A 229680-nucleotide genomic window follows, 5' to 3' on the forward strand; every position below is an offset into this window, starting at 1 on the left:
CGTTTCCATTTTCCTTTTATCTTAAAATCAGCGTATAATGCGCGCCAAATCCCTGGTGAATGGTTTCAGCGCTTGGAATACAAAAAACAACGTACAACTTCTCCTCTCCTTCGTTGGGCTGTCACTCAGGCACACTTTCTTCTGCACGCTCATTTGATGTCTCCTATCCTTAGTGCGTGTCATATACTCTTTTGCAACACAGGTTTGACTCCGCGGCGGTGCGCCCCCGGAGCGAGATTTCCATATCCTTCCCAACTTAAAGACTAAGACTGTCATGAAAAAGACGAAAATTGTTTGTACCATCGGCCCGAAAACCGAATCTGAAGAGATGCTGACCAAAATGCTGGACGCCGGCATGAACGTTATGCGTCTGAACTTCTCTCACGGTGACTACGCTGAACATGGTCAGCGTATCCAGAACTTGCGCAACGTCATGAGCAAGACCGGTAAAAAAGCCGCCATCCTGCTGGATACCAAAGGTCCTGAAATCCGCACCATCAAACTGGAAGGCGGTAACGACGTCTCCCTGAAAGCAGGCCAGACCTTCACCTTCACAACTGACAAGTCTGTGGTCGGTAACAGCGAAATCGTTGCGGTAACCTATGAAGGCTTCACCAGCGATCTGTCTGTGGGTAACACCGTGCTGGTAGACGATGGTCTGATCGGAATGGAAGTCACCGCCATCGAAGGCAACAAAGTCATCTGTAAAGTGCTGAACAACGGCGACCTGGGCGAAAACAAAGGCGTTAACCTGCCAGGCGTTTCCATCGCGCTGCCAGCACTGGCTGAAAAAGACAAGCAAGACCTGATCTTCGGCTGCGAGCAAGGCGTTGATTTCGTTGCTGCCTCCTTCATCCGTAAACGTTCCGACGTGGTTGAAATCCGTGAGCACCTGAAAGCGCACGGCGGCGAGAAGATCCAGATCATCTCCAAAATCGAAAACCAGGAAGGCCTGAATAACTTCGACGAAATCCTCGAAGCGTCTGACGGTATCATGGTTGCGCGTGGCGACCTGGGTGTTGAAATCCCGGTTGAAGAAGTGATCTTCGCGCAGAAGATGATGATCGAGAAATGTGTCCGCGCACGTAAAGTGGTTATCACTGCCACCCAGATGCTGGACTCCATGATCAAAAACCCACGTCCAACCCGCGCAGAAGCAGGCGACGTGGCGAACGCCATCCTCGACGGTACTGATGCCGTCATGCTGTCTGGCGAATCTGCGAAAGGTAAATATCCGCTGGAAGCGGTGTCCATTATGGCCACCATCTGCGAGCGTACTGACCGCGTGATGACCAGCCGTCTGGACTTCAACAACGACAGCCGCAAACTGCGCATCACTGAAGCGGTTTGCCGCGGTGCGGTAGAAACGGCTGAGAAGCTGGAAGCGCCACTGATCGTGGTTGCAACCCAGGGCGGTAAATCTGCGCGTGCCGTACGTAAATACTTCCCGGATGCTACCATCCTGGCGCTGACCACCAATGAAACCACTGCGCGTCAGCTGGTGCTGAGCAAAGGTGTTGTTGCGCACCTGGTAAAAGAGATCGCCTCTACCGACGATTTCTACATTCAGGGTAAAGAACTGGCGCTGGAAAGCGGCCTGGCACAGAAAGGCGACGTGGTGGTAATGGTATCGGGTGCACTGGTACCGAGTGGTACAACCAATACCGCATCTGTTCACGTGCTGTAATAATGTTCAAACGAATTAGTTTTTGATAAAAAGCGTCCTTCGGGGCGCTTTTTTTATTCGTGGTATTAGCCAACTCTATTCAAAAAGCAAATCGGGTTTTTCTATTTAATCGCGATTTATGTAAGACGAATCCGATGAAAAATGCCTTTTTTAACATAGCTTTTTCGACAAAAATGCCGAATTCGTTGCTTCTTTGAGCGAACGATCAAAAATAGGCGTATTCCCATCAAAAAATATTCTCAACCCAAAAAAGTTTGTGTAATACTTGTAACGCTACATGGAGATTAACTCAATCTAGAGGGTATTAATAATGAATCGTACTAAACTGGTACTGGGCGCGGTAATCCTGGGTTCTACTCTGCTGGCAGGTTGCTCCAGCAACGCTAAAATCGATCAGCTGTCTTCTGACGTTCAGACTCTGAACGCTAAAGTTGACCAGCTGAGCAACGACGTGAACGCAATGCGTTCCGACGTTCAGGCTGCTAAAGACGACGCAGCTCGCGCTAACCAGCGTCTGGACAACCAGGCTACTAAATACCGTAAGTAATAGTACCTGTTAATAAAATGGCGCACATTGTGCGCCATTTTTTTTGCCTGCGTCAAACATCCTACTGCGTCACCTTCTCGCCATCCTCTTCCGTTACCGCAGCAGAGACACGGCTGTTCTGTACGGACTGCACGTTGTTGCTGGCCGACGGGCCGTTAGCCGCCGATACGGCGACCGGGATCCCCGCCCGGCGCGACAAGGCTTTATCAATAAGCGCTTTGTCACTTCCTGCCTGAGAAACAAACGAGGCAAAGTCAGCGGAATGGGTAATAGGTGTAATCTGCGGGTTTTCTCCCTCCACCTGCGCCAGCGGACGATGTACTTCAATATAGCGTTTGCCATCCGGCTCGACGGAGAACTTCACCGGCTCATTAATAATCTGCACCCGTGTGCCGACCCGCACCTGTTCGAACAGAGCTTTAATGTCCGGAGCGTTCATGCGCATACAGCCTGAACTCACCCGCAGGCCAACGCTGTCCGGCGCACTGGTACCGTGGATGAGATATTCCCCATTGCCCACGCCTAAACGCAGTGCAAAGCGTCCCAGCGGGTTATTTGGCCCGGCGGGTACGACCGGCGGCAATTTAATGCCCTGCTCCAGAGAGCGCGCTCTGATGCCCGGCGTCGGGGTCCAGGTTGGATTAGGGATCTTCTGACTCACGCGGGTCGTCGTGACCGGCGTCTCCAGCCCCAGCTGTCCAATCCCCAGCGGGAAAACCTGAACAATATTTCCCCCCGGCGGATAGTAGTAGAGCCGTAACTCGGCCAGGTTCACCACAATACCTTCGCGTGGCGTGTCCGGAAGCAGCATCTGGGATGGAATGGTAATCACCGTTCCCGGCGCAGGGTTTACCGGCGCAATGGTATTATTGGTTTCAAGGATGAGCTGTGCCGCAGTATTAAACCGACGTGCGATGGTCTGAAGTTTGGTATCCCCTTCCTGTATTATGTAGGTTTGATTTTGCCCAATCAGACGGCTGCCTGCGGGCGGTAACGGATAATCCATCGCACTGGCCGAATTAAGAGCGCCGAGCGAACCAAGGAGTAAGAGTGTTATTAGAGACGCGCGCTTCATGCTGAGATTCCTTATTCACTGACAGAACGCCAGAAAGCTGAAAAACCAGCGAGGCGGGAACCACCTCGCGAAACAGAATGAATGCTGTCCTGTAAGTCTAGCTAATGATTGCAGCTTTGGCGCGGATGGCGCGAATCATCGCTTCCAGCCCCTGGGAGCGGGACGGGGTGAGGTGTTGGGTCAGGGCCATTTTTTCAAACCACGGGCGCACATCAAAGGCGACAATATCCTGTGCGGACATCTGGTGGTAGAGAATAAAGACCACGGCGATAAGCCCTTTCACAATCGCGGCATCGCTGTCGCCGTGCAATTCAATCGTACCGTCGCCCTTTTGCTCCATCACAATCCACACCTGGCTCTGGCAGCCCTGAATAATATTATCCGGGTTATGCGCCGCTTCACTGAGCGGCGGCAAACGCTGCCCCAGCTCAATAATATAGAGATACTTTTCTTCCCAGTTTGCGCAACGTCCGAAGTTACGCAGTAATTTATCTTTGTCCGGCAACTCTGCCATTGTTCGCTTCTCCGTTAGCCCAGCAACTGGTGAATGCGTTTTAGCCCCGCCACCAGCCTGTCGACCTCTTCCGTTGTGTTGTACATCACCAGCGACGCGCGGCACATTGCCGGGACCTGATAAAATGCCATCAGCGGCATGGCACAGTGGTGCCCGGTACGCACGGCCACGCCATAGTTATCGAGGAAACTGCCCACGTCATAGGCATGGTGTTTTCCCAGATTGAACGCAATCACGCCCTGCCGGTTGGCCGGGCCATACAGGGTCAACTCGGGCACGCTGGCAAGCTCCTGCAGCGCGTAGTGCATCAGCATCTGCTCATACTCCTGGATGGCCTCAAGGCCAATGGAGGAGACATAAGAGAGAGCAGCCCCAAGCCCGATAATCCCGCCGGTATTGGGCGTACCAGCCTCAAAACGCCACGGCGCGCGCGCGTAGGTGGTCCCTTCCGACAGGCTGACGGTGGCGATCATCGAGCCGCCCCCTTCCCACGGCGGCATGGCCTGCAAAATATCGTCTTTCACATACAACACGCCGATCCCGGTTGGGCCATAAAGCTTATGCCCGGAGAAGACGTAAAAATCGCAGTCCAGCGCCTGCACATCCACCGCGTGGTGCATCACCGCCTGAGCGCCGTCAATCAGGACCTTCGCGCCCGCCCGGTGGGCTTTTTCGACGATCTCTGCTACCGGGTTTTCGGTTCCCAGCACGTTAGAGACCTGGGTTATCGCCACCAGCCGCGTGCGGTCGTCCAGCAGGGCATCAAGGTGCTCAAGGTGAAGCGTGCCGTCCTGATTCAACGGGATCACCCGTAGCGCAGCACCCACACGCTCACAGAGCATCTGCCACGGCACGATATTGGCGTGGTGTTCCATCTCGGTGATGATGATGTTATCGCCCGCGTGGACCTGCGCACTGCCCCAGCTGTTGGCGACAAGGTTGATCCCTTCCGTCGTGCCGCGCACAAACACCAGCTCTTCCGGCGATCGCGCATTCAGAAAAGCGGCCACCTGGGTGCGGACGTTCTCCATACGCTGGGTCGCCTCTGCGCTCAGCGTATGAATACCGCGATGCACGGCGGCGTAACCGTGGCGGTAGAATTCGGCTTCTGCATCCACCACCTGATTCGGTTTTTGCGCGCTGGCAGCGCTGTCGAGATAGGCCAGCGGCAGTCCATTCACTTCACGGGTCAGAACCGGGAAATCGGCCCGTACTTTCTCTACGGGAAAACTCATGCTTCGCCTCCAGGCAGACGCTGACCAATACGGGCCAGCACCTGCTGTTTTAACAGGCCATCGTCCAGCGCCTCCGTCAGCTCTGCGGCAAAGGCGTAGATAATCATTTTCTGCGCCGCCTGCTGGTCAATACCGCGCGAACGCAGATAAAACATCTGTTCATCGTCAATGCGCCCGACCGTGGCGCCGTGGCTGCATTTGACGTCGTCGGCATAGATCTCCAGCTGCGGCTTGGTGTCCACTTCTGCCAGGCGCCCCAGCAGCAGGTTGTTGTTGGTCATCTGCCCGTCGGTCTTAATGGCGTGTTGCGCCACATTGATCAGACCGTTAAACACCGCACGGCCTTTGTCGCTGACAATGGTTTTGTGCAGCTGGCGGCTGTTGCAGTAGCCTTTGTTGTGCTCAAGCCAGGTCCTCGTATCGCACACTTCCGATTTGACCGGCATCGCCAGGCTGTTGATGCGCAGGGTGGTGTTCTCGCCGTTAAGCTGCGTACTGGTATTGTGACGCAGTACCGCGCCCCCCAGCAGGAAGCTGTGGCTGTATGCCGCTGCATCTTGTCCAAGCAGGATATCGTTATGCGCAAAGTGGTGACTCTGCGGGTTCTCGAATGCCAGCTTGATATGGTGCAGCTGAGCGTTGGCGGCGACATTCATCGACAGGCGCGCCCCGGTAAAGTGGCGGGTATCGTTGAGGCTGACGTAATGTTCAATAATCGTGGCCTCCGCCCCCTCCGCCAGCTCCAGATGGTGGCGATAGTGCGCAGTATTGATTTCATCGCCGTCCAGGCCCTGGGTGATATGCATCAGCAGCAGCGGTTTCGCCGGGCGCTGGTTTCGCTTCACGTGAATCTGCGTCACACTCTGTGCCAGGCTCTCGGTAAGGTGCAGAAAGACCTCCGGCTGCACGGGTGCCGTCAGGCTCTGGCGCTCATCATTAATGGCGATCGTATAACCGCTCTCGTCGGTGCTGTCGCTCAGATCAGGACGGAACTGGCCGTCGACAAACACCAGGCGCAGGGCATCCACATTCAGCGCCAGTGCATCGCGCTGCGTCGGTGTGATATCCGCTCGTTGCGAGACAAATTCAGCGTTCAGCAGGCCCTCAAGCGGCGTGTACTTCCAGTTCTCATGTTTACGCGTGGGTAAACCGAGGCGCAGCATCTGTTGCAGGTGCTGTTGTGCCTGCTCAGAACGCCTTCCGCCCTGCGCTTCAAACAGGCGGTGCCACTGCTGGAGCGCATTACTGCTGTTCGGTAAGCCAGCCATAGCCCTGCTCCTCCAGTTGTTTGACCAGCGTGAAATCACCGGATTTCACAATGCGCCCCTGGTAAAGCACGTGGACGTAATCCGGTTTGATGTAGTCAAGAATACGCTGATAGTGGGTGACGATAATGAATGACCGTTTGCCGTCGCGCAGAGAATTCACCCCGTCGGCGACAATCTTGAGGGCATCGATATCCAGACCGGAATCGGTCTCATCCAGAATGCACAGTTCAGGTTCAAGCACCGCCATCTGCAGAATGTCGTTGCGCTTCTTCTCGCCGCCGGAGAAGCCGACGTTCACCGAGCGGGTCAGCAGATCTTCCGGCATTTTCAGCAGCTTGATCTTCTCTTCCATCAGGTCCTGAAAATCAAAACGATCCAGCGCCTCCAGGCCACGGTATTTGCGTACCGCGTTGAGCGCCGTTTGCAGGAAGAACTGATTACTGACGCCCGGAATTTCGACCGGATACTGGAAAGCCATAAAGATGCCCTCCCCCGCGCGCTCTTCCGGCGACATCTCCAGCAAATCTTTGCCGTTAAACTCCACCGAGCCGTTGGTCACTTCGTAATCTTCGCGTCCCGCCAGCGTCGCTGAAAGCGTACTTTTCCCGGAGCCATTCGGCCCCATAATGGCGTGGACTTCACCCGGCTTGACGTCAAAATTGAGGCCACGCAGGATGGCTTTGTCTTCCACGCTAACCTGTAAATCTTTAATACTTAACATGTGCTTTCCTTAACCGACGCTGTGTTCAAGACTAATGGCGAGGAGTTTCTGGGCTTCAACGGCAAATTCCAGCGGCAGTTCAGAGAACACGTCCTTACAGAAGCCGTTGACAATCATCGAGATGGCATCTTCTTCACTGATCCCGCGCTGCAGGCAGTAGAAGAGCTGATCTTCCCCGATACGCGACGTTGTCGCCTCATGCTCAAGCTGGGCGCTGTTGTTGCGACACTCCACGTACGGGAAGGTATGCGCGCCGCAGTCTGCGCCAATCAGCATGGAGTCACACTGGGTAAAGTTTCGCGCGTTGGTGGCCGTAGGCATAATTTTCACCAGCCCGCGATAGCTGTTCTGGCTGTGTCCGGCGGAAATACCTTTTGAGATGATGGTCGATTTGGTGTTTTTACCAATGTGGATCATCTTGGTGCCGGTATCCGCCTGCTGATGGCCGCTGGTCAGCGCAACGGAATAAAACTCGCCGATGGAGTTATCCCCGCGCAAAATACAGCTCGGATACTTCCAGGTAATGGCCGAGCCGGTTTCAGACTGGGTCCAGGACATCTTGCTGTTTTCGCCTTCGCACAGCGCACGCTTGGTGACGAAGTTGAGGATACCGCCGGTATTACCGTCGCCCGGGAACCAGTTCTGCACCGTGGAGTATTTCACTTCGGCGTCTTTGTGGATGATGACTTCAACCACCGCAGCGTGGAGCTGGTAGCTGTCGCGCACCGGCGCGGAACACCCTTCGATGTAGCTGACGTAGCTGCCTTCGTCCGCCACCAGAATGGTGCGCTCGAACTGGCCGGTCTTTTCCGCGTTGATGCGGAAATAGGTCGACAGCTCCATTGGACAACGTACCCCTTTCGGCACGTAGATGAAGGTGCCGTCTGAGGCGACCGCTGCGTTGAGCGCCGCGAAGAAGTTGTCGTTAGACGGTACCACGGTGCCAATGTACTTTTTCACCAGTTCCGGGTGATCGTGGATCGCTTCGCCGAAAGAGCAGAAAATGATCCCCTGTTCCGCCAGCTTCTCACGGTAGGTGGTTGCCACCGAGACAGAGTCAAAAATGGCGTCCACCGCCACCTCTTTCCCTTCGCGAACCGGCACGCCAAGCTGGTTAAACGCCTCTTCCACCTCTTTACTCAGGAAGCTATTATCCGCCCCGGTTTGCTGTACCGCGCCGGGCTGCGAGGCGCAGGTGTCGTCACAGCTGCCGCAGGAAGGTGCAGAGTAGTAGCTGTAATCCTGATAATTCAGCTTATCGTAGTGGGCTTTCAGCCAGTGCGGCTCTTCCATCTCCAGCCAGGCCCGGTAAGCGCTCAGGCGGAATTCGAGCATCCACTCCGGCTCGTTACGTTTGGCTGAAATTGCGCGCACGACATCTTCGTTGATGCCCTTCGCCAGTTCATCAGTTTGCAGCTGGGTGAAGAAGCCCTCTTTATAGTTGAGGTGTCCGCCGCTCCAGGTATTTACTTCACTCGTTGCTTCAGTATTACGAGACATAGTACCGCCTATACCCCAAAGCTTTCGCCGCAGCCACATTCGTTCTGGGCTTTCGGGTTATGAAATTTGAATAACTGGTTTAAACCTTCACGCACGTAGTCCACTTCGGTTCCGTCGATAAACGGCATCGCCTGAAGCGCGACATACAGTTTTGCGCCATCCGTTTCAAACACCAGATCATCTTTTTCGGGTTCGGTGACGGTGTCGAGCACATAACCAAACCCCGCGCAGCCGGTCTGCTTGACCCCTAAACGCACGCCGAGGATCTCTGGCTTTTTCGCCACCAGCTGATGAATATGTGCCGCCGCCGCTGGCGTGAGCGTTAAACCGCGCCAGGCGAAATCGGCAGGGTTAAAGGTTTCTGAATGCAGTTCCATAGGTCCACCTCATCTGATAAGCCATCAGGGCATAACACCATGTTAGTGATAACGATTATCACTTCAACCCTCTGACAGCAGGGGCATTAGGCTTAATCGCCCTTTTTGCCTGGTTTTATTAAGCATAGACCCTGTGAGAGGATGCTGGCGGGATGGATTTAATTGTTCAATGCATTGATTAATAATGCATTTCGCTGCGTCGTTCGTCTGATTAAAAGGAAAAGCAAAATATGCATCGGAAATGCCTATTTTTGAGATAGCTTTTGCGCAGGACAGGACAGAAAGAAAAAAAGGCCCTCAAGGCCTCTGATGATTAATGATGAAAGGCGACGGAAAAACCTTGTTCACGCCAGTGATCGAGCTGTTCCTGCTGACGGGGCGTGGGCGATTTTCCCGTCCAGACAAAGAGTTTCTGCCCGGGGAAGAGTTCGGGACGCGGTGAATCAATCGGCTCTGCCAGCACGTCGATATGCCAGCCCTTATTGGCTAAGCGCGCGGCTTCAAGCCACAGATGAGTGCGGTCGTCGCACTCCCAACCGATGAGCAACGCATCTTTACCAGCTTTTTTACGCGATTCTGCCAGGCTTGCCACGGCGAATTCGATCAGCACACCATCAAACAGGCTCGCCATGTGGCGCACCGTATTTTGATCCTGATTCATGCGCTGCCTTACGGGGGTAATAATGTTGTCGATCAACGCATCCATGGCGTGATCGCGGCGAAACTCGCCAATTTTTGCGCGCAGTTTTGCCGGGCTGGCATAGCGCAAAACGGTCATCATCTCTTCCTGGAAAGCGGCCCAGTTACCCTGGGTCATCACTTCCTTGTTCTCCAGCAAGGCTTTTACTTTCCCCACCGAAACGCCTGATTTCATCAGACGTTTGATCTCTTCAATACGCAGGATATCCTCGTCGTCGAACTGACGATGACCCCCTTCACTGCGCTGCGGCTTCAACAAACCATAACGGCGCTGCCAGGCACGCAGCGTAACGGGGTTGATACCGCATCGTTCGGCGACTTCGCCGATACTGTAATAGGCCATTAACTCCCTCACGCTCAATACTTCCATACCCAACCACAGCAACCTTATCAGATTGTACAAGCTATTTGTATAACTAAGACCTCAGTTTGAAACAGGTGAATGGTGAGGACACCATCCACGCCGTTAACTCTATTGTTGTCTAAATTCCGCCTTCCGTACAGTTAACTCTGCCAAAGGTTGTACAGCTTTATCACAATCCAGACTTTTTCTCGGGCCACGAAATTGCCGGAATGCCGCCATGTCGGGGGCTGGCAAACAGGTGTCCCTGGAACTGGGAAATTCCCGCAGATTCCAGCCACATCCACTCCTCAGCCTTCTCTACGCCAACGGCGCAGAACTGAATTTCCAGCGAGGAACAGCACTTGATAATCGCCTGAATGATGGCCTGACGCGGACCGCTTTTATGCACATCCAGCACCAGATCGCGATTAATCTTAATTCTGTCCGGCTGGAACTGGGCCAGCAACTGCAGCCCGGCAAAACCGGCCCCGAAGTGATCGATCGTCACGCTGATACCGGCACTTTTTAACTGCCGGACCGAATGGGTAAACTCATCGAAGCGCGAGATGGCTTCACTTTCGGTGAATTCCACCACAATTTGCTCCGGCACAAAGCCGTTCGCGTCGATAGCGGTGAGCAGGAAATCGACGGCATGCGGGACATTGACCAGCGTCATGGGCAACAGGTTAATCGACAGCGTCTGATTCTGTAGCCCCAGCGCACTGGCCATGGAGAGCGCAACCTGTTTGCTGTGCAAATCTGCTGCGTAGACCTCTTCGCGCGGAAGCGCCGCAAAATAGGCCCGTGGCGAGTCGCCGGATGGCGTGCGCAGCAGTGCCTCCCAGGAGACCACCTCCTGCATAAAGGGATCCACAATCGGCTGAAATGCAAAGCTGCAGTCCGCCCCTTTTGCTACCACCGGCGGTTGTGCGGATAACGGCGTCTCCTCGGGGATAAAATCCCAGGCATCGGCGGGCGGCAATTCAAAATAGTTGGCCTTCTCGGTTGCCTCAACGAACGTGCGGAAGAATTGCAGCGGACGATCGTTATAGGTCAGCTGATAGCGGGTCGTGCCCTTATTAAGCACCTGCTGAAGAACATCTTCCCGGTCGAAGTGACGCAAATCAAAGAGCTCCATCCCAACATTGCCAAAACGCCGGGAAGGTCCGTGATCGCGCATCAGTTCCACCACATTGTGGTGACGCGGATCGCGGCAGATCTGCTCATAAATGGCGGTCACGTTTTCGACTGGCCCTTCGAGCAACTGAAAAAAGTGCGTGCCGTTAAACAACAGGATCCCCGTGACGTCGGATTGTCGGTTTTTACTATCTGCAGCAGCGACCATGGTTTCCAGCGCTTTCACCGGAACGTCATCGCAGATATGGCTGCGGTATATGATGGTTGTCAGCATGCTTTTCCTGAAGGGGTTAGGGGTTTGGCCACGAAAACGCGTGGATAGAGTTCTGTTATAGCATATTAATTGTCAGGCAAATAATTTACGTCTCAATGATTTAGGACGTTTGTGACCCGAATTTTCGATGTTGTACAACTTAACCACGACGCTTCAAGTTGTACAATATATTCTGTTACGATACCGTTACAAACCCCATCAATAACCCTCTGAAATGTAAAAGGTTTATAAAATATATCATAAAATATTTAAAAATCTGTACATTTTTAATGTACAGATTTGGGATTTGTGTATACCTTAAATGTAACGTTAGTGATTACTAAATTTTACAGGAGCGAAACATGCAACAGAACGGTTACGTCGCAGATTCTGCCGCCGCTATTGCGCAGTACTTCGAAAAAGCCGCGCTTCCAACGCAACAGGAAACGCTGGGTGAAGTCGTGGTTGAAATTCTTAGCGACGGGCGAAACCTCAACCGCAAGTCGCTCTGCACCAAACTCTTAAGTCGCCTCGAAAAGGCCGAAGGGCCGGAAGAGGAACAGCATTACCACATGCTGCTTGGTTTGCTCTTCGAACGGTAACGTTATGAATCGCAGTGACGCTGAAAGACTCACAGACCAGCTTATCGGTGAAGCCGTGCTTTCCCTCCTGAAAGAACGGGGGCCACTGACGACCGATTCTCTGGTACAGCGTCTGCGTAAAATGCAAATACATGAAAAGGATCCCCGGCGGCGGGAGACACTGGCGAGGGTGATAGCCGACATCGGCTCAAAAAACAGCGCCTTTATACGTCGCAGAACCGCGCAAGGACGACCAATCAGAGAGGGATCTCTCAAGGATAACAGAGACAATGTAGTGCCGTTATTTGGTGATGGAAAACCGTCCAATCCCAGGAAAATACATTGACTGCAATTTAACAGCTACGGTGAGAACAAATGAGACAGAATATTCAGCCACAACCCGAATACCATTCGGCTTTTCTGGACAGCGCTTTGTCGGAGTATTTCCGCCACGCTGGCGATCGTTTTGCTGAAGAATCCGCGATTTTTTCTACTGCAGTACGTTGTGTCCTGGCCACGGAAGGTCACCTTACCAACAAAGCGATCATTCTCTGGCTGATCCAGACGCTGGAAGCGACGGATGACGTGGTTCAGGCCGACGTCATTCGTAAAACGCTGGAAATTGTTGTGGGTTACACAATGGACGACCTTTAAAATTAGCTAACGTGTCATCGTCATAACTGTCGACCAGCCTGACGATGACACCCCTCCCCCCCTCATAACACCCTGTGAAACACGCATCGTAAAGATGGCACACTTCCTGCTTACTCCTCTTTACGGGATCGGGCTCTCCGGTCATCTTGCTTCATTTCTTAACAGGTCTGTTATTGATGAAAAAAATCGCCAGCGTCTGCCCTTACTGTGGTGCAGGCTGTAAATTAAACCTCGTTGTTGAAAATAACCGTATTATCCGTGCCGAAGCCGCAGACGGCGTAACCAATCAGGGCACCTTGTGCCTGAAAGGCTTTTACGGCTGGGACTTCCTTAACGATACCCGCTTGCTCACCCCTCGCCTGACGCAACCGATGATCCGCTACCACAAAGGCGAACCCTTTACCCCGGTCACCTGGGACGAGGCCATTCGTTATACCGCCAACAAGCTTAAAAACATTAAAGCGCAGTTCGGCCCGCGGTCCATCATGACCACCGGCTCTTCCCGGGGGACGGGCAATGAAACCAACTATGTGATGCAGAAATTCGCCCGTGCGGTACTCCATACCAACAACGTGGACTGCTGCGCACGCGTCTGCCACGGGCCTTCCGTGGCGGGTTTGCAGGAAACGCTGGGCAACGGCGCGATGAGTAATTCCATTAACGACATTGAACACTCAAAATGCCTGCTGGTTTTCGGATACAACTGCGCCGATTCCCATCCAATAGTCGCCCGCCGCGTGCTGAAAGCCCGTGAGAACGGTGCGAAAATTATCGTCTGCGATCCGCGTCGGATTGAAACAGCCCGCATTGCCGACCAACATCTGCAACTGAAAAACGGCAGCAATATGGCACTGGTTAACGCCTTTGGCTATGTGCTGCTGGAAGAGGAGTTGTACGACAAAAACTACGTCGCACGCTTCACGGAGGGGCTTGAGGCCTACCGGCAGACGGTGAAAGAGTACGCGCCAGAGAAGGTCGAACATCTGACCGGCATTCCCGCCCACGATGTCCGCCAGGCGATGCGCACTTTCGCAGCGGCCCCTTCCGCGACCGTGATGTGGGGAATGGGCGTCACACAGTTTGGTCAGGCCGTAGATGTGGTAAAAGGCCTTTCGAGTCTGGCGCTGTTAACCGGTAATCTTGGTCGCCCTGCCATCGGCGTCGGTCCCGTTCGCGGACAAAATAACGTGCAGGGAGCGTGTGACATGGGCGTTTTGCCCAATATGTTCCCCGGCTATCAGGACGTGACGGACCCGGCTGTCAGGCAGAAGTTCGCCGATGCCTGGGGAATTGACGTTACGGTAATGGACGATCGCGTCGGCACGCGTATTACCGAGGTGCCGCATCTCGCCCTGGAAGGTAAAGTCAAAGCCTATTACATCATGGGGGAAGACCCGCTGCAGACCGAGGCCGACCTGGGCCTGGTACGCAGCGGCTTTGAGGCGCTCGACTTTGTGGTGGTTCAGGACATCTTCATGACCAAAACGGCGGAAGTGGCGGATGTTCTGTTACCCGCCACCTCCTGGGGCGAACACGGGGGCGTCTTTACCTGTGCCGATCGTGGCTTCCAGCGTTTCGGCAAGGCCGTCGAGGCCAGCGGCAACGTAAAACGCGACTGGGAGATCATCAGCCTGCTGGCGACAGAAATGGGCTATCCGATGCACTACACCTCAAACCAGCAGATCTGGGATGAGATGCGCGCGCTGTGTCCGCTGTTCTACGGCGTAACATACGAAAAAATGGGCGAAATGGGCCATGTCCAGTGGCCATGCCCAACGCTCGATCACCCCGGCACACCGTACCTGTACAAAGATAATCACTTCGACACGCCAACCGGCAAAGGGCAACTGTTTGCCGCGCCCTGGCGAGCGCCCGCTGAAACACCTGACGAAGACTATCCTCTGGTGCTCTGCACGGTGCGCGAAGTGGGACATTACTCCTGTCGTTCCATGACCGGGAACTGCGCCGCGCTGCAAAGCCTGGCCGACGAACCGGGTCGGGTGCAATTGAACCCGGCGGATGCGGAACAACGCGGTATCACTGACGGGCAACTGGTCTGGGTGCGTTCGCGCCGCGGTAAAGTGATTACCCGCGCCAGCCTCAGCGAACGCATCAATCCCAGGGCTGTATATATGACCTATCAGTGGTGGATTGGCGCCTGCAACGAACTGACGCAGGATAATCTTGATCCCATCTCCAAAACGCCGGAAACGAAGTATTGTGCGGTTCAGCTGGACGCCATTGAGGATCAACGCTGGGCTGAGGACTTTGCGGCATCGGCGTACCAGTCCATGAAGTCTCGGCTGATCAGTGCGGTGAATGTCTGAGAAAATGCCGGGTGGCGCTGCGCTTACCCGGCCTACGTTACGGGCGTTTATCCAATCAACAGCAGGCAGGATAAATCATCGCCGCCATTGATTTTATCAATCGCAGCGTCCATGCGGGCATCAATGGTGTTATTGTGCATGGTCTTTTCGGAGAGGCTGGCGATGGTTTTCATTACCACCTGTTGGTCGATTTCGCCCTGCATCGATCTCACGCTGAGGATGAATTTGATATAGAAAAAGTCCAGCACGATACGATAAAACTGACGCATCATCGTCGCCATGTTTTTGCCGGGGAAATAGCTACTGTAGAGTTTGTACAGCAGGTAATTGCGTAACACGTAAGGTTCTGACAAACAGGAATCCTCACATAATTTGTGCCACTGCTGATTAATCGCGTCGAATTTCGTCTCCAGTTCCGCCGCGTCGCTAATACCGGCAACATCCAGGTATGCGGCAATTTGCTGATGCCCTTCAAGAATAAAACCATCCCGGGCTGAATCCTTCGCCACATTTGTGCCCATTACGGACAACGCCAGATATTTCATCGCGTTTGACTTCGCCAGATGACCGGAATCCATCAGCGATTTTCCGCTTTGCAACTCATTGAGAAGCGCTTCGTAGAAATTTTCCACTTCAGCAAATTTATTATGCAGATCAAAGTTAACGTGCTGGAGACAAAGAATAAACTGCGCCAGCGCCATCAAATTTTCTTCTATATTGCGGGATGGCGACTGGATTAAATTCCAGGCGAAAAGATGGATCACCTGCTGTGTCTGCGAGACAGACTGGCGCTGCCCAATCAAATTGGTTTTATAGCCCGCCACGAGCTCATCCTGCTCCTGAAGCAGCATCGCATCCGGGTCAAACAGCACCCGCCGCACCACCTCCGGGCAGGAGAGCGTCATCGTGTGCCGTGTCTCATCCTGGTAGCGAGTTGAACTCCGGGGGTAAGTGCTGCAGGTATGCGAAAGCGCCTCTTCCCCCAGATCGCGGTGGACCATGCAGAGCTTGTTTTCATCGATAAAAGGACAGTCCCCTTTTTCGTTTAACTTCACTCTGGAGTAGCTGTTCTTACCCTTTCTCTGCAGGATAAGGTTCTTTTTGGCAATGGCGGCAATCTCTGTGTGCGGGGAGAGAACGTATTTCTGATGGGTTTTCTTGTCGATAGAGATTGTCCAGCCACGACAACATGACATTAAGCATTCTGGCCCAACACACTTAAATTTACAGACAAAAATCGGCTTGATGGTTTTGTGAATTTGCATAGCGAAGGCGTCATTATATAAAGCATAAAAAATACCATGACGCACGCGCTATGCTAAAGGCGCATAACGGCGCACAAATTCAGGTAATTTAGAGTATCAAAGAGAATGCGAGATAGTCACCGAGCCGGTTTGGGTAACTGTTCCTTTGCACCATTCGGCGAATAAGGGCAATCAGTTCAAAATCGGTTCGCAGATTAAACTTTTGCATCATTACATACTTTTGCGTAAAAACGGTTTTATCGCTGATCTTCAGCGCATGCGCGATCTGCACTACCGATAATCCCCGGTAAAAATTGGCCATAATGCGTTTTTGCTGGGGTGATAATATTTTATGCTGACACTCTGCGCAGCTTTTTTGCTTCCAGCTGTTCCCCGCCAGCTCTGCGCGGTACCAGGCAATGAACAGCACCTGGCTTATCCGATCAAGCGAAGCACGACGCGAAATAAAAATAATATCGTTAAAGCAGGAGGGTAAGGCAGAAAAATGATATTCATCTTCTACCAATCCGATCACAATCCCTTTCTGGCGCGCCTGTAATTCGGGAAAACAGACCAGCGCCTCCCCCATACAAAACGAGAGAACGATAATATCGGCGGCACTGACGTTATCACGGCTAAGCTCCGCCTCGAAATGAATCTGCTGCTTAAAATTACGCAAAAAGAATTCCACAAAGAAACACTGCAGCCCATGGTGAAAAAATTGGTCTGTCTCTTGAATCAGAATATTCAACATAGCAAATACCGATGTGGGTCAGTCAATAAGCGTTATTAACGCGCGGGATTGTTAATTGTATTGCATGGTCATCACAACAACTGCGCTGACACTGCCCGGCGTCGCGCCACCGGTTACAGATTTTACCGAAGCCTGCATGGCCATGGTCGCCGTTCTGTCCGGCGCAATATTTTGCGTTATGCTGGACCCGGTCCCCTTCAGCGTTCCCGTTGCGGCCTCACGCATGGCTATCGCCACGTTTGTCGCCGAGCCGCTGTTCATGTAGTAGTCCGCACCGGCCGCCGGATCGGGGGTGCCGGTGAACGAGACCGTGACGCTGCGGGTCCCCGCCGGGCACTGGGTAAATTGCAAATTAAACGGCACCGGATCGGATGTCGATCCCGGCGTCGCCATATTAGTCGCCTGTATATTTCCAAGATTAATATCCAGGTTTGCGCTCCCGCCATTAAATACGCAGGGCGAGGCGATGATATTTCCCGTCACGCCCAGATTAACGCTATCAGCTGCAATGACGTTCCAGCTGAATGCAAGGAGGAGCATCCCTCTCCTGAAGGGTAATTTCATCATTTCACCTGTTACTGGTAGGTCAAATTAAGGGTCGCGGAGGCATTTGCCGAGCCGGACTCAACGGATGTTAATGTCTGGAAATAGCGTGCCGTTAACGGAAGCGTCTCCTGCCCGCCTGCAGACTGTTTTAATAAAAGACGGCTGTTTAACGTCAGCGGCGAGCCGTTATAGAGAAGCTGCACGCCAACGCCTTTTGCGGTGCCGCTGTTTCCCTGCCCTGTTAATGCCATTACGCTGGTATTCGCACTGTCCGGGTTCTGTATTCCGCTCAGGGAAACCGAAATATTGGTGCCGGCGCTGCAGTTCAACCCGAGGTTTTGCGTATTCTGCGCAACTGCTGGCGTGGTCCCCACCACTGAGCCAAATGCTGCGGCCGAAATATCACCAATCGGGAACGTCAGCTGCGGCGTGGTGATGGTGCAGGCCAGCGCGTTGATTGTGCCGCCGGTCAGCTGCACGGTTAACCCGTCACGGTAAATACCGTCGCTGCCCTGCAGCGTCACCGCCCCTATGGGGCCTGGCGTTAAGGCGCCGGACGATACCGGGCCAGTCACCACCAACTCGACCCAGCCCCCGTACCAGACCACATACGAGGTCTGCGCACTATACGAGAACGTATTGCTCGGGTTCTCAAAATAGGCATTTGATGAAAGCCGAATGCCAATCCCGCTAACGTTGGTGTTGTAAACATGATTGCCGTAGCTGCTCAGCGCGGCATTGTTGTATCGCATGCTAAAACCCAACATAAGTGGATTGGTACACCCGCTAAGGTAGGTGCCGGTATTACTCGCCGCGCCGGAAAAAATCACCGTGCCGACAGGCGCATCGCGCTGAACATTGATTGTGCCCACCGACAGTGTAGAAAGCTGAGGCGTAATGGTGGTGCAGGTCCCGGCCCGGGCGATATGCCATGCGCAAAGACAGCACAGCAGTAATAACATGTTGATCCGTTTCATCTTAATGCTCCCGGCGACACGAGACGCTGATGTCCGTGATGCCGCCGTATTGCGCTCCATTAGGCAGGCTAAAATCTGCCCGACACTGCTGGTGAGGTTGATGTCCCCATGTTGCCAGGGCCGTGCCCTGGTCGCGCAGGCCGGTTAAATAGACCTGGCCGCGATCGCCCACGATAAAGCTGCTCTTGTCATCATCCGCCAGGGTAACAACCGCGCCAAACGGCACGAACTGCTCAGGCGTCGTCAACGTCATCAGCACCCGACGTCCTACTTTGGACAAATAATCGGCTTTTACCACCGCGCCGCGCGTAGGCGTGACCGTGCGGGTGTTGATCTCCAGCTCCACATCGTCAGGCATATTTTCCGGATCGAGAGTGAGATCGTTTTTGCGGTATACGGAGAGGTTATTCACCACCGTATAGCCCCGGAAATCCGTTCGCACGCCGGACTGATTACGAATATTCACGCCGTGCGCGCCCGGGGCTTTGATTAACGCGTTGGTTTCCCCCAGCGGCTGAGACAGCGTCACGCCATCAGCATGCGCGAGGATCCCCCCCTGCAAACCATAGCTAAGGCGCTCGCTATGTTTGTCGTACCCATAGCCCGCCGTAACTTCCCCGTACGTGCCTTTATAGTCGCCGTTGAGCGTACCGGTATAGCCCACGCCATCCGTACCGTAACCCTGCTGGATATTCCAGCTCAGGGCGCTATTGTCGAGGGCCACCCCGTTCATGCCGATACTGTGCGTCGTGCCACTGTTCTTGCTGGCGTTCAGGCCATAGTTAGCCCACGTCTGCGGCAGAAATTTATCCAGCGGTACGCTAACGGTCAGCGCCAGAAGCTGGTCGTTAGCGTAGGTCTTTGTACTTCCACTGCCGGACGACGGGCTGCCATTTTTGCTGTATGTCCAGCTCACGCCATAGCTGATGTTGTGCCAGTCATTGTTGTAGCCGACACTCCACGACGCCATGGGTCTGTCAGCGTTCCAGTAATCTTCCCGCGCGGCGCTGAGCGTCAGCGCGCCCCGGTCACCGCCCAGCGTCTGGCTCATGGTGAGCTCCAGGCGGTTACGCCGTCTGTCCTGAAGTGCGCCGCTGTTCCCCCAGGAGTCCAGCACGTCCTGGAGTCCGTAATAGCCGCGCGTTGAATAACGGTACCCCGCAATCGAAAAGTTGGTGCCGGTATTAATTACGTTCTTGCTGTAACGCGCTCGCCAGGACTGCCCCTGCGTTTTTGCAGTATTGGCCGGCGTTGACCAGGCCTGGGTGACATCGACAGAAAGCGCGCCGAAATCCCCCATGTTTTTACCGGCGCCGACCGCAAGCGACTGATATTTGCTGGCACCCTGCCCCCCGCCATAGATCGTGATGCCTTTCTGAAGCCCATAAATCGCGGCGATCTGCCCGAACGGGGTTTTCTCCACGCTGCTGTTGTAGGCGCGATACTGTCCACCGGTGAGGGCATATTTCAGTCGCCCTTCGCGCTGCAATACCGGTACCGAGGCATACGGCAGCGTGAAATGCTGCTCGCTGCCATCGGCCTCTTTGATGGTCACGTCTAAATCGCCCGCGCCGCCGGTGGGATACATATCGGTAATTTCAAACGCGCCCGGCGCCACGTAGCTTTGGTAGATCTGATAGCCATTCTGGCGAATCACCACCTGAGCATTGGTGCGCGCGATCCCGCGGACCACTGGGGCATAGCCTTTCAGGGAATCCGGTAACATGTCATCATCCGATGCCAGCTGAACCCCGCGAAAAGGCACGCTGTCAAAGACATCCGCCGGGGCGGAACTGTCCCCAAGGGTAAGCTGCGCTTTCAGGGGAATAACGGCACGTTGCAGATAGCTGTAGACCGTGTCCCATCGATCTTTCCCCGCGCCATCCCGTGACCAGGTGGTGTAGTTGCGTAGACGCCACGGGCCAATATTTATCCCCGGACGCAGGTTCGCATACTGGCTGTTGCTGCTGGCCCCCTCACCCGCTTTCGCCCGGCTGTTCGCGCCGCTGAGGCTGTAATTGAGCATGGCTGCCGTTATCCCCTCATCCCACATCTCCGGCGGCACATAGCCTCTTGCCGGCAGATCGATGGCGGCCTGCGGAATACTCAACACCAGACGCTGGGCACCAAACTGGAAATCGGCACTGGCCTGGGGAATCGCCTGAAGATTGACGCATTCACCGTGTCCTGCACTGAGCGCAGGAAATAATGCCGTTTTCACCCCCCAGCGTTTTAATTGCGCAAGACTCAGACAAGGCTGCAATGACGCATCGCCGTTGTCGGCTTTGCTCGCGGTAAACTGAATATCCCCCGTCTCCAGAAACGCGTCGTCGACAATAATATCGACATGGTAGATCCCCGCTGCCTGCGAGCCTGATTCAAAGGCCGACAAATCGGCTTTATCCATGCCTGGATTATCCAGCTCAATTAATTCGGTGTTAAAGGCAACACTGGCGTAGAGCGAGGTTGAGGATCCGCCAAACGCTAAGGCGATAAACATCGCCAGGCGTGCGGGTTTCATCGTGTTATTTACCGTCATTGCGAATTACCGGGTTAATGCAGGCGTTGCCGTTTGTGAAAGGATCACAAACTGGCTTGATGTAATACGCCGGGACTGCCATAGTCGTTGATAATTTTAAACGTGAGTGAATTTCCCCTTGCCTCATTGGGTAATACAAACCGGGCTGAGGCGCCGGGTAACACGTAGGTCACATCGTCCAGTTTTTTCCCCCCCAGCGTAATTTCATTAAAATTGACGACATATTGCGTGGGGTTGTTGACCTGAATTTCATTCCCGGCGCGTTGCCAGGTTAATTTATTAGCCTGTTCTTCTGGCGTAGACGCCCGCAAACTTTCTGGCCGGTAGATCAGTTTGATGCGCGTTTTCACTGCTATTTGCAGGGCGTTCGTCTGTTTTGATGCTGAAGGGATCGCTTTAATATTCAGCCAAAATAAACTTTCCTGCTGCTGAGGCAGTGCACCCGCCATCACAATTCGCTCGACGTTTTTTTGCCCGCCATCCAGTCGGTATAACGGTGGTGTAATAATAAAAGGCGCTTTACCTGAATTACCTTCCGGCACATCTATCCATGACTGAATTAAATAAGGCGTCGCGTCAGGATTATTAATGCTTATTGACGCCTCTTTTTTTGTCCCATCGAAAATGATACGGGTGCCGCCAATAATCACTCCGGCCTGCGCTGTGCTCAGCGTCAGTGCTGACAGCGCTACGGCCAGTCCGGTTGTGTTGATAAAACGCATTGTAAACCTCATACCACAAAGGGGCCGGGATGGCCCCCTGCACATTGCTGCAAACGATTAGTTGTAAACCACGGAGAAGTTAGCGACAGAATTCGCCGGACCGGCGGTGACAGTCGCTGCGGTGGAAATATACTGAGCGTAGAAACTCAGGGTATTATCCGCGGTGCTGCTCAGCACATAGCTATAGCTGTTGCTGCCGTGAAGCGGCAGATCCGCCTTATCCGCACTCATCAGGTTGATTGCCACTCCGGTCGCCGCTCCCGCCGCAGACGAATCAATCGCCAGCAGGCTGGAATTGGTGGCATCTGGCGTACCATCAAAGCGAACCTTCGCGTTGGTCACCGTCACCGGGCAATTTTTCAACACGATATTAAATTGCGTGGCTGCGGTTCTGGCCCCGGTGGTTGGAAATTCGGTCTTATAATAATCACCTAATACCACCACCTGGTTCTGCGAAGCCACATCAACGTCACAGGCGGAATCCAGAATATTTCCGTTAAAATTAACGGTACCTGCTGCGGCGAAAGCGTGGGTTGCTGTCAGGGCGGACCCCACTGCCAGCAGGGTTATCATCATTTTATTTTTCATCATCAAATCCTGTATCACTTTATTTATTACTGAAATCCAGATTACATAATTCGGGCTTCATCAGCCGATGACCGAAATTTATACAACTCTTTTTCGGTACACAATCTATTTTGAGGTCTAGCTGTAGACTTCTCTTTAACAAAATAAATACATTTCAGTTTTGAAATTTCTTAAGCCTTTCTATTTCCAGTCTACTTTTAGACCCCTAATTTACGTCCTTAGAATTCATATAATTAGGCTCGTCATTTACTGCGGTCTATTTTTGGACCCATCTTAAATATTCCACGACTCGCTGTTTTTTAAGATAATTCTCTATATCGATCAAATAATGATCGCGTCCGTGAGTGAGGTATCTGATGAACACCCGAATGGCTCCCAGTCTCGATAATGAAAAAGCCACCGTGCTTACGGCTAAACCCTATAAGCACATCGAGAAATTAATTGATCATCTTCTTCCATTGGCAGAGAGGCGCATACTGTCCCGGGGGGAAGTGCTCCACTATTATGCAAACGACGTGCGTCAGTGTTTTTTATTGCTCCAGGGCAGCGTGGCGTTGCACCGTCGGGGAGATGGCATCGTCTTAAATTCTGAATCCGCGCCGTTTATTCTTGGCGTGAGTAGCCAGTTCTCCTCAGAGCACCTGTATGTCAGGGCGCTGGAGACCTCCGAACTCGCCGGGGTTTCGCTGGAGCGTTTTAACGGCGTGATTGCGCAACACAATTTATGGGAGCCGTTTTCGCATCTGCTGATCTATACCGCCTCCCGGGTCTATGAGCACTGCTCGCGGATCTCGCAGATGTCGGCCTATGACATCATCCGTTTTCAGCTGGTTGAATTGATGCAGGAGCCCGAAGCAATACGGCTGAACACCACGGCGGCCGCCTATATACAAAGTCGCACCTGGCTTTCGCGTAGCGGGATAATGCGGATCCTGGCCGAACTGCGCACCGGGAAGTACATTACGATGGAGCGCGGCGTGCTGCTTGATGTCCACCATCTGCCGCGGAAATACTGATTCAGGTGATGTCGGTAATAAGGAGTAACGCTATAATCAGAAAGATGATTCTTTCAGGTTCAGGTTATGTCCTCCACAGAAAAACCCCATCGTGGTTCTCCCTATGCGCAAGCGCTGATTACGCACTTACAACCTTATTCTACTGTCCGTCATCTCGATCGCGGGGAGCAGCTGGATCTGGTGGTTGATGGCCGGGGAATGAGTTATTTGATTCTGGAAGGGACCGTTGCCATTTACCGACGCAGCGACAATCTGATGCTGTCGACCGCGAAAAGCCCGGCGTTATTTGGAGTGGCTAATATTAATGACATCTTTTTTGACGACTACCTGAAAACGGTGACCCCCTGCAAGATTGGAACGCTGACCGCAGAGCAGCTCCACGTCATTATTCAGGAGAAGGCGCTGTGGGGGTTGATATCAAACCACCTGATGTTTATGTACAACCGGCTCTATAACACCGTCATGCCAAAGGGTGCCCCGACGGCCTATGAGATGATCCGCCAGCAGCTGATGTTATTAATGAATGAAGATGAATCTTATCGCCGGGAGATAACCGCAGAACGCTACATTCGCGATAAAACCCAGCTTTCCCGCAGCGGCGTGATGCGTATCCTGGCCGATCTCAAAACGGGGGGCTTTATTGAAATGGAAGATGGCAGGCTGATTAAAATCAATAAACTTCCCGCCCGGTACTGAATTGCAGACACAAAAAAGGCCGCACTCGCGGCCTTTTCACTCTCTCAATGGACGTGAACGCCCAAGCGCCAGGCAAAATAGATCTCTTCTTTCAGTTCATTCGAAGAGAGCGCCAGCAAATCTGTAAACTCCAGTTCAAGCTGTTTCAGCTTTTTCAGGTACTGCGCCGGAGACAGGTTGCTGTTATCGCGACGTAAATATTCAATTGCCAGTTGCGTTGGGGTTATTTCAGTATCCATGATGTCCTCACTTGTGTACAAATCCTGACCAGTATATCACAACACCCTGGCGAGATTTTGACCAAATGCAAAAACATCAGGAAATTTATACCACCGCCGTCGTCAGCCTGGATGAGCAGCACAGCCGATCCTGCTCATCGAGAATATCAATCTGCCACACCTGATGACGGCTACCGGCGTGCAGCGCGCGGCAAATACCGCGCACTCGCCCGCTGCGCACCGAGCGAATATGGTTGGCGTTCACCTCAAGCCCGACGACCTTCTGCTCCCCTTTGGTGCAGAGATACCCCGCCACCGAGCCCAGGGTTTCGGCCAGCACCACGGACGCACCGCCGTGCAGTAAACCAAACGGCTGGTGCGTACGATGATCGACAGGCATGGTGGCCTCCAGATCGTCTTCCCCAATGCGGATAAACTGGATATCCAGCAACCCGACCATATTCCCCTCGCCCATGGCGTTTAACGCCTGTAGCGTGACGGCACGTTTCCAGATCATCCGATAATCTCCAGTAAAGCCTGTAACGGATGGCGTACCCCGTTACCTTCAACACGTTTCACCTGGCTACGACAGGAGTAGCCCGTTGCCAGGCAGCGGTTTCGCGGCAAGCGCTGCATCGCCTGATGCCATGACAGCTCGTAAATACCGAGCGAGTTGGCGTGATTCTTCACTTCATGCCCGTAAGTGCCTGCCATGCCGCAGCAACCGACGCTGACGCTCTCAAGCTTCGCGCCAAAGCGGGCAAAAATAGAGGCCCATTGCGCAGGTGCGCCCGGCAGCGCGGTGACTTCGGTACAGTGACCAAACAGGTACCACGGCTCACCGCTGACCTCCATGGCGCTGGTCTGCTCGAGAGCCGCCGGCAGCCACTCGTGCACCAGCATAACGTGGAACGCCCCGCGTTTATCGCCCAGCGTCTGCTTATATTCATCGCGATAGCAGAGCACCAGCGCCGGATCGACACCCACCATCGGCATGCCCAGCCCGGCGACCCGGTTAAGGAAATCAGACGTTTTTTGCGCCGTTTTCGCGAAGCGGTTGAGGAAGCCTTTAATGTGTTGCGCCTTACCGTTAGGTGAGAACGGCAGAACCACCGGCTGATACCCCAGTTTTTCCGCCAGACGGACAAAATCGGCCACCACCTGCGCGTCGTAATAGCTGGTAAACGGATCCTGCACCACCAGCACCACCTTCGCTTTTTGCTCAGGACTTAACGCCTCAAGCTGCTCCAGGGTCATGTTTGCCGAGCGGTGCCCCACCAGCTGACGCTGCAGCGACGGCACCGAGAGCAACGGCAGATCCACCATTCCGATATGTTTTTCGGAAAGCTTGCGCACCAGCGGCTGATTGATAAAGAAGTTGAACGTCTTTGGCGCCCGGGCCATCAGCGGGGCATAGCTCTCCACCGTTGCCACCAGATGGTCGCGCATCGGGCGCAGATAGCGCGTGTGGTAGAGCTGCAGGAAGCGCGAGCGGAACTCCGGTACGTCTATCTTAATCGGGCACTGGGTCGAACAGGCTTTACAGGCCAGGCAGCCGGACATGGCCTCTTTCACCTCATGGGAGAAATCATACTCGCCCTTATTCGCATGCCAGCTGTTGCGGGTGCGCTCAATCAGGGAACGCAGGCTGGCCCGTTTTTCCGGCAACTCCTGCTCCAGCTTGAGCGGGTCGATACCGCGATCGGCCAGCAAACGCAGCCATTCGCGTACCAGCGTCGCCCGCCCTTTTGGCGAGTGGATGCGGTTGCTGGTGATTTTCATCGACGGGCACATCGGGCTTTTCACGTCGAAGTTAAAGCACAGGCCGTTGCCGTTACACTCCAGCGCCCCACGCCAGGACGCGCGCACGGCAATGGGGATTTGTCTGTCGTACGTGCCGCGCTTGACGGCATCCACCTGCAGCATGGGCGCGTCCACGCCTTCCGGAGGACAAATTTTCCCCGGGTTGAGACGGTTATTGGGATCGAACGCCGCTTTGACCTTGCGCAGCTCGCCGAAGAGCTGTTCACCGAAGAACGCCGGGCTGTACTCGGCGCGGAATCCTTTTCCGTGTTCCCCCCACAGCAGGCCACCATATTTCGCCGTTAAGGCCACCACCTCATCGGAGATCTGTTTCATCAGGATCTCCTGCTGCGGATCGCACATGTCCAGGGCCGGACGCACATGCAGCACCCCGGCATCAACGTGGCCGAACATGCCATAGCTCAGGCCGTGGCTGTCCAGCAGCGCACGGAATTCAACAATATAATCCGCCAGATGCTCAGGGGGAACGCAGGTATCTTCGGCAAACGGAATCGGCTTCGCGGCGCCTTTGGCATTGCCGAGCAGCCCCACCGCTTTTTACGCATCGCGTAGATACGCTCAATGCCGGCCAGGTCGTTACAGAGCTGCCAGCCAATGACCCCGCCTTCGCCGTGGGCGATCAGTTCATCAAGCCGCTGACAGAGCGTGGTCACCTGGCTATCGATAAGTTCTGCATCGTCTCCGGCAAATTCAACGATGTTAAGCCCTAGCATCTCTTTGTCCGGCACATCGGTAATCAGCTCCCGCACCGAGTGCCAGACGATATCTTCCCGCGCCAGATTAAGCACCTTCGAGTCAACGGTTTCCACCGACAGCGCCTGCGCCTCCACCATAAACGGGGCATTACGCAGCGCGGAATCAAAGGAGTCATATTTGACGTTCACCAAGCGGCGCACTTTGGGCAGCCGGGTGATATCCAGCCGCGCCTCGGTAATAAACGCCAGCGTTCCTTCGGAGCCGGTCAGCACACGGGTCAAATCAAACTGGGTCAGTTCGTCGTTAAAGACGTGACGCAGGTCGTAACCGGTCAGGAAACGGTTCAGTTTGGGGAATTTGTCGAGGATCAGCTGGCGGTTATCGCGACAGCGTTCCAGCACGGTGCGATAGATGCGCCCGCTTGCGGTGTTCTCTTTACCCAGCGTTTCCGCCAGCTCGACCGGCACAGGCTGGGTATCCAGGATATCGCCGCCCAGCAGCACCGCCCGTACGCCCAGAACATGATCGGAGGTTTTTCCGTAGACCAGCGAACCCTGCCCGGAGGCATCGGTGTTGATCATCCCGCCGATGGTTGCCCGGTTGCTGGTAGAAAGCTCCGGCGCAAAAAAGTAGCCGTAGGGCTTCAGATACTGGTTGAGCTGATCCTTAATCACGCCCGCTTCAACGCGAACCCATCCCTCTTCAGGATTGATCTCGATGATGCGGTTCATATAGCGCGACATATCAATGATGATGCCCTGGTTCAGGGCCTGGCCATTTGTTCCGGTGCCGCCGCCGCGCGGGGTGAACACCAGAGCGCTAAAACGCTCTTGCGTCGCCAGCCGGGCAATCAGCGCCACATCGGCCGTTGAACGTGGAAAGACGACTGCATCGGGAAGAAGCTGGTAAATACTGTTATCGGTCGCCATCGTCAGCCTGTCGGCATAGTTCGTGGCGGTATCACCTGTAAAACCCTGTTGCTCCAGTGCCTGCAAAAAATTAAGCACCAGCTGAACGACGCCAGGTGCTTGGGAAATCTGTGGGATCATGACTGTCGACCCTAATTAGAGTAGTGTGAAATCGTTTGCGTTGTGTCTGGAAAGTTTTATCACATTTTTTTCTTATGTGCTTCGCTGAATTACGGGCAAAATCCGCCTGTCAAAAATCGCTGATATCATTAATGATTAGAGTGACGCGGTTATCCGTTCCCGCCAGCCTCGCTGGTGTTTATTAAGGAAAGTTTCATTTATGGTCAATCTTCGCCAGCCCAGGGATGTTGCGCAAATTTTGCTGTCGGTGCTGTTTCTGGCCCTCATGATTATTGCGTGTCTGTGGATTGTTCAACCTTTCATACTTGGCTTCGCCTGGGCCGCAACGGTGGTCGTGGCGACCTGGCCGGTGCTGTTACGTTTGCAGAAACTGCTGTTTGGCCGCCGCGGTCTGGCGGTACTGGTCATGACGCTGCTGCTGTTCCTGCTGTTTATTATTCCGATTGCGCTGCTGGTGAACAGCCTTGTCGATTCCAGTGGCCCGGTTATTCGCGCCGTCACCAGCGGTGATTTAACGCTGCCGGATCTCGCCTGGCTGAACAGCATTCCGGTGGTAGGCGCCAAACTTTACAGCGGCTGGCATAGCCTGCTGGAGATGGGCGGCAGCGCGTTGATGGCGAAAGTGCGTCCGTATATTGGCACCACCACCACCTGGTTTGTGGGTCAGGCGGCACATATTGGTCGCTTTATGATGCACTGTGCGCTGATGCTGGTCTTCAGCGCCCTGCTCTACTGGCGCGGTGAGCAGGTAGCGTTGGGCGTACGCCATTTCGCTACCCGACTGGCCGGTAAACGCGGCGATGCCGCAGTTCTGCTGGCGGCGCAGGCCGTGCGGGCGGTTGCGCTTGGGGTGGTCGTCACGGCGCTGGTGCAGGCGGTGCTGGGCGGTATTGGCCTGGCCATTTCTGGCGTGCCGTACGCTACCGTCTTTACGGTGGTGATGCTGATGACCTGTCTTGCACAACTGGGGCCGTTGCTGGTGCTGGTCCCCAGCATCATCTGGCTTTACTGGACGGGGGATACCACGTGGGGAACCGTTCTGCTGGTCTGGAGCTGCGTGGTCGGCACCATGGATAACGTGATTCGTCCCATCCTCATCCGCATGGGCGCGGACCTGCCGCTGATCCTGATCCTCTCCGGCGTCATTGGCGGGTTAATCGCCTTTGGGATGATCGGTCTGTTTATTGGACCGGTGCTGCTTGCCGTCACCTGGCGTCTCTTCTCCGCCTGGGTACACGAAGTGCCGCCGCCGGGCACCGACCCGGATGTGATTTTGAGCGAACTCGAAGAGCTGGAAGAGAAGAATACGCAGTAAAAGGGATTGCCGGGTGGCGTTGACGCTTACCCGGCCTACATTCTCCCCGGCAATACTTAAATGTTGCTAAACTATTTATTCGTTGCGCACTGGTCCGACCCGCCTTTTTTGCTCTAAGTCCGCTATTCACCTCAAGAAATCTTTACTTCTCTTTAACTATTGAGACGAATCTGATCGACGCTCAAGGTTGGCATGCCTACTATTAGCTCACGGTTATAAATCAACACCTTGATTTATAAGCATGGAAATCCCCTGAGTGAAACAACGAATTGCTGTGTGTAGTCTTTGCCCATCTCCCACGATGGGCTTTTTTTATCCTGGCTACGCGTGCTGAACCTGACAGGTGCTTAGCATGCGCCATTCAGCAGGCAGCACCCGCGTCTCTCCCGTCACATTGACCGTCACCACGTCGCGAATATCCGCCGACGATGCCCCCACCTGCAGCTCAAACTCGCCCGGCTCGACAATGCGTTTGCCGTCCCGACGGGTAAAGTTGAACATCTCCACGGGCAGCGTAAAGGTGAGCGTGGCCGTTTCGCCCGGCGCGAGCGCCACGCGCTGGAACGCTTTCAGCTCCTGAAGCGGCCGCACCTGCGTGGCAACCTTATCCCGGACGTACACCTGCACCACATCGCTGCCGCTGCGTTCACCGCGGTTGGTGACGTCAATACTCAACACAACTTCGCCGTCCACCGGTACGCTGTTTTGCGCGAGGCGTGCTGCGCCCCAGTTAAATTGCGTCCAGCCAAGACCGAAACCAAAGGGATAGCGGGAGCCAAAGTGGAACGCGAATGGCGTGCCGCCGCTTTTCAGCTTGTGGTTGTAGTAGTACGGCATGGCGCCCGCACTTTTCGGCACGCTCACCACCAGACGTCCCTGCGGCTCCACGCGGCCGGTTAACACATCGGCAATTGCCCAACCCCCTTCCTGCCCAGGCGCCCAGGCCATCATCAGCGCCGCGACCTTATCTTCCAGCCCCTGAAGATTGTACGGCCGCCCACCGGTCATCACGACAATCACCGGTTTGCCCGTGGCGACCAGGGCTTCCAGCAGCTGTTGCTGAACGCCAGGCAGGTTCAGGGAATCGGTATCGGATCCTTCCCCTACCGTGCCGCTCTGGAACAAACCGGCGAGGTCGCCGACGCAGGCCACCACCACGTCGCTCTCCTGCGCGGCGTTCACTGCTTCGGGGATCAGCGCGGTACTTTGCGACACCGGCGACTGCTGCATCGGTTTGCCCCCGCTGTCACCCGGGAAGACCGGCGCGCCCGCCATTCGTTTTTCGATGATGTGACACCCTTTGGCATAACGCACGTTCGACGCGCCCAGATAGTGCTCCAGCGCCGCGCGCGGAGTCGTCACCTGCGACGTTTCGTCAACCATATCGCTGATAATCAAATGCACCGGGAAGCTGTAGCCGCTGAGCAACGCCAGCGGATCGTCCGCCGTGGGGCCCACCACCGCCACGCGGGGTTTGCCGCCGAGAGGCAAAATGCCGTTATTCTCCAGCAGCGTCAGCGAACGGGTCGCCACCTCACGTGCAACCTGCCGGGTGGTCTCATTTTGCAAATCAATGCCACTTTCATCGGCATACGGGTTTTCAAACAGGCCGAGACGGAATTTTTCGGTCAGCACGCGTCCTACAATCTCGTCCACTTTCGCCATGGAGATCAGACCACGCTCAACGGCCTCGGCCAGATGGCGGGCGCAGTCATCTTTCGGCAACTCAACATCAAGCCCGGCGTTAAAGGCCAGCGCGGCGGATTCGGTCGCATCATGCGAGACCCCGTGATGCTGATGTAGCAGGCTGACGCCGCCATAGTCCGCCACAACGATCCCGTCAAAGCCCCACTGTTCGCGCAGGACGGTGGTCAGCAGGAAGTGGTCACTGTGCCCCGGCTGATTGTCGATATCGTGGTACGCAGGCATCACCGACCCGGCATTGGCCAGCTTCACCGCCATTTCAAACGGCAGCAGGAAGGTATCATTCAGTTCGCTAAAGCCCAGATGAACCGGGGCATGGTTACGCGCCCCCTCGCTGAACGAGTGGCCCACATAGTGCTTAAGCGTGGCCAGCAGATCGCGTTTATCGCCCTGCAGCCCTTTAACGTAGGCCGTGGCCATCACACCCACCAGCCAGGGATCTTCGCCAAAGGTCTCTTCCGTGCGCCCCCAGCGCACATCGCGGGAGACATCCAGCACCGGGGCCAGCCCCTGCTGGCACCCCACAGAGCGCGCCTCTTTGCCTATCTGTTCGGCAGCCCGCTGTACCAGCGCCGGATCCCAGGTTGAACCGTAGTTGAGCGACGACGGGAACAGCGTGGCCGCTTTGCACAACAACCCCACCAGACACTCCTCATGGAACAGCGCCGGAATGCCGAGCCGCGTCTCTTCCATCATCATGCGCTGCAGACGGTTGGCGGCGCGCACGCCGGTTTGCGCATCAACGATATGGGTACCCAGCGGACGGGTAATCTGCCCGACGCCCAGCTTAAGCCGTTCGCTGAGCGAGGCCTGTTCACTCACCCCCGCGAATTCGTCACTCAAGTCGCTGCGTTCACGGTGGTTGCCGTTTTCATCGAGGATCAGCCAGTACGCGTGCATCTGGGCGAACTTCTCTTCCGGGGTCATGCGTGCCAGCAAGTCGGCGACGCGCTCGTGCACGGGACGTCCCGCGTCCTTATAGATTGCAGTCATGTTTTACTCCTGTAGGGCGGAAGGGGCAGCCGGGCTGAGTTGCCCTGCTTCTGGCCGCACGTCGCGCTTGCTGGCCAGTTCGCGGGCGATGGAATCCACCAGCCGACTGTTGAGTTTGTAGATGGCAAGCAGCGCGACCATGCAGAGGAACAGCACGCACGGAATGAGGGTAAACAGTGCGTTAATGGTCGTGAGTACGTGCGGCGTCTGGGTTGCCTGGCCTGGCGCGTAATCCACCATCCCGAGCACCCAACCCACCACTGCCCCACCCAACGCCAGACCAAATTTGATGGCGAACAGCGCGGTGGAGAAGACCAGACCATCGAGCCGGCGACCGCTGCGGTGCTCTTCATAGTCGACCACATCGGAGAACATGGTCCACTGCAGCGGCGTGGTCAGGTTCTGGATGAAGCTAAAGACAATATTGAGGCCGAAAATCAGCCAGACCTGTGAAGGCGGCAGGAAGAAGATCAGCGCCCCAAAAATCACGAAGGAAATAATGGTCCACTGATAGGCACGTACGCGGTCAAATTTCCCCAGCAGCCGTTCGGATAATAATGCGCCACTTAAGGAGGCCACCATCCCGGAGACGATAAAGGCAAACACCAGTTCCGGACGCAACAGCACATAATTCACGTAATACATCGTGGCAGAGCCGCGCGTCACGACCGCCGTTAACAGCAAAATATTAAACAGGAACACAATTCGCCACTGGCTGTTCCCGGCCAGCAGTTTTAAATCGGTGAGCATGGAGCCAGAAGTATCATTCCGCGGAGAATAGCGCTCGCGGGTCATCAGGAAGCAGCAGAAGAATAAAATAATCCCCAGTAATCCCATCAGGCTCATGGCATAGAAATAGCCTTTCTGTACGTTGCCCTGTCCAAGATGCGAAACCAACGGCAAAGCGATAACCGTCACAATCAACCCGCCGATAAACGACAGGCCAAAGCGCCACGACTGCAGCGAATGGCGCTCGCGCGGATCCAGCGTCAGCGCGCCCGGCATGGCGCAGTAAGGGACGTTAATGGCGGAATAGATGAGGCTTAAAATCCCGTAGGTCACACAGGCATAGACGATTTTCGCCGTGGGCCCGACGTCGGGAACGTAGAACGTAATGAGGCAGCTTACGCCAAACGGAATGGCAAACCACAGCAGCCATGGACGGAAACGACCGTGACGCGTTTGGGTGCGATCCACCAGCGCGCCGATACAGGGATCAATAAAGGCATCGACCACGCGCACCACTAAAAACATGGTGCCCATAATGGCCGCGGGTAAACCGAAAACGTCTGTATAGAAATAAGCAAGAAATAACGTCGCTGTTTGCCAGACCAGCGCACTGGCCATATCACCTAAGCCATAACCTATTTTATCTTTGGTACGCAGTACAGAGGAGATTGTCATTTGTTATTTGCCTTTTATCAGGTTAAAACGTATTTCAACCAGTTGCGCAAAATCGTGTTGATTTGCGCGGTAAGGCTCAAGTATTAGCAACCCTTTGTGTGCTAACAATTGTCTAAATTAACAGACAAATTATGATATTTGGTTTTTTACTTTATTTGTGATGGGGAGCAAATATAAGCGGAAATAAAAAAGGCGAGGATTATTTCCCTCGCCTTTTCAGATACGGAAGACGTTACTTGTTCAGTTCAGCCAGGCTCAGCCAGGTTTGCACCACGGTGTCCGGGTTGAGGGAAAGACTGTCGATCCCCTCTTCCATCAGCCAGGCCGCGAAGTCTTCATGGTCAGAAGGGCCCTGGCCACAAATCCCGACGTATTTACCCTGTTTCTTCGCCGCACGGATGGACATCGACAGCAGGGCTTTCACCGCCTCGTTGCGTTCGTCGAACAGCTCAGAGACCACGCCGGAGTCACGGTCCAGACCCAGCGTCAGCTGCGTCATGTCGTTCGAACCGATAGAGAAGCCGTCGAAGTGCTCCAGGAACTGCTCTGCCAGCAGGGCGTTGGACGGGATCTCACACATCATGATGATCTTCAGCCCATTTTCGCCGCGCTTCAGCCCCTGACGCGCCAGCTCGTCCACCACCGCTTTCGCCTGGTCCACGGTACGTACGAACGGGATCATGATCTCAACGTTAGTCAGTCCCATGTCGTTGCGCACGCGTTTTACCGCTTCACACTCCAGCGCGAAGCAGTCGCGGAAGCTGTCGGAGACATAACGCCCGGCCCCACGGAAGCCCAGCATCGGGTTCTCTTCTTCCGGCTCGTAACGCTCGCCGCCCACCAGGTTGGCGTATTCGTTAGACTTAAAGTCCGACAGACGCACGATCACGCGCTTCGGATAAAACGCCGCACCGAGCGTCGCGATCCCTTCGGTCAGACGGCCAACATAAAACTCTTTCGGCGAGTCGTAGCCTTTCATCATCTCGCGGATTTCGTTCTGCAGCTTTGCGTCCTGGTCGTCAAATTCCAGCAGCGCGCGCGGGTGAACGCCAATCATACGGTTGATGATGAATTCCAGACGCGCCAGGCCCACGCCTTCGTTCGGCAGGCAGGCGAAGTCAAACGCGCGGTCCGGGTTACCGACGTTCATCATGATCTTCAGCGGCAGGTCCGGCATGGTATCGACGCTGGAGCTTTTCACGCTGAAGTCAAGGATGTCAGCATACACGTAGCCGGTATCCCCTTCGGCACAGGAGACGGTCACGTTCTGTCCGTCCTTCATGCGTTCGGTTGCGTCACCGCAGCCGACAACCGCCGGGATCCCCAGCTCGCGGGCGATGATCGCCGCGTGACAGGTACGTCCGCCACGGTTGGTGACGATAGCCGCGGCTTTCTTCATGATCGGTTCCCAGTCCGGGTCGGTCATGTCGGTTACCAGCACGTCGCCCGGTTCAATGCGGTTCATCTCGCTGATATCGTGGATCACTTTCACCGGACCGGCACCAATGCGGTGACCAATCGCGCGGCCTTCCGCCACGATTTTGCCCTGCGCGTGGAGGGTATAACGCTCCATCACCTGGCCGCGGGAACGCACCGTTTCCGGGCGCGCCTGGACGATGAACAGCTTGCCGGTGTGACCGTCTTTGGCCCATTCGATGTCCATCGGACGGCCGTAGTGTTTTTCAATCTGCACCGCCTGCTTCGCCAGCTCCTGCACTTCGGCGTCGGTCAGGGAGAAGCGGTCGCGCAGCTCCTGCGGTACATCTTCAATCTTCACCTGCTTGCCATGCTCCTGGGTCGGGGCATAGATCATGCGGATTTTTTTCGAGCCCATGGTGCGACGAACCACCGCCGGACGGTTGGCGGCAAGCGTCGGTTTGTGGACGTAGAATTCGTCAGGGTTCACGGCCCCCTGCACCACCATCTCACCCAGGCCCCACGCGGAGGTGATGAATACCACCTGGTCGAAGCCGGACTCGGTATCAATGGAGAACATCACACCGGAAGAGCCCACGTCGGAACGCACCATACGCTGTACGCCTGCAGAGAGCGCGACGCCGCGATGGTCATAGCCCTGATGCACGCGATAGGAGATAGCGCGATCGTTAAACAGGGAGGCGAACACGTGTTTCACCGCCACCAGTACCGCGTCATACCCCTGAACGTTCAGGAAAGTTTCCTGTTGTCCGGCGAACGAGGCATCCGGCATGTCTTCTGCGGTTGCAGAGGAGCGCACGGCGAAAGAGGCCTGCGCATCATCAGCGGAGAGCTGGTTGTACGCATCGTGAATGGCTTTTTCCAGTTCCGGCTGGAAAGGTGTGTCGATAATCCACTGGCGGATCTGCGCCCCGGCTTTAGCAAGCTCGGTAACGTCATCAATATCCGTTTTATCCAGCAGGTCGTAAATGCGCTGGTTTACACCGCTCTGGTCTAAAAACAGGTTAAACGCATCGGCGGTCGTGGCAAACCCGTTTGGTACGGAGACACCCATACCGGACAGATTTGTAATCATTTCACCCAGGGAGGCATTTTTGCCCCCAACTCTGTCTACATCATTCATGCCGAGTTGGTTATACCAAAGCACCAGCGGTGACGAGCCATTGTTGGACATCGAAACAATCCTTTTGTGATATTTGATCGGAGTAAGAAACACCTGACTACGTATTTATACTGGCATATTTATTTACGCTAAAAAAACGGTGAATCGTGTAAGCAATTTAAATTTTCAACTTTTCGGATACTTTCCCTCCACCGGATAAGCCGATGATTCCTATATATTCAGCCAAAAACCACAAAAATGACGTCGCTATTTGAAAAATGAAATCCACTTTTCAGGAAAATCAAAAACACCATTTCATTTTAAATTCAGATAACTTCTTTGCTGTGCAATTAACTTTTTTAATTTATGCTTTCAGACAATTAGGTCCGATATTCAGGGTGGATAAAATGGATAATGCTGTCGATCGCCACGTTTTTTATATTTCTGATGGTACGGCGATTACCGCCGAGGTGCTGGGGCATGCGGTGATGTCACAGTTCCCCGTTTCGATTAACAGCATCACGCTGCCGTTTGTGGAAAATGAGAGCCGCGCGCGCGCGGTCAAGGACCAGATTGATGCCATTTACCAGCAGACGGGCGTGCGCCCGCTGGTGTTCTACTCCATCGTGATCCCGGAAATTCGCAACATCATTCTGCAAAGCGAAGGCTTTTGTCAGGATATCGTGCAGGCGCTGGTGGCCCCGCTGCAGAGCGAACTGAAGCTCGACCCGACCCCCATCGCCCACCGAACCCACGGGCTGAACCCTGGCAACCTGACCAAATACGATGCGCGTATCGCCGCCATTGACTACACCCTGGCGCATGACGACGGCATCTCGCTGCGAAACCTCGACCAGGCGCAGGTCATTTTGCTGGGCGTCTCGCGCTGCGGCAAAACCCCTACCAGCCTCTACCTGGCGATGCAGTTTGGTATTCGTGCCGCCAACTACCCGTTCATTGCCGATGATATGGACAATCTGGTGCTGCCTGCCGCCCTGAAGCCGCTGCAGCACAAGCTGTTCGGGCTGACCATTAATCCGGAGCGCCTTGCCGCCATCCGCGAAGAGCGCCGCGAGAACAGCCGCTACGCCTCCATGCGCCAGTGTCGAATGGAAGTCTCCGAAGTGGAAGCGCTGTACCGCAAAAACCAGATCCCTTGGCTGAACAGCACCAACTATTCGGTCGAAGAGATCGCCACCAAAATTCTCGACATCATGGGTCTTAATCGCCGCATGTACTAATATGCTAGTACATTAGCTCAGATTCAGGTATCATCCACCACATCCTCGGGGCGGAGCCGCCCCGAACTTGAAATCAGCAGGGATTGGTTTAAGGTGATGCCCATCACTTCCCGGTAGTCTGCCGATGAAGCAAAAAATTTCTGAGACATTCCATGAATAAAACCGACGAACTCCGCACAGCGCGCATTGACAGCCTGGTTACACCGGCTGAACTGGCACAGCGGCATCCACTTTCCGCAGGCGTTGCGGAGCATGTTACGGCCTCGCGCCGACGCATTGAAAAAATTCTTAATGGTGAAGACAAACGTCTTCTGGTGGTAATTGGCCCCTGCTCGATCCATGACCTGGACGCGGCGATGGATTATGCAAAACGGCTACAGGGGCTGCGGGAACAACACCAGCATCGCCTTGAGATCGTGATGCGGACCTACTTTGAAAAACCCCGTACCGTGGTGGGCTGGAAAGGATTAATTTCAGACCCCGATCTCAACGGCAGCTATCGCGTTAACCATGGGATTGAGCTGGCACGTAAGCTGCTTTTGCAGGTGAATGAGCTGGGCGTTCCCACGGCCACCGAGTTTCTCGATATGGTGACCGGCCAGTTTATCGCCGATCTGATCAGCTGGGGCGCGATTGGCGCGCGGACCACCGAGAGCCAGATCCACCGTGAAATGGCCTCTGCCCTCTCCTGCCCGGTCGGGTTTAAAAACGGAACCGATGGCAACACCCGGATTGCGGTCGATGCGATCCGCGCTGCGCGTGCCAGCCACATGTTCCTCTCGCCGGATAAGAGCGGTCAGATGACCATCTACCAGACCAGCGGCAACCCGTACGGGCATATCATTATGCGCGGCGGCAAGAAACCGAACTATCACGCCGGGGATATCGCCGCGGCCTGTGAAACGCTGGCCGAGTTCGATCTGCCGGAACATCTGGTGGTGGACTTCAGCCACGGTAACTGTCAGAAACAGCACCGTCGCCAGCTGGATGTCTGCGATGAGATCTGCCAGCAGATCCGCAGCGGTTCAAGCGCCATTGCGGGCATTATGGCCGAAAGCTTTATCCGCGAAGGCACGCAGAAAATCGTGTCGGGTCCAGCCGCTGGTTTACGGCCAGTCGATCACCGACCCGTGCCTGAGCTGGGAAGACAGCGAACTGCTGCTGGAGAAGCTGGCGTCGGCGGTAGATTCGCGCTTCTGATGTTATTGTCGGGTGGCGCTGCGCTTACCCGACCTACGATCCGTGCCCTTCTCCCTCTCCCTGTGGGAGAGGGTCGGGGTGAGGGCATCTGACCGCACTTCACCCACAAATTTGATCCTCTCACCCTTTTTTCACAAAAACGCTTGCCGCGAATTTGCAGTTTATTGATAATGATTATCATTGTTACATTGATTGTTATTTATAAACATTATGTCACGTACGGATAACACTGCGGCAACGCCGCCAAAAACAGACACAGTATCCGCCCCCGCCGAGCGTCGCATTGACAGCAAAACCCTGCTGGGCGATGAGGGACGGGTCATTATCGAGCATGACGGTCAACGCTACCTGCTGCGCCAGACCCATGCCGGAAAATTGATCCTCACAAAATAAACAACACAAAAACTCCGCCAGCCACCCAGGTGAACCCCAGGCAGCCAGCGCTTTCAATTCTTAATGGAGAGTTGCTATGCCACACCTGCCTTCCGCGCCTTTACGTCCGTCACTTCTGGCGCTGGCGATTGTCAGCACCCTGCCGGGCGTCGCGTTTGCTACCACAGATGAAATGACCGTGACCGCCACGGGTAACGCCCGTAGCGCCTTCGAAGCCCCCATGATGGTAAGCGTGATTGACGCCAGCACACCGGATAAACAAACTGCCAGCTCGGCAGCCGACCTGCTGCGTAACGTCCCCGGCCTAACGCTCGATGGCACCGGACGTACCAACGGCCAGGACGTTAACCTGCGCGGTTATGACCGTCGCGGCGTGCTGGTACTGGTTGACGGCGTGCGCCAGGGAACCGACACCGGCCACCTGAACAGCACGTTCCTCGATCCGGCGCTGATTAAACGTATCGAAGTGGTGCGCGGTCCGTCGGCCCTGCTGTACGGCAGCGGCGCGCTGGGCGGTGTGATTGCCTATGACACCGTCGATGCCAAAGATCTGCTTGAGCCGGGTAAAAACAGCGGCTATCGGGTGTTCGCTACCGGTGCGACGGGCGATCACAGCATCGGCATGGGGGCCAGCGCCTATGGCCGCACCGATACCCTGGACGGGCTGCTCTCCTGGTCGAGCCGGGATCGTGGCGATCTGCGCCAGAGTGACGGCACCACCGCCCCGAACGACGAATCCATTCAGAACATGCTGGCGAAGGGTAGCTGGAAAATCGACGCGGCCCAGAGCCTGAGCGGCTCCCTGCGCTATTACAATAACGCTGCACAGGAGCCGAAAAACCCGCAAACCAGTACAGCAGACAGCAGCAGTAACCCGCTGACCGACCGCTCCACCATCCAGCGTGACGCGCAGCTCGGCTATCACCTTGCTCCACAGGGTAACGACTGGCTGAACGCCGACGCGAAAATTTACTGGTCCGAAGCACGTATCAACGCCCAGAACATCGACGGCAGCGGTGAGTTTCGCAAACAGACCACCAAAGGCGGCAAAGTGGAGAACCGCACCCGCCTGTTCAGCGATTCCTTTGCCTCACATCTGCTGACCTACGGCGGTGAGTATTATCGTCAGGAGCAACGCCCGGGCGGGGCAACAACGGGCTTCCCGCAGGCACAAATCGATTTCAGCTCCGGCTGGCTGCAGGATGAAATCACCCTGCGCGACCTCCCCGTGACCCTTCTTGGCGGCACGCGCTACGACAACTACCGCGGCAGCAGCGACGGCTACAAGGATGTGGATGCCGATAAGTGGTCCTCCCGTGCCGGGTTAACCGTCAGCCCGACCGACTGGCTGATGCTGTTCGGCTCTTACGCGCAGGCGTTCCGCGCGCCAACCATGGGCGAAATGTATAACGACGGCAAACACTTCTCCATTGGCCGCTTCTATACCAACTACTGGGTGCCCAACCCCAATCTGCGCCCGGAAACCAACGAAACGCAGGAGTATGGTTTTGGTCTGCGCTTTGATGATGTGATGCTGGCCAACGATGCGCTGGAGTTTAAAGCCAGCTATTTCGATACCAACGCCAAAGACTACATCTCCACCACCGTCAATTTTGCGGCGGCGACCACCATGTCATATAACGTCCCGAACGCCAAAATCTGGGGCTGGGACGTGATGGCGAAATACTCCGCCGACCTGTTCAACCTCGACCTCGCCTATAACCGCACGCGCGGAAAAGATACCGACACGGGCGAGTATATTTCCAGCATCAACCCGGATACCGTCACCAGCAAGCTGGATATTCCGCTGGCACAAAGCGGCTTCTCCGTCGGCTGGATCGGCACCTTTGTCGATCGCTCAACCCACATCAGCAGCAGCTACAGCGAGCAACCCGGCTACGCGGTTAATGATTTCTACGTGAGCTACACCGGCCAGGCACAGCTTAAAGGCGTCACCACGACGCTGGTGCTGGGCAACGCCTTCGACAAACAATACTGGTCGCCACAGGGCATTCCGCAGGATGGCCGAAACGGGAAGATTTTCGTCAGTTATCAATGGTAATCCCCGCCCCGGCTGTCCGGGGCAATGCTTTGAGAGGAAAAGACAATGAATCACTACACACGCTGGCTTGAGCTAAAAGAAGAAAATCCGGGTAAGTACGCGCGCGACATTGCAGGTTTAATGAACATCAGCGAAGCCGAGCTGACCTTCGCCCGTGTGGGCCATGACGCCTGGCGCCTGCGCGGTGACGTCCGCGAGATCCTGGCCGCGCTGGAAGCGGTGGGCGAAACCAAATGCATCTGCCGCAACGACTACGCCGTTCACGAGCAGGTCGGCGCCTTTACCCATCAACACCTGAGCGGCCACGCCGGGCTGATCCTCAACCCGCGCGCGCTGGATCTGCGCCTGTTCCTTAACCAGTGGGCGAGCGTATTTCATATCAGCGAGGCCACCGCCCACGGCGAGCGGCAGAGCATTCAGTTCTTCGACCACCTGGGCGACGCCCTGCTGAAGGTTTACGCCACGGATAACACCGACCTCACCGCCTGGGGCGATCTGCTCACCCGCTTTATCTTTGCCGGGAATCCGCCGCTGGCGTTGAAAACGGCCGATGTCCCGGCTCACGCTGAAAACCCGGACGCCTCGCTCGTGGACACAGAGTGGCGTGCCATGACCGACGTGCATCAGTTCTTCAGCCTGCTCAAGCGTCACAACCTCAGCCGCCAGCAGGCGTTTCGCCTGGTGGGCGACGATCTGGCCTGCAGGGTCGACAACACCGCACTGGCCCAGCTGCTGGAAACGGCACGCCAGGACGGGAACGAAATTATGATTTTCGTCGGCAACCGCGGCTGCGTGCAGATCTTCACCGGCGTGGTGGAAAAACTGATGCCGATGAAGGGCTGGCTGAACATCTTCAACCCGGCTTTCACCCTCCATCTGCTGGAAGGCGCCATCGCAGAATCCTGGGTCACGCGCAAACCGACGTCTGACGGGCATGTCACCAGCCTGGAGCTGTTTGCCGCCGACGGCACGCAGATTGCCCAGCTGTACGGCCAGCGGAGCGAAGGCGAACCCGAGCAGAGTCAGTGGCGCAGCCAGATCGACGCCTTAACGGCAAAAGGGCTGGCCGCATGAAAAAATGGCTTGCCCTGATCAGCGCCCTGCCGCTGCTGGCATTTGCTGCGCCGCAGGAGAAAATCGTCGCGCTCGGCGGCGACGTCACCGAGATTGTCTATGCGCTCAACGCGGCATCTTCGCTGGTGGCACGCGACAGCACCAGCCAATGGCCACAGGCGGCGAACACGCTGCCGGACGTGGGCTATCTGCGCCAGCTGAATGCCGAAGGCATTTTGTCCATGCGCCCCACGCTGGTGCTGGCCAGTGCACAGGCACAGCCGTCTCTGGCGTTAAAACAGGTAGAGCAAAGTCACGTCAGGGTGATCACCGTTCCGGCAGGCAATGACCTCAACGTTATCGATGAAAAGGTTCGGGTTATCGCTGAGGCGACACACCGCGAGGCAGAAGGGAAAACCCTGCGCAACTCGCTGCGTCAGGCGCTGTCGGCGCTTCCCGTGTCACCGCTCAATAAACGGGTGCTGTTTATTCTCAACCACGGCGGGATGACCGCGATGGCCGCCGGGCAACAAACCGCAGCGGATGCTGCCATTCGTGCGGCAGGTCTGCAGAACGCGATGCAGGGCTTCACTCGCTATCAGCCGCTGTCTCAGGAAGGCGTTATCGCCAGTCAGCCCGACCTGGTGGTGATCTCGCAGGATGGCGTGAACGCTCTGGGTGGGGCGGATGCGGTATGGCAACTACCCGGTCTGGCGCAAACTCCAGCGGGACGTCACCGGCAGATGCTGGCCATCGACGATATGGCGCTGTTGGGCTTTAGCGTGCGAACGCCACAGGCCATCCAGCAGTTACGCCGTAAAGCGGAGCAATTGCCCTGATGTCCCGACGCGCCGTACTGGCATTGTGGTTGCTGGCCGCGCTGCTGGCCGTCATGACGCTGGCGGCCAGCGGTGTGGGCGCGTTGCGCCTGCCGGTCAGCCTGCTGTGGAGCGGCAGCGACGACGCGCTGCGTCAGATCTGGCTGACAATCCGCCTGCCCCGCGTGCTGCTGGCGCTGGCAATCGGCGGCTCACTGGCGCTGGCGGGCTGTGTGATGCAGGGACTGTTTCGTAACCCGCTGGCCGATCCGGGCCTGCTGGGGATCAGCAGCGGCGCAGCACTCGCCGTCGCGCTGTGGGTGGTTATTCCGCTCTCGCTGCCCGCGCTGGTGATGCTGTACGCCCCGATGCTGGCGGCGTTTCTCGGCGCGCTGGCCGCCACATTCGTCATTTTCCTGCTCAGCCGGCAGCGTGACAGTTCCCTGTCGCGACTGCTGCTGGTGGGGATTGCCATCAATGCCCTGTGCGGGGCGGCCGTCGGCGTGCTGTCATGGCTCAGTAATGATGCCCAGCTTCGCCAGCTCTCACTCTGGGGCATGGGCAGCCTCGGCCAGGCCCAGTGGTCAACGCTGCTGGCCGTCTGTTCGCTGATGGTTCCCACCGTGCTGGTTATCTGGCGCCTGGCTGGCGCACTTAATTTGCTGCAGCTTGGCGAGGAAGAGGCGCACTACCTCGGGGTGGAGGTGGCCGTTGTACAGCGGCTCCTGCTGCTGTGCAGCGCCCTGCTGGTGGCCGCCGCGGTGGCCGTCAGCGGCGTCATCGGCTTTGTTGGCCTTGTGGTGCCACACCTGGTGCGCATGTGGCTGGGGGCCGACCACCGGGCGGTGATCCCCGGCTCGGTGCTGGCCGGTGCGTTACTGTTGCTGGCTGCCGATACGCTGGCACGCACCCTGGTCGCCCCGGCGGAAATGCCGGTCGGTTTATTGACCAGTCTTCTCGGTGCGCCGTGGTTCCTGTGGCTTATCTTTCGTCGCGGAGGTGCGCATGGCTGAACGCTACTGTGCGGAAAATATGGTCTTTCACGCCGGGCAACGGACGCTGATCGACGACGTGTCGCTGACCCTCTCTCAGGGCGAACTGGTGGCGTTGATTGGCCCCAACGGTGCCGGAAAATCGACCTTGTTACGCCTGCTTACCGGCTATCTCAAACCCGCGAGCGGACGGTGCAGTCTTGCAGGAACGCCGCTTGCGGCCTGGCCGCCGGACAGACTCTCCCGCTACCGGGCGGTCATGCGCCAGAATACCCAGCTCGGATTCGACTGGCCGGTAGAAGCGGTGATCGGGATGGGGCGAGCGCCGTGGACGCGCCGCCCTGAGGCGTCGGTGATTGAGGAGGTGATGGCTATCTCCGGCTGTTTACCGCTGGCGGGCAGGCAGTTTGCGGCGCTCTCCGGCGGGGAGCAGCAACGCGTCCAACTCGCCCGCGCGCTGGCACAGCTCTGGTGCGACGGTGCGCCGCGCGGCTGGCTGTTTCTGGATGAACCCACGTCCGCGCTGGATCTTTACCACCAGCAGCATCTGCTGCGCCTGCTCTCTTCCCTGACCCGTCGGGGGCATTTGCATGTCTGTGTGGTGCTGCACGATCTCAATCTGGCGGCGCTGTGGGCGGATCGGATCCTGCTGTTACATAACGGCAAAATGGTCGCTCAGGGGGCCCCGGAGGCGGTTCTGCAGGCCGATACGCTGACGCGCTGGTACGGCGCGCAGGTGCAGGTTGGCCGACACCCGGCTCATGCTGCACCTCAGGTATTTCTCGCCCCCTGATCGGGCTGATAAAAATCTTTCAGGGTTTCCAGCAAGGCATGCGCCGCTTTTGAGAGCTGCGTGTGCCCTGGATGGATCACCCCGATACATTTTTCTATCGGCGGGCTGTCCAGCGGAATACAGACCGCACCCAGCGATGTCATCTGCGCCTCGCACAGCGCCGGTACGGCACTGCCGCCCAGCCCGCTGGCGACCATCCTTCCTACCGTCACCAGCTGATGGCTCTCCAGCGCCACCTCCAGCTTGCGGCCGCTACGGGCCAGCTCCTCTTCCATCATCAGGCGCACCGCCGAGGGGCGCTGCAGGGTAATGAAATCCAGCGTCAGCAGTTCATTCCAGGAAAGGCGTTTTTTCACCGCAAGGGGGGACGCTTTCGGCACAATGGCGACAAACCGGTCGAGGCCCAGCGGCGTAAACAGCAGGTTATGCGTCGGCGCTGGTTCAAAGGCGATCCCCATCTCGACCCGCCCTTCCCGCACCATCTCAATCACCTGTTCGTTGATGACATCATGCACGGTGACGTTGATCCCGGCATGGCGATCGCGAAACGCTTTCAGCACCTCCGGCAGGACGTTAGCCGCAAACGACGGCATGGCCGCGACCGAGATTTTGCCGCGCTGCAACGTAAAGCACTGGTGCATTGCCTCTTCCACGTTATCCCAGTCAGCCAGCAGCTGCCGCGCCATCGGTAAAAAGGTTTCGCCCTCCTGCGTCAGGGTGACCTTACGCGTGCTTCGCTGCAGCAGCGGGCCCCCCAGCGCATCCTCCAGCCCTTTAATCGTCAGGCTGAGGGCAGGCTGAGAAAGATTTAACCGTTCGCTGGCGTGCGCAAAATTGAGAGTGTGAGCTACCGCTAAAAACGCGCGTAACTGTTTGACACTCATTCTCATTTTTCATCCTGTTAACTAATTGAAAAAATTTAGTTAACAGAAAATTAATAAAAAAACCAAATGAGTGAGTCACAAATTCAAAATTAACAAAAGAGTCGTCGCCCCCAATGATACCGCCACGGACAACAGGAGGGATGGCTATGGCAGGACTGGATAAACGCGTCGGCAGCTATGCGCAGGCGCTGGAGGGGCTGGCGGACGGGATGACATTGCTGGCGGGCGGCTTTGGCCTGTGCGGTATTCCTGAAAATCTGATTGCGGAAGTCAAACGCCGTCAGGTGCAGGGCCTGACGGTGGTATCGAACAACTGCGGCGTGGATGGTTTCGGGCTCGGGCTGCTGCTGGAGACGCGCCAGGTGCGGAAGGTGGTGGCGTCTTACGTCGGCGAGAACGCGCTGTTCGAACAGCAGGTGCTGAGCGGCGAGCTGGAGGTTGAGCTGACGCCCCAGGGCACGCTGGCCGAAAAGGTGCGCGCGGGCGGGGCCGGTATTCCGGCATTTTACACGGCCACCGGCTATGGCACGCCCGTGGCCGCCGGGAAAGAGGTACGTCAGTTTGCCGGTAAGCACTACATCCTTGAAGAGGCCATTACAGGCGATTTTGCGCTGATCAAAGGCTGGAAAGCGGACTGGTACGGCAACGTTATCTACCGCCACACCGCGCAAAATTTCAACCCGCTAATGGCCACCGCAGGACGGATAACCGTGGTGGAGGTGGAAGAGATTGTCCCGCCGGGTGAGCTGCCGCCGTCCGCCATTCATACCCCGGGAATTTATGTCGACAGGCTGATTGTCGGCCAGTTTGAGAAACGCATTGAACAGCGCACGCTGCGCGCAGAGGGAGTCTGACCATGTTAACCCGCGAACAGATGGCCATGCGCGTCGCCCGTGAGCTGCGCGACGGTTACTACGTCAACCTGGGGATCGGTATCCCGACGCTGGTGGCGAACTACATCCCCGCCGGCATGGACGTGATGCTCCAGTCAGAAAACGGACTGCTGGGGATGGGGGAATTTCCCGATGCGCAGAGCCTTGATGCCGACATGATTAACGCCGGTAAGCAGACCGTCACCGCGCGAACCGGTGCCGCCATTTTCGACTCGGCCCAGTCCTTCGCCATGATCCGGGGGGGTCACGTCGACCTCACGGTGCTCGGGGCGTTTGAGGTGGACATGGAAGGCAACATCGCCTCGTGGATGATCCCCGGAAAGATGGTGAAAGGCATGGGCGGCGCCATGGATCTTGTCGCCGGGGCGCAGAACATCATTGTCGTGATGACCCACGCGTCGAAGAGCGGTGAGTCCAAACTGCTGTCGCGCTGCACGCTACCGCTCACCGGCGTGGGCTGCATCCGCCGGGTGTTAACCGACCTGGCCCTGCTGGAAATTAAAGACGGTGCGTTCATTCTGCGTGAATACGCCCCCGGCGTCGGCATTGACGAGATCGTCAGCAAAACTGCCGGAAAAATCATCGTGGCGGACGACGTTCGCGAAATGCGCTTTAGCTGAGGACTCAACATGAAAAACGTCATGATAGTCGGGGCAACGCGAACGCCGATTGGCAGTTTTCGCGGTTCGCTCTCTCCCCTTTCCGCCGTTGAACTTGGTGCTGTCGCGGTGCGCCGCCTGCTTGAGGAGAGCTCGCTTTCGGCAGGTGACACAGACGAACTGATTTTTGGGCAGGTGCTGACGGCAGGCTGCGGACAAAACCCGGCACGTCAGACGGCTATCGCCGCCGGACTGCCCGTCAGTACCCCTGCCACCACGGTCAATCTGGTCTGCGGCGCGGGGCTGAAGGCGGTACAGCTTGCGGCACAGGCTATCCGCTGTGGAGACGCAGAGGTGGTGATCGCGGGCGGTCAGGAGAGCATGAGCAATGCCCCTTACCTACTGGATGGCGCCCGTTCCGGGCTGCGTTTTGGCCACACAGGCCTGCAGGACAGCATGATCGTCGACGGCCTGTGGGATGCGTTTAACGATTACCACATGGGGATCACTGCGGAAAACGTCGCCCGGCAGTACGGCATTTCACGCGAACAGCAGGATGCCTTCGCCGCCGGGTCACAGCAAAAGGCGGCGTCTGCCATCGAATCTGCTCGCTTTGAGGCCGAGATTACCCCTGTAACGGTGAAACAGGGCAAGAAGCCGCCATTGGTGATTCGTCATGACGAACAACCCCGGCCAGGAACCACCGCAGAACAGCTTGCGCAACTACGCCCCGCGTTTCGCCAGGAGGACGGCACGGTCACGGCGGGGAATGCCTCCACCCTGAACGATGGCGCCGCCGCGGTGTTGCTGATGAGCGAAGAAAAAGCGCGGGCGAGCGGACTACCGGTGCTGGGCCGGATCGTGAGCTACGCCGTTACCGGGGTTGACCCGTCCGTAATGGGCATCGGCCCCGTCAGCGCCTGCCAGACCGCGCTGGCGCGGGCAGGCTGGACGCTGGATGAGGTGGATCTCATCGAAGCCAACGAAGCTTTTGCCGCGCAGGCGCTGGCGGTTGGTAACCTGCTTGGCTGGGATGCGCGCAAGGTGAACGTTAACGGTGGCGCTATCGCGCTGGGCCATCCGATTGGTGCATCCGGCTGTCGGATCCTTGTGACGCTGCTGCATGAGATGCAGCGCCGTGACGCCAAAAAAGGGCTGGTCACTCTGTGCATAGGCGGCGGGCAAGGCATTGCGCTGACCGTCGAGCGTTAAACCTCTCGTGAATACCCGAATATAACAACAGTAAGGAGTCGCAATGAGTGTGTTAATTGCCCTGGCGGCGCTGGCGCTGCTGATGCTGGCGGCCTATCGCGGATATAGCGTTATTCTTTTTGCGCCCATTGCGGCGCTGGGTGCCGTGCTGTTAACCGACCCGGGCGCTGTCGGCCCGACGTTTACCGGCCTGTTTATGGAAAAGATGGTGGGCTTCGTCAAGCTCTACTTCCCGGTGTTCCTGCTGGGCGCCGTGTTTGGCAAGCTGATTGAACTCTCCGGCTTCTCACGCTCCATTGTTGCCGCAGCGATTCAAATCCTTGGCCGCCGCCACGCCATTCCGGTGATTGTGCTGGTCTGCGCACTGTTAACCTACGGCGGCGTGTCGCTCTTTGTGGTGGCGTTTGCCGTTTATCCTTTCGCCGCCGAACTGTTTCGCCAGAGCGGGATCCCCAAACGGCTGATCCCGGCGACCGTGGCGCTGGGGGCGTTCTCGTTCACCATGGACGCCCTGCCCGGCACGCCGCAGATCCAGAATATTATCCCCACCAGCTTCTTCGGCACTAATGCCTGGGCTGCCCCCTGGCTGGGGCTGATTGGCTCGCTGTTTATTATCTGCTTTGGCCTGCTCTGGCTGGAGCGCCAGCGGCGGAAAGCGCTAAATAACAATGAAGGTTACGGCACGGATCTGAAAAACGAACCGGAAACGCCGGACAACATTAACCTTCCCCATCCGCTGATTGCGATTTCCCCCCTGCTGGTGGTGGGGATCCTCAACCTGCTGTTTACCCGCTGGATCCCCGGCTGGTATGGCACCAGCCACGAGCTGACCCTGCCCGGACTGGCAAAGCCGATTGTGACCGAGGTCAGCAAGATCACCGCCATCTGGGCCGTGGAAGCTGCGCTGATTTCCGGTATCGTGCTGGTGCTGATCTTTGGCTTTCGCAACATCCGGGGACGTCTGGCGGAAGGCAGCCGGACGGCAGTGAGCGGCGCGATCCTGGCGGCGATGAATACCGCCTCGGAATATGGTTTCGGTGCAGTTATCGCCGCCCTGCCCGGCTTTCTGGTCTTATCCCACGCGCTGGCGGCTATTCCGAACCCGTTACTGAATGAAGCGATCAGCGTGACCGTTCTCGCCGGGATCACCGGTTCGGCTTCAGGTGGGATGAGCATTGCGCTGGCGGCCATGGCAGACAGCTTTGTCGCCGCCGCCCATGCCGCGAATATTCCGCTGGAGGTCCTGCACCGGGTGGCTTCTATGGCCAGCGGTGGCATGGATACACTCCCCCATAACGGCGCGGTGATTACGCTGCTGGCCATCACCGGTCTTAGCCATCGTCAGGCCTATGGCGGTATTTTCGCCATCACGATCATCAAAAGTCTGGCGGTGCTTTTTGTCATTGCCGTGTTCTATCTCACCGGCATTGTGTAAGGAGAATAAAATGAATCTGAACGGTAAAACGGCGCTGGTGACCGGCTCGACCAGCGGTATTGGTCTGGGCATCGCCCGCGTACTGGCAAAGGCCGGAGCGCAGCTGATCCTCAACGGTTTTGGCGACAGTGACGCAGCAAGAGAAGAGATCGCCCGGCTGGGGAAAAAACCGGGCTATCACGATGCAGATCTGCGTGACGCCCTGCAAATCGATGCGATGATGCGCTACGCCGACACGCAGTTCGGCGGGGTGGATATTCTTATCAATAATGCCGGCATACAGCATGTCGCCCCGGTTGAGGCGTTCCCGGTGGAGAAATGGAACGACATTATTGCCATTAACCTGTCGTCGGTGTTTCACACCAGCCGACTGGCGCTGCCTGCAATGCGCGAGAAAAACTGGGGACGCATCATTAATATCGCCTCCGTGCATGGGCTGGTGGCGTCAAAAGAGAAGTCAGCCTATGTCGCCGCCAAGCATGGGGTGGTCGGTTTTACAAAATCCCTGGCGCTGGAGACTGCCCGCACCGGTATTACTGCTAACGCCATCTGCCCGGGATGGGTACTTACGCCGCTGGTTCAGCAGCAGATCGACAAACGTATCGCAGAAGGTGTGCCTGCGGATCGGGCGCGCGAGCAGTTGCTTGCGGAGAAACAGCCATCAGGAGAGTTTGTTACGCCAGAACAGCTGGGTGAACTGGCGCTGTTTTTATGTAGCGACAGCGCCGTGCACGTGCGGGGCGCGGCATGGAATATGGACGGCGGGTGGGTCGCCCAGTGACGTATCGGCCAGGCAAGCCTGTGCTTCCCGGCCATAACATTAGCTTGAGCAGCTGACCTCCAGCCGCTTGCCCCAGTCAGGCGGGCGGCTGACATAATCGTCGTCCCGGTCGGCAAACGGCGTGCGCAACGCTACGTGCAGCCGGTGTAATTCCGCATATTCACCTTGCTCCGCCTGCTCAATCGCCCGCTGCGCCAGCCAGTTGCGCAAGACCATCGCCGGGTTCGCCGCGTTCATCTGCGCCTGCCGGGTCGCGTCATCCACCTGCTCTTGTTGCAGGCGCGCGCGGTAAGTGGCAAACCAGTCGTCAAACGCCTGTCGGTCGATAAACTCATCGCGCAGCGGTGAGGCAGCGCTATGCTGCTCTGTCTGGCCGAGCATACGGAAGGTACGGGTATAGTCGCTGCCCTCACGCGCCATGAGCGCAAACAAGCCATTCAGAATAGTGTTATCGCCCTTCTCCTGCGTCATCAGCCCCAGCTTGTTGCGCATCAGCGTGCCGTATTCGCGCAGCAATGTCTCCTGATAGCCGTCGAGCGCATCATTCAGGGCATCAACGTCGATAAACGGCGACAGGGATTGCGCCAGACGCTGCAGATTCCACAGCCCCACCGCCGGCTGATTGTCAAAGCTGTAGCGCCCCTGATAGTCCGAGTGGTTGCAGATATACCCCGGCTGATAGTCATCGAGAAAACCAAACGGACCGTAATCAAAGGTCAGCCCCAGAATTGACATGTTGTCGGTGTTCATCACGCCATGAGCAAAGCCTACGGACTGCCAGCGGGCAATCATGATTGCCGTGCGGGCAACCACATCCCGGAACCAGAGGTGGTATTTGTCGGCCTCGTCCTGTAACTGCGGCCAGTGCCGTCGGATGGCGTAATCGGCAAGCTGGCGTACGTTTTCCGGCTCGCGGCGATAATAAAAGTGTTCAAAATGGCCGAAACGCAGATGGCTTTGCGCAATGCGCATCAGCATCGCGCCTTTTTCTACCGTTTCGCGGACCACCGGGGTGTCACTGGTCACTATCGTCAGCGCGCGCGTGGTGGGAATACCCAGCGCATGCATCGCTTCCGACGCCAGACTTTCACGGATGGTTGAGCGCAGTACCGCGCGCCCGTCGCCCATGCGTGAATAGGGTGTGAGACCCGCCCCTTTCAGGTGCCAGTCGACCGTCTCTCCGCCGGGGAGCTGTTGTTCGCCGAGCAGGATCCCACGGCCGTCCCCCAGCTGTCCCGCCCAGACGCCAAACTGGTGTCCGCTATAGACCTGAGCGAGGGGCTGCATGCCATCGAGCAGCGTTTCCCCTCCCCAGACGCCCGCGCCGTCTGAAGGCTGGAACATTTCCGGTGGGATAGCCAGGTCGTTCGCCAGCGAATCGTTATGCCAGACAAGACGGGAATGATGTAATGGTGTTGGTTTGAGTGCGGTATAAAAACCCGGCAACTCGTCATGCCAGTGCGCAGTAAAAGACAGGGTCATAAGTCCTCCTGCTTTTAGTGTAGAGGGTTTACCCGGACTTAAACACGGGCGAAAGAAAGGGTTATCACTGAACCAGCGTGGTGACGCGCTCTGCAGTTACGGCAGGCCACAGCGCCCCCTGCATGGCACCAAAATTGAAGGATAAAACGCGCTGCAACAGGGCATGATCGTCAATACCGGCGACGAGCACAGACTGACAATGTGACGTTATTTGCCACAGAATAGCGCGCATAAAGGGCTCAAAAGAAAGCGCTGCCGCGTGCTGCTGGATAAACCCTTTGTCCAGAATGACACGTTTAAACAAACCATCATAAACGGCTTTAAGCGAGGCTTCACCGGCACCAAAGTTTGCCAGCACTAGCGGAAAATGAATCGCCATTCTCGCCAGTTCAGGATCGTCTTTTCCGTTATTTAAACCTGGATAATTCTCATTAACAGTAAACTCAAGAAACGGATAACGCTCAAGTATTGAAACAGCGTTCCCATTACTTAATAAAAACTCAACTATTACAGGTGTAATATTGATCCATGCAATTAACTGATGCTGAATAAAAAACAGTTTGCAGGTATCAAGCAATTGCAGTTTTTCTTGAAACAGCGCTAACTCTTCTGCCGGCGTCAGACGTGGGATAACGAGTTCAGTGGGGATCCGTACAACGCTGCCGACGCCAGTAAAGTTAACCGTCACCTCTAATCCTTTAAGCTCACCGGCATTATTGCGGGCAGGCTGGAGCAACAGCTCAGACTGGTAGGCATTATCTAACGTAATAATCATTGCACTCGCCCCGCATTAAAGATGAGAGAGGACATCCTGGAGCAATTGCTGACACAATTCCACTGTCTTGATTTTAATAAGTTTAATTTCATTAGATCCGTATTAATTTTCAGATTTATCCCTGAATCTAAAATAATCTTATCCTGGTTGCTGCGTAATAGCCAGTTTTAGATAAAACAGACACATAAGGACATAAGTAATTTGTTGTAAATTTAACTTTAATCATCTTATTTGCAAAAAAACGGCATGGTTTAATTGTGCCATGCCGTCAGAAATGCGTGGTCGGTGGCGGACTAAATACGTCGTGCCTGCCAGAAATTTTTACGCCAGTAAACATTATCGAGGGAAGAACGCATCACCCCACGACTGGTCGAGGCATGAATAAACTGGTTATCCGTATCATAAATGCCAACATGCAGACCACTTTCACCCGAGCCGGTTTTGAAAAAAACCAGGTCGCCGGGTAACAACTCATCTTTATCAATTTCGGTACCGATTTCAGCCTGTTTGCGCGTTTCGCGTGGAAGCTGCAAATCAAACTTATCCCGGAACGTCATCAGCACGAAGCCGGAGCAATCCACCCCACCGCGACTCATGCCACCGTAGCGATACGGTGTCCCGCGCCAGTTGCTCAGCTGATCGTTCAGGCTGGCAATCACGGTGATTGAATCTGAAAGTCGTGGGTTAGGCGGCGGTGCGCGATGGCTACTGCATCCCGCAAGAAATAACGCTGCCACCATGAGAAACCAGAATCGCATGTCCAGACGAATCCTCTGCTTTTTTTATTCTTTTCGTAATTTAGCGTGCAATGGCGCTAACAGGCAAGAAACGGTTACTCGTGTGCGGTAGAAATCAGCATCTTATGCCCTTCGATATCCAGCCTGCGGAACGGCATATGGTAAGCACGAGCGAGATTTGGCGGCGTAAGGACGCTATCACGCGTGCCGCTGGCAATCATCTTCCCGCGCGCCAGAAGCCAGACGCTGTGCGCATGGCGCAGCGTATGGTTCAGGTCATGGCTGCTCATCACCACGGCAATGCCTTGTCGACACAGCGCGCTGAGGAGCGTGTCCAGCGCCGCCTGTTGCGCCACGTCCAGACCACTCATCGGCTCGTCCAGCAACAACAGTCGCCCGTGAGGGTTGCCCGCCGGATGGATCTGAAGGATCACCGCCGCCAGACGGACGCGCTGCCACTCGCCACCGGAAAGCTGGCTGGCATGCCGGGAAAGTTTGTCCTCTAACCCCAACGCCGCCGCCACTTCGGTGAGCAGCGCGGTCTGCTGTTTATCGTGCAGATGCAGCATCAGATAGTGCCAGACCGGCATCGCAAACGGCGGGACCTGCTGCTGAACAAGGTAGCTCCGCCGGTGCGCCAGCGCGACCGCCGACCAGTCACTCAGGGGGCTATCGAGCAAGGTGATCGAGCCTGGCCCGACTGTCAGCCCCGCCATGCGCGCCAGCAGCGTACTCTTCCCTGCCCCGTTCGGCCCCACCAGATGCAGGATTTCACCTGCACGGATGGCCGCCGTCACCGGCTCCAGACGCCCCGTCTCGGCAACGTCCGTGAGCTGCATCAGCTGCGTCATTATTTCGCCAGCGCCAGCTTGATTGACTCCATGACGATAGGATCTTCAGGCGTCATATCCGGAGAAAAACGCTGAACGACCTGGCCGTCACGACCAATCAGGAATTTTTCGAAATTCCACAGGATGTCGTCCGGATAGAGCGGTGCTCGCCCTTTGCTGGCCATACGCTCGTAAAAGCCACTGCCTTCCGGTGCCACGGCGGTCGGCGCGGCGGCCACCAGTTTGGCGTACAGCGGGTGACGATTTTCGCCATTCACATCAATTTTGCTGAACATCGGGAACGTCACGCCATAGGTGGTGCTGCAAAACGTTTTGATCTCCTCTTCGCTGCCCGGCTCCTGACCCAGGAACTGATTGCACGGGAAGCCCAGCACGATAAAGCCGTCTTTCTCCCAGGCTTTCTGAATGTTCTCCAGCTGCTCGTACTGCGGCGTCAGACCACATTTGGAGGCCACGTTCACAATGAGCAACACGTTGCCTTTGTAGCGTTCCAGGGTGGTTTTGTCCCCGTCGATGGTGGTCACTTCGGTATTCAGAATATCAGACTGCATAGCATTTCCTCAGGTTATCGATTTAACGTCCAGCTTTTAATAGTAGCCAGATAAACACCGGCGCGCCCAGCGTGGCGGTGACCACACCGATGGGCAACTCAGCGGCGTTCAGGGCGAGCCTGGCGATGATATCCGCCACCAGCAGCGTTGCCGCACCGGCCACTGCCGAGGCGGGAAGTAAGATTCGATGGTCGGTGGTGCCACACAGACGCAGCATGTGCGGGATAACCAGCCCGATAAAGCCAATCGCCCCCGCCAGCGCCACGCTCACTCCCACCAGCCAGCCGATTGCAATCACCAGCGCGTTGCGCCAGACGCCAATCGGCATCCCGAGCTGGCGGGCTGAGGTTTCACCAAGAGCGAGAATATTCAGCGGCTGCGACTGCATGCCCGCCCACAGTATGACCGGGACCAGCAGCACCATCAGCCAGCCCTGCCGCCAGTCTACGCCGCCAAACCCGCCCATCATCCAGTACATCAGCTGACGCAGATCGAACGAGGTGGAGAAGTAGACCGCCCAGGTCATCAACGCGCTGCAGATGATCCCCAACGCAACCCCGGCAAGCAGCAGCCGACTGGTTGATAAATGGCGTCGTGCGAAGCGCAGAAGAATGAGGGTGATCAGCAATGCCCCGAGAATGGCGCTTAGGCTAACGCCCCAGGGGGGAAAGCGCCCCACCGCCGAGCATCACCGCGGCAATCAGCCCTACACCGGCGCCATTTGAGACACCGAGCAGCCCCGGCTCTGCCAGAGGGTTTTCAAACAACGCCTGCATAATGGTGCCTGAGAGCGCCAGCGCGGCACCGACCAGGATCACCGCCAGCGTGCGCGGCAGACGAATTTGCCAGACGAAAAGCTGCCCTTCAGGACCAAACCAGCGTGCCGGGCTTAGCCACTGGTCGCCGGCACACAGGCTGAAACCGGCGGCAACAAAAAGCAGCAGCACCAGCAAAAGCAGGCGGCGTCGATCGGAACGCTGTTGGCGATGGGCAAAATCAAGCATGTGTACGGTTTTATTAGCGTGAGATGTAATTGATTTTACGGCGGGTTTGCCAGCGAGAGCAAAGAAAAAAGGCCGCGAGAGCGGCCTTTTTAGTTAGTTCATATTACTCTGTTTTGGGCGTTGCGTTTTCGACACGGCTTTTTAACTTCTGTCCGGGTCTGAAGGTCACCACGCGGCGGGCTGTAATGGGAATATCTTCCCCCGTCTTCGGGTTACGGCCCGGACGTTGGTTTTTGTCTCGCAAATCAAAATTGCCAAAGCCGGAGAGTTTTACCTGCTCACCATTTTCCAGAGCACGACGGATCTCTTCGAAAAACAGCTCTACCAGCTCTTTGGCATCCCGTTTGCTAAGCCCAAGCTTATCAAACAGATATTCTGACATTTCAGCTTTTGTAAGCGCCATAGGTTCAATCCCTCAATGATGCCTGGAATCGCTCTTTTAATGCCTCTACACATTTGGCGACGGTAGCGGCAATCTCCTCTTCTTCGAGTGTACGGCTGGTATCCTGAAGGATAAGGCTGATAGCGAGGCTCTTGAAACCTTCTGCTACGCCCTTGCCGCGGTACACGTCAAATAAGTTTACGCCAACTACCTGATTTACGCCAACTTTCTTACACTCGGCCAAAATATCTGCTGCAGGCACGTTTTCAGCGACCACAACCGCGATATCACGGCGGTTTGCCGGGAAGCGAGAGACGTCCTGCGCCTGTGGAATCACGCGGTCTGCAACCGGACTCCATTCCAGCTCAAACACGATGGTACGGCCGTTCAGGTCCAGTTTACGTTCCAGCTCAGGATGAACAACGCCAATAAAACCAATGCGTTTGCCCGCTAAATAGATAGCCGCACTTTGACCCGGATGGAGCGCCGGAATGGCTTCTGCACGGAATTTAATTTCAGATAATTTACCGGTCAGATCGAGAATTGCTTCCAGATCGCCCTTCATATCGTAGAAATCAACCGTGCCTTTTGCCAGGTCCCAGTGCTCTTCATAGCGATTACCGCTGATGGCGCCAGCCAGCATGAGATCCTGACGGATGCCTAAATTTGCCTGATTATCCGGCACAAAGCGCAAACCGCTTTCGAAAATTCGCACACGGTTTTGCTGACGATTCTGGTTGTAGACAATCGTGCCCAGCAGGCCGGTCCACAGAGACAGGCGCATTGCCGACATCTCGCTGGAGATCGGGCTTGGCAGGATCAGCGCTTCCTGGCCTGGATGGATCAGCTGCTGCAGCTTAGGATCGACAAAACTGTAGGTGATCACTTCCTGATAACCTTTGTCGTTCAGCATGGTTTTCACACGCTTCAGGGAGAGATCGGCTTCACGGTGGGAGCCCATCACCAGACCGGCCTGTACCGGCTCGTCAGGGATGTTGTTGTAGCCGTAGACGCGGGCCACTTCTTCCACCAGATCTTCTTCAATCTCCATGTCGAAACGCCATGATGGCGCAACGGCTTTCCACTCGTCCTGTCCTTCCGTCACGTCGCAACCCAGACGCTTCAGAATATCGGTGACCTGTGCATCGGCAACGTGGTGGCCAATCAGGCGATCCAATTTGCTGCGACGCAGGGTAATGGTCGCGCGCTTCGGCAGGGTGTTTTCGTTGGTCACATCAATAACCGGGCCCGCTTCGCCGCCGCAGATGTCGATCAGCAGACGGGTCGCACGTTCCATCGCTTTGTACTGCAGCGCCGGGTCAACGCCGCGCTCGTAGCGGTGAGAGGCATCGGTGTGCAGACCATGACGACGTGCGCGACCGGTAATAGAGAGCGGGCTGAAGAAGGCACATTCCAGCAGAACGTTTTGCGTTTCATCGTTCACGCCAGAGTGTTCGCCACCGAAGATGCCGCCCATCGCCAGCGCCTTACCGTGATCGGCAATCACCAGCGTGTCGGCATTCAGTTTTGCTTCGCTGCCGTCCAGCAGAACCAGGTTTTCACCCTCTTTCGCCATACGCACGATAATCCCGCCGTCGATACGATCTTTATCGAACGCGTGCATTGGCTGGCCCAGTTCCAGCAGAACATAGTTGGTCACGTCAACAACCGCATCGATAGAACGGATACCGCAGCGACGCAGTTTTTCTTTCATCCACAGCGGGGTTGGCGCTTTGACGTTGATACCTTTCACTACACGACCGAGGTAGCGTGGGCAGGCCTCAGGCGCGTCTACCTGAATAGGCAGCACGTCGCTGATGGTAGCAGCAACCGGGGCGATTTCCGGCGCGTTCAGTTCGGTCTGGTTCAGCACCGCAACATCGCGAGCCACGCCGATAATCCCTAAGCAGTCTGCACGGTTTGGCGTCACGCTGATTTCGATGGTGTTGTCATCGAGCTTCAGGTATTCGCGGATATCGGTGCCGATTGGCGCATCCAGCGGCAGTTCAATAATGCCGTTGTGATCGTCGGAAATACCCAGCTCGGAGAACGAGCACAGCATGCCTTCAGACGGCTCGCCGCGCAGTTTGGCCGCTTTAATTTTGAAATCGCCCGGCAGCACAGCGCCGACAGTCGCCACGGCCACTTTCAGGCCCTGACGGCAGTTTGGCGCGCCGCAGACGATATCCAGCAGACGATCGCCACCCACATTAACTTTGGTGACGCGCAATTTGTCAGCGTTAGGATGCTGACCACATTCAACCACTTCGCCCACAACCACGCCGGTGAAGGCGCCAGAAACCGGCTCTACACCGTCAACTTCCAGACCCGCCATGGTGATCTGGTTGGAAAGCGCTTCGCTGTCCAGCGTGGTGTTCACCCATTCGCGTAACCACAGTTCACTGAATTTCATTGTTCTGTCCTGCCCTTATTTAAACTGTTTGAGGAAACGCAGATCGTTTTCGAAGAATGCACGCAAATCGGTCACGCCATAACGCAGCATGGTCAGACGCTCCATGCCCATCCCAAACGCAAAGCCGGAGTAAACTTCCGGGTCGATACCCACGTTGCGCAGTACGTTCGGATGCACCATGCCGCAGCCCAGCACTTCCAGCCATTTGCCATTTTTGCCCATCACGTCCACTTCCGCAGACGGTTCGGTGAACGGGAAATAGGACGGACGGAAACGAACCTGCAGATCTTCCTCAAAGAAGTTGTTCAGGAAGTCGTGCAGCGTGCCTTTCAGGTTGGTGAAGCTGATGTTTTTATCAACGATCAGCCCTTCCATCTGGTGGAACATTGGGGTGTGGGTCTGATCGTAATCGTTACGGTAGACGCGGCCCGGTGCAATGATACGGATCGGGGGTTCCTGCTCCTTCATGGTACGGATCTGTACGCCGGAGGTCTGAGTACGCAGCAGACGGGTGGCGTCGAACCAGAAAGTGTCGTGGTCAGCACGTGCCGGATGATGGCCTGGAATGTTCAGAGCGTCGAAGTTATGGTAATCATCTTCGATTTCCGGGCCAGTCGCCACGGTAAAGCCGAGCTCACCGAAGAAACTTTCAATACGATCGATGGTACGAGTCACCGGATGCAGGCCACCGTTTTCGATGCGGCGCCCAGGCAGAGAAACATCGATCGTCTCTGCCGCCAGACGCGCATTCAGCACGGCACTTTCCAGCGCCGCTTTACGCGCGTTCAGAGCCTGTTGCACCTGCTCTTTGGCTTCGTTTATCACCGCACCGGCTGCCGGGCGCTCTTCCGGCGGCAACTCACGCAGGGTAGTCATTTGAAGGGTCAGATGCCCTTTCTTACCCAGATATTCGACGCGGACATTGTCTAACGCGGCAACATCTGAGGCCTGATTAATGGCGGCTGTTGCACTGGCAACCAGCTCTGCGAGATGTGACATGATTTTCCTCATTATGTCGGTACAGACACCGATTTGGTGGACGTATTCTCTCAAATTCAGGCACAAAAAAAGCCTCCATCGGGAGGCTTATCTGGCGCTGTTTTTCGTTTCATCTTTCACGCGCTAGCCTCCTGAAGTCAGGTGCTAAAGTAAAAGAAGAAGCGGAAAATAGCAGCATTCATGCTTGCGTTACCTTGTGTGGTAAAAACCGTTAAGACCTTATTGAAAAGCCTGCACGGATAAAAGTCAATCTTCTGATAAGGTTATACCCTAAATAATTCGGAACGAACGCAGCCAACGGAGGTACAGCTTGAAGTATGACGGGTATATGAAAAGAGGGAGCCAGGCCCCCTCTCTCAACTGGCTTATGCCAGTGCTGCTTTCGCTTTTTCGACCAGCGCGGTGAACGCGACTTTGTCGAATACTGCGATGTCAGCCAGGATCTTACGGTCGATTTCAACAGAGGCTTTTTTCAGGCCGTTGATGAATTTGCTGTAAGAAATACCGTTCTGACGTGCTGCTGCGTTGATACGCGCAATCCACAGTTGACGGAACTGACGCTTACGCTGACGACGGTCACGGTAAGCGTACTGACCTGCTTTGATAACAGCCTGGAAGGCAACGCGGTATACGCGTGAACGCGCACCGTAGTAGCCTTTAGCTTGTTTCAAAATTTTCTTGTGACGTGCACGTGCAATTACACCACGTTTTACGCGAGCCATGTGTGCTCTCCTGTATCTATTCTAAGTTAAAAAAGTTAAACGTTAACGACTTATGCGTACGGCAGGCACGCGATAACCAGGCCCAGATCGCCTTTAGAAACCATGGCTTTTGGACGCAGGTGACGTTTACGCTTGGTAGCTTTCTTAGTCAGAATGTGACGCAGGTTAGCGTGCTTGTGCTTAAAACCACCTTTACCGGTTTTTTTGAAGCGCTTAGCAGCACCGCGTACGGTCTTAATTTTTGGCATTTTAATAACTTCCACTTCGCATTGTTAAATAAACGAAACATAGGCGAGCAAAACCTATGAGGCCCGAAGGCTCCACAGATTTTGCTGCTTGAAGGCCTTACTGTTTCTTCTTAGGAGCGAGCACCATGATCATCTGGCGGCCTTCGATCTTCGTAGGGAAGGATTCGACTACTGCCAGTTCACTCAGATCGTCACGGACGCGGTTAAGCACTTCCATACCAATCTGTTGGTGGGCCATTTCACGACCGCGGAAACGCAGTGTGATCTTGGCCTTATCGCCATCTTCCAGAAAGCGAATCAGGCTGCGGAGTTTTACCTGATAATCGCCATCGTCGGTACCAGGACGGAATTTAATTTCCTTAACCTGGATAACTTTTTGCTTCTTCTTCTGTTCCTTAGAAGACTTACTTTTTTCATAAAGGAACTTGCCGTAGTCCATGATACGACAAACTGGCGGTTCGGCGTTAGGGCTGATTTCAACTAAATCTACTCCAGCTTCTTCAGCTTTTTCGATTGCTTCTCTCAGACTCACAATCCCCAGCTGCTCGCCTTCCAGACCTGTTAAGCGAACTTCCTGGGCGCGAATCTCGCCATTGATACGATTCGGACGTGCCGTTTGAACTCGTTTTCCGCCTTTAATACCTTATTCCTCCAGTTGTTGAAGACTGCGGCTGCGAATCTCTTGTTGCAGCTTCTCAATCACTTCACTTACGTCCAGGCTGCCCAGGTCTTTACCACGGCGGGTGCGAACGGCAACTTTGCCTGCTTCCACCTCTTTATCACCACAGACCAACATATACGGGACACGACGTAAAGTGTGCTCGCGGATTTTAAAGCCAATCTTCTCATTTCTCAAGTCTGCTTTTACGCGAATGCCCGCATTTTGTAGTTTCTGCGTCAATTCTTTAACGTAATCCGCCTGAGAATCGGTAATGTTCATGACCACTACCTGCACCGGCGCAAGCCAGGTTGGGAAGAAGCCCGCGAACTCTTCGGTCAGGATGCCAATGAAGCGCTCCAGAGAACCAAGAATAGCACGGTGAATCATTACAGGGACCTGACGCTCGTTGTCTTCGCCAACATAAGAGGCGCTTAAACGCTGAGGCAGGGAGAAGTCCAGCTGTACTGTGCCGCACTGCCAAGCTCTGTCGAGACAGTCATACAGGGTAAATTCAATTTTCGGACCGTAGAAGGCGCCCTCACCCAGCTGGTATTCAAACGGAATTCCGTTCTCTTCCAGCGCCACGGCGAGATCCGCTTCTGCACGATCCCAGGTCTCATCGCTACCGATACGTTTTTCCGGACGCGTTGAGAGTTTGACCACGATCTTCTCGAAGCCAAAGGTACTGTACATATCGTAGACCATACGAATACAGGCGTTAACTTCATCACGTACCTGATCTTCAGTACAGAAGATATGCGCATCATCCTGCGTAAAGCCACGAACACGCATCAGACCGTGCAGCGCACCTGATGGCTCGTTACGGTGGCAGCTACCGAATTCTGCCATACGCAGGGGCAGATCGCGGTAAGATTTCAGACCCTGGTTAAAGATCTGAACGTGGCCCGGGCAGTTCATTGGCTTGATGCAGTATTCACGGTTCTCAGAAGAGGTGGTGAACATCGCATCTTTGTAGTTGTCCCAGTGGCCGGTTTTTTCCCACAGCACACGGTCCATCATGAACGGACCTTTCACTTCCTGATACTGGTACTCTTTCAGCTTGGAACGCACGAAGGTTTCCAGTTCACGGAAAATAGTCCAGCCGTCGTTATGCCAGAAGACCATACCCGGTGCTTCTTCCTGCATATGGTACAGGTCAAGCTGTTTACCGATTTTACGGTGGTCACGCTTCGCCGCCTCTTCCAGGCGCTGCAGGTAGGCGTTCAGGGCTTTTTTATCTGCCCACGCGGTACCATAAATACGCTGCAACATCTTGTTGTTGCTATCGCCACGCCAGTAGGCGCCAGCAATTTTCATCAGTTTGAAGTGATGGCAGAAGCGCATGTTCGGCACGTGCGGCCCGCGGCACATGTCGATGTATTCCTGGTGATGATACAAGCCAGGCTTGTCATCATGAGCAATGTTCTCATCAAGAATAGAGACTTTATAGCTCTCGCCACGCTTCACGAAGGTTTCACGCGCTTCGTGCCAGCTGACTTTCTTCTTAATGACGTCATAGTTGGTTTCGGCGAGCTCGTGCATACGTTTCTCGAGCGCGTCGATATCTTCCTGGGTCAGGGTGTGGTCAAGGTCAACGTCGTAGTAGAAGCCGTTGTCGATAACCGGGCCGATCGCCATTTTGGTGTTTGGCCACAGCTGTTTGATGGCATGACCTAACAGGTGCGCACAGGAGTGACGAATGATCTCCAGACCTTCTTCATCTTTTGCGGTGATGATAGACAGTTGCGCGTCGTTTTCGATCAGATCGGATGCATCAACCAGCTCACCGTTCACACGGCCCGCGATGGTCGCTTTCGCGAGTCCAGGACCGATGTCCAGGGCAACATCCATTGGGCTAACGGCGTGGTCGAAATGGCGTTGGCTGCCATCAGGAAGAGTAATTACAGGCATTTTATATCCTTATTTGCAGTGATGCCCCACACATAAGAGCATATACAAAGAAAATAATCATAGTTTAACAAGAGATTACGACACCATCTGACCAACAATCGTCAAATTGGCTCGTCATCCTGCACCTGCCAAAATCAGAATAATGCCGGTTTACGGCAGGCTTTCTAATGGTAACACTAATGACAGGGCGTATGCACCCTCTGCGACCAGTTTGAACGTATGAGGGCACGATCGCCTGCCAGAGCTCGCAATACCCGATTGTTGAGCTATTCTTGAACAGGTCCTGACACAGCCATGAGGCATCACATGAATGTATCCAGTAGAACCGTAGTGATATTGAATATACTTTCTGCTGCCGGTTTAGCGTTGATCCTTGCCGAGAGATTTCATTGGTTCTAGCCCAACCGGTGATGTGGCATAACCTTCTGTCCCCGACAGCGCGTATTTTGATAGACTGAAGGCATCAACAGACAAGGATTAGGTTATGCCAACAAAACGATTTGCCGTCAAACACTGGAAAATGGTGCTGGTCTTAATTGCCATCTGCGGTGCAATGCTGCTATTGCGTTGGGCGGCGATGATTTGGGGCTAAGCGGGAATTTGACGCAACGGCGTACAGAATAAAACACGTTATCGATATTCCACCTGTTTTTCGTCAAGGCGAAATACAGGTGGAATAATGGCGTACACAATTACCTGTCAGGACCATTCACCTGCTACCAGTTTATGTACATCAAACGCGTCATTCATTGATTGACCGGTAGACGGCGCGCCCGGCGCGATGTTTGACCCGGCTTCAACGTCAGAAGCGCGAGTCATTCCAACCTGACTGGCATCATCTGCAGCGAATACACCAAACGAAAGTGCAGAAAGCACCATAGCTGCAGCAGTATTTTTGATTTTTTTCATACTATTATTCTCTTTCTGAAGACATGCAATACTTCTCAAGGCAAATAAATGCCTGTGTATTGAGTATAACGCTGGTTCATCCTTTTGCCTCGCCTGGTTATTATCAATTTGTGTCAAATAAACAGAATGCGGTCTGACCAGGATGAATTATGAAGAAATTAAGAAGATTTTTGAGGACCAATTATTTTAAAACGGCGTTTAATATAAAACAGCACAGTTTCTGAAAATAAAAAACGGGCCGAAATAATCGGCCCGTCTGCATTACATCTTATAGCCCAGTGAAACGGTGGTTCTGCGGTCGGTATGATCCGGCGCAGTCTCTGGAGGCGAAGAGTTCCAGGTCACGTTATAGGCCACTTTCAGGCCAAAGTGTTCGTTGATGTCCACATTCAGCGCTGTCTCAGAATTCAGCGTTGTGTCCTCGGCGCCAAACACAGAAACACCCTGGGTGAACTTCGTGTTGTCGGTCATCTGCCAGGCGTAGGTACCAGACGCATAGCCGAGCGGTTGCGTTTTGGTATCGCCGTCGGTGAACTCGTCATAACGGACACCCGGACCGAATTCGAAGCGGAAGCTATGAACCGGACCGTTCAGGAACTGACGACCATAACCTGCGGTGAACACATCGCGTTGACGATAGCCGTTGTAGCGGTCAGTCAGCCAGCTTGCCTGGCCAAACAGGTAGTCATAGTCAGTCATGTTGTAACGGCTACGTCCACCTACCGCGTATTTCTCGGAGGAGCGTTCATCGTTAGCGGAGGTGTTGCTGGCGTTTCCCCACAGAGACCAGGCGGTGGTGTTACCGTACCAGGTCAACGTGCTATCCGCCGTCAGAGAGGAGCTTTTCGTGTTACCGGATTGCGCCAGGTACCCGGCGTTCAAATTACCTTCAAAAGGTTTTTTCGCCGCGGTGGGATCGTCCATGACAGTAAAAACGGAATCATCAGCGGTTGCGCTCATAGCCGCAAACACGCCACCCGCCAGCATCAGTGCAGCGGGCACTGTCTTCAAAAGCTTCATTTTATTAAGGAGTCCGTACAACAAAAAAAGAGACCACACGGTCCCGGAAACTTTCTTGAGGATCAATGACAAGGCGTCCAGAGAAAGGTAACAAATTATAAAAAGCCGCAAATAACATAGCAATGTTTTCTTATTTCATTTTTTGAATAAGAACGATCCCAAAATGCGTTTTATTTTATATATCGCTTAGCCTTCGCTTTGTCATTATTCATATTGAAAATCATACTGTTATTTACATTGCCTTCCTGCCAAATGGTGCCAGACTAAAAGGAACCCACGCTAAAAGGAGGTAATGATGGTTTCTATCTACACTCTGACGCTCTCCCCTTCCCTCGATTCCGCCACCCTCACGCCGCAGATTTACCCGGAAGGTAAACTTCGCTGCAGTGCCCCGGTGTTTGAGCCCGGCGGCGGGGGGATCAACGTGGCACGCGCCATCACCCATCTCGGTGGGAAAGCCACGGCGATATTCCCCGCAGGCGGAGCCACCGGCGAACATCTTGTCTCTCTGCTGGCTGATGAACAGGTCGCCGTGGAGACGGTCGAGGCCAAAGACTGGACGCGTCAAAATCTGCACGTGCACGTGGAGTCCAGCGGAGAGCAATATCGCTTTGTGATGCCAGGCGCCAGACTGAGCGACGACGAGTTCCGTCAGCTTGAAGAGAAAGTGCTGACGATTGAAAGCGGTTCACTGCTGGTCATCAGCGGCAGTCTGCCACCCGGTGTCAGTACGGAAAAGCTGACGGCGCTCATTCGGGCCGCACAGCAGCGCGGCATCCGCTGTATTGTAGACAGCAGCGGCGAGGCGTTGCAGGCAGCGTTAGAGCCGGGCAATCTTGAGCTGGTCAAACCAAACCAGAAAGAGCTGAGCGCGCTGGTTAACCGCGAACTCACTCAGCCGGATGATGTGCGCAGCGCGGCCCAGGAGCTGGTGCGCACGGGTAAAGCGCGGCGCGTGGTGGTCTCTCTTGGCCCGCAGGGGGCGCTGGCCGTGGATGAAACGGGGTCAGTGCAGGTTGTCCCGCCGCCGATGAAAAGCCAGAGCACAGTAGGCGCAGGCGACAGCATGGTTGGGGCAATGACGCTAAAACTGGCGCAGGGCGCGAAGCTGCTGGAGATGACACGCTACGGCGTGGCGGCAGGTAGCGCGGCAACCATCAACCAGGGAACGCGGCTGTGTTCGCTGGCCGATACGCAAAAAATTGTCGATTACCTGTCCCGAAATTAACCCGCTTTCCCCTTCGCGCTGAAGGGGAAATGCAGTGCAAAGTCGCCAAACACACACTATCGACTATGCTAAGAAAACTTTCATGATAACAACGAGGTGAATTATGAGCAGTGGTGACATCACCCGCTACGTCGTTACCGTCAACATTCATGAAGCATCGCTGACCGAGCTGAATGAGCTTAACAACGCCTTTACCCGGGCCAATTTCCTGCTCACGCTGACGGATGAAGAAGGCAATATTCATGATTTAGGCACGCTGGCATTCGGCCTGATAAGCGCCCTCAGCGAAGAGGAGGTTCGCGCGCTGGCGGAAAGCCTGGCTGAGAGCGTGACAGATAAACCTGCCGAAATTGATGTGGATACCTGGGAAACCTGGCAGAAAAAAGAACAATAAGTGCCCTGCATGAAGGTAAACCGCTCAGGTGTGCGTTAGTTCGTATTTTTTTACCGCAGTTATGCGCTAACTTTATGATCTGGCAGACAACATGGGAGAGAGATCATGTGGCAGGCTATCAGTCATCTTTTACGTGAACAACTGGGCGAAGGTGAAATTGAACTGCGTAACGAACTGCCAGGCGGAGAGATCCACGCAGCATGGCACATACGCTACTCAGGGCGCGATCTCTTCGTAAAATGCGACGAGAGAGAGTTGCTCCCGATTTTCACCGCCGAAGCCGATCAGCTGGAACTGTTGTCGCGCAGCAAAACGGTCACCGTCCCGGAGGTGCTGGCCGTGGGCAGCGACCGCGACTACAGCTTTCTGGTGATGGAATACCTCCCTGCCCGTCCGCTGGATGCCCACAATGCGTTTATTCTGGGACAGCAGATAGCGCGCCTGCATCAATGGAGCGACCAGCCGCAGTTTGGTCTCGACTTTGATAACGATCTCTCCACCACACCACAACCGAATGCCTGGCAACGCCGCTGGTCGACCTTTTTTGCCGAGCAGCGTATCGGCTGGCAGCTTGAACTCGCCGCCGAGAAAGGCCTCGAATTTGGCAACATTGATGCTATCGTCGAGCATATACAGCAGCGCCTGGCCTCTCATCAGCCTCAGCCTTCTTTGCTGCACGGCGATTTGTGGTCCGATAACTGCGCGCTGGGCCCCAATGGGCCGTATATATACGATCCGGCCTGCTACTGGGGCGACAGAGAGTGCGACCTCGCCATGCTGCCCCTGCACCCCGAGCAGCCGCCACAAATTTATGACGGCTATCAGTCAATCTCCCCCTTACCGCAGGGCTTCCTCGACCGTCAGCCGGTGTATCAGCTTTATACCCTGATGAACCGCGCAATCCTGTTCGGGGGTGAGCATCTGGTGAACGCACAGCGGGCGCTTGAGCGCGTACTGGCCGCGTGAAGGCAGGACGGGTGGCCTCAGGCCACCCTGTGATTATAAAAAGCCGAGCAGTGAGAAAAAGAAGTAGCCCGCCACAATAATGATCACCGGCAGGACATAGAGCGGAAAGATTTGCAGGAAGATAGAGTGACGCGGCACCACGATGCGGGACTCGATCTGCTCACGCGTCATCCCTTCCGGGCCTTTGGCCTGTTCCAGAATCATCTGGTCTTCCACCCCTTCACGTAAAAAACGGGTCTGACGGCTCATGCGTGCGCCTGACGCCTGTAACGCCATGGCGATAAAAATCAGCGCATAAATCACCCAAAACCCGATATTCAGCTGCTGGTGAAAGTCCGGCGTGGGCGAGTTGAACCAGAAGATATTCAAAAATGGCGTGTTAAAACGCATCATCTCAATCATGACATGCGCAAAATCAAGCATGACCGCATTGATACCCGGCTGTTTTTCGCTGTGATCGTACATAAACTTGAGCACAGAAATCAGCGTAGAAATAACGGCAGGAATAAAAATCACCCAGCCAGCAACCCGTTTTAAGACAGCTATGCGTCCAGCTTGTTGATACGTCATCAGTTCCTCTTCATAAAGACGCGTTATTTGTGGCTAAGTCTACCTCCTGACCGTCATTTTCGCCCGATCTTTAAAGGCAATATGCTAAATTGCAGATTGTACTTAGCACGTATCGTCTGTCGTACACCCTTAATAAGGAGACGTTGTGATGTCGACACCGCGCCAAATTCTTGCCGCTATTTTTGACATGGATGGATTACTGATCGATTCCGAACCGCTCTGGGATCGTGCTGAACTGGACGTCATGGCCAGCCTCGGCGTCGATATCAGCCGCCGCCATGAACTTCCGGATACGCTGGGCTTGCGTATCGATATGGTGGTTGACCTGTGGTATGCCCATCAGCCATGGGTGGGCCCGGATCGCGATGAGGTCACCGCCCGCATTATCAGCCGCGCCATTGCGCTGGTGGAAGAGTCCAGGCCGCTGCTGCCGGGCGTCCGTGAAGCTGTCGCCTTGTGCAAGGCGCAGGGGCTGAAGGTGGGACTGGCCTCCGCCTCCCCGCTGCACATGCTGGAAAAAGTGCTCACCATGTTCGAGCTGCGTGACAGTTTCGATGCGCTGGCCTCTGCGGAAAAGCTCCCCTACAGTAAGCCCCATCCCCAGGTGTATATGGACTGTGCCGCTAAGCTCGGTCTTGATCCGCTAACCTGCGTGGCGCTGGAAGATTCTGTTAACGGCATGGTGGCCTCAAAAGCTGCGCGGATGCGTTCCATTGTCGTTCCTGCTGAAGAGGGCCGACACGATCCCCGTTTTGCGCTTGCCGACGTGAAGCTAAACTCCCTGGCTGACCTGACGGTGCAACACCTGCGAGGCGAATAAACGCTCTGTTTCAGGCAGCCTCGTGCTGCCTGAAAATAAAATAAAACACCGTTCCATTTCGGTTGCATTTCTCACGCCCGACTCCTATTCTAAGTTTCAGAACGACAATCACCTGCTTCTGAGGCGCGAATGATACTGGATACCTTTACTCTTTCAGGAAAAGTGGCCATCGTCACCGGATGCGATACCGGTCTGGGGCAAGGCATGGCCATCGCGCTGGCACAGGCGGGCTGCGATATCGTGGGCGTCAACCGTAAAGCGCCTGAGCAAACAGCGGCCAGCGTGACGGGGCTCGGCAGACGGTTTACGGCCATTCGGGCCGACCTCGGCCAGCAGGCGAGTCTTCAGGGCGTTGTGGAGCATGCCGTCGCTGAGATGGGGCGCGTCGATATTCTGGTGAATAACGCCGGGACGATTCGCCGGGAAGATGCGCTGGCGTTCACGGAAAAGGACTGGGATGAGGTGATCGACCTCAATCTGAAATCCGTCTTCTTCCTCTCACAGGCCGTGGCAAAGCAGTTTATCGCCCAGGGTCAGGGTGGGAAAATCATCAACATCGCCTCAATGCTCTCCTTCCAGGGCGGCATCCGCGTGCCCTCTTATACCGCCTCAAAAAGTGGCGTGCTGGGGATCACCCGTCTGCTGGCGAACGAGTGGGCGGCGCATGGCATTAACGTCAACGCTATCGCACCGGGTTACATGGCGACCAATAATACGCAGCAGCTGCGTGATGACGAGCAGCGTAGCCAGGAAATCCTTGACCGCATTCCTGCCGGGCGTTGGGGCGTACCGGAAGATCTGCAGGGCCCGGTGGTGTTTTTGGCCTCCGCCGCCTCAGACTACGTGAACGGCCATACCCTGGCCGTCGACGGGGGCTGGCTGGCGCGTTGACCCGCTTTGTGACAAAGAGTTACACCGTCACCTCTTTCGCCTACTGTATAAAAACCCTATACTGTATGAATTGACAGTTTCCTGGGTTTTATCATGACGGCGGAAGGCCACCTGCTTTTTTCCATTGCGTGCGCAGTATTTGCCAAAAACGCTGAGCTTACCCCCGTGCTTGCACAGGGGGACTGGTGGCATATTGTTCCTTCTGCCGTGCTGACCTGCCTGTTGCCCGACATCGACCATCCTAAATCTTTTCTTGGGCAACGCCTGAAGTGGATCTCAAAACCTATCGCCCGTGCGTTTGGCCATCGCGGGTTTACGCACAGCCTGCTGGCCGTGTTTGCCCTGCTGACGCTGTTCTATTTAAAAGTACCTGAAAGCTGGATAGTGCCCGCCGATGCCATTCAGGGCATGGTGCTGGGCTATTTGAGTCATATTCTCGCCGATATGCTGACGCCTGCTGGCGTGCCGCTGCTGTGGCCCTGCCGCTGGCGTTTCCGCCTGCCTGTTCTCGTTCCTCAGAAAGGGAATCAGCTTGAGCGCGTGTTGTGCATGGCTCTGTTCGCCTATGCCGTCTGGATGCCGCAGACATTGCCCGAAAACAGTGCAGTGCGCTGGTCATCTCAGATGATCAATTCGCTGCAATTTCAGTTCAATCGCTTTATTCATCACCAGATTGAACAGTAAACCAGCAAAATTATCGCATTTGTCATAACCCATTCCATTTGGATATAAGCGCGACATCACACTTCTGCTAACCTTGCGCCAACAGGACCGGTAAAAACCGGCCACATAATAAATCAGGAGAACGGGGATGAATTTTCCACTCATCGCGAACATTGTCGTGTTCGTTATATTGCTATTGATTCTCGCCCAGGCGCGCCACAAACAGTGGAGCCTGGCGAAGAAAGTGCTGGTGGGTCTGGTCATGGGTGTCGTGTTTGGCCTGGCCTTACATGCCGTCTACGGCTCCGATAGCCCGATACTGAAAGACTCCATTCAGTGGTTCAATATTGTCGGTAACGGCTATGTCCAGTTGCTGCAGATGATCGTCATGCCGCTGGTATTTGCCTCTATTCTGAGCGCTGTTGCTCGCCTGCATAACGCTACGCAGTTGGGTAAAATCAGTTTCCTGACCATTGGTACGCTGCTGTTTACCACGCTGATTGCTGCGCTGGTGGGTGTGCTGGTGACCAACCTGTTCGGCCTGACCGCCGAGGGTCTGGTTCAGGGTACCGCTGAAACCGCGCGTCTGACCGCAATTCAGACCAACTACGTGGGTAAAGTCGCTGACCTGACGGTGCCGCAGATGGTGCTCTCCTTCATTCCGAAGAACCCGTTTGCTGACCTGACAGGCGCCAGCCCAACTTCCATCATCAGCGTGGTGATTTTTGCTGCCTTCCTGGGCGTGGCGGCACTGAAGCTGCTGAAAGACGATGCGCCGAAAGGCGAGCGCGTGCTGACCGCTATCGATACCCTGCAAAGCTGGGTGATGAAGCTGGTTCGTCTGGTGATGCAGCTGACCCCTTACGGTGTTCTGGCGCTGATGACCAAAGTGGTTGCTGGCTCTAACCTGCAGGACATCATTAAGCTGGGCAGCTTCGTTGTCGCCTCTTATCTGGGTCTGGGCATTATGTTTGTCGTACACGGCATCCTGCTGGGTGTGAACGGCGTAAGCCCGCTGAAATACTTCCGTAAAGTCTGGCCGGTGCTGACCTTTGCCTTCACCAGCCGTTCCAGCGCCGCATCTATTCCGCTGAACGTCGAAGCGCAGACTCGTCGCCTGGGTGTACCTGAGTCTATCGCCAGCTTCTCGGCCTCCTTTGGTGCCACGATTGGTCAGAACGGGTGTGCGGGTCTCTACCCGGCGATGCTGGCCGTGATGGTTGCGCCAACGGTTGGGATCAATCCGCTGGATCCGGTCTGGATTGCTACGCTGGTCGGTATTGTCACCATTAGCTCCGCAGGCGTTGCGGGCGTGGGCGGCGGTGCTACCTTCGCCGCGCTGATTGTTCTGCCTGCGCTGGGCCTGCCGGTGACGCTGGTGGCCCTGCTGATCTCCGTTGAACCGCTGATCGACATGGGGCGTACCGCCCTGAACGTGAGCGGCTCAATGACGGCCGGTACGCTGACCAGCCAGTGGCTGAAGCAGACCGACAAAGCCATCCTGGATAGTGAAGAGGACGCCGAGCTGGCGCACCGTTAATCATTGAAAATAAAAAGCCGCCGTCAGGCGGTTTTTTTATACGTGTTATTTTTCAAACTTCTTCATCCTGTCGAATTTGTACCGCCCACCGCTGGGCCGCTTCCGGCACGGTAAACACCGGAGAACGACGGAAATGCTCGCCAATCAGCACAAAGGCCACATATTTGCCACGTAACTGCCAGACATCGCGATAGCCATCCACCTTCAGCGCATGTTCAGGGGGAGCGGGTTCGACACGGGGCACGTAGCTAATAACCTGGCGATTTTGTTGACGAAGAGGTTTCATAAGCGACTGGTTCATTAAAGCACATTCTGAAAGCAGGAAATTTCTATGATAGCCGATCCTGCCCCCACGCGTCGCGCCTTGCGTGTGGTGGACCGCCTCTTTTACTAAGGCGGTGTCTGAAAAAGCTGAGTTCGCCTGCCCTTTCCGTACATTGTTCTATAGTTAACAGGGTTTTTTAGGAATGAATAAAGGAGAAGCGTGCAATGTCGAACAAAGATAACACACATCAATCACCCATTCATGGCACTGAAGAATCACAGCCGGGTATGGACTCCCTTGCACCTGAAGATGGCTCTCATCGCCCTTCACCGGGCCCCTCAGCCCCTGGCGAGCAGCCCACCGCGCCCGGTAGCATGAAATCGCCGGACACCGGCAATGAGAAGCTAAAATCACTCGAGCCACACCGCAAAGGCGGAGAAGGCTATGCATTGACCACCAATCAGGGGGTGCGCATCGCTGACGATCAGAATTCCCTGCGCGCGGGATCCCGCGGACCGACTCTGCTGGAAGACTTCATCCTGCGGGAAAAAATTACCCACTTTGACCATGAGCGTATCCCGGAGCGTATCGTGCACGCGCGCGGTTCCGCCGCTCACGGCTATTTCCAGCCCTACAAGAGCCTGAAGGAAATCACCAAAGCTGACTTCCTTTCAGACCCGGATAAGATCACCCCCGTGTTTGTGCGCTTTTCCACCGTGCAGGGTGGCGCAGGTTCGGCTGATACCGTGCGAGATATTCGCGGCTTTGCCACCAAGTTTTATACCGAAGAGGGTATCTTCGACCTGGTCGGCAATAACACCCCGGTCTTTTTCATTCAGGATGCGCATAAATTTCCTGACTTTGTCCATGCGGTAAAACCGGAGCCCCACTGGGCGATACCGCAGGGACAAAGTGCGCATGACACCTTCTGGGACTATGTCTCCCTGCAACCCGAGACGTTACACAACGTGATGTGGGCGATGTCTGACCGCGGGATCCCGCGCAGCTATCGCACCATGGAAGGGTTTGGCATTCATACCTTCCGGATGATCAACGCCGAGGGCAAAGCGACGTTTGTCCGTTTCCACTGGAAACCGGTCGCCGGGAAAGCCTCGCTGGTGTGGGATGAAGCCCAGAAGCTGACCGGGCGCGATCCGGACTTCCATCGCCGCGAGCTGTGGGAATCCATTGAAGCGGGCGACTTCCCGGAATATGAGCTGGGGTTACAGCTGATCCCGGAAGAGGACGAATTCAAATTCGATTTTGACCTGCTGGATCCGACCAAACTGATCCCCGAGGAGCTGGTACCGGTTCAGCTGGTGGGCAAAATGGTGCTTAACCGCAACCCGGATAACTTCTTTGCCGAGAACGAACAGGCGGCCTTCCACCCCGGGCATATCGTCCCGGGCCTGAATTTCACCAACGATCCGCTGCTGCAGGGGCGACTGTTCTCCTACACCGATACGCAGATCAGCCGACTCGGCGGGCCGAACTTCCATGAAATTCCGATTAACCGCCCCACCTGTCCGTACCACAATTTCCAGCGCGACGGGATGCATCGTCAGGATATTGATACCAACCCGGCCAACTATGAGCCGAACTCCATCAACGATAACTGGCCGCGCGAAACGCCTCCTGGCCCGAAACGGGGTGGATTTGAGTCGTATCAGGAACGTGTGGACGGCAACAAAATCCGCGAGCGCAGCCCGTCATTTGGAGAGTATTACGCCCACCCTCGCCTGTTCTGGAACAGCCAGACACCGATTGAGCAGCAGCATATTATCGGCGGCTTCAGCTTCGAACTGAGCAAGGTTGTGCGGACCTACATCCGCGAGCGCGTGGTCGATCAGCTGGCACACATTGATATTCAACTCGCCCAGAGCGTGGCCGATAACCTCGGCATTACGCTGACGGATGAGCAACGCAATCTTGCCCCGCCAAAAGAGGTCAACGGGGTGAAAAAAGATCCGGCGCTCAGCCTGTACGCGGTGCCGGGAGGCTCGATTAAAGGCCGGGTGGTGGCGATCCTGCTTAACGACAAAACTCGCGCCAGCGACGTGCTGGGGATCATGCAGGCGCTGAAAACCAAAGGCGTACACGCCAAACTGCTCTACTCCCGAATGGGTGAAGTGACTGCCGATGACGGGTCAGTGCTGCCGGTTGCCGCCACCTTTGCCGGTGCGCCATCCCTGACAGTGGACGCGGTGATTGTGCCGTGCGGCGATATTGCCAGCCTGCTGAGCAACGGTGACGCGGTCTATTATCTGCTTGAAGCCTATAAGCATCTGAAACCGATCGCCCTTTCCGGTGATGCGCGACAGTTTAAAGCACGCCTGAACGTGGCCGATCAGGGTGAAGACGGGATTGTGGAAGGCGATAACGTCGACGACGCGTTTATGACCAGGTTGTTTGATCTGCTAGCCGCGCACCGCGTCTGGTCGCGTAGCAGCAAGATTGACCAGATACCGGCGTAAAAAAAGCCGGGTGGCGCTTGCGCTTACCCGGCCTACATTTCGACTGGTTTTGTAGGCCCGGTAAGGCGAAGCCGCCACCGGGCTTTGTCTTAAAGATCCCCGAAAGTCCCCAACCGATACCCGCGCTCGGCAATCGCGTATTTCAGCGACGGCGACGTCAGCACCTCCAGCTCCGCCAAGCGCGGCCAGCAGTAGGCGCTCTTACGGACGGTGTTATCGACAAACGCAGGATGCGCCATCACCTCCAGCGACCGTTCCCCCCGGGCTGCGGAATCATCCAGCACCTTCAGGAACAGCGCTTCGTCGATCTCCTCACCGTAAAATGCGCTGCTGAACCCCTCCGATGTGGTCACGGCAAAGCCCGGCAACCCGCGCACGTCACGATCCACACGCATCGCCACGCCTTTACGTTGAGCAAAATCCGCAACGAGCGGAAAAATCGCCGGGATCATATGCACATGATGATGGCTGTCGATATGGGTTGGTTCGCGACCAAAGAGGTCAACAAAACGGTTGTACTGACAGTCCAGCTCGCGGGCAATCTCTTCGAGCGGCAGCGCGTCCTGCTCCGCCAGTTCCCAAATCCATTTCCCGAGTTGCCCGTCACGCGTCAGGCACGGCATCGCTGAAAGCGGCCTCCCCAGCGTCAACACAAAGTGCATGCCCACGCCCAGCTCAGGCGCTTCACGGCTCAACTGCGCCGCGTGTTCTATCGCCTCTCCATTCACCAGCGCGGTGGTCGAGGTCACCACACCCCGTCGGCAGGCTTCAACAATGCCGTAGTTTTGCCCCTTAGACAGGCCAAAATCATCAGCATTGACGATCAGCAGGTTTTCCATCGCACGTCCTCTTAACGGTGTTGATGCTTGAGCTTCTCAACCGTGGCGGCAAAGTTTGGCAGCCATTTTTCATGCGCCAGTATCATCTCGCTGGCCAGCCCTTCCGCATCGCGGTCGGAATGCACCAGCGGGCTGAGGTTCAACGCCAGCAGCACATCATTCAACTCACCGCTCAGCGCAGCGTTGCTGGCCGCCACTTCAAACCCTTTGATGGTATGGATGAGCCCCATCACTTTGTCATCAAAGTGGGTAATACGCGGATGCGGTTTTGCCCCCTCACGGCCCAGGATACAGGTCATCTCTACGGCCCAGTCGGTCGGGATATTGTCGATATGGCCGTGGTGCGGCACATTGACGTAGTGCTCAGCCTGCTTGTCATTGTAAATGGCGTTGATCACTTCGCACGCCGCGTCGGAATAGTACGCCCCACCGCGCTGTTCAAGCTCTTTCGGCTTCACGTTCAGGTTCGGATCTTTATACAAATCAAACAGCTGCTTTTCAACTTTCTGCACAACCTGAGCGCGGGCACCGCCTTTATAGTACTCGCCCATTTCGATGGCCAGCATCTCTTTCTGCTTGAAGTAGTAAAGCAGATACGAGCATGGCAGCAGATTCAGGGAACGGATGAGCCCTTCGCTGAACGGCAGGTCGAAGATATTTTTCACCGATGCAGCGGTCAGGCGGCCGGAAGCCACGCCGTCCAGCAGTTCAGCAAAGCGAGACTGGCCGTTTACTATCACATCTCTGATGAACACCATGTGGTTGAGACCGAACAGATCAATAGAGAGATCGTCGTTGTCGGTCAGCTCCAGCACGTCGCGGATGAACATCTTCATGCCAATCGGGATATTGCAGACGCCGATAAAACGCTTGAAGCTGGTATGGCGATAGACCGCCTCGGTGACCATCCCGGCCGGGTTGGTAAAGTTAATCACCCATGCGTTCGGGCAGATCTCCTGCACATCTTTGATGATGTCGAAAATGACCGGGATGGTGCGCAAACCTTTAAACAGGCCGCCCGCGCCGTTGGTTTCCTGTCCCAGATAGCCGTGGCTCAGCGGAATGCGTTCGTCCAGTTCACGCGCTTTCAGCTGGCCCACGCGCAGCTGAGTGGTAACGAAGTCAGCGTCCTGCAACGCCAGGCGACGATCGAGGGTTTTATGCACGGTTAAGGGCACACCGGCTTTTTCTACCATCCGCTGGCACAGGTCAAAAATAATATTCAGCTTTTCCTGCCCTTCTTCAACATCCACCAGCCATAATTCACTGACCGGTAATTCATGATAACGTTTCAGGAAACCTTCCAGTAATTCCGGGGTATAGCTGCTGCCGCCGCCAATGGTCACGACTTTTAATTTCTTTTGCATAACATCTCCCTTAGCGTATCAGGTTAATCGCCTGCAAGGTATAGCGGACTCTTCCCGCTATTTGGGCAAGCAATCAAGTCAATATTCGTGGCGAATAAACTCGCCAGGCACTAATTAATTACCGTCAAATTCTTCCGGTAACTGTTTGGTGTGAATGAGGTAAATTTCTTAAAGGTTTTAATAAACAGGCTGGGGCTACTGTAACCGGACTCATAAGCAATATCGGTGACAGAGTAGTTGGTAATTTCCAGCTGTTTTTTGGCAAAATTAATGCGGATTTCATTAATAATTTGCACGGGCGTTTTACGATAATAACGCTGTGTCGCCCGGGTCAGGTATTCCTGGGATTTTCCGGACAGTGACACCATATTTTCCAGAGCATTCTCGCTGAACTGCCCTTTGTCGTGCATCAACTCGACGGTACTGCGCAGCCATTGCGGAATGTCGTCGCTCACCTGCTGCTCTTCACGGTGGTGGCGAAGGCGGTTCATCACATAGAACGTCACGGTTTCAATAAATTCATCGAACTCATTGTCGCGGAAGTTGAGCGAGGCGATCACCGTTTCGATCCAGGTCATAAATTCGTTTTTCACGCGATAGACCTGTGACGCCACAAAGCAGAACGGCACCAGCGGCAGATAGTGTTTCTCAAAGAAACGTCTGCTGACGCCAACATTCAGAATACGGGTGGCACCAAATTCGTAAAAGCTCTGGTGATAAGATCCCATCGGCAGGAAAACAAAGTCACCGCGCTCCAGCAGGACACGCTTGCCGTTAATCTCCTGATAGTAGCGGCCGGTCAGAACAATCGTGAACTCGTAGTAGTCATGCTGGTGCAGACCACTGGCGCTCTCCGTCTTGTTGTAAATAACCACGTGAAAATTCTTGCCATTAAACAGTTGCTGTTCAAGTGCGGTTTTAATTTCCATCGTGCTGACCTCCTGCTACTCAGTCTGACTTACTGCAGCTTCTCGTGAAGCTCAATTAACTCTGCCACCAGCTCGCGTGCCAGCATCGAGGTCATCAGGTGATCCTGTGCATGCACCAGCACCAGGCTGACTTTCATCTTCCCTTCCCCCTGGTCGCCTTCGATAAGCTTAGTCTGCACCAGGTGCGCTTCATTCAGCGCGATACGGGATTGATCCATCATGGTCTTAGCGGCGGCAAAATCGCCCTGCTTGGCCTGCTTCAGGGCAGCATACGCCAGGCTACGTGCTTGCCCGGAGTTGATGATAAGCCCCATCACCACTTCTTCCAGATCGTTCTCTACGGCGTCTTCGGCTACGATACTATCCAAATCTAACATCTCTAAGCTCCTTTTCGCTGGCGCGGGTTACCCCGCGCCGGGCAATATTTAGAATTTCAGTGCGAGGGCGATATCCTCTTCGCTCTCTTCTTCATCAATCACGGTCGCGGCTTTGTTGGCTATCGCCACGAATGGCATGTAGAGCAGTGTTGCAATCCCGAGGTTGAATATCGCCAGCAGGAAGGCCGCGACGCTACCGTTGGTGTTGAAGAACGCCCCCAGCCCCGCCGGCATGGTCCACGGCGCAATGTTGGTAACAGGCGGGATAATGCCCAGGTAATAGGCCGTCAGGGTGATCCCCGCCAGCAGCGGCTGAATCAGGACGAATGGAATGAACATCACCGGGTTCATGATGATAGGCAGACCAAACAGAATCGGCTCGTTAATCTGGAAGATGCCTGACGGCAGCGCCAGCTTCGCAACCTGACGATGGTCAGCGCGACGAGAGACAATAAAGACCGCGATGATCAGACCCAGCGTCGCCCCGGTACCCCCCAGGAAGATATAAGAGTCCAGCATCGGCTTCGCCCACACATGGAAGGTTTTACCGGCTGCCAGCGCCGCATCAACGGAGCCGTACTGCTGATAAAGTGCAACGTTTTCCAGTGCCCATGGGGTCATGATACCGCTGTCCAGCGCGGCCAGTGCCAGTGAACCATGTACGCCGAAGAACCACAGCAGGGAGGTGAAAATCACGTACGCCCAACCGACCACGCCCCCCATCGACGCCAGCGGCGTTGAGATAGAGTCCATGATGATCTGGTGGAAGTTTGTGCCCCAGTGAGAGAGCGCCCAGGCAATAATCCCCATGATGGAGAGAATAATGAAGCCTGGAATCAACGCGGAAAATGAACGGGAAACGGAGCCCGGTACGCTATCCGGCAGGCGAATTACCCAGTTGCGACGGATAATAAAGGTGAACATCTCGGCAACCACCAGACCGATAACGATACCGGAAATAATGTTTGCCCCACCCAGCCAGTTGGCACCCACAGCATAAGCTTCACCCACGCTGTATGGGGTGACGGTCATAAAGGCGGCAACGGACAATAACCCCGCGGCCAGCGGATCCACCTTACGTTCTTCGGCTAATGCCATCCCAATAAAGAAAGGCGCCATCAGCGACATAATACCCAACGTACCGTTATATACGTTGCCGCCGATGGCTTTAAAACCGTTAAGGGTTTCAATGGTTGAAGCGTCTAACCGAATTCCTAATGAATAAAAAAAGGAACCTTCACCAAAGCTCAGAAAAACGTTGTTAATTAAAACGAACATTGCCCCGGCCAGCGTCAACGGCATTAATTTAATAAAGCCGTTTTTGATGGCGTTAACGTGAGGCTGCTTTCCTATTTTAACAGCAAAAGGAAGGAGTACCTTTTCAAGTGAAGCGATGACTTTACTCATAGGAAAATACCCTTAAATGCCGCAACGTATGTCGCGGCGTATTGTGTGTGAAATAACTCTTTGACGGGAAAAATAAAAATTAATTAGCAGCTTTTTTAATTGCTGCCACAGCAGCTTTCAGTACACCTAAACCATCAATCTTACCGTACAGCCCTGAGTCGATAACCTCGACCGGTTTATTCGGTAACAGACGTTGAATTTCTGGCAACATGTAAGCGATCTGCGGACCCAGTAAAATAACATCTGCGGTCTGGCCTTTTTCACCCGCCAGCGTTTCCGGGAACGCTTCGATCACCACCGGCACTTCATACTTTTCGGCCTGTGCACGCATCTTCGACACCAGCAGTGACGTTGACATGCCTGCAGAGCAGAACAGGTAGATATGTTTCTTTTCCATCATGATTTCCCTCTTTTATGACTACCTGCCGTCTCGCTATCACTCGACTCGCTCTCCTGGCTGACAGGTAATGTGCTGACTGTTGTTTATCGTTGGAGTGAGTATACGTAATGGTACAGAGGGGGGATAATTCTGCACAGGCCTAAATTGTCTCTCATTGACCTGGCTTGTTGACTACCTTCACATTTCAGGCAAATAATTCGCGCAAAAAAATAAGATTTACGTATGCATAAAAAAACCGGCCCAAAGGCCGGCTTGTTAACATCCTCAGGCAAGCAGGGTTACTGCGCCTTAGGTGCTTGCGGATCGGTATCGTATTCAGCACAGGTCTGGTAACCGGAATTGATGACGTGACCGGTGTCATCCAGAGCAACAAAGTAGGTTTCTGCCTTACCATCACGTTGACCCAGGATATAGGTCTGGCAGGTACCACGCGCATGGATCATGGTCACTTCTGACGAAGGCTTACCGGCAATCGCAGCCACCTGCGAACGGGTCATGCCTTTTTTGACATCTTTTACTACCGGCTGTGTAAACTGATCTTTGGTGCGATCGTAAGCCGTACACCCTGCCAGCATAGTCAGTACCGCCGCTGCGCTAAGAATTCCTGCTACGTTCTTGTTCATATTCCGTCCTCTTGTTTATCAGCGTGTTATCTAAGCATGGGATAAAAAGTACTATTGTTCAACTTTGCGAGTTACGCCAGACGAATTTCGGAAAATTCTAATAAAACAACGATAAGCTGCTAAAACGCCGCAAAATAGCGCACTCGAAACTGTGATCCTTGTCGTTTTACGCCTGAAGGGTTAGTTTTAACAGTTAACACATTCTGTTTATGGTCTGCATATGGAGGGCGTGATGGCTCTGCAACACGAGATTATTCAGGCGCTGGGCGCGAAGCCTGCGGTAGATGCAAATGAAGAGATCCGCCGAAGCGTAGATTTTTTAAAATCCTATTTAAAAACGAACTCGTTTCTGAAAACGCTGGTACTGGGCATCAGCGGCGGGCAGGACTCGACGCTGACCGGCAAACTCTGCCAGATGGCAATTTCAGAGCTGCGCGAAGAGACGGGAGATGAAGCGCTGCAGTTTATCGCCGTGCGTCTTCCGTATGGCGTGCAGGCAGACGAACAGGATTGTCAGGATGCCATCGCCTTTATCCAGCCAGACCGCGTACTGACGGTCAATATCAAAGGATCGGTGCTGGCGAGTGAACAGGCGCTGCGTGAAGCGGGCATTGAGCTGAGCGATTTTGTGCGCGGCAATGAAAAAGCGCGCGAACGTATGAAAGCGCAGTACAGCATTGCAGGCATGACCAAAGGCGTGGTTGTCGGGACCGATCACGCGGCAGAAGCCATCACCGGTTTCTTCACCAAATATGGCGACGGGGGCACCGACATTAACCCTATCTTCCGTTTGAACAAGCGTCAGGGTAAACAACTGCTGGCTGCGCTGGGCTGCCCGGAGCATTTATACAAGAAAGCGCCAACGGCGGATCTGGAAGACGATCGCCCTTCCCTGCCGGATGAAGCGGCGCTCGGTGTGACCTATGACAACATCGATGATTATCTGGAAGGCAAGAAACTGGACGAGAGTATCGCGAAGATTATCGAAGGCTGGTATCTGAAAACCGAGCACAAACGCCGCCCACCCATTACCGTGTTTGACGATTTCTGGAAGAAATAAAAGCAAAACGGTAACCCAGGTTACCGTTTTTAGTGTTTGCGCCCTCTCCCGAGGGAGAGGGTTGGGGTGAGAGCATCAGGCGACCCGGCTCTTTTTTAACCACCCCACTCCTGCTACACTGTATACCTGAACAGTATATGGAGTCGTATGTGAGCAGGCGTCAATCTGCCCCGCGTCTGGAGTTTGAAGCGGCGGCTATCTATGAATATCCCGAACATCTCCGCCCCTGGCTTGAGGAATTACCTAAACAGCCGGGCGTGTACATCTTTCATGGCGAAAGCGACACCCTGCCGCTCTATATCGGCAAAAGTGTGAATATTCGCAGCCGGGTGCTGTCCCATCTGCGCACGCCGGACGAAGCCGCCATGCTCCGCCAGTCGCGACGCATCAGCTGGTATCCGACGGCAGGGGAAATGGGAGCGCTCTTACTGGAAGCCCGGCTGATCAAAGAGCAACAGCCGTTGTTTAATAAGCGTCTGCGCCGCAATCGTCAGCTCTGCTCGCTGCAGATAACCGCGGGCAAACCGCAGGTTGTCTATGCGCGCGACGTCGATTTTTCGCACGCACCGAATCTGTACGGCCTGTTCGCCAACAAACGTGCTGCGCTACAGGCGCTGCAAACGCTGGCGGACGAGCAGCAGCTTTGCTACAGCCTGCTGGGGCTGGAGGCCACCACCCGTGGACGCGCCTGTTTCCGCTCTGCGCTCAAACGCTGTGCGGGTGCCTGCTGCGGCAAAGAGAGCGTCGAGGATCATCACGCCCGGCTTCTTGGCGGGCTGGCGGCCATCAGCGTGAAGTGCTGGCCATGGGAAGGGGCCGTTGCGCTAAAAGAGGTGGGAGAGACGATGACGCAGTACCACATCGTTCATAACTGGTTCTGGCTGGGGGCGGTCGATAATCTGCAGGAGGCCGCCACCCTGTTACGCACACCCGCCGGCTTCGACCATGATGGCTACAAAATTCTCTGTAAGCCCGTGCTGACCGGCGAGTTTGACGTTATTGTGCTTAATGACCAGGCAGCCAGTTGATTTCGCTGAATAATAACCTGCCGTGCGATTCCAGCAAACGCAGGGTGTGGGTTCCCTCCTCCCAGCTCGCGCCCTGATCGGCTGTCAGCAATTTATCCCCCAACTGCCACGCACCGCTTAAGACGAAGACTACACCCCCGCGTGAGCCAAAGGTAGTGAAGGTGCGGTCCGCCACCCGCACTTTCGCCTGGCAGCAATCCCGCCGGGTCATGATGTTGAAGTCCATCGACATCTGCCCGTCGCTTAGCAGCGCTTTTACCGGCTGGTCGCCGGAAAAACAAAAGGGCTGATGGTGCTTCAGGGTATGGCAAAACGCCTGACCGGCATCCAGCGTCACTTCCCCCCCTTCCAGCAGGGTGATAACCCGGTCAACACCGGGAAAGGAGGAGAATTCGCCATTGCTGGCGATGGTCGCAATGCTGGCACGCCAGAAAAAATCGCGCGTCGCGGGAGGAAAACAACAAATTTCGCGCGTCTCACCAGCACCATTGCGCCAGAGACTGACCGGCATTTTACGGATATCAAAGAACTCCATCACCACTCCTGAATGGCGCAACGAGCGCCAGGGCAAGGATATCGCTATCGTTGCTGTCTTGTTTGTTATGATTGAATAGTTACAGACGTAGTATCGGCAGCAGAGCGGGCAAGCCTTAGCGGGACGCTGATAAAAAATCTAACGTCATGAATTCTCTGAAGCGATGACAGGAGAATACCGCGCCTGTTGCGGCAGACAAGAGGGTAAGAAAGAAAAAACCGCCGGTCCTGTCCACAGCATTTGCGCTTTTGTAGACAGGATCCCGGCGGTCTTAAGAGAGTGAACCGATTATTCGGTTGGTGCTGGCATTTTACCTTCCATTGCCGTACGTTCTGTCAGACGCTTCTCAAAATTGGCATTAAATTGTTTTTTCTGTTCCGGCGTCAGAATGTTGTAGATCTTGTTCTGGGTTTCCATATGAGCCAGCATGCGGGCTTTATGCTGCTCAGCCATTTTGTCGATCTGCGCTTCGGCTTTTGCCTTATCGAAGCTGTCGCTGGCGATAATGTCATGCATCGCGCGGCGCTCTTCCAGCGGAGGACGTTTCATCTGGTCACGCTGGCTTTTCATGATGTCGCGGATCTGCTGTTTCTGCGCATCCGTCAGGTTCAGATCTTTGAACATCATCATCTCGTGCATACCCGGCTTGCCTTTGTGATGCATCATCATTTTGCCTTCAGCAGGCGCGGCAGTGGTGGTTGCGGTATCTGCGGCGAACGCCATGCTGGTAGCGCCCAGAGCCAGGGTAGAAGCAACAAACAGTGCAGTAAACTTACGCATAATTTATTTCCTTACTTTCAGTTATTCTTCGGCGCTATGCCGTGTTGACGAGATTAACTTTACGGGGTTTATCGTCAATTAGTCAGAGCAACGGTAAAACAATGAAAGTGTAAAAAACAAATTTTCGCCAAATATGGAGGAAATAAGGATAAAGCGTGGAGAGTTGCAACTAAAATATGCAATAAGCTGATTATTAAGAGATTGTGCAGAAGTATAACCAACTGCCGTTTAATAATAAAGCAATTATCCAGGAATATTCTGCAAAGAAAATGCGATCGCCTTAATCGCTAAGAATATAGTTTTAATATTCCCCTCCCGCAGACAGGAGGGGAAACGATCAGGACACTTTTTCCAGCATCAGCCCGGCCCGCAGACCAAAGGCCACAGACGGGTTGGGGAACAGCACATATTCGGTTGTTTTCTGTACCTCATAGCGCTCGCCGCCGTCCTCCGCCAGTAATGCCCCCTTGCGAAACGGCGTAAAATTGAGCGTGTGGGCCGCCATATGTAGCTGGAAAGCCTCGCTACGGCGGGTGATCTGCTGCACAACCCGATAACGCTCGACGGGCTGGCTGGTGTGCTCCGGCTCCTTCCCGCCCAGCAGCGCCCGCAGCGCAAGATGCGTCGGGGCAAAGCGCGTAAGATCGTTTTGCCCAAACGGCAGCGCTTTTCCCAGCTCCAGCGTGCAGGCCAGCGCGCCGAAGCGTTCGCAGGTAAAGTGCGTAAAGGTTCCCCCCGGCGACTGATGGAAGACCAGCGCTTCCAGTCCCGCATCCCCCAGCCAGCGCAGAAAATCTTCCTCCCAGGGCTGATTACGCTGCGGCAGTACGCCAAAACGCACGTGATACGAGGCGCGGATCGCCGTATGCAGATCGAGATGCCAGCGCGATGGCCCCGCGTCGGTGAAAAAGGAGGTGACGATCTGCTCCAGCCACTGCGCCCGTGCCGTTTCATCACTTTGTGGGAATTGCGACCAGCGGCCACCGAACATGCGGTTGATGTCGCTCACCAGATAGCGTTTATTTTGCGCCAGCGCAGGCGGGTTTCCCAGAACCACCAGCAGACGGCAGTGCAGCGCGATCTCCCCGCGATACAACGCGCGCAGCAGCAGGTCGACAATCTCGACGGGCGCCGTTTCATTGCCGTGAATGCCGGTTGAGAGCAGAAGCGACAGTTCACTCCTGGCGGTCGGTGTCAGTTCAAGCACGCCGCGCCCCAGCCACCGCCAGTGGAATGAGGGGCCCTCCCCCTCACGTTGTGAGGGCGTTTCGTCGGACAGCGTCAGCGCCAGTAAATTTTCCATAGCGCCTCCTTTAGCGCTGGAACGGGTAAACCGAACCCAGCTGCAGGATTGAGGTTAACGCGTCCAGCGCCTCGCGGCCTTCGCGCAGCAGCTGCGGGTCAACCAGATCGGCCTGCGTTAACCGGTCGCGATAGTAGCGGTCCACCCAGTCGTTCAGGGTGTTAAACAGCGTCTCATTCATCATCACTGCCTGGTTAACGGCCTGCATTTCGGCAGGCGTCAGCACCACGCGCAGGCGTAAACAGGCCGGACCACCCCCGTTTGCCATGCTCTCGCGCAGATCAAAGACGCGCAGTTCCGCAATCGGGTTATCGGCTTTCACCAGTTCAGTCAGATAACGCCACACGCCCGGGTGATCGCTGGACTCCTGCGGCAGCACCAGCATCATGCTGCCATCGTCCCGGCTCAACAGCTGGCTGTTAAAGAGGTAGGTCTCAACCGCATCCTGCACGCTCACCGCCTGCGTCGGCACCTGAATCGGCGTAAACCCGAGCACGCGTTCATGCAGCGTGGCGAGGAGTTTCTCCTGATGGGCGAACGCCTGCTCGTGGCAGAACAGAACCTGGCGGTTAGAGACGGCGATCACGTCGTTATGGAACACGCCCTGGTCGATCACATGCGGGTTCTGCTGGGCAAAAATCACCTGCGACGGATTGACCTGATTCAGACGCGCCACGGCCTGGCTTGCCGCCAGCGTCTGTCGGGCCGGGTAGCGGGTTGGCGCAGAGTGGCCACCCTCTTCCCGCCCGTAAATAAACAGCTGTAACCCCGGTTCGCCGTAATCGCCGCCCAGACGGTTATGGTTGGCAGCACCTTCATCACCAAACATCGCCACCTGCGGCAGAGCCGGATGGACAGCAAAATGGGCGTCATTATGGAAAATGGCGCGCAGCACGCGCTCCGTGGTCTCCGCTTCGGTGGCGCGGTGGAATTTATTGTTCAGGTTCGCCACCGTCAAATGGACCTTGCCATCCAGCGTATCGGCAGAGGGTGCGACGGTCGCCGCGTTGGCCACCCACATTGAGGAGGCAGAACTCGCCGCCGAGAGCAGGTGTGGCGTCTGCGTTCCCGCTTTCTCCACCACCTGTTCATCAGTGCCGCTAAAACCAAGCTGACGTAACACCGCCACGTTTGGACGCTCCTGCGGCGGGATCACCGCCTGCGGAAAACCCGCGTCCGATAGCGCCTTCATTTTCAGCAGCCCCTGCTTTGCCGCCAGTTTCGGGTTGGAGACCTGAAAACGGTGTTTCGTCGAGGCTTCATTACCAAAGGAGAGCCCGGCATAGTGGTGCGTCAGTCCCACCAGTCCGTCAAAATTGACTTCACGCGCTTTCATGGCGATCTCCCTGACTAAAATCCAGACCCGGACTCAGCGTTTCCGGCAGCGTCAGCGCGGGGGTTTCCAGGCTCGCCATCGGCCACGCGCAGTAATCTGCGGCATACCACGCGCTGGCGCGATGGTTCCCTGAAGCCCCTACGCCGCCAAACGGGGCGGTACTCGCGGCACCGGTCAGCGGTTTGTTCCAGTTCACAATCCCGGCGCGCGCTTCGAGCAGCAGCTGATCAAACTTCTCGCGCTGCGGTGAAATCAGACCGCTCGACAGGCCGTAGCGAGTGTTGTTGGCCATCGCAATGGCACTGTCAAAATCGTCATAGCGCCAGACGCACAGCAGTGGTCCAAAGACCTCTTCATCCGGCACGTTGCTCGCGCCGCTCATCTCAACAATGCCCGGCGTCAGCAGCGACGTGCCCGGCTGAACCTGCTTCGGCTCCAGCAAGGTTTTCGCGCCGCGTGAGACATGGTCCTGCCAGGCTTTCAGAACGTTCAGCGCCGCCTGTTCGGAGATGAGCCCGCCGATAAACGGCTGCGGGTCGGCATCCCACGTCGCAGGCACCAGACGCGCGCTCACCTCTACCAGACGCCTGAGGAACGCATCGCCCTGCGCCCCGCGCTTCACCAGCAGACGACGCGCGCAGGTGCAGCGCTGGCCAGCAGTAATAAAGGCCGACTGGATGGTCAGGTGGACTGCCGCGTCAATATCATCAGGATCTTCCACAATGAGCGGGTTGTTCCCCCCCATCTCCAGCGCCAGAATTTTTTCCGGCTGCCCGGCCAGCTGGCGATGCAGCTGATAGCCCGTCCCGGCGCTGCCGGTAAACAGCAGGCCATCAATATCACTTAACGCGCTCAGCGCCTGGCCGGTTTCACGCCCGCCCTGCACCAGGTTCAGCACGCCCGGCGGCAAACCCGCCTGCTCCCAGAGCTTCACCACCACCTCACCGGTCAGCGGCGTTAATTCACTCGGTTTAAAAATGACGCTATTTCCCGCCAGCAGTGCGGGCACAATATGCCCGTTTGGCAGATGCCCCGGGAAGTTGTAGGGGCCAAACACCGCCAGTACGCCATGGGGGCGATGGCGCAGCGTGGCCGCGCCGTCAGCCATTTCGGTATGCTGCTCGCCGGTGCGGGTATGGTACGCCTTTACCGAGATGGCGATTTTGTTGATCATCGCCGTCACTTCAGTCGCCGCTTCCCAGCGTGGCTTGCTGGTCTCCAGGGCGATCGTGCGGGTCAACTCGGTTTTATTCGCTTCCAGCAGAGAGGCAAACTTTTCGACAATCCCCTGGCGCACGGTGAACGGCTGTTTCGCCCACGCCGGAAACGCGCGGCGCGCGGCGTGGCAGGCCTGTTCAACCTGCCCGGCGCTGGCATCATTACCTTTCCAGAGCACCTCGTTGCCGACCGGATTGGTCTTCACTCGCTGTTCGCCTTCGCCCGTTACCCAGTCTCCGTTGATCCATAAAGTCATGCTGTTTTCTCCTCAGGGCAGAGTCGCACCAGGCGAACCGTATCGCCGGCATTACATTTCAGGGCATCCAGTTCTGCAGCCGTCAGCACCAGACGTTCACATTTCGGGTTGGTACGCACCAGCATGGCGCGGAAGTTGGTGTAATTTTCGTTCGCCACCAGGCACGCCGGCCAGTCACCCGGCGCGAGCTGACCTTCAGAGACGTCAACCAGTCGGCTTTTACGGATCGCGCGCACGCGGTCGATGTCGCACTCCAGCGTCGGCCCGCCGTCAAAGATGTCGACATAGTTACGGTAGCGGAAGCCTTCTTTCTCCAGCACCGCGCGGGCAGGCGCCGTTTGCGGATGGACTTCGCCAATCACCGCCTGCGCTTCCGGGGTTAAGAAATGGGTATAGATAGGGTGTTTCGGCATCAGCTCAGCGATAAACGCTTTCTGTCCGGTGCCGCACAGATAGTCTGCCCGGCTGAACTCCATCGAGAAGAAACGCTCGCCCAGGCTCTCCCAGAACGGCGAATAGCCTTTATCGTCGATCACACCGCGCATTTCAGCCACCACCTTTTCGTTAAAACGATCGCGGAAAGCGGCCATAAACATAAAGCGCGATTTGGAGAGCAGATACCCGTTGCCCTCTTTACGCCACGCCGGATCAAGGAACAGCGTACAAAGCTCGCTGGCACCGGTGTGGTCATTACAGAGAAACAGCGTCGGCAGCGCGTTATAGACGTTCAGCTCTTTTGAGGCATGAACCATGGTGCCCACGCGGTAGTTGTACCACGGATCATTAAGACCAACGGCCACTTCGATGGCGCAGATCCCGGCTACGGTCCCCGTGTCGGTATCTTCCAGCACGAACACATAGCCCTGTTCGCTTTTTGGCAACGTCCCCTGCCAGGTTAGCAGGGCGCGCTCAATGCGCGCCGACAGCGTTTTTTCATCGGCAGGAAGCGAGGTTAGCCCGCCCCCCGTCTTACCGGCAAGCTGCATGAGCCCGGCGAGATCGCCGCGCTCAACGGGACGGATGACCATCATGATGACACCCCGGATTTCACACGTTCACAGGCCAGCGCAAAACGGTCTAAACCGGTGCTCACCTCTTCCTCGCTGACAATCAGCGCAGGGGCAAAACGCACCACGTTGGCACCGGCAATCAGCACCATCACGCCCTGTTTCGCCGCTTCCTGTGAAATAAGTTTAGCTTTTCCGGCAAACTCCGGCGTCAGTTCGCAGCCAATTAACAGCCCCAGGCCGCGAATCTCTTTAAACAGACCGGTCTTGCTGTTAATGGCGTTCAGACGCTCCACAAACCAGTCGTGACGCTGTTTAACCCCCTTCAACACTTCCGGGGTATTGATGATATCCAGAACCTGTCCGGCCACGGCCGTTGCCAGCGGGTTACCGCCATAGGTGGTGCCATGCGTGCCCACGACCATTACGCTGGCGAATTTATCGGTGGTCAGCATCGCGCCAATCGGGAAGCCGCCGCCCAGCGCTTTCGCCGTTGAGAGAACGTCCGGCGTTACGCCGTAGTGCATATACGCATACAGCTCACCGGTACGGCCAACGCCGGTCTGCACTTCGTCGAAAATCAGTACCGCGTTATGACGATCGCACAGTTCGCGCAGCCCCTGCAGGAACGCTTTCTGTGCGGGCAGCACACCGCCTTCTCCCTGCATTGGCTCAACGATCACCGCGCAGGTGGTGTCGTCGATCAGCTCGCGGGCTGACTGCAGATCGTTATACACCCCGTGGTGGATATCCGGCGGCAGCGGCGCAAAGTCCTGCGAGTAGGACGGCTGCCCCCCTGCGCTGACGGTAAAGAGCGTGCGGCCATGGAACGCGTTCTTAAAGGCCACAATCCCGCTCTTGTGCACACCGAATTTATCGTGCGCATATTTGCGTGCCAGCTTCAGCGCCGCTTCGTTCGCCTCCGCGCCCGAGTTGCAGAAAAAGACTTTCTCCGCAAACGTCGCGTCGATCAGTTTTTTCGCCAGACGCAGCGCCGGTTCGTTGGTATAGCCGTTCCCGGTATGCCAGAACTTCGCCGCCTGGTCGTTTAACGCCTGGCGTAGCGCCGGGTGTGCATGGCCCAGCGCGTTAACCGCAATCCCGCCCGCAAAGTCAATATACTCTTTACCCTGCTGATCCCACAGGCGCGAGCCTTCCCCACGAACCGGAATAAAAGCCGCCGGAGCGTAAACCGGCATCATCCATTCATCGAAATTTTCACGCGTAATTGACAGAGACATAGCGACCTCATCCGGTAAATAAAAGGTTATTTGAATGTTAAATAATTGAGTGTTTGCACTGTGAATGTAGATTGCAGCCTTCGTGCCAGCCAGCGATAAAAATGCATAAACGGGTGGGGGTAACAGAATATCAATAAGTTACAATATGGAGTTATTCACTTTTAGTGCATAAAAAGTGAATATTTTTACGACAAGCGGCGCTTTGCCGCATGAAAATCAGAAAGAGTATGCAGAGGCCAAATATAATTCTGGAATTGTGATCGCTCGCGAAATTTATTGGCCATTTACGCCCCTTTTAAGGGCGAAGCGCGTCAGAATGGTGCAAATATTGCACCGTTGGCATTATCTGTCGCAGTTATTGGTCAATCCCCGTAACAGACGACGCAAATTCTGCTACCATCCATGCACTATTCACCTTGCACTGGCAGCGACTATGAAATTTGTCTCTTTTAATATCAACGGCCTGCGTGCCCGCCCTCACCAGCTTGAAGCGATTGTTGAACAACATCAGCCTGATGTGATCGGCCTGCAGGAGACAAAAGTTCACGACGATATGTTCCCCCTCGAAGAGGTGGTGAAACTGGGTTACAACGTCTTTTATCACGGACAGAAAGGGCATTACGGCGTTGCCCTGCTGACCAAAGAGACGCCGGTTTCCGTCCGCCGCGGCTTCCCGGGTGATGGCGAAGAAGCGCAGCGCCGGATCATCATGGCGGAAATTCCTTCAGCGCTCGGCAATATCACCGTGATCAACGGCTATTTCCCGCAGGGAGAGAGCCGTGACCATGAGACCAAATTCCCGGCGAAAGCGAAGTTTTATCAGGATCTGCAGGATTACCTGACCACCGAACTGAAAAAAGAGAATCCGGTGCTGATCATGGGCGACATGAATATTAGCCCGACCGATCTGGATATCGGCATTGGTGAAGAGAACCGCAAACGCTGGTTGCGCACCGGCAAGTGTTCATTCCTGCCGGAAGAGCGCGAGTGGATGGATCGTCTGCTGAGCTGGGGTCTGGTGGATACCTTCCGCACGGCTAACCCGGACACCCAGGATCGCTTCTCATGGTTCGATTACCGCTCAAAAGGCTTTGATGACAACCGCGGGCTACGCATAGACCTGCTGCTGGCAAGCTCCCCGCTGGCGGAACGCTGCATTGAAACCGGAATCGACTACGATATCCGCAGCATGGAAAAACCGTCGGACCACGCGCCGGTGTGGGCGAAATTCAAGCTGTAACCCCGTGTGAACATTCGAAAAATTGTCGTACTGTGCGCCCTGCTGGGCGCCTTTATGCTGACGTGGCTCACTCTTCCTCCGGGCACGCTCTCTCTTGAAACCGTCAAAACGCATCAGCAAACCTTGCTCGCCTGCGTCGAACACGCCCCGCAGCAAAGTGCGCTGATCTTTTTTGCGCTCTATGTGGTGGTTTCCGCCCTCTCTATCCCCGGTGCCGCGATACTGACCCTGCTGGGCGGCGCGCTATTTACGCTGTGGAAGGGGACGCTGCTGGTGTCGTTTGCCTCCACGCTCGGCGCCACGCTCGCGATGCTCGCCAGCCGTTATCTGCTGCGCGACTGGGTTCAGCGACGGTTTGCCCAACAGATGAAAACGGTGAACGCCGGGATGGCGCGTGACGGCGCAGGGTATCTATTCGCCCTGCGCATGATGCCGTTATTCCCCTTTTTTCTGGTCAATCTGCTGATGGGGCTGACCCGCATTGGGGTGCGTCGGTACTGGTGGGTCAGCCAGCTCGCCATGCTGCCCGCAACGGTTATCTTCCTCAACGCCGGCCGCGAGCTGGGAAAAATCACCTCGCTGCGCGATATTCTGTCGCCGGGCATGCTGTTAGCCTTTACACTACTGGGGTTATTACCGCTGATGAGCCGATGGCTGTTTTCCCGACTCCCCTCTTCGTTTAAAAAGTGAGGCATTATGCGCCGTGTGCGTTTTTGCGCGTTTCTGACCGGTCTGCTGCTGACCGCCCCTCTGTGTGCCGCCGACAGCTGGCACATTATCCAAGAACAAGCCAAAGGCCAGACCGTCTGGTTTAACGCCTGGGGAGGCGATCAGGCGGTTAACCGCTATCTCGACTGGGTCAGCGGCGAGATGAAAACGCACTACGCGATCAACCTCAACATTGTCCACCTGGCCGATGCCGCGGATGCGGTAAAACGGATCCAGACAGAAGCTGCCGCCGGGCGTAAGACTCATGGCTCGGTGGATCTTTTGTGGGTTAACGGTGAGAATTTCCGCACGCTGAAAGAGGCTAACCTGCTGCAAACCGGATGGGCACAGACGCTGCCTAACTGGCGTTATGTCGACACGGGCAAACCGGTCACGGAAGATTTCGCCCTGCCAACCGAGGGCGCAGAATCTCCGTGGGGTGGCGCGCAGCTCACCTTTATCGCCCGCAAAGCGAGCATGCCCACTCCACCGTCAGACCCGCAGGGATTACTGGCCTGGGCCAAGCAGCATCCGGGTAAAATCAGCTATCCTCGTCCGCCTGATTTTACCGGCACCGCGTTTCTGGAACAGTTGCTTCTCACGCTCACCTCCCGGCCCGATGCGCTGAAACGCGCGCCCGATGACACCTTTGCACAGGTTACCGCGCCGCTCTGGGACTACCTCGACAAACTCCACCCGCTGCTGTGGCGAGAAGGAAAAGATTTCCCGCCTTCACCTGCGCGGATGGATACCCTGCTCGCCCGCGGCAGTCTGAGCCTGTCGCTGACCTTTAACCCGGCACATGCGCTGCAAAAAGTGGCCAGCGGTGAACTGCCTGCCGACAGCTACAGCTTTGGTTTTCACAACGGGATGATCGGTAACGTTCATTTTGTTGCCATCCCGGCGAACGCCAGCGCCAGTGCGGGGGCCAGGGTGGTTGCCAATTTCCTGCTTTCACCTCAGGCGCAAATCCGCAAAGCCGACCCGGCTATCTGGGGCGATCCGAGCGTACTGCAGGCGAACACGCTGCCCGCAGATGAAGCAAAACAGCTTCAGGCCCACACGCCACAAGGGCTTCCGCAGATGCTTGCGGAGCCACACGCAGCCTGGGTTAACGCGCTGGAGCAGGAATGGCTGCGTCGTTACGGCACCCGCTGAGCGCACTCATCTGGCTGGCGATGGCGGCAGTGTATCTGCCGCTTGTTCCCGCCGCCGCCATGCTGTTGACTCCGGCGCTGTCGGCAGGAAACTGGCAACGCCTGTTTGACGACCCGCAGATCCCGCAGGCGCTCGCTGCCACCCTGGTATCCACGCTGATTGCCACTCTCGGCGCCCTGTTTATCGCCCTGATTTTCGTCAGCACGCTCTGGCCCGGTGAGCGCTGGCGTCGTCTGTGCACCCGTTTGCCGTGGCTGCTGGCCGTTCCCCACGTTGCTTTCGCCACCAGCGTGTTGCTGACTTTTGCCGAAGGCGGTCTGTTTTATCAGCTCTGTACACGCTGCTCCCCGATGTTGGATCGCTACGGGATTGGGCTGGGGCTAACTCTCGCCGTCAAGGAGAGCGCCTTCGTGCTGTGGGCGATATACGCAGTGTTACCTGACACCCGACTGGCCCGCCAGAATGTCGTGTTACAAACCCTGGGATACGGGCGGTTCCAGCGACTGTGCTGGCTGGTGATCCCGGAGATCGCGCCGGCGCTGGGTGCCACAATGCTGGCGGTGCTCGCCTGGTCCCTCTCTGTTGTGGATGTCGCCATCATCCTGGGGCCGGGGAATCCGCCTACCCTGGCGGTACTGGCCTGGCAGTGGCTGACCCAGGGCGACGTGCAGCAGCAAACGAAAGGAATGCTGCTCTGCCTGCTGATGCTCGCACTCTTGGCCGTGCTTTCGGCGCTGGGGTTCGGTATCTGGAAAGCGTGGCGTCGCACGCTGCCCGCGCTGACAGGGGTGCGACGCACGTTCCCCCTCGCGCCGCCCGCCCGTATGCTCAGCGGAATCCTCCCCGCATGCGGCATGCTTTGCGCCGGAGTGCTGCTGATGCTGGCCCAGTGGGATGATGTTAGCGCCGTGCGTGCCAGCTTATCGTTCGGCCTGCTCGCCAGCCTGATAGGCCTGATCACGATACTGCTCTGGCTGGAATGGGGGCCGCGGCGTGGTGCACTGTGGGTCTGGCTCCCTCTCGCCCTTCCTGCGCTGCCGTTGGTTTCCGGGCAATACAGGGTGGCGTTATGGCTGGGTATCGACGGGCAGTACGCCGCCGTGCTCTGGAGTCATCTGCTGTGGGTGTTGCCGTGGATGCTGCTGATACTGCAACCCGCCTGGCGGCGCATCGATCCGCGGCTTCTCCTCACGGCCAGAACGCTTGGCTGGCGGCGGACAAAAGTCTTCTGCCTGATCAAATGTCCCCTGCTGTTGCGCCCCGCGCTGCTGGCGTTTGCAACCGGATTTTCGGTCAGCATGGCGCAATACATGCCAACACTCTGGCTCGGCGCGGGGCGTTTCAGCACCCTTACCACCGAAACCGTGGCGCTCAGCAGCGGCGGTAGCATCCCGATTCTGGCTAACCGGGCGCTGTGGCTTCTGCTGGTGACAGGGGCCGTCTTCGGCGTTGCCGCACTGTTATCCCGTCTCGCAGGCCATTATCGACGAGGATTACGTTAATGCTGAAGGTCAACAATCTCACCATTGCGCCGCTGTTCCGTGAAGTTAACTTTTATGTCCCTCGCGGTGAAATTGTCACCCTGATGGGGCCGTCCGGCAGCGGGAAATCGACCCTGTTCTCATGGATGGTTGGGGCACTGTCTGACGACTTTCAGGCGCAGGGCGAACTGTGGCTTGACGATCGCCGCTGTGACGGGCTGCCTGTCGAGCAACGCGGGATCGGTATTCTCTTTCAGGACGCACTGCTGTTTGACCAGTACAGCGTCGGGCAAAATCTGCTGCTGGCGTTACCGGCGCGAATAACCGGACGCGCACGCCGGGAAAAGGTGCAACAGGCTCTGGATTCAGCCGGGCTAAATCGCCACTATGCCAGCGATCCGGCCACGCTATCCGGCGGGGAGCGTGCCAGGGTGAGCCTGCTGCGGGCTCTGCTTGCCGAGCCACAGGCGTTGTTGCTGGACGAACCGTTTAGCCGCCTTGATAAATCACTGCGGTCGTCCTTTCGGACATGGGTGTTTGATGCCCTGCGCGCACGCAATATCCCGGTAGTGCTGGTCACGCATGACGATGAAGATATTCCGCCGGGTGGCGAGGTGATTGAGATTTCTCGCTGGCAATAATGTGCTAACGCAATGTTTTACCTTTCAGGAGAGACGACAATGCCCCCCTCTTTTACTGACGTCAGGTTATTCGATGAAACGTGTTTCTCAACTGACCGCGCTGGCCCTGCTTTGCGGCCTCGCCTCACTCTCTTGCATGGCCGCTGATATGCCCCATTCGCTCACACTGGCTCAGCTTCAGGAACAGCACGGCGCGGCGATCGATACCCGTGCCAGTGCGTTTTATAACGGCTGGCCGCAAACGCTGAGCGCCCCCTCCGGGCACGAGCCCGCTGCGCTTAACCTCTCTGCCACCTGGCTGAGCGCGCTGAGCGACGACCAGATTGGCCGCTGGGCAAAACAGCATCAGCTTACCCCCACAACGACTATCGCCCTCTACGGCAGTGACGCTGACAACCAGGCGGTGAGCGCCCGCCTGAAGAAAGCCGGTTATCCCCGGGTTTCCGTTCTCAGCGATGCCCTGCAGTCCCCTGAGCGTCTGCAGCGCCTGCCGCACTTTGAACAGCTCGTTTACCCGCAGTGGATTTATCAGCTTTCTCAGGGCAAACCGGTGGCAGCCGCCCCGGCCGGTGACTGGAAAGTGATTGAAGCCGCCTGGGGTGCGCCGAAGTTCTATCTGCTGAACCACATTCCCGGCGCGGATTATATTGATACCAACGAAGTGGAAAGCGAGCCGCTGTGGAATAAGGTTTCTGACGACAAACTGAAAGCGATGCTGGCAAAACATGGGATCCGTCACGATACCACCGTCATTCTGTATGGTCGCGATGTCTATGCCGCCGCCCGCGTGGCGCAAATTATGCTCTACGCGGGCGTAAAGGACGTGCGTATTCTTGATGGTGGCTGGAAAGCGTGGTCAGAGGCCAACCTGCCGGTGGAAAGAGGGATGCCTGCTGATGTCAAACCCGCTCCCGATTTCGGCGCCCCGATCCCCGGTCAGCCACAGCTGATGATCGATATGGCGCAGGCGCGCGGGATGCTGCATCGTCAGGATGCTTCGCTGGTCAGCATTCGCTCGTGGCCGGAGTTTACTGGCGAAACCAGCGGCTACAGCTACATCAAACCCAAAGGTGAAATTGCCGGTGCCCGCTGGGGTCATGCCGGAAGCGATGCCACCCATATGGAAGATTTCCATAACCCGGACGGCACCATGCGCAGTGCCGATGACATCGCCGCCATGTGGAAAAGCTGGAACATCCTGCCGGAACAGCACGTGGCCTTTTATTGCGGTACCGGCTGGCGAGCCTCTGAGGGCTTTATGTATGCCCGGGCGATGGGCTGGAAAAACATCTCCGTCTATGACGGTGGCTGGTACGAATGGAGCAGCCACCCGCAAAACCCGGTGTCGTCTGGCGAGCGCGGACCCGACAGTTCGCGCTAGGGCGTGAGTGAACGGAGCGTCAGATACCCGCTCCAGATGCGCGTTGTGGTGGTCAGCCAGCACAACGCGCCAAATACCCACGCGAGAAGCGTGAAGTGCGCCGGAAACAGGCAGCACAACACAAACAGCACGATGGTCTCCGTCCCTTCCGTTAATCCGCCGATATAGTAAAACGACTTGTGTGCATAGCCGGGGTTATCGATATTGTGTTTCGCCGCCAGAGCGGCAAAGGCCAGAAAGCTGCTGCCGGTTCCGATAAAGGCGAACAGTAGCCAGGCCGCGGCCAGCGCATTCTCAGTGGGAGCCGCGAGGGCAAAACCAAACGGCACCAGCGCGTAGAACAGAAAATCGAGCGCGATATCCAGAAACCCGCCCGCATCCGTCAGCCCTCTGCGGCGTGCCAGTGCGCCGTCCAGGCCATCCAGCAGGCGATTAGCCACAATGGCGACCAGGGCCGCCGGATACCAGCCAAGCGCCAGTAACGGTAGCGTCAGCACGCCTGCGGCAAATCCGGTTAACGTTAAGCCATCGGGCGTGATGCCGGGTTTATCCAGCCAGGAGGCCAGCCGGTTAAGGGCGGGCTTTACCCGGGGATGAAGATGTCGATCAAGCATGCGGCTTTCCTTTAAACGTGTCGCACAGTCCCTGCGCCGGGATATCCATGGCGGCATTAAAGCGGGCCGAAAGGTTTTGAAACGCAATCAGCGCCGTCATTTCGCTAATCGTCTCATCGGTAAAAAGGCGTTTGAGCTCGCTTTTGAGCGCCTCATCCACCTGCGGCGGCGTGGCGGTGACGGCCTCCGCGTAGGCCAGCGCCGCGCGCTCCTGCTCATTGAAAAGCGCGGCGTCACGCCACTGACTCACGGCCTGCACTTTATCCAGCGCGCCCGCGCGTTCGGCAAGACGCAGGCTATTGGCATCAATACAAAATGCACAATGACAGAGCTGGGATACCCGCGTCATCAGCAGCGAGCGCAGCACCGGCGTCAGGCGGGCGTTGCGTCGCTCCAGAAACCCGACAAACAGCGCCACCAGCCAGAACAGGCGCGGCAAACGTCCCCACCAGCGCGTGGGGTTAAGCACTGCGCCAAAGTGTTTTTTCTGCAGGGCGGCAATGGGTTTGAGGCTGGCAGGAAGGGATTCAACCGGGGCAACCCAAGTGGATGTCTCTTTCACGTGATTCTCCTGATGACTGGACTCCTGGAAAGGGCACGATAATATGGTGTTTTTCGCTATCAAGTATTGACGACCATGCTGAAAACACTCGATGTCGTTGCGGCAATCATCGAAAAAGACAATAAAATTTTACTGGCGCAGCGCCCCATGCATGCCGATCAGCCGGGCCTGTGGGAGTTTGCCGGTGGAAAGGTGGAAGCCGGAGAAACGCAGCCCGAAGCGCTGATCCGCGAGCTGCAGGAGGAGTTGGGGATCCACGCGCGACCGTCGTACTACGTGGCAAGCCACCAGCGGGAAGTGTCACAGCGGTTAATCCATTTACACGCCTGGCACGTGCCCCACTTCAGCGGTGAGCTAACGGCGCACTACCACAGCGCCTTGGTGTGGTGTACGCCTGAAGAGGCGTTTGACTACCCCTTAGCCCCGGCGGATATTCCGCTGCTGGAAGCCTTTATTCTTTTACGCGACGCCAGACCAGCGGGTTCGTGCTGATGGTGCGTTCATCGCGCTGGCACTGCAGCAGGATGCCGTCCGCTTTCACTACCGCCCCTTCTGAGTAGTTCTGATCCTGATAGATGCAGCACTGGTTACAGGGCTGCGCTCTCTGGCCGCTGGAGCTAAAGACCTCCGGCGGTACGTTCACTTCCACATCCGGGCGAATGCGGTCAGCCTGCGCGCCAGCGCTCAGCATCAAACATAACGCGGTCATCACGTAACGGTTCATAGACTTCTCTTCCTGTTGTGTCCTGATAATGACTATAACGGTTAATCATCGCGGAACCTTTAATTTATCTCGTCATCGCTTTTGGTTATGACGCCGCACAGGTCATTAATTTCCCTTTCGACATAAATTTCTGCTTGCTTCGCAAAGCGGTACGGGTGGTATAGTCAAAAAAACAACACAAATCGTATAAGACACATACGGAAATTATCATAAGAGGTTCTTATATCTATGGATCAGACATGCACTCTGGAAAGTTTTCTCACCCATGTTCAGCAGCGCGACCCGCATCAGAGCGAGTTTGCGCAGGCCGTACGTGAAGTAATGACCACCCTGTGGCCCTTCCTGGAACAAAACCCACGTTATCGTCAGATGTCTTTGCTTGAGCGCCTCGTCGAACCTGAGCGCGTGATCCAGTTCCGCGTGGCGTGGGTGGACGACCGCAATCAGGTGCAGGTCAACCGCGCGTGGCGCGTGCAGTTTAACTCGGCCATCGGGCCGTTTAAGGGCGGGATGCGCTTCCACCCTTCAGTGAACCTGTCGATTTTGAAATTCCTTGGCTTTGAGCAGACCTTTAAAAACGCGCTCACTACCCTGCCGATGGGCGGCGGTAAAGGCGGCAGTGATTTTGATCCGAAAGGCAAAAGCGAAGGCGAAGTGATGCGCTTCTGCCAGGCGCTGATCACCGAGCTTTATCGCCACCTTGGCCCGGACACCGACGTCCCTGCCGGTGATATCGGCGTGGGCGGGCGTGAAGTGGGCTTTATGGCCGGAATGATGAAAAAGCTCTCAAACAACAGCGCCTGCGTCTTTACCGGCAAAGGACTCTCCTTCGGCGGCAGCCTGATCCGCCCGGAAGCGACCGGCTACGGTCTGGTCTATTTCACCGAAGCGATGCTGAAACGCCACGGCTTAGGCTTTGAAGGCATGCGCGTGGCGGTCTCCGGCTCCGGCAACGTGGCGCAATATGCCATCGAAAAAGCAATGCAGTTTGGTGCCCGCGTGGTCACCGCGTCTGATTCCAGCGGTACCGTCGTGGATGAAGCCGGCTTCACGGCTGAGAAACTGGCGCGTCTGTGTGAAATTAAAGCCAGCCGCGATGGCCGCGTGGCCGATTATGCCCGCGAGTTTGGTCTGACCTATCTTGAGGGTAAACAACCGTGGGGCGTGCCGGTGGATATCGCCCTGCCGTGTGCAACCCAGAACGAACTGGACGTTGAAGCCGCCCGCACCTTAATCAGCAATGGCGTAAAAGCGGTAGCCGAAGGGGCGAATATGCCAACCACCATCGAGGCGACCGATCTGTTCCTGGAAGCAGGCGTACTGTTTGCACCGGGCAAAGCCGCCAACGCCGGCGGCGTGGCAACGTCCGGTCTGGAGATGGCGCAAAACGCCGCGCGTCTGGGCTGGAAAGCGGAGAAAGTGGATGCCCGTCTGCACCACATCATGCTGGATATTCACCACGCCTGCGTAGAGTACGGCGGTGAGGCCTCGCAAACCAACTACGTGCGTGGTGCGAATATCGCCGGGTTCGTGAAGGTGGCGGACGCGATGATTGGGCAGGGTGTGATTTAAAGTTTATCGTGCGGCCGGGTGCCCTCTCCCACAGGGAGAGGGAGAAAAACGAGGGTATCAGGCCGCGCTCTTTTTCTTTTTAAACGGTTTCTTCGCACCACCACCCGGTGCCACCATTCCTCTGAACCGCTTCACCGGCGTGCTGCGCGCCTGATCGATCAGCTGGTACAGCGTCCCCACCAGCGGCTGCATAAAGTCCTGATAACGGCACTGTTTCTCGCTTATTTGCGTCAGCACCGATTCCCAGTGCGCCGTCATATCCGGCCTGGCGGCCAGCTCCGGCAGGGAGTGGATTAATGCCCTGCCCGGCTCGGTGGAGTGAATATAGCGCCCTTTTTTCTCCAGGAAGCCGCGCTTGAACAGCAGTTCGATGATCCCCGCGCGGGTCGCTTCGGTTCCCAGCCCGTCAGTGGCGCGCAGGATCTTTTTCAGCTCTTTGTCCTGCACAAAACGGGCAATCCCGGTCATGGCGGAGAGCAGCGTCGCATCGGTGAAATGGCGTGGTGGCTGTGTCTGGCGCTCTACCACTTCCCCTTTCTCACACAGCAGCTCGTCGTCTTTAGTCACCACCGGCAGCGGAGTACCGTCATTCTCTTCGTCACGCTCTTTGTTGCCAAGCAGCGTACGCCAGCCCGCTTCCGCCAGAAAACGCGCTTTGGCAATAAATTTGCCTTTGGCGATCTCCAGCTCAATGACGCACTTGCGGAACACCGCGTCCGGGCAGAACTGCATCAGATACTGACGCGCGATCAGGTTATAGACCTTCGCTTCGTTCTCCGTCAGGTTGACGTTGCTGGCCCGCGCCGTCGGGATGATCGCATGGTGGGCATCGACTTTTTTATCGTCCCAGCAGCGGTTATGGGTATCCGGATTGACGACCGGCTGCGGCAGCAGATCCGGCGCATGCACGCTGATGGCGTTCATCACCGCGTGGCGTCCGGCAAAGTGCTCTTCAGGCAGGTAGCGGCTGTCTGAACGCGGATAGGTGATGAGCTTGTGGGTTTCGTAGAGCTTCTGGCAGATATCCAGCACGTTCTGCGCGCTCAGGCCAAAGCGCTTCGCGGCCTCAATCTGCAGGGCAGAAAGTGAAAACGGCAGCGGTGCGGGTTCGGATTCCCGTTTATCGTTATAGCTGGTGACGATGGCAGGTTGACCGGTGATCCGGTTGACCACGTGCTCCGCCAGCGGACGGTGCAGCAGACGGCCTTCTTCATCCTGATACGATTCGCAGGCATCGCTCGGCTGCCAGACGGCGGTAAAACGCTCCTCTTTCGGGGTGACGATGTGCGCTTTCACTTCGAAAAAATCTTTGGCGACGAAGTTTTCAATTTCTTCATCACGGCGCACCACCAGCCCCAGCACCGGCGTTTGCACGCGGCCTACGGAGAGTACCCCCTGATAGCCGGCATTCCGCCCAAGGATCGTGTAGGCGCGGGTCATGTTGATCCCGTACAGCCAGTCTGCGCGCGCACGGGCCAGCGCGGACACGCACAGCGGGATAAACTCGCTGTTGGCGCGAAGGCGCGAAATCGCCCGCTCCACCGCCTGCGGGTTGAGGTCGTTAATCAGGCAGCGCTGCACCTGCTGGCGTTTTTCCGGCGCCAGCTCCAGATAGTCCAGCACTTCATCCACCAGCAGTTGTCCTTCCCTGTCCGGGTCACCGGCGTGGACAACTTCAGACGCTTCATGCAAAAAGCGCTTAATGACGTTGAGCTGTTTGGTGACGGAGGGGCGCGGTTGCAGGCGCCATTTTTCCGGCACGATAGGCAGATCGTTGAGGTTCCAGCGGGCATAGCGGCTGTCGTAGACGTCTGGCTGTGCCTGCTCAAGCAGGTGACCAATGCACCAGGTGACCACCTGCCCGTTACCGCATTCAATAAAGCCGTCGCCTTTGCGATGCGGCTTCGGCAGCACATCGGCGATGGCACGAGCCAGACTCGGCTTTTCGGCAATAAACAACCGCATCGAATTAACGGATCTCAATCATCGGTCGGCCACCGCGCGCGGTCACCAGCTCGCCGATCGCCGTCAGGGTAATACCAAACTTGGCGGCCGTTGCCTGCACCTCGGCTTCTGACTCCGGCGTGACCGCCAGCAGCAGGCCACCCGAGGTTTGCGGATCGCACAGCAGGTTACGCCACTCTTCAGGCATTTCGCCCATCAGATGACCATAGCTGGCAAAGTTACGCTGAGTACCGCCCGGCACGGCGCCCTGGGCAATGTACGCTTCCACGCCCGGCAGCTTCGGCACGTCCTGATACCAGACCTGCGCCTGCACGCCCGCGCCCTGGCACACCTCAGAGAGATGCCCCAACAGGCCAAAACCGGTGACGTCGGTCATCGCCTTCACGCCGTCGATATTGGCGAAAGCGGCACCGGCCAGGTTCATCTGGCACATCACTTCCGTTGCCAGACCTTTATGCTCGGGTTTCAGCAGGGATTTTTTTTCGGCGGTGGTCAGCACGCCAATGCCCAGCGGCTTGGTGAGGAACAGCTTGCAACCCGCCTGCGCGGTGCTGTTGCGTTTGACGCGCTCGGTAGGCACCACGCCCGTGACCGCCAGACCGAAGATCGGCTCCGGCGCATCAATAGAGTGACCACCGGCCAGGGCAATCCCCGCCTGCTGGCAGGCAAAGCGTCCGCCCTCAATCACCTGGCGGGCTATTTCTGGCGCAAGGGTGTTGATCGGCCAGCCCAGAATCGCAATCGCCATAATCGGTTTACCGCCCATCGCGAAGATATCGCTGATGGCGTTGGTCGCCGCGATGCGCCCGAAATCGAACGGGTTATCGACAATCGGCATAAAGAAGTCAGTGGTACTGATAATGCTGGTGCCGTTACCCAAGTCATAAACCGCTGCATCGTCACGCGTTTCGTTGCCAACAAGCAGGTTCGGGTCGACAAACTTCGCCTGTTCACTGTGCAGGATGGTTTCCAGCACTTTGGGGGAAATTTTACAACCGCAACCGGCTCCGTGGCTGTATTGCGTTAAACGAATGGTTTGCTCGCTCATGGACATCTCCTGTCAATGCAATCGCGCTATGGTAGCGCTCATTCCTTAAAGAGGTAAGTATGACTGTCTGAATTCTGCGGCAGATGCTCAGAATCCAGACAGTTTAGCGCGCGTTATCAGAAACGGCTGACGAAAGGCGTAGTGTCCGGCACGCTAATGGTGCTGGAGGCTTTAAGCTGAGGGGTGCCGAGATAGAGGAAACCGACGATTTTGTCATGCTCGCCGCAGTTGAGTCCGTCGCGCACCGCCGGGCTTTCAGTCAGTGGCCCGGTACGCCAGATACCGTTGAAGCCTTGTGCAACAGCGGCCATCTGCATCGCCATCACCGCGCATCCCGCCGACATCTCCTGCTCCCAGACCGGCACTTTATGCTCCGCCTGACATTTCGCCACGACGGCGATAATCATCGGTGCACGGAACGGCGCATTACGGGCTTTATCGATCCCTTTCTCATCCTGACCGGCGGCAACCGCCCCCTGCTCCAGCAACTGACTGAAGCGCTCGCGGCCTTCACCTTCAATAATAAAGAAGTGCCACGGCTGAAGTGTGCCGTGATCCGGCGCACGCATACCGGCACGCAGAATGTTCTCCAGCTGCTCACCCGCTGGCGCAGGTTCCGCCAGACGTGACGCGCTACGGCGGTTAACAAGCAGTTCAAGTGCGTCCATTGGTTAACTCCTTTCTTGAAATTTACTCACAAAATTAACACGACGGCAGATTTTGTTACAGCCTGGCAGGCGATTCCTGCTGACAAGTGGCGGTTGGGTCATTACGATAACCCAACATTACCGTCCAGTGGCGACGGAAACAGTCATTTTCTGGTTAGGGAGAATACATGCGAACCCTTTGGCGAATCTTTGCCGGTTTCTTTAAATGGACGTGGCGACTGCTCAATTTCGTCCGCAACCTGGTGATGAACCTCGTGTTCATCCTCCTGGTGCTGGTTTGCGCGGGCATCTGGATGCACATCAGTAACGCAAACCAGTCACAGCATTCGACGCGCGGCGCGTTGCTGCTCGACATCACCGGCGTGATTGTCGATAAGCCTTCCACCAGCAATCGTCTGGGAGTGATTGGTCGTCAGCTGTTCGGCGCTACCTCGGACCGTCTGCAGGAAAACTCCCTGTTCGATATTGTCGATACCATTCGTCAGGCAAAAGATGATCGCAACATTACGGGTATCGTGCTGGATCTGAAAGATTTTGCCGGGGCCGACCAGCCTTCCATGCAGTACATCGGCAAAGCCCTGCGTGAATTCCGTGACAGCGGTAAACCGGTGATCGCAATAGGCGACAGCTACAGCCAGGGGCAATATTATCTGGCGAGCTTTGCCAATAAAATCTGGCTTTCACCTCAGGGTACGGTCGACCTGCACGGCTTTGCCACGAACGGGCTTTACTACAAATCTCTGCTCGACAAGCTGAAGGTCACCACCCATGTGTTCCGCGTCGGTACGTATAAATCTGCCGTTGAGCCATTCATCCGTGATGACATGTCTCCTGCCGCCCGTGAAGCGGACAGCCGCTGGATTGGTGAGCTGTGGCAGAACTACCTGACCACAGTTGCCAGTAACCGCCAGATTACCCCTGCACAGGTCTTCCCTGGTGCTCAGGGCGTGCTGGACGGCTTGCGCAAGGTTGACGGCGATACCGCGAAATATGCGCTTGATAACAAGCTGGTCGATGCCCTGGGAACCAGCGCGGAGATCGAAAAGTCCCTGAGCAAACAGTTCGGCTGGAGCAAAGAGGATAAAAATTACAGCGCGATCAGCATGTACGATTACGCGGCGAAAAAGCCGGATGAGAGCGGTGACAGCGTTGCAGTTGTCTTCGCCAATGGCGCAATCATGGACGGTCAGGAGACTCCGGGGAACGTCGGGGGTGATACCACCGCGTCGCAGATCCGTGACGCGCGTCTTGACCCGAAAGTGAAAGCGATTGTGCTGCGTGTGAACAGCCCGGGGGGCAGCGTCAGCGCCTCTGAAGTGATCCGCGCCGAGCTGGCCGCTGCGCGTGCAGCAGGTAAACCGGTGGTGGTTTCCATGGGCGGCATGGCGGCTTCCGGCGGTTACTGGATCTCAACCCCAGCTAACTACATCGTCGCTAACCCAAGCACCCTGACCGGATCAATTGGCATCTTCGGGGTGATCAACACGGTAGAGAACAGCCTGGATTACCTGGGTGTGCATACGGATGGTGTGGCCACTTCACCGCTGGCGGATGTGTCGGTAACCAAATCCCTGCCACCTGAAGTGTCCGAGATGATGCAGCTCAGCATTGAGAATGGCTACAAGCGCTTTATCACGCTGGTCGCTGACTCGCGTAAAAAGACGCCGCAGCAGATCGACGAAATTGCTCAGGGCCACGTCTGGACAGGACAGGATGCGAAGAGCAACGGCCTGGTCGACAGCCTGGGTGACTTTGATGACGCGGTGAAGAAAGCCGCCGAACTGGCGAAGCTCAAACAGTGGCATGTTGAATACTATCAGGATGAGCCGTCGTTCTTCGATATGGTGATGGACAGCATGTCCGTCTCCGTGCGCGCCATGTTGCCGGAAGCGCTGCAGGCTTATCTGCCAGCGCCTGTCGCCACGGCCGCGAAAGCGATGAAAGCGGAAAGCGATAAGCTCGCGGCGTTTAATGATCCACAAAGTCGTTACGCGTTTTGCCTGACCTGCTCAAACGTACGTTAAACCCCGTCCCCTCTTCCGGTGAAGAGGGGATTTTTTTCTTTTGAAGAACAAGAAATCACTACCATGCAGAAGAAATCGATTTATGTAGCCTACACTGGCGGTACCATCGGGATGCAGCGCTCTGAAAACGGCTATATTCCTGTGTCCGGTCATCTTCAACGTCAGCTTGCCCTGATGCCGGAATTCCACCGCCCGGAAATGCCTGACTTTACCATCCACGAGTACGAGCCGCTGATGGACTCCTCCGACATGACGCCGGAAGACTGGCAGCATATCGCGGATGACATCAAAGCCCATTACGACCAGTACGACGGCTTTGTGATCCTGCATGGTACCGACACCATGGCCTTTACCGCCTCGGCGCTCTCCTTCATGCTGGAAAACCTGAGCAAACCGGTGATTGTCACCGGCTCGCAAATTCCGCTGGCGGAACTGCGCTCGGATGGACAGATTAACCTGCTTAACTCCCTCTACGTGGCGGCAAACTACCCGATTAACGAGGTCTCGCTGTTCTTCAACAACCGTCTGTATCGTGGCAACCGTACCACCAAAGCGCACGCCGATGGGTTTGACGCCTTCGCCTCTCCAAACCTGCAACCGCTGCTGGAAGCGGGTATTCATATTCGTCGTCTGGGCACGCCGCCTGCGCCGACCACCTCAGGCGAGCTGATCGTTCACCCGATCACCCCGCAGCCGATCGGTGTGGTAACCATTTATCCGGGCATCTCTGCTGATGTGGTGCGTAACTTCCTGCGCCAGCCGGTAAAAGCGCTGATTTTGCGCTCCTACGGTGTGGGTAACGCGCCGCAGAACAGTGAATTCCTGAAAGAGCTGCAGGAAGCGAGCGAGCGCGGGATTGTGGTGGTTAACCTGACGCAATGTATGTCCGGCAAGGTCAATATGGGCGGCTATGCCACCGGTAACGCCCTGGCGCATGCGGGGGTGATCAGCGGATTCGATATGACCGTCGAGGCCACACTGACTAAACTTCATTATTTACTGAGTCAGGATCTGGACATCCAGTCCATTCGCAGCGCCATGATGCAAAACCTGCGCGGCGAACTAACCCCGGACGAATAAGGAGGCCTCATGAAGCAACGCGCCCTGTTACTGGTCGATTTGCAAAATGATTTCTGCGCGGGCGGCGCACTGGCCGTCGCAGAAGGTGACAGCACGGTCGACGTGGCCAATACCCTGATTGACTGGTGTAAATCGCGCGGTGAAGCCGTTGTCGCAAGCCAGGACTGGCATCCGGCCAACCATGGCAGTTTTGCCAGCCAGCACGGCGTTGAACCCTTCAGCCAGGGTGAGCTCGACGGTCTGGCGCAAACCTTCTGGCCCGATCACTGCGTGCAGCAAACGGAAGGCGCCGCGCTACATCCGCTGCTGAATCAGAAAGCCATCGACGCGGTGTTTCATAAAGGCGAAAACCCGGCTATTGACAGCTACAGCGCCTTTTTCGATAACGGACATCGTCAGAAAACGGCGCTGGACGCGTGGTTACGTCACCACGAAATCACCGAGCTGATTGTGCTGGGTCTGGCAACCGATTACTGCGTGAAGTTTACCGTGCTGGACGCGCTCCAGTTGGGTTATACGGTCAGCGTCATCACCGACGGCTGTCGCGGGGTGAACATTCAACCGCAGGACAGCGCGCAGGCGTTTATGGATATGGCCGCTGAAGGCGCGACGCTGTATACGCTGGCAGACTGGCTGGAGACGCAGGCGTAGTCTTTTATGCCGGGGGGCGGCTTCGCCTTTCCCGGTATTTCCACTCCGATCCCCATAAAGTGAACTCCCTCGCATCACCAGCGAAGCGGCAATGCTATGCTTTTCAGGCTGTTTTTTCGCCACGCTTTTTCTGTGGCGTGGTTATTTTTATTATGTCAAAGAGGAACACCTATGAAACGTTTGCCATTGCTGGCAGCTTTACCCTTGCTTTGCGCGTCAGTTGCTTACGCCGCTCCCCTGATGTCCGTGGGCTACTTCAACGGCGGTGGTGATGTCACTGCCGGACCCGGCGGCGATATCAATACGCTTGATGTCCGCCAGATCACCCACCTGAACTATTCGTTTGGCCTTATCTACAATAACGAAAAAGACGAAACCAACGCCGCACTGAAAGATCCGGCGAAGCTGCATCAGATCTGGTTATCTCCGAAAGTGGCGTCCGACCTGGCGCTTATCCCACAGCTTCGTAAACAAAACCCGAACTTAAACGTTCTGCTTTCCGTCGGCGGCTGGGGTGCCCGTGGTTTCTCGGGCGCAGCAGCCACCAAAGAGAGCCGCGCGGTGTTTATCCGCTCGGCGCAGGAGATTGTTGAGAAATACGGTCTGGACGGGATCGACCTTGACTGGGAGTACCCGGTAAACGGCGCATGGGGGCTGGTCGCAAGCACGCCTGCAGACCGGGATAACTTCACCTTCCTGCTGAAAGAGCTGCGTGCCGCCTTCGGGCAGAAAAAACTGGTCACGATTGCGGTTGGGGCCAATGCGGAAAGTCCGAAAAGCTGGGTCGATGTGAAAGCCATTGCTCCCCTTCTCGACTATATCAACCTGATGACCTACGACATGGCGTACGGCACTCAGTATTTTAACGCGAACCTGTATGACTCCAGCGCCTGGCCGACCGTGGCGGCAGCAGATAAATACAGCGTTGATTTTGTGGTGAACAATTATCTGGCCGCGGGGCTGAAGCCACAGCAGATGAACCTTGGGATTGGTTTCTATGGGCGCGTGCCAAAACGCGCTGTGGAACCGGGCATTGACTGGAGCAAGCCCGATGCGCAAAACAATCCGGTGACACAGCCTTACTTCGGCCCACAGGAGATCGGGTTGTTCAGATCACTCGGTTATGACCTGACCAAAGATACCTACGTGAAGTACAACGATATCGTGAAGAAACTGCTAAACGACCCGCAAAAGCGCTTTACCGAACACTGGGACGACCAGGCGAAAGTGCCGTGGCTTTCCGTGAAGGGCGCCGACGGAAAGGATCTGTTTGCCCTCTCGTATGAGAATCCACGTTCCGTCGCCATCAAAGCGGACTATATCAAAGAGAAAGGTCTGGCAGGCGCAATGTTCTGGGAGTATGGGGCGGATGATAATAACCAGTTAGCGAAGCAGCTGGCGGAGTCGCTCGGGATCTCGCACAAGTAGTGAGGCAATCAAACCCTCTCCCACAAGGAGAGGGTTGAGTGAGGACATCAACCTACACCGTTATTGTATTTTCATCGTCGCAATCGGCTTTGGCGTGATACCAAACTCTTCCTTCAGTTCACGCTTGCTCTTCATCACCATCTGGCCGTTGGTATCGATTGTCATGTGTTGCGCATCGGTGTTGTTGCGCGCCTGCCACAGCATGACCAGCTGCAGACTGTTCTCTTTTTGCTCCGGGGTTAAGGCAACGCCATCAGGCCATTTCCCCAGCTCAACGGCGGTGACCAGACGCTGATAAACTTCCGGCGTCATACCGTTAATCATGTCATCAATATTCACGATCTCTCCCTTTCAAAGGAATAATTTGCTGAATCGTTTTTTCAACCTTTAATCTGGTCGCCGTTTTCATCGTCGCTAAAGCTCAGAGAAGCTGAGTTAACGCAGAAACGCTCGCCCGTTGGCTGAGGGCCATCCGGGAAGACATGCCCCAGGTGCGCATCGCAGTTGCCGCAGCGAATTTCGGTACGCACCATCCCGTGCGACGAGTCAGTTAAGTAGCGGATCGCGTCATCGCTCACCGGCTCGTAAAAGCTCGGCCAGCCGCAGCCAGAATCGTATTTCGTTTGTGAATTGAACAGGGGGGCGTCACAGACCAGGCAATGGTATACGCCATCGCGTTTGTTATGCAGTAAACGCCCGGTAAATGGCGGCTCCGTGCCGTGATTCTGCGTCACGTAAAACTGCATTTCTGTGAGGTTTTTTTTCAAATCGTCAGGGTTACGTTGGTTCGACATATGCTTACATCTCGCTGTAGAAACAGACACCTTTTAACCCGGATTCTAACAAAACATTAACACCCTTGCGTGCACTTTTGATCTAAACTTATGTGTCGCGAAAAGGCGGTCAGGCAATTGTGATCATGCTCACATATTTATCCTGCGAGGCCTTTAAAATTCCGGGCGCAGCCCCCATGTGGTTGCTAGCTCAAAGGGAAAGTGAGGCGAGTCAGTCGCACAAACGTTAGTCACAGGATTGATTTGTCGCAATGATTGACACGATTCCGCTTGACGCTGCGTAAGGTTTTTGTAATTTTACAGGCAACCTTTTATTCACTAACAAATAGCTGGTGGAATATATGACTATCAAAGTAGGTATCAACGGTTTTGGCCGTATCGGCCGTATTGTTTTCCGTGCTGCTCAGAAACGTTCTGACATCGAAATCGTTGGTATCAACGATCTCCTGGACGCTGAATACATGGCGTACATGCTGAAGTACGACTCAACTCACGGTCGTTTCGACGGCACCGTTGAAGTGAAAGACGGCCACCTGGTTGTTAATGGCAAAACCATCCGCGTTACTGCTGAGAAAGACCCAGCTAACCTGAAATGGAACGAAATCGGTGTTGACGTTGTTGCTGAAGCAACCGGTATCTTCCTGACCGACGAAACTGCGCGTAAACACATCACCGCGGGTGCGAAAAAAGTTGTTCTGACTGGTCCTTCCAAAGACAACACCCCAATGTTCGTTCGTGGTGCTAACTTCGAAACTTACGCTGGCCAGGATATCGTTTCTAACGCATCCTGCACCACCAACTGCCTGGCACCGCTGGCAAAAGTTATCAACGACAACTTCGGCATCATCGAAGGTCTGATGACTACCGTTCACGCGACCACCGCTACTCAGAAAACCGTTGATGGCCCGTCTCACAAAGACTGGCGTGGCGGCCGTGGCGCGGCTCAGAACATCATCCCATCCTCTACCGGTGCTGCTAAAGCGGTAGGTAAAGTACTGCCAGAACTGAATGGCAAACTGACTGGTATGGCGTTCCGCGTTCCAACTCCTAACGTATCCGTTGTTGACCTGACCGTTCGTCTGGAAAAAGCTGCTTCTTACGAAGACATCAAGAAAGCAATCAAAGCTGCTTCCGAAGGCCCAATGAAAGGCGTTCTGGGTTACACCGAAGACGACGTTGTATCTACCGATTTCAACGGCGAAGTATGCACTTCCGTGTTCGATGCTAAAGCAGGTATCGCACTGAACGACAACTTCGTTAAACTGGTATCCTGGTACGACAACGAAACTGGCTACTCTAACAAAGTACTGGACCTGATCGCTCACATCTCCAAATAAACTGGAATGAATGCTTGATCCAAAAAGGCGACTTCGGTCGCCTTTTTTATTTATAAGACAGAGGATTGCTTAATGATTAATAAAATTTTTGCACTTCCGGTAGTCGAACAACTTACCCCTGTGCTCTCCCGTCGCCAGATTGATGGCGCTGATGTTATCGTCGTTGACCACCCGCGTGTGAAAGCCTCCGTTGCGCTGAACGGCGCCCACCTGCTCTCCTGGAAACCGGAAGGTGAAACGGAAGTGCTGTGGCTGAGCGATGCGACCTCTTTCAAAAAAGGAGCGGCGATCCGCGGCGGCGTGCCTGTCTGCTGGCCATGGTTTGGCCCGTCAGCGCAGCAGGGACTGCCTTCTCATGGTTTTGCCCGCAACCAGCAGTGGACCCTGAAAGCGCATAACGAAGATGATAACGGTGCCGTGCTGACCTTTGAGCTTCAGGCCAATGACGAGACCCGTGCGCTGTGGCCGCACGAGTTTACCCTGTACGCCCGCTTCAAGCTGGGTAAAACCTGCGAGATTGAGCTGGAAGCGCACGGCGAGTTTGAAACGACCTCTGCCCTGCACACCTACTTCAACGTGGGTGATATCAGCGCGGTAAAAGTGAGCGGCCTTGGCGATACCTATATCGACAAAGTGGACAATGCAAAAGAAGGGAAACTCAGCGACGGCGTGCAGACCTTCCCTGACCGTACCGACCGCGTTTACCTGCATCCGGAAGCGTGCAATGTGATCCACGACAGTGCCCTCAACCGTGGCATCGAAGTGATTCACCATCATCACAGCAACGTGGTGGGCTGGAACCCAGGTCCGGCACTCTCAGTGAGCATGGCCGACGTGCCCGATGACGGTTACAAAACGTTTGTCTGCGTCGAAACGGCCTGCGTCACTACGGCGCAAAAAGCCAGCGAAGAAAAACCGTCTCGCTTAGGGCAAACTATTCGCATTGTGAAGCGCTAAGACGCGGTATTATTTTGACCGCACCAGCACAACGCAAACGGGGCGCAAGCGCCCCGTTAAAATGCAAAGATTGCACTGTTTTAATGCGCAATCAGAACTTGTAGGTCACACCGACAGAGAAAATACCCGCCCAGGACTTGTCGACCATTGGGCTGTCTTTCACTTCGTCGCTCAGACGCTCGTAACGGCCAGTACCGTATACGTTCCAGTCACCCAGGAAGTTGTAGCTCGCGGTCAGCTCCAGGTACGGATCCCAACCATCATCTGCGCTGTAGCTCTTCAGACCGCTACGACGGGACTCATTCTTAGAGACGCCATAGTAGTAGTCGTTGTAGTTCTCACTGTTGTACTGCACACCAATACCTGGCGTCAGGGTTAACGCACCGTTCGTGTAGCGATAGAGCCAGGCCAGATCCCAGATAAAGCCGTTGCTGTTATCCAGCGTGTCTCCCGCCAGCGCGGTACGCAGGAAGCCATACTCGGTGTTATGCACATAAGAGAGACCCGCCATCATGGTGCTCTTACGCTTGTCGAGTCGACGCAGGGCGTGGCTGTCGCTGTCACCCGGTTTGAAGTGCGTCGGATCGTAGTAGGCCATAATGGAGAGCTTATCGGCCGTATCGTTCCACAGATAGTAGCCGCCGCCGAGTCCACGGAACCAGAAGTTATCGCCTTCATAGGTGACAACCGGAACGGGATAAACATCACGATCATACTGTTTATACGGGCTGTTAATGACGCCAACGCCCGCACCTACCGTCCACTGGCTTTCCGCCTGTGCGGTGCTAACTGCGGTCGCGGCGAGTACGCCCAATGCCAGAAGTTTGAGTTTGGTCACAATCCATTCTTTCCTGTAGTCAAATAATCAGCGGGAGAAGTGTAACCGCCAGACCCGTACTTCCCCAAATTTTTTGCCTGCTAATCAGTTTGATTAACCCGTTATTTTTCATTTTTCAGATGACAGGCCGTTTTCACTTCTGTGACCGCAGGGTGAAAAATGCCCGTATGACATATAACGGCAATGGATATTTTTGGATGAGTTATTGATATGTCATTGAAATTAGATTTTATCAGCATGCAAGTTTTGCAAATGCCATCTACGCTTTAATTTAAGAAGAGTTTTCCTGCACGCCCCGCGGTTCTTAGCGTCTGACCTGGCACACAGGTTGCTGCTCTGGCAGTGAGGTGCGAGAGATTCTCTTCCGGGAGCCTCCACTACTCATACGAACGGCTCTTATCCTGTGCTAAAAAACGAAAGGACGCATATGATCATCAATAGGAACATTTACAAATCTCAAAAAAAAAGAGGCCAAAAGCCTCTTTTGTCATAATGAGCTTTAACCTTTCGGTGGGTATGGGTCCTTCCCATGTGAGTCGCTATCTCGTATCTGTCCGTTAGGGCGATGTATGACTAATTCGCTCCCCTGATTACGAGAAATAACTCGCCCAGCATCTATAGCTTCTTGCTGAGTACGGTGAGTTGAAGTTACTTTTCCGTTGCCTGCACCTCTGACAGCCCATTGTCCGTTGTGAGGCACTACATGTTGGTTTTTACCCATAATGTCACTCGCTACATGAAGTACACCATATGGTGTCAACCATAAGTATAGACACAATATGTAGCGTTATGCTTGCTTAAAATCATATTTTTAGTACTCAACCGTCACAACCTCACAGATTACCTTCGTACCGTTCCATTCATCCTTATATATGCTCGTATCGATCCCTACCCCAGGATGGAGTTGACCTGCTCCCCGTTGATTAGTACACCCCGATGTTAGTAATGTCTTCATAAGCCACATGAGGACATCCCCATGAAGAAGCGTTTTTCCGACGAACAGATCATCAGTATTCTCCGCGAAGCCGAAGCTGGGGTACCCGCCCGTGAACTCTGCCGCAAGCATGCCATTTCCGATGCCACGTTTTACACCTGGCGTAAGAAGTATGGCAGTATGGAGGTGCCTGAAGTTAAGCGCCTGAAGTCGCTTGAGGAAGAGAACGCCAGACTCAAGAAGCTGCTTGCCGAAGCCATGCTGGATAAAGAGGCGCTTCAGGTGGCTCTTGGGCGAAAGTACTGACGACAGACCAGAAGCGGGAAGCCGTGATGTTGATGTGTGATGCGACCGGTCTGTCGCAACGTCGTGCCTGCAGGCTTACAGGTTTATCCCTGTCGACCTGCCGCTATGAGGCTCACCGTCCGGCTGCTGATGCGCATTTATCAGGGCGCATCACTGAGCTGGCACTGGAGCGCAGGCGTTTTGGCTACCGTCGTATTTGGCAGTTGCTGCGCCGTGAAGGGCTTCATGTTAATCATAAGCGCGTGTACCGGCTTTATCACCTCAGTGGCCTGGGCGTAAAACGCAGAAGACGTCGTAAAGGGCTGGCAACAGAACGTCTGCCGCTGCTCCGTCCGGCGGCGCCCAATCTGACCTGGTCGATGGATTTCGTCATGGACGCACTTTCCACCGGTCGCAGGATCAAGTGTCTTACCTGCGTCGATGATTTCACAAAGGAATGCCTGACGGTCACTGTTGCCTTTGGGATTTCAGGCGTTCAGGTCACGCGTATTCTGGACAGCATTGCACTGTTTCGAGGCTATCCGGCGACGATAAGAACTGACCAGGGGCCGGAGTTCACTTGCCGTGCACTGGATCAATGGGCCTTTGAGCATGGTGTTGAGTTGCGCTTAATCCAGCCGGGCAAGCCAACGCAGAACGGATTTATTGAGAGCTTTAACGGACGATTTCGCGATGAATGTTTGAATGAGCACTGGTTCAGCGATATCGTTCATGCCAGGAAAATTATTAATGACTGGCGGCAGGATTATAACGAATGCCGCCCGCACTCCACGCTGAATTATCAGACACCGTCTGAATTTGCAGCGGGCTGGAGAAAGGGTCATTCTGAGAATGAAGATTCCGACGTTACTAACTGAGTGTTGTATCTAATCGTGGGGGCAGGTCAACGGTACTGATTACTTTACGAGCTTCAGAAGGTTTATTGATTTTGTAAACTTTATTGAATTCAATTCCTGAAAAGTCATTAGGAGTAGCAGTGCCAGACATCATAATAACACTTTTGAAAAGTGGGAATGACGCAATAAGACGGTTTATCACATTTGCCTTATAACCATAATCTAGAAAGAATCCGTGAACCTCATCTATCACTAGAGTTTTATCCGCAAAGTATTCTTTATTGCTGTGCTTTAGGATTGTTTCGATTTGGTTCCAAGTACAAATACCGGTACTGAACACATCATTATCACCCTCAAAGGATAAACGTATAGATGTTAGCGGTACTAATACTATGTAACCTGGTTTGGCTCTCGCTTTCTGGTTAGTCTCTGGATTAGCTTCTTGTATAAACTGTGTTGTTTTACCAGTGCCTACCGATGAATTTACAAGGTTTACACCACTTGATAGATCCATCTTATTAAAGACACTGCTTATGTACTGGTTAGGTTCTAGTGTCCATTCCCCATGATACTTTGAACCCTGGTTCATTTCTTCTCTAAGTGCGTTTGCTAGTACCCTATCAACTACAGTACCGTTTAGTACGGCTTCACGTAATTTATTTGCTTCTTGTCTTAGTGCTTCTCTATCCACCAAACGTGGTAATAATAGTTCTTCTTCCATGAATAATTTTTCCTATTGTCATTTCGCGTTACGTCCTGTAATCGCGTTTCTACTCATTGTGTGGTTAGTAGACAACCATACTTTAATTTATCCCTGTATCATCATTTGAGTAATCAGATACTGAATACCTGCTGATCGATTCTTGGCCTTGCCAGTATCAACTAGCATCTTTTGAATTGCTTCAGCTTGTTCTGCTGTGATACGGATAGATACTGGAATATCTTTATTTTTCTTTTCCATAATGTAAACCTTATGTGTTACATAATTCACTTTTCTATGCGTAAAAAAGTAGCCCCTTTCAGGGCTAGCTTTAATTAGCAATAGGAGGAATTATAATGTTTTAAACTATATACTACTATTTAGTCTCTGTAGCTGGAGAGGGGAGAAATGGAATTATACTTCGCGTTTTCGGCTATGTGGATGTTTTCGACCCATACAGATAGCTATATCTATTATTATAGGACATTTTTCCCGTTTGTCCCAAATATTTTATAGATACCTATATTATACCACCGGAACCACCACTGTTTCATCTTTTTGTCTTACGTCTTATTTATCAATTTTGTAGTATTAGGTGAGATATGTTTATAAATGTAGTTCTTTACAAATTGTATCTTTATGGGAAGTACTAGTACTGTTAAGATCATAAACATCAGAAACAAGTACTATATAGAATGGGAATAGTAAGAGTTCAATTAAAAATTTCATAGGGTTATACATCTCTTGATTGTCTTACATTTATTTATCAGAAGAGAGTAATTTGTACTTGATATAGAAAAGCCCCTGAAAAGATTCAGGGGCTATGTATGACACTAATCATAAAGTAGGTAATGTACCTTTAACCGTCGGCAAACGGTAGAGGCGGCAACCTCATTTTAGTACTACCTATCGCCAGTAGGAGACTTGGCTTGGTTGGTATTATATCAAATAGAAGGTTTTTTCACCAAGAAAAATCTCACATCGCCTAATATCAGTCACCCTCACGAATCACTTAACGCAAATCTTTGCTGTGACGCGTTTTGAGAGGCTCTATTACAAAACCACATCAACGCATTACCATATACAAAAAAGCCTCGCATACGAGCGTACACGAGACCAAAATATAAATTAAAACGTAAAATACATATTTTTAAATCAATTCCAGACTTACTGGAAAGGCAGATAGTCTACTTTTCGATTTATGATGTTCAGTACTATTCATAGTTATAGATAGTTACTAATCCCGCAAAACACCTTTCGGGGTATCTATCATCTGAAGATATTCCACACTTCATAAATCGTCGCCATTATGAATACTACACTGAAGAAGTAAGGCCAAAACCTAAGGATTAACCAACCCATACCGCACACTAGGCCAATACCAAGTATCATATCTATAAGTGGGTTAATCCACATATCAATAAACCTCTACAGTACTAATCAATCCATTCAATATCTTTTTCGTGGATTATCATTTCAATCTTCTCTCTACTAAGCAGATCCAGATAGTTACCTACATCAATAATTTTTTTAGTTCTACTAAGTGCAAGTGACCATGCATCAGTGCCAATCAATACTGATGCTATGAATACTGTTTTACCTTCTTCATTGACCGTATAAACACGTTCACCATTAGATTCTGAAATGACAATTTCATGTAGTACTTCACCACCACCCCGCTTATTATCTATCACAAGTACATGGGATAGGATCTCATTGAAATATTCTAACTGAACGAAAATACGTTTTCCGAAAATCCAGTACTTTACTGATTTAAGTACTAACCTTAATTCCTTTCTTAGCTTTGCACGTAGTTCAACATTCATCGGATCAAGTACTTTATTAATATCAAAGTCAAAAACAGGGATTTCTTTGATATTTTTAGCGTTTAAAATTTCGGATTCAATTTCTTCAATTCTATCTTGAACCTCGGTCAAACCAGTCATTAATGGTAAAGAGGTCTTCTTACCTGCTACCTTACGTTCATTAATTTTAATCTGATAGGTTTCCTCTTCCTTCTTCAGAGTAGACAATTCTTCTCGCAACGATGTCAGCAAAAGGTCAGAATCAGACTGTCCTTCCATCATTAAATTATTGAAATCGATGTTTTTGACAAGTTGAAGAATATTCTTCTCAATTCTTGTGTACTGGAAAGATTTGGCATCACAAATCTTCTTCTCTTCCCTGTTGCGACAAATGACGTACTTAGTTCTGACATGGTTATAGTGAATGGCGATGTTCCCTCCACAATGACCACACTTTAATATTTTGGGGAACAGGTTTGTGATGTAATCATCCTGAGCAATTGTTATATCTTTACGAATACGATTGGCTATACCACTCCTTGATAACTTCTCATTAACCCGTTCAAAAGTGAGATTATCGATAATCTTCATAGTAACTACTTTCTTATCGCGTAATACTCGCAGTACGTTTACAGTACTCCACCCTTTAGGCAAGCGTTTAACAATTGCCCCTGAGCCAAGTCCACTTTCATATAGTTTGAAAATTTCACGAACTACATCAGGTTCAAGTAACAGATCCTCGGCTGGCTTTTTCTTCTCCAGCATAACGCGATCCATCATCCTGTTCGCCGTTAGGAACAAGTCTTCATCAATGATTTTCGGGTAAACATTTGGTACAACCTCACCATTGTATCGCTCATGTTCACCCAACAAGCGGCGGTCACGTATCAGCCTTGACACGGTTACCATCTGCCACTTTTTACCGATACGCTTAACAATCTCTCCAGTACTAAGCCCTTCCCTATACCACTCGAAACACTTAACAATAAGTTCAGCCTGTTCAGGGATCACCTGATACTTGTTATCAACATTTTTTAACCAGTTAGGCATACGATTGGAAATCACCTCTCCATTCTGTAATGCACGTAAAATTTTGTTATCCCAAGCTAACTTAGCACGTACCGACTTCATCAATGATTCATTGTGCGAGCGATGTTGTATGAGTTCCATGTGGATTTTCGACATAGGATCATCTGCCCGTAACACGAGATTTGTAGAAATGTCGTGGATTTCTACACCGCTGTTCACGATGTACTGGATAGTACTTTCAGCCCAACTTGAACGACGCGATAACCTATCAAGGCTAATGACTATAAGTGCGTCACCCTTACCGTACTTGCGGTTCCCCACATCTTGCAAAAATATCCCAAGTTGAGACTCAGGTGAAATATTGGCATTTTTAAATGCCGAAAGCCCCGCATCTGTTATGAAAACTCTATCATTCGTGAACTTATCAGAATTTTTGTCTAAATAGGCAGTTAAAGAAGACCTTTGATCATCCAATCCATTTCCCATTTCGACTTGCTGAATGCTTGATACTCGCTCATAACAAATAGGACGGAGCATTTTTTTATCCCGTTGAAGAATTACGCTAAAAGTGCTGATTCGCAAATGTTCCCAGATTATACAAAAGGACGGCATGCCATGAATATATTCGATCACTATCGCCAGCGCTATGAAGCTGCCAAGGACGAAGAGTTCACACTGCAGGAGTTTCTTACCATCTGTCGGCAAGATCGCAGTGCCTATGCCAACGCGGCAGAACGGCTATTGATGGCTATTGGTGAGCCAAACATGGTTGATACTGCCCAGGAACCACGGCTTTCCCGTCTCTTTTCGAATCGGGTGGTCGCCCGATACCCGGCGTTTGAAGAGTTCTATGGCATGGAAGATGCCATCGAGCAAATCGTCTCATACCTGAAGCATGCTGCTCAGGGTCTGGAAGAGAAGAAACAGATCCTCTATTTACTCGGCCCGGTGGGTGGCGGTAAATCGTCGCTGGCTGAACGGCTGAAATCGCTGATGCAGCGCGTGCCTATCTATGTGCTGAGCGCCAACGGTGAACGCAGCCCGGTGAACGACCATCCGCTGTGCCTGTTTAACCCGCAGGAAGATGCGCAAATTCTGGATAAAGAGTACGGCATTCCGCGTCGTTATCTCGGCACCATCATGTCGCCGTGGGCGGCGAAACGCCTGCATGAGTTTGGTGGCGATATCACCAAATTCCGCGTCGTGAAAGTGTGGCCATCCATTCTGGAGCAGATCGCCATCGCCAAAACGGAACCGGGTGATGAGAACAACCAGGACATCTCGGCGCTGGTCGGGAAAGTCGATATCCGTAAGCTGGAAAACTACGCCCAGAATGATCCGGATGCCTACGGTTACTCCGGCGCACTGTGCCGGGCAAACCAGGGCATTATGGAATTCGTCGAGATGTTTAAAGCACCCATTAAAGTGCTGCATCCACTGCTGACGGCCACCCAGGAGGGGAACTACAACGGGACGGAAGGTATCTCTGCCCTGCCGTTCAACGGCATCATCCTGGCGCACTCGAACGAATCAGAGTGGGTCTCCTTCCGTAATAACAAAAACAATGAGGCGTTCCTTGACCGTGTGTACATCGTCAAAGTGCCTTATTGCCTGCGGATCTCCGAAGAGATCAAAATTTACGAAAAACTGCTTAACCACAGTGAGCTGATGCATGCGCCATGCGCACCGGGCACGCTGGAAACGCTGTCGCGCTTCTCCATCCTGTCGCGTCTGAAAGAGCCGGAAAACTCCAGCATCTACTCCAAAATGCGCGTGTATGACGGGGAAAGCCTGAAAGATACCGACCCGAAAGCGAAGTCGTATCAGGAGTACCGCGATTATGCGGGTGTTGACGAGGGCATGAACGGTCTGTCCACGCGTTTCGCGTTTAAGATCCTCTCCCGCGTGTTTAACTTCGACCATGCGGAAGTGGCGGCCAACCCGGTCCACCTGTTCTATGTGCTGGAGCAGCAGATTGAACGCGAGCAGTTCCCACAGGAGCAGGCGGAACGTTACCTTGAGTTCCTGAAAGGTTATCTGATCCCGAAATATGCCGAGTTCATTGGCAAAGAGATCCAGACGGCCTACCTGGAATCCTATTCAGAATACGGCCAGAACATCTTTGACCGTTACGTCACTTATGCTGACTTCTGGATCCAGGATCAGGAGTACCGCGACCCGGATACCGGACAGCTGTTTGACCGTGAATCCCTGAATGCGGAGCTGGAAAAAATAGAGAAGCCTGCCGGGATCAGTAACCCGAAAGACTTCCGTAACGAAATTGTGAACTTCGTACTGCGTGCCAGAGCGCATAACAACGGTCGTAATCCGAACTGGACCAGCTACGAGAAACTGCGCACGGTCATCGAGAAGAAAATGTTCTCTAATACCGAGGAGCTGTTACCCGTCATTTCGTTTAACACCAAAACCTCAACTGACGAGCAGAAAAAACACGACGATTTTGTCGACCGTATGATGGAAAAAGGCTACACCCGCAAACAGGTTCGTTTGCTGTGCGAATGGTATCTGCGCGTACGGAAATCGTCTTAAAACAAGTGCCCGGTAGCGTTTAACGCTCACCGGGCCGACAAAATGCAAGTTGGCAAATGCAGTACGGGGGGTATATGACCTGGTTTATTGACCGGCGTCTGAACGGCAAAAACAAGAGCATGGTGAATCGCCAGCGCTTCTTGCGCCGTTACAAAGCGCAAATTAAACAGTCGATCTCCGAGGCCATCAACAAACGCTCGGTAACCGACGTCGACAGCGGCGAGTCTGTCTCCATCCCCACCGATGACATCAGCGAACCGATGTTTCATCAGGGGCGTGGCGGCCTGCGCCATCGCGTACACCCAGGTAATGACCACTTCGTTCAGAACGACAGAATCGAGCGCCCACAAGGAGGCGGCGGCGGTTCTGGAAGCGGTCAAGGACAGGCCAGTCAGGATGGTGAAGGTCAGGATGAATTCGTCTTTCAGATCTCAAAAGATGAGTATCTCGACCTGCTCTTTGAGGATCTGGCGCTGCCTAATCTGAAAAAGAACCAGCACCGTCAGCTTAACGAATACAAAACCCATCGCGCGGGTTATACCGCGAACGGCGTACCGGCCAATATCAGCGTCGTTCGTTCGCTGCAGAACTCGCTGGCGCGGCGCACGGCCATGACGGCCGGTAAACGGCGGGAGCTGCGCGAACTTGAAAGCAGCCTGAAGGTGGTAGAAAACACAGAACCGGCGCAACTGCTGGAAGAAGAGCGCCTGCGTAAAGAGATTGCCGAGCTGAGGGCGAAGATTGAGCGGGTACCGTTTATCGATACCTTTGACCTGCGCTATAAAAACTACGAAAAACGGCCGGAGCCTTCGAGCCAGGCTGTCATGTTCTGTCTGATGGACGTCTCCGGTTCAATGGACCAGGCCACCAAGGATATGGCGAAGCGTTTTTACATTCTGCTCTATCTGTTCCTGAGCAGAACCTATAAGAACGTGGAAGTGGTTTATATCCGCCACCACACCCAGGCCAAAGAGGTGGATGAACATGAGTTCTTCTACTCGCAGGAGACGGGCGGCACCATTGTATCGAGCGCCCTGAAGCTGATGGATGAGGTGGTGAAAGAGCGTTACGATCCGGCTCAGTGGAACATCTATGCTGCGCAGGCGTCGGATGGCGACAACTGGGCGGATGATTCGCCGCTGTGTCACGACATTCTGGCGAAGAAAATTTTGCCGGTGGTGCGTTACTACAGCTATATCGAAATCACGCGTCGTGCTCACCAGACGCTGTGGCGTGAATATGAACATCTGCAATCGATGTTCGAAAATTTCGCCATGCAACACATCCGTGACCAGGATGATATCTATCCGGTGTTCCGGGAGCTGTTCCACAAGCAATCGGCCACCAGCAATGCCTGACCACACAGCCAGCGACACGCTGGCTGTTTTCTTTCCCTTTCATCCATCCGCTTCGCAAAAAGATCTGTGCTACTGTTGGAAACTGCGTATTGGCAGATAACAGGTAAACTGACTATGTCTGATGAGGTTAAGGGTACGGCTACCCACCAGCAACTCATTTCGCTATTAACGCAGCAAGGTGCGCGCTTTCGCGTGATGGAGCACGAGGCCGTAGGAAAATGCGAAGCGGTAAGCGAAATCCGCGGAACCGATCTGGGGCAAGGCGCAAAAGCGCTGGTCTGCAAAGTGAAGGGAAACGGCGTAAAAAAACACGTTCTGGCGATCCTGGCCGCTGACCAGCAGGCCGACCTGAGCCAGCTTGCCAGCCATTTCGGCGGCTTAAAAGCCTCTCTCGCAAGCCCGGCCGAAGTCGATCATTTGACCGCCTGCGTGTTTGGTGCTATCCCACCGTTTAGCTTCCATCCGGATCTGACGCTGGTCGCCGACCCGCTCCTGTTCGAGCGTTTTGACGAAATCGCGTTCAATGCCGGTCTGCTGGAAAAATCCGTGATCATGGATACCCAGGATTATCTGCGCATTGCCCGCCCTGAACTGGTGACGTTTCGTAAAGCGTGACCGTGATGGCTGACGCCTCTGTCAGCCTCTCTTTTCCAGAAACAGAACTGATGCGATCAAAATCACCGCAATAGCGAAAAACGATGAGGAGATAATCAGCGTTTCAACAAACATGTGATCGTTCATCTTAGCGACCCTTTGCGATGCCTGATGCCGTTTTATCCCCTGTAAATGACACGGATATGACAATCTCCTATTTTTTTTAAAACACTGTCGTCAGCCGTTTTTCCGCGTAAAGTAAGCAGGCTTACTATTCTGGCAAGGACTCCTCATGTTTGACCCTACTCTGCTTATTCTTCTGGCACTCGCTGCACTCGGCTTTATCAGCCATAACACCACCGTCGCCATCTCGATCCTGGTGTTGATCATTGTGCGCGTCACCCCGTTAAACACTTTTTTCCCGTGGATAGAAAAACAAGGCCTGACGATCGGGATAATCATTTTGACCATTGGGGTGATGGCCCCCATTGCCAGCGGCACGCTTCCGGCCTCAACGCTGCTGCACTCGTTTGTTAACTGGAAATCACTGGTGGCTATCGCGGTGGGGATTTTCGTGTCATGGCTGGGTGGTCGCGGCGTCACGTTGATGAGCAGCCAGCCCTCGCTGGTGGCTGGCCTGCTGGTGGGAACGGTGCTTGGCGTGGCGCTCTTTCGCGGCGTTCCGGTGGGCCCGCTCATTGCCGCCGGGCTGGTTTCGCTGTTTATTGGGAAGTCGTAGTCAGGCTGGCAATATAGCGCGCAGGCGTTTGCCCCAGCCCCTTTTTAAACATCGTAATAAAGGCGGTGGTGGAGTCATAACCAAGTGACTGCGCCACCTGCTGAACTGACTTCCCGCCAATCAGCAGCTGCAACGCCACAATCAACTGCAGCTGATGACGCCAGCGGCGAAAGCTTAAGCCCGTCTCTTTGACCACCAGCCGTGCCAGGTTGCGCTCACTCATGGCAAAGTGGTTCGCCCATTGCGCCAGCGTCTGCCACGCGGCGGGCTCTTCCGCCATCTTTTCGCTCATAAACCGAATTTTTGGATGAGGGGAAACGGGCAGCTGTAAATGCTCCTGGCGCTGGAGCGGCAGTTCATCAAACAGCACATCCACCAGACGCGAGGTGGTGGCAAGCGGCAGTTGCTCACGCGTTTTTCCCGCCAGCGACAGAATCAGCTCCCGCACCAGCGGCGATATTTTCAGGGTACAGCACCGGTCCGGCAGACTGACGGCACCCGGTTCAATAAACAAAAAGCAGAGCTGCGCGCCTGGCGTGGCCCTGTTGCTGTGGGGCATCTGCCCGGGGATCCACACGGCATACTGGGGCGGAACCATCAGCATGGCATTTTCTACCTCACAGGTGATTGCACCACCCAGCGCCAGAATCATCTGCCCTTTGCGGTGCTGATGGAGCGGAATATATTGCTCCTGCGCTACCACGCGGATGCGAAACGCGACCGCGGCATCGAATTGGCTATCGGGATCGTAGCCGTCGAGTCCCAGACCGTTCATCAGGTTGTCCGATATTAGCGATAAACTGTCATTTTAGCCTGATTTCAACCACGGCGAAAATCGGTATTGTGTGCGCTCGCCTGAACGTATGAGAAAACAATGACTACTGCTACTCGCAAAGGCGCGCTGCTGATCGCCGGCATTCTGATGATTGCCACGACGCTTCGCGTCACCTTTACTGGCGCAGCGCCGCTGCTCGATACCATTCGCCTTGAATATGGATTAACCACCGCGCAAACCGGCCTGCTAACCACCCTGCCACTATTAGCGTTTGCCCTTGTCTCGCCGCTTGCCGCGGGCGTAGCACGGCGTATCGGCATGGAGCGCAGCCTGTTCCTCGCCCTGCTGCTGATCTGCGCCGGGATTGCCGTGCGCTCTCTGCCCTCCGCGGCCCTGCTGTTTACCGGCACGGCGGTGATAGGTTGCGGGATCGCGCTCGGGAATGTGCTGTTACCGGGCTTAATCAAACGCGACTTTCCCGGCCAGGTTGCCCGCCTTACCGGGGCCTATTCCCTGACGATGGGCGTTTCGGCGGCGCTCGGTTCGGCGCTGATTGTTCCTCTCGCTCAGGGGGCCGCAGGCTGGCATGGCGCGCTGCTGATGCTTATGATCTTTCCCCTGCTGGCGCTGCTGCTCTGGCTGCCGCAGTGGCGCCAGAAGCAGGTCGCTACGGTGACCGGTGCAGGGGCGCTGCACAACCGCGCCATATGGCGTTCTGCCCTCGCCTGGCAGGTGACGCTCTTTCTCGGCATTAACTCGCTGATTTACTACGTCATCATCGGCTGGTTGCCCGCGATATTACTCAGCCACGGCTACAGCGAAGCGCAGGCAGGCTCCATGCACGGGCTCTTACAGCTGGCCACGGCCATTCCGGGCCTTGCCGTGCCGCTGATCCTGCATCGCCTGAACGATCAACGCGGGATCGCCGGTGCCGTAGCCCTGATGTGCGCAGTGAGTGCGGCCGGTTTCTGGTTTGCACCGGATTTGGCGGTCGTGTGGACGCTGGTGTTTGGCTTTGGCACCGGAGCAACGATGATCCTCGGTCTGACGTTCATCGGCCTGCGCGCCAGCTCTGCTCATCAGGCGGCGGCACTGTCCGGTATGGCGCAGTCGATTGGTTATCTGCTGGCCGCCTGCGGGCCTCCGCTGATGGGAAAAATTCACGATACCGCCGGTGACTGGCAGATCCCCCTTCTGGCCTGCGCGCTGGCCTCGGTGGTGATGGCCATCTGCGGCATGCTTGCCGGGCGAGACCGGGAGATCACGCCACGCTAAAAACAGTGGCAGACCTGACGGTCTGCCTGTTATTTATCCCCTTGCCGCACGCAGCATCGCCTGTACCAACACCACCGGACGCCCCGCCAGCGCAGCGCGCTCGTGCTGGAATAAGGTAATCACGAAGAACGGATGGGTAACCAGCTCTGCGGCACGGATTTCCCCCTGCTCGTCCCAGCCCGTCACGCGCATATCACCGCTCTCCAGTTCCTGCGCAAGTTCCGGCGATACGCCGTAGTTGCAGTGATATCCCTCTTCAATTTCCGGCTTGCCGTAGGCTTTCGCAATAAGCGTGTTGTTACGCAGTTCAATCGCATCGGTTTTTTCCACCAGCGAGCAGGTCAGCGGCGCAATCACCATTGAGCCTTCGGTGTCCGTTTCGGCGTGCGCCGCATCGCTCCAGCCGAGCACATTACGCGCATACTCAATCAATGCATGCTGAAAACCGCCGCAGGTGCCGAGAAACGGAATGCTGTTTTCGCGCGCGTAGCGTGCAGCGATAAAGGCGGCTTCGGTATTTTTGTAGGGGCTTGCAGGAACCAGCCAGATGGCATCGTAACCCACCAGATCTTCAGGGCTGGTCAGCTCCGTCGTCGCAAGCCAGTCGTAATCAGCGGTGAGATCCAGTACTGCAGCAGCATCATCTATGGCCAGCGGGATCGCCTGGTGCGCAATCACATCGGGATTGTAATCGCCAACCAGCGCAATGCGCAGCGTCGTTTTAACCGGGAGGTGTTCCATGAAAGGTTCCTTATGCCAGAGTATTATCAGATAACATAAGGAACCTCAGACTACCGATCTTCTGCAATAATCACAATACCTTAAATTGGGAGGGGGAAATGATGATTCAGTGCAAGCGCGTCTATGAACAGGCAGCCCCGGAGGATGGTTATCGGGTGCTGGTGGACAGACTGTGGCCGCGAGGGGTGAAAAAAGCAGACCTTGTGCATGATGAATGGTGCAAAGCGCTTACGCCTTCTGACGGGTTACGTAAGGCCTTTCACAGTGAAACCATTGATTTCGCTGCCTTCAGCCAGGCGTATCGGGAAGAGCTGGCGCAGCATAAAGACGAAGGATTGCGTCTTGCAACCCTCGCCAGACAGCAAACCTTAACCCTTCTCTACGCCGCGAAAAATACCGAACAGAATCACGCAATAGTCTTAGCCGACTGGCTGCGCCATTTGTGATTAACTGGCCGTCAGCGCATCGAAGGTTTGCGGTGCCTCATCCGGCGTGAGCGGCAGCAGATGTTCGGCGCGCACAAACGCAAAACCGTGCTGATTATCAAAGGCGTAGACATCGCCCGTCACCAGCCAGAGCGCGCGATCCGCTGTGGCAGGCAGCTGCGTCATCACGCCATTGACCGGGTTAACGAAGCGCTGGCCGGGCTGGCAAAGGCCAAACAACTCAACGGATTTACCCACATTGCGACGGCCTGAGGCCGTGCGGGCACCAATGATCAACGCCATGCTGCCCGGTTTAAGCTGAAACATACTTCTCTCACGATAACGGTGGCCAGAAACTGGCTAAGAATAATCCTAAAGAGAAGTGTATCGCAATCTTTGTCCTGCTGTCACCTGGCGGGTTGCGGATGATCGCGGCGGTAGAGCTCCCATTCGTCGATCACTTCGCCACCGGGCAATTTACACTCCGTACGCACGCCCTGCGGGCTCTGGATTGGGATCTGCTCTCCCCCTTTTTCCAGACAATAGACAGAGGCAGGGTTAGCCATCCCCACCCTATGCGGCGGCGGTGGGGCAACAGGTGGAGACGTTTTTGTGGTACAGGCCGCCAGGGGTAGCGCGAGAGCCAAAAGCAGAAATCTCATCGTGTTGATCCTTTTTACATCATCAGAAGATAAGGGTAACGGGTCGCCGTCGCTTTCTCCATCATTTCTCCATTTTAACTGCACTTTTCAACACTATAGTGAGGCGTGTTCTCCTTATGACCAGAGAACATCATTCCGTAATCAAGATGTCTTTGCCCCGGTCTCAACAACGGGGCCTTTTTCTCCCCTGCCTGCTTCTGGTGGATATATAAAATTCTCACCATTCATGTTTTACTATGGCTGAAGTCGAAATTTTCAGCATAACATGCAGATGCAGACGTCTTGTGCATGGGAGTCAACCTACGTCATGTCAGATATCATCCTGGCCCGAGTGTCAGAAACGCTCACCACGGAACAATCCCTTGAAAGTCTCGTTCGCCAGTTGCTGGAGATGCTGGAACTTGTGACCGAAATGGAGTCGACCTACCTGACGAAGGTCGATATCAATGCCCGTCTTCAGCATATTTTGTATGCCCGAAACAGTAAGCAGATGCAGATCCCGGAGGGACTAAGCGTGCCCTGGGGCGATACATTGTGCAAACGCGCTCTGGACAGTGACACCATTTTCAGTAACGAGGTTCCTGAACGCTGGGCGGATTGCGATGCCGCGAAAGCGCTCGGTATTACCACGTACATGAGCGTGCCGGTTCACCTGGCGGATGGTTCCCTGTACGGCACACTCTGTGCGACCAGCACGGAAAAGAAGCTGCTCAGTGAACGCGGCGAACACGTGCTGAAACTCTTTGCCGGGCTGATTGCCCAGTATATTCAGAAAGAGTCGTTGCTTTCTCAACTTCGAGAAGCGAATGCAGCGCTCATCGCCTATTCCTTTACCGACGTTCTCACCGGTTTACCCAACCGCCGCGCCATCTTTGAAGATCTCAACACCCTGTTTTCTTTAGGCCGCCACCTTAAACGCAACGTAATTATCGCTTTTATCGATCTGGATGATTTTAAACGGATTAACGACCAGTACGGGCATGAAGCAGGCGATCAATTCCTCATTGAAGTCGGCAAACGTCTGTTAGATGAAAAGACCGAAGACGAGATTATCGGCCGCCTGGGGGGCGATGAGTTCCTGGTAGCCTGCCTGAGTAAAGCGGAAAATCAGGCTGATGAGGGTCAGATTAACCAGCTCAGGGCACGGCTTCGCGACCGCATTGCCGGCCAATACGGGTTGGGCAGTGTGAGTATTGTGTACCCGGGTGCAAGCCTGGGAGTTGTCGAAGTTGATCCTGCCGGGATGGATCCGGACAGCGCATTACGCGTCGCGGATGTTGCGATGTATCAGGATAAAAAGGGTAAAGGCAAAACGCGCTTTCACGTTTTGGATTAACCCCGTACACTCTACGGCATTCTGAAAACCAAAACAGGTGATGGCATGAGAATAGGGATCCTCTTCCCGGTCGTTATTTTTATAACGGCGGTGGTTTTTTTAGCATGGTTTTTTGTCGGTGGTTACGCGGCTCCGGGAGCATAAATGAGAAAAACCACCCTCATTATGCTGCTCGTCGCCATCGTCGCCGTTGCTGGCACGCAATTTGGCTGGTGGTAACACCGCAACGTAAAAAGGCCGCCATCTGGCAGCCTTTTTTAACGCTTATCAAACTTAGCTTTTGATTTTTCTGTAGATAAACAGAACAACCAGCGCGCCGATCACGGCGACAGCAAAACTGCCGAAGTTGAAACCGTCAACTTTGCCAAACCCGAACAGCGTACTGATCCAGCCGCCGACGACCGCGCCGACAATACCCAGTATCACGGTAACGATAAATCCACCGCCATCTTTGCCCGGCATGATCCACTTCGCCAGAATACCCGCAATAAGCCCAAAGATAATCCAGGATAAAATTCCCATAACTTTCCTCTCTGTATGGTTTTTGTCATTAAATCAACGACACAAAAAGGATAGCACAGGATCCGGGAAAGGAAATTTGTGATTAGTATCACAGCGAGAGAGTGCGCATTTAGTATCCAAAACCGCACCACACGAAATGTGGGGTTGCAACTTAAGATGAGAAAGATTATCTTTCTCAACACTGAATAGTTGAGTTAAACACTCAGGTATTTAGTACGACATTGCTCACATTGCTTCCAGTATTTTTGCCCACGCTTTAGTGGGCATTTTTTTTACCCGCTTACACGGCGATAAAGGCATAGCGGTTGCGTCCTGCGCGTTTTGCCTGATAGAGCGCCTGGTCAGCCGCAATAATAATGTTCTGCTGGCTGCCTGCAATGTCAACGGCACGTGCGGTTGACACCCCGACGCTGACCGTTACCCGTCCAAAGGGGCTAAAGGCATGCTCAATATGCAGTGAAAATACATTGCGGATGATCGTCTGGGCCAGGCGGATGGCTTCCTGAATATCGGCGTCTGGCAGGATCAGCGCAAACTCTTCGCCGCCATAACGTGCCACAAGCTGGTTGTTGCGGGTAAGGCTCTCTCTGAGGCTATTCCCCAGTAGGGTAAGGCATCGGTCTCCTTCTGGGTGACCGTAGTTATCATTGTATTTTTTGAAATAATCGACATCGACAATGAGGATAGAAATTGGCGTGTCGTTATCCGCACACGCGGCGATTTCAGACAGAATTTTTTCATCAAACGTGCGGCGGTTGAAAAGCCCCGTCAGCGCATCTTCAGAGGCTATTATCTTGAGCTCTTTGTTATCTCTGGTTTTTCTGGACAGATCCGAATAGAGAAAATAAGACGCGACGATAAGCGCCACGGTAAAAATAAGAATGAGTACGGCGAGCTGAATGGCCTGCTTACGCCAGGCTGCAAGTGCTTCTTCTTTACTCACTGCAACGGTGGTGACCAATCCGTAACGTTTGTTTTTCTCAAAAGCGAAAATGCGTTCGACTTTATCAAACCGCGAAACCGAGCTGGCAATCCCTGAATTTTGTACCTTCAGGTATTCTCTGAACAGGGGTGAGTCTGAAACAATCGCGCCAATGTAGTTATTTTTAAACGGATAGCGAACCAGCAACACGCCGGATTGTGTCGTGAGGCCAATGACTCCAGCATGGCCAATATTAATCTGCCCGTAGAGTGCCAGAAAATTTTCGATTCCAAGCGTCACCACGACAACGCCGTTAAAGTCTCCGGTCTGCGTTTCAAGCCGTCGACTGATCGTAATCACCCATTTCCCGTTCGTTCTGCTCACGACCGGCTGGCCAATAAAAATCTGCTGACTTTTATTTTCCTTGTGATAGATAAAAAACGATCTATCAGCCCCTTTTCGCGGCCCGGAAAAACGTCCGTACAATGCCGTAAAGATGTCACCATTGACATCGTAAATAACCACATTGTTAATCTGGCTAAGAAGATTATCCTGATTTTCTATTATCCGCTGAATATTGGTCGCCTGTTCCGGGGTCATACCATAAATGTCGATCATGTCTGAAATGGTGGTGATCAGCATTTCGCTTTGACGCATGATCCCCTCAGTATAAACATCCAGGGTATGGCTCAGGTTAGCAACGCCGGTATTAATTTGCTGAATTGACTGCTGTCTGGACGTGGTAATTTGGACCGCAAGCGACAACGAGATGATCAACGAGACAATGATGACAGTAATGGTTGTTGTGTAAAAAGTATTTTTCACATGCACGAGCTTTTCCACCTTATCACGCCTGACATCCCTGGCTGACAACTCGTGTCACTGTAACAAAGGTCAGGATAAGAGGAAAATAAATTGCACTTAAGCGCAAAATAAGAAGCGGTTATTATTTTGCTTCACTAAAATTTGCGTCAGGGTTATTACGGAGATCCCCTGGCGCCTGCCGCTCTCTCCCGTGAGTACCAGGCTTGTACCCTGCCCCGGCTGTGTTAAGATTCACCCCATCAGGGAGCTGACAGGATAACCGGAAAATGAAAAAAATCATTGCCGTTGCTATCGTATCAACGATTCTGGTCATTCTGTCTCTGTATGCGGTGAATGCGGTTATCATCAGCCAGCAGAAGGATAAACAGCGTGAGATCGCCCAGACGCTTTTGCACTATTCCGAAGGATTATCCGAAAGCATCGCGCTGGCCCTTAAAGAGGTAACAACCCGAGGCTGCAATCAAACCAGCCTTGATCGCTACAGAAAGCTAAAACTCGACAGCCCCTATTTTTCCGATATCGGTTTTGTTGAAAATGGGCAAGTCGTCTGTACTGCCTTTTGGGATAAGCTCGCCACTCCAGTCCCTCTACCGACAGAACTCCATAAAACACCAAGAGGCTTTCTGTTAGCGCAGTTTTCGAGAAAAGATTTTTTCACTGGCAACGCGGCAATCTATAATAATGTGATTATTTTCACCTCGCGTTATGCCTACGATAAATTCACGCCGGTTACGGCAAACTATGCGCTGAGTACCACGACGAAAGATTTCGACCGAACATTTTTCTCGGTTAAGCCAGATGTCATAAAACACCACTGGCCAGATTCAGCGCTTTTTACCCTGATCCTGACGCAGTGCAGCACGCGATGGGACATATGCGTTACGGTGAAGCATTACGACGCGGGCCTGGCTTCGCTCCCCGTTGTGGTGTTTATTCTTCTGACGACTATTCTGTGTTTTATCTGGACCGCAATCTCGTTGTTTTTCATGCGCATTTACGAAGATCGCTTCTCACTGGAGCGAACGCTGGTTAAGGCGGTAAAAAACAATTCTATCAGCGTTAACTACCAGCCGATTATACGTATCCAGGATAAAAGCATTGTCGGTATAGAAGTGCTGTCGAGATGGCGCGATTATCATCGCACCGATGTTTCTCCGGAACTGTTTATTCCTTTAATTAAGAAAATTGGGCTGTACCGACAGTATTATATTAATATTATTGAAAAATCGCTGTCTGAGATCGCACCGCTTGCCATTAAACATCAGCTGATGATTTCGCTGAACGTTGGGCGAACAGAGATTGAAGATGGACAGTTTATCCAGACGTTACGTCGTGAATGTGCATTTAATCACATCCCCCTGTCTTTGATAAAAGTGGAACTTTCAGAAAAAGCGGTATCCAGTGCAGATATTCTGGAAGGGTTTTGTCTGGAGCTGAAAAAACTTGGGGTGAGAATATCGATAGACGATTTCGGTGTGAAAAACTCAAATCTGGACCGACTCTCTCTGCTGGAATATGACGAAATCAAAATCGATAAGTCGCTGGTGGACGGTATCAATGAACATTATAAGCAGAATATTTTTGCTATTTTTTGCGATGCGCTTGCCAGGCTCAACAAAACGCTCGTTTTCGAAGGGGTGGAAAGTGAAACCCAGTATCGTTTTATTGCGGACAGGTATCCTGACGCTCTGATCCAGGGGTGGTACTTTTCAAAATCACTGACACGCAGTGAACTGGCGAAGAAACTTACGATGAGAATGCCCTTGCGGGCTACTCGTTCCCCCACTGATTAAGGAAATTCGCAATATCATCGATGCGTACCGTGCGGATCCCCGCCTCACTGGCCATTTCCTGCTGGGCTTCCTCGCTGATTTCCTCGTTGTTCGTTAACCGCGTCAGCAGCAGCTGGAAATAGTACGCCAGCGCGTCATGCTCTGACTCACTGACTGGCTCAGCGGTTTCCGTCGAATACTCGTCGACGATGTCATAATATTTAAGCGGAATATCGTTGTTCATAAACAGTCTCTCGTCTGTCATTTAGCGGGTGATGCACCGAGTATAGCGGACGCATTACGTTGACCAAAGTATTAGATAAGCAGCGCAAGTAAGGCAGCGAGAGCCGGCATAGCCTGAACATAGAGGATTTTTCGGCTGGCAGTCGCTGCGCCAAAAATTCCGGCAAGTAGCACGCAGCTCAGGAAAAAGACGGTCACAGGGACACCGCGCTCTCCGAGCCAGAGTCCCCAGAGCAGACCCGCCGCCAGAAAACCGTTATACAGCCCCTGATTCGCAGCCAGTACGCGGGTGTCACGCGCAAAATCGGGCGTGAGATTGAAAGCCTTGTGCCCGGTTTTAGTGTTCCACAGGAACATCTCCAGCACCAGAATATAGAGATGGATTAACGCAACAATAATGATAAGTACAGTGGCTAACATGAGGCTGTCTCACACAGTCAGTGGCAAAATAAATGCCGTCCCATCGGACGGCATTTTGGTATTAACGAACCAGATGCAGGAAGTGCAGATGTTTTTCGTACTGGTCCAGTATGTCATTGATAAGCTGTTCCTGATTCCAGCCCATCACATCATAGTTCTGACCGCCCTCTTTCAGATACACTTCAGCGCGATAATAGCGGTGTTGCTCTGCCTGTTGCTCGTCATTATCCATAGCGGCAAGAGCAAAAGTTGGCGAATTATAGCCACGTAGCCTCACTTCATAAATAAAGTTCAGCTCATTGCCTAAATCAACTTCAAGCCGGAGACGATCATCAGCCGCATCATTGATATGACTCAACGTCCCCTGCTTGTTCAGTTCTTCCTGAACCAACGTCATGGCAGGCTGGATGACGTCGTCCATAAACCGTTTCACCAGAGAACGTTTCGGCAGATAGGCAATATTGCGCAACCTTCTCTGCCACGGAATAGGGTTACGTGCGGCAGTCGGCGCAATCGTCGCCATGCTCAGACTTTCACGTTTGGTCAAATCCCGACGCAGGGCTTTTAACAGTCCGTATATTGAGATCAATAAGATCACGGAGAATGGTAATGCGCTCGCTATTGTCACGGTTTGCAGCGCGCTTAGCCCACCCGCAATCAGCAGTGCAATGGCCACAATCCCCATGAGCGAGGCCCAGAAAATTCGCTGCCATACAGGCGTGTTAGCGACGCCACCCGATGCCAGCGTATCAACAACCATCGCCCCGGAGTCAGCCGAGGTGACAAAGAAGACAATGACCATCGCCATTGCAATAAATGACAACACTGAGGAAAACGGGAAATGTTCAAGGAAATTAAACAGGGCCAACGCGACATCCTGCTGGACGGTATTTGCCAGGTCTGTTGCTCCCTGATTCATGATGAGATAAATGGCGCTGTTACCAAACACCGTCATCCACATGAGGGTAAAACCTGCGGGAACAAACAGCACGCCCGTAACAAACTCACGAATTGTCCTGCCACGGGATACGCGCGCGATGAACATACCGACAAACGGCGACCAGGAAAGCCACCATCCCCAGTACAACAGCGTCCAGCCACCAAGCCAGTTGCTTGATTTCGGTTCGTAGGCGTAAAGGTTAAAGGTTTTACTCACTAATTCCGAAAGATAACCGCCGGTATTTTCGACAAAAGATTTCAGTAAAAGTACGGTTGGTCCAAGACACAGCACAAGCGCCAGAAGTAAAACAGCCAGACCCAGATTGAGTTCAGAGAGGATACGTATTCCCTTGTCCAGACCGGACACCACTGAAATCGTCGCTAACCCCGTGATGACCACAATCAGAATGACCTGCACCGTTTCATTGATGGGCACCCCAAAAAGATGGTTCAGACCGGCATTAACCTGCAAAACACCGTAACCCAGCGATGTGGCAACGCCAAAGACCGTCCCTATCACCGCAAAAATATCGACTGCATGGCCGACAGGACCGTAGATGCGATCGCCTATGATGGGATAGAGTGCGGAACGCAGCGTTAAAGGCAAACCGTGACGGTAGCTGAAGAATGCCAGAATCAGCGCCACAATGGCATAGATGGCCCATGCATGCAGTCCCCAGTGGAAGAACGTCAGGCGCATGGTTTCTTTCGCTGCGGCTACGGTTTCAGGGGTGCCGACGGGTGGCGAAAGGTAATGCATTACCGGTTCGGCAACGCCAAAGAACATCAGGCCGATCCCCATCCCTGCCGAAAACAGCATCGCAAACCAGGAATGGTAGCTGAAATCAGGCTGGGCATGATCCGGCCCCAGTTTGATATCACCGTAACGCGAAAGACCGAGGAAAGTAACACTCAGTAAAATCAGGGCGACAGCAAGAATGTAGAACCAGCTGGCATTGGTGAATATCTGTTGCTGCAGGAGTTTGAATTTTTTGTCGGCCAGATCCGGGAATACTGCGGCAAAGGCGACAAGAAGGAAAATTAACAAAGCAGATGTGAAGAATACCGCTTTGTTAATCTGGCTTGTAGACTTCTTTGGGATAGTATCATTTTCACTCATAATCAATTCATTCCATTATCGTAGACCGCCCCGGTTGAGAGGCGTTACCTCTCATAGAGTAGCAAAATTCAACACCCCAGGGGGACAATAATCTGAATGAATGTCAGGGTGATATAAACTGTCCGGTGACGATCGCCGCGTTATCAATAAAGCCTGCGGGGTGGACATCGCGATTTACCGATTTGCAACGTGCCGGCAGCATGCACCAGATCCGCTAACGTACGAACCTGCATTTTATCCATCACCCTGCGTCGATGTACCTTCACCGTAATTTCTGTTATGCCCAGTTCCGATGCGATTTGTTTATTTTGCAAGCCATTAATTGCCAGCTCAAAAATCTGTTTCTCACGTCGCGTCAACGCCTGGTAATTTTTGCACAGTTCAAATAACCGTTGCTGTTCCAGAAAATGGTTTGTCGCGTCGATCAATACCTCATTCACCACGCGCAAAAGTTGTTCAGGTTCGACCGGTTTGGTCAAAAAATCCCGGGCGCCTGCTTTCATTGCCCGAACGCAGGCAGGGATGGAGCCGCTCTTCGTCAGAATGAGTACCGGTATAGCGCATCCACGCGCTTTGAGTGCATCCATCACGTCAAAGCCATTCATACGCGGAAGGTTTAATTCAAGGATTAAGCATGAAGGATGATCAACGATGGGAGAGGATAAAAATTCTTCGGCATTACTGAAGTCAAACGTCTGATAGCCCGCGGCTGTTAAGAACTGAACAACAAACGACCGATATGCATCATCATCATCGATAACATAAATAACCTCTTCCATATCAATTTCTCCTGATTAAATCTTTCAGGGACATAATACGAACAGTTGCGTCCATTCCCAAAGTATTTATGACTGCTAACGTCATGCCGGATAACATTTCCACACCGTTCGCTTTCGAGAGCGAATAACGTTGATGCGCTCACAGAGCCATTTCTGTCAGAAGCTATAGTCTCGCTTTCGCTTATTTCCCGGGAATGTTCTGAGTATGAATTTTTTTATGAAATTTCCGTGGTAGTCGTGATACCGGTTTCACACAAAATAAAAACGGGAGCCATCAAGCTCCCGTTCTTGTTTAACCCAGAATCTGGATTACATATTCGCGATAATCGCGTCACCAAACTCTGAACATTTCAGCAGCTTAGCGCCTTCCATCAGACGTTCGAAGTCATAGGTTACGGTTTTCGCGTTAATCGCGCCTTCCATACCTTTGACGATCAGGTCTGCGGCTTCGAACCATTCCATATGACGCAGCATCATCTCTGCGGACAGGATGATAGAGCCTGGGTTCACTTTGTCCTGGCCTGCGTATTTTGGTGCAGTACCGTGGGTTGCTTCGAACAGGGCGCATTCGTCACCGATGTTCGCGCCTGGGGCGATACCGATACCGCCAACCTGTGCAGCCAGGGCATCGGAGATGTAGTCACCGTTCAGGTTCATACAGGCGATCACGTCGTATTCCGCTGGACGCAGCAGGATCTGCTGCAGGAACGCATCGGCGATAACATCTTTAATGATGATCTCTTTCCCGGTGTTCGGGTTCTTGATCTTCTGCCATGGGCCGCCGTCGATCAGCTCACCGCCGAACTCTTCTTGCGCCAACTGGTAACCCCAGTCTTTGAACGCGCCTTCGGTGAACTTCATGATGTTGCCTTTGTGAACCAGGGTCACAGAGTCACGGTCGTTGGTGATCGCGTATTCAATTGCTGCGCGCACCAGACGTTTGGTCCCTTCTTCGGAGCACGGCTTGATGCCGATACCGCAATGCTCAGGGAAGCGAATTTTCTTCACGCCCATCTCTTCGCGCAGGAATTTAATCACTTTTTCTGCGTCAGCAGAGTCAGCTTTCCATTCGATACCCGCGTAGATGTCTTCTGAGTTTTCGCGGAAGATAACCATATCGGTCAGCTCAGGGTGCTTAACCGGGCTTGGGGTGCCCTGATAGTAACGAACCGGACGCAGACACACGTACAGGTCCAGCTCCTGACGCAGTGCCACGTTCAGGGAACGGATACCGCCACCAACTGGCGTCGTCAGTGGGCCTTTGATAGCAACGCGGTAGTCGCGGATCAGGTCCAGCGTTTCTGCTGGCAGCCAAACGTCCTGGCCATAAACTTGAGTAGATTTTTCACCGGTGTAAATTTCCATCCAGGAAATTTTACGCTCGCCTTTGTAGGCTTTCTCAACAGCGGCATCAACCACTTTCAGCATTGCCGGGGTAACGTCTACACCGATACCATCACCTTCGATGAATGGAATGATCGGATTGTGAGGAACGTTAATCTTGCCGTTTTGCAGGGTGATCTTTTTACCTTCCGCCGGAACAACTACTTTGCTTTCCATTAACCTCTCCTTCGAGCGCTTCTGGTTGTTACTGATCTTATGTTAATAAATTGTAATGAGCCCTTCGATAGTACCTGATTGTCCTGCGCCATGAAAGGTCTTCGTTATTAGGCTATAATGCGGCAATTGATAACGCCTGAAAATACCATGAAGAAAACTTCTTTTACAAAACACCGGGTTGAGCGATTCAGCTCACGACAAGCCGCCAGAAGACCGCAAGAAAGCCAGCCAAAGCGGGTTATTTTGTTCAATAAACCCTACGATGTGTTGCCGCAGTTTACCGACGAAGCCGGGCGCAGCACGTTAAAGGATTATATTCCTGTTCAGGGCGTCTATGCCGCGGGTCGTCTGGACCGCGATAGCGAAGGTCTGCTGGTCTTAACCAACGACGGAGCCCTACAGGCAAAACTCACGCAGCCCGGAAAACGCACCGGCAAAATTTACTTTGTGCAGGTGGAGGGTGAGCCGGATGAAGAGGCGCTCGCGGCACTCCGTAACGGCGTGACGTTAAACGATGGCCCCACCCTGCCCGCAGGTATTGAACGTGTGAATGAACCGGAGTGGCTGTGGCCGCGCAACCCGCCCATTCGCGAGCGCAAATCTATTCCCACCAGCTGGCTCAAAATCACCCTTTTTGAAGGCCGTAACCGTCAGGTTCGGCGCATGACCGCCCACGTGGGCTTCCCTACCCTGCGCCTGATTCGCTATGCCATGGGCAGTTACACCCTGGATTCCCTGGCTAACGGTGAATGGCGGGACGTTGCCCCTTAAGGAGTCAATATGTTTAAACCTCATGTCACGGTCGCCTGTGTGGTTCACGCGCAGGGTAAATTCCTGGTTGTAGAAGAGAGCATTAACGGCAAAGCGCTGTGGAATCAGCCAGCCGGGCATCTGGAAGCCAATGAAACCTTATTACAGGCCGCAAAACGTGAACTCTGGGAAGAGACGGGCATCCACGCGGATCCTCAGCACTTCATTCGTATGCATCAGTGGATTGCGCCTGATAAAACGCCCTTCCTGCGTTTTTTATTTGCCGTCGAGCTTAGCGAAACGTGCGCCACTGAGCCGCACGACGACGATATCGATCGCTGCCTGTGGGTCACCGCCGATGAGATCCTGAACGCGCCAAACCTGCGCTCGCCGCTGGTTGCCGAAAGCATTCGCTGCTGGCAGTCAGGCGCACGCTTGCCGCTGGAGGTCATCGGAGAATTTAACTGGCCGTTTACAGAGGGTGTCAATGGTGGGGGGGCGTGATAGAATACGCCGCCTTGAAGTTCAATGTCGTGAGTATTCCATGTCAGATAACAGCCAGAAAAAAGTGATCGTCGGCATGTCCGGCGGTGTCGATTCCTCCGTTTCCGCCTACCTGTTGCAACAACAGGGCTATAAGGTGGAGGGCCTGTTCATGAAGAACTGGGAGGAAGATGATGGCGAGGAATATTGCACTGCCGCTGCGGATCTCGCCGATGCGCAGGCCGTGTGCGACAAGCTCGGCATTGAACTGCACACCGTTAACTTTGCCGCAGAATACTGGGATAACGTGTTTGAGCTTTTCCTGGAAGAGTACAAAGCGGGCCGTACCCCAAACCCGGATATTCTGTGCAACAAAGAGATTAAATTTAAAGCCTTCCTCGAATTCGCGGCGGAAGATCTGGGCGCAGACTATATTGCGACCGGTCACTACGTGCGTCGCGCCGATGTGAACGGCAAAAGCCAGCTGCTGCGCGGTCTGGACGGTAATAAAGATCAGAGCTATTTCCTTTATACGTTAAGCCATGAACAGATTGCACAAAGCCTGTTCCCGGTTGGCGAGCTGGAAAAGCCAGAAGTCCGTAAAATCGCTGAAGAGCTGGATCTGATCACCGCGAAGAAAAAAGACTCCACCGGTATCTGCTTTATTGGCGAGCGCAAATTCCGCGATTTCCTTGGTCGCTACCTGCCTGCGCAGCCGGGCAAAATTGTCACCGTCGATGGTGACGAAATTGGCCAGCATCAGGGGCTGATGTACCACACCCTCGGCCAGCGTAAAGGCCTGGGTATCGGCGGTACCAAAGACGGTAGCGAAGATCCGTGGTACGTGGTCGACAAAGATGTCGAAAACAATATTCTGATCGTCGCTCAGGGGCACGACCATCCGCGTCTGATGTCCGTTGGCCTGATCGCACAGCAGTTGCACTGGGTCGACCGTGAACCGCTCAAAGGTACCCTGCGCTGCACGGTAAAAACACGCTATCGTCAGACGGATATCCCTTGCACCATTACCGCGCTGGATGACGATCGCATTGACGTGCGTTTTGACGAGCCAGTTGCAGCCGTCACGCCGGGCCAGTCCGCCGTCTTCTACAGCGGTGATATCTGCCTGGGTGGTGGGATCATAGAACAGCGCCTGCCGCTGCCGGCCGTTTAACCCGATAGCACACATAAAGGAGAACGTGTGGCGAAGAACTATTATGACATCACCCTGGCACTGGCAGGAATTTGCCAGTCAGCCCGTCTGGTGCAACAGCTGGCGCATCAGGGTCATTGTGACGCCGACGCGCTGCACGTTTCGCTCAACAGCGTTATCGATCTCAACCCCGGTTCAACCCTGGGTGTCTTCGGTGGCAGCGAAACCAATCTTCGTCTCGGTCTTGAAACCTTGCTTGGCGTGCTTAATGCCAGCAGCCGTCAGGGATTAAACGCAGAGCTTACCCGTTATACGTTAAGCCTGATGGTGCTGGAACGTAAACTCAGCGCAGCGAAAGGCGCGCTGAATACGCTGGGTGACCGCATTGCCGGCTTGCAGCGTCAGCTCGACCATTTTGATCTGCAGTCTGAAACGCTGTTGAGCGCCATGGCCGGTATTTATGTTGATGTCATCAGTCCGCTGGGCCCGCGTATCCAGGTCACCGGTTCACCTGCCGTGCTGCAAAGCCCGCAGGTTCAGGCAAAAGTACGCGCCTCGCTGCTGGCCGGTATCCGTGCCGCCGTGCTGTGGCATCAGGTTGGCGGTGGCCGCCTGCAGTTAATGTTTTCTCGTAATCGCCTGACGACTCAGGCAAAACAAATTCTTGCTCATTGTTAACCTCCCGGAGTTGCGAATTATGGAATTATCCTCACTGACCGCCGTATCCCCTGTCGATGGACGCTACGGCGATAAAGTCAGCGCGCTGCGCGGGATCTTCAGCGAATATGGCCTGCTGAAGTTCCGTGTTCAGGTTGAAGTACGCTGGCTGCAAAAGCTGGCCGCCCAGGCAGCAATCAAGGAAGTTCCTGCTTTTGACGCCCAGGCAAACGATTACCTTGATAAAATCGTTGCTGACTTCAATGAAGAAGATGCTGCTCGCATCAAGACCATTGAACGTACCACCAACCACGACGTAAAAGCGGTTGAGTACTTCCTGAAAGAGAAAGTGGCAAGCGTTCCGGCGCTGCACGCGGTGTCTGAATTCATTCACTTCGCCTGTACTTCTGAAGACATCAATAACCTGTCTCACGCATTGATGCTCTCTACCGCGCGCAAAGAGGTGGTTCTGCCTTACTGGCGTAAAATCATTGACGCGGTGAAAGCGTTGTCTGTGGAATACCGCGACATTCCCCTGCTCTCCCGTACCCATGGTCAGCCCGCTACGCCATCCACGATGGGTAAAGAGATGGCTAACGTGGCATACCGTATGGAGCGTCAGTATCGTCAACTGGAACAGGTTGAGATCCTCGGTAAAATCAATGGTGCGGTAGGTAACTACAACGCCCATATCGCCGCTTACCCGGAAGTGGACTGGCATCAGTTCAGTGAAGAGTTCGTGACCTCCCTGGGAATTCAGTGGAACCCGTACACCACTCAGATTGAGCCGCACGACTATATCGCCGAGCTGTTCGACTGTATCGCCCGCTTCAACACCATTCTGATCGACTTCGACCGCGACGTGTGGGGTTATATCGCGCTGAACCACTTCAAGCAGAAGACCATCGCCGGTGAAATCGGCTCTTCAACCATGCCGCACAAAGTGAACCCGATTGACTTCGAAAACTCCGAAGGCAACCTGGGTCTGGCCAACGCCGTGTTGCAGCATATGGCGAGCAAACTGCCGGTTTCCCGCTGGCAGCGCGACCTGACCGACTCCACCGTGCTGCGTAACCTGGGCGTGGGGATTGGCTATGCGCTGATCGCCTATCAGTCCACCCTGAAAGGGGTGAGCAAGCTGGAAGTGAACCGCGATCGTCTGCTGGACGAGCTGGACCACAACTGGGAAGTGCTGGCCGAACCGATCCAGACCGTAATGCGTCGTTACGGCATCGAAAAACCGTATGAAAAACTGAAAGAGCTGACCCGTGGTAAACGTGTCGATGCGGAAGGTATGAAACAGTTTATCGATAGCCTCGCCTTGCCGGAAGCGGAAAAAACCGCCTGAAAGAGATGACACCAGCGAATTACATTGGCCGCGCCATCACCATGGTCGACGAGCTGAAGTAATCTCCCCCGCCCCTTTTCGCCCGAAAAGGGGGCGGCTTTTTCCCCGGTTTACTCAATGTTTATCCCCACAACAACATAATCAGCGTTAAACTATTCATACTATTAATTCTGGGAGAAAGATGATGCGCGTACTGGTTGTTGAGGATAACGCATTGCTACGTCATCACCTGAAGGTTCAGCTTCAGGAGATGGGACATCAGGTGGATGATGCGGAAGATGCAAAAGAAGCCGATTATTATCTCAATGAACACCTGCCGGATATCGCCATCGTTGATCTCGGGTTACCTGACGAAGACGGACTGTCATTGATTCGCCGCTGGCGCAGCCACGATGTCTCCCTTCCTGTCCTGGTGCTGACCGCGCGTGAAGGCTGGCAGGACAAAGTGGAAGTGCTCAGTGCCGGTGCCGATGATTACGTCACCAAACCGTTTCATATTGAAGAAGTGGCGGCACGCATGCAGGCCCTGTTACGCCGCAACAGCGGGCTCGCCTCCCAGGTGATTTCCCTTCCACCTTTCCAAGTGGATCTCTCCCGTCGGGAATTCTCAATCAACAATGAAGTCATCAAACTGACGGCCTTCGAATACACCATCATGGAAACGCTAATCCGTAACAACGGTAAAGTGGTGAGCAAAGACTCCTTAATGCTCCAGCTTTACCCGGATGCCGAACTGCGTGAGAGTCACACCATTGATGTGCTGATGGGCCGTTTGCGTAAGAAGATTCAGGCGCAGTATCCGCATGATGTGATCACAACCGTGCGCGGTCAGGGCTACCTGTTCGAATTACGCTAAATGAAACGGCTAATGCGGCACATTATGCCCCTTTCACTGCGGGTTCGCTTTTTGCTGGCCACAGCCGCCGTTGTGCTGGTGCTGTCGCTTTCTTACGGCATGGTGGCGCTGGTTGGTTACAGCGTCAGTTTTGATAAAACGACCTTTCGTCTGCTGCGCGGTGAGAGCAACCTGTTTTATACCCTCGCAAAGTGGGAAAACAACCAGATCAGCGTCGAGATGCCGGAGAATCTTAACCAGCAGAGTCCCACGCTGGCGCTGATTTACAATGAAAAAGGGAAACTGCTGTGGGCACAGCGTGATGTTCCCTGGCTGGTGAAAAGCATCCGCCCGGAATGGCTGAAAACCAACGGATTTCATGAAATTGAAGCCGATCTGAATACCACCAGCAGCCTGCTGCGCGAAGATCGCTCTCTGCAAAAAAAGCTGAATGAGATCCGCGCCGATGACGCCGAAACAGAAATGACCCACTCCGTCGCCATCAACCTCTATCCCGCCACGCCTGACATGCCGCAGCTGACTATCGTAGTGGTGGATACCATCCCCGTCGAGCTTAAACGCTCTTATCGGGTCTGGGGCTGGTTCGTCTACGTGCTGGCTGCCAATCTGCTGCTGGTCATACCGCTGCTGTGGATTGCTGCCTGGTGGAGTTTGCGCCCGATTGAATCGCTGGCGAAAGAGGTTCGCGAGCTGGAGGAGCATCATCGCGAGAAGCTTAATCCTGAGACATCGCGTGAGCTAACAAGTCTGGTGCGTAACCTTAACCGCCTGCTGAAAAGTGAACGCGAGCGCTACGATAAATACCGCACCACGTTGACTGACCTCACTCACAGCCTGAAGACCCCGCTGGCCGTCATGCAAAGCACCCTGCGATCCATGCGCAGCTCCAGAATGAGCGTCGATGATGCCGAGCCGGTGATGCTGGAGCAGATCAGCCGTATTTCGCAGCAAATTGGCTACTATCTTCATCGCGCCAGCATGCGTTCCGGCAGCGCCCTGCTGAGCCGGGAGCTGCACCCCGTGGCACCACTGCTGGATAACCTGACCTCTGCGCTGAATAAGGTGTATCAGCGTAAAGGGGTGAACATCAGTCTCGATATCTCTCCTGAAATCAGTTTCGTCGGCGAAAAGAATGATTTCATGGAGGTGATGGGTAACCTGCTCGATAACGCCTGTAAATATTGTCTGGAGTTCGTGGAGGTTTCCGCCCGTCAGACGGACAACGAGCTGCACATCATTGTTGAGGACGATGGCCCGGGGATCCCGCGAAACAAACGTGACGTGGTATTTGATCGCGGTCAGCGTGCGGATACATTGCGTCCCGGCCAGGGGGTGGGGTTGTCCGTCGCACGCGAGATTGTCGACCAGTACGACGGCAAAATCGAAACCGGTGAAAGTTTACTTGGCGGTGCCAGAATGGAAGTGATTTTTGGCCGTCAGCAGCCCACATCGAACGATAGTTAGCCCGTTATGTGAAAAATGCGCGGATCTCGCACCCAGGCTTCTGCGCTTCCGTTATAATCCGACTCAGTAAGAGCCTGCGGAATAAAAAAATATGGATTATCACTTAGCACTGAACTGGCCCGAGTTTATTGAACGCTACTGGCAGAAACGCCCGGTAGTTCTTAAGCGCGGGTTCAGCAATTTTGTCGACCCTATCTCGCCTGACGAACTGGCTGGCCTGGCCATGGAAAACGAAGTCGACAGCCGCCTGGTGAGCCACCAGGATGGAAAATGGCAGGTCAGCCATGGTCCTTTCGAAAGCTACGATCACCTCGGTGAAAATAACTGGTCATTACTGGTGCAGGCGGTCAACCACTGGCACGAGCCGACGGCAGCCTTAATGCGCCCGTTCCGCGCCCTGCCCGACTGGCGAATGGACGATCTGATGATCTCCTTCTCCGTGCCAGGGGGCGGCGTTGGCCCACATCTGGATCAGTACGATGTGTTTATCATTCAGGGGACCGGCCGCCGTCGCTGGCGCGTGGGTGAAAAAGTGCCGATGAAACAGCACTGCCCGCATCCTGACCTGCTTCAGGTAGATCCGTTTGACGGGATCATCGACGAAGAGCTGGAGCCGGGAGATATTCTTTATATTCCGCCGGGATTCCCACATGAAGGCTACTCGCTGGAAAACTCCCTCAATTATTCTGTCGGATTCCGCGCGCCAAGTGGTCGTGAGATGATCAGCGGTTTTGCCGATTACGTTCTGCAACGCGAGCTGGGCAGCCACCGCTACAGCGATCCGGATGTGCCTTCCCGCGAGCATCCGGCAGACATTCTGCCAGCAGAACTGGATAAGCTGCGCGGCATGATGCTGGATCTGATCAACGAGCCGGAACATTTCAGACAGTGGTTTGGTGAGTTTATCAGCCAGTCACGTCACGAGCTGGATGTGGCGCCTCCGGAGCCGCCGTACCAGGCCGACGAGATTTATGATGCGCTGCTGCAGGGTGACAAGCTGGTTCGCCTGGGTGGGTTACGCGTGTTGCGCATCGGTGAAGATGTCTTCGTCAACGGCGAGAAGCTGGATTCTCCGCATCGCCCGGCGCTGGAAGCCATCGCCAGCCATCTGGTACTGACTGCCGATACCTTTGGCGACGCCCTGGAAGATCCCTCTTTCCTCGCCATGCTTGCCGCGCTGGTCAACAGCGGGTATTGGTTCTTTGAGGACTGAGTTGTAATGTATTGCCGGGTGGCGCTGCGCTTACCCGGCGTTTTTACTGCCACTCCCCCGCCGCAAAATCCACAATCTCCGCGGCCCAATCCGCCGGATACAACCCTTCCCGTACATCCCGATGAAACGTTGAAAACGGCCAGTCGACAACCTTACCAACGTACCCATGTTTCACCGGGTTGAGGTAGATGTAATCCATATGTCGGCGGTAATCATTGTCGTTGCGGATGGTATGTTCCCAGAAACGCGCCTGCCAGATATGGCGCATTTCAATATTTCGTGAGAACGTTTTTTTGATGTCACGCCAGCGCCCGGAAAAATCGCTGTCACCTTCCGGCAAGGTCCAGATACAGTGCATATGTTCAGGAAGGATCACCCAGCCATTAATCGTAAAGGGCTTTGATCGTTTCACCGAGGAGGTGGCCTGGCGGAGGCTATCAATATGGCGGGTAAGTAAATCGCTCTGTCGGTTTTGCAGGTTAACGGTAAAAAACCAGGTGGCGCTGCGCTTACCGGGCCTACGATCCGAATGTAGGCCGGGTAAGGCGAAGCCGCCACCCGGCTTAATGTGGCTAACGCTTCGCGGTTAACTCCGCAATCCGCACAATCACCTTCACCGCTTTTTCCATCCCTTCCAGCGTCACAAACTCATGCTTACCGTGGTAGTTGTATCCCCCGGTAAAGAGATTCGGGCACGGCAATCCCATGAAGGACAGTTGCGAACCGTCGGTGCCGCCGCGAATCGGCTTCAGCACCGGTTCAATATCGCAGTCGCGCATGGCCTGCTGGGCGATATCCAGGATATGCGGATGCTCCATGACCTTCTCGCGCATATTGTAGTAGCTGTCTTCAATAATCAGCTCAATATAGCAGTCCGGGTGTAGCCCCTTACCCACCTTCTTCGCGATTTCCATCATCTTACGCTTGCGCGCTTCGAACGCTTTACGGTCAAAGTCACGCACGATGTAGTGCATCTGCGCGCTGTCCACCGTGCCTTTGATGCTGGTCAGGTGATAAAAACCTTCATAACCTTCGGTCTGCTCCGGGCTCTCATTCGCCGGAACTTCCGCATGAATACGGGACGCCAGCGACAGCGCATTCACCATCACACCTTTGGCGGAGCCAGGATGCACATTATTACCCACAATTTTGATGGTCACGGACGCGGCATTGAAGTTTTCAAATTCCAGTTCGCCCACGCCACCGCCGTCCACGGTATAGGCCCACTGCGCGTTAAAGGCCTCGACATCAAAATGTTTCGCCCCCTTGCCCACCTCTTCGTCCGGCGTAAAGGCCACACGGATATCACCGTGCGGAATATTTTTTCCTTTCAGCACCGCCAGTGCCGTCATGATTTCCGCGATACCCGCTTTGTCATCTGCCCCCAGCAGCGTTTTGCCATCCGTGGTGATCAGCGTCTGCCCGAGGAGCTGGTGCAGCACCGGGAACATTACCGGCGAAAGCACTTCGTCACCTATTCCCAGCGCAATGTCACCGCCACGGTAGTTTTCCACAATCTGCGGATTAACATGTTTACCGCTAAAATCCGGAGAGGTGTCGACATGGGAGATAAAGCCAATCGCCGGAATATCACCGGGGACGTTGGCAGGCAGCGTTCCCATCACAGTGCCTTTTTCGCTCAGGGTGACATTGACCAGCCCCATGGCCTCAAGCTGCTCTTTGAGCAGGTTTAATAACTTCCACTGGCCTTCGGTGCTTGGCACCTGGCGGACACCCGGTTTAGATTGGGTATCCAGCGAAACGTACTGTAAAAAACGCTCAAGTAATTTATCCATGCAGTCACCCTCACTTTTTGTGACAACATTATCAATAAGCATCAAAACGCAAATATTGCGTCAGGTCACTTTTATCCCGCAAACGAGAATATTTAATGAGATGGTCACTCCCTCCTTCCCGGTACTATGCTGAGGACAGGCTTTCATTCGGAGAACTATCATGGAAAACATTGCGCTCATTGGTATCGATCTGGGTAAAAACTCTTTCCATATTCATTGCCAGGATCGTCGCGGGAAGGCTGTTTACCGTAAAAAATTTACCCGGCCAAAGTTGATCGAATTTTTGGCGACATGCCCCGCTACAACCATCGCAATGGAAGCCTGTGGCGGTTCTCACTTTATGGCACGCAAGTTGGAAGAGTTGGGGCATTCCCCAAAGCTGATATCACCACAATTTGTCCGCCCGTTCGTTAAAAGCAATAAAAACGACTTTGTCGACGCCGAAGCTATTTGTGAAGCTGCATCGCGTCCGTCTATGCGTTTTGTGCAGCCCAGAACGGAATCTCAGCAGGCAATGCGGGCTCTGCATCGTGTCCGTGAATCCCTGGTTCAGGATAAGGTAAAAACAACCAATCAAATGCATGCTTTTCTGCTGGAATTTGGCATTAGCGTTCCCCGAGGAGCTGCCGTTATTAGCCGACTGAGTACCATTCTTGAGGATAATAGTTTGCCTCTTTACCTCAGCCAGTTATTGCTGAAATTACAACAGCATTATCACTATCTTGTTGAGCAGATTAAAGATTTGGAATCCCAGTTGAAACGAAAGTTGGACGAAGATGAGGTTGGACAGCGCTTGCTGAGCATTCCCTGCGTCGGAACACTGACAGCGAGTACTATTTCAACTGAGATTGGCGACGGGAAGCAGTACGCCAGCAGCCGTGACTTTGCGGCGGCAACAGGGCTTGTACCTCGGCAGTACAGCACGGGAGGTAGGACGACATTGCTGGGAATTAGTAAGCGAGGTAATAAAAAGATCCGAACTTTGTTGGTTCAATGTGCCAGGGTATTCATACAAAAACTGGAACACCAGTCTGGCAAATTGGCCGATTGGGTCAGGGATTTACTGTGCCGGAAAAGCAACTTTGTCGTCACTTGTGCTCTGGCAAACAAGCTGGCCAGAATAGCCTGGGCCCTAACGGCACGACAGCAAACTTATGTAGCATAACGGCAGAAATACACCGGTTTAAAGAATTACTGATCTGGTTTTGCGAATACTGATATTGATGATACTAACGGCCCACCGGCCTGTTGAGGAACCTGTAAAACGGAAAGGCTCATTGAAGCCGTATATTTTCTGGAGGTTCATCAGGCGCGGAACTCATCAAGGCGCGGGAATAAAATCCCATTCAGACGCCGGATAGATTCAAGCAAGCCAACTTGTCGTCAAAATCGGTGTTGCAAAAACGGGAGTGACCATAGATTCCGTTTATATCGTGTACGTCAGTAAATGTAGCTTATGAATCAGTGACAAGGATTGGCGATTACAGTGGTTTGCCGTAGAATGTCCGCCCTCATTACGAGTCACCAAGGTGGTTACACACAAACCCCGCTTCGGTCTGCTGCCCGGAGCGTCTATATGGGACAGCGCAAAAATTGAATACTCAATCCCGTTCACGTTCACCGCTGGTGCAACTGGAACGAATTCGTAAAAGTTTTGATGGTAAAGATGTCATTTCCGACCTCAATCTGACCATCAATGATGGTGAATTCCTCACGCTGCTTGGCCCTTCTGGCTGCGGCAAGACAACCGTACTGCGCCTTATCGCCGGGCTGGAAAGCGTCGATAGCGGCCATATCCACCTTGAAAAGCAGGACATTACCCAGGTCCCCGCTGAAGATCGTCACGTTAACACCGTTTTTCAAAGCTATGCTTTGTTCCCGCACATGACCGTGTTTGAAAACGTTGCGTTTGGTCTGCGGATGCAAAAAACACCGGCCAGCGAGATCCCGCCGCGCGTGACCGAGGCGCTACGGATGGTACAGCTGGAGGAGTTTGCTCAACGCAAACCGCATCAGCTGTCTGGTGGTCAACAGCAACGTGTGGCCATCGCCCGTGCGGTGGTCAACAAACCGCGTCTGCTTCTGCTGGATGAGTCCCTCTCCGCGCTGGACTACAAACTGCGCAAGCAGATGCAGAACGAGCTTAAGGCCCTGCAGCGTAAGCTCGGCATCACCTTCGTCTTTGTGACGCATGACCAGGAAGAAGCGCTCACCATGTCCGACCGTATCGTGGTGATGCGTGATGGCAAAATCGAGCAGGACGGCACGCCGCGCGAAATCTACGAAGAGCCGAAAAACCTGTTTGTGGCGAGCTTCATTGGCGAGATCAATATCTTCAACGCCACGGTTATCGAGCGTCTGGATGAGCAGCGCGTTCGGGCGAATGTCGAAGGCCGCGAGTGCAATATCACCGTTAACTTTGCCGTTGAGAAGGGACAAAAGCTCAACGTGCTGTTACGCCCGGAAGATCTGCGCGTCGAGGAGATCCACGGCAATGCGCAAGCCGAAGGATTGATCGGCTATATACGCGAGCGTAATTACAAGGGGATGACGCTGGAATCCGTTGTCGAACTGGAAAACGGTAAGATGGTGATGGTCAGCGAGTTCTTTAACGAGGACGACCCGGACTTCGATCATTCGCTCGATCAAAAAATGGTTATTAACTGGGTAGAAAGCTGGGAGGTTGTGCTGGCTGATGAAGAACACAAGTAAATTCCAGAATGTGGTGATTGCCACGATCGTCGGTTGGCTTGTGTTGTTTGTCTTTTTACCCAACCTGATGATCATCGCCACCAGCTTTTTGACCCGCGACGATGCCCACTTTGTGGCGCTGGTCTTTACGCTGGATAACTACTCACGTTTGCTCGATCCGCTCTACTTTGATGTGCTGCTGCACTCATTGAACATGGCGCTGATCGCCACCGTTGCCTGCCTGGTGCTGGGGTATCCCTTCGCGTGGTTCCTGGCGCGTCTGCCACAAAAAATCCGCCCGCTGCTGCTCTTTTTACTGATTGTGCCGTTCTGGACCAACTCCTTAATTCGCATCTACGGGCTGAAAATTTTCCTCAGCACCAAAGGCTATCTGAACGAGTTTCTGCTGTGGCTGGGGGTGATTGATACGCCAATCCGCATTATGTTTACCCCGGGCGCGGTGATTATTGGTCTGGTCTATATCCTGCTGCCGTTTATGGTGATGCCGCTCTACTCCAGCATTGAGAAGCTGGATAAACCGCTGCTGGAAGCGGCCAAAGATCTGGGGGCGAATAAGCTGCAGACCTTTATCCGCATTATCATTCCGCTGACGATGCCCGGCATTATCGCGGGCTGTCTGCTGGTGATGCTTCCGGCGATGGGCTTGTTCTACGTCTCTGACCTGATGGGCGGTGCGAAAAACCTGCTGATCGGAAACGTGATTAAGAGCCAGTTCCTTAACATTCGCGACTGGCCGTTCGGCTCCGCCACCAGCATTACGCTGACGGTGGTGATGGGTCTGATGCTGCTGGTTTACTGGCGCGCGTCGCGGCTGCTGAATAAGAAGGTGGAACTCGAATGATCGGTCGACTGCTTCGCGGCGGTTTTATGACCGCCATTTACGCTTACCTGTATATTCCGATTATCATTTTGATCGTGAACTCGTTTAACAGTTCACGCTTCGGGATCAACTGGCAGGGCTTTACCACTAACTGGTACAGCCTGCTGATGAACAACGACAGCCTGCTCCAGGCCGCGCAGCACTCATTAACGATGGCGATTTTTTCAGCAACGTTCGCCACGCTGATTGGTTCTCTCACCGCCGTGGCACTGTATCGCTACCGCTTTCGCGGTAAACCGTTCGTCAGCGGCATGCTGTTTGTGGTGATGATGTCACCGGATATCGTCATGGCGATTTCTCTGCTGGTACTGTTTATGCTGCTGGGTGTCCAGCTCGGCTTCTGGTCGCTGCTGTTTTCCCACATCACCTTCTGCCTGCCATTTGTGGTGGTGACGGTCTATGCACGCCTGAAAGGCTTTGATGTGCGTATGCTGGAGGCCGCAAAAGATCTCGGCGCCAGCGAGATGACCATTTTGCGCAAAATTATCCTGCCGCTGGCGATGCCCGCCGTCGCGGCCGGGTGGCTGCTCAGCTTCACCCTGTCGATGGATGACGTTGTGGTCTCCTCTTTTGTGACCGGGCCGAGCTATGAAATTCTGCCGTTGAAAATCTATTCGATGGTGAAAGTCGGCGTCTCGCCTGAGGTGAACGCGCTGGCGACCATACTGTTAGTGTTCTCTCTGGTACTGGTGATTGCCAGCCAGATTATTGCTCGTGATAAAACAAAATCTCAGGGGACAATGAAATGAAAAAAATGCTTGCCGCTGCGGCACTGGTGCTCGGAATGGGCGTCGCGCACGCTGATGACAGCAAAACGCTCTACTTCTATAACTGGACTGAGTATGTGCCGCCGGGTCTGCTGGAGCAGTTCACCAAAGAGACGGGCATTAAGGTCATCTACTCTACCTACGAGTCCAATGAAACCATGTACGCCAAGCTTAAAACGTACAAGGACGGCGCGTACGATCTGGTGGTGCCATCGACCTACTTCGTCGACAAGATGCGTAAAGAGGGCATGATCCAGAAGATCGACAAGTCGAAGCTGACCAACTTCAACAACCTCGATCCGCAGATGCTCAACAAACCGTTCGATCCGAACAACGACTACTCCATTCCGTACATCTGGGGTGCGACCGCCATCGGGGTTAACAGCGAAGCAATCGATCCTAAAACCGTCACCCAGTGGGCCGACCTGTGGAAGCCTGAATACAAAGGCAGCCTGCTGTTAACCGACGATGCCCGTGAAGTGTTCCAGGTGGCGCTGCGCAAGCTGGGTTACTCGGGCAACACAACGGACCCGAAAGAGATTGAAGCGGCCTATAACGAGCTGAAAAAACTGATGCCTAACGTGGCGGCGTTCAACTCCGATAACCCGGCGAACCCGTACATGGAAGGAGAAGTGAATCTCGGCATGGTGTGGAACGGCTCTGCATGGGTTGCGCGTCAGGCCGGTACGCCGCTGGAGGTCGTCTGGCCGAAAGAAGGCGGTATCTTCTGGATGGACAGCCTGGCTATTCCTGCGAATGCGAAAAACGTTGACGGTGCCCTGAAGCTCATTAACTTCCTGCTGCGCCCGGACGTGGCGAAGCAGGTTGCCGAGACCATTGGCTACCCAACGCCAAACCTGGCCGCCCGCAAGCTACTGAAGCCTGAAGTGGCGAATGATAAATCCCTCTACCCGGATGCCGACACCATCAGCAAAGGTGAATGGCAAAACGATGTCGGCGATGCGAGCCGTCTGTATGAAGAGTATTACCAGAAATTAAAAGCCGGCCGATAAGGGCCGCAGATGGCCCTTCACGTCGCTACGCCGTGAGGGGCCTTAACCCGCCGCATTTTCCCCCGCCCAGATCGTCGCCGTTCTCATGGCATCGACAACGTCGTCATCCGACAGCCCAAGACCGTTCGCTATCCTGGCCGCCTCCTCCCACTCCTGCTGTTCATAGTGGCGGCACAGCGTCACCATATCGGCTAACACGCCTTCCTGATGACACAGGGCCTGGCTGACAGCCTGCGGCACCGCTATTTGCTTCATCAACTCCGCCATTGGCAATTCAAGCAAGGTATCGAGCAGAGAGAACAGGCCACACATAAACGCGTTTTCCGCCAGCCCCGGCGCAGGCATCTTCTCTGCAATCAGCTCACAGAATTTGCCCCGCATCATGCTCAGAGGATACAGCTCGTCGACGGTGTCGTTGCCAGCACTGGCCAGCACCACCACCGCGACAAAGCGTCGCAGCTGATTTTCCCCCAGATACCTGAGGACTTCGCTGAGCGTTAACTTACTAAAATTGCAGGCACCGACGTGTTTAAACGCCGTGTGTTTCATATAACGCATGATTTTATAGGACAAGGTGAGATCGGTTTTTATTAACGACTCGATGATCCGAAAATCAGGTTTATTCCGCCCTACTTCCATCTGCAGGCGGAAAATCGCCAGTTGATTTTGTGATAAGCGCTTATATTTAATCACTTCAGGACGACAGAAAAAGTAACCCTGAAAAAGCGAAAAACCGGCATCACGATAGCGTTTGAATTCCTCTTTAGTCTCAACTTTTTCAGCGAGATACTTTATATGGCGGGTCAGGTTTTTGCGTGTATGCAGGTAATCCTGAATTTGCGCTAAGGTATAATTTCTGACATCAAATTTAAGTACAGAAATATAGGGTAAAAAGCGATCCCATTCCGGCGCGAGGGTAAAATCATCAAGCGCAAAGCGATATCCGTGCGCATTCATCTCTTTCACGGCCTGCAATAACGCCTCGCCGGGAACGGCATCTTCAAGGATCTCAATGACCACGCTCTCCTTGTCCAGCGCTTCACCGCTGCGGTCGATGACCATTCTGGATGGAAAGTTGATAAACAAGGTCTGTGTCCCGGCGATACGCTGAGACGGTACAGATAAAAAATGGTCGGATATCATTCTGGATGTTGCATATTCTGCCGATACATCCGGAAAACGGTTTGCCATCCCATCCCTGAAAAGCAGTTCATAAGCTACCGTATTCATATCCGGGTTAAAAATGGGTTGTCTCGCAATAAATCCGTACATATCCCATCCTCCTTATCGACGTTATATTTATTAGCATCCTCTTTCTACACCACGATAACGAGCATTATTAAGCACTATTTTGAGTGAATGCACAAAATAATAGCATCCACACTAATTAACAGGGCTTATATTGTGGTTTAGTAAACATCATTAATGGTAATTTCAGCGGACGAGTTTATAAACAAAAAAGCACCCGCTTAACGGGTGCCTTTTCATACTGTCGCTATTACAGACCTTTGAGCAGCTTGTCGACGAACTCGGGTACGACCTCGCTTGCCAGCCCATAGTGCTTCTCTTCAAACTCGCTTCCCACCTGGCTGGGTTCGAGGTTCAGCTCTACGGTATGCGCACCGTGCAGACGCGCTTCGTGAACAAACCCCGCCGCCGGATAGACATGCCCAGAGGTACCGATGGCGATAAACACATCCGCCATGGCCAGCGCGCTGTAAATCTCATCCATCCCCAGCGGCATTTCACCAAACCAGACCACATGCGGACGCAGACGCGAAGGGAACTGGCAGCAGTGACATTTATCCTCAGGCAGCACGTCCTCTTTCCACTCCAGCACCTGGCCGCTCCAGGCACAGCGCACCTTCAGTAGCTCGCCGTGCATGTGGATGATGTTTTTGTTGCCGGCTCGCTCGTGCAGGTTATCGATATTCTGCGTAACCAGCAGAAAACGGTCACCCAGCGCCTCCTCCAGCTTCGCCAGCGCCAGGTGCGCCGGATTAGGCGCTATTTCTGGCTGCTGAAGCTGACGACGGCGGGCATTGTAAAATGCCTGCACAAGATCCGGGTCACGGGCGAAGCCTTCTGGTGTCGCCACATCCTCAACACGGTGCTCTTCCCACAACCCGTCCGCAGCACGGAAGGTTCGAATACCGGACTCGGCAGAGATCCCCGCCCCGGTCAGCACCACCACTCTGGGTTTATCCATCGCTTCTGGCATCATTCTGTCTCTGAAAAAGATCCGCTGGCGCAAGCGCTCACGTAAGCGGCGTTTATTTTTGCGAAAACGGCTGAGTCGACCCTGGCGACGCGACAGCATAGTAACCTCGTAAACTAGTCGGTGAGATGAAGGAATGCGGCTCCGCGCATGCCTCCTGCGTCCCCGTGTCGCGCACGTTCAATACGCGGCACGCGGGCGACTGGCAATAAATGTCGGGGCAGACGCCCGGACAGGTGTTCCGTTATCGCGGTAAAGTTTGATAACCCGCCCCCAATCACCAGCAGATCCGGATCGACTATGGTGAGGATATTTCCCAGACACACCGCCAGCAGATCGAGATAACGTTCAACGTGCTCTCGCGCCTGCGCATCGCCCTGCTCCCACAGGGTAATGATTTGAGGGGCTTCGAGTTTCTGATGATAGAAGTGTTCGTAAAGCCATGCAAACCCACGACCTGACAGGTAGTTCTCAATACAGCCATGCTGACCACAGCCGCAGCGGGTAAGCGGGAAATCGCGTCCCACGACCTCAAGCGCATCTACCGGTAAACGGATATGACCAAACTCTCCCGTGATATAGCTGCGCCCGGTGATCGGTTTGCCATTAATAACAATTCCCCCGCCAACGCCGGTGCCAAGGATCAACCCCATCACCAGCGGATAGTGACGGAATTCATCATCCCAGGCTTCAGAGAGCGCAAAGCAGTTGGCATCGTTATCTAAACGCACGTCGCGTTCAAGGAGAGCAGTGAGATCGGCGCGCAGCGGTTTGCCGCTGGCAGCAGGGACGTTGGCGGCATACAGCGTGCCGTCGTCGGTTTCAGGCATGCCTGGAATACCGATGCCGACGCTGCCTTTTACGCCAAAGCGTTCATCCGCTTGCGCCACCAGCGCGGCAATGGCGGTTAAAAATTCATCGTAGCTTTCGCGCGGCGTGGGAACGCGGGTTTCCCACTGCAGTTTGAGATCGTTATCAAACGCGCCGAGCGCAATTTTGGTGCCGCCAATATCAAATCCGTAATACATAACGCATTCCTCTTTTAACCTGGCGGCCCGTAAGCCGCTAGATCATGACGTAATTACTGGCCACTTAATACCCTCGCCGGATCAATTCGGCTTGCGCGACGCGCCGGATACCAGCTTGCCAGCAGACTCAGTAAAAGTGCTGTAACCAGCACATAAATAACGTCCAGCCAGTGCAATTCAGACGGCAGGAAGTCAATAAAATAGATATCACCCGACAGGAACTGATGGCCGATCAGCTTCTCAATTCCGTTGATGATTGGCGTGAGCTGTAACGACACCACGACGCCAATCACCACCCCGCACAGGCTGCCGAACAGCCCCGCCAACAGACCATACCAGACAAAGATGGCGCGAATAAGACCGTCCTTTGCCCCAAGGGTACGCAGAACCGCGATGTCGCCACTCTTGTCTTTGACCGCCATAACCAGCGTCGAGACGATATTAAAGCACGCCACACCAATCACCAGCACCATCGCCAGATACATGATGGCGCGGATCATCTGGATATCACGATACATATACCCGTAAGTGCCGATCCAGCTTTTGATGTAGACATAGTTATTGGTCACGCTGCCCGCATCACGCACCAGTTTATTGGCATTGAAGACGTCGTTGACCTTAATGGCGATGCCCGTCACGCTGTCGCCCATGTCCAGATACTGACGTGCGTCTTCCAGCGGTACCATTGCAAAGCTGTGATCGAGTTGACCGCTCAGTTGCAGGATCCCGGTGACGTGCAGACGCACGCGCTTAGGCTGCTGCAATTTATGGTCAGCGCTGGCGTTTGGGATCATGATCGACACCCAGTCGCCCTGCTTCACTTTCAGCGCGTCGGCCACACCTTTGCCCATGATGATCTGTTGCTCACCGGCCTTAAAGTTTGCCCACGCGCCGTTCTGCACATATTTCGGCAGCGCGCTCAGACGCGCCTCCTGCGCCGGGTTCACCCCTTTCACCTGGATGGCGCGCAGGTTAACACCGCTTTCCACCAGCCCTGTAAAGTTGATGTAAGGTGCAGCGGCGGCAATGCCCGGCACGTTTTCCACTTTGCTGAGGGCGTCACGCCAGTTGTTCCACGGCTGATTAACCGGTTCAATTTCGCCGTGCGGCACAACGGCCAGAATACGGTTATTCAGCTCACGCTCAAAACCGTTCATGGCGCTTAATCCCACAATCAATACCGCCACGCCGAGCGCAATACCGATGGTGGAGATCACCGAGATAAGGGAGACCATCCCGCCGCGACGACGGCCGCGGCTGAAGCGTAGCCCGATGAGTAACGATAACGGTGAGGCCATTACTCCGCTCCCATCAGAGTCAGTTCAGCGTTCAGATGACCATCACGCATCTCAAGCTGGCGTCCCATCCGTTTTGCCAGCTGCAAATCGTGGGTCACCACCAGAAACGCCGTCCCCTGTGAGGCATTCAGCTCACCCAGAAGCTGGAAAATACTGTCAGCATTGCGCGCATCCAGGTTGCCGGTTGGTTCATCCGCCAGCACCAGACGCGGGTTGTTCACCAGCGCACGGGCAATTGCTACACGCTGACGCTCGCCACCGGACAGCTCAGACGGACGGTGGTCACCGCGATGCCCCAGGCCTACGGCTTTCAGCATGTCGCTGGCACGGGCATTAATTTCTGCCGGTTTCTTTTTACCAATCAGCAAAGGCATCGCCACGTTTTCCAGTGCCGTGAAATCCGGCAACAGGTGGTGGAACTGGTAGATAAAGCCCAGCTCACGGTTACGCAGCTCCGCTTTTGCCGCAGAAGACATTTTGCTCATCGGCTGGCCTGAGAAAATTACGTCGCCACTGGTCGGCGTATCCAGCCCGCCCAGCAGGTGTAATAAGGTACTTTTGCCGGAACCGGAGCTGCCGACAATCGCCATCATCTCGCCTTCGCCCACGCTGAAGCTCACATTGTGCAGCACATCAGTCTGTACAGAGCCTTCCTGATAGCGTTTGGACAGGTTGTCGCATTGCAACAGGATCTTATTCATAACGTAAAGCCTCAGCGGGTTGAGTGGCGGCAGCGCGCCAGGAAGGATAGAGCGTAGAAAGCAGCGCAATGGCCATCGCGGCCAGCGCAATACCGACCACCTGCAGCGGTTCGATAGCAACCGGCAGCGCCGCGCCATCAAGCAGCGCGCCGATGATCGGCATTAAGTTATTCAACTGACTGGCCAGCAGCGCCCCGAGAACGGCCCCGAGTAACGCGCCAATGATCCCGGCGCTGGCCCCCTGCACCATAAAGACGGCCATAATCTGGCGCGGCGTCAGCCCCTGGGTTTGCAGGATGGCAACTTCGCCCTGCTTTTCCATTACCATCAGACCAAGCGAGGTGATGATGTTAAACGCCGCGACCGCGACGATCAGGCTCAGCAGCAGGCCCATCATATTTTTTTCCATACGCACGGCCTGGAACAGTTCGCCTTTACGCTCGCGCCAGTCCTGCCATTTTGTGCCTTCCGGCAAGGTTTGCTGGCTGAGGGTATCGACCTTCAGCGGTGCGTCGAGCCACAGACGCCAGCCGGTAATGTTGCCCACCGGATAACGCATCAGACGCGAAGCATCCTGGATATTCATGAGCATCTGGTAGCCGTCAACTTCGCTGTTGGCGGCAAACGTGCCAATAACCGTGAACAGACGCTGGCTGGGCAAACGTCCCATCGGCGTAAACTGGCTGGCAGACGGCACCATCACGCGCAGCTGGTCGCCACGGTTCACGCCAAGCTGCCCGGCAAGCTGCTCGCCGAGGATGACGTTGTATTTTCCCGCTTCCAGATCGCTTTGCTTCACGTTGACCAGATACGGCGTGAGCGGATCTTTTTGCGCCGGGTCAATCCCCAGCATGACGCCCACCGCCACGCTGCGGGCGCTTTGCAGGACGACATCACCCGTTGTCACCGGCGCAACGCGCGTGACACCCTGTAACTTCGCCGCACTTTCCGGCAGTTGTTGCGGGTTAACGGAACCGTTGGTTGAAGAGAGAATGGCCTGCGGCATCAGCCCCAGGATGTTGTTTTGCAGCTCGCGCTCAAAGCCGTTCATGACGGAAAGCACCGTCACCAGTGCCATCACGCCAAGCGTAATGCCAATAGTCGAAAGCCAGGAGACAAAGCGACCGAAACGGTCCGCGGCGCGCCCACGCATGTAGCGTAAGCCTATGAAGAGTGCGACAGGTTGATACATGAAGTCCGTCTGTTTGCTGATAGCAGACCCACGAGTATATAAGCGAATCCGTTAAGCGTAAATGACTGAAACCGTAAGCTTTGGTAATCATTTTTCTGAAAAATTCAGATAAATCAGAATGCTACTCTTCGAATTATCGCGCCACACCCTCCACCTTTTCCGAAAAACTTCCTGATACAGACTGTTTCCCGTTACATCCCGGCTGCGTTTACCAACAATTGTTCGTTCGTTTATGGCAATAAGGTAGTTGCGAACAATGAAGCAAAAAGCATTATGGATTAACCAGATAAAGGGGCTGTGTATCTGCCTGGTGGTAATCTATCATTCGGTTATCACATTTTATCCCCATCTGACGGGGCTACAACATCCGTTGTCCGGTCTTCTCGCCAAATGCTGGGTCTATTTTAACCTTTATCTCGCGCCCTTCCGTATGCCGGTATTTTTCTTCATATCCGGTTATCTGATCCGTCGTTATATTGACGAGGTGAACTGGCGCACCAGTTTTGACAAACGGATCTGGAGCATTGTCTGGGTCCTTGCGCTGTGGGGCGTATTGCAATGGCAGGCGCTGAGCCACCTCAATGCCTGGCTGGCACCTGAACGTGAGCTGGCCACCTCCTCGAACGCCGCGTATGCCGATTCACTTTCCGGGTTTGCGTGGGGGATGCTCACTGCCAGCACCAGCCTGTGGTATCTGTACGCCCTGGTGGTCTATTTCACGCTATGTAAACTGCTTAGCCGCTGGAAGCTGCCCGTACTGGGGCTGCTGGCACTGGCCAGCATCACGATCAATTTCCTGCCGCTGCCGTGGTGGGGAATGAACAGCGTGGTACGCAATATGATCTACTACAGCCTTGGCGCGTGGTATGGCGCAGAGCTGATGGCCTGGATGAAGGGGCTGAACCTGCGTCGTACCTGGCTGGCGCTGGCCGCTTTTGCTGCGGTCTCCGTGGTACTGTGGTTTGCTAACGTTCCGCTGCTGCTTTCCCTGCTGTCGATCGTGCTGATCATGAAGCTTTTCTATAGCCTCGAGCAGCGTTATGCCGTTCATCCCAGCAACCTGCTTAACGTTATCGGCTCAAACACCATCGCTATATACACCACGCACCGCATCCTGATAGAGGCCTTCAGCCTGTTCCTGATCGGTGAGATGAATGCTGCCTACTGGCCGGTCTGGGCCGAGCTTGCCTTGATCCTGGTCTACCCATTTGCCAGCCTGTTGATCTGCACCCTCGCCGGACTTGGCGTACGCAAAATATCGACGGCACTGTTTGGCGATCTGTTCTTCTCTCCCCCTTCCGCGAGCGCACTGTCTCCGGCAACCCGATAATACCGCCCTCGCCCCCCGTCCGGGGGCGAATCTTCCCGCGTTGCAGTTCAGATTTGCTTATGCAAAACGATCGAGGATAATAAAGACATTGCGTATCAGTGATATGCCCCAATACTGTTGGTATATCCACAGGAGACTCTGACATAGCCATGCCTGAACACTATCGTTATTCCCTGCCTGTTAAAGCGGGCGACCAGCGCCAGCTGGGCGAACTCACTGGCGCTGCGTGCGCCACGCTGGTGGCAGAAATCGCTGAGCGACATCCTGGTCCGGTGGTGCTGGTCGCCCCGGATATGCAAAATGCGCTGCGACTGCATGATGAAATTCGCCAGTTCACCGATAACCTGGTCTTCAGTCTGGCCGACTGGGAAACGCTGCCGTATGACAGCTTCTCCCCGCATCAGGAGATCATCTCCTCGCGCCTGTCGACCCTCTATCAGTTACCGACCATGCAGCGCGGCGTGCTGATCGTTCCGGTCAACACCCTGATGCAGCGCGTCTGTCCTCACAGCTATTTGCACGGCCATGCGCTGGTGATGAAAAAAGGTCAGCGCCTGTCCCGGGACGATCTGCGCGCGCAACTGGACAGCGCCGGATACCGTCATGTCGATCAGGTTATGGAGCACGGGGAATACGCCACGCGCGGTGCGTTGCTCGACCTGTACCCGATGGGCAGCGACCAGCCGTATCGACTGGACTTCTTCGACGATGAGATCGACAGCCTGCGCGTATTCGACGCCGACACGCAGCGCACGCTGGAAGAAGTGGAAGCCATCAATTTATTACCCGCCCATGAATTCCCGACGGACAAAACCGCTATCGAGCTGTTCCGCAGCCAGTGGCGCGACAAGTTCGACGTTAAGCGCGACGCTGAGCATATCTATCAGCAGGTCAGCAAAGGTACGCTTCCTGCCGGGATCGAATACTGGCAGCCGCTGTTCTTTAACGAGCCATTGCCCGCCCTGTTCAGCTACTTCCCGGCGAACACGTTGATTGTGAACACCGGTGATATCGACGCCAGCGCCAGCCGCTTTGAGAGCGAAACCCGCGCGCGCTTTGAAAACCGGGGCGTAGACCCAATGCGTCCGCTGCTGCCGCCTGAAGCGCTGTGGCTGCGCACCGACGAGCTCAACGCCGAACTCAAGCGCTGGCCGCGCGTACAGCTGAAAACCGATACGCTTGCCGATAAAGCTGCCAACACCAACCTTGCATTCCAGAAGCTGCCAGATTTAGCCGTTCAGGCACAGCAGAAATCCCCGCTGGAGAGTCTGCGCAAGTTCCTCGATGCCTTTACCGGCCCGGTTGTCTTCTCCGTTGAGAGTGAAGGCCGCCGTGAAGCGCTGTGCGAACTGCTGGGGCGGATTAAAGTTGCTCCGAAACGCATTTTGCGCCTGAGCGAAGCCACGGGGACGGGGCGTTACCTGATGATCGGTGCCGCCGAGCACGGGTTTATCGATACCCTCAACAACATGGCATTAATCTGTGAAAGCGACCTGCTGGGTGAACGTGTCGCGCGCCGCCGTCAGGACAGCCGTCGCACCATTAACCCGGATACGCTGATCCGCAACCTGGCGGAACTCCATCCGGGCCAGCCGATTGTGCACCTTGAACATGGCGTGGGTCGTTATCAGGGGATGACGACGCTGGAAGCCGGTGGCATCAAAGGTGAATACCTGATGCTGACCTACGCCAACGACGCCAAACTCTACGTGCCGGTCTCATCCCTGCATCTGATCAGCCGCTACGCCGGAGGTGCAGAAGAGAATGCACCATTGCATAAACTGGGCGGCGACGCCTGGGCACGCGCCCGGCAGAAAGCGGCGGAAAAAGTGCGTGATGTGGCGGCCGAGCTGCTGGATATCTATGCCCAACGTGCGGCAAAAGAGGGCTTTGCCTTTAAGCATGATAAAGAGCAGTACCAGCTGTTCTGCGACAGCTTCCCGTTTGAAACCACGCCGGACCAGGCTCAGGCCATCAATGCCGTGTTAAGCGACATGTGTCAGCCGCTGGCAATGGACAGGCTGGTCTGTGGCGATGTCGGCTTCGGGAAAACCGAAGTAGCCATGCGCGCGGCGTTCCTCGCCGTTGAGAATAACAAGCAGGTGGCGGTGCTGGTGCCCACCACCCTGCTCGCTCAGCAGCACTTCGATAACTTCCGCGACCGCTTTGCCAACTGGCCGGTACGCATCGAGATGCTGTCACGTTTTCGCAGTACCAAAGAGCAAACGCAAATCCTGGAGCAGGCCAGAGAGGGTAAGATCGATATTCTGATCGGCACCCACAAACTGCTGCAGAGCGACGTGAAGTGGAAAGATCTGGGGCTGCTGATTGTTGATGAAGAGCACCGTTTCGGGGTACGCCATAAAGAGCGTATTAAAGCGATGCGTGCCGACGTCGATATCCTGACCCTGACTGCAACGCCAATCCCGCGAACCCTGAACATGGCTATGAGCGGCATGCGCGATCTGTCAATTATCGCCACGCCGCCGGCGCGTCGTCTGGCCGTGAAAACCTTTGTGCGCGAATACGACAATCTGGTGGTGCGCGAGGCCATTCTGCGTGAGGTGCTGCGCGGCGGTCAGGTCTATTACCTCTACAACGACGTGGAAAATATCCAGAAAGCGGCAGACCGGCTGGCAGAGCTGGTGCCGGAAGCGCGTATTGCCATCGGTCACGGGCAAATGCGCGAACGCGAACTGGAACGGGTGATGAACGACTTCCACCACCAGCGCTTTAACGTGCTGGTGTGTACGACCATCATTGAGACCGGGATCGATATCCCGACGGCCAACACCATCATCATTGAACGCGCGGATCATTTCGGTCTGGCACAGCTTCATCAACTGCGTGGCCGCGTCGGGCGTTCGCACCATCAGGCCTATGCATGGCTGCTGACGCCGCATCCAAAAGCGATGACCACCGATGCGCAAAAACGTCTGGAAGCGATCGCCTCGCTGGAAGATCTGGGCGCTGGCTTTGCACTGGCGACGCACGACCTGGAGATCCGCGGTGCGGGTGAGCTGTTGGGTGAAGATCAAAGTGGCTCGATGGAAACCATCGGTTTCTCGCTCTACATGGAGTTGCTGGAAAACGCGGTCGATGCCCTCAAGGCCGGACGCGAACCGTCGCTGGAAGATCTTACCAGCCAGCAAACCGAAGTTGAGTTACGCATGCCGTCTCTGCTGCCGGACGATTTCATTCCGGATGTGAACACCCGCCTGTCGTTCTACAAACGTATCGCCAGTGCGAAAAATGAGAACGAGCTGGAAGAGATCAAAGTCGAGCTTATTGACCGCTTTGGCCTGCTCCCGGATGCCGCACGCAACTTGCTGGATATCGCGCGCCTGCGTCAGCAGGCGCAGAAGCTGGGCATCCGTAAGCTTGAGGGCAACGAGAAAGGCGGCGTGATTGAGTTTGCCGAGAAAAACCACGTTAACCCTACGTGGCTCATCGGTTTACTGCAAAAGCAGCCGCAGCATTTCCGCCTGGATGGGCCAACGCGGCTGAAATTTACGCAGGAGCTGACGGAGCGTAAAACCCGTATGGACTGGGTACGCAACTTTATGCGCCAGCTGGAAGAGAACGCGATCGCATAATCTGCTCTGCCCCCGGTTGCGCCATGCTACCGGGGGTAACATTTACAAACTCTTTTCACTTCACCCGATCTTCCCGACAGACCCCTTCGCCATAATTATCACTAACCGTTATAAAACAATCACCCTGTCATTTATATGGATTATAGTGATGATGACCTCTTCGCGTTTCACTCGCTGGATAACCGTGTTAGCGCTGGCCGCAACGGTCGCGGTTGCACTTCCCGCTCGCGCAAACACCTGGCCACTCCCGCCTGCAGGCAGTAAGGTGGTTGGGGAAAACCGTTTTCATGTGGTTGAAAACAATGGTGGATCGCTTGAGGCGATTGCCAAAAAATATAACGTCGGCTTTCTGGCTTTACTGCAGGCCAACCCCGGCGTTGACCCTTATGTCCCGCGCGCTGGCAGCGTGTTAACCATCCCGCTGCAGACGATTTTGCCGGATGCGCCGCGCGAGGGGATCGTGATAAACCTTGCCGAACTGCGTCTTTATTATTACCCGCCCGGTAAAAATGAGGTGAGCGTATACCCTATTGGTATTGGCCAGTTGGGCGGTGACACGCTGACCCCAACGATGATCACCACCGTATCAGACAAGCGTGCAAACCCAACCTGGACGCCAACGGCCAATATTCGTGCCCGCTATAAAGCGCAGGGGATCGATCTCCCCGCCGTTGTACCGGCCGGCCCGGATAACCCAATGGGCCACCATGCCATCCGCCTCGCGGCCTATGGCGGCGTGTACCTGTTACATGGAACGAACGCGGACTTTGGTATTGGCATGCGCGTCAGCTCCGGCTGTATTCGTCTGCGCGATGACGATATCAAAACGCTCTTCAACCTGGTCACGCCGGGCACCAAAGTGAACATCATTAATACCCCGATCAAGGTCTCTGAGGAGCCAGGCGGCGTGCGACTGGTTGAAATTCACCAGCCTTTATCGAAAAACATTGATGACGATCCGCAGACGCTGCCAATCAACCTGAATGCGGCGATGGTGAGTTTTAAAACCGATGCAAGGACGGATGGCATTGTGATGGAGCGGGCAATGGAAGCACGTTCGGGCATGCCGACTGACGTCACACGACATCATGGTGTCGCCCAGCAGTCGATGTAAACCCAAACGCAAAAACGCCCTGCACATGCAGGGCGTTTTTTTAGCAGTGGCATAAATGAGGGTTTAGCCAGGCTTATTTGTAAATAACAGCGGTACCGTGAAGGGTGTTAGGACCGGTTACAGAGGTAATGCGGAACGATTTCGCACCCATCTCATCCGCTTTTTGCGCCAGCTGGTCTTCCAGTGAACCCAGGTTAGTCCCGGCGCTGGCAGAGATGGTCCCTACTTTATGCTGGTCAGCAGGCGTTGACTGGACTTCCACAGCAGCAAAGCTTGCGAAAGAGAGTGAGCTAAGAACAGCAGCGGCGATGAGGGTTTTTACGTTTTTCATGATTTTTACCTTTGGCAGATGAATTTTGAGGTCGCTAGCTATTTAGTTAACGATCGATAGGTAAATGATAGATGTGATCCAGCTCACACGTCAACATGTTTTTATAACGACCATTAAATTAATTTTAATTCCGTTGTTTTTCATACCCATATGATTAATTTATTTTTCAGAAAACAGCACTGGTGGTGAAATGCGTTTATTTTTATAATGGTTATTCAACAAACCAACAGAGGACCAACGGCAAATGACAACCGATGTCACGAGTTGTGCGAAGAAAAGCCGTGGCCGACCAAAAGTGTTCGACAGGGATGCAGCGCTTGATAAGGCCATGACTCTCTTCTGGCAACATGGGTATGAAGCGACTTCGCTTTCCGATCTGGTAGAAGCCACCGGAGCCAAAGCGCCGACGCTGTATGCGGAATTCACGAATAAAGAGGGGTTGTTCAGGGCGGTACTGGACCGATACATCTCTCGCTTCGCATCGCGATACGAAGCACAGCTATTTTGTGAAGAGAAAACGGTTGAGCAGGCACTGCATGACTATTTCACCGCCATCGCCACCTGCTTCACCAGCAAAGAGACGCCCGCGGGCTGTTTTATGATTAACACCTCCGCGACGCTTGCGGCCTCCTCGAAAGAGATCGCCAACACGGTGAAATCGCGTCATGCCATGCAGGAGGAGACGCTCAGCACCTTCCTGGCCCAGCGCCAGCAGCGTGGTGAAATTCCGGCGCATTGCCGCCCTCAGGAATTAGCACAATACCTGAGCTGTATTTTACAGGGGATGTCGATTAGCGCCCGAGAAGGGGCGACGCTGGAAAAACTGCAGCATATCACCGAGACCACCCTGCGACTGTGGCCCGAACTGCTTAAAATACAGGGCTAAAAAAAGCTCCTCAGCCTGAGCGCTTGAGGAGCTAAGTTCAGAGAACATCTTTTTTTACGCTTTGTTATTCAGTACCAGCTGGCCATTTCCATCCAGCGGAATCTGTGTGCCAGGGTCTCTGTCCATACGGATTTTGCCCTGCTGGTCACCAATTTTGTACGTCACGTCATAACCCAGCATTTTTTCCGACTTGTCATAGACGGTTTTACAGCGCTGCTGTGTCGTGGTGTACGTATCGTTATCCTGCATTGCGCCCTGCACCTGGTTACCGGCATAGCCGCCACCCAGCGCACCGACCACGGTCGCCACATCTTTACCACGGCCGCCACCAAACTGGTGACCAATCACCCCGCCTGCCACCGCGCCCAGCACAGAGCCGGCAATACGGTTTTCATCCTGAACCGGACGACGATGGGTGACAGAGACGTTACGGCACTCCTGACGAGGCGTTTTAACTGTTTCTTTAATGGGGGTTGCAGAAACCACCTGCGCATACTGTGGGCCGCGATTCAGTACGTTGAGACTGGCAACGGCAGCCACACCTAACGCAGCAGCGACGCCAATCCCTATACCCGCCAACATTGATTTATTCACGGGACTTCCTCCTTTGTTGCTATTGGTAACAATTTTGCAATGCAGGCTACGCTTCGCCAATAAGACAAAGGCTCAAAAAAATAGCTTTCAGGAGAGTAACAGGGCGTTTAGGAGAACTCTTAAGCACTCAATCTGTGATGAGCAGCATGATATGCTAAAAAATCCCTCCGGAGGGCCCGGAGGGAGAGAAAAATTAGTGCAGCTTCAGACGTGGACGGATCACGCGGTTGATTCGTCCTACCAGCATCATCAACCCGGTTTTGAAGTAGCCGTGCAGCGCAATCTGGTGCATACGGTACAGGGAGATATAGACAAAGCGTGCGATGCGCCCTTCTACCATCATCGAGCCGCGCATCAGGTTCCCCATCAGGCTGCCTACGGTAGAGAAGTTCGACAGCGAAACCAGAGAGCCGTGGTCTTTGTAGACGTAGGCCTTCATTGGCTTGCCTTTGCGCTGTGCCAGAATATTGTGCAGCACCAGGCTTGCCATCTGATGCGCTGCCTGGGCGCGAGGAGGCACGAAACCGCCCTCTGGACGCGCGCATGACGCACAGTCACCAATCGCGAAAATCTCTGGATCGCGCGTGGTTTGCAGCGTCGGCTCGGTCACCAGCTGATTGATACGGTTGGTTTCCAGCCCGCCAATGTCTTTCATGAAATCAGGTGCTTTGATACCCGCCGCCCAGACCATCAGATCCGCTTTGATGTACTCGCCATCTTTGGTGTGCAGGCCACCTTCGTCTGCGCTGGTCACCATCGTCTGGGTGAGAACACGTACGCCCAGTTTGGTCAGTTCGTTATGCGCCGCGCCAGAAATACGTGGAGGCAGCGCAGGCAGAATACGCTCACCTGCCTCAACCAGCGTTACGTTCAGCGCTTCATTGGTTAACCCTTTGTACCCGTAGCTGTGCAGCTGTTTTACCGCATTGTGCAGCTCAGCGGAGAGTTCAACGCCCGTTGCGCCACCGCCTACAATGGCGATATTCACCTTGCCATTCGCACCCATGTTATTGGTGTACTTCAGGAACAGGTTCAGCATTTCCTGGTGGAAACGACGCGCCTGGTGTGGGTTATCCAGGAAAATGCAGTGCTCTTTCACACCCGGGGTGTTGAAATCGTTGGAGGTACTGCCCAGCGCCATGACCAGTGTGTCATAGGCAAGCTTGCGCTCCGGGACCAGCAACTCCCCTTTTTCGTCACGCAGCTCGGCCAGGGTAATGGTTTTGCTCTCACGGTTGATATCCACCACGGAACCCAGCTGGAACTGGAAATGGTGGTTACGTGCGTGCGCCAGATAGCTCAGCGCGTCAACGCCCTCATCCAGTGAACCGGTCGCCACTTCGTGCAGCAACGGTTTCCACAGGTGGCTGTGGTTACGATCCACCAGCGTGATTTTGGCTTTTTTGCCGCGACCCAGCTTCTTACCCAACTGTGTCGCCAGCTCCAGCCCGCCAGCACCACCGCCTACAATCACTATCTTTTTCAATGGCGTAGTCAACGTGACCCCCTCAAATTATTAACCAATTGTTAATTAAAAGTTATAAGAATAACCCTTAATTAACAACAGGTTACAGCACTGAAACCATTCAGGTGCATTGAGAATACCACGTCAGGCGCATTGGTCATACCAAAATTGATGTGCATCAAGTTTTGGTGGCTTAAAAGTAGACAATTCTGTGAAAAAAGAAAGCCCGGCACGCTTTCGCGGCCGGGCCTGGGAGATCTTATGCAGTATCTTAGCCCAGTGTTTTGAAGGCTTTGATGCGCTGCAGATGCGGGGAGATGTTCTTGAACTTGTGGGTCTGTTCTTCGTCCCAGACAATTTCATAGTAGTGATGCAACAGCTCAGCCGCACGGTGGCTGTTGAGAGCCTCATCATTACGCGAAAGGATCACCAGACAGCGGTCGCGGTTCTTTTCACGGAAATTGCTGACGCACTTGGTGGCAATATCGACATACTCTTCTGGGCGGTCAATCTTGCCTTCCATGTTCTCGTTCGGGAACAGGTTAGGATTGAATACCACCTGGCGAATATCGCACAGGAATCCAATCCGCTCCGCCCAGTAGCCACCCAGCCCCACGCCGCAAATCAGCGGGCGATCGTCGATGTTGAGCTGCAGCATCTTGTCCACTTCTTTGAGCAGATGCTGCATGTCATGTTTCGGATGGCGCGTGCTGTAGCTGATCAGCCGTACATCCGGATCGATAAACTGCAGTTGCAGTACCTTCTCATGATTACCAGGACTGTTTGAGTCAAAACCGTGTAAATAGATGATCATCGTCTTCTCACCACGCTACGCCTTCCGGGAGGATTTACAGGCTGGCTTTATGTGCCTGCCAGCGCTCATTCAGTGCTTCAAGCCGGGCGTTAACCGCTTTCCAGCGTGCCGAATCCATCAGCTCCTGACGGCTAAATGAACCTTTATGATACAAATGTGTAACACGCTCTGCATTGATCGGCGACAGGTTATCCAGCACGCTGACTGCGCCTTTACGATTATTGCAGACGAGGATCATATCGCAACCTGCGTCGAGCGACGCCTGCCCACGCTCCGCGTAGCTGCCCATGATCGCCGCCCCTTCCATCGACAAATCGTCGGAGAAGATCACGCCGTTGAAACCGAGTTCCTGACGCAGCACGGTTTTTAACCAGTGCGGAGAACCGCTCGCCGGGCGCGGGTCGACGTCACTGTAAATCACATGCGCAGGCATAATGGCATCCAGCTTGTTATCGCTAATCAGCGAGCGGAACACCGACATATCTTTGGCACGAATTTCCGCCTCCGGGCGCGGATCACGCGGAGTCTCTTTATGCGAATCCGCCGTCACGGCGCCGTGCCCCGGGAAGTGTTTACCGGTGGTTTTCATTCCTGCATCGTGCATGCCGTCGATAAAGCGGGTGGCCATCTCCAGCGCAATACGGGGATCGCTATGGTAAGAGCGCTCGCCAATTGCCGCACTGATATGCCCTACGTCCAGCACCGGGGCAAAACTGATGTCGATATCCATGGCAATCATCTCGCTGGCCATCAGCCAGCCGGCCTCCTGGGCCAGATTTCCGCCCTCTTCGGTGCCGAGCAGCGCCGCGAAAGACTGGGCCGCGGGCAGACGGGTGAAGCCCTCACGGAAACGCTGCACGCGCCCGCCTTCCTGATCGACGGCCACGACCAGATGATTACGCGACGCCGCGCGGATCTGGCGAACCAGCTCACGCAACTGCGCCGGATCGTGATAGTTGCGGGTAAACAGGATGAGCCCCCCCACCAGCGGGTGCGCCAGAATTTCACGCTCCTCCGCATCCAGTTCAAACCCTTCTACATCCAACATGACTGGACCCACAGCAACCTCTCTTATCCTTTAATGTGTAACTGGCGCCAGGCATCATCTGCCAGCGCAATAAATTGTTTCTCGCCGGACTGCTGAAAACGCATTTCAAACCAGCCCGCCATCAGCATGACGACCCAGGGTCGCCAGCGTCTGACCTGACGCGCCAGCTGTCCCGCGTCCAGATGCGCAATGCGGGCGTAATCGCCGATCAGTCTTTGGCGCGCTGTATCATCTTCCACCCAGACGGCCGCCAGCTCCAGTGCCACATCCCCATCACCGGCATACTCCCAGTCGATAAGCCTGATGCCGGTGGACGTATGCACAATATTTCCGGCATGAACATCCATGTGTAATGGCGACAGCCGAAGCGGCTGAGGCTCTCCCGCAGTGCGTAACCGTTTAAGCTGCGCAAGCCACCGTGGGGTACGTCTGTCCGGTGAGGCTCGCTGCCAGTATTGTTCCAGCAAAGGGAGCAGCGTGACTCGCCACCCCAGACACGGCTGATGGTGCAACTGACAGAGCGTCGTCGCAAGCGTTGCGCTGTCAGGCAGCGTATGCCGGATCTCCCCTGCCAGATACTCTACCGCCATCCAGCCCTGTCTGAAAAAGCGCGGGGCTGGCACGAGATCAGCCGGTAGACGCTTCAGGGCACGAAACTGACGGCGAAAATGGGAAACGGGGGCTAAGGGATCGTGGTGATGACGCAACACCAGACGCTGCTCGCCCTGTTCCAGAATGCAACTCGCGCCGCCAAGCCCGGAGTGGGCCTGCGGCGCGATAAGACGATACTGCGGAAAATAACGCGTGAGGATCGCTTCACGCGTGCAGTCAGAGTTGCGTAACCGCACCTTTACCTGACCAGATAATCTCGCCTGTCTGAACCAGCATCAGCTGCATCTGCAGGGCTGGCGTATTCACGTTACCGGTGGCATTAGAGTACAGCACATACTGCGCACCAACGTTACGGGCAATCCCCATCGCCTTACTGCGCGTACCGAGGCTGTCCTGTGGCGACAGACCAAGCTGCTGTTTGGCTACTGCCAGCTGCTGTGCGGAAACCAGCGTAAACTTGCCGTTATTGGCCAGTGCATTGCGCAGGGTTTCTGTCGCTTCCCCGGCATTAAGTGAACCGTTAGTCCGGTTATTTACGCTATCCACCAGCAGTACACTGCCTGCCGTCACGCCCTGCGCCTGCAGCATTTTGCCCACCATCGGTTGCATCGCACCGTTCCAGTCATAATGACGCACGCGCGGCGTTGGCTGGGAGGTCTGGTCCGGATGTTCAATCGGGCCAGGCTGCGACGGGATCGTCGGTACAGACGGCACGGTTGGCTGCGGTTGCGTTGGCTGTGTCGGCTGCTCCGTACCCGGTTTTGCCTCGTCCACCGGCGCAGGCTGTTCGGTTCGCGTCACACATCCTGCAAGGAACAGTGCAAAAGCTGTCACGAGCGCATAACGGCTCATATTTTTAATCAAGGTTCACCTCTTACAGATAAAGATAAAGTCTCACCTTATGCGCACCCAGATAGTTGGCGCTACCATAGAGCGTTACCGACGATCCTGCCGGAATGGTCACGCTGCGCGGCGCTTCCAGCGGGTGCATTTCAAGACCCCGTACGTCATACCAGAAGAAACGGTAGTGCACCGTCACCGGTTCGTGTCTTTCGTTAAAGAGCGTAGAAGACGCAGAAGATTTAATTTCACTGATGATCAACGTAGGTTGTTCTGCGGTGATGCCCGCGGCAAGTACCGAGGACTCCATCACCAGCGTCTGTTCATCACTGACAGGAATGGCCGGGCGCGTGCTGCATCCCACCATTACCAATGTCATTGCCAGCGCTGCAATACGCCCTTTTAACATGTCAAAGACCTTTATGTGACAGCATCGGTCCCAGAGGACGCCCACCCAGAAGATGCATATGAATATGATAAACTTCCTGACCACCATGGCGATTACAGTTCATGATCAAACGGTAACCGTCTTCAGCAATCCCCTCCTGCTCGGCGATTTTCGCGGCTACCGTCAGCATACGGCCTAACGCCACTTCATGCTCGGCTTTTACGTCATTGACGGTGGGAATCAGAATATTTGGAATGATAAGGATATGAGTCGGAGCCTGAGGAGAAATATCTCTGAAAGCCGTCACCAACTCATCCTGATAAACAATATCCGAAGGGATTTCGCGGCGGATAATTTTACTGAAAATGGTTTCTTCAGCCATGACCTGTTCCTTTGTAGTTTAATCTGGCGTGGTGCGTCCGCTATTAACACAATCTCTGCATGAGTGTGTGGCACAATGGAAGAGTATGAGCGACTTTCTCCTGTCCTTTCAACCTTCTCCCCGGATTTCTTTCCTGAAAGCGTTTCAGCTGACTGAAGAGTAACCGCTCTCGACGCTTCACCACCTGAAACATAATTTCATTTCCTTTTGACACATCTGTTTACAGTGCTAATCACAATGCGTATATTTCGCATTTGCATTTTCATGCGCATTTTTAACATAGAAAACGACGTCAGCCCGTTCTCACGGGACTGTCGCACTCACCTTTCACCATTCAGTAAGGGTTTGATGATGTCTTTCATTAACCACACCAGGGATGGGCAACCGCAGCCAGCCGCCACGCCTTCGTTGCTGGCTGCCTGTATTGCTATGGCATTGATGCCAGCCGTCAGTTTCGCCGCCTCTGCAACCGAAGATACCGTGGTTGTCGAGGGCGGTTTTGATAACGCACAGGACCCGTCCAGCAGTCAGGATACGGACTACAGCGTTAAGACCACCACCACGGGGACGAAACTGTTACTGGTTCCCCGCGATATTCCGCAGTCCGTCAGCGTCATTAGCCAGCAGCGCATGGCAGATCAGAATCTGCAATCCCTCGGCCAGGTGTTAACTAACACCACCGGCGTCACCGCGCAGGTACAGGACAGCGACCGGACGGTATTTTACTCGCGCGGCTTCTTTGTCAGTAACTATGCGTATGATGATCTGCCAACCTCCATCAGCGAAGTATGGAACTTTGGCGACACCGCCGCCGATACCGCCATTTACGATCGTATTGAAGTGGTACGCGGCGCAACCGGCCTGATGTCCGGCACGGGAAATCCCGCCGCCTACGTCAACATGGTACGTAAGCATGCAGACAGCAATGAATTTAAAGGCAATGTCTCCGCCAGTTACGGTAGCTGGGACAAACAACGCTACGTGCTGGATCTGCAGGCTCCGCTGGTAGAGTCGGGTAACGTGCGCGGTCGTCTTATTACGGGTTATCAGGACAACGACAGTTTTGTTGATAACTACCACTACCGCAAAAAGTTCCTCTATGGCGTGGTCGATGCGGACGTGACTGACAGCACCACCCTGTCTGTGGGCTATGAATATCAGGAAAGCGATACCGATAACCCAACCTGGGGCGGCCTGCCAACCTGGTACAGCGATGGCAGCAAAACCCATTACAACCGCAACCAGACCGTTGCACCAGACTGGGCTTATTCAGATAAAGACAACACCCGTATTTTCGCCAACCTCACCCAACGCTTCGACAACGGCTGGGAAGCCCACATCAACGGCATGCATGCCGACACCAACTTTGACAGCAAACTGATGTATATGTCCGGCTACCCGGATAAAGAGACCGGTGCGGGTATGGTCGGATATGGCGGCTGGAACCGCGGTGAACGTAAGCAGGATGCGGTGGATGCCTTCCTGCGCGGCGGTTTCGATCTTTTCGGTCGCCAGCATGAGATGATGTTTGGCTGTAGCTTCAGCCGCCAGCGTAACCACTATGACAACACCATGCCGGACGCGCTGTACGGCATGGTTGACGTGGGTAACTTCAAAAACTGGAACGGGAATATCGCCGATCCGCAGTGGACCCCCTGGAAGCTTTACAGTCAGGATGATATCCGCCAGTCTTCGGCCTATACCTCAGCCCGATTCTCGCTTGCCGATCCGCTATCTCTGATCCTCGGTGCGCGTTATACCCATTACAACATTCGCTATAACCCGGCGGGCTCCCCGGACACCCGCCTGGAAAGCAGTAAGGATGATGTAACGCCATACGCGGGCCTTGTTTACGATATCAATGAAGACTGGTCAACCTACGTCAGCTATACCTCCATCTTCCAGCCTCAGGACAAGCGTGACGCCAGCGGCCGTTACCTGGACCCGACAACGGGGAAAAGCTATGAAGCCGGGGTGAAAGCAGACTGGTTTAGTACGCGCCTGACCACCTCGCTCGCCCTCTTTCGCATTGAGCAGGATAATGTGGCGAATAATACCTACACCTACATGCCCAGTGGCGAGTCAATTTATGAATCTCTGGATGGGGTCGTCAGTAAAGGGATCGAGTTCGAGCTAAACGGCGCCCTGACCGATAACTGGCAGCTGACCTTCGGCGCAACCCGCTACATTGCTGAAGACAAGCGCGGCAACGCGGTTAGTTCCGATCAGCCTCGTACCACAATGAAGCTCTTTACCCGTTATCAACTGCCCATGCTACCGGCACTGGCAGTGGGCGGCGGGGTGAACTGGCAGAATAAAGTCTGGAACGATGTAGATGGCGGCCCGGCAGGTCGATCACGTGCAGAACAAGGCAGCTACGCGCTGGTTAACCTGTTCAGCCGGTATCAGGTGACTAAAGATTTTGCTGTCCAGGCTAACGTCAACAACCTGTTCGACAAAGAGTATTACGACTACGTCGGCTCTTATGTGGTATATGGCGCGCCGCTGAACGTCTCTGTAAGCGCGAGCTACGACTTCTGAGTGTTCAGCCGCTACCCGGCATAACAAAACTGCAGGCATAAAAAAGGCAGCCATTCGGCTGCCTTAGTCTCCCCAGGTCACAGCTTAGCTGTTGCGGATGTATTCATCCATTTCGGTTTTCAGGTTATCGGATTTGGTACCGAAGATTGCCTGAACACCAGAACCTGCAACAACCACACCCGCTGCGCCCAGTTTTTTCAGACCCGGCTGGTCTACTTTCGCAACATCGGCAACGCTCACACGCAGACGAGTGATACACGCGTCCAGGTTAGTGATGTTCTCTTTACCGCCGAATGCTGCAACCAGTGCCGGAGCCATTTCGCTGGTCGCGCCTGCTTTGCTGTCTTCTGTTGCATCTTCACGACCTGGCGTTTTCAGGTCCAGTGCTTTGATCAGCACGCGGAAGATGGTGTAGTAAACAACGGCGTAGCACGCACCCACGATTGGGAACAGCCACAGTTTGCTGCTGTTACCGGACAGAACGATGAAGTCGATCAGGCCGTGTGAGAAGGACGTACCGTCACGCATACCCAGCAGGATACAGATTGGGAACGCCAGACCCGCCAGAATCGCGTGGATAACGTACAGGATCGGCGCAACGAACATGAAGGAGAACTCGATCGGCTCGGTGATACCGGTCAGGAACGAGGTCAGCGCTGCGGAGATCATGATACCGCCCACTTTTGCACGGTTCTCTGGTTTAGCAGAGTGCCAGATTGCAATTGCCGCGGCTGGCAGACCATACATTTTGAACAGGAAGCCACCAGACAGTTTACCTGCAGTTGGGTCACCCGCCATATAACGTGGGATATCACCGTGGAACACCTGACCTGCTGCGTTGGTGAATTCACCAATCTGCATCTGGAATGGAACGTTCCAGATGTGGTGCAGACCAAATGGCACCAGGCAACGCTCGATGAAGCCGTAGATACCAAACGCCACAACCGGGTTCTGATAAGCAGCCCACTGAGAGAAGGTCTGGATTGCCGTACCGATTGGTGGCCAGATGAAGGACAGGATCACACCCGTGAAAATCGCTGCCAGACCAGAGATGATCGGAACGAAACGCTTGCCCGCGAAGAAGCCCAGATACTCAGGCAGCTTGATGCGATAGAAGCGGTTAAACATATACGCTGCAATCGCACCGGAGATGATACCGCCCAGAACACCGGTATCCGCCAGGTGTTTCGCTGCGATCTCTTCAGCAGGTAAATGCAGAACCAGCGGTGCAACCACAGCCATGGTTTTCACCATGATGCCGTAGGCAACCACAGAAGCCAGCGCAGAAACGCCGTCGTTATTGGTGAAGCCCAGAGCAACACCGATAGCGAAGATCAGTGGCATGTTAGCAAAGACAGAACCGCCTGCTTCGGCCATTACGTGGGACACTACGGCTGGCAGCCAGCTGAAGTTTGCAGAACCGACACCCAGCAGGATACCTGCGATAGGCAGTACGGATACTGGCAGCATCAGCGATTTACCGACCTTTTGCAGGTTAGCAAATGCATTCTTAAACATAATTGAGAGTGCTCCTGAGTATTTGTGCTTTTTTTACGCTTTCACGCATTGGCCCGGGGGGAGTACCGTGCCGTGGACAGGACATCTAAGCGCCCTTTATTTATTACACAGAGTAAAATAATTCCCTCTGAGTTTGTTTGACGGCTATCACGTTTCAGCTTAAGACGGTCGAAAAACTTTCAGTTATTTACAAAAAGCATTTCTGGATGTGTCTAAAAACACCATCACCGCCCCAAATGAGGCGGTGAACTTTACTCGTTTTAACTATTAATTACGAGCCTAAAAAAAACAGGTGTATCAAACAGATTGCAGGCGGGCGGGGTCAATATGGAACAGTGTAGAGAAGTTTTCCGTCGTGACGCGGGCCAGCTCTTCGATACTGACGCCCTTCAGAACGGCCATGTATTCAGCCACGTCTCTCGTCATTGCTGGCTGGTTTTCTTTACCGCGATGCGGTACCGGAGCCAGATAAGGAGAGTCTGTTTCCACCAGAATACGATCGAGCGGAACATAACGCGCAGCATCGCGAAGCTGCTCAGCGTTACGGAACGTCACGATCCCGGAAAACGAGATATAAAACCCTAAATCAAGCAGTTTTCCCGCCGTTTCTCTGTCTTCTGTGAAACAGTGTAGTACGCCACCGCAATCCGTCACGTTTTCTTCCCTGAGGATCGCCAGGGTATCGGCGCGGGCATCGCGGGTATGAACGATAACCGGTTTGTTAAGCTCACGCCCAATGCGAATGTGATGGCGGAAGGACTCCTGCTGACGCGCCATGGTCTCCGGCGTGTAGTAATAGTCCAGCCCGGTTTCCCCCATCGCTACCACGCCCTCTTCGGCCGCCAGACGACGTAACTCCTCGACGTCGTATGCTTCATCCTGATTGAGCGGATGCACGCCACAGGAAAAGACAACATTAGGGCGAACGCCCACCAGCTCACGCATGGTGCGATAACCCGGCAGCGTGGTAGCCACCGCAAGGCAAAATTTCACATCGCGGGCGGCGGCTTTAGCCAGCACTTCGTCCACGTCTTTATGCAGGGATTGATAATCCAGGCCATCGAGATGGCAGTGTGAGTCGACTAAAAACATAATGTCTCTCTCAGAGATGGGAAACAGGCGGAGTAACGCCTGGTTGCAGGTAATGTTCGATACGCAGTAACTGGTCGGTCAGTACAAGCTCGCGATTAAGACCGGTTACCGTTAAAAGTTGTTCGCGGCTCTGGCAAGTATCGTGCAGGATCGCACGCAACGTGGCGCCTGGCAGACGATTCGCCAGCGTGTTTACCAGTGGCCAGACATCGGGATTGGTCAGCAGCGTGGCCCCCTGCTGGATCTTGAGGGCATCCAGAAGTAAGGCAGCCAGCCAGTGCAGACGCTCGGCAGCCTGATCGCTGTTAAGTGCAGGCAGTACGCTCAACCAGTCACCGCTCTCCAGCGCAGAGACAACGGCGCGGCAAAGCGCTTCTCGTTGCGACCAGACGTCCGCCTGCAGCAGAGCCAGCGCCGCGGCAGGTGCGCCGCTGCTGAGGCGCAATGCGGACAACGCGCTATCCTGTGACGTTGTCACCTCACGCTCCAGCCAGCTCAGCGCCCACGATTCCTGGGGAGTCGCAAGGTGATGAAGCCGACACCGACTGCGTAACGTCGCCAGTAATCGACCCGGATCGCGGCATGACAGGAAGAACCACGTTTTTTCCGGTGGCTCCTCCAGCGTTTTAAGCAGCGCGTTTGCCGCCGCCTCGGTAAGCAACGCCGCGTCTTTCAGCCAGACGACTTTTGCGCCACCCAGTCGTGCGTGCTCGTATAATTTTTCACTGACTTCACGCACGGCATCGATACCGAGCGCACTTTTGCCCTTCTCAGGCTCCAGCGTGTAATAGTCAGGATGTGTGCCCGCCTGCATCAGCTGGCAGCCGCGGCATTTACCGCAGCTTTTGTGACCTTCTGGCTGCTGGCACATCAGAAAACGGGTGATGGCGTAGATCAATGCATCTTCACCCATGCCCGGCAATGCCTGAATCAGTAACGCATGATGCCCCCGTCCGGCCTGATAGCTGGCGATCAGCTGTTCAAAGTGCGGGCGCAACCATGGGTACCATTTCATGCCTGTTGCTCCTGTAGCCAGTGTTTGACAGTTTCCTCAATGGAACGGGTCACCTCTTCCAGGGACTGCGTCGCATCAATGGTGCGAATGGAACTGTCCTGACTGGCGAGTTCAAGATAACGCGCGCGGGTGCGATTAAAGAAGTCGAGCGACTCTTGCTCAATGCGATCCAGCTCGCCGCGCGCGCGCGCGCGCTTCAGGCCCACTTCCGGCGTTACATCCAGATACAGCGTCAGATCGGGGCGGAAATCCCCTAAGACGGCATCACGCAACGTTGCCAGCATTGTCTGGTCAATTCCGCGTCCCCCGCCCTGATACGCCTGAGTCGACAGATCGTGACGGTCACCAATGACCCACTTGCCAGCGGCCAGAGCCGGTTTGATGACCGTCTCTACCAACTGCACGCGAGCGGCATAGAACATCAGCACTTCGGCTTTGTCAGTGATAACTTCATCGCCCACGGATTTGATATCCAGCACCAGGCTGCGCAGCTTTTCAGCCAGCTGCGTACCGCCGGGTTCACGGGTAAACACCATGTCCGCAACGCCGAGCGTTTTCAGCGTTTCGATTACCACGTTGCGGGCTGTGGTTTTACCGGCTCCTTCGAGTCCCTCAATGACAATGTATTTACTGCGCATTTTTTTCCTTAAGTGCCTTCAGATAATCCTGAACGGAGCGATTATGGCTGGCAAGGTTGGTGTTAAAGGTATGCCCCCCTTTTCCATCAGCCACAAAGTAGAGATACGGTGTTTTTGCCGGATGCGCGGCCGCCTTAAGCGAGGCTTCGCTCGGCGTGGCAATCGGGCCTGGCGGCAGGCCGCTAATAACGTAGGTATTATACGCCGTCGGCGTCTCCAGATCTTTTCGTGAAATCTTGCCGCTGTAGTTCTCACCCATTCCGTAAATCACGGTAGGGTCAGTTTGCAGACGCATGCCAATGCGCAGTCGGTTGATAAAGACCGACGCCACCTGGTCGCGCTCTGAAGCCACCGCGGTCTCTTTCTCAATAATTGAGGCCATGGTGACAAACTGGTTTTGATCTTTATACGGCAGGCCATCGGCGCGCCCTTCCCACGCAGATTCCACCGCCGCGACCATTTTTTTGTGCGCACGCTTCAGGATCGCCACATCGGTTGTTCCGGCTGTATACATCCAGGTGTCCGGCCAGAACCAGCCTTCAACCCACTCGGGATGTTCAAATTCAAGTACCGCGGCAACCGTCTGGTAACTGTCATCTTTTAGCGTGTGTTTAATATACGGCGCATCACGCAGCTGTTTGAGGTAATCGCTAAGGCACATCCCTTCAACAAACCGCAGCGGGAACTGTGCTTCTTTGCCGCTTTCCAGCAGCTGTAGCATCTCTCTGACGGTCATCCCGGGCGTGAAACGATAGGTGCCAGCTTTAAAATGAGACAGCTCAGGTTCCACACGCAATAACCACTGGAACACGCGTGGACGATTAATGATTTTATCGCCATAAAGCTGTTCACCGAGCGCCAGTCGCCCGGTTCCCGCTTTCAGGGTAAAGATCGTTTCGTCCTTAATCAGGATCTTACTGTCCGCCAGCTGGCGAACTTTCCACATTCCCGCGCCGCCAGCGATACCCAGCGCAACGATTAGAAGGAGGACAAAGCGCAACATTTTCTTCATGACTATCTGATTTGCTCACATATCGGGGCTAAAAAAGAGAACAGCTCGCGCGATGGCAAGCAAATTTGACCATAAGCGCGGACAGGTATAACCGGCATCAGCGCGTTGCAAATAACGATTTCATCTGCTGCCTGCAACGCCTCTTCGCGTGCGTTAACTTCGACAACGTGAAAGTCAGAGCGTGCCAGCTGCTGCACACAAAACTGACGCATAATACCGTTGACTCCCGCCTGTTCCAGCGAAGGCGTGAAAACAGTGTTGCCCTGCCGCCAGAATAAATTAGCCGCACAGCATTCCGTAATGAACCCTTCGCTGTCAAGAACCAGCGCTTCATCGGCTGCCGTCTGCTCAAGATGAGTACGGATTAGCACCTGCTCAAGACGATTGAGATGTTTTATCCCGGCAAGCATGGGGTTTCTTCCCAGACGTACCGGGCTGAGCGTCAGGGTAACGCCCTCTTCACGCCAGCGCGTATACTGGGCAGGATACGCAGAAACCGACAGGATCCGGGTGGGATGTTGGCAACTGGCACCGCTATAACCCCGTCCACCGCTGCCGCGGCTGATAATGACCTTGAGTACCCCACTGGGCTTTCCGGACGCAAGCTGGCGCATTTCCTGGCGCAACGTGTCCCATTGCGTAAAGGGGATCATTAACGTTTTGCAGGCCGTTTGCAGACGACGTATATGCGCATCCAGCAGACACACGTCGCCATCCGCAATGCGCGCCGTGGTAAAGCAGCCATCACCAAACTGAGTCGCCCTGTCGCTGGCAGGCAGAGATTCTTGCTCAAGGCCATTGATTAAAAACATGGTGGCTCCTTATGCGTGGACGTTTAGTCTGGCAGGATGTCGTGCAGCCGACAAGAAGATTAGCCTGAATAAAAAAGGCCCGACAAGCGGACCTTTTTTCACAGCCATAGGGTACGCAGACTCAGATCTTTTTGAAGATCAGAGAACCGTTAGTACCGCCAAAGCCGAAGGAGTTACACAGGGTGTACTCCATTCCACTCACCTGGCGCGCTTCGTGAGGAACGAAGTCCAGATCGCAACCTTCATCCGGGTTATCCAGGTTGATGGTTGGCGGAACAGCCTGGTCGCGCAGCGCAAGAATAGAGTAAATAGACTCTACAGCACCCGCCGCACCCAACAGGTGACCGGTCATGGATTTTGTGGAACTGACCATTACACGGCTGGCAGATTCACCGAAGATAGACTTAACAGCCTGAGCTTCTGCTTTATCGCCCGCAGGGGTAGAGGTACCGTGTGCGTTAACGTAGCCGATTTGCGCTGGGGTAATACCCGCATCGCGAATCGCGTTTTCCATGGCCAGCGCGGCGCCCGCACCATTTTCTGGCGGTGACGTCATGTGATAGGCATCGCTGCTCATACCAAAGCCAACGACTTCAGCATAAATTTTCGCGCCACGTTTTTTCGCATGTTCGTACTCTTCCAGAACGAGCATACCTGCACCATCGCCCAGCACGAAACCGTCACGGTCTTTGTCCCAAGGACGGCTTGCCGCCTGAGGATTATCGTTGCGGGTAGACAGCGCGCGCGCAGCACCAAAGCCACCCACGCCAAGCGGGGTACTGGCTTTTTCAGCACCGCCCGCCACCATAGCATCTGCATCGCCGTACGCAATCATACGCGCGGCCTGGCCGATGTTATGCACGCCAGAGGTACATGCGGTCGCGATAGAAATGCTTGGCCCACGCAGACCGAACATGATGGTCAGGTGACCCGCCACCATATTAACAATCGTGGACGGAACGAAGAACGGGCTGATTTTACGCGGTCCGCCATTCATGAGAGATGAATGGTTTTCCTCGATCAGACCAAGACCGCCAATCCCGGAGCCAATAGCGGCACCGATACGGGTTGCGTTCTCTTCCGTAATTTCAAGGCCAGAATCCTGCATGGCCTGAACGCCAGCGACAATTCCATATTGAATGAAGGCATCCATCTTGCGCTGTTCTTTGCGCGAGATGATCTCTTCACAGTTAAAATCCTTTACTAAGCCAGCAAATTTCGTTGCATAGGCGCTAGTATCGAAATGGTCGATTAGGCTGATGCCGCTCTGACCGGCAAGGAGAGCTTTCCAGGTGGACTCTACGGTATTGCCGACAGGAGACAACATGCCAAGTCCGGTCACAACTACACGACGCTTAGACACGTTTGTCCTCCAGGGAGGGATAAAAAAAGAGATTCGTGGGACTAAAAAAGATAAAACTCAGGCGGTCGAATGACCGCCTGGAGATGTTCACTTACGCCTGGTGGCCGTTGATGTAATCAATGGCAGCCTGAACGGTGGTGATCTTCTCAGCTTCTTCGTCCGGAATCTCAGTATCAAACTCTTCTTCCAGAGCCATTACCAGCTCAACGGTGTCAAGAGAATCTGCGCCCAGGTCTTCAACGAAGGAAGCGGAGTTCACAACTTCTTCCTGCTTAACGCCCAGCTGTTCGCCGATAATTTTCTTAACGCGTTCTTCGATAGTGCTCATACTCTTAAATTTCCTATCAAAACTCGCTTTCGCGATGGTTTTCGTAGTGTATAAAATGTTGAAAAATTTGCAACTAAATCCCGGCAGGTCTTACCACGATTTTACGTTATTTTGAGGCCAATCCCCCCAATAAGGCAAATATTTTCGATCGTGATTAAACCATATACATCCCGCCGTTGACATGGAGGGTTTCACCAGTGATGTAACCCGCTTCGTCAGAGGCTAAAAATGCAACCGCGCTGGCAATTTCTTTAGGGTCGCCTAAGCGGCCCGCAGGAACAGCTGCCAGCGTACCCGCACGCTGCTCATCAGTCAGCGCACGCGTCATGTCCGTTTCAATAAAGCCCGGAGCAACAACGTTTACAGTAATCCCGCGGGACGCGACTTCACGCGCCAGCGACTTACTGAAACCAATCAGACCTGCTTTCGCCGCAGCGTAGTTAGCCTGACCAGCATTTCCCATGGTACCAACCACAGAACCGACAGTGATAATACGACCATGACGCTTTTTCATCATAGCGCGCATTACCGCTTTTGACAGACGGAATACAGATGACAGGTTGGTTTCGATAATATCGTTCCACTCGTCGTCTTTCATTCGCATCAACAGGTTATCGCGAGTGATCCCGGCATTATTGACCAGAATATCCACTTCGCCAAACTCTGCGCGAATATTTTCCAGAACAGATTCGATAGATGCAGGTTCGGTCACATTCAGTACCAGACCTTTACCGTTCGCACCCAGATAGTCGCTGATGGCCTTCGCGCCATTCTCGCTGGTTGCTGTACCAATCACTTTCGCGCCGCGCGCGGCCAGTGTTTCAGCAATTGCACGCCCGATACCGCGGCTTGCGCCAGTGACCAGGGCAATTTTTCCTTCAAAACTCATGGTATTCCTCTTTTATTGCGAGAGTGCCGCTTCAATGGCTTCCGGCTCGTTAATCGCCGAGGCAGTCAGGGTGTCAACAATACGTTTTGTCAGACCAGTCAGGACTTTCCCTGGGCCGACTTCGTACAGGTGCTCAACGCCCTGAGAGGCCATAAACTCAACGGTTTTGGTCCACTGTACCGGGCTATAAAGCTGGCGAACCAGCGCATCACGGATAGCCTCCGGCGTGGTTTCACATTTCACATCGACGTTGTTCACAACGGAAATCGTCGGTGCGTTAAAGGTAATTTTTTCCAGTTCAACCGCCAGCTTGTCAGCAGCAGGTTTCATCAGCGCACAGTGGGACGGAACACTCACTGGCAGCGGCAGCGCACGTTTCGCGCCCGCGGCTTTACAGGCTGCACCTGCACGTTCAACCGCTTCTTTATGACCGGCGATAACCACCTGGCCTGGCGAGTTGAAGTTAACCGGTGAAACCACCTGACCTTCTGCTGATTCTTCACACGCTTTTGCGATGGAAGCATCGTCGAGACCGATAATAGCAGACATGCCGCCCGTGCCTTCTGGCACCGCTTCCTGCATGAATTTACCACGCAGTTCTACCAGGCGTACCGCCTCAGCAAAGGCGATCACACCGGCACAGACCAGTGCAGAATATTCACCCAGGCTATGGCCCGCGAGCAGGGTTGGCGCTTTGCCGCCCTTCTGCTGCCAGACGCGCCACAGCGCAACGGAAGCAGTAAGCAGTGCTGGCTGAGTCTGCCAGGTTTTGTTCAGCTCTTCGGCCGGACCTTGTTGGGTCAGCGCCCATAAATCATAACCCAGCGCATCGGAAGCTTCACGGAAAGTCTCTTCGATTACCGGATAGTTTGCTGCCATTTCAGACAACATCCCAACGGTTTGAGAGCCCTGCCCCGGAAACACAAAAGCAAATTGCGTCATCTTTTAATCCTTATCCTAGAAACGAACCAGCGCGGAACCCCAGGTGAACCCGCCACCGAAGGCTTCAAGCAAGACCAACTGGCCCCGTTTGATTCGTCCGTCACGTACCGCTTCATCAAAGGCGCACGGTACTGACGCCGCAGAGGTATTGCCGTGGCGATCGAGCGTCACCACAACGTTATCCATCGACATGCCCAGCTTTTTCGCGGTTGCACTGATAATACGCAGGTTCGCCTGATGCGGCACCAGCCAGTCGAGTGCGGTGCGCTCAAGGCCATTCGCCTCCAGCGTTTCATCAACAATGTGGGCCAGTTCCGTCACCGCGACCTTAAACACTTCGTTACCTGCCATGGTCAGGTAGATAGAGCTGTCCGGATTCACACGGTCGGCATTAGGCAGCGTTAACAGTTCGCCATAGCTACCGTCAGCATGCAGATGCGTGGAGATGATGCCCGGCTCTTCAGACTGACCCAGCAGTACGGCACCCGCACCATCGCCAAAAATAATGATCGTTCCGCGATCGGTTGGATCGCAGGTACGCGCCAGCACGTCAGCACCGATCACCAGCGCATACTTCACCGCGCCGGATTTTACATACTGATCGGCAACGCTCAATGCATAGGTGAAACCTGCGCAGGCTGCGGCAACGTCAAACGCCGGGCAGCCTTTAATACCGAGCATATTCTGCACCTGGCACGCTGCGCTTGGGAAAGCATGCGTGGCCGATGTTGTGGCAACCACGATCAAACCAATCTGATCTTTATCGATGCCCGCCATCTCGATAGCACGCTGTGCGGCTTCGTAACCCATGGTGGACACGGTTTCGTCTGGCGCGGCGATACGACGTTCACGGATACCTGTGCGCGTGACAATCCACTCGTCAGACGTATCTACCATTTTTTCCAGATCGGCGTTGGTTCGCACTTGTGTTGGCAGATAGCTGCCGGTACCAATAATCTTCGTATACATGTACGCTCAGTCACTTTTAGCTAATACAGATTCCAGGCGAGCGGCAATCCGCTGAGGGACTTGTCGCTGCACCGCCTGCACTGCCTGTTCAATGGCGACAGTAAATGCTCGCTGATTGGCGGCACCGTGACTCTTGATCACAATGCCGCGCAATCCTAACAGACAGGCGCCATTATACTGGTCGGGGTTGAGGTGACTGAATCGCCGCGTCAGGCTTTTTTGTAACCAACGCTTTAATAAAATAAGCCACCAGGCGCTTTTTTTACCTTCTCCCTGCGATTTGAGGAGAGAAAGGAACATTCGCACAACCCCTTCCATGGTCTTCAACGTCACGTTTCCAGTGAAGCCATCACACACCAGAACATCCGTTTTCCCCGTCAGCAACTCATTGGCTTCGAGATAACCAATATAGTTGATGGAGGGAACCTGTTTAAGCAATTCGGCAGCCTCACGAATGCTGTCCAGGCCTTTGGTCTCTTCTTCACCTATGTTCAGTAAAGCAACACGGGGAGTCTTGATCCCGACCACTTCTTCTGCCAGCACCGACCCCATCACGGCAAACTGAGCCAGCATTGTACTATCACAATCGACGTTAGCGCCCAGATCGAGCACCACCGTTTTGCCCTTTTGCTGATGCGGGAGTACCGTCACCAGCGCCGGACGCTCAATGCCCTCAATAGGCTTGAGCAGTAATTTCGACAGCCCCATCAGCGCGCCGGTATTTCCCGCGCTGACGCAGGCCTGCGCACGTCCTTCTTTTACCAGCTCCAGCGCCATTCGCATAGAGCTGCCACGGCTATTGCGAATCGCCTGCGATGGCCGGGCATCACTGGCAATAACTGACTGCGCAGGAATAATCTGCAGACGTGAACGTTGTTCGAAGTCAGCTTTTGCAAGTAATGGCGTGATTGTGTCGGGATTGCCGACTAAAAGAAGTGTGAGTTGCGAATTAGAATTCAGTGCCTGCAATGCTGCAGGCACTGTCACGGAAGGCCCAAAATCTCCTCCCATGACATCTAACGCCAGGGTTAGACGTGTCAAGGTATCGTCGCAGCCTGGTTCGGTAAATTCCCCGTTTGCACGGGGAGTTCCTCACTAAGCCTAATCACGCAAACGCGTGATTACTTAGTGATAACCTTGCGGCCGCGGTAGAAACCGTCAGCAGTGATGTGGTGACGCAGGTGTTTCTCACCAGAAGTCTTGTCTACAGACAGGCTGGTAACTGCAGTCAGCGCGTCATGGGAACGACGCATGCCACGTTTGGAACGGGTTGGTTTATTCTGTTGTACGGCCATGGACCTTACTCCTCAATTACTTACGCTTTAAGCTGGCTAATACGGCAAATGGGTTTGGTTTTTGCGCTTCATCAGGCAGTTCCCCAAAGACCATGTCCGCCTCGGACACTTCACAGTGTTCAGAATCATGCACCGGAACCACTGGCAAGGTGAGGATGATTTCATCTTCAACCAGAGCCAGAAGATCGATTTCACCGAATTCGTTAACCTCAATCGGCTCATACGCTTCCGGGAGTGCCTCAGCCTGTTCGTCAGAACGAACCGGACTGAAACAATACGTTGTGTGAACGTGCTGTGTGAACGGTTTCCCGCAACGCTGACATTCGAGCGTTACCGTCACCTTTGCATCACCGGTTAAAACGGCAAGACGCTGGTTATCGATAGCGAACGACATGGAGCATTCCACATCACTGTCCACACTGACTACGGATTCGGCAATACGCTCAGCCTGATCGGAAGTATAGATACCTTCGTAATCGAGGCGTTTTTGAGCCGTACGAACCGGATCAAGAGTCAGGGGTAATTTTACCTTTTGCATAGGGCGCGCATATTAACTTTGTAACGTCATATAGTCAAAGAAAAAGGCAACCAGGGCTGCCTTTTGCCAATTATTCGCACACATTGCGGCCTGTAGTTTAAAATGGCTGGCATCGATACGCTATATCTGGTGATAAAAATATGCCAAATCTCGTTCTCGCTTCCACTTCTCCCTACCGCCGAATGTTGCTGGAAAAGCTCGGGATCCCGTTTGTGTGTGCCGCGCCGGACGTTGATGAGACGCCACAACCTGGCGAGTCGCCGCGTCATTTAGTAACGCGTCTGGCGAAAGAGAAAGCACAATCGCTTGCCGCACAATACCCTTCGCATTTGATTATAGGCTCCGATCAGGTTTGCGTGCTGGATGGTGTCATCACCGGTAAGCCACACACCGAAGAGAATGCCTGTAAACAGCTTATGCAGGCGCGCGGCAATATTGTTACCTTTTATACCGGCCTCGCGCTCTACAACTCCGCCGTGGGCCACCTGCAGACCGAATGCGAACCGTTTGATGTTCACTTCCGACACCTGAGTGAGCAAGAAATCACTGATTATGTGCGTCGTGAACGGCCGCTGAACTGCGCCGGCAGTTTTAAAAGTGAAGGTCTTGGGATTGCGCTCTTCGAAAAGCTGGAGGGGCGTGATCCGAACACGCTGGTGGGCTTACCGCTGATTGCGCTGTGCCAGATGTTAAGACGCGAAGCGTGTAATCCACTGACGGCGTGACCGTTGCGGCCTGATGCCCTCACCCCGGCCCTCTCCCACCGGGAGAGGGTGCAAACATTAAAAACGGCAACTCCGTTGCCGTTTAACTTTTACCTTAGCCGCGCAGAACTTTCAGGCAGCGTTTCAACTGCTCATCCAGCGGCGCTTCAATACGTATAGTCTCGCCGGTATTCGGATGGGTAAACTTCAGCGCTGCCGCATGCAGGAACAGACGCGACAGCCCCGTCCCCGCCAGTTGCTTATCAAATTCCCTGTCGCCATAGCGATCGTCAAACGCAATCGGATGGCCCGCAAACTGGGTATGCACGCGAATCTGGTGGGTTCGGCCCGTCACCGGGCTACAGCGCACCAGGGTGGCAAACTCATAGCGCTCTTCCACTTTAAAGCGCGTCTCAGACGGTTTACCTTCCTGGCTGACACGAACGATTCGCTCACCGCTTTGCAAAATATTTTTCAGCAGTGGGGCCTGCACCACTTTCACGTGGGACTGCCACTGACCGCGCACCAGCGCCAGATAATCTTTCTGCATCCCTTTTTCGCGCAGCTGCTCGTGCAACGAGCGCAGGGCTGAACGTTTTTTGGCGACCAGCAGCACGCCAGAGGTGTCACGATCGAGACGGTGAACCAGTTCGAGGAAACGGGCTTCCGGGCGCAGCGCGCGCAGCCCTTCAATCACGCCGAAGCTGAGACCGCTGCCGCCGTGTACCGCCGTACCCGACGGTTTATTCAGCACCAGGATGTGGTCATCTTCATACAGGATCACATCACTCAGGGCGGCCACCTTCTGCAGCTTAGGCGACACGACCTCTTCTTCACGTTCGGCAACACGCACCGGCGGGATACGCACTTCGTCACCGGCTTCGAGCTTATACTCAGGCTTCACGCGTTTTTTGTTAACCCGCACCTCGCCCTTACGCAGGATGCGGTAAATCATGCTTTTTGGTACCCCTTTCAGCTGGGTGCGCAAAAAGTTATCGATACGTTGCCCCGCTTCATCATCGGCGATAGCAACCATTTTTACGGCTGGAGTCTCTGTTTTCATGGTTGGCGATTCTAAATATCGTCAGGCATTAGCGCCACTCATTTTTCTATGCTTATATTTACTTTTATCCGGCCTGCCCCGGTTTCGCGCAATCGATTTGGTGGTTATTAAACCAATCACCATCCTGAAGTGAAGAAACTGTGAGTAACCGGGTGATAATTGGTAAAAGTCATCTTGCTATAACCCGGCGAGCAGTGGAATAATGAAGCCGTTTTCCGCGTTAAATCCGGATTTGTAAGGATGTCGACGGAATGACCAATTTTGTCTGACCGATCATCCACGCAGCAATGGCGTAAGACGTATTGATCTTTCAGGCAGTTAGCGGGCTGCGGGTTGCAGTACTTCCCGGTATAAGGATTGTTCTCTGGAGAGTTCTACCCAGGCAATTCCCCTGATAATTGCGCTGTGTTTCCGTATGAAACACAGGCAACCGACACTCTGCGCCTCTTAAGCGAGCGACAACCGTGAGGTTGGCGACGTGAATAGACACGAGGCCATCGGTTCATACCCCGGAAAGCGTCACCTTGCCCGCAGCTTTGTCGTCAATGTAAGAATAACGAGTAAGTTACGATGAAAAGAATGTTAATCAACGCAACTCAGCAAGAAGAGTTGCGTGTCGCCCTTGTGGATGGGCAGCGCCTGTACGATCTGGATATCGAAAGTCCTGGACACGAACAGAAAAAAGCGAACATTTACAAAGGTAAAATCACCCGCATTGAACCAAGCCTTGAGGCTGCATTTGTTGATTACGGTGCTGAGCGTCATGGTTTCCTCCCTCTGAAAGAAATCGCCCGCGAATATTTCCCTGCTAACTACAACGCTCATGGCCGTCCGAATATCAAAGATGTTCTGCGTGAAGGTCAGGAAGTGATTGTTCAGATTGATAAAGAAGAGCGCGGCAACAAAGGTGCCGCACTGACAACCTTTATCAGCCTGGCGGGAAGTTATCTGGTACTGATGCCAAACAACCCGCGTGCGGGTGGTATCTCTCGCCGTATCGAAGGCGATGACCGTACCGAACTGAAAGAAGCGCTGGCCAGTCTTGAACTGCCGGATGGCATGGGTCTTATCGTGCGTACCGCCGGTGTGGGCAAATCTGCCGAAGCGCTGCAGTGGGACTTAAGCTTCCGTCTGAAGCACTGGGAAGCTATCCAGAAAGCAGCAGAAAGCCGCCCTGCTCCGTTCCTGATCCACCAGGAAAGTAACGTTATTGTACGTGCCTTCCGCGACTATCTGCGTCAGGATATCGGTGAAATTCTCATCGACAACCCGAAAGTGCTTGAGCTGGCTCGCCAGCACATCGCCGCACTGGGTCGTCCGGACTTCACCAGCAAAATCAAACTGTACACCGGTGAAATCCCACTTTTCAGCCACTATCAGATTGAATCCCAGATTGAGTCCGCCTTCCAGCGTGAAGTGCGTCTGCCATCCGGCGGTTCTATCGTTATCGATACCACAGAAGCGCTGACCGCTATCGACATCAACTCCGCACGTGCGACGCGCGGCGGCGATATCGAAGAGACCGCCTTCAACACCAACCTTGAAGCCGCTGATGAAATCGCCCGCCAGCTCCGCCTGCGCGACCTGGGTGGTCTGATTGTTATCGACTTTATCGACATGACCCCTGTTCGTCACCAGCGTGCGGTTGAAAACCGTCTGCGCGAAGCGGTGCGCCAGGATCGTGCGCGTATCCAGATTAGCCATATTTCACGCTTCGGCCTGCTGGAGATGTCCCGCCAGCGCCTGAGCCCGTCTCTGGGCGAATCCAGCCATCACGTTTGCCCGCGCTGCTCCGGTACCGGGACCGTTCGTGATAACGAATCTCTGTCTCTCTCTATTCTGCGTCTGATTGAAGAAGAAGCGCTGAAAGAGAACACCAAAGAGGTTCACGCCATTGTTCCGGTGCCAATTGCCTCCTACCTGCTGAACGAAAAACGTGCCGCAGTGAGTGCCATTGAAGCGCGCCAGGGCGGCGTTCGCTGCATCATCGTGCCAAACGACCAGATGGAAACGCCGCACTATCACGTGCTGCGTGTCCGTAAAGGCGAAGAGACCAGCACACTCAGCTACCTGCTGCCGAAGCTGCATGAAGAAGAGATGGCGCTGCCATCTGATGAAGAGCCAGCCGAGCGTAAACTGCCAGAGCAGCCTGCATTAGCGACCTTCATCATGCCGGAAGCTCCGCCAGAAAGTGCCCTGGAAAAACCAGCGGCTAAACCTGCGGCACAAAAACCGGCAGTGGCGGCAAAAGCCGAGCCAGCACAACCGGGTCTGCTGAGCCGTTTCTTTGGCGCGCTGAAGAAAATGTTCGCAGGTGAAGAAGTTCAGCCAGAGCAGCCGAAAGAAGAACCTAAAGCGGCTAAACCTGAGCGTCAGCAGGACCGTCGTAAGCGTCAGAACAACCGCCGCGATCGTAATGACCGCAGCGACCGTAACGAGCGTCGTGACAACCGTTCGGACAACAATGAAGGCCGTGAGCAACGCGAAGACAACCGTCGCAACCGTCGCGAGAAACAACAGCAGAACGTTGAAGATCGTGAAATTCGCCAGCAGGCGGGCGATGAGTCCGAGAAGAGCAAACAGCGCGACGAGCAGCAGCCTCGCCGTGAGCGTAACCGTCGCCGTAACGACGAAAAACGCCAGGCGCAGCAGGACGTTAAAAACCTGAATCGCGAAGAGCCTGCTGAGCAGCAGGAGACCGAGCAGGAAGAACGTACTCAGGTTATGCCACGTCGTAAGCAGCGCCAGCTGTCTCAGAAAGTGCGCGTCGGTGCTGTTCAGGCAGAAGAAACCGCAGCTGTCGCAGCCGAAGTGACAGAAACCACAACGGGCACGCAGGTTGCGAAAGTTGACCTCCCGGCCGTCGTGGAAAATCAGGTAGAGCAGGATGAAAACGGTGAAAACCGTGACAACGCGGGTATGCCGCGTCGCTCGCGCCGTTCTCCGCGTCATCTGCGCGTGAGCGGTCAGCGTCGTCGTCGCTACCGTGACGAGCGTTACCCAACGCAGTCCCCAATGCCAATGACCGTGGCGTGCGCGTCACCTGAAATGGCATCCGGTAAAGTCTGGATCCGCTACCCTGTTGCTCGCCCGAAACAGGCTGTTGAAGAACAGGCAGTGACCGAAGAGGTGATTGCACCAGCACCAGCAGCAGCGGTAGAAGAGGTTGTAACGGAAGCGGCAAACGTGGTTGAACCACAGGTTGTTGAAACTGAAGCACCTCACGCTGTGGACGTCGAAACCACCCATCCAGAAGTGATTGCCGCGCCGGTTGATGCCGCGCCGCAGCTTATTGCCGAAGAAGATGCCGTGGTGGCTGAAGAAGTCGCTGAAGAGGCTGAACCTGTAGCCGCAGTGGAAGAAACCGCTGAAACCATCGTTGAAACCACGACCGAAGAGGTTGTGCAGGACGTTGAGATTCAGGTTGAACCTGTTGTTGAAGAAGCGAAAGCGCCGGAAGTGAAACCCGAGCCGGTGAAGGTTGCCGTCGCGCCTGCGCACGTTGCCACAGCACCGATGACTCGCGCCCCTGCGCCTGAGTATGTGCCTGAAGCACCGCGTCACAGCGACTGGGTTCGCCCGGAGTTCAACTTCGAAGGTAAAGGTGCTGCCGGTGGTCACAGTGCTACGCACAAGGCTACTGCACCAGCAACCCGTCCGCAGTCAGTTGAATAACACACGCTAAGTGTGAAAGCCGACCTTCGGGTCGGCTTTTTTATGGCTGCTGTAGCGGCTTTCTCATTCCAGTGACCTCCGGCATGATCTGCCGCATCAACTCCAGAAAACGCCGCAAGCGCGCCGGATAGTAACGGGACCAGGGGTAAACCAGATGCACCGGTAACGCCGCCGGCTGCCACTCGGGAAGTAAATGCACCAGCCGCCCTTCCCGAATATCCTCCTGCACTGTCCAGCTTGATACCACCGCCACGCCAAGCCCGGTGAGAGCCGTATTACGTGCGACATACAGACTGTCGGTACTGAGGCGGGGAGTAATCGCCACGCGCGCGGTGGCTGGCGAGGCATCGTGAAAAAGCTCCACATGGCGCTGGTAGAAAGAGCTGATGGCTATCCAGGGAAGCTGCTGCAAATCTTCCGGGGTGTTAACCGCCGGAAAACGGGCCAGCAATGCCGGAGAAGCCACCACTGAGCGCGGCACCTCAGCCAGCAGCACGGACACGGTCGCCGGGTCAACCTCGACGCCCACCCGAATCGCACAGTCAAGGTTGTCGCCGAGGAAGTCAGCCGACCGGTCGTTGAGCATCCACTCAATAGAAAGCTGCGGATAACGCTGCAGAAATTCGGTTAACGGTTTCAGGAGCTGATCCTGACCAAACGCGTGCGGGGCGCGTACCCGCAGGACGCCTACCGGTTCGTCTTCTGTCTGCCCTACCTCATCTTCCAGTGCCAGCCAGCTGTCAATCACCCGACGGGCGTGCTGATAGCAGCGCTCGCCGTCATCCGTCAGACGCGTCGTGTGGGTAGTGCGCAATATCAGGCGCACACCGAGCATCGTCTCAAGCGACTGCAACCGTCGGCTCACCGTGGCCTGGGTGGTTGCCAGCTGCCGTGCCGCCGCAGAGAGGGATCCGGCCTCAACAATACGAACAAACGTGCGCATTAACTCCACCCTGTCTATACGCTCAATTCTTTTAATCATCTCTTTGCCTATACGCTAAACGTATAAGCGTTTTACCACCGGGCCCGCTACCGCTGCAAGGCATGCTGATAAAAAATAGCCACACACGATGAATGAGGAACATCTTATGAACACAACATCCGCCGCCCATGCCGTAAGCCGCTGGGTCATCTTAATGCTGGCGCTCGGTGCGGGCTTCAGTGTGGCATCCATCTATTATGCTCAGCCTCTGCTGCCGCTGATGGGCGCTGACCTGCATCTGAGTATTGAAGGAATGGGCATGGTCCCGACGCTTACCCAGGCAGGATATGCTCTGGGAATCCTGTTCCTGCTGCCGCTCGGCGACCGCCACGACCGCAGAACACTGATCCTGATAAAAAGTGCAGCCCTGGCGCTATTTCTGCTTGGCTGTAGCCTGACCGGACAGATCCACTCCCTGCTGCTGGCAAGTCTGCTTATTGGCATGGCCGCCACCATGGCGCAGGATATCGTCCCTGCCGCGGCAATCCTTGCACCGGAAGGCAAACAGGGGAAAACCGTCGGTACGGTGATGACCGGCCTGTTGCTGGGTATTCTGCTCTCCCGAACCGTCAGCGGCGTGGTGGGTGAAGCTTTTGGCTGGCGCGTCATGTACCAGCTGGCCGCCGCAAGCATTGCGTTTATCGGCGTTGTGATGTGGGCCGTACTCCCGCGGTTTGCCATCCACTCCACCCTGAGCTATCCGGCGCTGCTGCGTTCTATGGAACACCTGTGGCGTCGTTATCCGGCTCTGCGCCGCGCGGCGCTGGCTCAGGGTTTTCTGTCGATTGCCTTTAGCGCCTTCTGGTCCACGCTGGCAGTGATGCTGCTGGAACGTTATCACTTAGGAAGTGCGGTCGCGGGGGGATTTGGTATTGCGGGTGCTGCAGGTGCGTTAGCCGCCCCTCTGGCGGGAGGTCTGGCCGATAAGCTGGGCGCCGGAAAAGTCACGCAACTCGGTGCGCTTCTCGTGACCGTCTCATTTGCCCTGATGTTCCTGATGCCCGCGCTGGGCCTTCATGGACAGCTCATCCTGATTGCCCTCTCCGCCGTCGGGTTCGATCTGGGTCTGCAGTCAAGCCTGGTGGCGCATCAGAATCTGGTGTATAGCCTTGAGCCGCAGGCCCGTGGACGCCTGAACGCCCTGCTCTTTACGGTAATCTTCATCGGCATGGCACTGGGCTCTGCGCTGGGCAGTAATATCTATACGCTGGCGGGATGGACCGGGGTGGTCGCGCTTGCGACGGTATGCGGCGTCATTGCGCTGGTCATTCGCCTGATTGAGAGCGCTCGCGTCAGCGCCGTGCAGGCAGACATCGCCTAAAAAAAATGCCCAATCCAGACGGATTGGGCAGTCAAAACATGCCCAGTTTCAAGACATGTTCTAAGAGGTAAAGATGTTATTTGTTCAACTGGAACAGCGACATACCCTGCATATCGCTAAACGCTTTATAGGACGCCTGCAAGGCAGCCTGCTGCATAATGTAAGAAGAAATGGCACTGTTCCAGTCAACATCGACCAAATCGCTCATCTGCTGAGTCTGCCCCAGCGCACGGTCATCGCCCAGGTTATCGAGTTTTTCCAGTTCGTTCATCTTGGTACCCACATCCGCCACGACGGTAAGGACATTGTTCTGGGTATTGGTGATGCCGATCTGTGCATCAGAAATCGCTTTGTTCTGCACTTCCGCCGCCGCAGAGTCGTTATCAACAGGAACCTTGAGCGCGGAAATCGCCGAGTCGAGGATCTTGAACATATTCGTCTCGCCATAACCGCCGCCAGGCAGTTCTTTGGCGTTACTGGTAATACTTTCGAAGATCTGCTGACCAGTGTGGCTAATCACCATATTACGGGCGGTATCAACCTGCTGAGAGATGGCCTGAGTTCCCCCGTTGTAATCACCGGTAACGGAATCAAACGGTGGCGCTTCGGTCTTATAGCCAGCAAAAATATACCGACCATTACCATCCGCTGAGTTTGCCAGGTTCATCAGCTGATCGCGGATACCCTGCAAGTCACTCGCCAGTGACAGACGATCGTCATCACTTAACGTGCCATTTCCTGCGTTAACGAGTTTCTCTTTCGCACTGGTAATTGCCGCGTTAACCTGGCTCAGCACGTTATCTTCCAGAGAGACTTTTTGCGTGGCGAATGTTCTCGCCAGGGCAAACTGGCTATTCTGGGATTGAGATTGTGACAACACAACCGCCTGCGACGCCGCAATAGGATCGTCCGACGGACGGTTAACACGCTTACCGGTGGACATTTGTTCACCGTAGCTCAGCCACTTACTCTGGGAATCGGTGATTCCCCGCATGTTCTGGTCGTACATCATCTGGGTGCTAATACGCATTTTTCACCTCAGCCTTAGCGAATATTGATAATTGCATCAAAAAGCGTGCTGGCAGTTTGTAAAACCTGCGCATTGGCAAGGTAATACTGCTGATAGCGCTGCAGGTTGCCATACTCTTCGTCGAGGTTTACCCCAGAGATGGACTGCTGCTGCTTAGTCAGTTGCGTCGCCACATTCGCTTTCGTTTCGCTGCTGGTTTTCAGCGCGGCGGTTGAGCTGCCGACCGTACTGACAAGGGAAGCATAGGCATCGTTGAAAGTCTTATTGCCGCCAACAACCTTACTGTTTTGCAGATCGAGCAGTTTTTGGCCATTGCGGTTGTCGCTCTCGCCGCCGTTGCTTGCGGATGCCATAGCCAGTTTGGACTCATCTTTGAACTTGAGCTCCATATTGACGATGACATCAGAAACAGGCTTGACGATGAAACTGTCTTTGGCGTTCGCGCTACCGGTCACGTTGACGCTCAGGCCATCAAAGGAGAGATTGCCACTTGCGTCCGGGGCCATGGTGAAGCTGGTTTTATCCGAACGGGTGATAGTCCAGTCGGTGCCGTTAAACTGCAGCTTATAATCGGTGGCCTGCACTTTGGTGCTGTCTGCCACAGTGGCCGTCATTGCGGCCGTACCGGTATTGCGACTGTTGGTTACCACGGCTGGCGAACCAAAGTCGAACAGCTTGCCACCGGCATCGCCATTGGCATCAAACCCGGCTTCATGCTGCTTATTCATCGCGTCCGCAAAGGCCAGTGCCAGCTGGTTGAGGTTGTTACGCGCTTTATCCAGATCTTCTGAGCGGAACGTAAACAAGCCCCCCAGCGAACCGGTGGTGACCATTTTCTCGGGAATTTCGACGTTGCCGGACACCTCATCGCTGTAGGCGATAGTCGTCCGGGTCGGATCGGCGCTGGATTTCACCGCAGCTAACTGGTTTGCTTTGCTCCCCTGCACCAGGCTGTAACCGTTTCCAAAGGAGACGTTATAGGTGCCACCGTCCTGAACAGCCACTTCAACACCCACAATTTGGTTCAGCTCACTCACCAGCTGATCGCGCTGATCCAGCAGGTCATTTGGCGATGAACCGGCCCCTACGCCGGTAAGACGGGAAATCTGATCGTTCAGATTCGCAATCTGTTTTGCGTAGTTGTTGATCTGCTCAACGCTTGAAGCGATGGCGGTATTAACCTGAGAATCCTGATCGCGAAGATACTGGTCGTTCGTTTTAAACTGATTGACCAGACCATCCGCTTTTCCCAGCACCGTCTGTCTTGCGGCCGGGTCTTCCGCGTTGCTCACCAGCGTTTGCAGGCTTTTAAAGAAATCCTGAAGCGTCGTCGAAAGTGAGTTGGTGGAATCAGAGAGCACATCGTCAATTTTTGACATCTGCTGATAGCGCGTCGTCAGACCGCTACTCTGCGTTTGCGCGGCGCGCAGTTGGTTGGTGATGAAAGCATCATATTCACGCTGCACACCAGACACATACACCCCGTTGCCCACCCAGCCACCGCCGGTCAGCGTGCTGTTAGACGCACCCAGCACGGTCGTCTGGCGGGTGTAACCTGCCACGTTATAGCTTGAAATGTTATTACTGACGGTATTGAGTGCCGCCTGAGCAGCACTGAGGCCACTCATGGCGCTGTTAATCAAACTGGACATGGAGGTTCCTTTTATTCGTTCAGACACGAGTCCTGATGAAAGTTATCGGCAGCCTCCACCGGGACTTGAGAAGTTTCAGAACAGATTTTCGATATCTGTGCTATAGGCTTTGCTGACTTTCTCGCCCATCGATTTAAGCTGCTGAATCATGCTGGTGAGCTTACGCGCATAGTTCGGGTCGGTGGCATAGCCCGCATTTTGCAGGGCCTGCGCACCCTGCTCAGGCGTAGCCGCCTGCGTAACGGCGGCATAACGCGGGTTGCGGCTCAACAGGCCTACATAATCGGACAACGCTTCCAGATAAGAGCTGTAAACGCGGAATTTTGCTTTGATCTTCACCGCCGCTCCGTTTTCATATTCGGTGGTGGTGATCTCCGTTGTCGGCCCCTTCCAGCTGGCATTCGCCTTCACGCCAAAGATGTTGAAGCTCGGCTCGCCGTTTTCTTTACGGATCTGGCGCTGACCCCAGCCCGATTCCAGCGCGGCCTGGGCCAGAATCAGGTGATGTGGTACCCCACTCTGTTCACTGGCAAGACGGGCCGGCAGCGAAAGCTGTGCCAGGAAGTCTTTGCTGTCGCCGGAGAGCGGCTCATCGCTGCTCACCGTCGCCTTCGGTATCGCTTTACGCACCATTTGCTTCAGCGCCTGGTTCTGATAGCTGGTCACCGTTTGCAGGTCGAACTTCATCGGCACCTGCTGCGGCTCATCCTTCGGCTGGATCCCCTGCGCGGCTTCGGTCTGTTTGACTATCATGTCAGCCAGACCGAGCCCTTTACCGGCGGTCATCTGCTGAGCAATCTGTTGGTCATACATGCTGGTATACAGGCGCGTTGAATCACTGCTGAACATGCCGTCTTTAGGCAGGGTTTCACGCATGCTCTTCAGCATCATCTGTACAAACATCCCCTCCACCTGGCGGGCGACCGGGCGGATATTCGCCGCCGGGTCTTTGCCTGCCTGGGTTTTCAGTTCGTTAAGCGACTGGGCATCCCAGGCCGCGCTGGTCAACAGTTTGCTATCGGTCAGCATCAGATGATTTCCAGTTTGGCGCGCAGACAGCCCGCACTTTGCATGGATTGCAGAATAGACATCAGATCCATCGGCGTTGCCCCCAGGGCATTCAGGGCACGCACCACGCTGTTGAGGTTGGCACTGGAGCGTACGCTCTGCAGCGAGCCCCCGCTCTGACGCAAATCGATCTGGGTTTGCGGCGTTACCACCGTCTGCCCACCACCAAACGGGGTATCCGGCTGGCTGACGTTGGCGGAGCGGTTGACCGTTACCGAGAGGTTACCCTGCGCCACGGCGCAACTGTCCAGCGACACTTCACGGTTCATCACCACCGAACCGGTACGGGAGTTGATGATCACTTTGGCATCCTGAACAGGGACATTCACTTCCATGTTCTGGATATCGGCCAGCATGCGCACCTGGTTGCTGCCGCCCGTTGAGGTGCGGATCTGCACGGTACGGGCGTCCAGCGCCGTCGCACTGCCATAGCCGCGGCTGCGGTTGATGGTGTCGGCGATCTGCTGCGCCATGGTGAAATCTTCGTTGTTCAGCTGCAGGTTGATGGTATTCCCCGCGCCGAACTGGGTCGGCAGTTCACGCTCAATGATTGCACCGTTAGTGATACGCCCGCCGTTCAGCTGGTTGACCTGCACGCTGCTGCCGCCTGCAGAGGCCCCCGCGCCGCCCACCAGAATGTTACCCTGCGCCAGGGCATAAACCTGGCTATCCACCCCTTTCAGCGGAGTCATCAGCAGCGTACCGCCGCGCAGGCTTTTGGCGTTACCCATGGAGGAAACCACCACATCGATGGTCTGCCCCTGACGCGCAAACGCCGGGTAGGAAGCGGTTACCATTACCGCCGCCACGTTTTTCAACTGCATGTTGGTGCCCGCCGGTACGGTGATACCGAGCTGGGACAGCATGTTGTTCAAGCTCTGGGTGGTGAATGGCGTCTGGGTGGTCTGGTCACCCGTGCCATCCAGGCCAACCACCAGACCATAGCCAATGAGGGAGTTTTCACGCACGCCCTGAACGCTGGTGAGATCGCGAATGCGGTCAGCCTGGGCAAATGTTGCCACCAGCATCAGCGCCACGGCGAAGATCGATTTAAACATGGGTCACCTCGCTTACATCGGCGATAAATTAAGGAAGAAGCGCTGCAGCCAGCCCATATTTTGCGCTTCGTTGATATAGCCGTTACCGACGTACTCAATGCGCGCATCCGCCACCTGGGTGGACGGAACGGTGTTGGTGCCGCTGATGGTGCGAGGGTTAACCACACCGGAGAAGCGAATGAATTCAGTGCCCTGGTTAATGGCGATCTGTTTTTCACCCACCACATGTAAATTGCCGTTAACCAGCACCTGGTCAACCGTTACCGTCAGCGTGCCGCTGAAGGTATTGCTGGCGTTCGCGCCACCTTTACCGTTAAAGGTATTGCCGCCAGACGCCTCAACATCCGCACGTGCATTACCGAAGAGTCCCTGCAGATAGCGCGGTACGGTATCGAAGCCAAAATTGGTTTTGCCATCGCGGCTGGCATTCGCCGACGAGCTCTTGCTCGCGCTGACGTTCTCCTGCAGCACAATGGTCAGGGTATCGCCGACGTTACGCGGGCGACGGTCTTCAAACAGCGGCTGATAACCATAGTTGATCGGCTGCGCGGTCTGGAAAATGGAGCCGTTCACCACTGGCGCAGGGCCAGGAACGGGTTGGGCGGTCGTCGCACCCTGGACCAATGGTTTAGACGGGATCCAGGCACATCCGCTAAGGGTGACGGCCAGAACAGTCAGAATCGGATAACGAAACGCCGCGTTTTTTTGCATTGCCTTCATCTTCGAAAACAGGGAGCCGGTGCGGCGTTCACCGCACCGGGCTGCACCTTAGAGTTGCGTCAGTTTCTGCAGCATCTGGTCGGTCGTCGACACTGCTTTACTGTTAATTTCATACGCGCGCTGGACCTGGATCATATTCACCAGCTCTTCCGCCACGTTCACGTTCGAGGTTTCCACATAACCCTGATACAGCAGCCCTGCCCCGTTCAGCCCCGGGGTGCTCTCATTCGGCGTACCGGAGGATTGCGTTTCGGTGTAGAGGTTCTCGCCAATGCTTTCCAGACCGGTATCGTTCATGAAGGTGGTCAGGTTGAGCTGCCCCACCTGAACAGGCGCGGCCTGTCCCTGCTGGGTGACGCTCACCACGCCGTCACGCCCGATGGTGATGCTCAGGGCATTCGCCGGGATCGTGATAGCAGGCTGAACCTGGAAACCACCGGCCGTGACCAGCTGGCCGTTCTGATCGACCTGGAACGAGCCGTCACGGGTATAGGCAGAGGTCCCGTCAGGCAACTGCACCTGGAAGAAACCCTGGCCTTTAATGGCGACGTCTTTGCTGTTGTTGGTCTGAGACAGGTTGCCCTGGCTGTGCAGACGCTCGGTGGCGACCGGACGAACACCGGTACCGATCTGCAAACCTGACGGCAGCGTGGTTTGCTCAGAGGACTGTGCACCCGGCTGACGAATGGTTTGGTAAAGCAAATCTTCGAAAACGGCACGCTGACGCTTGAAACCATTGGTGCTGACGTTTGCCAGGTTGTTGGCAATCACATCCATATTGGTTTGCTGCGCGTCCAGGCCAGTTTTCGCGATCCATAAAGAACTGATCATAGGGAGTCCTGTTAACTCATAGCCAGAAGTTGGTTAGCTTTGCCCGCGTTTTCATCAACGCTGCTGATAATCTTCATCTGCATTTCAAAACGACGGGCGCTGGCGATCATGTCGGTCATGGCTTCGACCGGCTTGACGTTGCTGCCTTCCAGAACACCGGACATCACGCGAATGGTCGGGTCGGCCTGAAGCGTGGCGCCACGGGTGGCCTGAGCCGCCTGGGTCAGACGGAACATACCGTCATCACCACGCTGCACCTCTTTGCCATCCGCTTTGACCAGCTTCAGACGCCCGACGGGCGCAACGGTATTGGCCGGGTCGCCCGGGTTCAAGGCGGAGATGGTACCGTCTGCGGCGATGGTCAGCTCTGAGCCTTCCGGCACCGTCAACGGACCCGCTTCACCCATTACCGGGTGCCCCTGAATCGTCAACTGGCCTGTGGCACTGACCTGGATATTACCGTTGCGGGTATAGCCTTCGCCGCCGTCTGCCGTTTGCACGGCCAGCCAGCCGTCCTGCTGCAGAGCAACGTCCAGCGGGCGGGCGGTGTAATCCATCTGCCCTGGCGTCATGTCTGCACCCGGCGTGGAGGCGGTCACCAGCGTACGCGTCGGCAGGGACAACCCTTCTACCGGCACCGCACGCAGCGCATTGAGCTGTGCGCGGAACCCCGGCGTAGAGGCGTTCGCCAGGTTGCTGGCGGTAACGGCCTGCTGATTGAGCGTCTGACTTGCCGCGCCCATCGCGGTATATATTGCGTGATCCATTGCGCTTTCCTGTTAGCCGCTTAACGCAGGTTAACCAGCGTGTTGAGGATCTGATCCTGGGTCTTGATGGTCTGCGCGTTCGACTGATAGTTACGTTGCGCGACAATCATGTTCACCAGCTCTTTACTCAGGTCAACGTTAGACGCTTCCAGCGCACCGTTGGTCAGCGTACCGAAGTTACCGGAACCCGCGGTACCCAGCAGCGCGACGCCGGAGGACTGCGTGGCAGACCAGACGTTGTCACCTTCAGACTTCAGACCTTCGTTGTTGGCGAAGTTTGCCAGCACGATCTGGCCCAGAACCTGGGTCTGTTCGTTGGAGTAGTTACCGACCACGGTGCCGTCGTCGTTGATCTGGTAGCTCACCAGGTCGCCCGGTTTAAAACCATTCTGGCTGGTTCCGACGATATTGTTCGCACCGGTGTTCTGCTGCATGGAGTTCGCAAAACTCATGGCGAAGGTCGCAGGTGTGGCACCAGGAATGGTCGCGGTAGTCAGGTTGATGTTGCCACCGCCGATCAGCGTACCGTTGTTGTTGAAGGTCAGCGTCGTGGCGAGAGAGGCCGTGCTGCCTGCCACGCTACCGTCCTGGGCATACACTTTCCAGGAGTTAGCCGGGGTCGCATCTTTAACGTAAAACAGGTTCATGTTGTGCGCATTACCCTGGCTGTCAAAGACGGTTACCGTACCTTTTTTGTTGTAAGTATCCGGGTTGGCCGGATCAAAGGCGGTGGTCGGTGCGGTATCGGTGGAGTTGAGGTTAATCTGCTGGGAAGCCGTGGTGGTGGCCTTCGCGGCCATCAGCGTGGTCGGGATATTAATAGGCTGTGGGTTCGCACCGGTCTGAACCGTTGATGGCGTCCCGGCAACCGGATAACCGGTTAATTGCATCCCCTGCATGTTCACCAGGTTACGGTTTTCGTCCAGCTTGAACTGGCCGTTCCGGCTGTAGAACACCGAGCCGTTAGCATCGACCATACGGAAGAAACCGTTCTGGCTGATGGCAACGTCCAGGCCACGACCGGTATTGGTGGTGGTGCCGTCGGTAAAGTCCTGGGTAATGCCTGCAACTTTTACGCCCAGACCCACTTTGGAACCGGCAAACATATCTGCAAATGAAGCAGAACCGGATTTAAAACCATAGGTCGCGGAGTTGGCGATGTTGTTGCCAATGACGTCCAGGTTGGTGGCCGCAGCATTCAGGCCGCTGACCGCTTGAGAAAAGGCCATGACTTACTCCTGATAAGTGTTAAGGCTTAGATAATCTGCCGAACTTCGTCGAGTGTGGTGGTACCAGAAGTACCCAAATCCAGTTTGTTGCCATCGCTACCTTTAATGACGCCCTGGACCAGCGCAAACTGCAGCGGCTGAGCCACCAGCTGGGTAGAGCCATTGCTGGCACTGATTGCCACTTTGTAAGAACCGTTTGGCGCTTTGGTGCCGTCGGCCAGGCTGCCATCCCAGGTAAAGGTATGAACGCCCGCCTTCAGTTCGCCGATATCAATCGTGCGAACCACGGCGCCGGTAGCGTCGGTGATCGTCGCGGTGACTTTGTCGGCCGCCTGCTGCAGCTCAACGCCAAACGGCGTGGTGGTGGTGGTCGTATTGCCTTCGGTGGTGCTGGTGCCCGCCAGGATCGTGGTGCCCGGGATCATCACCCCGTGACCAATCAGGCTCGCAGCCTGCAGGGACTGGCTGTTATCAATTTGCCCGGAAACAGAGCCGAGGGTGGTATTGAGTTTCTCAATGCCGCTGACGGTACTGATTTGCGCAAGCTGCGTGGTCAGTTCGTTGTTCTGCATGGGGTTGGTGGGATCCTGGTTCTTCAGCTGTGCCACCAGCAGCGTCAGAAAGCTGCTTTGCAGATCGGAGGCGTTACTTCCCGTCAGGGAGCTGGAACCCGTCGAACTTTTGGCGCCACTGACGCCCGAGTTCGTTGGATCATTCACATTAACGGCGATGGACATGCATGTCTCCTTTACTGGCCGAGAGTGAGGGTTTTGAGCATCATGCTCTTCACGGTATTAAGCACTTCGACGTTTGCCTGGTAGCTACGTGAGGCGGACATGGAGTTCACCATCTCCCCCACCACATCCACGTTTGGCATTTTCACGTAGCCGTTCGCATCCGCCAGCGGGTTGCCGGGCTCATACACCAGCTTGTCCGGTGCCTGGCTTTCCACCACGTCAGAGACTTTCACCCCGCCCGTCGCCGCGCCTGGTGCAGCATCCACCTGGAACACTACCTGCTTTGCACGATAAGGCTGTCCGTCAGGTCCGGTCACGCTGTCGGCGTTCGCCAGGTTACTGGCAGCCACGTTCAGGCGCTTGGACTGCGCGGTTAACGCCGAGCCGGCGATATCGAAAATATTCAGCAAGGCCATTTATCCGTTGCCCCCCTGCAGGACGTTCATCATGCCTTTGATCTGTCCGCCGAGTACGGTCAGGCCCATCTGGTATTTCAGGCTGTTATCGGCAAACTGCGTACGCTCCCGGTCCATATCCACGGTGTTACCGTCGAGTGAAGGCTGGTCGGGAATGCGATAAAGTAAATCGGTCGTGGGCGCCGTCATCGCCTGAGCAGGAATATGGCGTGAGGAGGTCAGAGCGAGCGCGACACCGCTCCCTTCTGCACGTCCACGCTCCATCACTTTTTTAAGCTCACTGGAAAAATCAATATCGCGCGCCTGATACCCTGGCGTATCGGCGTTGGCAATATTAGCGGCTAAAATCTCCTGCCGCTGGGCGCGTAAATTGAGCGCTTCCTGCTGAAAACGTAACGCGGCGTCGAGTTTATCGAGCATGTCTCCTCCGCTGATGGCAAAATTTCAGTTCACAGCTTAAATCTCACCCCGTCCCCCCTATCGACGGAATAAGCGCAAAATGCGTCGCTATTTATTCCGTTGATGCAAAACCACTGCAGGTAGAATCCTCTCAATTCGGGTAACGGTGGAATGTGCGATGCAAACGTTAAAACGCGGCCTGGTGGCTACGGCCCTGCTTTTCAGCCCCCTGGTACAGGCTGAAGTACAGGATCAACTGACGGCTTTCTTTGCTCAGCAACTGGCGGGCTTTAGCGATGAAGTCAACGTCACCGTGCGCACGCCACCTAATCTCTATCCCTCCTGTGAGCAGCCGTCGTTCAGCGTAACGGGCACCACAAAACTGTGGGGGAACGTGAACGTGCTGGCGCGCTGTCCGGGTGAAAAACGCTATTTACAGGTTGCGGTACAGGCGACGGGCAATTATGTTGTGGCCGCCGTTCCCATTGCTCGCGGCAGCATGTTGCACGCCAGCAGCGTGACTCTGAAACGCGGTCGTCTGGATCAGCTTCCGCCGCGCACCATGCTTGACATTAACCAGGCACAGGATGCCGTCAGCCTGCGTGATGTCGCGCCAGGCCAGCCGATACAGCTCTCCATGCTGCGTCAGGCATGGCGGGTTAAAGCGGGTCAGCAGGTGATGGTGGTGGCCAACGGCGATGGTTTTCAGATAAACAGTGAAGGGAAGGCATTAAACAATGCCGCGGTGGCGCAAAATGCCCGCGTCAGGATGTCCTCAGGCCAGGTGGTTAGCGGAACCGTCGATTCTGATGGGAATATTCTGATTAACCTATAATCTTTTTAAAGAAATCGCTGCGACTGCCGATAAATAATCAACTAATGATGATGTCAGGCGCCAACGCCGCGAACCCTCGATGAGGACAACACTATGAGCATTGATCGTACATCAGCCCTGAAGCCGGTAAGCGCTGTACAGCCTCGCGAAACGAATGACGCCACGCCGCAGAAAACGCGTGTGGAAAAACCGTCAACGTCCAACAGCACCAGCGTCACCCTGAGCGATGCTCAGGCAAAACTGATGCAGCCAGGCAGCAGCGATATCAATATGGAACGCGTGGAAGCGCTGAAAACGGCTATTCGTAATGGTGAGCTGAAGATGGATACCAGCAAAATTGCTGACGCCCTGATTCAGGAAGCACAGAGTTTCTTACAGAGTAACTAACCGTATGAGTCGACTGTCAGAAATACTGGATCAAATGACGGTTGTCCTGAACGACCTGAAAACGGTCATGGACGCGGAGCAACAGCACCTCTCTTCCGGTCAGATCAACGGCAGCGCGTTGCAGCGTATTACGGAAGATAAAAGTTCGCTTCTGGCGACGCTGGATTATCTGGAACAACAGCGTCGCGCTGAGCAAGATCCTAAGCGCAGTGCGAATGACGATATTGTAGAACGCTGGCAGACCATTACAGAAAAAACCCAGCATCTGCGCCATCTCAATCAGCACAACGGCTGGCTGCTGGAAGGCCAGATTGAGCGTAATCAGCAAGCGCTTGAGGTGTTAAAGCCGCATAAAGAGCCCGGGCTGTACGGTGCGGATGGTCAAACATCAACGGCACGTGTCACGGGCGGGAAAAAGATTTCGATTTGAAGCCCAGGCGACAAATCAGGCAGCGGGGAGCACCCTAAGGTGAACTCCCCTTTTGGCGTTTATGCTGTACGGCGGGCAAACTCTTTCACTTTGAAGCCCAGCACCGCGAGCGTCGCAAAGTAGGCCACAACCCCAACACCCACAACGGCCATCAGCCGCATCAGACGGTAAAGCATGGTGCCCTGCGACCATTCCGGCATGACATGCAGCATGCCAAGCAACGCCGCAGCCATAACCAGCACCGCAACGATCAGACGCACAAAGAAGCTTTTCCAGCCCGGTTGCGGCGTGAAGATATCCTGCTTACGCAACTGCCAGTACAACAGCCCGGCGTTGAGACAGGCCGCAAGACCAATAGACAAGGCCAGACCGGCGTGCTTCAGCGGGCCAATAAAGGCCAGGTTCATCAGCTGAGTCATAATCAGCGTCACAATGGCAATTTTCACCGGCGTTTTGATGTCCTGGCGCGAGTAGAACCCTGGTGCCAGCACTTTAACGACGATCAGCCCCATCAGCCCCACCGAATAGGCAATCAGCGCCTGCTGCGTCATTGACGCGTCAAAAGCGGTGAATTTGCCGTACTGGAACAGGGAAACGGTCAGCGGCTGCGCGAGGATCCCCAGCGCTACCGCACTCGGCAGCGCCAGCAGGAAGCAGAGACGCAGCCCCCAGTCCATCAGACGGCAATATTCGTCATGGTTTCCGCTGGCAAAACTTTTCGACAGCGACGGCAGGAGAATGGTCCCCAGCGCCACCCCCAACACCCCGGAGGGAAACTCCATCAAACGGTCCGCGTAGTACATCCACGAAACGGAACCGGATTTGAGGAAAGAGGCGAAGATAGTGTTGATGATAAGCGAGATCTGGCTAACCGAAACCCCGAGAATGGCAGGCCCCATCTGCTTAATCACGCGCATCGCACCGGCGTCACGGAAATTAATTCGCGGCAGAACCAGCATGCCGATTTTCTTCAGATGCGGCAGCTGATACGCCAGTTGCAGCACGCCACCTGCCGTCACCGCCCAGGCCAGCGCCAGCACCGGCGGGTTGAAATGGGGCGCGGCGAATAGCGCAAAGCCAATCATGCTGATGTTAAGGAAAGTTGGCGCAAAGGCCGGAACGGAAAAACGGTTCCAGGTATTGAGGATTGCCCCCACCAGCGAGGCCAGGGAGATCAGCAGGATATAAGGAAAGGTAATACGCAGCAGTTGAGTGGTCAGGGCAAATTTATCTGCCGAGTCCGCAAAGCCGGGTGCCGTCACCATAATCACCCAGGGCGCAGCCAGCATCCCGAGTACCGTTACGATCGCCAGGGCCAGCGTCAGGAGGCCTGAAACGTAAGCGACAAACACGCGCGTGGCGTCTTCACCCTGCTTGCTTTTATATTCCGCCAGGATAGGAACGAATGCCTGGGAAAATGCCCCCTCGGCAAAAATGCGACGCAATAAATTCGGCAATTTGAACGCGACGAAAAAGGCGTCCGTTGCCATCCCTGCACCAAATACTCTTGCCACAATCGCATCGCGCGCAAAACCCAGCACGCGGGAAAACATGGTCATCGAGCTGACTGCCGCCAGCGATTTTAATAAGTTCATTAATGAGAATTCCCACAACCCTACGGATTTCCAGGACGGGTAAGCGAAAGCGCCACCCATTGAAACCAACAAACGGCGCTTAGTCTACCCGGATTTAAGGGAATTACTATCGGCAGATGTTACAGAGAATTATTCGCTCATGGCCTCTCGCCAGAGCCGCTCAACAATGCGTTGTGCCATGATGGCCTGCTCACCGGATGTTTCCGGAACCGTCTGATTTTGCACACAGGTGATAAAGTGGCGGGCGCATCCGTCAAAGCCGCGCTGCTCGAGGGTGCTTTGCCAGCCAGGCGCCGGTAGCGTGACCACGCCGCTGCCTTTCTCTTCGCGCCATTCGCGCATGTCGGTAATGTCATACAGGGCACCATCCGTGACCGCCTGCACAGACTCCCGCTGACTGCCGGCCCGGCGATGCATGCTGGTGGTGACCTGCAGATGCTCAAGAGCAAAATGGTGCTCAGCGTAAACCATCTGGCCCTGATCGTTGGTCAACAGGGTGCCGCTTTTAAGCTGGGCTTGCCCGTTGGTTAGCCAGAGCGCCGTATCTACCACGTGCAGGTAATCATCCAGAAGGGTAAAGCGCAGATCGTTCGGTCCGACGCTGTCGGTACGATGCTTGTCCATTCTCAGGGACGCGAGCCCACCAGACCGGGCCTTCAACTGCTGGTAAAGCGGCGCAAAACGGCGATTGAAGCCCACCATCAGCGTCAATTTTTTGCGTGCAGCGAGTTCAATCAGCCGTTCGGCATCCTGAATGTTTTCCGCCAGGGGTTTATCCACACAAACGTGGACCCCGGCATTCAGTAATTCGCTGACTACCTGATAATGGGTGGCGGTAGAGGTGTGCACAAAGACCGCATCGCAGTCGCGCGCCAGATCCTGAAGCGATGCCGCATACGGCATGCGCCAGGTTTCGCAGATCCGCTCGGCCTTCTCGCGGGTAGGTGACCACGCCCCTTGCAGCGTCCAGTCCGTCGCGGCCCCCAGAACAGGCAGCCAGGCCTTTTGCGCAATACCGCCCAGCCCTACCACGCCAACGCGTAATTTTTTCACCGTCAGTCTCCTAAATGTGCCAGCAATGCATCCAGGCGTTGTTTCAGCCCGGCCACCTCTTCCTCCAGCGCCTCTACGCGTGCTGCGAGGCTGTCATGCGCGGCGGGGGCAGCCGAATCTGCTAACACCGTTGACGTATCAACCTCACCGCTAAACAGGTGCATATAGCGGCTTTCACGTTTCCCCGGCTCACGCGCCAGACGTACCACGTAAGGGCCATCCTCGCGGGTGGCAAGCCCATCCAGGGTCTGCTCAACCTCCTGCATATCGGCGAACTCATGCATGCGGGAGGCCCGGGTGCGCAGTTCACCGGGTGTTTGCGCGCCGCGCAGTAACAGCGTGGTGATCACCGCCACCTCGGCGGCACTCAGCTTCAGATCGCCGAACTCAGAATTGCAAAACCGCTGCTCGTACTTGGTCACGCGGTTACCGAAACCGCTGACCGTGCGCAGGTAATGGCGTTTAACCAGTTCATCGAGAATATCCTGCACCTCATGTTCGCCGAGATTCATCACCGGCTCACGGTTGGTTTTCTGGTTACACGCCATCGTCACGGCATTGACGGAGAGCGGATACTGTTCCGGCGTGGTGACCTGTTTTTCCAGCAGGCAGCCAATCACACGCGCTTCTGTTGCGCTTAACTGATATTTCATCTCTTCTCCTTAGCGGCCTGCCGTCCAGTCCCGGGTGGTTAATGCTGTCAGTACGTGGTCGCGCCACTCTCCGTCTATCAGCAGATAATCTTTAGCATACCCCTCTTTCTCAAACCCCAACCGCGCGAGCAAATTACCGCTGCGCTGATTGTGTGGCATGTAGTTCGCCATAATGCGATGGATATGTTGCGTGCGCTGCATATAACGGATCGCCACCGTTAGCGCTTCATACATCAGCCCCTGCCCTTGCCATTTCTGGCCGATGGAGTAGCCGAGGTAGCAGGCGTGAAACGATCCGCGCACCACGTTGGAAAAGTTGGCAATGCCGATGATCTCTTTTTCCTCCGGATCCAGCAGCGCGAAATAGAACGCGCTTCCCTGCTTGTGGAATTCTGCAATCATGCTGAGGCGCGCCTGCCAGCCGGAAGGGTAGCAATGGCTCTCATCCCGAACGGGTTCCCAGGGTTTTAAAAACTGGCGATTCTCGGCGTAATAATCCGCCAGACGCCAGGCATCACGCTCGTGCACCAGACGAACAACCAGCCTGTCCGTTGTCAGACGCACTTTTGGCACATTACTGCGATAGCCAAACATCGATACCACTCCTTCCCGTCACTTCTGCTTACCCATTAGCTTTACTATACCTGCGCCTGTGCCGTCTGTGAAAACAGTGACATACCATTTTGACCTCTTTTCACATTTTTCGATGAGAACTCTCTATCAAAGCGCTCTTTTGATAAAAAAATATTGTCACGCGCGGGGGTGGGAAAAAACGTGGCGACACCGCAGAATGTTAGCGTGCTCACCATCCTGTTTTCCCTGGAGGGAAAATGTCCCGCGTATCACAGGCCAGGAGCCTGGGTAAATATTTCCTGCTAGTCGATAACATGCTGGTCGTGCTCGGCTTTTTTGTTGTGTTTCCCCTCATCTCGATCCGCTTTGTCGATCAAATGGGCTGGGCGGCACTGATGGTCGGTATCGCGCTCGGGTTACGCCAGTTTGTCCAGCAGGGTCTGGGCGTGTTTGGTGGCGCCATCGCTGACCGCTTTGGTGCCAAACCGATGATCGTGACGGGCATGCTGCTACGCGCGGCAGGCTTCGCCACCATGGCAATTGCCCAGGAGCCGTGGCTGCTGTGGTTTTCCTGCTTCCTCTCCGGTATCGGCGGCACCCTGTTTGACCCGCCGCGCACCACGCTGGTGGTTAAACTCATTCGTCCGCAGTACCGGGGACGCTTCTTCTCAATTTTGATGATGCAGGACAGCGCCGGGGCGGTGATTGGCGCCCTGCTGGGAAGCTGGCTGTTGCAGTACGACTTTCGTCTGGTCTGCGCGGCGGGTGCGCTGCTCTTTATTCTGTGTGCGCTCTTTAATGCCCTGTTTCTGCCGGCATGGAAACTGTCAACGGTCAAAGCCCCGGTACGCGAAGGTCTTGGCCGCGTGCTGCGAGACAAACGCTTTGTTACGTACGTGCTGACCCTGACGGGGTATTACATGCTGGCCGTTCAGGTCATGCTGATGCTGCCGATCATGGTAAACGACATTGCGGGCACCCCGGCCGCCGTAAAATGGATGTACGCCATAGAAGCCTGCCTCTCTCTGACCCTGCTCTACCCGATCGCCCGCTGGAGCGAACGGCGTTTTCGCCTGGAGCATCGCCTGATGGCCGGGCTGTTATTGATGACGCTCAGCATGATGCCCATCGGGCTGGTGAACTCGCTCCAGCAACTGTTTACGCTGATTTGCACCTTCTATATCGGCTCCATTATTGCCGAACCGGCTCGTGAAACGCTGAGCGCCTCGCTTGCCGACGCGCGCGCTCGCGGCAGCTATATGGGGTTCAGCCGCCTGGGGCTGGCCTTTGGCGGTGCATTGGGTTACGCCGGCGGCGGCTGGCTGTTCGATGCCGGAAAAGCCCTAAGCCAGCCGGAACTGCCCTGGGTCATGCTCGGCGTGGTCGGCTTTATGACGCTCCTTGCGCTGTGGTGGCAATTCAGCCAGAAGCGCAGCGCGAGCGGCATGCTCGAACCTGGGGCATAATATTCCCTGCGGCGGGGCCTCCCCCGCCGCCATTATCAGTTTTTTCTGCTGGTTTCCGCTATTTCACCCTGACATACTGGCGTAACAGGACAGTAGCGCCGATTTTTCGTTGAGGAACACTATGAAAAAAATTGTCATTGCCGCCGCATTCATTGTCAGCGGCCTGCTGGTAGGTTGTAACCAGCTTACGCAATACACCGTCAGTGAGCAGGAAATTAATCAGGCGCTGGAAAAACATAATAACTTTTCAAAAGACATTGGTGTGCCGGGGCTTGCCGATGCGCATATCGTCCTCAGCAATCTCACCAGCCAGATTGGGCGCGAAGAGCCGAATAAAGTCACTCTCGCCGGGGATGCCAATCTCGATATGACCTCTCTCTTCGGTAACCAGAAAGCCAACATTAAGCTGAAGCTCAAAGCGCTGCCGGTCTTTAACAAAGAGAAAGGGGCCATCTTCCTACAGGAGATGGAAGTGGTAGACGCGGACGTCACGCCGGACAAGATGAAACCGGTGATGCAGACCCTGATGCCTTACCTGAACCAGTCCCTGCGCAACTACTTTAACCAGCAGCCGGCCTATGTCTTAAGTGAAGACAAGAGCAAGGGTGAGGCACTGGCGAAAAAATATGCCAAAGGCATCGAGGTGAAACCGGGAGAGATCGTTATTCCATTCACCGATTAACCTGAAGGGGCGCAAAAGCGCCCTTTTTTTTACGGAAAAGTGTGCAAACGAAAACGTTTCCGCTTATGATTTGTGTCCGGCAAAAACAGCCATCCTAATGACTGATTCCTGACAAGCCGGAGCTTCCATGACTGCACAACCCCAGGTTCTTAAAATCCGCCGCCCTGACGACTGGCATATCCATCTGCGTGATGGCGATATGTTGAAAACGGTCGTGCCGTATACCAGCGAAATTTATGGCCGCGCGATTGTCATGCCTAACCTGGTTCCACCAGTCACCACCGTTGATGCCGCTATGGCTTATCGCCAGCGAATTCTTGATGCCGTGCCGGCAGGACATGATTTCTCTCCGCTGATGACCTGCTATCTGACCGACACCCTCGATCCGAATGAAGTGGAACGCGGCTTTAACGAAGGCGTGTTCACCGCGGCGAAACTCTACCCGGCTAACGCTACCACCAACTCCAGCCACGGTGTCACCAGTATTGACGCCATCATGCCGGTTCTGGAGCGCATGCAAAAACTGGGCATGCCGCTGCTGGTACACGGTGAAGTGACCCACGCCGACATTGATATCTTCGACCGTGAAGCCCGCTTTATCGAAACCGTAATGGAGCCGCTACGCCAGCGTCTTCCTGCGCTTAAAGTGGTGTTTGAACACATCACCACCAAAGATGCCGCAGAGTATGTCCGCGATGGCAATGAACTGATTGCCGCCACCATCACGCCGCAGCATCTGATGTTTAACCGCAACCACATGCTGGTTGGCGGCGTTCGTCCGCATCTCTATTGCCTGCCCATTCTGAAGCGTAACGTTCATCAGCAGGCGCTGCGTGAACTCGTTGCCAGCGGTTTCTCCCGCGCCTTCCTCGGCACGGACTCCGCGCCTCATGCACGCCACCGCAAAGAGGCCAGCTGCGGTTGCGCAGGCTGCTTTAATGCCCCTACCGCACTCGCCAGCTACGCCACCGTGTTTGAAGAGATGAATGCCCTGCAACATTTCGAAGCGTTCTGCTCGCTCAATGGACCACGCTTCTACGGGCTGCCGGTCAACGAAACGTTCATTGAACTGGAGCGTAAAGAGAGCCGCGTGGACGAGGCCATTCCGCTGACGGATGACACGCTCATCCCATTCCTTGCCGGTGAAACCGTCAACTGGACGGTAAAACGCTAAAAAAACAGTGCCCCTTGTTGTCAAACCCATAATATACCTGTATAAATAAACAGTATATTACACAGGGGGCATTTATGCGTATTGAAGTCACCATAGCCAAAACAACCGTTCTGCCTGCTGGCGCGCTTGATGCGCTGGCCGGTGAATTATCCCGCCGTATTAACAGTACTTTCCCTGACAACGCTGGTGCCGTAACGGTTCGTTATGCGGCGGCAAACAACCTCTCCGTCATTGGCGGCGCGAAAGAAGATAAAGACCGTATCAGCGAAATCCTGCAGGAAACCTGGGAAAGCGCCGACGACTGGTTCATCACAGATTAATCTTGCTCCCTCATTGTTCTTTTTTGCCGGGTCGCCCCGGCTTTTTTTCGTCTGAAATCCGGTTCGTTCAAATTAATTCGGCAACAAATTTAAAAATCGTGAACAAGGTGGTGTTTTATTGTTCGAACAATCCTAAAAAGCTGAAAAATGTGTTGCCAACTGTTTATTTTTCCCTTGCGAACCCTTATTACTTGTATACTGAAGATGCTTTCAGAAAAACATGCATTGAACCTCGGAGCCGTTGTCTTCTAACACGCATTAAGGGGGTTATAATGGAAAAGAATAGCGAAGTCATCCAGACCCATCCGCTTGTTGGCTGGGATATCAGTACCGTAGATAGCTACGATGCGCTGATGCTGCGTTTGCACTACCAGACCCCGAATCAACTCAACCGTGAAGAAGCGGAAGTTGGACAGACGCTGTGGCTTACAACAGACGTCGCCCGTCAGTTTATTTCTATTTTAGAGGCAGGTATTGCCAAAATAGAATCTGGCGACTATCAGGAAAATGAGTATAAACGGCACTAGGTTTATACCTATTCTTCGCTCAACAGGCACCCTCCGGGTGCCTTATTTATTTCTCCCTTGTGTCAGCCCGCATAGTTAATTACTCTGCTAACAAAGCGTAAGTTCGAGAGATGGATATGAGATACGACTTAATCATTATTGGTAGCGGATCCGTGGGGTCTGCCGCCGGTTATTACGCAACGCAAGCGGGTCTGAAGGTCCTGATGATCGATGCCCATCGTCCTCCCCATGCAGAGGGCAGCCATCATGGCGACACCCGGCTTATTCGCCACGCCTATGGTGAAGGCGAGCGCTATGTTCCGCTGGTGCTCCGCGCCCAGACGCTATGGGATGAACTGGCGAAGCTGACGGAAGAACGCATTTTCGAACGCACGGGCATCATCAACCTGGGCCCTGCCCGCTCTGATTTTCTGGCCAACGTTGAACAGAGTGCGAAAGCGTTTAATCTTGATGTGGAGAAGCTGGACGCGGCAGGCATCATGGCCCGTTGGCCAGAGATTGCCGTCCCGGACGATTATATCGGCCTGTTTGAAGCCAACTCCGGGGTCTTACACAGTGAAACGGCCATCAAAACCTGGATCGATCTTGCGGAAAAAGCGGGCTGCGCTCAGCTCTTCAACTGCCCGGTGGAATCCCTCACTCATCACGCTGACGGCGTTACGGTCACCACTGCGGACGGAGAATATTCAGCGTCCCGTCTGCTGATTAGCGCAGGCACCTGGGTCACCCGTCTGCTGCCCGATCTGCCTGTTCAGCCGGTGCGCAAGGTCTTCTCCTGGTTCCAGTCGGATGGCCGTTACAGCGCACAGAATAAATTCCCGGCATTTACCGGGGAGTTACCGAACGGCGATCAGTTTTACGGCTTCCCGTCTGAGAAAGACGCACTCAAAATCGGAAAACACAATGGCGGGCAGGCGATCTCCTCCCCAGAAGAGCGTAAACCGTTCGGTGCATACCCACAGGATGGCTCCGAAGCGTTTACCTTCCTGCGCAATATCCTGCCGGGCGTAGGCGGCTTACTGTATGGTGCTGCCTGCACCTACGACAACACGCCGGACGAAGACTTCATCATTGACACCCTGCCGGGGCATGACAACACGCTACTCATCACCGGCCTCAGCGGTCATGGCTTTAAGTTCGCCTCCGTGCTGGGCGAGATTGCTGCGCAGTTTGCCCAGGGGATCGCACCGCAGTTTGATCTCACCCCCTTCTCACTTTCGCGTTTTAGCAGATAATCCGCCGCGGGTTTCGGACGTCCGGAACCCGTTTTCCAGACAGAAAACGGGACATTATGCGCAGGATCGTTGGCTTTCTTATCAATAACATTCGTGAGCATTTTATGCTCTATATTTTATTATGGGGGCTGCTGGCACTCATCGATATTATTTACATTGTATTTTACTGAAAAGTGAAGCTGACAATTACTGACATTACTTTAGGTTAGCTTAATCTTTTGCTTGCTGCTTATTCCGCCTTGGACGAAGCGATTGAATTACATTTGCGGATCATTTTCAAAACTGCTGAAATAAATAAAATAAAAATCTATATTCAATTATTTCAGTTGCAATATCATTTATTCCCGTTCATTTTTACTATTCTGTTTTTCTTCGAATGGTCATTCTGATGCAATTGCGTAACTCCTCTCAGCGCTACGGAATAATATCCATGTGTTTACACTGGATAGTTGCTCTTACCGTTTATGCAATGTTCGGACTGGGTCTGTGGATGGTGACGCTCAGTTATTACGACGGCTGGTATCACCAGGCACCAGAACTGCATAAAAGCATCGGCATCCTGCTGATGATGACGTTGTTTATTCGCGTGATCTGGCGTCACATTTCCCCGCCGCCCGCCGCGCCCAAAACCCACAGTAAATTAACGCGTGTCAGCGCGGTTGCCGCGCACGTTACGCTCTATATCCTGCTGTTCGCCATTCTGATTAGCGGGTATCTCATTTCCACTGCAGACGGCAAGCCGATTAACGTCTTTGGCCTGTTTGAGGTTCCGGCCACGCTCTCTGACGCAGGGGTTCAGGCCGACACCGCAGGCGTGGTGCATCTCTGGCTCGCGTGGAGCGTGGTGATCCTGTCTGTCCTGCACGGGCTTGCCGCCCTTAAACACCATTTCATCGATAAAGACGATACGTTAAAGCGCATGCTTGGCCGTTCGTCAGTTGACTCTGGAGCATAAAATGAAAAAACACCTGCTGGGTATCGCATTAGGTTCTCTGCTATTCACCACCGGTTCTGCCGTGGCGGCTGATTATAAAATTGATAAAGAAGGCCAGCATGCTTTCGTCAATTTCCGTATTCAGCACCTCGGTTATAGCTGGCTCTACGGTACCTTTAAAGATTTTGACGGCACATTCACCTTTGACGATAAAAATCCTGCCGCCGATAAGGTCAATGTGACCATTAATACGAATAGCGTCGACACCAACCATGCAGAGCGCGATAAACATTTGCGTAGTGCGGAATTCCTGAATGTATCAAAATTCCCACAGGCGACCTTTACGTCGACCGAGGTGAAGAAAGAAGGTGAGAAGCTGAATATTACCGGTAATCTGACGCTCAATGGCGTCACGAAACCGGTGACCCTGGAAGCCAAATTACTCGGCCAGGGTGACGATCCGTGGGGTGGCAAACGTGCAGGTTTTGAAGCCGCAGGAAAAATTCATCTGAAAGATTTTAATATCACCACGGATTTGGGTCCGGCGTCTCAGGACGTAGAGCTGATAATTTCCGTTGAAGGTGTTCAGCAGAAGGCATAATAAACACGCCCGGCAGGGTTTGACGTTGCCGGGCGTCATTATCATTCCGGGTCAGGAATACCCAGTTTGGTATTCAGGCGGCCACGGGATTTATTAAAAATCTTATTGCCGTTTTCACGTCCCGCACGACGGCGGCGCTGCTCCTCTTCCGGCAGCATGCTCTCTTCACTGCACAGTTCGCTACAGCAGCCGTTAAATTTCTCTGCGCACGCCGGGCACTGAATAAACAGCAGATGACAACCGTCATTTTTGCAGTTGGTGTGAGTATCGCACGGTGCGCCGCACTGGTGGCAATGGGCAATAACGTCTTCTGAAATACGCTCACCCATTCGCTCGTCAAAGACAAAGTTTTTACCGATAAAACGCACCGGTAACCCCTGCTCACGGGCACGGCGGGCATATTCGATGATACCGCCTTCGATATGCCAGACCTTATTAAATCCGTTATGTTTCATCCACGCGCTGGCTTTTTCGCAGCGAATACCACCGGTGCAGTACATAACGATTTTTTTATCTTTATGTTCCTGCATCATCTCAACCGCTTTCGGCAGTTGCTCGCGGAAGGTGTCGGCCGGGATTTCCATTGCGTTCTCGAAATGGCCCACTTCATATTCGTAGTGGTTACGCATATCGATGAATACCGCGTCCGGGTCATCAAGCATCGCATTGACTTCCGCCGCCTTCAGGTATTCCCCCACGTCAGCCGGGTTGAAGGCCGGGTCGTCAATGCCGTCTGCCACGATGCGCTCACGCACTTTCATACGCAGCACCCAGAATGATTTACCGTCATCGTCCAGGGCGATGTTCAGGCGTAAGCCGTTCAGCGCCGGATCGAAGCCGTAAAGAAAATCGCGGAAGGCGCTCACGTTGCTTTCCGGGATGCTGATCTGGGCGTTGATACCTTCACGCGCCAGATAGACGCGCCCAAAGACGTTCAGCGCAGTGAAGGCCTTATAGAGCTCATCGCGGGTCGCTTGCGGATCGTTGATCGTGAAGTATTTATAGAATGAGATGGTGGTGCGCGGTTCGGTTTCAGCCAACATACGCGCCTTCAACATCTCATTCGATACGCGGTTGTGTAACACTGGCATGGTGTACAAGTCCTGCAATCGTTATTGAGAAAGGAAAATCGGTCGGCATCATATAGCAAACAATAACAATTTACATCCACACAATTTACGCTACATTTCTGTCAGCCTGAACTATGCGTCATAACATTTGCTGCATTAGCGCGCGTTTCGACATCAGACATTTTGGCTATGTAGTAAAAAATGAGACACTAAGACCTTCAGGACGTTAGAAAACAGGACCGACATGACCCAATTACCGAAATTTACCGTCACCCTTTTGCATCCTCGCTATTGGTTGACCTGGCTTGGCATTGGCTTTTTATGGCTTCTGGTCCAACTCCCCTACCCGGTTATTTTCCGTCTGGGCAAAAGCCTGGGTCGTCTTGCGCAAATGTTTATGAAGCGTCGCGCCAGAATCGCCTACCGCAACCTTGAACTGTGCTTCCCGGACATGAGCGAGGCTGAACGTCATGACATGGTGACCAGGAATTTTGAGTCTGTCGGCATGGGGCTGATGGAAACAGGAATGGCGTGGTTCTGGCCGGACAAACGCATGGCGCGCTGGAGCGTCGTTGCCGGTACGGGGATGGAGCCGGTACATTCGCTGCAGGCGAATCAGACGGGCGTGCTGCTGATTGGCGTACACTTTCTGACCCTGGAAATCGGCGCCCGTATGTTCGGTATGCAGGCGCCCGGCATTGGGGTTTATCGTCCAAACGACAACCCGGTTATCGATCTGATCCAAACCAATGGCCGTATGCGGTCCAACAAAAGCATGATCGACCGTAAGGATCTGAAGGGCATGATCCGCGCCCTCAAATCAGGTGAAGTGGTCTGGTATGCCCCCGATCACGACTACGGCCCGCAATCCAGCGTATTTGTTCCGTTCTTTGCCGTTGACGAGGCGGCCACCACCACGGGCACCTGGATGCTGGCACGCATGTCCAAAGCCGCCATCGTCCCTTTTGTTCCGCGCCGCAAACCGGATGGTTCGGGTTACGAATTGATTATGCTGGAGCCCGAACTGGCGCCTCCACTGGATGATGCTGAGACCACCGCACGCTGGATGAACGGCATTGTCGAGAAATGCATTATGCTCGCACCGGAGCAGTACATGTGGCTGCACCGCCGCTTTAAAACGCGGCCAGAAGGCACGCCGTCCCGCTATTAATTCCCCCTGCGGCCCTTTGGGCCGCTCCCTGTTTTAGCTTTAAAAGCTCTCCCTCATTGCGGCAATCATAACCCAGGCGCATAATTAGCAGGCTTATTACTTCATGCCTTACGGTGCGCTGCACCTCATTATGCGGATTGTTATGTCACCCTCAGATGCCCCCATAAACTGGAAACGTAACCTTACGGTTGCCTGGCTTGGCTGTTTTCTTACCGGCGCGGCGTTTAGCCTCGTGATGCCCTTTCTGCCCCTGTACGTTGAACAACTGGGCGTGACGGGCCACAGTGCGCTCAATATGTGGTCTGGTCTGGTGTTCAGCATCACTTTCCTCTTCTCCGCCATTGCTTCGCCGTTCTGGGGCGGCCTTGCCGACCGTAAAGGGCGTAAAATCATGCTGCTGCGCTCGGCGCTGGGAATGGCCATCATCATGGCGTTAATGGGTGTGGCGCAGAACGTCTGGCAGTTTCTGATTTTGCGCGCGCTACTTGGCCTGCTGGGAGGATTTATTCCCAACGCGAATGCGCTGATCGCCACCCAGATCCCGCGTCATAAAAGCGGCTGGGCGCTCGGGACGCTCTCAACCGGAGGCGTCAGCGGCGCCTTGCTGGGGCCTCTGGCGGGCGGCTTGCTGGCGGACAGCTATGGCCTGCGCCCGGTATTTTTCATTACTGCCAGCGTGTTGTTCCTCTGCTTTATCGTTACGCTGATCTGCATTCGTGAAAACTTCACCCCCGTCGCCAAAAAAGAGATGCTCCACGCACGGGATGTGCTGGCTTCACTCAAAAACCCCAGACTGGTACTGAGCCTGTTCGTGACGACACTCATTATTCAGGTCGCGACCGGTTCGATTGCCCCTATTCTGACGCTGTACGTTCGCGATCTGGCAGGTAACGTGAGCAACATTGCGTTTATCAGCGGGCTGATTGCCTCCGTACCCGGCGTGGCGGCGCTGCTTAGCGCCCCGAGGTTAGGGAAACTGGGAGACCGTGTCGGCCCGGAAAAGATCCTGATTTGTGCGCTGGTGATCTCCGTGCTGCTGCTCATTCCCATGTCGATGGTGCAATCACCCTGGCAGCTGGGCGTTCTGCGCTTTTTGCTGGGTGCCGCCGACGGGGCGTTACTGCCCGCCGTTCAGACCCTGCTGGTTTACAACTCTACGAACCAGATCGCCGGGCGTATCTTCAGCTACAACCAGTCATTTCGCGACATCGGCAACGTTACCGGCCCGCTGGTGGGGGCCGGGATCTCCGCCAGCTTCGGTTTTCGCGCCGTATTTATCGTCACGGCGGGCGTAGTACTGTTTAATGCGGTTTACTCGTGGTTCAGTTTATCCCGGACATTACGGCCGGTGGCGGAATAAGACAAATACGTGACGGCTTATTTTCGCATTCATACTTGCAGAATCAGATATTCAGCTATTCTTTCCCTGAAACCTTCTGGAAAACAGGGAGACACCAATGACCATGTACGCCACGCTGGAAGCATCGTAAAGTAAAATACATACATAATTGTACCATTACATTATCCGGTCATAAGTACGTACTTTAGCCTTTGGCTTTATCAGTCCGTCCTGTCAGAATCCCCGGGTTCGTTTTAAACACGCATAGCCTATAACCTTAGACTTCATACGCCATTGAAAGATCCTTATAAGGGGTGTATATTCTCACAAGCTGTTCATCCAAACAGTACGCAAAGATAAGGAAATGTAATGGCAGATAATTCAGAATCTTTTGCAACAATAGAACAAATCACCTCACGCCCAAATTTTTCTTCCGATGTAGAAATTACTGTTAAAAGTTTTCGTTCTCTTGTAGGACGCTGACCTGCTCCCCGTTGATTAGTACACCCCGATGTTAGTAATGTCTTCATAAGCCACATGAGGACATCCCCATGAAGAAGCGTTTTTCCGACGAACAGATCATCAGTATTCTCCGCGAAGCCGAAGCTGGGGTACCCGCCCGTGAACTCTGCCGCAAGCATGCCATTTCCGATGCCACGTTTTACACCTGGCGTAAGAAGTATGGCGGTATGGAGGTGCCTGAAGTTAAGCGCCTGAAGTCGCTTGAGGAAGAGAACGCCAGACTCAAGAAGCTGCTTGCCGAAGCCATGCTGGATAAAGAGGCGCTTCAGGTGGCTCTTGGGCGAAAGTACTGACGACAGACCAGAAGCGGGAAGCCGTGATGTTGATGTGTGATGCGACCGGTCTGTCGCAACGTCGTGCCTGCAGGCTTACAGGTTTATCCCTGTCGACCTGCCGCTATGAGGCTCACCGTCCGGCTGCTGATGCGCATTTATCAGGGCGCATCACTGAGCTGGCACTGGAGCGCAGGCGTTTTGGCTACCGTCGTATTTGGCAGTTGCTGCGCCGTGAAGGGCTTCATGTTAATCATAAGCGCGTGTACCGGCTTTATCACCTCAGTGGCCTGGGCGTAAAACGCAGAAGACGTCGTAAAGGGCTGGCAACAGAACGTCTGCCGCTGCTCCGTCCGGCGGCGCCCAATCTGACCTGGTCGATGGATTTCGTCATGGACGCACTTTCCACCGGTCGCAGGATCAAGTGTCTTACCTGCGTCGATGATTTCACAAAGGAATGCCTGACGGTCACTGTTGCCTTTGGGATTTCAGGCGTTCAGGTCACGCGTATTCTGGACAGCATTGCACTGTTTCGAGGCTATCCGGCGACGATAAGAACTGACCAGGGGCCGGAGTTCACTTGCCGTGCACTGGATCAATGGGCCTTTGAGCATGGTGTTGAGTTGCGCTTAATCCAGCCGGGCAAGCCAACGCAGAACGGATTTATTGAGAGCTTTAACGGACGATTTCGCGATGAATGTTTGAATGAGCACTGGTTCAGCGATATCGTTCATGCCAGGAAAATTATTAATGACTGGCGGCAGGATTATAACGAATGCCGCCCGCACTCCACGCTGAATTATCAGACACCGTCTGAATTTGCAGCGGGCTGGAGAAAGGGTCATTCTGAGAATGAAGATTCCGACGTTACTAACTGAGTGTTGTATCTAATCGTGGGGGCAGGTCACACGTTCAATACTTGTGGATAATGCAGATAACTTGTGATCGAGCTTATAGCTGTAGATTTGCCCCGTTTCAACTTCAACAATATCAATGTTACGTTTGATCAGGAAAGTAAACTCATCAATTGCATCATAGCCCTGCTTCCTGGAAAACCTGTCAACACTCTCAATCAGCAAACAACCTTCAGTAATTTCTCCTGATCTTACACGTTCCTTGAACCGCCCCAATGATCCCTTCGTGAAGTTGTGTCCGGCGTAACCTGACAAGCCTTTATCACTTTCCAGTACTTCATGATGGCTTGGATCAAGCTGATACCCTAATTCAGCGGGTAGTTTAGCGTTTTCGAGGAAGTCTAATACTGTACTAATCTGGCGATCTAAGCCAAAAGCATCAACCTGCTGCAAGCTCGATACCCTACTATAGATGTAGGCTTTGACAGTTCGCATTCATGCACCTATACATTTGATAAACATAATCATTGAGGAACTCATTATGTCCGATAAAGAATATGTATTCTATAGTACGCTGGAAGAAGCTATTGATGCCGCTCGTGAAGAGTTCCTCGCCGATAACCCCGGCGTTGATGAAGAAGATGCGGACGTGCAACAACTCAATATCCAAAAGTATGTCCTTCAGGACGGAGATATTATGTGGCAGGCCGAATTCTTTGCTGACGAAGGTGAAGAAGGCGAATGTTTGCCGATCCTGAGCGGTGAAGGAGCTCAGGCCGTCTTTGATGGTGACTATGACGAAATTGAGTTGCGTCAGGAGTGGCTGGAAGAGAACACCCTGCACGAGTGGGATGAGGGTGAATTTCAGCTCGAGCCACCGCTGGATACGGAAGAAGGTCAAACCGCAGCTGACGAATGGGACGAGCGTTAATTACCGCTACTCATAGGGGCCGTGGCTGGCATCGATGGGCAACAACAGCGTATCGAAAATCAGCGAGAACGGCAGATCGAGCACTGTCAGGTAGCGCCATGCGGAATCCCGGACATCCCATTTCACGCCCGGATAGTACTGATTCCCGTGGCCCTGCCCCGGAATGGTGCGACTGATGATGCTGCCGCAGCCGCTCAGCAGACATGCCATCATGACGACGATGATTATTTTCATCCGTTACCTCTAAAAAAATACCGGCGTTTAAGCCGGTATTTTATCTGGCGGGTGGCACATTGCTTACCCGCCCTACGTTGCCACTTACTTCGCCTTCAGCGCCAGCGGGTTAAGCTTCAGATCGTTGTAGTAGTTCACCCACGAGGAGTAGCGCTCCGGGGAAGACCACACACGGTAGTGCAGACGCGACATAGTCACCGGATCGCTTAACAGCACCAGACGGCGGTCGCGGTTAAGTTTCTCTGGCGTCTCGTTCAGCGCCTGTTCAACGTGACGATCGCGGGCAATCTCCAGCACCTTACTGGCACGGTGACGCGCGGTAGCCATTGCCGTTGCCAGGGCGTTAAACGACGGGTTAAACACCGCGTGCATAAAGCCATCATCCAGCGTACGACGGCGGTTCTGCTCCAGATAGGTGTCAGTATCCACCAGCACCTGCGGCGGCGAATACTCTTCCGGGATCAGGAACAGCTTCCAGCGTTTGGTACGCAGGCCAACCGTTGAGCGGCTTGAAATGACCGACACAAACGGCGACAGGATCAGCGAGAAGACAATCGGCGCCAGCCAGAACAGGAAGCGCAGATCCAGCCATGCCATCCCAGCAGCCCACACCAGCCCCAGCAGCAGCTGCGAGCCGTGACGCATAAAGGCTTCACCCCACGGCGTGGAGTCATCATCACGCTGCGGTGAGTTCCAGACCACTTCCCAGCCCAGGAACGCGCTGACCACAAACACGGTATGGAACAGCATACGCACCGGTGCCAGCAGCACGGAGAACAGCACTTCCAGCAGCAGTGAAACCGTTACCCGCCAGAAACCGCCATACTCCTTCGAGCCTTTGCACCAGATCAGAATGATACTGAGCAGCTTCGGCAGGAACAGCAACACCATGGTGGAGGCAAACAGCGCTATCGCCAGCTCCGGACGCCACTGTGGCCACACCGGGAACAGCTGACGCGGTTGCAGGAAGTACTGCGGCTCAGTCAGCGCATGCACCACCTGCAGAGCCGTGGAGAGCGCCAGGAACATAAACCACAGCGGCGCGGAGAGATAAGACATCACGCCGGTCAGGAACACCGCACGGTGAACCGGGTGCATCCCTTTCACGAGGAACAGACGGAAGTTCATCAGGTTCCCGTGACACCAGCGGCGGTCACGCTTAAGTTCGTCCAGCAGGTTCGGCGGCAGTTCTTCATAGGATCCAGGCAGATCGTAGGCAATCCAGACGCCCCACCCTGCACGACGCATCAGCGCCGCTTCCACGAAGTCGTGCGACAGAATCGAGCCGGCAAACGAACCTTCGCCCGGCAGCGGTGCCAGCGCACAGTGCTCGATAAACGGCTTCACGCGGATAATGGCGTTGTGACCCCAGTAGTGGGACTCACCCAACTGCCAGAAGTGCAGACCGGCAGTAAACAGCGGCCCGTAAACACGGGTGGCAAACTGCTGGCAACGCGCGTAAAGCGTGTCCATGCCGGACGCTTTTGGCGAAGACTGGATGATACCCGCGTTCGGGTTAGCTTCCATCAGACGCACCAGACCGCTCAGACAATCACCGCTCATCACCGAGTCGGCGTCCAGCACCACCATGTAGCTGTACTGGTTACCCCAGCGACGGCAGAAGTCATCGATGTTGCCGCTTTTACGCTTCACACGACGACGGCGGCGACGGTAGAAGATCTGACCTTCGCCCTGTACTTCTGCAATCAGCTCCATCCAAGCTTTTTGCTCAGCAACGCAGATGTCCGGATTGTAGCTGTCGCTCAGGATATAGACGTCGAAATGGGCGGCGTTACCGGTCGCCTTAACGGACTCCCAGGTTGCGCGCAGCCCCGCGAATACGCGGTCAACGTCTTCGTTACAGATAGGCATAATCAGTGCCGTACGGTGCTCAGGATTCAGGGGTTCATCCCCGACCGTAGACGCCGAAATGCTGTATTTGTCTCGTCCCATCAGCAGCTGCAGGAAGCCCATCAGCGCGGTCCAGAAACCGGCCGAGACCCAGCAGAAGAGAACGGCGAACAGCAGAAGAATGCCACTTTGCAGGATATACGGCAGCAGTTGCATGAAGGAGACCCAGATATCCTGGCCCATCATGTCTGCCGGGTTGATCAGCGCCCAGCCCTGGTAAGGCAGAATCGTCTTCATGTACCAGGTTGCGACAACCGTCTGCGCCAGCGTCAGCAGCAGAAGAATGTAGCGACGGATCGTCCCCACGGTACGCCATTTCTGTTCGGAGGCCTGCTCTTCTTTTGTCAGACGCGACAGATAGCGTGGCGTCACGTCACGCCCGCGCAGGCGATCCCAGAAGCGGCCAACCGGGTTGGTACGCCAGGGGTCGGGGAACATGGAAGAACGCGTTGCTTTCGGCATCGCCTGAAGCTGATCGCGTCCTTCGTCGTCTTTAATCAACTGCCCTTCTGCCAGCGAGTCCGGCCATGCCTGCTCCAGACGTGCCTTCACTGACCCCAGCGGAGAATCGTCATCACGTGAAAACTGACGATGTTCCCCATCCAGCGCGGCATGTACCGCGCGGATGTCGCTCTCAGGCAGTGCCGCTTTTTCGATATCCGTCAGCGGCATGGCATCAATATATTCAGATGTATTATTCATTGGCAGGTAGCTGATAGCTCCAGGTTTCACTCAGCGGCTGATCGTTACTGACCAGCGCAGCGCGCATTTCAGTGGTCTGTTTCGGATCTTTCACTTTCACGCGCAGGGTCAGACGCCACCCTTTCGTTACCGGGTTGTAACGTACGGTGTTCTCAACGATCTCACCGTTATCACCGATGCTGGCCTGGGCGGTCACGGCAGTATCTGGCGCCAGTTTCTTCATGTCCTGGCCGGTGAAGTCCACCACGAAAGCGACGGTACCGTCAGGCTGACGGATAAGATTAGACTGTTTCACGTCACCCGTTGAACGGCGAGTCTGCATGACATACGCGTTATCCGGCGCATGCAGTTTGTCTTCGTCGCGGCTAAAGGTGATCGTGTATTTGAAGTTCATCTCTTTCCCGGCTTCCGGCAGCTGATCCGGCGTCCAGTAAGCGACGATGTTATCGTTGGTTTCATCATTGGTTGGGATTTCAACCAGTTCAATCTTCCCTTTGCCCCAGTCACCTTTCGGGGTCACCCACGCGCTTGGACGCAGGTCGTAGCGGTCATCCAGATCTTCAAAGCGAGAGAACTGACGGCCACGCTGCAGAAGACCGAAACCTTGCTGGTTTTCCATCGCAAAGCTGCTGACAGCCAGATGTTTCGGGTTGTTCAGCGGACGCCAGATCCACTCACCGTTACCGGCATGAATAGACAGGCCGTTGGAATCGTGCAGTTCAGGACGGAAGTTGGTCGCCGGTGACGGCTGGTTCGGCCCAAACAGGAACATACTGGTCAGCGGCGCAACGCCCAGTTTACCCACTTTGTCGCGCAGGTAGACTTTAGACTGCACGTCAACCACCGTGTCACGCCCTGGCATGATCACAAAGCGGTACGCGCCCGTTGCACGCGGGGAATCCAGCAGTGCGTAGATAGTCAGACGTTTATCCGTTGGTTTTGGACGTTCGATCCAGAACTCGCGGAAACGTGGGAATTCTTCACCTGATGGCAGCGCGGTATCAATAGCCAGGCCGCGCGCAGAAAGCCCGTACACCTGTCCCGCGCCAATAACGCGGAAGTAGCTGGCGCCGAGCATGCTGACGATTTCGTCGTTTTTATCTTTGCTGTTGATCGGGTAAAGCACCTTGAAGCCTGCAAAGCCCAGATCTTTAACCGTATCTTTGTCGTGCTGCACATCGCCAAAATTGAAGTAATCCGGGCTGTATTTGATTTTACGTACCGCCGTTGCCGTCACTTCATTGATGGCTACAGGGGTATCGAAGTACATACCCTGATGATAAAACTCAAGCTTGAACGGGGTCTTAATATTGTTCCAGTACGCTTTATCGTGATTGAACTGGATCTGCTGATAGTCCGCATATTTCATGTCGCGGAAAACGGAGGGCAAGTTACTTTTCGGCGCTTCGTAGCTCTTGCCTGCCATCGATTTTGCCTGTTTTGCGACATCGTCGATGTTAAAGGCCAGTGCCGATGAGGTATACAGGGATAACACCACTGCAGCACCCAACCAACGCATTTTCATCATCTGTGGTTTATGTTTCATAATAAGTAAGCACTTCCCCCTTTGTGTGCTTATATCGATCCGATCCATTTTAATGGAAACTCAGGCAATCCGACAACATTATCACCGCTTTGTTCAGCTCGCTGGCTCAGGGATTAAGCAAATGAAAGAACCCGCTTTTCACTTTGCGTGCTTATCCTGGAGACAGGGTGTCGGTCTTGGTGTAGGGTTGGCTTCGAATGTAACCATTATGAGTCTTAGGGATAAGGCGAAAAGTCTGAGAATGCACAAAGTTATATGAGCACAACACCTGTAGAACGTGAATACTTCCTCGACTCGATCCGGGCATGGCTGATGCTATTGGGGATCCCCTTCCACATTTCACTGATTTACTCCAGCCACACCTGGCATGTTAATAGTCAAATGCCCTCCTGGTGGCTGACGCTGTTTAATGACTTTATTCACGCCTTCCGCATGCAGGTGTTTTTTGTCATTTCAGGTTATTTCTCTTATATGCTGTTTCTGCGCTACCCCATCAAGCGCTGGTGGAAAGTGCGCGTGGAGCGCGTCGGCATTCCGATGCTCACCGCCATTCCTCTGCTGACGTTGCCGCAGTTCATCATGTTGCAGTACGTAAAGGGTAAAGCGGAGAACTGGCCTAATCTGTCGCTGTACGAAAAATACAACACCCTGGTTTGGGAGCTGGTGTCCCACCTCTGGTTCCTGCTGGTGCTGGTGGTCCTTACCACGGTCAGCGTGTTGATTTTTAGCCGCTTTCGCCGCCATTTAAGCGACAAAGCTAACGCCTTTTTCGCCAGTATCACCCTGGGAAAACTGTCGCTGCTCTTTTTGCT

The 229680-nt window shown here is 54.5% G+C and carries 227 protein-coding genes, 1 other RNA gene, 4 pseudogenes and 1 other annotated feature (2 of these 233 running past the window's edge); of the genes and pseudogenes, 99 read left to right on the plus strand and 133 right to left on the minus strand.

Annotation, left to right across the window (positions count from 1 at the left end; all coding sequences use genetic code 11):
- From ynhH to lpp, 3 genes are all read left to right on the plus strand, one after another.
- Nucleotides 1–267, plus strand: the 3' portion of a protein-coding gene (ynhH, locus tag ECL_RS27995) for a protein YnhH (RefSeq protein WP_418250441.1). 30 nt of this gene lie to the left of the window's left edge; the window shows 267 of its 297 coding nt (coding positions 31–297); the start codon falls outside the window, past its left edge; it ends in the stop codon at nucleotides 265–267.
- Between the two features lie 7 nt (nucleotides 268–274).
- Entirely contained in the window at nucleotides 275–1687 is a 1413-nt protein-coding gene (gene pykF / locus ECL_RS11570; protein WP_013096950.1) for a pyruvate kinase PykF, read from the plus strand.
- Between the two features lie 310 nt (nucleotides 1688–1997).
- Nucleotides 1998–2234 carry a murein lipoprotein Lpp gene (lpp, locus tag ECL_RS11575; RefSeq protein ID WP_001082307.1) on the plus strand — a complete coding sequence of 79 codons (237 nt, stop codon included), beginning with the start codon at nucleotides 1998–2000 and terminating at the stop codon, nucleotides 2232–2234.
- Nucleotides 2235–2295: 61 nt separating this feature from the next.
- Here the strand turns inward: lpp and ldtE are convergent, their stop codons facing one another.
- The 9 genes from ldtE to ECL_RS11620 form a co-directional block, all read right to left on the minus strand.
- Nucleotides 2296–3309, minus strand: coding sequence for a L,D-transpeptidase LdtE (gene ldtE, locus ECL_RS11580; RefSeq protein ID WP_013096951.1), 1014 nt, complete (start codon nucleotides 3307–3309; stop codon nucleotides 2296–2298).
- A gap of 97 nt (nucleotides 3310–3406) precedes the next feature.
- Nucleotides 3407–3823, minus strand: coding sequence for a cysteine desulfuration protein SufE (sufE, locus tag ECL_RS11585; RefSeq protein ID WP_013096952.1), 417 nt, complete (start codon nucleotides 3821–3823; stop codon nucleotides 3407–3409).
- A gap of 14 nt (nucleotides 3824–3837) precedes the next feature.
- Entirely contained in the window at nucleotides 3838–5058 is a 1221-nt protein-coding gene (gene sufS / locus ECL_RS11590; protein ID WP_013096953.1) for a cysteine desulfurase SufS, read from the minus strand.
- The gene (gene sufD / locus ECL_RS11595; protein ID WP_013096954.1) at nucleotides 5055–6326 is read right to left on the minus strand and encodes a Fe-S cluster assembly protein SufD; all 1272 of its coding nucleotides are present in this window, start codon (nucleotides 6324–6326) and stop codon (nucleotides 5055–5057) included. Before sufD ends, sufS begins: the two co-directional genes overlap by 4 nt.
- On the minus strand, nucleotides 6301–7047 hold the full coding sequence (sufC, locus tag ECL_RS11600) for a Fe-S cluster assembly ATPase SufC (protein WP_013096955.1): 747 nt from the start codon (nucleotides 7045–7047) through the stop codon (nucleotides 6301–6303). The genes sufD and sufC overlap by 26 nt, the downstream gene beginning before the upstream one ends.
- Before the next feature lie 9 nt (nucleotides 7048–7056).
- A complete protein-coding gene (gene sufB / locus ECL_RS11605) occupies nucleotides 7057–8547 on the minus strand; it encodes a Fe-S cluster assembly protein SufB (RefSeq protein WP_013096956.1) in 1491 nt (496 codons plus the stop codon).
- Nucleotides 8548–8555: 8 nt separating this feature from the next.
- A complete protein-coding gene (gene sufA, locus ECL_RS11610) occupies nucleotides 8556–8924 on the minus strand; it encodes a Fe-S cluster assembly scaffold SufA (protein ID WP_013096957.1) in 369 nt (122 codons plus the stop codon).
- Nucleotides 8925–9237: 313 nt separating this feature from the next.
- A complete protein-coding gene (locus ECL_RS11615) occupies nucleotides 9238–9966 on the minus strand; it encodes a MerR family transcriptional regulator (protein WP_013096958.1) in 729 nt (242 codons plus the stop codon).
- A 190-nt stretch (nucleotides 9967–10156) separates the two neighbouring features.
- Entirely contained in the window at nucleotides 10157–11377 is a 1221-nt protein-coding gene (locus tag ECL_RS11620; RefSeq protein ID WP_013096959.1) for a diguanylate phosphodiesterase, read from the minus strand.
- 341 nt (nucleotides 11378–11718) lie between these two features.
- Between ECL_RS11620 and ycgZ the strand changes: the two genes are divergently transcribed.
- The 4 genes from ycgZ (at nucleotide 11719) to fdhF (ending at nucleotide 14918) form a co-directional block, all read left to right on the plus strand.
- Entirely contained in the window at nucleotides 11719–11958 is a 240-nt protein-coding gene (gene ycgZ, locus ECL_RS11625; protein WP_013096960.1) for a regulatory protein YcgZ, read from the plus strand.
- Between the two features lie 4 nt (nucleotides 11959–11962).
- A complete protein-coding gene (locus ECL_RS27755; RefSeq protein WP_029883869.1) occupies nucleotides 11963–12283 on the plus strand; it encodes a hypothetical protein in 321 nt (106 codons plus the stop codon).
- A 29-nt stretch (nucleotides 12284–12312) separates the two neighbouring features.
- On the plus strand, nucleotides 12313–12591 hold the full coding sequence (locus tag ECL_RS11630; RefSeq protein WP_013096961.1) for a biofilm development regulator YmgB/AriR family protein: 279 nt from the start codon (nucleotides 12313–12315) through the stop codon (nucleotides 12589–12591).
- A 176-nt stretch (nucleotides 12592–12767) separates the two neighbouring features.
- The gene (fdhF, locus tag ECL_RS11635; RefSeq protein ID WP_013096962.1) at nucleotides 12768–14918 is read left to right on the plus strand and encodes a formate dehydrogenase subunit alpha; all 2151 of its coding nucleotides are present in this window, start codon (nucleotides 12768–12770) and stop codon (nucleotides 14916–14918) included.
- Nucleotides 14919–14965: 47 nt separating this feature from the next.
- Here the strand turns inward: fdhF and fliB are convergent, their stop codons facing one another.
- From fliB to ECL_RS11670, 7 genes are all read right to left on the minus strand, one after another.
- A complete protein-coding gene (gene fliB / locus ECL_RS11640; RefSeq protein WP_013096963.1) occupies nucleotides 14966–16183 on the minus strand; it encodes a flagellin lysine-N-methylase in 1218 nt (405 codons plus the stop codon).
- A gap of 88 nt (nucleotides 16184–16271) precedes the next feature.
- Complete coding sequence (locus ECL_RS11645; RefSeq protein WP_013096964.1) at nucleotides 16272–16916, minus strand: helix-turn-helix transcriptional regulator; 645 nt, start codon at nucleotides 16914–16916, stop codon at nucleotides 16272–16274.
- A gap of 51 nt (nucleotides 16917–16967) precedes the next feature.
- Entirely contained in the window at nucleotides 16968–17456 is a 489-nt protein-coding gene (locus tag ECL_RS11650; protein WP_013096965.1) for a fimbrial protein, read from the minus strand.
- 35 nt (nucleotides 17457–17491) lie between these two features.
- Nucleotides 17492–18439, minus strand: coding sequence for a spore coat protein U domain-containing protein (locus ECL_RS11655; protein WP_013096966.1), 948 nt, complete (start codon nucleotides 18437–18439; stop codon nucleotides 17492–17494).
- A 1-nt stretch (nucleotide 18440) separates the two neighbouring features.
- The gene (locus ECL_RS11660; protein WP_013096967.1) at nucleotides 18441–20978 is read right to left on the minus strand and encodes a fimbria/pilus outer membrane usher protein; all 2538 of its coding nucleotides are present in this window, start codon (nucleotides 20976–20978) and stop codon (nucleotides 18441–18443) included.
- A 44-nt stretch (nucleotides 20979–21022) separates the two neighbouring features.
- Nucleotides 21023–21700 carry a fimbrial biogenesis chaperone gene (locus ECL_RS11665; RefSeq protein WP_013096968.1) on the minus strand — a complete coding sequence of 226 codons (678 nt, stop codon included), beginning with the start codon at nucleotides 21698–21700 and terminating at the stop codon, nucleotides 21023–21025.
- A 57-nt stretch (nucleotides 21701–21757) separates the two neighbouring features.
- The gene (locus tag ECL_RS11670; protein WP_029882031.1) at nucleotides 21758–22288 is read right to left on the minus strand and encodes a fimbrial protein; all 531 of its coding nucleotides are present in this window, start codon (nucleotides 22286–22288) and stop codon (nucleotides 21758–21760) included.
- Nucleotides 22289–22644: 356 nt separating this feature from the next.
- On the opposite strand from ECL_RS11670, the gene ECL_RS11675 reads away from it, so the two are divergent.
- On the plus strand, nucleotides 22645–23304 hold the full coding sequence (locus tag ECL_RS11675) for a helix-turn-helix domain-containing protein (RefSeq protein WP_013096970.1): 660 nt from the start codon (nucleotides 22645–22647) through the stop codon (nucleotides 23302–23304).
- Nucleotides 23305–23370: 66 nt separating this feature from the next.
- Entirely contained in the window at nucleotides 23371–24000 is a 630-nt protein-coding gene (locus ECL_RS11680) for a helix-turn-helix domain-containing protein (RefSeq protein WP_013096971.1), read from the plus strand.
- Nucleotides 24001–24044: 44 nt separating this feature from the next.
- On the opposite strand, the gene ECL_RS11685 is transcribed toward ECL_RS11680, so the two are convergent.
- The 3 genes and pseudogenes from ECL_RS11685 to ydiJ form a co-directional block, all read right to left on the minus strand.
- Complete coding sequence (locus tag ECL_RS11685) at nucleotides 24045–24239, minus strand: YdiH family protein (RefSeq protein ID WP_013096972.1); 195 nt, start codon at nucleotides 24237–24239, stop codon at nucleotides 24045–24047.
- 85 nt (nucleotides 24240–24324) lie between these two features.
- Nucleotides 24325–24735: a 1,4-dihydroxy-2-naphthoyl-CoA hydrolase gene (gene menI / locus ECL_RS11690; RefSeq protein WP_013096973.1), complete on the minus strand. Its 411-nt coding sequence runs from the start codon at nucleotides 24733–24735 to the stop codon at nucleotides 24325–24327.
- Nucleotides 24732–27787: pseudogene (gene ydiJ, locus ECL_RS11695) on the minus strand (D-2-hydroxyglutarate dehydrogenase YdiJ). The gene menI and the pseudogene ydiJ overlap by 4 nt, the downstream one beginning before the upstream one ends.
- A gap of 199 nt (nucleotides 27788–27986) precedes the next feature.
- Between ydiJ and ydiK the strand changes: the two are divergent.
- Together ydiK and rprA are read left to right on the plus strand one after the other, a co-directional pair.
- Complete coding sequence (gene ydiK / locus ECL_RS11700) at nucleotides 27987–29102, plus strand: AI-2E family transporter YdiK (RefSeq protein WP_013096976.1); 1116 nt, start codon at nucleotides 27987–27989, stop codon at nucleotides 29100–29102.
- Between the two features lie 209 nt (nucleotides 29103–29311).
- An RNA gene (gene rprA, locus ECL_RS11705) (antisense sRNA RprA) lies at nucleotides 29312–29419 on the plus strand.
- A 4-nt stretch (nucleotides 29420–29423) separates the two neighbouring features.
- On the opposite strand, the gene ECL_RS11710 is transcribed toward rprA, so the two are convergent.
- From ECL_RS11710 to ppsA, 3 genes are all read right to left on the minus strand, one after another.
- Nucleotides 29424–31799: a glycoside hydrolase family 3 N-terminal domain-containing protein gene (locus tag ECL_RS11710; RefSeq protein ID WP_013096977.1), complete on the minus strand. Its 2376-nt coding sequence runs from the start codon at nucleotides 31797–31799 to the stop codon at nucleotides 29424–29426.
- Between the two features lie 3 nt (nucleotides 31800–31802).
- A complete protein-coding gene (locus ECL_RS11715; protein WP_013096978.1) occupies nucleotides 31803–33203 on the minus strand; it encodes an MFS transporter in 1401 nt (466 codons plus the stop codon).
- 232 nt (nucleotides 33204–33435) lie between these two features.
- Nucleotides 33436–35814 (minus strand): phosphoenolpyruvate synthase, encoded by a 2379-nt coding sequence (ppsA, locus tag ECL_RS11720; protein WP_013096979.1) that lies wholly within the window; start codon nucleotides 35812–35814, stop codon nucleotides 33436–33438.
- A gap of 335 nt (nucleotides 35815–36149) precedes the next feature.
- Between ppsA and ppsR the strand changes: the two genes are divergently transcribed.
- From ppsR to ECL_RS11760, 8 genes and pseudogenes are all read left to right on the plus strand, one after another.
- Entirely contained in the window at nucleotides 36150–36983 is an 834-nt protein-coding gene (gene ppsR / locus ECL_RS11725; RefSeq protein ID WP_023620693.1) for a posphoenolpyruvate synthetase regulatory kinase/phosphorylase PpsR, read from the plus strand.
- Between the two features lie 152 nt (nucleotides 36984–37135).
- Nucleotides 37136–38183 (plus strand): annotated as a pseudogene (gene aroH, locus ECL_RS11730) (3-deoxy-7-phosphoheptulonate synthase AroH).
- Nucleotides 38184–38393: 210 nt separating this feature from the next.
- A complete protein-coding gene (gene hemP / locus ECL_RS11735) occupies nucleotides 38394–38576 on the plus strand; it encodes a hemin uptake protein HemP (protein ID WP_013096982.1) in 183 nt (60 codons plus the stop codon).
- A gap of 76 nt (nucleotides 38577–38652) precedes the next feature.
- Nucleotides 38653–40638: a TonB-dependent hemoglobin/transferrin/lactoferrin family receptor gene (locus ECL_RS11740; RefSeq protein WP_013096983.1), complete on the plus strand. Its 1986-nt coding sequence runs from the start codon at nucleotides 38653–38655 to the stop codon at nucleotides 40636–40638.
- A gap of 45 nt (nucleotides 40639–40683) precedes the next feature.
- Nucleotides 40684–41712, plus strand: coding sequence for a hematinate-forming heme oxygenase ChuS (chuS, locus tag ECL_RS11745; protein WP_013096984.1), 1029 nt, complete (start codon nucleotides 40684–40686; stop codon nucleotides 41710–41712).
- Entirely contained in the window at nucleotides 41709–42530 is an 822-nt protein-coding gene (locus tag ECL_RS11750; protein WP_013096985.1) for a heme/hemin ABC transporter substrate-binding protein, read from the plus strand. The genes chuS and ECL_RS11750 overlap by 4 nt, the downstream gene beginning before the upstream one ends.
- Entirely contained in the window at nucleotides 42530–43522 is a 993-nt protein-coding gene (locus tag ECL_RS11755) for a FecCD family ABC transporter permease (RefSeq protein WP_013096986.1), read from the plus strand. The genes ECL_RS11750 and ECL_RS11755 overlap by 1 nt, the downstream gene beginning before the upstream one ends.
- Nucleotides 43515–44294 carry a heme ABC transporter ATP-binding protein gene (locus tag ECL_RS11760; RefSeq protein WP_013096987.1) on the plus strand — a complete coding sequence of 260 codons (780 nt, stop codon included), beginning with the start codon at nucleotides 43515–43517 and terminating at the stop codon, nucleotides 44292–44294. The genes ECL_RS11755 and ECL_RS11760 overlap by 8 nt, the downstream gene beginning before the upstream one ends.
- Here the strand turns inward: ECL_RS11760 and ECL_RS11765 are convergent.
- On the minus strand, nucleotides 44273–45184 hold the full coding sequence (locus ECL_RS11765) for a LysR family transcriptional regulator (RefSeq protein WP_013096988.1): 912 nt from the start codon (nucleotides 45182–45184) through the stop codon (nucleotides 44273–44275). The genes ECL_RS11760 and ECL_RS11765 overlap by 22 nt on opposite strands.
- A gap of 140 nt (nucleotides 45185–45324) precedes the next feature.
- On the opposite strand from ECL_RS11765, the gene ECL_RS11770 reads away from it, so the two are divergent.
- From ECL_RS11770 to ECL_RS11790, 5 genes are read left to right on the plus strand one after another with little or no spacing between them, the layout of a single operon-like run.
- Nucleotides 45325–46032, plus strand: a complete 708-nt coding sequence (locus ECL_RS11770; RefSeq protein ID WP_013096989.1) for a CoA transferase subunit A — start codon at nucleotides 45325–45327, stop codon at nucleotides 46030–46032.
- A 2-nt stretch (nucleotides 46033–46034) separates the two neighbouring features.
- Nucleotides 46035–46691 (plus strand): 3-oxoacid CoA-transferase subunit B, encoded by a 657-nt coding sequence (locus ECL_RS11775; RefSeq protein WP_013096990.1) that lies wholly within the window; start codon nucleotides 46035–46037, stop codon nucleotides 46689–46691.
- Nucleotides 46692–46700: 9 nt separating this feature from the next.
- Nucleotides 46701–47882, plus strand: coding sequence for an acetyl-CoA C-acetyltransferase (locus ECL_RS11780; protein ID WP_013096991.1), 1182 nt, complete (start codon nucleotides 46701–46703; stop codon nucleotides 47880–47882).
- Between the two features lie 43 nt (nucleotides 47883–47925).
- A complete protein-coding gene (locus ECL_RS11785; protein WP_013096992.1) occupies nucleotides 47926–49317 on the plus strand; it encodes a GntP family permease in 1392 nt (463 codons plus the stop codon).
- A gap of 10 nt (nucleotides 49318–49327) precedes the next feature.
- Nucleotides 49328–50098 (plus strand): 3-hydroxybutyrate dehydrogenase, encoded by a 771-nt coding sequence (locus ECL_RS11790; protein WP_013096993.1) that lies wholly within the window; start codon nucleotides 49328–49330, stop codon nucleotides 50096–50098.
- Between the two features lie 39 nt (nucleotides 50099–50137).
- Here ECL_RS11790 and selO read toward each other — a convergent pair whose 3' ends face one another.
- The 14 genes and pseudogenes from selO to thrS form a co-directional block, all read right to left on the minus strand.
- Nucleotides 50138–51580 (minus strand): protein adenylyltransferase SelO, encoded by a 1443-nt coding sequence (selO, locus tag ECL_RS11795; protein ID WP_013096994.1) that lies wholly within the window; start codon nucleotides 51578–51580, stop codon nucleotides 50138–50140.
- A gap of 64 nt (nucleotides 51581–51644) precedes the next feature.
- On the minus strand, nucleotides 51645–52355 hold the full coding sequence (locus ECL_RS11800) for an EAL domain-containing protein (RefSeq protein WP_013096995.1): 711 nt from the start codon (nucleotides 52353–52355) through the stop codon (nucleotides 51645–51647).
- A gap of 293 nt (nucleotides 52356–52648) precedes the next feature.
- The gene (locus tag ECL_RS11805; RefSeq protein ID WP_023620702.1) at nucleotides 52649–53113 is read right to left on the minus strand and encodes a C40 family peptidase; all 465 of its coding nucleotides are present in this window, start codon (nucleotides 53111–53113) and stop codon (nucleotides 52649–52651) included.
- A 74-nt stretch (nucleotides 53114–53187) separates the two neighbouring features.
- The gene (gene btuD, locus ECL_RS11810) at nucleotides 53188–53943 is read right to left on the minus strand and encodes a vitamin B12 ABC transporter ATP-binding protein BtuD (RefSeq protein ID WP_013096997.1); all 756 of its coding nucleotides are present in this window, start codon (nucleotides 53941–53943) and stop codon (nucleotides 53188–53190) included.
- Entirely contained in the window at nucleotides 53943–54494 is a 552-nt protein-coding gene (locus ECL_RS11815) for a glutathione peroxidase (protein WP_013096998.1), read from the minus strand. Before ECL_RS11815 ends, btuD begins: the two co-directional genes overlap by 1 nt.
- Nucleotides 54495–54516: 22 nt before the next feature.
- Nucleotides 54517–55498 (minus strand): annotated as a pseudogene (btuC, locus tag ECL_RS11820) (vitamin B12 ABC transporter permease BtuC).
- Nucleotides 55499–55601: 103 nt separating this feature from the next.
- Nucleotides 55602–55901, minus strand: coding sequence for an integration host factor subunit alpha (ihfA, locus tag ECL_RS11825; protein WP_013097001.1), 300 nt, complete (start codon nucleotides 55899–55901; stop codon nucleotides 55602–55604).
- Between the two features lie 4 nt (nucleotides 55902–55905).
- On the minus strand, nucleotides 55906–58293 hold the full coding sequence (gene pheT, locus ECL_RS11830; protein WP_013097002.1) for a phenylalanine--tRNA ligase subunit beta: 2388 nt from the start codon (nucleotides 58291–58293) through the stop codon (nucleotides 55906–55908).
- A gap of 15 nt (nucleotides 58294–58308) precedes the next feature.
- Entirely contained in the window at nucleotides 58309–59292 is a 984-nt protein-coding gene (gene pheS / locus ECL_RS11835) for a phenylalanine--tRNA ligase subunit alpha (protein ID WP_013097003.1), read from the minus strand.
- A 62-nt stretch (nucleotides 59293–59354) separates the two neighbouring features.
- Nucleotides 59355–59479 (minus strand) — a sequence feature (Phe leader region).
- The gene (pheM, locus tag ECL_RS11840; RefSeq protein WP_001386830.1) at nucleotides 59430–59474 is read right to left on the minus strand and encodes a pheST operon leader peptide PheM; all 45 of its coding nucleotides are present in this window, start codon (nucleotides 59472–59474) and stop codon (nucleotides 59430–59432) included. It overlaps the preceding feature by 45 nt.
- A 178-nt stretch (nucleotides 59480–59657) precedes the next feature.
- Nucleotides 59658–60014, minus strand: a complete 357-nt coding sequence (gene rplT / locus ECL_RS11845) for a 50S ribosomal protein L20 (RefSeq protein WP_000124850.1) — start codon at nucleotides 60012–60014, stop codon at nucleotides 59658–59660.
- A gap of 50 nt (nucleotides 60015–60064) precedes the next feature.
- Complete coding sequence (gene rpmI / locus ECL_RS11850; protein ID WP_001124225.1) at nucleotides 60065–60262, minus strand: 50S ribosomal protein L35; 198 nt, start codon at nucleotides 60260–60262, stop codon at nucleotides 60065–60067.
- 97 nt (nucleotides 60263–60359) lie between these two features.
- A complete protein-coding gene (gene infC / locus ECL_RS11855; protein WP_023616141.1) occupies nucleotides 60360–60902 on the minus strand; it encodes a translation initiation factor IF-3 in 543 nt (180 codons plus the stop codon).
- 3 nt (nucleotides 60903–60905) lie between these two features.
- Complete coding sequence (thrS, locus tag ECL_RS11860) at nucleotides 60906–62834, minus strand: threonine--tRNA ligase (protein ID WP_013097005.1); 1929 nt, start codon at nucleotides 62832–62834, stop codon at nucleotides 60906–60908.
- Between the two features lie 306 nt (nucleotides 62835–63140).
- On the opposite strand from thrS, the gene yncL reads away from it, so the two are divergent.
- Nucleotides 63141–63233: a stress response membrane protein YncL gene (yncL, locus tag ECL_RS11865; RefSeq protein ID WP_023620707.1), complete on the plus strand. Its 93-nt coding sequence runs from the start codon at nucleotides 63141–63143 to the stop codon at nucleotides 63231–63233.
- An 85-nt stretch (nucleotides 63234–63318) separates the two neighbouring features.
- Entirely contained in the window at nucleotides 63319–63426 is a 108-nt protein-coding gene (gene yniD / locus ECL_RS11870; RefSeq protein WP_008500658.1) for a small membrane protein YniD, read from the plus strand.
- A 107-nt stretch (nucleotides 63427–63533) separates the two neighbouring features.
- Here yniD and ECL_RS11875 read toward each other — a convergent pair whose 3' ends face one another.
- Complete coding sequence (locus ECL_RS11875) at nucleotides 63534–63743, minus strand: hypothetical protein (protein WP_013097006.1); 210 nt, start codon at nucleotides 63741–63743, stop codon at nucleotides 63534–63536.
- Nucleotides 63744–64004: 261 nt separating this feature from the next.
- A complete protein-coding gene (locus ECL_RS11880; protein WP_013097007.1) occupies nucleotides 64005–64763 on the minus strand; it encodes a DUF481 domain-containing protein in 759 nt (252 codons plus the stop codon).
- Between the two features lie 295 nt (nucleotides 64764–65058).
- Here ECL_RS11880 and pfkB point away from each other — a divergent pair, with 295 nt between their 5' ends.
- The 3 genes from pfkB (at nucleotide 65059) to ECL_RS11895 (ending at nucleotide 67351) form a co-directional block, all read left to right on the plus strand.
- Entirely contained in the window at nucleotides 65059–65991 is a 933-nt protein-coding gene (gene pfkB / locus ECL_RS11885) for a 6-phosphofructokinase II (protein WP_013097008.1), read from the plus strand.
- A gap of 103 nt (nucleotides 65992–66094) precedes the next feature.
- Nucleotides 66095–66385, plus strand: a complete 291-nt coding sequence (gene ghoS, locus ECL_RS11890) for a type V toxin-antitoxin system endoribonuclease antitoxin GhoS (protein ID WP_013097009.1) — start codon at nucleotides 66095–66097, stop codon at nucleotides 66383–66385.
- A gap of 105 nt (nucleotides 66386–66490) precedes the next feature.
- On the plus strand, nucleotides 66491–67351 hold the full coding sequence (locus ECL_RS11895; RefSeq protein ID WP_013097010.1) for a fructosamine kinase family protein: 861 nt from the start codon (nucleotides 66491–66493) through the stop codon (nucleotides 67349–67351).
- Nucleotides 67352–67384: 33 nt separating this feature from the next.
- Here ECL_RS11895 and ECL_RS11900 read toward each other — a convergent pair whose 3' ends face one another.
- A complete protein-coding gene (locus tag ECL_RS11900) occupies nucleotides 67385–67921 on the minus strand; it encodes a YniB family protein (RefSeq protein WP_013097011.1) in 537 nt (178 codons plus the stop codon).
- Nucleotides 67922–68069: 148 nt separating this feature from the next.
- On the opposite strand from ECL_RS11900, the gene hxpB reads away from it, so the two are divergent.
- The 4 genes from hxpB (at nucleotide 68070) to tcyP (ending at nucleotide 71835) form a co-directional block, all read left to right on the plus strand.
- On the plus strand, nucleotides 68070–68741 hold the full coding sequence (gene hxpB / locus ECL_RS11905; protein ID WP_013097012.1) for a hexitol phosphatase HxpB: 672 nt from the start codon (nucleotides 68070–68072) through the stop codon (nucleotides 68739–68741).
- A gap of 129 nt (nucleotides 68742–68870) precedes the next feature.
- Complete coding sequence (kduD, locus tag ECL_RS11910; protein ID WP_013097013.1) at nucleotides 68871–69632, plus strand: 2-dehydro-3-deoxy-D-gluconate 5-dehydrogenase KduD; 762 nt, start codon at nucleotides 68871–68873, stop codon at nucleotides 69630–69632.
- A gap of 93 nt (nucleotides 69633–69725) precedes the next feature.
- Entirely contained in the window at nucleotides 69726–70316 is a 591-nt protein-coding gene (locus ECL_RS11915; protein WP_013097014.1) for a metal-dependent hydrolase, read from the plus strand.
- A 127-nt stretch (nucleotides 70317–70443) separates the two neighbouring features.
- Nucleotides 70444–71835: a cystine/sulfocysteine:cation symporter gene (tcyP, locus tag ECL_RS11920; RefSeq protein ID WP_013097015.1), complete on the plus strand. Its 1392-nt coding sequence runs from the start codon at nucleotides 70444–70446 to the stop codon at nucleotides 71833–71835.
- A gap of 52 nt (nucleotides 71836–71887) precedes the next feature.
- On the opposite strand, the gene cedA is transcribed toward tcyP, so the two are convergent.
- Nucleotides 71888–72136 carry a cell division activator CedA gene (gene cedA / locus ECL_RS11925; protein ID WP_071829998.1) on the minus strand — a complete coding sequence of 83 codons (249 nt, stop codon included), beginning with the start codon at nucleotides 72134–72136 and terminating at the stop codon, nucleotides 71888–71890.
- Nucleotides 72137–72324: 188 nt separating this feature from the next.
- Here cedA and katE point away from each other — a divergent pair, with 188 nt between their 5' ends.
- On the plus strand, nucleotides 72325–74574 hold the full coding sequence (gene katE / locus ECL_RS11930) for a catalase HPII (RefSeq protein ID WP_013097017.1): 2250 nt from the start codon (nucleotides 72325–72327) through the stop codon (nucleotides 74572–74574).
- Nucleotides 74575–74663: 89 nt separating this feature from the next.
- On the opposite strand, the gene chbG is transcribed toward katE, so the two are convergent.
- The 7 genes from chbG to osmE all read right to left on the minus strand — a co-directional run bounded on the left by chbG (nucleotide 74664) and on the right by osmE (nucleotide 80516).
- Nucleotides 74664–75413 (minus strand): chitin disaccharide deacetylase, encoded by a 750-nt coding sequence (gene chbG / locus ECL_RS11935; RefSeq protein ID WP_013097018.1) that lies wholly within the window; start codon nucleotides 75411–75413, stop codon nucleotides 74664–74666.
- 11 nt (nucleotides 75414–75424) lie between these two features.
- Nucleotides 75425–76780, minus strand: coding sequence for a 6-phospho-beta-glucosidase (locus ECL_RS11940; protein WP_013097019.1), 1356 nt, complete (start codon nucleotides 76778–76780; stop codon nucleotides 75425–75427).
- A gap of 110 nt (nucleotides 76781–76890) precedes the next feature.
- A complete protein-coding gene (gene chbR / locus ECL_RS11945; protein WP_013097020.1) occupies nucleotides 76891–77709 on the minus strand; it encodes a transcriptional regulator ChbR in 819 nt (272 codons plus the stop codon).
- 29 nt (nucleotides 77710–77738) lie between these two features.
- Nucleotides 77739–78086 carry a PTS N,N'-diacetylchitobiose transporter subunit IIA gene (gene chbA / locus ECL_RS11950; RefSeq protein WP_013097021.1) on the minus strand — a complete coding sequence of 116 codons (348 nt, stop codon included), beginning with the start codon at nucleotides 78084–78086 and terminating at the stop codon, nucleotides 77739–77741.
- 48 nt (nucleotides 78087–78134) lie between these two features.
- Nucleotides 78135–79493, minus strand: coding sequence for a PTS N,N'-diacetylchitobiose transporter subunit IIC (gene chbC / locus ECL_RS11955; protein ID WP_013097022.1), 1359 nt, complete (start codon nucleotides 79491–79493; stop codon nucleotides 78135–78137).
- A gap of 79 nt (nucleotides 79494–79572) precedes the next feature.
- Nucleotides 79573–79890, minus strand: coding sequence for a PTS N,N'-diacetylchitobiose transporter subunit IIB (gene chbB / locus ECL_RS11960; protein WP_013097023.1), 318 nt, complete (start codon nucleotides 79888–79890; stop codon nucleotides 79573–79575).
- Nucleotides 79891–80171: 281 nt separating this feature from the next.
- Nucleotides 80172–80516 (minus strand): osmotically-inducible lipoprotein OsmE, encoded by a 345-nt coding sequence (osmE, locus tag ECL_RS11965; RefSeq protein WP_003857836.1) that lies wholly within the window; start codon nucleotides 80514–80516, stop codon nucleotides 80172–80174.
- Between the two features lie 232 nt (nucleotides 80517–80748).
- On the opposite strand from osmE, the gene nadE reads away from it, so the two are divergent.
- Together nadE and cho are read left to right on the plus strand one after the other, a co-directional pair.
- Nucleotides 80749–81576 (plus strand): ammonia-dependent NAD(+) synthetase, encoded by an 828-nt coding sequence (nadE, locus tag ECL_RS11970; RefSeq protein ID WP_013097024.1) that lies wholly within the window; start codon nucleotides 80749–80751, stop codon nucleotides 81574–81576.
- A 137-nt stretch (nucleotides 81577–81713) separates the two neighbouring features.
- Nucleotides 81714–82604, plus strand: coding sequence for an excinuclease Cho (gene cho, locus ECL_RS11975; RefSeq protein ID WP_020688382.1), 891 nt, complete (start codon nucleotides 81714–81716; stop codon nucleotides 82602–82604).
- On the opposite strand, the gene ves is transcribed toward cho, so the two are convergent.
- The 7 genes from ves to astC form a co-directional block, all read right to left on the minus strand.
- Nucleotides 82582–83139, minus strand: a complete 558-nt coding sequence (gene ves / locus ECL_RS11980) for an environmental stress-induced protein Ves (RefSeq protein ID WP_013097026.1) — start codon at nucleotides 83137–83139, stop codon at nucleotides 82582–82584. The genes cho and ves overlap by 23 nt on opposite strands.
- A 288-nt stretch (nucleotides 83140–83427) precedes the next feature.
- Entirely contained in the window at nucleotides 83428–83919 is a 492-nt protein-coding gene (spy, locus tag ECL_RS11985) for an ATP-independent periplasmic protein-refolding chaperone Spy (protein WP_013097027.1), read from the minus strand.
- 337 nt (nucleotides 83920–84256) lie between these two features.
- Entirely contained in the window at nucleotides 84257–85222 is a 966-nt protein-coding gene (gene astE / locus ECL_RS11990; RefSeq protein WP_013097028.1) for a succinylglutamate desuccinylase, read from the minus strand.
- A 10-nt stretch (nucleotides 85223–85232) separates the two neighbouring features.
- On the minus strand, nucleotides 85233–86558 hold the full coding sequence (gene astB, locus ECL_RS11995; protein ID WP_013097029.1) for an N-succinylarginine dihydrolase: 1326 nt from the start codon (nucleotides 86556–86558) through the stop codon (nucleotides 85233–85235).
- Nucleotides 86545–88032 carry a succinylglutamate-semialdehyde dehydrogenase gene (gene astD, locus ECL_RS12000; RefSeq protein WP_013097030.1) on the minus strand — a complete coding sequence of 496 codons (1488 nt, stop codon included), beginning with the start codon at nucleotides 88030–88032 and terminating at the stop codon, nucleotides 86545–86547. The genes astB and astD overlap by 14 nt, the downstream gene beginning before the upstream one ends.
- The gene (astA, locus tag ECL_RS12005) at nucleotides 88029–89063 is read right to left on the minus strand and encodes an arginine N-succinyltransferase (protein ID WP_013097031.1); all 1035 of its coding nucleotides are present in this window, start codon (nucleotides 89061–89063) and stop codon (nucleotides 88029–88031) included. The genes astD and astA overlap by 4 nt, the downstream gene beginning before the upstream one ends.
- Nucleotides 89060–90280: a succinylornithine/acetylornithine transaminase gene (astC, locus tag ECL_RS12010; protein ID WP_013097032.1), complete on the minus strand. Its 1221-nt coding sequence runs from the start codon at nucleotides 90278–90280 to the stop codon at nucleotides 89060–89062. Before astC ends, astA begins: the two co-directional genes overlap by 4 nt.
- A gap of 433 nt (nucleotides 90281–90713) precedes the next feature.
- Here astC and xthA point away from each other — a divergent pair, with 433 nt between their 5' ends.
- The 6 genes from xthA to ECL_RS12040 all read left to right on the plus strand — a co-directional run bounded on the left by xthA (nucleotide 90714) and on the right by ECL_RS12040 (nucleotide 96889).
- A complete protein-coding gene (gene xthA / locus ECL_RS12015; RefSeq protein ID WP_013097033.1) occupies nucleotides 90714–91520 on the plus strand; it encodes an exodeoxyribonuclease III in 807 nt (268 codons plus the stop codon).
- 6 nt (nucleotides 91521–91526) lie between these two features.
- Nucleotides 91527–92210, plus strand: a complete 684-nt coding sequence (locus tag ECL_RS12020; RefSeq protein WP_013097034.1) for a TVP38/TMEM64 family protein — start codon at nucleotides 91527–91529, stop codon at nucleotides 92208–92210.
- A 15-nt stretch (nucleotides 92211–92225) separates the two neighbouring features.
- A complete protein-coding gene (locus tag ECL_RS12025; RefSeq protein WP_370626770.1) occupies nucleotides 92226–93386 on the plus strand; it encodes an ABC transporter substrate-binding protein in 1161 nt (386 codons plus the stop codon).
- Complete coding sequence (locus tag ECL_RS12030; protein WP_013097036.1) at nucleotides 93359–94888, plus strand: ABC transporter permease family protein; 1530 nt, start codon at nucleotides 93359–93361, stop codon at nucleotides 94886–94888. Before ECL_RS12025 ends, ECL_RS12030 begins: the two co-directional genes overlap by 28 nt.
- The gene (locus tag ECL_RS12035; protein WP_013097037.1) at nucleotides 94888–95508 is read left to right on the plus strand and encodes an ATP-binding cassette domain-containing protein; all 621 of its coding nucleotides are present in this window, start codon (nucleotides 94888–94890) and stop codon (nucleotides 95506–95508) included. Before ECL_RS12030 ends, ECL_RS12035 begins: the two co-directional genes overlap by 1 nt.
- A 73-nt stretch (nucleotides 95509–95581) precedes the next feature.
- Complete coding sequence (locus tag ECL_RS12040; RefSeq protein WP_013097038.1) at nucleotides 95582–96889, plus strand: sulfurtransferase; 1308 nt, start codon at nucleotides 95582–95584, stop codon at nucleotides 96887–96889.
- On the opposite strand, the gene ECL_RS12045 is transcribed toward ECL_RS12040, so the two are convergent.
- Together ECL_RS12045 and ECL_RS12050 are read right to left on the minus strand one after the other, a co-directional pair.
- Nucleotides 96886–97503, minus strand: a complete 618-nt coding sequence (locus ECL_RS12045) for a CDP-alcohol phosphatidyltransferase family protein (protein WP_013097039.1) — start codon at nucleotides 97501–97503, stop codon at nucleotides 96886–96888. The genes ECL_RS12040 and ECL_RS12045 overlap by 4 nt on opposite strands.
- Entirely contained in the window at nucleotides 97496–98065 is a 570-nt protein-coding gene (locus ECL_RS12050; RefSeq protein ID WP_013097040.1) for a carboxymuconolactone decarboxylase family protein, read from the minus strand. Before ECL_RS12050 ends, ECL_RS12045 begins: the two co-directional genes overlap by 8 nt.
- Before the next feature lie 75 nt (nucleotides 98066–98140).
- Between ECL_RS12050 and ECL_RS12055 the strand changes: the two genes are divergently transcribed.
- The gene (locus tag ECL_RS12055) at nucleotides 98141–98557 is read left to right on the plus strand and encodes a pyrimidine (deoxy)nucleoside triphosphate diphosphatase (protein WP_013097041.1); all 417 of its coding nucleotides are present in this window, start codon (nucleotides 98141–98143) and stop codon (nucleotides 98555–98557) included.
- Here ECL_RS12055 and ECL_RS12060 read toward each other — a convergent pair.
- Nucleotides 98517–98789, minus strand: coding sequence for a YnjH family protein (locus ECL_RS12060; protein ID WP_013097042.1), 273 nt, complete (start codon nucleotides 98787–98789; stop codon nucleotides 98517–98519). The genes ECL_RS12055 and ECL_RS12060 overlap by 41 nt on opposite strands.
- Nucleotides 98790–99017: 228 nt before the next feature.
- Here ECL_RS12060 and gdhA point away from each other — a divergent pair, with 228 nt between their 5' ends.
- Nucleotides 99018–100361, plus strand: coding sequence for an NADP-specific glutamate dehydrogenase (gene gdhA / locus ECL_RS12065; protein WP_013097043.1), 1344 nt, complete (start codon nucleotides 99018–99020; stop codon nucleotides 100359–100361).
- 57 nt (nucleotides 100362–100418) lie between these two features.
- Here the strand turns inward: gdhA and ECL_RS12070 are convergent, their stop codons facing one another.
- The 3 genes from ECL_RS12070 to ECL_RS12080 all read right to left on the minus strand — a co-directional run bounded on the left by ECL_RS12070 (nucleotide 100419) and on the right by ECL_RS12080 (nucleotide 104042).
- Complete coding sequence (locus ECL_RS12070; RefSeq protein WP_013097044.1) at nucleotides 100419–102326, minus strand: DNA topoisomerase III; 1908 nt, start codon at nucleotides 102324–102326, stop codon at nucleotides 100419–100421.
- A gap of 4 nt (nucleotides 102327–102330) precedes the next feature.
- Entirely contained in the window at nucleotides 102331–103374 is a 1044-nt protein-coding gene (gene selD, locus ECL_RS12075) for a selenide, water dikinase SelD (RefSeq protein WP_013097045.1), read from the minus strand.
- A 116-nt stretch (nucleotides 103375–103490) separates the two neighbouring features.
- Complete coding sequence (locus tag ECL_RS12080; RefSeq protein ID WP_013097046.1) at nucleotides 103491–104042, minus strand: NAD(P)H nitroreductase; 552 nt, start codon at nucleotides 104040–104042, stop codon at nucleotides 103491–103493.
- A 167-nt stretch (nucleotides 104043–104209) separates the two neighbouring features.
- Here ECL_RS12080 and sppA point away from each other — a divergent pair, with 167 nt between their 5' ends.
- The 4 genes from sppA (at nucleotide 104210) to chiD (ending at nucleotide 109225) form a co-directional block, all read left to right on the plus strand.
- Nucleotides 104210–106066 (plus strand): signal peptide peptidase SppA, encoded by a 1857-nt coding sequence (gene sppA, locus ECL_RS12085; RefSeq protein ID WP_013097047.1) that lies wholly within the window; start codon nucleotides 104210–104212, stop codon nucleotides 106064–106066.
- Nucleotides 106067–106129: 63 nt separating this feature from the next.
- Nucleotides 106130–107146, plus strand: a complete 1017-nt coding sequence (ansA, locus tag ECL_RS12090) for an asparaginase (RefSeq protein ID WP_013097048.1) — start codon at nucleotides 106130–106132, stop codon at nucleotides 107144–107146.
- 9 nt (nucleotides 107147–107155) lie between these two features.
- Nucleotides 107156–107797, plus strand: a complete 642-nt coding sequence (gene pncA, locus ECL_RS12095) for a bifunctional nicotinamidase/pyrazinamidase (protein WP_013097049.1) — start codon at nucleotides 107156–107158, stop codon at nucleotides 107795–107797.
- 171 nt (nucleotides 107798–107968) lie between these two features.
- A complete protein-coding gene (gene chiD / locus ECL_RS12100; RefSeq protein WP_013097050.1) occupies nucleotides 107969–109225 on the plus strand; it encodes a chitinase ChiD in 1257 nt (418 codons plus the stop codon).
- 60 nt (nucleotides 109226–109285) lie between these two features.
- Here the strand turns inward: chiD and ECL_RS12105 are convergent, their stop codons facing one another.
- Entirely contained in the window at nucleotides 109286–109564 is a 279-nt protein-coding gene (locus ECL_RS12105; protein WP_013097051.1) for a YeaC family protein, read from the minus strand.
- A 41-nt stretch (nucleotides 109565–109605) separates the two neighbouring features.
- Nucleotides 109606–110019, minus strand: coding sequence for a peptide-methionine (R)-S-oxide reductase MsrB (msrB, locus tag ECL_RS12110; RefSeq protein ID WP_013097052.1), 414 nt, complete (start codon nucleotides 110017–110019; stop codon nucleotides 109606–109608).
- 341 nt (nucleotides 110020–110360) lie between these two features.
- On the opposite strand from msrB, the gene gapA reads away from it, so the two are divergent.
- Nucleotides 110361–111356, plus strand: a complete 996-nt coding sequence (gapA, locus tag ECL_RS12115) for a glyceraldehyde-3-phosphate dehydrogenase (protein ID WP_013097053.1) — start codon at nucleotides 110361–110363, stop codon at nucleotides 111354–111356.
- Nucleotides 111357–111428: 72 nt separating this feature from the next.
- Nucleotides 111429–112313 carry a D-hexose-6-phosphate mutarotase gene (locus tag ECL_RS12120; RefSeq protein WP_013097054.1) on the plus strand — a complete coding sequence of 295 codons (885 nt, stop codon included), beginning with the start codon at nucleotides 111429–111431 and terminating at the stop codon, nucleotides 112311–112313.
- A gap of 91 nt (nucleotides 112314–112404) precedes the next feature.
- On the opposite strand, the gene ECL_RS12125 is transcribed toward ECL_RS12120, so the two are convergent.
- Both ECL_RS12125 and ECL_RS12130 read right to left on the minus strand, forming a co-directional pair.
- Complete coding sequence (locus ECL_RS12125) at nucleotides 112405–113151, minus strand: MipA/OmpV family protein (protein WP_013097055.1); 747 nt, start codon at nucleotides 113149–113151, stop codon at nucleotides 112405–112407.
- Between the two features lie 499 nt (nucleotides 113152–113650).
- The gene (locus ECL_RS12130) at nucleotides 113651–113872 is read right to left on the minus strand and encodes a DUF2188 domain-containing protein (protein WP_129327987.1); all 222 of its coding nucleotides are present in this window, start codon (nucleotides 113870–113872) and stop codon (nucleotides 113651–113653) included.
- 255 nt (nucleotides 113873–114127) lie between these two features.
- Between ECL_RS12130 and ECL_RS12135 the strand changes: the two genes are divergently transcribed.
- A protein-coding gene (locus tag ECL_RS12135; RefSeq protein ID WP_144340281.1) for an IS3-like element ISSen4 family transposase occupies nucleotides 114128–115248 on the plus strand; the annotation gives its coding sequence in 2 pieces (ribosomal slippage) (nucleotides 114128–114386 and nucleotides 114386–115248; 1122 coding nt in all).
- Here the strand turns inward: ECL_RS12135 and ECL_RS12140 are convergent.
- From ECL_RS12140 to ECL_RS12150, 3 genes are all read right to left on the minus strand, one after another.
- A complete protein-coding gene (locus tag ECL_RS12140; protein WP_044158684.1) occupies nucleotides 115241–115948 on the minus strand; it encodes a DEAD/DEAH box helicase family protein in 708 nt (235 codons plus the stop codon). The genes ECL_RS12135 and ECL_RS12140 overlap by 8 nt on opposite strands.
- Nucleotides 115949–116035: 87 nt before the next feature.
- Entirely contained in the window at nucleotides 116036–116188 is a 153-nt protein-coding gene (locus ECL_RS12145) for a hypothetical protein (RefSeq protein WP_223563056.1), read from the minus strand.
- A gap of 1175 nt (nucleotides 116189–117363) precedes the next feature.
- Nucleotides 117364–119298 (minus strand): recombinase family protein, encoded by a 1935-nt coding sequence (locus tag ECL_RS12150; protein ID WP_044158682.1) that lies wholly within the window; start codon nucleotides 119296–119298, stop codon nucleotides 117364–117366.
- 78 nt (nucleotides 119299–119376) lie between these two features.
- On the opposite strand from ECL_RS12150, the gene yeaG reads away from it, so the two are divergent.
- The 3 genes from yeaG (at nucleotide 119377) to ECL_RS12165 (ending at nucleotide 123284) form a co-directional block, all read left to right on the plus strand.
- The gene (gene yeaG / locus ECL_RS12155; protein WP_013097060.1) at nucleotides 119377–121311 is read left to right on the plus strand and encodes a protein kinase YeaG; all 1935 of its coding nucleotides are present in this window, start codon (nucleotides 119377–119379) and stop codon (nucleotides 121309–121311) included.
- Nucleotides 121312–121385: 74 nt separating this feature from the next.
- Nucleotides 121386–122669 (plus strand): YeaH/YhbH family protein, encoded by a 1284-nt coding sequence (locus tag ECL_RS12160; RefSeq protein ID WP_013097061.1) that lies wholly within the window; start codon nucleotides 121386–121388, stop codon nucleotides 122667–122669.
- A gap of 114 nt (nucleotides 122670–122783) precedes the next feature.
- Nucleotides 122784–123284, plus strand: a complete 501-nt coding sequence (locus ECL_RS12165; RefSeq protein ID WP_013097062.1) for a YbaK/prolyl-tRNA synthetase associated domain-containing protein — start codon at nucleotides 122784–122786, stop codon at nucleotides 123282–123284.
- Nucleotides 123285–123305: 21 nt separating this feature from the next.
- On the opposite strand, the gene yoaI is transcribed toward ECL_RS12165, so the two are convergent.
- Complete coding sequence (yoaI, locus tag ECL_RS27760; protein WP_020690334.1) at nucleotides 123306–123410, minus strand: small membrane protein YoaI; 105 nt, start codon at nucleotides 123408–123410, stop codon at nucleotides 123306–123308.
- 145 nt (nucleotides 123411–123555) lie between these two features.
- Here yoaI and ECL_RS12170 point away from each other — a divergent pair, with 145 nt between their 5' ends.
- The gene (locus ECL_RS12170) at nucleotides 123556–124002 is read left to right on the plus strand and encodes a DUF441 domain-containing protein (protein WP_008500737.1); all 447 of its coding nucleotides are present in this window, start codon (nucleotides 123556–123558) and stop codon (nucleotides 124000–124002) included.
- Here the strand turns inward: ECL_RS12170 and ECL_RS12175 are convergent.
- Entirely contained in the window at nucleotides 123986–124777 is a 792-nt protein-coding gene (locus ECL_RS12175) for an AraC family transcriptional regulator (protein WP_013097064.1), read from the minus strand. The genes ECL_RS12170 and ECL_RS12175 overlap by 17 nt on opposite strands.
- Nucleotides 124778–124876: 99 nt before the next feature.
- Here ECL_RS12175 and ECL_RS12180 point away from each other — a divergent pair, with 99 nt between their 5' ends.
- A complete protein-coding gene (locus ECL_RS12180; protein WP_013097065.1) occupies nucleotides 124877–126052 on the plus strand; it encodes a CynX/NimT family MFS transporter in 1176 nt (391 codons plus the stop codon).
- A 33-nt stretch (nucleotides 126053–126085) separates the two neighbouring features.
- On the opposite strand, the gene ECL_RS12185 is transcribed toward ECL_RS12180, so the two are convergent.
- On the minus strand, nucleotides 126086–126793 hold the full coding sequence (locus ECL_RS12185; protein WP_013097066.1) for a CTP synthase C-terminal region-related (seleno)protein: 708 nt from the start codon (nucleotides 126791–126793) through the stop codon (nucleotides 126086–126088).
- 101 nt (nucleotides 126794–126894) lie between these two features.
- Between ECL_RS12185 and ECL_RS12190 the strand changes: the two genes are divergently transcribed.
- Entirely contained in the window at nucleotides 126895–127239 is a 345-nt protein-coding gene (locus ECL_RS12190) for a DUF488 domain-containing protein (RefSeq protein ID WP_013097067.1), read from the plus strand.
- Here the strand turns inward: ECL_RS12190 and ECL_RS12195 are convergent, their stop codons facing one another.
- Both ECL_RS12195 and ECL_RS12200 read right to left on the minus strand, forming a co-directional pair.
- Complete coding sequence (locus tag ECL_RS12195; protein ID WP_013097068.1) at nucleotides 127240–127545, minus strand: hypothetical protein; 306 nt, start codon at nucleotides 127543–127545, stop codon at nucleotides 127240–127242.
- 80 nt (nucleotides 127546–127625) lie between these two features.
- The gene (locus ECL_RS12200; protein ID WP_038979863.1) at nucleotides 127626–127880 is read right to left on the minus strand and encodes a putative hemolysin; all 255 of its coding nucleotides are present in this window, start codon (nucleotides 127878–127880) and stop codon (nucleotides 127626–127628) included.
- Between the two features lie 307 nt (nucleotides 127881–128187).
- Between ECL_RS12200 and ECL_RS12205 the strand changes: the two genes are divergently transcribed.
- From ECL_RS12205 to yoaJ, 3 genes are read left to right on the plus strand one after another with little or no spacing between them, the layout of a single operon-like run.
- Nucleotides 128188–129216, plus strand: a complete 1029-nt coding sequence (locus ECL_RS12205) for a sensor domain-containing diguanylate cyclase (RefSeq protein WP_013097070.1) — start codon at nucleotides 128188–128190, stop codon at nucleotides 129214–129216.
- Between the two features lie 45 nt (nucleotides 129217–129261).
- Nucleotides 129262–129360 carry a YoaK family small membrane protein gene (locus tag ECL_RS12210; protein WP_014883431.1) on the plus strand — a complete coding sequence of 33 codons (99 nt, stop codon included), beginning with the start codon at nucleotides 129262–129264 and terminating at the stop codon, nucleotides 129358–129360.
- Nucleotides 129361–129435, plus strand: a complete 75-nt coding sequence (gene yoaJ / locus ECL_RS28000; RefSeq protein WP_071830143.1) for a protein YoaJ — start codon at nucleotides 129361–129363, stop codon at nucleotides 129433–129435.
- A 54-nt stretch (nucleotides 129436–129489) separates the two neighbouring features.
- Here the strand turns inward: yoaJ and ECL_RS12220 are convergent, their stop codons facing one another.
- Nucleotides 129490–129738, minus strand: a complete 249-nt coding sequence (locus tag ECL_RS12220) for a GlsB/YeaQ/YmgE family stress response membrane protein (protein WP_008500746.1) — start codon at nucleotides 129736–129738, stop codon at nucleotides 129490–129492.
- Between the two features lie 280 nt (nucleotides 129739–130018).
- The gene (locus ECL_RS12225) at nucleotides 130019–131503 is read right to left on the minus strand and encodes a sensor domain-containing diguanylate cyclase (RefSeq protein ID WP_044158677.1); all 1485 of its coding nucleotides are present in this window, start codon (nucleotides 131501–131503) and stop codon (nucleotides 130019–130021) included.
- A 248-nt stretch (nucleotides 131504–131751) separates the two neighbouring features.
- On the opposite strand from ECL_RS12225, the gene ECL_RS12230 reads away from it, so the two are divergent.
- The gene (locus ECL_RS12230) at nucleotides 131752–133278 is read left to right on the plus strand and encodes an EAL domain-containing protein (protein ID WP_013097072.1); all 1527 of its coding nucleotides are present in this window, start codon (nucleotides 131752–131754) and stop codon (nucleotides 133276–133278) included.
- On the opposite strand, the gene ECL_RS12235 is transcribed toward ECL_RS12230, so the two are convergent.
- The 5 genes from ECL_RS12235 to icd form a co-directional block, all read right to left on the minus strand.
- Nucleotides 133256–133501, minus strand: coding sequence for a YmjA family protein (locus tag ECL_RS12235; RefSeq protein ID WP_013097073.1), 246 nt, complete (start codon nucleotides 133499–133501; stop codon nucleotides 133256–133258). The genes ECL_RS12230 and ECL_RS12235 overlap by 23 nt on opposite strands.
- A 71-nt stretch (nucleotides 133502–133572) precedes the next feature.
- On the minus strand, nucleotides 133573–133920 hold the full coding sequence (locus ECL_RS12240) for a DUF1304 domain-containing protein (RefSeq protein ID WP_013097074.1): 348 nt from the start codon (nucleotides 133918–133920) through the stop codon (nucleotides 133573–133575).
- 61 nt (nucleotides 133921–133981) lie between these two features.
- Nucleotides 133982–135979 carry a BCCT family transporter gene (locus tag ECL_RS12245; RefSeq protein WP_013097075.1) on the minus strand — a complete coding sequence of 666 codons (1998 nt, stop codon included), beginning with the start codon at nucleotides 135977–135979 and terminating at the stop codon, nucleotides 133982–133984.
- Nucleotides 135980–136122: 143 nt separating this feature from the next.
- Nucleotides 136123–136758 carry a response regulator transcription factor gene (locus tag ECL_RS12250; protein ID WP_013097076.1) on the minus strand — a complete coding sequence of 212 codons (636 nt, stop codon included), beginning with the start codon at nucleotides 136756–136758 and terminating at the stop codon, nucleotides 136123–136125.
- A 309-nt stretch (nucleotides 136759–137067) separates the two neighbouring features.
- Nucleotides 137068–138318, minus strand: coding sequence for an NADP-dependent isocitrate dehydrogenase (gene icd, locus ECL_RS12255; RefSeq protein ID WP_013097077.1), 1251 nt, complete (start codon nucleotides 138316–138318; stop codon nucleotides 137068–137070).
- 117 nt (nucleotides 138319–138435) lie between these two features.
- Here icd and rluE point away from each other — a divergent pair, with 117 nt between their 5' ends.
- The 8 genes and pseudogenes from rluE to ECL_RS12295 all read left to right on the plus strand — a co-directional run bounded on the left by rluE (nucleotide 138436) and on the right by ECL_RS12295 (nucleotide 146242).
- On the plus strand, nucleotides 138436–139089 hold the full coding sequence (rluE, locus tag ECL_RS12260) for a 23S rRNA pseudouridine(2457) synthase RluE (RefSeq protein ID WP_013097078.1): 654 nt from the start codon (nucleotides 138436–138438) through the stop codon (nucleotides 139087–139089).
- Between the two features lie 9 nt (nucleotides 139090–139098).
- Nucleotides 139099–139572 carry an NUDIX hydrolase gene (locus ECL_RS12265; protein ID WP_013097079.1) on the plus strand — a complete coding sequence of 158 codons (474 nt, stop codon included), beginning with the start codon at nucleotides 139099–139101 and terminating at the stop codon, nucleotides 139570–139572.
- A gap of 40 nt (nucleotides 139573–139612) precedes the next feature.
- Complete coding sequence (gene mnmA / locus ECL_RS12270) at nucleotides 139613–140725, plus strand: tRNA 2-thiouridine(34) synthase MnmA (RefSeq protein ID WP_013097080.1); 1113 nt, start codon at nucleotides 139613–139615, stop codon at nucleotides 140723–140725.
- Nucleotides 140726–140752: 27 nt separating this feature from the next.
- Nucleotides 140753–141382 (plus strand): high frequency lysogenization protein HflD, encoded by a 630-nt coding sequence (hflD, locus tag ECL_RS12275; protein ID WP_013097081.1) that lies wholly within the window; start codon nucleotides 140753–140755, stop codon nucleotides 141380–141382.
- A 19-nt stretch (nucleotides 141383–141401) separates the two neighbouring features.
- Nucleotides 141402–142771 (plus strand): annotated as a pseudogene (gene purB, locus ECL_RS12280) (adenylosuccinate lyase).
- A 122-nt stretch (nucleotides 142772–142893) separates the two neighbouring features.
- Nucleotides 142894–143565, plus strand: a complete 672-nt coding sequence (phoP, locus tag ECL_RS12285; RefSeq protein WP_013097083.1) for a two-component system response regulator PhoP — start codon at nucleotides 142894–142896, stop codon at nucleotides 143563–143565.
- A complete protein-coding gene (gene phoQ, locus ECL_RS12290; RefSeq protein WP_044158673.1) occupies nucleotides 143566–145029 on the plus strand; it encodes a two-component system sensor histidine kinase PhoQ in 1464 nt (487 codons plus the stop codon).
- A gap of 91 nt (nucleotides 145030–145120) precedes the next feature.
- Nucleotides 145121–146242, plus strand: a complete 1122-nt coding sequence (locus ECL_RS12295) for a ribosomal protein uL16 3-hydroxylase (RefSeq protein ID WP_013097085.1) — start codon at nucleotides 145121–145123, stop codon at nucleotides 146240–146242.
- Between the two features lie 43 nt (nucleotides 146243–146285).
- Here the strand turns inward: ECL_RS12295 and ECL_RS12300 are convergent, their stop codons facing one another.
- Complete coding sequence (locus ECL_RS12300; protein ID WP_415821147.1) at nucleotides 146286–146810, minus strand: REP-associated tyrosine transposase; 525 nt, start codon at nucleotides 146808–146810, stop codon at nucleotides 146286–146288.
- 4 nt (nucleotides 146811–146814) lie between these two features.
- Nucleotides 146815–148038, minus strand: a complete 1224-nt coding sequence (gene pepT, locus ECL_RS12305; protein ID WP_013097087.1) for a peptidase T — start codon at nucleotides 148036–148038, stop codon at nucleotides 146815–146817.
- A gap of 160 nt (nucleotides 148039–148198) precedes the next feature.
- Here pepT and ECL_RS12310 point away from each other — a divergent pair, with 160 nt between their 5' ends.
- The 5 genes from ECL_RS12310 to potD all read left to right on the plus strand — a co-directional run bounded on the left by ECL_RS12310 (nucleotide 148199) and on the right by potD (nucleotide 153410).
- Nucleotides 148199–149203 (plus strand): IS110-like element IS4321 family transposase, encoded by a 1005-nt coding sequence (locus tag ECL_RS12310; protein WP_000427623.1) that lies wholly within the window; start codon nucleotides 148199–148201, stop codon nucleotides 149201–149203.
- Between the two features lie 428 nt (nucleotides 149204–149631).
- The gene (gene potA, locus ECL_RS12315) at nucleotides 149632–150750 is read left to right on the plus strand and encodes a spermidine/putrescine ABC transporter ATP-binding protein PotA (RefSeq protein ID WP_013097089.1); all 1119 of its coding nucleotides are present in this window, start codon (nucleotides 149632–149634) and stop codon (nucleotides 150748–150750) included.
- Entirely contained in the window at nucleotides 150734–151591 is an 858-nt protein-coding gene (gene potB / locus ECL_RS12320) for a spermidine/putrescine ABC transporter permease PotB (protein WP_013097090.1), read from the plus strand. Before potA ends, potB begins: the two co-directional genes overlap by 17 nt.
- On the plus strand, nucleotides 151588–152379 hold the full coding sequence (potC, locus tag ECL_RS12325; RefSeq protein WP_013097091.1) for a spermidine/putrescine ABC transporter permease PotC: 792 nt from the start codon (nucleotides 151588–151590) through the stop codon (nucleotides 152377–152379). The genes potB and potC overlap by 4 nt, the downstream gene beginning before the upstream one ends.
- Nucleotides 152376–153410: a spermidine/putrescine ABC transporter substrate-binding protein PotD gene (gene potD, locus ECL_RS12330; protein WP_013097092.1), complete on the plus strand. Its 1035-nt coding sequence runs from the start codon at nucleotides 152376–152378 to the stop codon at nucleotides 153408–153410. Before potC ends, potD begins: the two co-directional genes overlap by 4 nt.
- A 42-nt stretch (nucleotides 153411–153452) precedes the next feature.
- On the opposite strand, the gene ECL_RS12335 is transcribed toward potD, so the two are convergent.
- From ECL_RS12335 to lolC, 6 genes are all read right to left on the minus strand, one after another.
- Nucleotides 153453–154682, minus strand: coding sequence for an EAL and HDOD domain-containing protein (locus ECL_RS12335; protein WP_013097093.1), 1230 nt, complete (start codon nucleotides 154680–154682; stop codon nucleotides 153453–153455).
- Between the two features lie 226 nt (nucleotides 154683–154908).
- Nucleotides 154909–155730: a Sir2 family NAD+-dependent deacetylase gene (cobB, locus tag ECL_RS12340; RefSeq protein ID WP_013097094.1), complete on the minus strand. Its 822-nt coding sequence runs from the start codon at nucleotides 155728–155730 to the stop codon at nucleotides 154909–154911.
- Nucleotides 155731–155744: 14 nt separating this feature from the next.
- On the minus strand, nucleotides 155745–156656 hold the full coding sequence (nagK, locus tag ECL_RS12345) for an N-acetylglucosamine kinase (protein WP_013097095.1): 912 nt from the start codon (nucleotides 156654–156656) through the stop codon (nucleotides 155745–155747).
- A 53-nt stretch (nucleotides 156657–156709) separates the two neighbouring features.
- Nucleotides 156710–157954: a lipoprotein-releasing ABC transporter permease subunit LolE gene (gene lolE, locus ECL_RS12350; RefSeq protein ID WP_013097096.1), complete on the minus strand. Its 1245-nt coding sequence runs from the start codon at nucleotides 157952–157954 to the stop codon at nucleotides 156710–156712.
- Complete coding sequence (gene lolD / locus ECL_RS12355; protein ID WP_013097097.1) at nucleotides 157954–158655, minus strand: lipoprotein-releasing ABC transporter ATP-binding protein LolD; 702 nt, start codon at nucleotides 158653–158655, stop codon at nucleotides 157954–157956. The genes lolE and lolD overlap by 1 nt, the downstream gene beginning before the upstream one ends.
- On the minus strand, nucleotides 158648–159847 hold the full coding sequence (lolC, locus tag ECL_RS12360) for a lipoprotein-releasing ABC transporter permease subunit LolC (protein ID WP_013097098.1): 1200 nt from the start codon (nucleotides 159845–159847) through the stop codon (nucleotides 158648–158650). The genes lolD and lolC overlap by 8 nt, the downstream gene beginning before the upstream one ends.
- Before the next feature lie 256 nt (nucleotides 159848–160103).
- Here lolC and ECL_RS12365 point away from each other — a divergent pair, with 256 nt between their 5' ends.
- From ECL_RS12365 to ldtC, 3 genes are all read left to right on the plus strand, one after another.
- Entirely contained in the window at nucleotides 160104–161177 is a 1074-nt protein-coding gene (locus ECL_RS12365; RefSeq protein ID WP_013097099.1) for an acyltransferase family protein, read from the plus strand.
- Nucleotides 161178–161326: 149 nt separating this feature from the next.
- Entirely contained in the window at nucleotides 161327–164773 is a 3447-nt protein-coding gene (gene mfd / locus ECL_RS12370) for a transcription-repair coupling factor (RefSeq protein WP_013097100.1), read from the plus strand.
- A 148-nt stretch (nucleotides 164774–164921) separates the two neighbouring features.
- The gene (gene ldtC, locus ECL_RS12375; protein ID WP_013097101.1) at nucleotides 164922–165887 is read left to right on the plus strand and encodes a L,D-transpeptidase LdtC; all 966 of its coding nucleotides are present in this window, start codon (nucleotides 164922–164924) and stop codon (nucleotides 165885–165887) included.
- A gap of 73 nt (nucleotides 165888–165960) precedes the next feature.
- Here ldtC and bhsA read toward each other — a convergent pair whose 3' ends face one another.
- Nucleotides 165961–166218, minus strand: a complete 258-nt coding sequence (gene bhsA / locus ECL_RS12380) for a multiple stress resistance protein BhsA (RefSeq protein WP_013097102.1) — start codon at nucleotides 166216–166218, stop codon at nucleotides 165961–165963.
- Between the two features lie 244 nt (nucleotides 166219–166462).
- Between bhsA and ECL_RS12385 the strand changes: the two genes are divergently transcribed.
- Nucleotides 166463–167104, plus strand: a complete 642-nt coding sequence (locus tag ECL_RS12385) for a TetR/AcrR family transcriptional regulator (RefSeq protein ID WP_013097103.1) — start codon at nucleotides 166463–166465, stop codon at nucleotides 167102–167104.
- 54 nt (nucleotides 167105–167158) lie between these two features.
- Here the strand turns inward: ECL_RS12385 and ECL_RS12390 are convergent, their stop codons facing one another.
- The 8 genes from ECL_RS12390 to hinT form a co-directional block, all read right to left on the minus strand.
- A complete protein-coding gene (locus ECL_RS12390) occupies nucleotides 167159–167698 on the minus strand; it encodes a glycine zipper 2TM domain-containing protein (RefSeq protein ID WP_013097104.1) in 540 nt (179 codons plus the stop codon).
- A gap of 193 nt (nucleotides 167699–167891) precedes the next feature.
- Nucleotides 167892–169196 carry an NAD(P)/FAD-dependent oxidoreductase gene (locus ECL_RS12395; RefSeq protein WP_013097105.1) on the minus strand — a complete coding sequence of 435 codons (1305 nt, stop codon included), beginning with the start codon at nucleotides 169194–169196 and terminating at the stop codon, nucleotides 167892–167894.
- A 238-nt stretch (nucleotides 169197–169434) separates the two neighbouring features.
- Nucleotides 169435–169977 (minus strand): alpha/beta hydrolase YcfP, encoded by a 543-nt coding sequence (gene ycfP, locus ECL_RS12400; RefSeq protein ID WP_013097106.1) that lies wholly within the window; start codon nucleotides 169975–169977, stop codon nucleotides 169435–169437.
- Nucleotides 169978–170011: 34 nt separating this feature from the next.
- Nucleotides 170012–171037 carry a beta-N-acetylhexosaminidase gene (nagZ, locus tag ECL_RS12405; RefSeq protein WP_044158668.1) on the minus strand — a complete coding sequence of 342 codons (1026 nt, stop codon included), beginning with the start codon at nucleotides 171035–171037 and terminating at the stop codon, nucleotides 170012–170014.
- A gap of 11 nt (nucleotides 171038–171048) precedes the next feature.
- Nucleotides 171049–171873: a thiamine kinase gene (gene thiK / locus ECL_RS12410; RefSeq protein WP_013097108.1), complete on the minus strand. Its 825-nt coding sequence runs from the start codon at nucleotides 171871–171873 to the stop codon at nucleotides 171049–171051.
- Nucleotides 171854–172498 (minus strand): penicillin-binding protein activator LpoB, encoded by a 645-nt coding sequence (gene lpoB / locus ECL_RS12415; RefSeq protein ID WP_104668931.1) that lies wholly within the window; start codon nucleotides 172496–172498, stop codon nucleotides 171854–171856. Before lpoB ends, thiK begins: the two co-directional genes overlap by 20 nt.
- 13 nt (nucleotides 172499–172511) lie before the next feature.
- Nucleotides 172512–172886 carry a YcfL family putative periplasmic lipoprotein gene (locus tag ECL_RS12420; protein WP_013097110.1) on the minus strand — a complete coding sequence of 125 codons (375 nt, stop codon included), beginning with the start codon at nucleotides 172884–172886 and terminating at the stop codon, nucleotides 172512–172514.
- A 1-nt stretch (nucleotide 172887) separates the two neighbouring features.
- The gene (hinT, locus tag ECL_RS12425) at nucleotides 172888–173247 is read right to left on the minus strand and encodes a purine nucleoside phosphoramidase (protein ID WP_013097111.1); all 360 of its coding nucleotides are present in this window, start codon (nucleotides 173245–173247) and stop codon (nucleotides 172888–172890) included.
- A 351-nt stretch (nucleotides 173248–173598) separates the two neighbouring features.
- Between hinT and fhuE the strand changes: the two genes are divergently transcribed.
- On the plus strand, nucleotides 173599–175788 hold the full coding sequence (gene fhuE, locus ECL_RS12430) for a ferric-rhodotorulic acid/ferric-coprogen receptor FhuE (protein WP_013097112.1): 2190 nt from the start codon (nucleotides 173599–173601) through the stop codon (nucleotides 175786–175788).
- An 84-nt stretch (nucleotides 175789–175872) separates the two neighbouring features.
- Here fhuE and ptsG read toward each other — a convergent pair whose 3' ends face one another.
- The 14 genes from ptsG to yceD all read right to left on the minus strand — a co-directional run bounded on the left by ptsG (nucleotide 175873) and on the right by yceD (nucleotide 188199).
- On the minus strand, nucleotides 175873–177306 hold the full coding sequence (ptsG, locus tag ECL_RS12435) for a PTS glucose transporter subunit IIBC (RefSeq protein WP_013097113.1): 1434 nt from the start codon (nucleotides 177304–177306) through the stop codon (nucleotides 175873–175875).
- 297 nt (nucleotides 177307–177603) lie between these two features.
- Nucleotides 177604–178398: a metal-dependent hydrolase gene (locus tag ECL_RS12440; protein WP_013097114.1), complete on the minus strand. Its 795-nt coding sequence runs from the start codon at nucleotides 178396–178398 to the stop codon at nucleotides 177604–177606.
- A 10-nt stretch (nucleotides 178399–178408) separates the two neighbouring features.
- The gene (holB, locus tag ECL_RS12445; protein ID WP_013097115.1) at nucleotides 178409–179413 is read right to left on the minus strand and encodes a DNA polymerase III subunit delta'; all 1005 of its coding nucleotides are present in this window, start codon (nucleotides 179411–179413) and stop codon (nucleotides 178409–178411) included.
- Nucleotides 179410–180051: a dTMP kinase gene (gene tmk, locus ECL_RS12450; protein ID WP_013097116.1), complete on the minus strand. Its 642-nt coding sequence runs from the start codon at nucleotides 180049–180051 to the stop codon at nucleotides 179410–179412. The genes holB and tmk overlap by 4 nt, the downstream gene beginning before the upstream one ends.
- Nucleotides 180041–181063, minus strand: a complete 1023-nt coding sequence (gene yceG / locus ECL_RS12455) for a cell division protein YceG (RefSeq protein ID WP_013097117.1) — start codon at nucleotides 181061–181063, stop codon at nucleotides 180041–180043. The genes tmk and yceG overlap by 11 nt, the downstream gene beginning before the upstream one ends.
- Nucleotides 181064–181065: 2 nt before the next feature.
- Nucleotides 181066–181875, minus strand: a complete 810-nt coding sequence (gene pabC / locus ECL_RS12460) for an aminodeoxychorismate lyase (protein ID WP_013097118.1) — start codon at nucleotides 181873–181875, stop codon at nucleotides 181066–181068.
- Nucleotides 181876–181996: 121 nt separating this feature from the next.
- Nucleotides 181997–183238 carry a beta-ketoacyl-ACP synthase II gene (gene fabF, locus ECL_RS12465; RefSeq protein ID WP_044158666.1) on the minus strand — a complete coding sequence of 414 codons (1242 nt, stop codon included), beginning with the start codon at nucleotides 183236–183238 and terminating at the stop codon, nucleotides 181997–181999.
- A 91-nt stretch (nucleotides 183239–183329) separates the two neighbouring features.
- Entirely contained in the window at nucleotides 183330–183566 is a 237-nt protein-coding gene (gene acpP, locus ECL_RS12470; protein ID WP_003857954.1) for an acyl carrier protein, read from the minus strand.
- 154 nt (nucleotides 183567–183720) lie between these two features.
- Complete coding sequence (gene fabG, locus ECL_RS12475; RefSeq protein ID WP_013097120.1) at nucleotides 183721–184455, minus strand: 3-oxoacyl-ACP reductase FabG; 735 nt, start codon at nucleotides 184453–184455, stop codon at nucleotides 183721–183723.
- A gap of 12 nt (nucleotides 184456–184467) precedes the next feature.
- Nucleotides 184468–185397, minus strand: a complete 930-nt coding sequence (fabD, locus tag ECL_RS12480; protein WP_013097121.1) for an ACP S-malonyltransferase — start codon at nucleotides 185395–185397, stop codon at nucleotides 184468–184470.
- Between the two features lie 15 nt (nucleotides 185398–185412).
- On the minus strand, nucleotides 185413–186366 hold the full coding sequence (locus ECL_RS12485; RefSeq protein ID WP_013097122.1) for a beta-ketoacyl-ACP synthase III: 954 nt from the start codon (nucleotides 186364–186366) through the stop codon (nucleotides 185413–185415).
- Nucleotides 186367–186372: 6 nt separating this feature from the next.
- On the minus strand, nucleotides 186373–187407 hold the full coding sequence (gene plsX / locus ECL_RS12490; RefSeq protein ID WP_060578773.1) for a phosphate acyltransferase PlsX: 1035 nt from the start codon (nucleotides 187405–187407) through the stop codon (nucleotides 186373–186375).
- An 80-nt stretch (nucleotides 187408–187487) separates the two neighbouring features.
- Entirely contained in the window at nucleotides 187488–187661 is a 174-nt protein-coding gene (gene rpmF / locus ECL_RS12495; RefSeq protein ID WP_003857964.1) for a 50S ribosomal protein L32, read from the minus strand.
- 16 nt (nucleotides 187662–187677) lie between these two features.
- A complete protein-coding gene (gene yceD / locus ECL_RS12500) occupies nucleotides 187678–188199 on the minus strand; it encodes a 23S rRNA accumulation protein YceD (protein ID WP_013097124.1) in 522 nt (173 codons plus the stop codon).
- A gap of 140 nt (nucleotides 188200–188339) precedes the next feature.
- On the opposite strand from yceD, the gene ECL_RS12505 reads away from it, so the two are divergent.
- Nucleotides 188340–188924: a Maf family protein gene (locus ECL_RS12505; RefSeq protein WP_028028074.1), complete on the plus strand. Its 585-nt coding sequence runs from the start codon at nucleotides 188340–188342 to the stop codon at nucleotides 188922–188924.
- A 94-nt stretch (nucleotides 188925–189018) separates the two neighbouring features.
- Here ECL_RS12505 and rluC read toward each other — a convergent pair whose 3' ends face one another.
- Nucleotides 189019–189966: a 23S rRNA pseudouridine(955/2504/2580) synthase RluC gene (gene rluC, locus ECL_RS12510; RefSeq protein ID WP_028028073.1), complete on the minus strand. Its 948-nt coding sequence runs from the start codon at nucleotides 189964–189966 to the stop codon at nucleotides 189019–189021.
- A 570-nt stretch (nucleotides 189967–190536) separates the two neighbouring features.
- Between rluC and rne the strand changes: the two genes are divergently transcribed.
- Nucleotides 190537–193641 carry a ribonuclease E gene (rne, locus tag ECL_RS12515; protein ID WP_013097128.1) on the plus strand — a complete coding sequence of 1035 codons (3105 nt, stop codon included), beginning with the start codon at nucleotides 190537–190539 and terminating at the stop codon, nucleotides 193639–193641.
- 40 nt (nucleotides 193642–193681) lie between these two features.
- Here rne and ECL_RS12520 read toward each other — a convergent pair whose 3' ends face one another.
- Nucleotides 193682–194584 (minus strand): LysR family transcriptional regulator, encoded by a 903-nt coding sequence (locus ECL_RS12520; RefSeq protein WP_013097129.1) that lies wholly within the window; start codon nucleotides 194582–194584, stop codon nucleotides 193682–193684.
- A 145-nt stretch (nucleotides 194585–194729) separates the two neighbouring features.
- Here ECL_RS12520 and ECL_RS12525 point away from each other — a divergent pair, with 145 nt between their 5' ends.
- A complete protein-coding gene (locus ECL_RS12525) occupies nucleotides 194730–195944 on the plus strand; it encodes an MFS transporter (protein WP_013097130.1) in 1215 nt (404 codons plus the stop codon).
- A 76-nt stretch (nucleotides 195945–196020) separates the two neighbouring features.
- On the opposite strand, the gene flgL is transcribed toward ECL_RS12525, so the two are convergent.
- From flgL to flgB, 11 genes are all read right to left on the minus strand, one after another.
- Nucleotides 196021–196974, minus strand: a complete 954-nt coding sequence (gene flgL / locus ECL_RS12530) for a flagellar hook-associated protein FlgL (protein ID WP_013097131.1) — start codon at nucleotides 196972–196974, stop codon at nucleotides 196021–196023.
- 14 nt (nucleotides 196975–196988) lie between these two features.
- Nucleotides 196989–198626: a flagellar hook-associated protein FlgK gene (flgK, locus tag ECL_RS12535; RefSeq protein ID WP_013097132.1), complete on the minus strand. Its 1638-nt coding sequence runs from the start codon at nucleotides 198624–198626 to the stop codon at nucleotides 196989–196991.
- Between the two features lie 75 nt (nucleotides 198627–198701).
- A complete protein-coding gene (gene flgJ, locus ECL_RS12540) occupies nucleotides 198702–199655 on the minus strand; it encodes a flagellar assembly peptidoglycan hydrolase FlgJ (protein WP_013097133.1) in 954 nt (317 codons plus the stop codon).
- Nucleotides 199655–200752, minus strand: a complete 1098-nt coding sequence (locus tag ECL_RS12545) for a flagellar basal body P-ring protein FlgI (protein WP_013097134.1) — start codon at nucleotides 200750–200752, stop codon at nucleotides 199655–199657. Before ECL_RS12545 ends, flgJ begins: the two co-directional genes overlap by 1 nt.
- A gap of 12 nt (nucleotides 200753–200764) precedes the next feature.
- Nucleotides 200765–201463, minus strand: coding sequence for a flagellar basal body L-ring protein FlgH (flgH, locus tag ECL_RS12550; protein WP_003857987.1), 699 nt, complete (start codon nucleotides 201461–201463; stop codon nucleotides 200765–200767).
- A gap of 57 nt (nucleotides 201464–201520) precedes the next feature.
- Entirely contained in the window at nucleotides 201521–202303 is a 783-nt protein-coding gene (flgG, locus tag ECL_RS12555; RefSeq protein WP_008500810.1) for a flagellar basal-body rod protein FlgG, read from the minus strand.
- An 11-nt stretch (nucleotides 202304–202314) separates the two neighbouring features.
- Nucleotides 202315–203070, minus strand: coding sequence for a flagellar basal body rod protein FlgF (locus ECL_RS12560; protein WP_013097135.1), 756 nt, complete (start codon nucleotides 203068–203070; stop codon nucleotides 202315–202317).
- A gap of 20 nt (nucleotides 203071–203090) precedes the next feature.
- A complete protein-coding gene (gene flgE / locus ECL_RS12565) occupies nucleotides 203091–204299 on the minus strand; it encodes a flagellar hook protein FlgE (RefSeq protein WP_013097136.1) in 1209 nt (402 codons plus the stop codon).
- 26 nt (nucleotides 204300–204325) lie between these two features.
- Nucleotides 204326–205036, minus strand: a complete 711-nt coding sequence (gene flgD / locus ECL_RS12570) for a flagellar hook assembly protein FlgD (RefSeq protein WP_013097137.1) — start codon at nucleotides 205034–205036, stop codon at nucleotides 204326–204328.
- 11 nt (nucleotides 205037–205047) lie between these two features.
- Complete coding sequence (gene flgC, locus ECL_RS12575; RefSeq protein ID WP_013097138.1) at nucleotides 205048–205452, minus strand: flagellar basal body rod protein FlgC; 405 nt, start codon at nucleotides 205450–205452, stop codon at nucleotides 205048–205050.
- Nucleotides 205453–205872, minus strand: coding sequence for a flagellar basal body rod protein FlgB (gene flgB / locus ECL_RS12580; RefSeq protein ID WP_013097139.1), 420 nt, complete (start codon nucleotides 205870–205872; stop codon nucleotides 205453–205455).
- A 157-nt stretch (nucleotides 205873–206029) separates the two neighbouring features.
- On the opposite strand from flgB, the gene flgA reads away from it, so the two are divergent.
- The 3 genes from flgA to flgN all read left to right on the plus strand — a co-directional run bounded on the left by flgA (nucleotide 206030) and on the right by flgN (nucleotide 207503).
- A complete protein-coding gene (gene flgA, locus ECL_RS12585; protein WP_013097140.1) occupies nucleotides 206030–206686 on the plus strand; it encodes a flagellar basal body P-ring formation chaperone FlgA in 657 nt (218 codons plus the stop codon).
- Between the two features lie 93 nt (nucleotides 206687–206779).
- Nucleotides 206780–207073 (plus strand): flagellar biosynthesis anti-sigma factor FlgM, encoded by a 294-nt coding sequence (gene flgM / locus ECL_RS12590; protein ID WP_013097141.1) that lies wholly within the window; start codon nucleotides 206780–206782, stop codon nucleotides 207071–207073.
- Nucleotides 207074–207077: 4 nt separating this feature from the next.
- On the plus strand, nucleotides 207078–207503 hold the full coding sequence (flgN, locus tag ECL_RS12595; protein ID WP_028027944.1) for a flagella biosynthesis chaperone FlgN: 426 nt from the start codon (nucleotides 207078–207080) through the stop codon (nucleotides 207501–207503).
- Nucleotides 207504–207562: 59 nt separating this feature from the next.
- Here flgN and murJ read toward each other — a convergent pair whose 3' ends face one another.
- The 4 genes from murJ to rimJ all read right to left on the minus strand — a co-directional run bounded on the left by murJ (nucleotide 207563) and on the right by rimJ (nucleotide 211398).
- Nucleotides 207563–209098, minus strand: coding sequence for a murein biosynthesis integral membrane protein MurJ (gene murJ, locus ECL_RS12600; protein ID WP_023620179.1), 1536 nt, complete (start codon nucleotides 209096–209098; stop codon nucleotides 207563–207565).
- 129 nt (nucleotides 209099–209227) lie between these two features.
- Entirely contained in the window at nucleotides 209228–210151 is a 924-nt protein-coding gene (locus tag ECL_RS12605) for a Gfo/Idh/MocA family protein (protein ID WP_013097144.1), read from the minus strand.
- A 2-nt stretch (nucleotides 210152–210153) separates the two neighbouring features.
- On the minus strand, nucleotides 210154–210804 hold the full coding sequence (locus ECL_RS12610; protein WP_013097145.1) for a YceH family protein: 651 nt from the start codon (nucleotides 210802–210804) through the stop codon (nucleotides 210154–210156).
- 9 nt (nucleotides 210805–210813) lie between these two features.
- The gene (rimJ, locus tag ECL_RS12615) at nucleotides 210814–211398 is read right to left on the minus strand and encodes a ribosomal protein S5-alanine N-acetyltransferase (RefSeq protein WP_013097146.1); all 585 of its coding nucleotides are present in this window, start codon (nucleotides 211396–211398) and stop codon (nucleotides 210814–210816) included.
- A 236-nt stretch (nucleotides 211399–211634) separates the two neighbouring features.
- On the opposite strand from rimJ, the gene mdtH reads away from it, so the two are divergent.
- The 9 genes from mdtH (at nucleotide 211635) to ECL_RS12660 (ending at nucleotide 218316) form a co-directional block, all read left to right on the plus strand.
- Nucleotides 211635–212843: a multidrug efflux MFS transporter MdtH gene (mdtH, locus tag ECL_RS12620; protein WP_013097148.1), complete on the plus strand. Its 1209-nt coding sequence runs from the start codon at nucleotides 211635–211637 to the stop codon at nucleotides 212841–212843.
- Nucleotides 212844–212964: 121 nt separating this feature from the next.
- The gene (locus ECL_RS12625) at nucleotides 212965–213525 is read left to right on the plus strand and encodes a lipoprotein (protein WP_013097149.1); all 561 of its coding nucleotides are present in this window, start codon (nucleotides 212965–212967) and stop codon (nucleotides 213523–213525) included.
- A 127-nt stretch (nucleotides 213526–213652) separates the two neighbouring features.
- Nucleotides 213653–214699, plus strand: a complete 1047-nt coding sequence (gene pyrC / locus ECL_RS12630; protein ID WP_013097150.1) for a dihydroorotase — start codon at nucleotides 213653–213655, stop codon at nucleotides 214697–214699.
- A gap of 74 nt (nucleotides 214700–214773) precedes the next feature.
- Nucleotides 214774–215019: a DNA damage-inducible protein I gene (dinI, locus tag ECL_RS12635; protein WP_013097151.1), complete on the plus strand. Its 246-nt coding sequence runs from the start codon at nucleotides 214774–214776 to the stop codon at nucleotides 215017–215019.
- Between the two features lie 272 nt (nucleotides 215020–215291).
- Entirely contained in the window at nucleotides 215292–215546 is a 255-nt protein-coding gene (bssS, locus tag ECL_RS12640) for a biofilm formation regulator BssS (protein WP_008500827.1), read from the plus strand.
- A 116-nt stretch (nucleotides 215547–215662) separates the two neighbouring features.
- Nucleotides 215663–216781, plus strand: coding sequence for an N-methyl-L-tryptophan oxidase (gene solA / locus ECL_RS12645; RefSeq protein ID WP_044158660.1), 1119 nt, complete (start codon nucleotides 215663–215665; stop codon nucleotides 216779–216781).
- Nucleotides 216782–216837: 56 nt separating this feature from the next.
- The gene (locus ECL_RS12650; RefSeq protein WP_013097153.1) at nucleotides 216838–216951 is read left to right on the plus strand and encodes a YceO family protein; all 114 of its coding nucleotides are present in this window, start codon (nucleotides 216838–216840) and stop codon (nucleotides 216949–216951) included.
- Between the two features lie 218 nt (nucleotides 216952–217169).
- A complete protein-coding gene (locus ECL_RS12655) occupies nucleotides 217170–217736 on the plus strand; it encodes a cytochrome b (RefSeq protein WP_044158657.1) in 567 nt (188 codons plus the stop codon).
- Nucleotide 217737: 1 nt separating this feature from the next.
- Nucleotides 217738–218316 (plus strand): YceI family protein, encoded by a 579-nt coding sequence (locus ECL_RS12660; protein WP_013097156.1) that lies wholly within the window; start codon nucleotides 217738–217740, stop codon nucleotides 218314–218316.
- Between the two features lie 41 nt (nucleotides 218317–218357).
- On the opposite strand, the gene trhO is transcribed toward ECL_RS12660, so the two are convergent.
- Nucleotides 218358–219407 carry an oxygen-dependent tRNA uridine(34) hydroxylase TrhO gene (gene trhO / locus ECL_RS12665; RefSeq protein WP_013097157.1) on the minus strand — a complete coding sequence of 350 codons (1050 nt, stop codon included), beginning with the start codon at nucleotides 219405–219407 and terminating at the stop codon, nucleotides 218358–218360.
- 223 nt (nucleotides 219408–219630) lie between these two features.
- Between trhO and ECL_RS12670 the strand changes: the two genes are divergently transcribed.
- From ECL_RS12670 to ECL_RS12680, 3 genes are all read left to right on the plus strand, one after another.
- Entirely contained in the window at nucleotides 219631–220557 is a 927-nt protein-coding gene (locus tag ECL_RS12670) for a Kdo(2)-lipid IV(A) acyltransferase (protein ID WP_013097158.1), read from the plus strand.
- Nucleotides 220558–220699: 142 nt separating this feature from the next.
- Nucleotides 220700–221917: a multidrug efflux MFS transporter MdtG gene (gene mdtG / locus ECL_RS12675; RefSeq protein WP_028027946.1), complete on the plus strand. Its 1218-nt coding sequence runs from the start codon at nucleotides 220700–220702 to the stop codon at nucleotides 221915–221917.
- Between the two features lie 530 nt (nucleotides 221918–222447).
- Nucleotides 222448–223568, plus strand: a protein-coding gene (locus ECL_RS12680; protein WP_087451024.1) for an IS3-like element ISSen4 family transposase whose coding sequence is annotated in 2 segments (ribosomal slippage) — nucleotides 222448–222706 and nucleotides 222706–223568 — 1122 coding nt in all. Because the reading frame shifts where the segments join, the coding sequence is not laid out codon by codon here.
- Nucleotides 223569–223577: 9 nt separating this feature from the next.
- Here ECL_RS12680 and ECL_RS12685 read toward each other — a convergent pair.
- Nucleotides 223578–224039 (minus strand): recombinase family protein, encoded by a 462-nt coding sequence (locus ECL_RS12685; protein ID WP_044158654.1) that lies wholly within the window; start codon nucleotides 224037–224039, stop codon nucleotides 223578–223580.
- A gap of 46 nt (nucleotides 224040–224085) precedes the next feature.
- Between ECL_RS12685 and ECL_RS12690 the strand changes: the two genes are divergently transcribed.
- Nucleotides 224086–224475: a MysB family protein gene (locus ECL_RS12690; RefSeq protein ID WP_013097161.1), complete on the plus strand. Its 390-nt coding sequence runs from the start codon at nucleotides 224086–224088 to the stop codon at nucleotides 224473–224475.
- 6 nt (nucleotides 224476–224481) lie between these two features.
- Here ECL_RS12690 and ECL_RS12695 read toward each other — a convergent pair whose 3' ends face one another.
- The 3 genes from ECL_RS12695 to mdoG form a co-directional block, all read right to left on the minus strand.
- Nucleotides 224482–224709: a YceK/YidQ family lipoprotein gene (locus ECL_RS12695; RefSeq protein WP_013097162.1), complete on the minus strand. Its 228-nt coding sequence runs from the start codon at nucleotides 224707–224709 to the stop codon at nucleotides 224482–224484.
- A gap of 84 nt (nucleotides 224710–224793) precedes the next feature.
- Nucleotides 224794–227322, minus strand: coding sequence for a glucans biosynthesis glucosyltransferase MdoH (mdoH, locus tag ECL_RS12700; RefSeq protein WP_013097163.1), 2529 nt, complete (start codon nucleotides 227320–227322; stop codon nucleotides 224794–224796).
- Nucleotides 227315–228868, minus strand: a complete 1554-nt coding sequence (gene mdoG / locus ECL_RS12705) for a glucans biosynthesis protein MdoG (RefSeq protein ID WP_013097164.1) — start codon at nucleotides 228866–228868, stop codon at nucleotides 227315–227317. Before mdoG ends, mdoH begins: the two co-directional genes overlap by 8 nt.
- Nucleotides 228869–229123: 255 nt before the next feature.
- Between mdoG and mdoC the strand changes: the two genes are divergently transcribed.
- Nucleotides 229124–229680: the 5' portion of a glucans biosynthesis protein MdoC gene (gene mdoC / locus ECL_RS12710; protein WP_013097165.1), read on the plus strand. It continues 583 nt past the right edge of the window; 557 of the gene's 1140 nt are visible here — the first part of the coding sequence; the start codon lies at nucleotides 229124–229126; its stop codon lies beyond the right edge, outside the window.

The organism is Enterobacter cloacae subsp. cloacae ATCC 13047 (genome assembly GCF_000025565.1).
Classification (GTDB): domain Bacteria; phylum Pseudomonadota; class Gammaproteobacteria; order Enterobacterales; family Enterobacteriaceae; genus Enterobacter; species Enterobacter cloacae.

Bases quoted from the DNA above. Each gene is read 5' to 3' on its own strand.
- pykF (WP_013096950.1), top strand. From the start codon at position 275: ATGAAAAAGACGAAAATTGTTTGTACCATCGGCCCGAAAACCGAATCT.
- lpp (WP_001082307.1), top strand. From the start codon at position 1,998: ATGAATCGTACTAAACTGGTACTGGGCGCGGTAATCCTGGGTTCTACT.
- ldtE (WP_013096951.1), bottom strand. From the start codon at position 3,309: ATGAAGCGCGCGTCTCTAATAACACTCTTACTCCTTGGTTCGCTCGGC.
- sufE (WP_013096952.1), bottom strand. From the start codon at position 3,823: ATGGCAGAGTTGCCGGACAAAGATAAATTACTGCGTAACTTCGGACGT.
- sufS (WP_013096953.1), bottom strand. From the start codon at position 5,058: ATGAGTTTTCCCGTAGAGAAAGTACGGGCCGATTTCCCGGTTCTGACC.
- sufD (WP_013096954.1), bottom strand. From the start codon at position 6,326: ATGGCTGGCTTACCGAACAGCAGTAATGCGCTCCAGCAGTGGCACCGC.
- sufC (WP_013096955.1), bottom strand. From the start codon at position 7,047: ATGTTAAGTATTAAAGATTTACAGGTTAGCGTGGAAGACAAAGCCATC.
- sufB (WP_013096956.1), bottom strand. From the start codon at position 8,547: ATGTCTCGTAATACTGAAGCAACGAGTGAAGTAAATACCTGGAGCGGC.
- sufA (WP_013096957.1), bottom strand. From the start codon at position 8,924: ATGGAACTGCATTCAGAAACCTTTAACCCTGCCGATTTCGCCTGGCGC.
- ECL_RS11615 (WP_013096958.1), bottom strand. From the start codon at position 9,966: ATGGCCTATTACAGTATCGGCGAAGTCGCCGAACGATGCGGTATCAAC.
- ECL_RS11620 (WP_013096959.1), bottom strand. From the start codon at position 11,377: ATGCTGACAACCATCATATACCGCAGCCATATCTGCGATGACGTTCCG.
- ycgZ (WP_013096960.1), top strand. From the start codon at position 11,719: ATGCAACAGAACGGTTACGTCGCAGATTCTGCCGCCGCTATTGCGCAG.
- ECL_RS27755 (WP_029883869.1), top strand. From the start codon at position 11,963: ATGAATCGCAGTGACGCTGAAAGACTCACAGACCAGCTTATCGGTGAA.
- ECL_RS11630 (WP_013096961.1), top strand. From the start codon at position 12,313: ATGAGACAGAATATTCAGCCACAACCCGAATACCATTCGGCTTTTCTG.
- fdhF (WP_013096962.1), top strand. From the start codon at position 12,768: ATGAAAAAAATCGCCAGCGTCTGCCCTTACTGTGGTGCAGGCTGTAAA.
- fliB (WP_013096963.1), bottom strand. From the start codon at position 16,183: ATGCAAATTCACAAAACCATCAAGCCGATTTTTGTCTGTAAATTTAAG.
- ECL_RS11645 (WP_013096964.1), bottom strand. From the start codon at position 16,916: ATGTTGAATATTCTGATTCAAGAGACAGACCAATTTTTTCACCATGGG.
- ECL_RS11650 (WP_013096965.1), bottom strand. From the start codon at position 17,456: ATGCTCCTCCTTGCATTCAGCTGGAACGTCATTGCAGCTGATAGCGTT.
- ECL_RS11655 (WP_013096966.1), bottom strand. From the start codon at position 18,439: ATGAAACGGATCAACATGTTATTACTGCTGTGCTGTCTTTGCGCATGG.
- ECL_RS11660 (WP_013096967.1), bottom strand. From the start codon at position 20,978: ATGACGGTAAATAACACGATGAAACCCGCACGCCTGGCGATGTTTATC.
- ECL_RS11665 (WP_013096968.1), bottom strand. From the start codon at position 21,700: ATGCGTTTTATCAACACAACCGGACTGGCCGTAGCGCTGTCAGCACTG.
- ECL_RS11670 (WP_029882031.1), bottom strand. From the start codon at position 22,288: ATGAAAAATAAAATGATGATAACCCTGCTGGCAGTGGGGTCCGCCCTG.
- ECL_RS11675 (WP_013096970.1), top strand. From the start codon at position 22,645: ATGAACACCCGAATGGCTCCCAGTCTCGATAATGAAAAAGCCACCGTG.
- ECL_RS11680 (WP_013096971.1), top strand. From the start codon at position 23,371: ATGTCCTCCACAGAAAAACCCCATCGTGGTTCTCCCTATGCGCAAGCG.
- ECL_RS11685 (WP_013096972.1), bottom strand. From the start codon at position 24,239: ATGGATACTGAAATAACCCCAACGCAACTGGCAATTGAATATTTACGT.
- menI (WP_013096973.1), bottom strand. From the start codon at position 24,735: ATGATCTGGAAACGTGCCGTCACGCTACAGGCGTTAAACGCCATGGGC.
- ydiK (WP_013096976.1), top strand. From the start codon at position 27,987: ATGGTCAATCTTCGCCAGCCCAGGGATGTTGCGCAAATTTTGCTGTCG.
- ECL_RS11710 (WP_013096977.1), bottom strand. From the start codon at position 31,799: ATGACTGCAATCTATAAGGACGCGGGACGTCCCGTGCACGAGCGCGTC.
- ECL_RS11715 (WP_013096978.1), bottom strand. From the start codon at position 33,203: ATGACAATCTCCTCTGTACTGCGTACCAAAGATAAAATAGGTTATGGC.
- ppsA (WP_013096979.1), bottom strand. From the start codon at position 35,814: ATGTCCAACAATGGCTCGTCACCGCTGGTGCTTTGGTATAACCAACTC.
- ppsR (WP_023620693.1), top strand. From the start codon at position 36,150: ATGGATAATGCTGTCGATCGCCACGTTTTTTATATTTCTGATGGTACG.
- hemP (WP_013096982.1), top strand. From the start codon at position 38,394: ATGTCACGTACGGATAACACTGCGGCAACGCCGCCAAAAACAGACACA.
- ECL_RS11740 (WP_013096983.1), top strand. From the start codon at position 38,653: ATGCCACACCTGCCTTCCGCGCCTTTACGTCCGTCACTTCTGGCGCTG.
- chuS (WP_013096984.1), top strand. From the start codon at position 40,684: ATGAATCACTACACACGCTGGCTTGAGCTAAAAGAAGAAAATCCGGGT.
- ECL_RS11750 (WP_013096985.1), top strand. From the start codon at position 41,709: ATGAAAAAATGGCTTGCCCTGATCAGCGCCCTGCCGCTGCTGGCATTT.
- ECL_RS11755 (WP_013096986.1), top strand. From the start codon at position 42,530: ATGTCCCGACGCGCCGTACTGGCATTGTGGTTGCTGGCCGCGCTGCTG.
- ECL_RS11760 (WP_013096987.1), top strand. From the start codon at position 43,515: ATGGCTGAACGCTACTGTGCGGAAAATATGGTCTTTCACGCCGGGCAA.
- ECL_RS11765 (WP_013096988.1), bottom strand. From the start codon at position 45,184: ATGAGAATGAGTGTCAAACAGTTACGCGCGTTTTTAGCGGTAGCTCAC.
- ECL_RS11770 (WP_013096989.1), top strand. From the start codon at position 45,325: ATGGCAGGACTGGATAAACGCGTCGGCAGCTATGCGCAGGCGCTGGAG.
- ECL_RS11775 (WP_013096990.1), top strand. From the start codon at position 46,035: ATGTTAACCCGCGAACAGATGGCCATGCGCGTCGCCCGTGAGCTGCGC.
- ECL_RS11780 (WP_013096991.1), top strand. From the start codon at position 46,701: ATGAAAAACGTCATGATAGTCGGGGCAACGCGAACGCCGATTGGCAGT.
- ECL_RS11785 (WP_013096992.1), top strand. From the start codon at position 47,926: ATGAGTGTGTTAATTGCCCTGGCGGCGCTGGCGCTGCTGATGCTGGCG.
- ECL_RS11790 (WP_013096993.1), top strand. From the start codon at position 49,328: ATGAATCTGAACGGTAAAACGGCGCTGGTGACCGGCTCGACCAGCGGT.
- selO (WP_013096994.1), bottom strand. From the start codon at position 51,580: ATGACCCTGTCTTTTACTGCGCACTGGCATGACGAGTTGCCGGGTTTT.
- ECL_RS11800 (WP_013096995.1), bottom strand. From the start codon at position 52,355: ATGATTATTACGTTAGATAATGCCTACCAGTCTGAGCTGTTGCTCCAG.
- ECL_RS11805 (WP_023620702.1), bottom strand. From the start codon at position 53,113: ATGCGATTCTGGTTTCTCATGGTGGCAGCGTTATTTCTTGCGGGATGC.
- btuD (WP_013096997.1), bottom strand. From the start codon at position 53,943: ATGACGCAGCTGATGCAGCTCACGGACGTTGCCGAGACGGGGCGTCTG.
- ECL_RS11815 (WP_013096998.1), bottom strand. From the start codon at position 54,494: ATGCAGTCTGATATTCTGAATACCGAAGTGACCACCATCGACGGGGAC.
- ihfA (WP_013097001.1), bottom strand. From the start codon at position 55,901: ATGGCGCTTACAAAAGCTGAAATGTCAGAATATCTGTTTGATAAGCTT.
- pheT (WP_013097002.1), bottom strand. From the start codon at position 58,293: ATGAAATTCAGTGAACTGTGGTTACGCGAATGGGTGAACACCACGCTG.
- pheS (WP_013097003.1), bottom strand. From the start codon at position 59,292: ATGTCACATCTCGCAGAGCTGGTTGCCAGTGCAACAGCCGCCATTAAT.
- rplT (WP_000124850.1), bottom strand. From the start codon at position 60,014: ATGGCTCGCGTAAAACGTGGTGTAATTGCACGTGCACGTCACAAGAAA.
- rpmI (WP_001124225.1), bottom strand. From the start codon at position 60,262: ATGCCAAAAATTAAGACCGTACGCGGTGCTGCTAAGCGCTTCAAAAAA.
- thrS (WP_013097005.1), bottom strand. From the start codon at position 62,834: ATGCCTGTAATTACTCTTCCTGATGGCAGCCAACGCCATTTCGACCAC.
- yncL (WP_023620707.1), top strand. From the start codon at position 63,141: ATGAATGTATCCAGTAGAACCGTAGTGATATTGAATATACTTTCTGCT.
- yniD (WP_008500658.1), top strand. From the start codon at position 63,319: ATGCCAACAAAACGATTTGCCGTCAAACACTGGAAAATGGTGCTGGTC.
- ECL_RS11875 (WP_013097006.1), bottom strand. From the start codon at position 63,743: ATGAAAAAAATCAAAAATACTGCTGCAGCTATGGTGCTTTCTGCACTT.
- ECL_RS11880 (WP_013097007.1), bottom strand. From the start codon at position 64,763: ATGAAGCTTTTGAAGACAGTGCCCGCTGCACTGATGCTGGCGGGTGGC.
- pfkB (WP_013097008.1), top strand. From the start codon at position 65,059: ATGGTTTCTATCTACACTCTGACGCTCTCCCCTTCCCTCGATTCCGCC.
- ghoS (WP_013097009.1), top strand. From the start codon at position 66,095: ATGAGCAGTGGTGACATCACCCGCTACGTCGTTACCGTCAACATTCAT.
- ECL_RS11895 (WP_013097010.1), top strand. From the start codon at position 66,491: ATGTGGCAGGCTATCAGTCATCTTTTACGTGAACAACTGGGCGAAGGT.
- ECL_RS11900 (WP_013097011.1), bottom strand. From the start codon at position 67,921: ATGACGTATCAACAAGCTGGACGCATAGCTGTCTTAAAACGGGTTGCT.
- hxpB (WP_013097012.1), top strand. From the start codon at position 68,070: ATGTCGACACCGCGCCAAATTCTTGCCGCTATTTTTGACATGGATGGA.
- kduD (WP_013097013.1), top strand. From the start codon at position 68,871: ATGATACTGGATACCTTTACTCTTTCAGGAAAAGTGGCCATCGTCACC.
- ECL_RS11915 (WP_013097014.1), top strand. From the start codon at position 69,726: ATGACGGCGGAAGGCCACCTGCTTTTTTCCATTGCGTGCGCAGTATTT.
- tcyP (WP_013097015.1), top strand. From the start codon at position 70,444: ATGAATTTTCCACTCATCGCGAACATTGTCGTGTTCGTTATATTGCTA.
- cedA (WP_071829998.1), bottom strand. From the start codon at position 72,136: ATGAACCAGTCGCTTATGAAACCTCTTCGTCAACAAAATCGCCAGGTT.
- katE (WP_013097017.1), top strand. From the start codon at position 72,325: ATGTCGAACAAAGATAACACACATCAATCACCCATTCATGGCACTGAA.
- chbG (WP_013097018.1), bottom strand. From the start codon at position 75,413: ATGGAAAACCTGCTGATCGTCAATGCTGATGATTTTGGCCTGTCTAAG.
- ECL_RS11940 (WP_013097019.1), bottom strand. From the start codon at position 76,780: ATGCAAAAGAAATTAAAAGTCGTGACCATTGGCGGCGGCAGCAGCTAT.
- chbR (WP_013097020.1), bottom strand. From the start codon at position 77,709: ATGGAAATTAAAACCGCACTTGAACAGCAACTGTTTAATGGCAAGAAT.
- chbA (WP_013097021.1), bottom strand. From the start codon at position 78,086: ATGTTAGATTTGGATAGTATCGTAGCCGAAGACGCCGTAGAGAACGAT.
- chbC (WP_013097022.1), bottom strand. From the start codon at position 79,493: ATGAGTAAAGTCATCGCTTCACTTGAAAAGGTACTCCTTCCTTTTGCT.
- chbB (WP_013097023.1), bottom strand. From the start codon at position 79,890: ATGGAAAAGAAACATATCTACCTGTTCTGCTCTGCAGGCATGTCAACG.
- osmE (WP_003857836.1), bottom strand. From the start codon at position 80,516: ATGAACAAGAACGTAGCAGGAATTCTTAGCGCAGCGGCGGTACTGACT.
- nadE (WP_013097024.1), top strand. From the start codon at position 80,749: ATGGCTCTGCAACACGAGATTATTCAGGCGCTGGGCGCGAAGCCTGCG.
- cho (WP_020688382.1), top strand. From the start codon at position 81,714: ATGGAGTCGTATGTGAGCAGGCGTCAATCTGCCCCGCGTCTGGAGTTT.
- ves (WP_013097026.1), bottom strand. From the start codon at position 83,139: ATGGAGTTCTTTGATATCCGTAAAATGCCGGTCAGTCTCTGGCGCAAT.
- spy (WP_013097027.1), bottom strand. From the start codon at position 83,919: ATGCGTAAGTTTACTGCACTGTTTGTTGCTTCTACCCTGGCTCTGGGC.
- astE (WP_013097028.1), bottom strand. From the start codon at position 85,222: ATGGAAAATTTACTGGCGCTGACGCTGTCCGACGAAACGCCCTCACAA.
- astB (WP_013097029.1), bottom strand. From the start codon at position 86,558: ATGAAAGCGCGTGAAGTCAATTTTGACGGACTGGTGGGACTGACGCAC.
- astD (WP_013097030.1), bottom strand. From the start codon at position 88,032: ATGACTTTATGGATCAACGGAGACTGGGTAACGGGCGAAGGCGAACAG.
- astA (WP_013097031.1), bottom strand. From the start codon at position 89,063: ATGATGGTCATCCGTCCCGTTGAGCGCGGCGATCTCGCCGGGCTCATG.
- astC (WP_013097032.1), bottom strand. From the start codon at position 90,280: ATGTCTCTGTCAATTACGCGTGAAAATTTCGATGAATGGATGATGCCG.
- xthA (WP_013097033.1), top strand. From the start codon at position 90,714: ATGAAATTTGTCTCTTTTAATATCAACGGCCTGCGTGCCCGCCCTCAC.
- ECL_RS12030 (WP_013097036.1), top strand. From the start codon at position 93,359: ATGGCTGCGTCGTTACGGCACCCGCTGAGCGCACTCATCTGGCTGGCG.
- ECL_RS12035 (WP_013097037.1), top strand. From the start codon at position 94,888: ATGCTGAAGGTCAACAATCTCACCATTGCGCCGCTGTTCCGTGAAGTT.
- ECL_RS12040 (WP_013097038.1), top strand. From the start codon at position 95,582: ATGAAACGTGTTTCTCAACTGACCGCGCTGGCCCTGCTTTGCGGCCTC.
- ECL_RS12045 (WP_013097039.1), bottom strand. From the start codon at position 97,503: ATGCTTGATCGACATCTTCATCCCCGGGTAAAGCCCGCCCTTAACCGG.
- ECL_RS12055 (WP_013097041.1), top strand. From the start codon at position 98,141: ATGCTGAAAACACTCGATGTCGTTGCGGCAATCATCGAAAAAGACAAT.
- ECL_RS12060 (WP_013097042.1), bottom strand. From the start codon at position 98,789: ATGAACCGTTACGTGATGACCGCGTTATGTTTGATGCTGAGCGCTGGC.
- gdhA (WP_013097043.1), top strand. From the start codon at position 99,018: ATGGATCAGACATGCACTCTGGAAAGTTTTCTCACCCATGTTCAGCAG.
- ECL_RS12070 (WP_013097044.1), bottom strand. From the start codon at position 102,326: ATGCGGTTGTTTATTGCCGAAAAGCCGAGTCTGGCTCGTGCCATCGCC.
- selD (WP_013097045.1), bottom strand. From the start codon at position 103,374: ATGAGCGAGCAAACCATTCGTTTAACGCAATACAGCCACGGAGCCGGT.
- ECL_RS12080 (WP_013097046.1), bottom strand. From the start codon at position 104,042: ATGGACGCACTTGAACTGCTTGTTAACCGCCGTAGCGCGTCACGTCTG.
- sppA (WP_013097047.1), top strand. From the start codon at position 104,210: ATGCGAACCCTTTGGCGAATCTTTGCCGGTTTCTTTAAATGGACGTGG.
- ansA (WP_013097048.1), top strand. From the start codon at position 106,130: ATGCAGAAGAAATCGATTTATGTAGCCTACACTGGCGGTACCATCGGG.
- pncA (WP_013097049.1), top strand. From the start codon at position 107,156: ATGAAGCAACGCGCCCTGTTACTGGTCGATTTGCAAAATGATTTCTGC.
- chiD (WP_013097050.1), top strand. From the start codon at position 107,969: ATGAAACGTTTGCCATTGCTGGCAGCTTTACCCTTGCTTTGCGCGTCA.
- msrB (WP_013097052.1), bottom strand. From the start codon at position 110,019: ATGTCGAACCAACGTAACCCTGACGATTTGAAAAAAAACCTCACAGAA.
- gapA (WP_013097053.1), top strand. From the start codon at position 110,361: ATGACTATCAAAGTAGGTATCAACGGTTTTGGCCGTATCGGCCGTATT.
- ECL_RS12120 (WP_013097054.1), top strand. From the start codon at position 111,429: ATGATTAATAAAATTTTTGCACTTCCGGTAGTCGAACAACTTACCCCT.
- ECL_RS12130 (WP_129327987.1), bottom strand. From the start codon at position 113,872: ATGGGTAAAAACCAACATGTAGTGCCTCACAACGGACAATGGGCTGTC.
- ECL_RS12140 (WP_044158684.1), bottom strand. From the start codon at position 115,948: ATGGAAGAAGAACTATTATTACCACGTTTGGTGGATAGAGAAGCACTA.
- ECL_RS12145 (WP_223563056.1), bottom strand. From the start codon at position 116,188: ATGGAAAAGAAAAATAAAGATATTCCAGTATCTATCCGTATCACAGCA.
- ECL_RS12150 (WP_044158682.1), bottom strand. From the start codon at position 119,298: ATGCTCCGTCCTATTTGTTATGAGCGAGTATCAAGCATTCAGCAAGTC.
- yeaG (WP_013097060.1), top strand. From the start codon at position 119,377: ATGAATATATTCGATCACTATCGCCAGCGCTATGAAGCTGCCAAGGAC.
- ECL_RS12160 (WP_013097061.1), top strand. From the start codon at position 121,386: ATGACCTGGTTTATTGACCGGCGTCTGAACGGCAAAAACAAGAGCATG.
- ECL_RS12165 (WP_013097062.1), top strand. From the start codon at position 122,784: ATGTCTGATGAGGTTAAGGGTACGGCTACCCACCAGCAACTCATTTCG.
- yoaI (WP_020690334.1), bottom strand. From the start codon at position 123,410: ATGAACGATCACATGTTTGTTGAAACGCTGATTATCTCCTCATCGTTT.
- ECL_RS12170 (WP_008500737.1), top strand. From the start codon at position 123,556: ATGTTTGACCCTACTCTGCTTATTCTTCTGGCACTCGCTGCACTCGGC.
- ECL_RS12175 (WP_013097064.1), bottom strand. From the start codon at position 124,777: ATGAACGGTCTGGGACTCGACGGCTACGATCCCGATAGCCAATTCGAT.
- ECL_RS12180 (WP_013097065.1), top strand. From the start codon at position 124,877: ATGACTACTGCTACTCGCAAAGGCGCGCTGCTGATCGCCGGCATTCTG.
- ECL_RS12185 (WP_013097066.1), bottom strand. From the start codon at position 126,793: ATGGAACACCTCCCGGTTAAAACGACGCTGCGCATTGCGCTGGTTGGC.
- ECL_RS12190 (WP_013097067.1), top strand. From the start codon at position 126,895: ATGATTCAGTGCAAGCGCGTCTATGAACAGGCAGCCCCGGAGGATGGT.
- ECL_RS12195 (WP_013097068.1), bottom strand. From the start codon at position 127,545: ATGTTTCAGCTTAAACCGGGCAGCATGGCGTTGATCATTGGTGCCCGC.
- ECL_RS12200 (WP_038979863.1), bottom strand. From the start codon at position 127,880: ATGAGATTTCTGCTTTTGGCTCTCGCGCTACCCCTGGCGGCCTGTACC.
- ECL_RS12205 (WP_013097070.1), top strand. From the start codon at position 128,188: ATGTCAGATATCATCCTGGCCCGAGTGTCAGAAACGCTCACCACGGAA.
- ECL_RS12210 (WP_014883431.1), top strand. From the start codon at position 129,262: ATGAGAATAGGGATCCTCTTCCCGGTCGTTATTTTTATAACGGCGGTG.
- ECL_RS12220 (WP_008500746.1), bottom strand. From the start codon at position 129,738: ATGGGAATTTTATCCTGGATTATCTTTGGGCTTATTGCGGGTATTCTG.
- ECL_RS12230 (WP_013097072.1), top strand. From the start codon at position 131,752: ATGAAAAAAATCATTGCCGTTGCTATCGTATCAACGATTCTGGTCATT.
- ECL_RS12235 (WP_013097073.1), bottom strand. From the start codon at position 133,501: ATGAACAACGATATTCCGCTTAAATATTATGACATCGTCGACGAGTAT.
- ECL_RS12240 (WP_013097074.1), bottom strand. From the start codon at position 133,920: ATGTTAGCCACTGTACTTATCATTATTGTTGCGTTAATCCATCTCTAT.
- ECL_RS12245 (WP_013097075.1), bottom strand. From the start codon at position 135,979: ATGAGTGAAAATGATACTATCCCAAAGAAGTCTACAAGCCAGATTAAC.
- ECL_RS12250 (WP_013097076.1), bottom strand. From the start codon at position 136,758: ATGGAAGAGGTTATTTATGTTATCGATGATGATGATGCATATCGGTCG.
- icd (WP_013097077.1), bottom strand. From the start codon at position 138,318: ATGGAAAGCAAAGTAGTTGTTCCGGCGGAAGGTAAAAAGATCACCCTG.
- rluE (WP_013097078.1), top strand. From the start codon at position 138,436: ATGCGGCAATTGATAACGCCTGAAAATACCATGAAGAAAACTTCTTTT.
- ECL_RS12265 (WP_013097079.1), top strand. From the start codon at position 139,099: ATGTTTAAACCTCATGTCACGGTCGCCTGTGTGGTTCACGCGCAGGGT.
- mnmA (WP_013097080.1), top strand. From the start codon at position 139,613: ATGTCAGATAACAGCCAGAAAAAAGTGATCGTCGGCATGTCCGGCGGT.
- phoP (WP_013097083.1), top strand. From the start codon at position 142,894: ATGCGCGTACTGGTTGTTGAGGATAACGCATTGCTACGTCATCACCTG.
- phoQ (WP_044158673.1), top strand. From the start codon at position 143,566: ATGAAACGGCTAATGCGGCACATTATGCCCCTTTCACTGCGGGTTCGC.
- ECL_RS12295 (WP_013097085.1), top strand. From the start codon at position 145,121: ATGGATTATCACTTAGCACTGAACTGGCCCGAGTTTATTGAACGCTAC.
- pepT (WP_013097087.1), bottom strand. From the start codon at position 148,038: ATGGATAAATTACTTGAGCGTTTTTTACAGTACGTTTCGCTGGATACC.
- ECL_RS12310 (WP_000427623.1), top strand. From the start codon at position 148,199: ATGGAAAACATTGCGCTCATTGGTATCGATCTGGGTAAAAACTCTTTC.
- potB (WP_013097090.1), top strand. From the start codon at position 150,734: ATGAAGAACACAAGTAAATTCCAGAATGTGGTGATTGCCACGATCGTC.
- potC (WP_013097091.1), top strand. From the start codon at position 151,588: ATGATCGGTCGACTGCTTCGCGGCGGTTTTATGACCGCCATTTACGCT.
- potD (WP_013097092.1), top strand. From the start codon at position 152,376: ATGAAAAAAATGCTTGCCGCTGCGGCACTGGTGCTCGGAATGGGCGTC.
- ECL_RS12335 (WP_013097093.1), bottom strand. From the start codon at position 154,682: ATGTACGGATTTATTGCGAGACAACCCATTTTTAACCCGGATATGAAT.
- cobB (WP_013097094.1), bottom strand. From the start codon at position 155,730: ATGCTGTCGCGTCGCCAGGGTCGACTCAGCCGTTTTCGCAAAAATAAA.
- nagK (WP_013097095.1), bottom strand. From the start codon at position 156,656: ATGTATTACGGATTTGATATTGGCGGCACCAAAATTGCGCTCGGCGCG.
- lolE (WP_013097096.1), bottom strand. From the start codon at position 157,954: ATGGCCTCACCGTTATCGTTACTCATCGGGCTACGCTTCAGCCGCGGC.
- lolD (WP_013097097.1), bottom strand. From the start codon at position 158,655: ATGAATAAGATCCTGTTGCAATGCGACAACCTGTCCAAACGCTATCAG.
- lolC (WP_013097098.1), bottom strand. From the start codon at position 159,847: ATGTATCAACCTGTCGCACTCTTCATAGGCTTACGCTACATGCGTGGG.
- ECL_RS12365 (WP_013097099.1), top strand. From the start codon at position 160,104: ATGAAGCAAAAAGCATTATGGATTAACCAGATAAAGGGGCTGTGTATC.
- mfd (WP_013097100.1), top strand. From the start codon at position 161,327: ATGCCTGAACACTATCGTTATTCCCTGCCTGTTAAAGCGGGCGACCAG.
- ldtC (WP_013097101.1), top strand. From the start codon at position 164,922: ATGATGACCTCTTCGCGTTTCACTCGCTGGATAACCGTGTTAGCGCTG.
- bhsA (WP_013097102.1), bottom strand. From the start codon at position 166,218: ATGAAAAACGTAAAAACCCTCATCGCCGCTGCTGTTCTTAGCTCACTC.
- ECL_RS12385 (WP_013097103.1), top strand. From the start codon at position 166,463: ATGACAACCGATGTCACGAGTTGTGCGAAGAAAAGCCGTGGCCGACCA.
- ycfP (WP_013097106.1), bottom strand. From the start codon at position 169,977: ATGATCATCTATTTACACGGTTTTGACTCAAACAGTCCTGGTAATCAT.
- ECL_RS12420 (WP_013097110.1), bottom strand. From the start codon at position 172,886: ATGTTAAAAGGGCGTATTGCAGCGCTGGCAATGACATTGGTAATGGTG.
- hinT (WP_013097111.1), bottom strand. From the start codon at position 173,247: ATGGCTGAAGAAACCATTTTCAGTAAAATTATCCGCCGCGAAATCCCT.
- fhuE (WP_013097112.1), top strand. From the start codon at position 173,599: ATGTCTTTCATTAACCACACCAGGGATGGGCAACCGCAGCCAGCCGCC.
- ptsG (WP_013097113.1), bottom strand. From the start codon at position 177,306: ATGTTTAAGAATGCATTTGCTAACCTGCAAAAGGTCGGTAAATCGCTG.
- ECL_RS12440 (WP_013097114.1), bottom strand. From the start codon at position 178,398: ATGTTTTTAGTCGACTCACACTGCCATCTCGATGGCCTGGATTATCAA.
- holB (WP_013097115.1), bottom strand. From the start codon at position 179,413: ATGAAATGGTACCCATGGTTGCGCCCGCACTTTGAACAGCTGATCGCC.
- tmk (WP_013097116.1), bottom strand. From the start codon at position 180,051: ATGCGCAGTAAATACATTGTCATTGAGGGACTCGAAGGAGCCGGTAAA.
- yceG (WP_013097117.1), bottom strand. From the start codon at position 181,063: ATGAAGAAAATGTTGCGCTTTGTCCTCCTTCTAATCGTTGCGCTGGGT.
- pabC (WP_013097118.1), bottom strand. From the start codon at position 181,875: ATGTTTTTAATCAATGGCCTTGAGCAAGAATCTCTGCCTGCCAGCGAC.
- acpP (WP_003857954.1), bottom strand. From the start codon at position 183,566: ATGAGCACTATCGAAGAACGCGTTAAGAAAATTATCGGCGAACAGCTG.
- fabG (WP_013097120.1), bottom strand. From the start codon at position 184,455: ATGAGTTTTGAAGGAAAAATTGCCCTGGTCACTGGCGCAAGCCGCGGT.
- fabD (WP_013097121.1), bottom strand. From the start codon at position 185,397: ATGACGCAATTTGCTTTTGTGTTTCCGGGGCAGGGCTCTCAAACCGTT.
- ECL_RS12485 (WP_013097122.1), bottom strand. From the start codon at position 186,366: ATGTATACGAAGATTATTGGTACCGGCAGCTATCTGCCAACACAAGTG.
- rpmF (WP_003857964.1), bottom strand. From the start codon at position 187,661: ATGGCCGTACAACAGAATAAACCAACCCGTTCCAAACGTGGCATGCGT.
- yceD (WP_013097124.1), bottom strand. From the start codon at position 188,199: ATGCAAAAGGTAAAATTACCCCTGACTCTTGATCCGGTTCGTACGGCT.
- ECL_RS12505 (WP_028028074.1), top strand. From the start codon at position 188,340: ATGCCAAATCTCGTTCTCGCTTCCACTTCTCCCTACCGCCGAATGTTG.
- rluC (WP_028028073.1), bottom strand. From the start codon at position 189,966: ATGAAAACAGAGACTCCAGCCGTAAAAATGGTTGCTATCGCCGATGAT.
- rne (WP_013097128.1), top strand. From the start codon at position 190,537: ATGAAAAGAATGTTAATCAACGCAACTCAGCAAGAAGAGTTGCGTGTC.
- ECL_RS12520 (WP_013097129.1), bottom strand. From the start codon at position 194,584: ATGCGCACGTTTGTTCGTATTGTTGAGGCCGGATCCCTCTCTGCGGCG.
- ECL_RS12525 (WP_013097130.1), top strand. From the start codon at position 194,730: ATGAACACAACATCCGCCGCCCATGCCGTAAGCCGCTGGGTCATCTTA.
- flgL (WP_013097131.1), bottom strand. From the start codon at position 196,974: ATGCGTATTAGCACCCAGATGATGTACGACCAGAACATGCGGGGAATC.
- flgK (WP_013097132.1), bottom strand. From the start codon at position 198,626: ATGTCCAGTTTGATTAACAGCGCCATGAGTGGCCTCAGTGCTGCTCAG.
- flgJ (WP_013097133.1), bottom strand. From the start codon at position 199,655: ATGCTGACCGATAGCAAACTGTTGACCAGCGCGGCCTGGGATGCCCAG.
- ECL_RS12545 (WP_013097134.1), bottom strand. From the start codon at position 200,752: ATGTTTAAATCGATCTTCGCCGTGGCGCTGATGCTGGTGGCAACATTT.
- flgH (WP_003857987.1), bottom strand. From the start codon at position 201,463: ATGCAAAAAAACGCGGCGTTTCGTTATCCGATTCTGACTGTTCTGGCC.
- flgG (WP_008500810.1), bottom strand. From the start codon at position 202,303: ATGATCAGTTCTTTATGGATCGCGAAAACTGGCCTGGACGCGCAGCAA.
- ECL_RS12560 (WP_013097135.1), bottom strand. From the start codon at position 203,070: ATGGATCACGCAATATATACCGCGATGGGCGCGGCAAGTCAGACGCTC.
- flgE (WP_013097136.1), bottom strand. From the start codon at position 204,299: ATGGCCTTTTCTCAAGCGGTCAGCGGCCTGAATGCTGCGGCCACCAAC.
- flgD (WP_013097137.1), bottom strand. From the start codon at position 205,036: ATGTCCATCGCCGTTAATGTGAATGATCCAACGAACTCGGGCGTCAGT.
- flgC (WP_013097138.1), bottom strand. From the start codon at position 205,452: ATGGCCTTGCTGAATATTTTCGATATCGCCGGCTCGGCGTTAACCGCG.
- flgB (WP_013097139.1), bottom strand. From the start codon at position 205,872: ATGCTCGATAAACTCGACGCCGCGTTACGTTTTCAGCAGGAAGCGCTC.
- flgA (WP_013097140.1), top strand. From the start codon at position 206,030: ATGCAAACGTTAAAACGCGGCCTGGTGGCTACGGCCCTGCTTTTCAGC.
- flgM (WP_013097141.1), top strand. From the start codon at position 206,780: ATGAGCATTGATCGTACATCAGCCCTGAAGCCGGTAAGCGCTGTACAG.
- flgN (WP_028027944.1), top strand. From the start codon at position 207,078: ATGAGTCGACTGTCAGAAATACTGGATCAAATGACGGTTGTCCTGAAC.
- murJ (WP_023620179.1), bottom strand. From the start codon at position 209,098: ATGAACTTATTAAAATCGCTGGCGGCAGTCAGCTCGATGACCATGTTT.
- ECL_RS12610 (WP_013097145.1), bottom strand. From the start codon at position 210,804: ATGAAATATCAGTTAAGCGCAACAGAAGCGCGTGTGATTGGCTGCCTG.
- rimJ (WP_013097146.1), bottom strand. From the start codon at position 211,398: ATGTTTGGCTATCGCAGTAATGTGCCAAAAGTGCGTCTGACAACGGAC.
- mdtH (WP_013097148.1), top strand. From the start codon at position 211,635: ATGTCCCGCGTATCACAGGCCAGGAGCCTGGGTAAATATTTCCTGCTA.
- ECL_RS12625 (WP_013097149.1), top strand. From the start codon at position 212,965: ATGAAAAAAATTGTCATTGCCGCCGCATTCATTGTCAGCGGCCTGCTG.
- pyrC (WP_013097150.1), top strand. From the start codon at position 213,653: ATGACTGCACAACCCCAGGTTCTTAAAATCCGCCGCCCTGACGACTGG.
- dinI (WP_013097151.1), top strand. From the start codon at position 214,774: ATGCGTATTGAAGTCACCATAGCCAAAACAACCGTTCTGCCTGCTGGC.
- bssS (WP_008500827.1), top strand. From the start codon at position 215,292: ATGGAAAAGAATAGCGAAGTCATCCAGACCCATCCGCTTGTTGGCTGG.
- solA (WP_044158660.1), top strand. From the start codon at position 215,663: ATGAGATACGACTTAATCATTATTGGTAGCGGATCCGTGGGGTCTGCC.
- ECL_RS12650 (WP_013097153.1), top strand. From the start codon at position 216,838: ATGCGCAGGATCGTTGGCTTTCTTATCAATAACATTCGTGAGCATTTT.
- ECL_RS12655 (WP_044158657.1), top strand. From the start codon at position 217,170: ATGCAATTGCGTAACTCCTCTCAGCGCTACGGAATAATATCCATGTGT.
- ECL_RS12660 (WP_013097156.1), top strand. From the start codon at position 217,738: ATGAAAAAACACCTGCTGGGTATCGCATTAGGTTCTCTGCTATTCACC.
- trhO (WP_013097157.1), bottom strand. From the start codon at position 219,407: ATGCCAGTGTTACACAACCGCGTATCGAATGAGATGTTGAAGGCGCGT.
- ECL_RS12670 (WP_013097158.1), top strand. From the start codon at position 219,631: ATGACCCAATTACCGAAATTTACCGTCACCCTTTTGCATCCTCGCTAT.
- mdtG (WP_028027946.1), top strand. From the start codon at position 220,700: ATGTCACCCTCAGATGCCCCCATAAACTGGAAACGTAACCTTACGGTT.
- ECL_RS12685 (WP_044158654.1), bottom strand. From the start codon at position 224,039: ATGCGAACTGTCAAAGCCTACATCTATAGTAGGGTATCGAGCTTGCAG.
- ECL_RS12690 (WP_013097161.1), top strand. From the start codon at position 224,086: ATGTCCGATAAAGAATATGTATTCTATAGTACGCTGGAAGAAGCTATT.
- ECL_RS12695 (WP_013097162.1), bottom strand. From the start codon at position 224,709: ATGAAAATAATCATCGTCGTCATGATGGCATGTCTGCTGAGCGGCTGC.
- mdoH (WP_013097163.1), bottom strand. From the start codon at position 227,322: ATGAATAATACATCTGAATATATTGATGCCATGCCGCTGACGGATATC.
- mdoG (WP_013097164.1), bottom strand. From the start codon at position 228,868: ATGAAACATAAACCACAGATGATGAAAATGCGTTGGTTGGGTGCTGCA.